The 230686-nt window shown below is 43.5% G+C and carries 216 protein-coding genes, 2 tRNA genes and 6 pseudogenes; 147 read left to right on the forward strand and 77 right to left on the reverse strand.

Going from position 1 to position 230686, the window contains the following annotated elements; translation table 11 throughout:
• Positions 1 to 112: 112 nt before the first annotated feature.
• From OCV56_RS06800 to OCV56_RS06810, 3 genes and pseudogenes are all read right to left on the reverse strand, one after another.
• The gene (locus OCV56_RS06800; protein ID WP_086713225.1) at positions 113 to 1585 is read right to left on the reverse strand and encodes an aerolysin family beta-barrel pore-forming toxin; all 1473 of its coding nucleotides are present in this window, start codon (positions 1583 to 1585) and stop codon (positions 113 to 115) included.
• A gap of 487 nt (positions 1586 to 2072) precedes the next feature.
• The gene (locus OCV56_RS06805; RefSeq protein WP_086713226.1) at positions 2073 to 2834 is read right to left on the reverse strand and encodes a YdcF family protein; all 762 of its coding nucleotides are present in this window, start codon (positions 2832 to 2834) and stop codon (positions 2073 to 2075) included.
• Positions 2835 to 3121: 287 nt separating this feature from the next.
• Positions 3122 to 4006 (reverse strand): annotated as a pseudogene (locus OCV56_RS06810) (LysR family transcriptional regulator).
• Positions 4007 to 4148: 142 nt separating this feature from the next.
• Between OCV56_RS06810 and OCV56_RS06815 the strand changes: the two are divergent.
• Both OCV56_RS06815 and OCV56_RS06820 read left to right on the forward strand, forming a co-directional pair.
• Positions 4149 to 5159: pseudogene (locus OCV56_RS06815) on the forward strand (aldo/keto reductase).
• A gap of 9 nt (positions 5160 to 5168) precedes the next feature.
• On the forward strand, positions 5169 to 5561 hold the full coding sequence (locus OCV56_RS06820) for a GlcG/HbpS family heme-binding protein (RefSeq protein ID WP_086713227.1): 393 nt from the start codon (positions 5169 to 5171) through the stop codon (positions 5559 to 5561).
• A gap of 113 nt (positions 5562 to 5674) precedes the next feature.
• Here OCV56_RS06820 and OCV56_RS06825 read toward each other — a convergent pair whose 3' ends face one another.
• Together OCV56_RS06825 and OCV56_RS06830 are read right to left on the reverse strand one after the other, a co-directional pair.
• Positions 5675 to 7048: an L-cystine transporter gene (locus tag OCV56_RS06825; protein ID WP_086713228.1), complete on the reverse strand. Its 1374-nt coding sequence runs from the start codon at positions 7046 to 7048 to the stop codon at positions 5675 to 5677.
• A 185-nt stretch (positions 7049 to 7233) separates the two neighbouring features.
• Positions 7234 to 7929, reverse strand: coding sequence for an NAD-dependent epimerase/dehydratase family protein (locus OCV56_RS06830; RefSeq protein WP_086713229.1), 696 nt, complete (start codon positions 7927 to 7929; stop codon positions 7234 to 7236).
• Positions 7930 to 8606: 677 nt separating this feature from the next.
• Here OCV56_RS06830 and OCV56_RS06835 point away from each other — a divergent pair.
• The 14 genes from OCV56_RS06835 (at position 8607) to OCV56_RS06900 (ending at position 22754) form a co-directional block, all read left to right on the forward strand.
• Positions 8607 to 9218 (forward strand): flavin reductase family protein, encoded by a 612-nt coding sequence (locus tag OCV56_RS06835; protein WP_086713231.1) that lies wholly within the window; start codon positions 8607 to 8609, stop codon positions 9216 to 9218.
• 43 nt (positions 9219 to 9261) lie between these two features.
• Positions 9262 to 10290 (forward strand): nicotinate-nucleotide--dimethylbenzimidazole phosphoribosyltransferase, encoded by a 1029-nt coding sequence (gene cobT / locus OCV56_RS06840; RefSeq protein WP_086713232.1) that lies wholly within the window; start codon positions 9262 to 9264, stop codon positions 10288 to 10290.
• A complete protein-coding gene (locus OCV56_RS06845; protein WP_086713233.1) occupies positions 10290 to 11096 on the forward strand; it encodes an adenosylcobinamide-GDP ribazoletransferase in 807 nt (268 codons plus the stop codon). Before cobT ends, OCV56_RS06845 begins: the two co-directional genes overlap by 1 nt.
• 9 nt (positions 11097 to 11105) lie before the next feature.
• Positions 11106 to 11699, forward strand: a complete 594-nt coding sequence (gene cobU / locus OCV56_RS06850; RefSeq protein ID WP_086713234.1) for a bifunctional adenosylcobinamide kinase/adenosylcobinamide-phosphate guanylyltransferase — start codon at positions 11106 to 11108, stop codon at positions 11697 to 11699.
• Positions 11700 to 11708: 9 nt separating this feature from the next.
• Positions 11709 to 12326 (forward strand): histidine phosphatase family protein, encoded by a 618-nt coding sequence (locus OCV56_RS06855; protein ID WP_086713235.1) that lies wholly within the window; start codon positions 11709 to 11711, stop codon positions 12324 to 12326.
• A gap of 137 nt (positions 12327 to 12463) precedes the next feature.
• Entirely contained in the window at positions 12464 to 14260 is a 1797-nt protein-coding gene (locus OCV56_RS06860) for a M3 family oligoendopeptidase (protein WP_086713236.1), read from the forward strand.
• A gap of 268 nt (positions 14261 to 14528) precedes the next feature.
• On the forward strand, positions 14529 to 15557 hold the full coding sequence (locus tag OCV56_RS06865; protein ID WP_086713237.1) for a succinylglutamate desuccinylase: 1029 nt from the start codon (positions 14529 to 14531) through the stop codon (positions 15555 to 15557).
• A gap of 133 nt (positions 15558 to 15690) precedes the next feature.
• On the forward strand, positions 15691 to 16686 hold the full coding sequence (btuC, locus tag OCV56_RS06870) for a vitamin B12 ABC transporter permease BtuC (RefSeq protein ID WP_086713238.1): 996 nt from the start codon (positions 15691 to 15693) through the stop codon (positions 16684 to 16686).
• Positions 16673 to 17431, forward strand: a complete 759-nt coding sequence (gene btuD / locus OCV56_RS06875; protein WP_086713239.1) for a vitamin B12 ABC transporter ATP-binding protein BtuD — start codon at positions 16673 to 16675, stop codon at positions 17429 to 17431. The genes btuC and btuD overlap by 14 nt, the downstream gene beginning before the upstream one ends.
• A 60-nt stretch (positions 17432 to 17491) precedes the next feature.
• Positions 17492 to 17851, forward strand: coding sequence for a DUF6559 family protein (locus OCV56_RS06880; protein WP_086713240.1), 360 nt, complete (start codon positions 17492 to 17494; stop codon positions 17849 to 17851).
• A gap of 418 nt (positions 17852 to 18269) precedes the next feature.
• Positions 18270 to 19715 (forward strand): N-acetylglucosamine-binding protein GbpA, encoded by a 1446-nt coding sequence (gene gbpA, locus OCV56_RS06885; protein ID WP_086713241.1) that lies wholly within the window; start codon positions 18270 to 18272, stop codon positions 19713 to 19715.
• Positions 19716 to 20102: 387 nt separating this feature from the next.
• On the forward strand, positions 20103 to 21557 hold the full coding sequence (locus tag OCV56_RS06890; protein WP_086713242.1) for a lytic polysaccharide monooxygenase: 1455 nt from the start codon (positions 20103 to 20105) through the stop codon (positions 21555 to 21557).
• 240 nt (positions 21558 to 21797) lie between these two features.
• Positions 21798 to 21977 carry a hypothetical protein gene (locus tag OCV56_RS06895; protein ID WP_086713243.1) on the forward strand — a complete coding sequence of 60 codons (180 nt, stop codon included), beginning with the start codon at positions 21798 to 21800 and terminating at the stop codon, positions 21975 to 21977.
• Between the two features lie 288 nt (positions 21978 to 22265).
• Positions 22266 to 22754 carry a GNAT family N-acetyltransferase gene (locus tag OCV56_RS06900; RefSeq protein WP_086713244.1) on the forward strand — a complete coding sequence of 163 codons (489 nt, stop codon included), beginning with the start codon at positions 22266 to 22268 and terminating at the stop codon, positions 22752 to 22754.
• A 136-nt stretch (positions 22755 to 22890) separates the two neighbouring features.
• Here OCV56_RS06900 and OCV56_RS06905 read toward each other — a convergent pair whose 3' ends face one another.
• Positions 22891 to 23466, reverse strand: coding sequence for a nucleoside triphosphate pyrophosphohydrolase family protein (locus tag OCV56_RS06905; RefSeq protein ID WP_017059167.1), 576 nt, complete (start codon positions 23464 to 23466; stop codon positions 22891 to 22893).
• 204 nt (positions 23467 to 23670) lie between these two features.
• On the opposite strand from OCV56_RS06905, the gene OCV56_RS06910 reads away from it, so the two are divergent.
• On the forward strand, positions 23671 to 24741 hold the full coding sequence (locus OCV56_RS06910) for a sensor domain-containing diguanylate cyclase (RefSeq protein ID WP_086713245.1): 1071 nt from the start codon (positions 23671 to 23673) through the stop codon (positions 24739 to 24741).
• 16 nt (positions 24742 to 24757) lie between these two features.
• Here OCV56_RS06910 and OCV56_RS06915 read toward each other — a convergent pair whose 3' ends face one another.
• Both OCV56_RS06915 and OCV56_RS06920 read right to left on the reverse strand, forming a co-directional pair.
• Positions 24758 to 25324 (reverse strand): DUF1415 domain-containing protein, encoded by a 567-nt coding sequence (locus OCV56_RS06915; RefSeq protein ID WP_086713246.1) that lies wholly within the window; start codon positions 25322 to 25324, stop codon positions 24758 to 24760.
• A gap of 85 nt (positions 25325 to 25409) precedes the next feature.
• Positions 25410 to 26609 carry an MFS transporter gene (locus OCV56_RS06920; protein ID WP_086713247.1) on the reverse strand — a complete coding sequence of 400 codons (1200 nt, stop codon included), beginning with the start codon at positions 26607 to 26609 and terminating at the stop codon, positions 25410 to 25412.
• A 110-nt stretch (positions 26610 to 26719) separates the two neighbouring features.
• Between OCV56_RS06920 and OCV56_RS06925 the strand changes: the two genes are divergently transcribed.
• Positions 26720 to 27592, forward strand: a complete 873-nt coding sequence (locus OCV56_RS06925) for a LysR family transcriptional regulator (RefSeq protein WP_086713248.1) — start codon at positions 26720 to 26722, stop codon at positions 27590 to 27592.
• 665 nt (positions 27593 to 28257) lie between these two features.
• Here OCV56_RS06925 and OCV56_RS06930 read toward each other — a convergent pair.
• The gene (locus OCV56_RS06930; RefSeq protein WP_016786183.1) at positions 28258 to 28494 is read right to left on the reverse strand and encodes a glutaredoxin family protein; all 237 of its coding nucleotides are present in this window, start codon (positions 28492 to 28494) and stop codon (positions 28258 to 28260) included.
• 137 nt (positions 28495 to 28631) lie between these two features.
• On the opposite strand from OCV56_RS06930, the gene OCV56_RS06935 reads away from it, so the two are divergent.
• Entirely contained in the window at positions 28632 to 29129 is a 498-nt protein-coding gene (locus tag OCV56_RS06935) for a YgjP-like metallopeptidase domain-containing protein (RefSeq protein WP_004734935.1), read from the forward strand.
• A gap of 4 nt (positions 29130 to 29133) precedes the next feature.
• A complete protein-coding gene (gene rlmF / locus OCV56_RS06940) occupies positions 29134 to 30465 on the forward strand; it encodes a 23S rRNA (adenine(1618)-N(6))-methyltransferase RlmF (protein ID WP_086713249.1) in 1332 nt (443 codons plus the stop codon).
• A gap of 89 nt (positions 30466 to 30554) precedes the next feature.
• Here rlmF and pilW read toward each other — a convergent pair whose 3' ends face one another.
• Both pilW and metA read right to left on the reverse strand, forming a co-directional pair.
• A complete protein-coding gene (gene pilW / locus OCV56_RS06945; protein WP_086713250.1) occupies positions 30555 to 31322 on the reverse strand; it encodes a type IV pilus biogenesis/stability protein PilW in 768 nt (255 codons plus the stop codon).
• A gap of 169 nt (positions 31323 to 31491) precedes the next feature.
• Positions 31492 to 32433, reverse strand: a complete 942-nt coding sequence (metA, locus tag OCV56_RS06950) for a homoserine O-acetyltransferase MetA (RefSeq protein ID WP_017059174.1) — start codon at positions 32431 to 32433, stop codon at positions 31492 to 31494.
• Positions 32434 to 32707: 274 nt separating this feature from the next.
• On the opposite strand from metA, the gene OCV56_RS06955 reads away from it, so the two are divergent.
• Both OCV56_RS06955 and OCV56_RS06960 read left to right on the forward strand, forming a co-directional pair.
• Positions 32708 to 33076, forward strand: coding sequence for an ATP-binding protein (locus OCV56_RS06955; protein WP_086713251.1), 369 nt, complete (start codon positions 32708 to 32710; stop codon positions 33074 to 33076).
• 69 nt (positions 33077 to 33145) lie between these two features.
• Positions 33146 to 33568: a DUF3859 domain-containing protein gene (locus OCV56_RS06960; protein WP_048611912.1), complete on the forward strand. Its 423-nt coding sequence runs from the start codon at positions 33146 to 33148 to the stop codon at positions 33566 to 33568.
• Positions 33569 to 33673: 105 nt separating this feature from the next.
• Here the strand turns inward: OCV56_RS06960 and OCV56_RS06965 are convergent, their stop codons facing one another.
• Positions 33674 to 34780: a M20/M25/M40 family metallo-hydrolase gene (locus OCV56_RS06965; protein ID WP_086713252.1), complete on the reverse strand. Its 1107-nt coding sequence runs from the start codon at positions 34778 to 34780 to the stop codon at positions 33674 to 33676.
• Between the two features lie 259 nt (positions 34781 to 35039).
• Here OCV56_RS06965 and OCV56_RS06970 point away from each other — a divergent pair, with 259 nt between their 5' ends.
• Complete coding sequence (locus OCV56_RS06970; RefSeq protein WP_086713253.1) at positions 35040 to 36998, forward strand: tetratricopeptide repeat-containing diguanylate cyclase; 1959 nt, start codon at positions 35040 to 35042, stop codon at positions 36996 to 36998.
• 134 nt (positions 36999 to 37132) lie between these two features.
• Here the strand turns inward: OCV56_RS06970 and OCV56_RS06975 are convergent, their stop codons facing one another.
• Complete coding sequence (locus OCV56_RS06975; protein ID WP_086713254.1) at positions 37133 to 37318, reverse strand: hypothetical protein; 186 nt, start codon at positions 37316 to 37318, stop codon at positions 37133 to 37135.
• A gap of 272 nt (positions 37319 to 37590) precedes the next feature.
• Here OCV56_RS06975 and OCV56_RS06980 point away from each other — a divergent pair, with 272 nt between their 5' ends.
• The 3 genes from OCV56_RS06980 (at position 37591) to OCV56_RS06990 (ending at position 38645) form a co-directional block, all read left to right on the forward strand.
• Entirely contained in the window at positions 37591 to 38253 is a 663-nt protein-coding gene (locus OCV56_RS06980) for a DUF2726 domain-containing protein (RefSeq protein WP_086713255.1), read from the forward strand.
• Positions 38254 to 38421: 168 nt separating this feature from the next.
• A tRNA-Val gene (locus tag OCV56_RS06985) sits at positions 38422 to 38498 on the forward strand.
• Positions 38499 to 38568: 70 nt separating this feature from the next.
• Positions 38569 to 38645: transfer RNA gene (locus OCV56_RS06990), tRNA-Val, on the forward strand.
• A 539-nt stretch (positions 38646 to 39184) separates the two neighbouring features.
• Here OCV56_RS06990 and OCV56_RS06995 read toward each other — a convergent pair.
• Positions 39185 to 40078: a LysR family transcriptional regulator gene (locus tag OCV56_RS06995; RefSeq protein WP_061018122.1), complete on the reverse strand. Its 894-nt coding sequence runs from the start codon at positions 40076 to 40078 to the stop codon at positions 39185 to 39187.
• Between the two features lie 414 nt (positions 40079 to 40492).
• Between OCV56_RS06995 and OCV56_RS07000 the strand changes: the two genes are divergently transcribed.
• The 15 genes from OCV56_RS07000 to OCV56_RS07070 all read left to right on the forward strand — a co-directional run bounded on the left by OCV56_RS07000 (position 40493) and on the right by OCV56_RS07070 (position 53272).
• Positions 40493 to 40699 (forward strand): Flp family type IVb pilin, encoded by a 207-nt coding sequence (locus tag OCV56_RS07000; protein WP_017080668.1) that lies wholly within the window; start codon positions 40493 to 40495, stop codon positions 40697 to 40699.
• Positions 40700 to 40848: 149 nt separating this feature from the next.
• Complete coding sequence (locus tag OCV56_RS07005) at positions 40849 to 41274, forward strand: prepilin peptidase (protein ID WP_086713317.1); 426 nt, start codon at positions 40849 to 40851, stop codon at positions 41272 to 41274.
• 22 nt (positions 41275 to 41296) lie between these two features.
• A complete protein-coding gene (cpaB, locus tag OCV56_RS07010) occupies positions 41297 to 42121 on the forward strand; it encodes a Flp pilus assembly protein CpaB (RefSeq protein ID WP_086713256.1) in 825 nt (274 codons plus the stop codon).
• Positions 42121 to 43491 (forward strand): type II and III secretion system protein family protein, encoded by a 1371-nt coding sequence (locus OCV56_RS07015; protein WP_086713257.1) that lies wholly within the window; start codon positions 42121 to 42123, stop codon positions 43489 to 43491. The genes cpaB and OCV56_RS07015 overlap by 1 nt, the downstream gene beginning before the upstream one ends.
• On the forward strand, positions 43488 to 43967 hold the full coding sequence (locus tag OCV56_RS07020; RefSeq protein WP_086713258.1) for a hypothetical protein: 480 nt from the start codon (positions 43488 to 43490) through the stop codon (positions 43965 to 43967). Before OCV56_RS07015 ends, OCV56_RS07020 begins: the two co-directional genes overlap by 4 nt.
• Complete coding sequence (locus tag OCV56_RS07025) at positions 43967 to 45208, forward strand: AAA family ATPase (RefSeq protein WP_086713259.1); 1242 nt, start codon at positions 43967 to 43969, stop codon at positions 45206 to 45208. Before OCV56_RS07020 ends, OCV56_RS07025 begins: the two co-directional genes overlap by 1 nt.
• Positions 45205 to 46476, forward strand: a complete 1272-nt coding sequence (locus OCV56_RS07030) for a CpaF family protein (protein ID WP_086713260.1) — start codon at positions 45205 to 45207, stop codon at positions 46474 to 46476. The genes OCV56_RS07025 and OCV56_RS07030 overlap by 4 nt, the downstream gene beginning before the upstream one ends.
• A gap of 1 nt (position 46477) precedes the next feature.
• Complete coding sequence (locus tag OCV56_RS07035; protein ID WP_086713261.1) at positions 46478 to 47380, forward strand: type II secretion system F family protein; 903 nt, start codon at positions 46478 to 46480, stop codon at positions 47378 to 47380.
• Positions 47377 to 48219 (forward strand): type II secretion system F family protein, encoded by an 843-nt coding sequence (locus OCV56_RS07040; RefSeq protein WP_086713262.1) that lies wholly within the window; start codon positions 47377 to 47379, stop codon positions 48217 to 48219. The genes OCV56_RS07035 and OCV56_RS07040 overlap by 4 nt, the downstream gene beginning before the upstream one ends.
• Positions 48220 to 48232: 13 nt before the next feature.
• Complete coding sequence (locus tag OCV56_RS07045) at positions 48233 to 48970, forward strand: tetratricopeptide repeat protein (RefSeq protein ID WP_086713263.1); 738 nt, start codon at positions 48233 to 48235, stop codon at positions 48968 to 48970.
• Complete coding sequence (locus tag OCV56_RS07050; protein ID WP_086713264.1) at positions 48957 to 49439, forward strand: TadE/TadG family type IV pilus assembly protein; 483 nt, start codon at positions 48957 to 48959, stop codon at positions 49437 to 49439. Before OCV56_RS07045 ends, OCV56_RS07050 begins: the two co-directional genes overlap by 14 nt.
• A complete protein-coding gene (gene tadF / locus OCV56_RS07055) occupies positions 49429 to 49986 on the forward strand; it encodes a tight adherence pilus pseudopilin TadF (RefSeq protein WP_086713318.1) in 558 nt (185 codons plus the stop codon). Before OCV56_RS07050 ends, tadF begins: the two co-directional genes overlap by 11 nt.
• Positions 49987 to 49996: 10 nt before the next feature.
• Positions 49997 to 51553, forward strand: a complete 1557-nt coding sequence (locus OCV56_RS07060; protein ID WP_086713319.1) for a TadE/TadG family type IV pilus assembly protein — start codon at positions 49997 to 49999, stop codon at positions 51551 to 51553.
• A gap of 8 nt (positions 51554 to 51561) precedes the next feature.
• Positions 51562 to 52200, forward strand: coding sequence for an OmpA family protein (locus OCV56_RS07065; protein ID WP_086713265.1), 639 nt, complete (start codon positions 51562 to 51564; stop codon positions 52198 to 52200).
• A 130-nt stretch (positions 52201 to 52330) separates the two neighbouring features.
• A complete protein-coding gene (locus OCV56_RS07070) occupies positions 52331 to 53272 on the forward strand; it encodes a GGDEF domain-containing protein (protein WP_086713266.1) in 942 nt (313 codons plus the stop codon).
• Between the two features lie 70 nt (positions 53273 to 53342).
• On the opposite strand, the gene OCV56_RS07075 is transcribed toward OCV56_RS07070, so the two are convergent.
• Positions 53343 to 54602: an adenylosuccinate synthase gene (locus tag OCV56_RS07075; protein WP_086713267.1), complete on the reverse strand. Its 1260-nt coding sequence runs from the start codon at positions 54600 to 54602 to the stop codon at positions 53343 to 53345.
• A gap of 215 nt (positions 54603 to 54817) precedes the next feature.
• Between OCV56_RS07075 and OCV56_RS07080 the strand changes: the two genes are divergently transcribed.
• The 8 genes from OCV56_RS07080 (at position 54818) to OCV56_RS07115 (ending at position 67031) form a co-directional block, all read left to right on the forward strand.
• The gene (locus OCV56_RS07080) at positions 54818 to 55729 is read left to right on the forward strand and encodes a LysR family transcriptional regulator (protein WP_086713268.1); all 912 of its coding nucleotides are present in this window, start codon (positions 54818 to 54820) and stop codon (positions 55727 to 55729) included.
• A gap of 277 nt (positions 55730 to 56006) precedes the next feature.
• A complete protein-coding gene (gene dmeF / locus OCV56_RS07085; protein WP_086713269.1) occupies positions 56007 to 57002 on the forward strand; it encodes a CDF family Co(II)/Ni(II) efflux transporter DmeF in 996 nt (331 codons plus the stop codon).
• Entirely contained in the window at positions 56980 to 57396 is a 417-nt protein-coding gene (locus OCV56_RS07090; RefSeq protein WP_086713320.1) for a MarR family winged helix-turn-helix transcriptional regulator, read from the forward strand. Before dmeF ends, OCV56_RS07090 begins: the two co-directional genes overlap by 23 nt.
• Positions 57397 to 58013: 617 nt before the next feature.
• Positions 58014 to 59738, forward strand: coding sequence for a methyl-accepting chemotaxis protein (locus tag OCV56_RS07095; RefSeq protein ID WP_086713321.1), 1725 nt, complete (start codon positions 58014 to 58016; stop codon positions 59736 to 59738).
• Between the two features lie 241 nt (positions 59739 to 59979).
• Positions 59980 to 60978, forward strand: a complete 999-nt coding sequence (locus tag OCV56_RS07100) for an acetyltransferase (RefSeq protein WP_086713270.1) — start codon at positions 59980 to 59982, stop codon at positions 60976 to 60978.
• 487 nt (positions 60979 to 61465) lie between these two features.
• Positions 61466 to 63655: an immunoglobulin-like domain-containing protein gene (locus OCV56_RS07105; RefSeq protein ID WP_086713271.1), complete on the forward strand. Its 2190-nt coding sequence runs from the start codon at positions 61466 to 61468 to the stop codon at positions 63653 to 63655.
• Positions 63656 to 63902: 247 nt separating this feature from the next.
• Positions 63903 to 64823: a LysR family transcriptional regulator gene (locus OCV56_RS07110; RefSeq protein ID WP_086713272.1), complete on the forward strand. Its 921-nt coding sequence runs from the start codon at positions 63903 to 63905 to the stop codon at positions 64821 to 64823.
• A 180-nt stretch (positions 64824 to 65003) separates the two neighbouring features.
• Complete coding sequence (locus tag OCV56_RS07115) at positions 65004 to 67031, forward strand: TonB-dependent receptor domain-containing protein (RefSeq protein WP_086713273.1); 2028 nt, start codon at positions 65004 to 65006, stop codon at positions 67029 to 67031.
• Positions 67032 to 67155: 124 nt separating this feature from the next.
• Here OCV56_RS07115 and OCV56_RS07120 read toward each other — a convergent pair whose 3' ends face one another.
• Entirely contained in the window at positions 67156 to 67899 is a 744-nt protein-coding gene (locus OCV56_RS07120; protein WP_086713274.1) for a class I SAM-dependent DNA methyltransferase, read from the reverse strand.
• Positions 67900 to 68050: 151 nt separating this feature from the next.
• Positions 68051 to 69373 carry a sensor domain-containing diguanylate cyclase gene (locus OCV56_RS07125; RefSeq protein WP_086713275.1) on the reverse strand — a complete coding sequence of 441 codons (1323 nt, stop codon included), beginning with the start codon at positions 69371 to 69373 and terminating at the stop codon, positions 68051 to 68053.
• Positions 69374 to 69561: 188 nt separating this feature from the next.
• Between OCV56_RS07125 and OCV56_RS07130 the strand changes: the two genes are divergently transcribed.
• The 6 genes from OCV56_RS07130 (at position 69562) to OCV56_RS07155 (ending at position 79580) form a co-directional block, all read left to right on the forward strand.
• Positions 69562 to 70020 carry a GNAT family N-acetyltransferase gene (locus OCV56_RS07130; protein WP_086713276.1) on the forward strand — a complete coding sequence of 153 codons (459 nt, stop codon included), beginning with the start codon at positions 69562 to 69564 and terminating at the stop codon, positions 70018 to 70020.
• A gap of 323 nt (positions 70021 to 70343) precedes the next feature.
• Positions 70344 to 73076 (forward strand): glycoside hydrolase family 3 protein, encoded by a 2733-nt coding sequence (locus tag OCV56_RS07135; RefSeq protein WP_228761189.1) that lies wholly within the window; start codon positions 70344 to 70346, stop codon positions 73074 to 73076.
• Positions 73077 to 73305: 229 nt separating this feature from the next.
• The gene (sbcD, locus tag OCV56_RS07140) at positions 73306 to 74559 is read left to right on the forward strand and encodes an exonuclease subunit SbcD (protein ID WP_086713278.1); all 1254 of its coding nucleotides are present in this window, start codon (positions 73306 to 73308) and stop codon (positions 74557 to 74559) included.
• 5 nt (positions 74560 to 74564) lie between these two features.
• Positions 74565 to 78281, forward strand: coding sequence for an AAA family ATPase (locus OCV56_RS07145; RefSeq protein WP_086713279.1), 3717 nt, complete (start codon positions 74565 to 74567; stop codon positions 78279 to 78281).
• Between the two features lie 122 nt (positions 78282 to 78403).
• Positions 78404 to 78562 (forward strand): DUF2256 domain-containing protein, encoded by a 159-nt coding sequence (locus OCV56_RS07150; protein WP_086713280.1) that lies wholly within the window; start codon positions 78404 to 78406, stop codon positions 78560 to 78562.
• A 133-nt stretch (positions 78563 to 78695) separates the two neighbouring features.
• Positions 78696 to 79580, forward strand: coding sequence for a PA4780 family RIO1-like protein kinase (locus OCV56_RS07155; protein WP_082242335.1), 885 nt, complete (start codon positions 78696 to 78698; stop codon positions 79578 to 79580).
• Positions 79581 to 79712: 132 nt separating this feature from the next.
• Here OCV56_RS07155 and OCV56_RS07160 read toward each other — a convergent pair whose 3' ends face one another.
• The 4 genes from OCV56_RS07160 to OCV56_RS07175 form a co-directional block, all read right to left on the reverse strand.
• Entirely contained in the window at positions 79713 to 80453 is a 741-nt protein-coding gene (locus OCV56_RS07160; protein WP_086713281.1) for an SDR family oxidoreductase, read from the reverse strand.
• Positions 80453 to 82012, reverse strand: a complete 1560-nt coding sequence (locus OCV56_RS07165; RefSeq protein WP_086713282.1) for a cryptochrome/photolyase family protein — start codon at positions 82010 to 82012, stop codon at positions 80453 to 80455. The genes OCV56_RS07160 and OCV56_RS07165 overlap by 1 nt, the downstream gene beginning before the upstream one ends.
• Positions 82009 to 83367 carry a DASH family cryptochrome gene (locus OCV56_RS07170; protein WP_086713283.1) on the reverse strand — a complete coding sequence of 453 codons (1359 nt, stop codon included), beginning with the start codon at positions 83365 to 83367 and terminating at the stop codon, positions 82009 to 82011. Before OCV56_RS07170 ends, OCV56_RS07165 begins: the two co-directional genes overlap by 4 nt.
• 205 nt (positions 83368 to 83572) lie before the next feature.
• A complete protein-coding gene (locus tag OCV56_RS07175) occupies positions 83573 to 83995 on the reverse strand; it encodes a universal stress protein (RefSeq protein WP_086713284.1) in 423 nt (140 codons plus the stop codon).
• 235 nt (positions 83996 to 84230) lie between these two features.
• On the opposite strand from OCV56_RS07175, the gene OCV56_RS07180 reads away from it, so the two are divergent.
• Genes OCV56_RS07180 through OCV56_RS07190 form a run of 3 tightly spaced genes read left to right on the forward strand, consistent with a single transcriptional unit; the run spans position 84231 to position 86014 of the window.
• Positions 84231 to 85358 (forward strand): PcfJ domain-containing protein, encoded by a 1128-nt coding sequence (locus OCV56_RS07180; protein ID WP_086713285.1) that lies wholly within the window; start codon positions 84231 to 84233, stop codon positions 85356 to 85358.
• A gap of 13 nt (positions 85359 to 85371) precedes the next feature.
• Entirely contained in the window at positions 85372 to 85503 is a 132-nt protein-coding gene (locus tag OCV56_RS07185; protein ID WP_261901421.1) for a hypothetical protein, read from the forward strand.
• A gap of 58 nt (positions 85504 to 85561) precedes the next feature.
• Entirely contained in the window at positions 85562 to 86014 is a 453-nt protein-coding gene (locus OCV56_RS07190; RefSeq protein ID WP_086713286.1) for a GNAT family N-acetyltransferase, read from the forward strand.
• 19 nt (positions 86015 to 86033) lie between these two features.
• Here OCV56_RS07190 and OCV56_RS07195 read toward each other — a convergent pair whose 3' ends face one another.
• On the reverse strand, positions 86034 to 86834 hold the full coding sequence (locus tag OCV56_RS07195; RefSeq protein ID WP_086713322.1) for a 4'-phosphopantetheinyl transferase family protein: 801 nt from the start codon (positions 86832 to 86834) through the stop codon (positions 86034 to 86036).
• A 239-nt stretch (positions 86835 to 87073) separates the two neighbouring features.
• On the opposite strand from OCV56_RS07195, the gene OCV56_RS07200 reads away from it, so the two are divergent.
• The 19 genes from OCV56_RS07200 to OCV56_RS07290 all read left to right on the forward strand — a co-directional run bounded on the left by OCV56_RS07200 (position 87074) and on the right by OCV56_RS07290 (position 121604).
• Positions 87074 to 87853, forward strand: coding sequence for an ABC transporter ATP-binding protein (locus OCV56_RS07200; RefSeq protein ID WP_086713323.1), 780 nt, complete (start codon positions 87074 to 87076; stop codon positions 87851 to 87853).
• On the forward strand, positions 87850 to 88806 hold the full coding sequence (locus OCV56_RS07205) for an ABC transporter substrate-binding protein (protein ID WP_086713287.1): 957 nt from the start codon (positions 87850 to 87852) through the stop codon (positions 88804 to 88806). The genes OCV56_RS07200 and OCV56_RS07205 overlap by 4 nt, the downstream gene beginning before the upstream one ends.
• Complete coding sequence (gene fhuB, locus OCV56_RS07210; protein ID WP_086713288.1) at positions 88803 to 90779, forward strand: Fe(3+)-hydroxamate ABC transporter permease FhuB; 1977 nt, start codon at positions 88803 to 88805, stop codon at positions 90777 to 90779. The genes OCV56_RS07205 and fhuB overlap by 4 nt, the downstream gene beginning before the upstream one ends.
• 175 nt (positions 90780 to 90954) lie before the next feature.
• Complete coding sequence (locus tag OCV56_RS07215) at positions 90955 to 92610, forward strand: multidrug ABC transporter permease/ATP-binding protein (protein ID WP_086713324.1); 1656 nt, start codon at positions 90955 to 90957, stop codon at positions 92608 to 92610.
• A 59-nt stretch (positions 92611 to 92669) separates the two neighbouring features.
• Positions 92670 to 92882 (forward strand): MbtH family protein, encoded by a 213-nt coding sequence (locus OCV56_RS07220; protein WP_086713289.1) that lies wholly within the window; start codon positions 92670 to 92672, stop codon positions 92880 to 92882.
• Positions 92883 to 92974: 92 nt separating this feature from the next.
• On the forward strand, positions 92975 to 104026 hold the full coding sequence (locus OCV56_RS07225; protein ID WP_086713290.1) for a non-ribosomal peptide synthetase: 11052 nt from the start codon (positions 92975 to 92977) through the stop codon (positions 104024 to 104026).
• Between the two features lie 47 nt (positions 104027 to 104073).
• Entirely contained in the window at positions 104074 to 109590 is a 5517-nt protein-coding gene (locus tag OCV56_RS07230) for a non-ribosomal peptide synthetase (RefSeq protein ID WP_167373169.1), read from the forward strand.
• 160 nt (positions 109591 to 109750) lie between these two features.
• Entirely contained in the window at positions 109751 to 111961 is a 2211-nt protein-coding gene (locus OCV56_RS07235; RefSeq protein WP_086713292.1) for a TonB-dependent siderophore receptor, read from the forward strand.
• Entirely contained in the window at positions 111951 to 112928 is a 978-nt protein-coding gene (locus tag OCV56_RS07240; protein ID WP_086713293.1) for a GNAT family N-acetyltransferase, read from the forward strand. The genes OCV56_RS07235 and OCV56_RS07240 overlap by 11 nt, the downstream gene beginning before the upstream one ends.
• Before the next feature lie 74 nt (positions 112929 to 113002).
• On the forward strand, positions 113003 to 114286 hold the full coding sequence (locus OCV56_RS07245; protein WP_086713294.1) for a lysine N(6)-hydroxylase/L-ornithine N(5)-oxygenase family protein: 1284 nt from the start codon (positions 113003 to 113005) through the stop codon (positions 114284 to 114286).
• A gap of 158 nt (positions 114287 to 114444) precedes the next feature.
• The gene (locus tag OCV56_RS07250) at positions 114445 to 114699 is read left to right on the forward strand and encodes a DUF3297 family protein (RefSeq protein WP_179946905.1); all 255 of its coding nucleotides are present in this window, start codon (positions 114445 to 114447) and stop codon (positions 114697 to 114699) included.
• Between the two features lie 455 nt (positions 114700 to 115154).
• Positions 115155 to 116528 carry a glycerol-3-phosphate transporter gene (glpT, locus tag OCV56_RS07255; RefSeq protein ID WP_086713295.1) on the forward strand — a complete coding sequence of 458 codons (1374 nt, stop codon included), beginning with the start codon at positions 115155 to 115157 and terminating at the stop codon, positions 116526 to 116528.
• Positions 116529 to 116606: 78 nt separating this feature from the next.
• Positions 116607 to 117662 carry a glycerophosphodiester phosphodiesterase gene (glpQ, locus tag OCV56_RS07260; protein ID WP_086713296.1) on the forward strand — a complete coding sequence of 352 codons (1056 nt, stop codon included), beginning with the start codon at positions 116607 to 116609 and terminating at the stop codon, positions 117660 to 117662.
• 225 nt (positions 117663 to 117887) lie between these two features.
• The gene (locus OCV56_RS07265) at positions 117888 to 118352 is read left to right on the forward strand and encodes an ASCH domain-containing protein (protein WP_086713325.1); all 465 of its coding nucleotides are present in this window, start codon (positions 117888 to 117890) and stop codon (positions 118350 to 118352) included.
• 96 nt (positions 118353 to 118448) lie between these two features.
• Positions 118449 to 119393 (forward strand): D-2-hydroxyacid dehydrogenase family protein, encoded by a 945-nt coding sequence (locus OCV56_RS07270; RefSeq protein ID WP_086713297.1) that lies wholly within the window; start codon positions 118449 to 118451, stop codon positions 119391 to 119393.
• Between the two features lie 39 nt (positions 119394 to 119432).
• A complete protein-coding gene (locus OCV56_RS07275) occupies positions 119433 to 119933 on the forward strand; it encodes a GNAT family N-acetyltransferase (protein ID WP_086713298.1) in 501 nt (166 codons plus the stop codon).
• A gap of 43 nt (positions 119934 to 119976) precedes the next feature.
• On the forward strand, positions 119977 to 120480 hold the full coding sequence (locus OCV56_RS07280; protein ID WP_086713299.1) for an HAD family hydrolase: 504 nt from the start codon (positions 119977 to 119979) through the stop codon (positions 120478 to 120480).
• 112 nt (positions 120481 to 120592) lie between these two features.
• Complete coding sequence (locus OCV56_RS07285; protein ID WP_086713300.1) at positions 120593 to 120973, forward strand: SpoIIAA family protein; 381 nt, start codon at positions 120593 to 120595, stop codon at positions 120971 to 120973.
• Positions 120974 to 121202: 229 nt separating this feature from the next.
• The gene (locus tag OCV56_RS07290) at positions 121203 to 121604 is read left to right on the forward strand and encodes an NUDIX hydrolase (RefSeq protein ID WP_086713301.1); all 402 of its coding nucleotides are present in this window, start codon (positions 121203 to 121205) and stop codon (positions 121602 to 121604) included.
• Positions 121605 to 121657: 53 nt separating this feature from the next.
• Here the strand turns inward: OCV56_RS07290 and OCV56_RS07295 are convergent, their stop codons facing one another.
• The gene (locus OCV56_RS07295) at positions 121658 to 122059 is read right to left on the reverse strand and encodes a YkgJ family cysteine cluster protein (protein WP_086713326.1); all 402 of its coding nucleotides are present in this window, start codon (positions 122057 to 122059) and stop codon (positions 121658 to 121660) included.
• Positions 122060 to 122268: 209 nt separating this feature from the next.
• Here OCV56_RS07295 and OCV56_RS07300 point away from each other — a divergent pair, with 209 nt between their 5' ends.
• From OCV56_RS07300 to OCV56_RS07320, 5 genes are all read left to right on the forward strand, one after another.
• On the forward strand, positions 122269 to 122430 hold the full coding sequence (locus OCV56_RS07300; protein WP_017059212.1) for a hypothetical protein: 162 nt from the start codon (positions 122269 to 122271) through the stop codon (positions 122428 to 122430).
• Positions 122430 to 123128 carry a pseudouridine synthase gene (locus OCV56_RS07305; protein WP_086713302.1) on the forward strand — a complete coding sequence of 233 codons (699 nt, stop codon included), beginning with the start codon at positions 122430 to 122432 and terminating at the stop codon, positions 123126 to 123128. The genes OCV56_RS07300 and OCV56_RS07305 overlap by 1 nt, the downstream gene beginning before the upstream one ends.
• A 65-nt stretch (positions 123129 to 123193) precedes the next feature.
• Positions 123194 to 123568 (forward strand): VOC family protein, encoded by a 375-nt coding sequence (locus OCV56_RS07310; RefSeq protein WP_086713303.1) that lies wholly within the window; start codon positions 123194 to 123196, stop codon positions 123566 to 123568.
• A gap of 96 nt (positions 123569 to 123664) precedes the next feature.
• Positions 123665 to 124273 carry a sugar O-acetyltransferase gene (locus OCV56_RS07315; RefSeq protein WP_086713304.1) on the forward strand — a complete coding sequence of 203 codons (609 nt, stop codon included), beginning with the start codon at positions 123665 to 123667 and terminating at the stop codon, positions 124271 to 124273.
• A 218-nt stretch (positions 124274 to 124491) separates the two neighbouring features.
• On the forward strand, positions 124492 to 124947 hold the full coding sequence (locus tag OCV56_RS07320; protein WP_086713305.1) for a hypothetical protein: 456 nt from the start codon (positions 124492 to 124494) through the stop codon (positions 124945 to 124947).
• 22 nt (positions 124948 to 124969) lie between these two features.
• On the opposite strand, the gene OCV56_RS07325 is transcribed toward OCV56_RS07320, so the two are convergent.
• The 3 genes from OCV56_RS07325 to OCV56_RS07340 all read right to left on the reverse strand — a co-directional run bounded on the left by OCV56_RS07325 (position 124970) and on the right by OCV56_RS07340 (position 128876).
• Entirely contained in the window at positions 124970 to 125926 is a 957-nt protein-coding gene (locus OCV56_RS07325) for an IS110 family RNA-guided transposase (RefSeq protein ID WP_190960454.1), read from the reverse strand.
• Positions 125927 to 126466: 540 nt separating this feature from the next.
• Positions 126467 to 127489: an IS110 family RNA-guided transposase gene (locus OCV56_RS07335; protein WP_086713308.1), complete on the reverse strand. Its 1023-nt coding sequence runs from the start codon at positions 127487 to 127489 to the stop codon at positions 126467 to 126469.
• Positions 127490 to 127850: 361 nt separating this feature from the next.
• The gene (locus OCV56_RS07340; RefSeq protein WP_150330736.1) at positions 127851 to 128876 is read right to left on the reverse strand and encodes an IS110 family RNA-guided transposase; all 1026 of its coding nucleotides are present in this window, start codon (positions 128874 to 128876) and stop codon (positions 127851 to 127853) included.
• A gap of 101 nt (positions 128877 to 128977) precedes the next feature.
• Between OCV56_RS07340 and OCV56_RS07345 the strand changes: the two genes are divergently transcribed.
• The 3 genes from OCV56_RS07345 to OCV56_RS07355 all read left to right on the forward strand — a co-directional run bounded on the left by OCV56_RS07345 (position 128978) and on the right by OCV56_RS07355 (position 131644).
• Positions 128978 to 130120 carry a hypothetical protein gene (locus tag OCV56_RS07345; protein ID WP_143691599.1) on the forward strand — a complete coding sequence of 381 codons (1143 nt, stop codon included), beginning with the start codon at positions 128978 to 128980 and terminating at the stop codon, positions 130118 to 130120.
• 138 nt (positions 130121 to 130258) lie between these two features.
• Positions 130259 to 130924, forward strand: a complete 666-nt coding sequence (locus OCV56_RS07350) for a hypothetical protein (RefSeq protein ID WP_086715678.1) — start codon at positions 130259 to 130261, stop codon at positions 130922 to 130924.
• A gap of 105 nt (positions 130925 to 131029) precedes the next feature.
• Positions 131030 to 131644 carry a LysE family translocator gene (locus OCV56_RS07355; RefSeq protein WP_086715680.1) on the forward strand — a complete coding sequence of 205 codons (615 nt, stop codon included), beginning with the start codon at positions 131030 to 131032 and terminating at the stop codon, positions 131642 to 131644.
• Positions 131645 to 131666: 22 nt separating this feature from the next.
• Here OCV56_RS07355 and OCV56_RS07360 read toward each other — a convergent pair whose 3' ends face one another.
• Entirely contained in the window at positions 131667 to 132845 is a 1179-nt protein-coding gene (locus tag OCV56_RS07360; protein ID WP_261901422.1) for an IS110 family RNA-guided transposase, read from the reverse strand.
• Positions 132846 to 132933: 88 nt separating this feature from the next.
• Between OCV56_RS07360 and OCV56_RS07365 the strand changes: the two genes are divergently transcribed.
• The 30 genes and pseudogenes from OCV56_RS07365 (at position 132934) to OCV56_RS07510 (ending at position 150615) form a co-directional block, all read left to right on the forward strand.
• Entirely contained in the window at positions 132934 to 133263 is a 330-nt protein-coding gene (locus tag OCV56_RS07365) for a DUF2314 domain-containing protein (protein ID WP_086715586.1), read from the forward strand.
• A 572-nt stretch (positions 133264 to 133835) separates the two neighbouring features.
• Positions 133836 to 134332 (forward strand): annotated as a pseudogene (locus OCV56_RS07370) (DUF2867 domain-containing protein).
• 93 nt (positions 134333 to 134425) lie between these two features.
• Positions 134426 to 134881 (forward strand): GNAT family N-acetyltransferase, encoded by a 456-nt coding sequence (locus OCV56_RS07375; RefSeq protein ID WP_086715590.1) that lies wholly within the window; start codon positions 134426 to 134428, stop codon positions 134879 to 134881.
• Positions 134882 to 135021: 140 nt separating this feature from the next.
• Complete coding sequence (locus OCV56_RS07380; RefSeq protein ID WP_086715592.1) at positions 135022 to 135639, forward strand: LysE family translocator; 618 nt, start codon at positions 135022 to 135024, stop codon at positions 135637 to 135639.
• A 311-nt stretch (positions 135640 to 135950) separates the two neighbouring features.
• Positions 135951 to 136364 (forward strand): GFA family protein, encoded by a 414-nt coding sequence (locus tag OCV56_RS07385; RefSeq protein WP_086715596.1) that lies wholly within the window; start codon positions 135951 to 135953, stop codon positions 136362 to 136364.
• Positions 136365 to 136366: 2 nt separating this feature from the next.
• Entirely contained in the window at positions 136367 to 136999 is a 633-nt protein-coding gene (locus OCV56_RS07390) for an RraA family protein (RefSeq protein WP_086715598.1), read from the forward strand.
• Positions 137000 to 137061: 62 nt separating this feature from the next.
• Positions 137062 to 137541, forward strand: coding sequence for a GNAT family N-acetyltransferase (locus OCV56_RS07395; protein WP_086715600.1), 480 nt, complete (start codon positions 137062 to 137064; stop codon positions 137539 to 137541).
• 27 nt (positions 137542 to 137568) lie between these two features.
• Positions 137569 to 137675 (forward strand): annotated as a pseudogene (locus tag OCV56_RS07400) (MBL fold metallo-hydrolase); the annotation flags it as partial.
• A gap of 118 nt (positions 137676 to 137793) precedes the next feature.
• A complete protein-coding gene (locus OCV56_RS07405; RefSeq protein WP_086715602.1) occupies positions 137794 to 138615 on the forward strand; it encodes an NAD-dependent epimerase/dehydratase family protein in 822 nt (273 codons plus the stop codon).
• Between the two features lie 141 nt (positions 138616 to 138756).
• Positions 138757 to 139110: a tRNA-binding protein gene (locus OCV56_RS07410; RefSeq protein ID WP_086715603.1), complete on the forward strand. Its 354-nt coding sequence runs from the start codon at positions 138757 to 138759 to the stop codon at positions 139108 to 139110.
• Between the two features lie 122 nt (positions 139111 to 139232).
• A complete protein-coding gene (locus OCV56_RS07415; RefSeq protein ID WP_086715605.1) occupies positions 139233 to 139646 on the forward strand; it encodes a nucleotide triphosphate diphosphatase NUDT15 in 414 nt (137 codons plus the stop codon).
• Positions 139647 to 139694: 48 nt separating this feature from the next.
• The gene (locus OCV56_RS07420; protein ID WP_086715607.1) at positions 139695 to 140033 is read left to right on the forward strand and encodes a GFA family protein; all 339 of its coding nucleotides are present in this window, start codon (positions 139695 to 139697) and stop codon (positions 140031 to 140033) included.
• Positions 140034 to 140515: 482 nt separating this feature from the next.
• Positions 140516 to 141433 carry a class I SAM-dependent methyltransferase gene (locus tag OCV56_RS07425; protein WP_086715611.1) on the forward strand — a complete coding sequence of 306 codons (918 nt, stop codon included), beginning with the start codon at positions 140516 to 140518 and terminating at the stop codon, positions 141431 to 141433.
• Positions 141434 to 141494: 61 nt separating this feature from the next.
• Positions 141495 to 141902, forward strand: a complete 408-nt coding sequence (locus tag OCV56_RS07430; RefSeq protein WP_086715613.1) for a bleomycin resistance protein — start codon at positions 141495 to 141497, stop codon at positions 141900 to 141902.
• A 32-nt stretch (positions 141903 to 141934) separates the two neighbouring features.
• Positions 141935 to 142354, forward strand: a complete 420-nt coding sequence (locus OCV56_RS07435; RefSeq protein WP_086715615.1) for a GNAT family N-acetyltransferase — start codon at positions 141935 to 141937, stop codon at positions 142352 to 142354.
• Between the two features lie 43 nt (positions 142355 to 142397).
• A complete protein-coding gene (locus OCV56_RS07440) occupies positions 142398 to 142832 on the forward strand; it encodes a GNAT family N-acetyltransferase (protein ID WP_086715617.1) in 435 nt (144 codons plus the stop codon).
• 88 nt (positions 142833 to 142920) lie between these two features.
• Positions 142921 to 143277 (forward strand): hypothetical protein, encoded by a 357-nt coding sequence (locus OCV56_RS07445; protein WP_086715619.1) that lies wholly within the window; start codon positions 142921 to 142923, stop codon positions 143275 to 143277.
• Between the two features lie 35 nt (positions 143278 to 143312).
• A complete protein-coding gene (locus OCV56_RS07450) occupies positions 143313 to 143783 on the forward strand; it encodes a GNAT family N-acetyltransferase (RefSeq protein ID WP_086715621.1) in 471 nt (156 codons plus the stop codon).
• An 87-nt stretch (positions 143784 to 143870) separates the two neighbouring features.
• Complete coding sequence (locus OCV56_RS07455) at positions 143871 to 144215, forward strand: VOC family protein (RefSeq protein WP_086715622.1); 345 nt, start codon at positions 143871 to 143873, stop codon at positions 144213 to 144215.
• Between the two features lie 118 nt (positions 144216 to 144333).
• Complete coding sequence (locus OCV56_RS07460) at positions 144334 to 144750, forward strand: VOC family protein (protein ID WP_086715624.1); 417 nt, start codon at positions 144334 to 144336, stop codon at positions 144748 to 144750.
• A gap of 52 nt (positions 144751 to 144802) precedes the next feature.
• The gene (locus tag OCV56_RS07465) at positions 144803 to 145222 is read left to right on the forward strand and encodes a GNAT family N-acetyltransferase (RefSeq protein WP_086715626.1); all 420 of its coding nucleotides are present in this window, start codon (positions 144803 to 144805) and stop codon (positions 145220 to 145222) included.
• Between the two features lie 74 nt (positions 145223 to 145296).
• Positions 145297 to 145704, forward strand: coding sequence for a GNAT family N-acetyltransferase (locus OCV56_RS07470; protein WP_086715627.1), 408 nt, complete (start codon positions 145297 to 145299; stop codon positions 145702 to 145704).
• 67 nt (positions 145705 to 145771) lie between these two features.
• Positions 145772 to 146353, forward strand: a complete 582-nt coding sequence (locus OCV56_RS07475) for an HD domain-containing protein (RefSeq protein WP_086715629.1) — start codon at positions 145772 to 145774, stop codon at positions 146351 to 146353.
• Between the two features lie 158 nt (positions 146354 to 146511).
• Positions 146512 to 146925, forward strand: coding sequence for a GNAT family N-acetyltransferase (locus OCV56_RS07480; protein ID WP_086715631.1), 414 nt, complete (start codon positions 146512 to 146514; stop codon positions 146923 to 146925).
• A 22-nt stretch (positions 146926 to 146947) separates the two neighbouring features.
• Complete coding sequence (locus OCV56_RS07485; protein ID WP_086715633.1) at positions 146948 to 147346, forward strand: OsmC family protein; 399 nt, start codon at positions 146948 to 146950, stop codon at positions 147344 to 147346.
• A 196-nt stretch (positions 147347 to 147542) separates the two neighbouring features.
• On the forward strand, positions 147543 to 147800 hold the full coding sequence (locus OCV56_RS07490) for a hypothetical protein (RefSeq protein WP_086715634.1): 258 nt from the start codon (positions 147543 to 147545) through the stop codon (positions 147798 to 147800).
• Between the two features lie 113 nt (positions 147801 to 147913).
• A complete protein-coding gene (locus OCV56_RS07495; protein WP_086715636.1) occupies positions 147914 to 148360 on the forward strand; it encodes a GNAT family N-acetyltransferase in 447 nt (148 codons plus the stop codon).
• A gap of 89 nt (positions 148361 to 148449) precedes the next feature.
• Positions 148450 to 149454 (forward strand): S66 family peptidase, encoded by a 1005-nt coding sequence (locus OCV56_RS07500; protein ID WP_086715638.1) that lies wholly within the window; start codon positions 148450 to 148452, stop codon positions 149452 to 149454.
• 178 nt (positions 149455 to 149632) lie between these two features.
• On the forward strand, positions 149633 to 150088 hold the full coding sequence (locus OCV56_RS07505; RefSeq protein WP_086715639.1) for a DUF302 domain-containing protein: 456 nt from the start codon (positions 149633 to 149635) through the stop codon (positions 150086 to 150088).
• 29 nt (positions 150089 to 150117) lie between these two features.
• A complete protein-coding gene (locus OCV56_RS07510) occupies positions 150118 to 150615 on the forward strand; it encodes a DUF6653 family protein (protein ID WP_086715640.1) in 498 nt (165 codons plus the stop codon).
• Positions 150616 to 150729: 114 nt separating this feature from the next.
• On the opposite strand, the gene OCV56_RS07515 is transcribed toward OCV56_RS07510, so the two are convergent.
• Positions 150730 to 150903, reverse strand: a complete 174-nt coding sequence (locus OCV56_RS07515; protein ID WP_190960453.1) for a hypothetical protein — start codon at positions 150901 to 150903, stop codon at positions 150730 to 150732.
• A gap of 264 nt (positions 150904 to 151167) precedes the next feature.
• Here OCV56_RS07515 and OCV56_RS07520 point away from each other — a divergent pair, with 264 nt between their 5' ends.
• Together OCV56_RS07520 and OCV56_RS07525 are read left to right on the forward strand one after the other, a co-directional pair.
• Positions 151168 to 151683 carry a P-loop NTPase family protein gene (locus tag OCV56_RS07520; protein WP_086715642.1) on the forward strand — a complete coding sequence of 172 codons (516 nt, stop codon included), beginning with the start codon at positions 151168 to 151170 and terminating at the stop codon, positions 151681 to 151683.
• A 132-nt stretch (positions 151684 to 151815) separates the two neighbouring features.
• Entirely contained in the window at positions 151816 to 152040 is a 225-nt protein-coding gene (locus OCV56_RS07525) for a hypothetical protein (protein ID WP_086715644.1), read from the forward strand.
• Positions 152041 to 152136: 96 nt separating this feature from the next.
• Here the strand turns inward: OCV56_RS07525 and OCV56_RS07530 are convergent, their stop codons facing one another.
• Positions 152137 to 152469 carry a PBPRA1643 family SWIM/SEC-C metal-binding motif protein gene (locus OCV56_RS07530; protein WP_060981985.1) on the reverse strand — a complete coding sequence of 111 codons (333 nt, stop codon included), beginning with the start codon at positions 152467 to 152469 and terminating at the stop codon, positions 152137 to 152139.
• 255 nt (positions 152470 to 152724) lie between these two features.
• Here OCV56_RS07530 and OCV56_RS07535 point away from each other — a divergent pair, with 255 nt between their 5' ends.
• The 4 genes from OCV56_RS07535 to catB all read left to right on the forward strand — a co-directional run bounded on the left by OCV56_RS07535 (position 152725) and on the right by catB (position 155442).
• On the forward strand, positions 152725 to 153441 hold the full coding sequence (locus tag OCV56_RS07535; RefSeq protein WP_086715646.1) for an HAD family hydrolase: 717 nt from the start codon (positions 152725 to 152727) through the stop codon (positions 153439 to 153441).
• Between the two features lie 51 nt (positions 153442 to 153492).
• Positions 153493 to 153885 carry a nuclear transport factor 2 family protein gene (locus OCV56_RS07540; protein ID WP_086715647.1) on the forward strand — a complete coding sequence of 131 codons (393 nt, stop codon included), beginning with the start codon at positions 153493 to 153495 and terminating at the stop codon, positions 153883 to 153885.
• A gap of 105 nt (positions 153886 to 153990) precedes the next feature.
• On the forward strand, positions 153991 to 154722 hold the full coding sequence (locus OCV56_RS07545) for an SDR family oxidoreductase (protein WP_086715650.1): 732 nt from the start codon (positions 153991 to 153993) through the stop codon (positions 154720 to 154722).
• A gap of 93 nt (positions 154723 to 154815) precedes the next feature.
• Positions 154816 to 155442, forward strand: coding sequence for a type B chloramphenicol O-acetyltransferase (gene catB / locus OCV56_RS07550; protein ID WP_086715651.1), 627 nt, complete (start codon positions 154816 to 154818; stop codon positions 155440 to 155442).
• A gap of 88 nt (positions 155443 to 155530) precedes the next feature.
• On the opposite strand, the gene OCV56_RS07555 is transcribed toward catB, so the two are convergent.
• Both OCV56_RS07555 and OCV56_RS07560 read right to left on the reverse strand, forming a co-directional pair.
• On the reverse strand, positions 155531 to 156709 hold the full coding sequence (locus OCV56_RS07555) for a BamA/TamA family outer membrane protein (protein ID WP_086715653.1): 1179 nt from the start codon (positions 156707 to 156709) through the stop codon (positions 155531 to 155533).
• Between the two features lie 118 nt (positions 156710 to 156827).
• A complete protein-coding gene (locus OCV56_RS07560) occupies positions 156828 to 157193 on the reverse strand; it encodes a c-type cytochrome (protein WP_086715655.1) in 366 nt (121 codons plus the stop codon).
• Between the two features lie 206 nt (positions 157194 to 157399).
• On the opposite strand from OCV56_RS07560, the gene OCV56_RS07565 reads away from it, so the two are divergent.
• The 3 genes from OCV56_RS07565 to OCV56_RS07575 are packed head-to-tail and all read left to right on the forward strand — an operon-like array spanning position 157400 to position 158395.
• Positions 157400 to 157651 carry a Rho-binding antiterminator gene (locus OCV56_RS07565; protein WP_086715656.1) on the forward strand — a complete coding sequence of 84 codons (252 nt, stop codon included), beginning with the start codon at positions 157400 to 157402 and terminating at the stop codon, positions 157649 to 157651.
• 8 nt (positions 157652 to 157659) lie between these two features.
• Positions 157660 to 157893, forward strand: a complete 234-nt coding sequence (locus OCV56_RS07570; protein WP_086715658.1) for a hypothetical protein — start codon at positions 157660 to 157662, stop codon at positions 157891 to 157893.
• Between the two features lie 52 nt (positions 157894 to 157945).
• Positions 157946 to 158395, forward strand: a complete 450-nt coding sequence (locus OCV56_RS07575; RefSeq protein ID WP_086715659.1) for a GyrI-like domain-containing protein — start codon at positions 157946 to 157948, stop codon at positions 158393 to 158395.
• A gap of 58 nt (positions 158396 to 158453) precedes the next feature.
• Here the strand turns inward: OCV56_RS07575 and OCV56_RS07580 are convergent, their stop codons facing one another.
• From OCV56_RS07580 to OCV56_RS07590, 3 genes are all read right to left on the reverse strand, one after another.
• Positions 158454 to 159368 carry a hypothetical protein gene (locus OCV56_RS07580; protein WP_086715661.1) on the reverse strand — a complete coding sequence of 305 codons (915 nt, stop codon included), beginning with the start codon at positions 159366 to 159368 and terminating at the stop codon, positions 158454 to 158456.
• Between the two features lie 8 nt (positions 159369 to 159376).
• On the reverse strand, positions 159377 to 160237 hold the full coding sequence (locus OCV56_RS07585; RefSeq protein WP_086715662.1) for a hypothetical protein: 861 nt from the start codon (positions 160235 to 160237) through the stop codon (positions 159377 to 159379).
• 264 nt (positions 160238 to 160501) lie between these two features.
• The gene (locus tag OCV56_RS07590; protein WP_086715664.1) at positions 160502 to 161161 is read right to left on the reverse strand and encodes a glutathione S-transferase; all 660 of its coding nucleotides are present in this window, start codon (positions 161159 to 161161) and stop codon (positions 160502 to 160504) included.
• Positions 161162 to 161265: 104 nt separating this feature from the next.
• Between OCV56_RS07590 and OCV56_RS07595 the strand changes: the two genes are divergently transcribed.
• Positions 161266 to 163521, forward strand: coding sequence for a peptidase U32 family protein (locus OCV56_RS07595; RefSeq protein ID WP_086715666.1), 2256 nt, complete (start codon positions 161266 to 161268; stop codon positions 163519 to 163521).
• 176 nt (positions 163522 to 163697) lie between these two features.
• Here OCV56_RS07595 and OCV56_RS07600 read toward each other — a convergent pair whose 3' ends face one another.
• Both OCV56_RS07600 and OCV56_RS07605 read right to left on the reverse strand, forming a co-directional pair.
• Complete coding sequence (locus tag OCV56_RS07600) at positions 163698 to 164162, reverse strand: acyl-CoA thioesterase (RefSeq protein ID WP_086715668.1); 465 nt, start codon at positions 164160 to 164162, stop codon at positions 163698 to 163700.
• 142 nt (positions 164163 to 164304) lie between these two features.
• On the reverse strand, positions 164305 to 166140 hold the full coding sequence (locus OCV56_RS07605) for an ABC transporter ATP-binding protein/permease (protein WP_086715671.1): 1836 nt from the start codon (positions 166138 to 166140) through the stop codon (positions 164305 to 164307).
• A 524-nt stretch (positions 166141 to 166664) separates the two neighbouring features.
• On the opposite strand from OCV56_RS07605, the gene artP reads away from it, so the two are divergent.
• From artP to OCV56_RS07630, 5 genes are all read left to right on the forward strand, one after another.
• Positions 166665 to 167393 (forward strand): arginine ABC transporter ATP-binding protein ArtP, encoded by a 729-nt coding sequence (gene artP, locus OCV56_RS07610; protein WP_032545343.1) that lies wholly within the window; start codon positions 166665 to 166667, stop codon positions 167391 to 167393.
• 85 nt (positions 167394 to 167478) lie between these two features.
• A complete protein-coding gene (locus tag OCV56_RS07615) occupies positions 167479 to 168210 on the forward strand; it encodes an arginine ABC transporter substrate-binding protein (protein ID WP_086715673.1) in 732 nt (243 codons plus the stop codon).
• Positions 168211 to 168213: 3 nt separating this feature from the next.
• Positions 168214 to 168900 carry an arginine ABC transporter permease ArtQ gene (artQ, locus tag OCV56_RS07620; protein ID WP_050645160.1) on the forward strand — a complete coding sequence of 229 codons (687 nt, stop codon included), beginning with the start codon at positions 168214 to 168216 and terminating at the stop codon, positions 168898 to 168900.
• On the forward strand, positions 168897 to 169565 hold the full coding sequence (artM, locus tag OCV56_RS07625) for an arginine ABC transporter permease ArtM (protein WP_086715674.1): 669 nt from the start codon (positions 168897 to 168899) through the stop codon (positions 169563 to 169565). Before artQ ends, artM begins: the two co-directional genes overlap by 4 nt.
• A 400-nt stretch (positions 169566 to 169965) precedes the next feature.
• Positions 169966 to 170253: a hypothetical protein gene (locus tag OCV56_RS07630; RefSeq protein WP_086715676.1), complete on the forward strand. Its 288-nt coding sequence runs from the start codon at positions 169966 to 169968 to the stop codon at positions 170251 to 170253.
• Between the two features lie 22 nt (positions 170254 to 170275).
• On the opposite strand, the pseudogene OCV56_RS07635 reads toward OCV56_RS07630, so the two are convergent.
• Both OCV56_RS07635 and OCV56_RS07640 read right to left on the reverse strand, forming a co-directional pair.
• Positions 170276 to 171221, reverse strand: a pseudogene (locus OCV56_RS07635) (IS110 family RNA-guided transposase).
• A gap of 588 nt (positions 171222 to 171809) precedes the next feature.
• A complete protein-coding gene (locus OCV56_RS07640; protein ID WP_261901423.1) occupies positions 171810 to 172835 on the reverse strand; it encodes an IS110-like element ISVisp6 family transposase in 1026 nt (341 codons plus the stop codon).
• A 90-nt stretch (positions 172836 to 172925) separates the two neighbouring features.
• On the opposite strand from OCV56_RS07640, the gene OCV56_RS07645 reads away from it, so the two are divergent.
• From OCV56_RS07645 to OCV56_RS07685, 9 genes and pseudogenes are all read left to right on the forward strand, one after another.
• Positions 172926 to 173468: a DinB family protein gene (locus OCV56_RS07645; protein ID WP_086711523.1), complete on the forward strand. Its 543-nt coding sequence runs from the start codon at positions 172926 to 172928 to the stop codon at positions 173466 to 173468.
• Positions 173469 to 173585: 117 nt separating this feature from the next.
• The gene (locus OCV56_RS07650) at positions 173586 to 174017 is read left to right on the forward strand and encodes a GNAT family N-acetyltransferase (protein ID WP_086711288.1); all 432 of its coding nucleotides are present in this window, start codon (positions 173586 to 173588) and stop codon (positions 174015 to 174017) included.
• Between the two features lie 2 nt (positions 174018 to 174019).
• Positions 174020 to 174272 (forward strand): annotated as a pseudogene (locus tag OCV56_RS26140) (AAA family ATPase); the annotation flags it as partial.
• A 257-nt stretch (positions 174273 to 174529) separates the two neighbouring features.
• On the forward strand, positions 174530 to 174934 hold the full coding sequence (locus OCV56_RS07660; protein WP_086711290.1) for a DUF1801 domain-containing protein: 405 nt from the start codon (positions 174530 to 174532) through the stop codon (positions 174932 to 174934).
• A gap of 175 nt (positions 174935 to 175109) precedes the next feature.
• On the forward strand, positions 175110 to 175442 hold the full coding sequence (locus OCV56_RS07665; protein WP_086711525.1) for a hypothetical protein: 333 nt from the start codon (positions 175110 to 175112) through the stop codon (positions 175440 to 175442).
• Between the two features lie 59 nt (positions 175443 to 175501).
• A complete protein-coding gene (locus tag OCV56_RS07670) occupies positions 175502 to 175783 on the forward strand; it encodes a hypothetical protein (RefSeq protein WP_086711292.1) in 282 nt (93 codons plus the stop codon).
• A gap of 78 nt (positions 175784 to 175861) precedes the next feature.
• Entirely contained in the window at positions 175862 to 176377 is a 516-nt protein-coding gene (locus OCV56_RS07675) for a GNAT family N-acetyltransferase (protein ID WP_086711294.1), read from the forward strand.
• Positions 176378 to 176546: 169 nt separating this feature from the next.
• Complete coding sequence (locus tag OCV56_RS07680; RefSeq protein ID WP_086711295.1) at positions 176547 to 177005, forward strand: GNAT family N-acetyltransferase; 459 nt, start codon at positions 176547 to 176549, stop codon at positions 177003 to 177005.
• Positions 177006 to 177049: 44 nt separating this feature from the next.
• Entirely contained in the window at positions 177050 to 177499 is a 450-nt protein-coding gene (locus tag OCV56_RS07685; protein ID WP_086711297.1) for a DUF3291 domain-containing protein, read from the forward strand.
• A 33-nt stretch (positions 177500 to 177532) separates the two neighbouring features.
• Here the strand turns inward: OCV56_RS07685 and OCV56_RS07690 are convergent, their stop codons facing one another.
• Together OCV56_RS07690 and OCV56_RS07695 are read right to left on the reverse strand one after the other, a co-directional pair.
• Positions 177533 to 177856, reverse strand: coding sequence for a hypothetical protein (locus OCV56_RS07690; protein ID WP_086711299.1), 324 nt, complete (start codon positions 177854 to 177856; stop codon positions 177533 to 177535).
• A 153-nt stretch (positions 177857 to 178009) separates the two neighbouring features.
• A complete protein-coding gene (locus tag OCV56_RS07695) occupies positions 178010 to 178306 on the reverse strand; it encodes a hypothetical protein (RefSeq protein ID WP_086711300.1) in 297 nt (98 codons plus the stop codon).
• Between the two features lie 397 nt (positions 178307 to 178703).
• Between OCV56_RS07695 and OCV56_RS07700 the strand changes: the two genes are divergently transcribed.
• Positions 178704 to 179228: an OsmC family protein gene (locus OCV56_RS07700; RefSeq protein ID WP_086711302.1), complete on the forward strand. Its 525-nt coding sequence runs from the start codon at positions 178704 to 178706 to the stop codon at positions 179226 to 179228.
• An 88-nt stretch (positions 179229 to 179316) separates the two neighbouring features.
• Here OCV56_RS07700 and OCV56_RS07705 read toward each other — a convergent pair whose 3' ends face one another.
• The gene (locus OCV56_RS07705; RefSeq protein ID WP_261901424.1) at positions 179317 to 179625 is read right to left on the reverse strand and encodes a hypothetical protein; all 309 of its coding nucleotides are present in this window, start codon (positions 179623 to 179625) and stop codon (positions 179317 to 179319) included.
• Between the two features lie 430 nt (positions 179626 to 180055).
• Between OCV56_RS07705 and OCV56_RS07710 the strand changes: the two genes are divergently transcribed.
• On the forward strand, positions 180056 to 180460 hold the full coding sequence (locus OCV56_RS07710) for a hypothetical protein (RefSeq protein WP_086711306.1): 405 nt from the start codon (positions 180056 to 180058) through the stop codon (positions 180458 to 180460).
• Positions 180461 to 180614: 154 nt separating this feature from the next.
• On the opposite strand, the gene OCV56_RS07715 is transcribed toward OCV56_RS07710, so the two are convergent.
• The 26 genes from OCV56_RS07715 to OCV56_RS07840 all read right to left on the reverse strand — a co-directional run bounded on the left by OCV56_RS07715 (position 180615) and on the right by OCV56_RS07840 (position 214572).
• Entirely contained in the window at positions 180615 to 182108 is a 1494-nt protein-coding gene (locus OCV56_RS07715) for an efflux transporter outer membrane subunit (RefSeq protein WP_086711309.1), read from the reverse strand.
• A 2-nt stretch (positions 182109 to 182110) separates the two neighbouring features.
• Positions 182111 to 185230 carry an efflux RND transporter permease subunit gene (locus tag OCV56_RS07720; RefSeq protein WP_190960483.1) on the reverse strand — a complete coding sequence of 1040 codons (3120 nt, stop codon included), beginning with the start codon at positions 185228 to 185230 and terminating at the stop codon, positions 182111 to 182113.
• 10 nt (positions 185231 to 185240) lie between these two features.
• Positions 185241 to 186410, reverse strand: a complete 1170-nt coding sequence (locus OCV56_RS07725; RefSeq protein ID WP_086711314.1) for an efflux RND transporter periplasmic adaptor subunit — start codon at positions 186408 to 186410, stop codon at positions 185241 to 185243.
• Between the two features lie 99 nt (positions 186411 to 186509).
• The gene (locus tag OCV56_RS07730) at positions 186510 to 187388 is read right to left on the reverse strand and encodes a LysR family transcriptional regulator (RefSeq protein WP_086711316.1); all 879 of its coding nucleotides are present in this window, start codon (positions 187386 to 187388) and stop codon (positions 186510 to 186512) included.
• Between the two features lie 192 nt (positions 187389 to 187580).
• A complete protein-coding gene (locus OCV56_RS07735) occupies positions 187581 to 188240 on the reverse strand; it encodes a sugar transferase (RefSeq protein WP_086711318.1) in 660 nt (219 codons plus the stop codon).
• Between the two features lie 9 nt (positions 188241 to 188249).
• Positions 188250 to 189437 (reverse strand): glycosyltransferase family 2 protein, encoded by a 1188-nt coding sequence (locus tag OCV56_RS07740; protein ID WP_086711320.1) that lies wholly within the window; start codon positions 189435 to 189437, stop codon positions 188250 to 188252.
• Positions 189434 to 190537 (reverse strand): glycosyltransferase, encoded by a 1104-nt coding sequence (locus OCV56_RS07745; RefSeq protein WP_086711322.1) that lies wholly within the window; start codon positions 190535 to 190537, stop codon positions 189434 to 189436. Before OCV56_RS07745 ends, OCV56_RS07740 begins: the two co-directional genes overlap by 4 nt.
• 311 nt (positions 190538 to 190848) lie before the next feature.
• Positions 190849 to 192273, reverse strand: a complete 1425-nt coding sequence (locus OCV56_RS07750) for a GumC family protein (protein WP_086711324.1) — start codon at positions 192271 to 192273, stop codon at positions 190849 to 190851.
• Positions 192270 to 193388, reverse strand: coding sequence for a glycosyltransferase (locus OCV56_RS07755; RefSeq protein ID WP_086711326.1), 1119 nt, complete (start codon positions 193386 to 193388; stop codon positions 192270 to 192272). The genes OCV56_RS07750 and OCV56_RS07755 overlap by 4 nt, the downstream gene beginning before the upstream one ends.
• A complete protein-coding gene (locus OCV56_RS07760) occupies positions 193381 to 194151 on the reverse strand; it encodes an acyltransferase (protein ID WP_086711527.1) in 771 nt (256 codons plus the stop codon). The genes OCV56_RS07755 and OCV56_RS07760 overlap by 8 nt, the downstream gene beginning before the upstream one ends.
• A 92-nt stretch (positions 194152 to 194243) precedes the next feature.
• Entirely contained in the window at positions 194244 to 195617 is a 1374-nt protein-coding gene (locus OCV56_RS07765) for an O-antigen ligase family protein (protein ID WP_086711328.1), read from the reverse strand.
• Between the two features lie 68 nt (positions 195618 to 195685).
• A complete protein-coding gene (locus OCV56_RS07770) occupies positions 195686 to 197152 on the reverse strand; it encodes a lipopolysaccharide biosynthesis protein (RefSeq protein WP_086711331.1) in 1467 nt (488 codons plus the stop codon).
• Entirely contained in the window at positions 197149 to 198399 is a 1251-nt protein-coding gene (locus tag OCV56_RS07775) for a glycosyltransferase family 4 protein (protein WP_086711333.1), read from the reverse strand. Before OCV56_RS07775 ends, OCV56_RS07770 begins: the two co-directional genes overlap by 4 nt.
• An 18-nt stretch (positions 198400 to 198417) precedes the next feature.
• Entirely contained in the window at positions 198418 to 199584 is a 1167-nt protein-coding gene (locus OCV56_RS07780; RefSeq protein ID WP_086711334.1) for a glycosyltransferase, read from the reverse strand.
• 324 nt (positions 199585 to 199908) lie between these two features.
• Positions 199909 to 200994, reverse strand: coding sequence for a glycosyltransferase family 4 protein (locus tag OCV56_RS07785; RefSeq protein ID WP_086711337.1), 1086 nt, complete (start codon positions 200992 to 200994; stop codon positions 199909 to 199911).
• Positions 200975 to 202486, reverse strand: coding sequence for a sigma-54-dependent transcriptional regulator (locus OCV56_RS07790; RefSeq protein WP_086711339.1), 1512 nt, complete (start codon positions 202484 to 202486; stop codon positions 200975 to 200977). The genes OCV56_RS07785 and OCV56_RS07790 overlap by 20 nt, the downstream gene beginning before the upstream one ends.
• A 210-nt stretch (positions 202487 to 202696) precedes the next feature.
• Positions 202697 to 203119 carry an Hpt domain-containing protein gene (locus OCV56_RS07795; protein WP_086711341.1) on the reverse strand — a complete coding sequence of 141 codons (423 nt, stop codon included), beginning with the start codon at positions 203117 to 203119 and terminating at the stop codon, positions 202697 to 202699.
• A gap of 345 nt (positions 203120 to 203464) precedes the next feature.
• Positions 203465 to 204700, reverse strand: coding sequence for a quaternary amine ABC transporter ATP-binding protein (locus OCV56_RS07800; RefSeq protein WP_086711343.1), 1236 nt, complete (start codon positions 204698 to 204700; stop codon positions 203465 to 203467).
• Positions 204693 to 205592 carry an ABC transporter permease gene (locus tag OCV56_RS07805; RefSeq protein WP_086711345.1) on the reverse strand — a complete coding sequence of 300 codons (900 nt, stop codon included), beginning with the start codon at positions 205590 to 205592 and terminating at the stop codon, positions 204693 to 204695. The genes OCV56_RS07800 and OCV56_RS07805 overlap by 8 nt, the downstream gene beginning before the upstream one ends.
• 195 nt (positions 205593 to 205787) lie before the next feature.
• Positions 205788 to 206780, reverse strand: coding sequence for an ABC transporter substrate-binding protein (locus tag OCV56_RS07810; protein ID WP_086711347.1), 993 nt, complete (start codon positions 206778 to 206780; stop codon positions 205788 to 205790).
• Between the two features lie 484 nt (positions 206781 to 207264).
• The gene (locus tag OCV56_RS07815; RefSeq protein WP_086711349.1) at positions 207265 to 209640 is read right to left on the reverse strand and encodes a response regulator; all 2376 of its coding nucleotides are present in this window, start codon (positions 209638 to 209640) and stop codon (positions 207265 to 207267) included.
• A gap of 41 nt (positions 209641 to 209681) precedes the next feature.
• Entirely contained in the window at positions 209682 to 210509 is an 828-nt protein-coding gene (locus tag OCV56_RS07820) for a phosphate/phosphite/phosphonate ABC transporter substrate-binding protein (protein ID WP_086711351.1), read from the reverse strand.
• A 46-nt stretch (positions 210510 to 210555) separates the two neighbouring features.
• Positions 210556 to 211245, reverse strand: a complete 690-nt coding sequence (locus tag OCV56_RS07825) for a P-loop NTPase family protein (protein ID WP_086711353.1) — start codon at positions 211243 to 211245, stop codon at positions 210556 to 210558.
• Positions 211245 to 213347 carry an SLBB domain-containing protein gene (locus OCV56_RS07830; protein WP_086711355.1) on the reverse strand — a complete coding sequence of 701 codons (2103 nt, stop codon included), beginning with the start codon at positions 213345 to 213347 and terminating at the stop codon, positions 211245 to 211247. Before OCV56_RS07830 ends, OCV56_RS07825 begins: the two co-directional genes overlap by 1 nt.
• Positions 213344 to 214177, reverse strand: a complete 834-nt coding sequence (locus tag OCV56_RS07835) for an OmpA family protein (protein ID WP_086711358.1) — start codon at positions 214175 to 214177, stop codon at positions 213344 to 213346. The genes OCV56_RS07830 and OCV56_RS07835 overlap by 4 nt, the downstream gene beginning before the upstream one ends.
• Before the next feature lie 65 nt (positions 214178 to 214242).
• Positions 214243 to 214572 carry an STAS domain-containing protein gene (locus tag OCV56_RS07840; protein WP_086711361.1) on the reverse strand — a complete coding sequence of 110 codons (330 nt, stop codon included), beginning with the start codon at positions 214570 to 214572 and terminating at the stop codon, positions 214243 to 214245.
• A gap of 294 nt (positions 214573 to 214866) precedes the next feature.
• Here OCV56_RS07840 and OCV56_RS07845 point away from each other — a divergent pair, with 294 nt between their 5' ends.
• Positions 214867 to 215709, forward strand: a complete 843-nt coding sequence (locus tag OCV56_RS07845) for a DNA ligase (protein WP_086711363.1) — start codon at positions 214867 to 214869, stop codon at positions 215707 to 215709.
• 100 nt (positions 215710 to 215809) lie between these two features.
• On the opposite strand, the gene OCV56_RS07850 is transcribed toward OCV56_RS07845, so the two are convergent.
• The gene (locus OCV56_RS07850) at positions 215810 to 217180 is read right to left on the reverse strand and encodes an MATE family efflux transporter (protein ID WP_086711365.1); all 1371 of its coding nucleotides are present in this window, start codon (positions 217178 to 217180) and stop codon (positions 215810 to 215812) included.
• A 428-nt stretch (positions 217181 to 217608) separates the two neighbouring features.
• Between OCV56_RS07850 and OCV56_RS07855 the strand changes: the two genes are divergently transcribed.
• Positions 217609 to 218217, forward strand: a complete 609-nt coding sequence (locus OCV56_RS07855; protein ID WP_086711367.1) for a riboflavin synthase subunit alpha — start codon at positions 217609 to 217611, stop codon at positions 218215 to 218217.
• Positions 218218 to 218367: 150 nt separating this feature from the next.
• Here the strand turns inward: OCV56_RS07855 and OCV56_RS07860 are convergent, their stop codons facing one another.
• Both OCV56_RS07860 and OCV56_RS07865 read right to left on the reverse strand, forming a co-directional pair.
• A complete protein-coding gene (locus OCV56_RS07860; protein WP_004733789.1) occupies positions 218368 to 218571 on the reverse strand; it encodes a CPXCG motif-containing cysteine-rich protein in 204 nt (67 codons plus the stop codon).
• A gap of 97 nt (positions 218572 to 218668) precedes the next feature.
• Positions 218669 to 219535, reverse strand: a complete 867-nt coding sequence (locus OCV56_RS07865) for a fructosamine kinase family protein (RefSeq protein ID WP_086711369.1) — start codon at positions 219533 to 219535, stop codon at positions 218669 to 218671.
• A 570-nt stretch (positions 219536 to 220105) separates the two neighbouring features.
• Here OCV56_RS07865 and OCV56_RS07870 point away from each other — a divergent pair.
• Positions 220106 to 220450, forward strand: coding sequence for a DUF3802 family protein (locus OCV56_RS07870; RefSeq protein ID WP_010440912.1), 345 nt, complete (start codon positions 220106 to 220108; stop codon positions 220448 to 220450).
• A 109-nt stretch (positions 220451 to 220559) separates the two neighbouring features.
• Here the strand turns inward: OCV56_RS07870 and OCV56_RS07875 are convergent, their stop codons facing one another.
• Positions 220560 to 221045 (reverse strand): C40 family peptidase, encoded by a 486-nt coding sequence (locus tag OCV56_RS07875; RefSeq protein WP_086711371.1) that lies wholly within the window; start codon positions 221043 to 221045, stop codon positions 220560 to 220562.
• Between the two features lie 104 nt (positions 221046 to 221149).
• Between OCV56_RS07875 and OCV56_RS07880 the strand changes: the two genes are divergently transcribed.
• Positions 221150 to 223195, forward strand: a complete 2046-nt coding sequence (locus OCV56_RS07880; protein ID WP_086711374.1) for a methyl-accepting chemotaxis protein — start codon at positions 221150 to 221152, stop codon at positions 223193 to 223195.
• Positions 223196 to 223336: 141 nt separating this feature from the next.
• Here OCV56_RS07880 and OCV56_RS07885 read toward each other — a convergent pair whose 3' ends face one another.
• Positions 223337 to 224140, reverse strand: coding sequence for a sterol desaturase family protein (locus OCV56_RS07885; protein ID WP_086711376.1), 804 nt, complete (start codon positions 224138 to 224140; stop codon positions 223337 to 223339).
• 68 nt (positions 224141 to 224208) lie between these two features.
• Between OCV56_RS07885 and OCV56_RS07890 the strand changes: the two genes are divergently transcribed.
• Positions 224209 to 224955, forward strand: coding sequence for a tRNA-uridine aminocarboxypropyltransferase (locus OCV56_RS07890; RefSeq protein ID WP_086711378.1), 747 nt, complete (start codon positions 224209 to 224211; stop codon positions 224953 to 224955).
• 163 nt (positions 224956 to 225118) lie between these two features.
• Positions 225119 to 226027, forward strand: coding sequence for an N-acetylglucosamine kinase (gene nagK, locus OCV56_RS07895; protein WP_086711379.1), 909 nt, complete (start codon positions 225119 to 225121; stop codon positions 226025 to 226027).
• A 151-nt stretch (positions 226028 to 226178) separates the two neighbouring features.
• On the opposite strand, the gene OCV56_RS07900 is transcribed toward nagK, so the two are convergent.
• From OCV56_RS07900 to OCV56_RS07920, 5 genes are all read right to left on the reverse strand, one after another.
• Positions 226179 to 226445, reverse strand: coding sequence for a DUF2960 family protein (locus OCV56_RS07900; protein ID WP_017063882.1), 267 nt, complete (start codon positions 226443 to 226445; stop codon positions 226179 to 226181).
• Positions 226446 to 226722: 277 nt separating this feature from the next.
• Positions 226723 to 228540, reverse strand: a complete 1818-nt coding sequence (locus tag OCV56_RS07905) for a bifunctional molybdopterin-guanine dinucleotide biosynthesis adaptor protein MobB/molybdopterin molybdotransferase MoeA (RefSeq protein ID WP_086711382.1) — start codon at positions 228538 to 228540, stop codon at positions 226723 to 226725.
• Positions 228540 to 229124, reverse strand: a complete 585-nt coding sequence (gene mobA / locus OCV56_RS07910) for a molybdenum cofactor guanylyltransferase MobA (protein WP_086711384.1) — start codon at positions 229122 to 229124, stop codon at positions 228540 to 228542. The genes OCV56_RS07905 and mobA overlap by 1 nt, the downstream gene beginning before the upstream one ends.
• On the reverse strand, positions 229102 to 229821 hold the full coding sequence (locus tag OCV56_RS07915) for an energy-coupling factor ABC transporter ATP-binding protein (RefSeq protein WP_086711386.1): 720 nt from the start codon (positions 229819 to 229821) through the stop codon (positions 229102 to 229104). Before OCV56_RS07915 ends, mobA begins: the two co-directional genes overlap by 23 nt.
• A gap of 10 nt (positions 229822 to 229831) precedes the next feature.
• Entirely contained in the window at positions 229832 to 230530 is a 699-nt protein-coding gene (locus tag OCV56_RS07920) for an ABC transporter permease (protein ID WP_009846742.1), read from the reverse strand.
• Between the last annotated feature and the right edge of the window lie 156 nt (positions 230531 to 230686).

Consider the following 230686-nt stretch of genomic DNA (forward strand, 5'->3'; position numbering starts at 1 on the left):
CGAAGATAAAGAAATTAAGAACAATTCAGTTAAGAAAAATCAAGCCCAAAGCGAGTGCGGTGGGCTTGGAAGAATCACGGTTGTTACAGCTATCGTTTGCTAGCTTAGTGGCTTATCGTTGTGCTGGGTTTATCGTTAGTTCAGCATCTTCAAACCCCAGTTGCGAAAGGGTTTCAGAATCAAAGTCAGTAACTACCTGAATATCGCCTGCATAATAAATTTTATGATTGTTCAGTGCGGTCATCACATCGAATGAGCCTACAGAGTGCTGTTCACCGATATCGATCAGGCCTGAATATTGAGACTCAGCACTGAATTGGCCAGTTACGTGTGTGTAGAAGGGACGTACACTTGCTCCCGCGGCATATTGCATGCTGCTTAAGCCATTCGCGTTAATCGCCCAGCTCCAATCCCACCATTTCATCTCACCTGGAATATAACGGTGATCCCATTGATAGCGTATGTTCGCTTGTTCTTCGCTATTAGTCCCCATGGTGAAGGTGTGTGAGATTGTTGGTCGGTTTGTTGGGTGTGAACTTAGTGCATTACCGCTATAGCGTAAGAAGCCGGTGAAACTGACGTCGTAACTCATGTTTGCTTTGATGCGGTACGGGTAAGAGATACTTGAGCGATAAAACTCGACTCTAAAGGGCAAAACAGAATTAGCCGGTACGGTGATGATCGCTTGTAGCTCTGTAGGTTCTGAGCGAGAACCATTGTTGGTATCAGAGAAACGTTGGTCTTGCTCAAGCACCACTGTTACATCTGTTTTCCCAACCTGAGGCCAAGTAAAGTTCTCTTTGAGCATTACTGAGTCTGAGAGGTCAAAGCGGTTGGTTTTGCGCCACTGGGTGGATTGCTCAAAATGAAGGTCAACGATGATCTGCTTCGGTTCGTCGCTGTCATTAATAGCGTAAGCCGACACTGTATTAATCAGAGCTTGTTCTGGTTCGCTAACCTCGCCATGCGAGAATGCCATGCTATCAAGCGAGTAAGAGAAGTTATCGACTGTGATTGTTGTCTTTTCGTTACAGCGTTCGCCAGAACATGCTCCGTCGCTGTTGCCCTTTATCTCCCAACCATCGTTAAGCTGTTTAATTCCCATGTCTTGGCCTACGTAGCGTCCGTTGTCACCGCCAACCCAAGCGTAACCCAGGTTGTGTGCTAAGTAACTCAATGGGCGAATAAAGCTAGCATTGTCGCTGACTAACGCTCGTTGAACCTTAACGTTGCCGTGCTCTTCAATGGCTTGCGCTTGATAGTAAGGCAAACCTGCGTCTGGGTGGTTGGGATAGCACCATGTGTCGTCGCTGTCTTGGCCTTGTTTAATGAGGCCGTGATAGCCTGAGCCCATGATTACCCAGTCGTCTTGAAGGCCTGCTATATCCCAAACGTTCATGCGAGAGATAAGCGCTGTTTTGTGTTCTTGTGCTTCGGTATGAGTAAGTGGGCGATAGTCCGAGCGACAAACATCTTCCCCAAGCTTGTCTAAGACAATTTGGTCTGAGTATATTTTTGAATGAGCCGTCAAAGGTAGTACCGATAGGGCGGTGCTAAATAGAATGGTTTTACTGACGTTAAGCATGAATAAATTCCTAGGTGCCAATATTTGGCTATTGTTTTTGGATTCGATTTATATGTGTTGTTATGAGTATTGTTTAAAGCCGAGGGTCTCTAGCGGGGTGTACTCTGTCATATAAAACAAAGCCAAAAGAACTGAAATGAATTGAAAATAAATACTTATAAATATCAGAGGGTTGTGCTGATCATCTTGTTGTTTGATAAAGACTTATCTTGATTGATTTTAATTAGTATCAACCATCCAAATAATGGGTGGTTAATTGTTGAACGTTTGTATTACTGTAACTTCGTTTTCTAGGATATGGGCTTGGAAAATTAGGCCTGCGAGATTGAATAGAAATATATATTGCTGATTGGATGGTAAGTAAGAACGTGAGCCAGAATAAGAAATGATGCTGTGATAGGGAGGATCAAAAAATGCAGCAAACAACCTTTCGATTATTGCTGCATTTTTTTGTTTGTATCGATTGAGTTAACTTAATTGAACGTGATTAAGCATCCCCAGGCTTTTCCCGTTTGCTGTTCCAACCCATAAAGTTGTAGATGTTGTAACGAGCAAACCCGATTTGTTCGTGCAAAGCAAAGTTTGTTACCGCAAAGTTGTACCACAGAGGTAGCCATGAGATTTGAGCCGCCATGTAATCAGCTCTAACCGGAATCACGTCCAACCCGAAGTGGTTGAAATAGAGTTCACTACGGCGAATGTGCAGGCCAGATGAAACCAGCACAATGTTGTCGAATTTATGATGCTTCATCAGGTCGCTGGTCAGTTGTGCATTTTTCCACGTATTCACGCTGTTCGGTTCTTGAATGATGTCGGCCATTGGAACACCAAGCCTAAGCAGTTGATGTTCATAAACTTCAGCCTCTGTAACGCCGTTATTCTGAGCGTCACCACCACTGATGATCACTTTGCATGTGGTTTGCGCTTTTGCGCAATCTTTATATTGGCTTGCGGTTTCACTGATTCGGCCATAAGAGAAAAAAGCGGGTTCGAATTCTTGCGTACTTTTAATTAGCTGCGTTCCTGCACCCAGAAGAACAATGGCGTTATTGTCAGACCATTGGATATCAGGCTTATTTTCATAATGCGCTTGTAGGTCGTCTAATAAATAACGAGGGATCAAACCTGAACCAATCAACACAAACGACGATATAAGAACAAGAGATATAAAATTAGAAGTTGTTCGCCATTGAAGTAAACGTGTAATGCCAACGAATAGCAGAAGAAGTAAAAGTATAATAAAGCTCATGAGGATCCCGTTATCGAACTGGTGCCAAGGTGGTGTAGCATGTTGAAGCGTTGCATCATATATCAATCATGATGATTCTTCATAGCTAACTCATTGTATTATTGAACAAATTCACGATTTCTTGCGATTAAATACGATAACTAATAAGAGCATGAGTAAAAGCGCTTTATTATTGTTCAATAACCCCTAATAAAATACAGGTATATAAACGAGGGAATTATTTAAACCCTATTTCGTGTTATTTAAATCACTTACTTTTTCTTGCCATAAATCGCTACCCCATCATTTTATCGACTTAAACTTTCAAAGTAATTCTGAACAAACTTAATAAACATTTGATGCTTTTTAGCTGGGTAAATGACTTGCGGATAGAACAGATAAATACTGTTGCCTTGTTGTAGGCACTCGTCAGATAATACTCGCTCTAATTCTCCACGTTCAACTTCTTTATCAACGTAATAACTCGCGATTCGAATGATGCCACTACCGGTCATAGCCTGCTGTTTAAGCAAGTGGTTGTCATTGCTTGAGAGCCAGCCTGACACATCGATATTCGCAGATTTTAAAGGTCACTCTGTTTGATGCAGTGTGGCTAAACATTGGTGGCTATTTAACTCATGTGCGCTGGTGGGGCGTCCAAACTGATCTAGGTAACCGGGCGTCGCGACTAAATCATGTTGATAGGTAATCAATCGTTTCGCGATCATGTTGTCTGGTGGGGTGTTAGTGGCGCGAAAGGCGATATCGATATCATCTTGGTTAAGATTGAAGTTGGTGTAGCTGCTGTTTATCTCGAAGCGAACTTCTGGGTATTGCTCTCTAAATTGTTGGCAGATATCAAATAGAAAGACCTCGGTAAACATCTTTGGTGCTGTCAGCCGTAATGTACCTTTAACGATGTCGTGTTGCTCTGAAACACTGCGTTCAAGCTGCAATACTTGAGAGCGAATGGTTAAGCCTTGTTGTAAGGCACGTTCGCCTTCTTGGGTTAATCGAACGCTGCGCGTAGTTCTTACAAGAAGAGGGCACTGTAAGTCGCTCTCTAGTCGTTTAATTTGCTCTGATAGATAGCTCTTAGATATGCCGAGTTTCTCTGCTGCCTTGGTAAAGTTAAGTTGCTGAGCAAGTTCTACAAATAGGATCAGTCGTTCTATTCTCTTGTGCTCGTTCATGTGCGTTTTCCTTCAAAACTGGCTAACTCTATTGTTCGTCATATCAAACAATTAATTCGCAACTAGCATATTCTGTTTTCTAAAAAGAACAATATGATAGAGGCATATTTATGGACAGAAAATCTTCTAAGTGAGAATCGATATGACGAACAGCGTTGAAGCTACAAACAAAACGAATGATAAAAAGGGTATTCCGCTATCGAGCTATCTACGGAATGTTGGGCAAGTCGCCTACGGATGCATGGGACTTGGTGGTGGCTGGAACGACAATCCAGTAGTGGCAGCGGATATAGCGCAAACGCGTAACGTAATCGACACAGCATTAGAGTCAGGAATCAATTTGTTCGACCATGCTGACATTTATACGTTCAGCAAAGCAGAGCAAGCCTTTGGTCGAGCGTTACAGCAAGCCCCTGAATTGCGTGATCAGATGTTCATTCAATCTAAATGTGGGATTCGTTTTGAAGCTGAGGGCAACGTTGGCCGTTATGATTTCTCAGCAGATTGGGTAGGTCAATCGGTAGAGGGCATCCTGAATCGCTTGAATACTGAAAAGCTCGACGTGTTGCTCTTGCATCGCCCTGATCCGCTGATGGAACTCGATGAGTTGGCAAGAACGCTTGAAAATCTGAAAGCTCAGGGCCAGGTCGATTTCTTCGGTGTGTCTAACATGAACAGTCACCAAATTCAGTACCTACAGTCGGCTCTTGGTCAGCCAATTGTCGCGAATCAAATTGAAATGAGTTTGGCAAAGCTTGATTGGCTTAATGATGGCGTAATGATTAACTCGCAAGACCATCACCAATCTGATTTTGCTTCAGGCACGCTCGAACATTGCCAAATGAATAACATCTAACTGCAAGCTTGGAGTTGTTTGGCACAAGGGCGGTTTGCTGAGCAAGGTTTGTATTCTGAACACGAGAACGTGAGAAAGACGGCACGCTACGTAGCTCAGTTAGCGAATCAATATGGCGTAGAAAGTGAAGCGATTGTGTTGGCGTTTTTACTTCGTCATCCAGCTGGTATTCAGCCTGTCATCGGCACTACGAATCTAGACCGAATCAAGGCATCTGCGGTTGCGACTCAGATTAATCTCACTCGTGAAGAGTGGTACAAGTTATACGTGTACTCACGTGGTCAGGCGTTGCCATAAGGGATGAACATGTTGAATCAAAAAATAGTACAGCAACTTGTGTACAGTGCACTCGACATTGCAGGGCACAACGACCAAGCGATTGCGGTGAGTGTGTGTGATACACATGGCGAACTGCTTGCGTTTTCTCGAATGGACAACGTCAGCGTACAGGCAGGTTTGTTAGCTCAAAACAAAGCCTATACCTCGGCACGAGACAGACAACCGAGTGGCAATTTAGGTGCTTGGGCAAGAGAAACGGGCAAAGACTTGAGTTATTGGACGGACTCGAGAATTACTGGCTTCAAAGGTGGGGTTCCAATTATCCAGAAAGGGCATGTGATAGGTGCACTTGGTATCAGCGGATTAAGCGAAGATGACGATGAAGCATTAGCAGAGAAAGTCATTCAACTTGTGCTCTAAGCGCTGTTGCTTGTGAAGTTACTTAAGATAGAAACAACAGATAATAAAAAACCGATGCATGTGCATCGGTTTTTTGTTTAACGGGAGTCAAGTTATTGAATCAATCGAATCCACTAAGCGTTCGCTTGTTCCAGGTCTTGTTGCTTGTCTTTCTTACCTAATAGGCGGCTTGTGATTGTACCGGCGGTCATTGCACCTGATACGTTAAGCGCGGTACGAGCCATATCGATGAGAGGCTCGATAGAGATAAGCAGTGCTGCAATCGTTACTGGAAGGCCCATCGCTGGCAGTACGATAAGTGCTGCGAATGTTGCACCGCCACCCACACCCGCGATACCGAATGAGCTCACCGTGATAATTGCAATTAGAGACAGAATGAAGTTGATGTCCATTGGGTTGATTCCAACCGTAGGTGCAACCATTACTGCTAGCATTGCAGGGTAGATACCCGCACAACCATTTTGGCCAATTGTTGCACCGAAAGATGCAGATAGGTTAGCGATTGCTGGTGGCACGTTTAGTTTGGTAATTTGCGCTTCAACGTTCAATGGAATTGTCGCTGCAGAACTACGTGAAGTGAAAGCGAACGTTAGAACTGGCCAGATCTTTTGGAAGTATTCTTTAGGGTTTACGCCAACAAAAGAAACCAACACACCGTGAACCACGAACATCAGTAGAATCGCAACGTAAGATGCAACGATGAACCCCAGTAGGCTTAGAATGTCAGAAGCACTTGATGTTGCGACTACTTTCGCCATTAACGCTGCGATGCCGTATGGCGTTAGTGCCATGATCATCTTCACTAAGCGCATTACGATAGATTGAGCCGCTTCAACGAAGGTGCGAATTGGTGATTCTAGTTCCTCTTTCTCAGCCATCACTTTACGAGCAGCAATACCCGTTAGTACACCAAAGATAACCACAGCGATGATAGACGTAGAGCGAGCGCCTGTTAGGTCTGCAAATGGGTTAGTCGGAATGAAGCTAACCAGCATTTGTGGAATCGTTAAGTCTGAAACGCTGCCGATGCGGCTTTCAAGTGTTGCGATACGCGCTGTTTCGCGAGCACCTTCTGTTAAGCCTTCAGCAGATAGACCGAATGCCTGAGTCACTACAATACCAACAATTGCAGAAATCGCTGTGGTTGCTAGCAATACAGAGATTGTGATACCAGAGATTTTGCCTAGTGAACCGCCTTTTTCAAGCTTCACAACGGCTGCAATCATTGAAACCAATACCAATGGCATGATCACCATTTTCAGTAGACCAACGTAACCACGACCGACAATATTTACCCAGTCTAGTGTCTCTTTGATAACAGGATTACCTTCGCCAAATAGCAGCTGAAGACCAAGACCAAAAGCACTACCGAAAACTAAACCCAATAGAACTAAGCGCGACAACGTGTTTTCTTTTTTCTGCTGTCCGTAGAGAAAGAAGAGGATACCAGTGAATACCGCTAAGGCAGCGATAGCTGAAAATGACATTTGTTTTCCTTATGAATTTCTTTAAATCGATAGGGCGCTTAGATATATGGGCGCAAATACTGTTAGCTACAGTAGCGACCTGTAACAAAACGTAAAATAAGGAAAAGTAATTAAATAGAACAATAGGTAATATCCCCTCAATAGGATGGGTGGATATTCAACATTGTGATGAATAGGTGAGCTTTTTAGCGATATTTTGCCAATAAATTGAGCATGTCACTTGACGAGTAAATTTCAATATTTTGGAAATTATTTTCAAATAATCGGAACAACATTGCCTTGGCTACGTCTTTCGATTGAATAGGGCGTAGGTTTTTGAATTTCCCAAACATAAAAGGCGATAGCAGAGGAAACAGGCTTTGTAGCAGTTTTTCGTCGGCTCTTGGTTCTTCTCGCTCACCAACCAATGGCCCAGGACGTGCAATGAACAGTTGCTTAAAACCGATACGTTTTAAGTTTTGTTCCATTTGTCCTTTGCATTTTAGGTAATGAGAATAAGATCTGGGTGATGCTCCATAGCTTGAAACCACAGCAAGTCTTTCTACTCCAATAAACTTCATCGACTGTGCCACTTGGCTGACTAATTCAACATCGATTTTACGCAATGCTTCTTTAGAACCGGCTTTTTTCTTGGTCGTACCTAGACAGATGACCCCGAGGTTGGGTGTTGCTTTGGTGTCATCCCAGCTTGTTACTTGCAGGTCACTGTGAATGAGCGTGTGGAGTTTATTGCAGTTAAACTGTGAATCTAGCGCTCTTCGGGATAAAGCATAGATATGGTCGACGGCTGGCTCATCGATGAGTAGCTTCATCACATGATGACCAATTAGCCCTGTTGCACCAGCCACCACAACCGATGTTTTGTCTCCAGAAATGCTCATTCGAATCCCTTATTCATTCCACAAGTGCTTGTTTAATATAAACAGTGTTTGAATTTTAAGCGAATGAAAGTTTGTTAAACGAGTGGTCGGTAGTGTGCGGGGAGTCAGCGATTTATGGAAAAAGAGATGATTTAACTTGGCCTGCAATATAAATGCGGTGTGATACATAAGTAAGGTATTAAACATAACAAAGCCCGCTGGGCGACGGGCTTGTTATTTACTTTGTTGCTTACTAGGTAAAGGAGAGTGGGATTTTCCTTACCTTCTTGCTGGTTTTCTTACCTGATTTATTTGGTTTTCTTTTGCTTGAATTCGGAATCATTACACCTCCTAAATCACTTTTCTGAGCTTTGTTGCTTTCAACCGGTTGTGTTGCTTGGTGTTGCATTTTGTAGCTAACAGTGTGGGTGTTCACTGTATGGATACTTATCAATGGAGAGATCAACAAGTACTTTAAATAAAGCATAAACGGTGCCAAAACATAAGTTATTGATTTTTAACTTTGGTGGTGTTCGATACGAAACCCTGTTGTCTTTTTTTGATTCTCAATTTGAGAAAAAGAGCTCTTGAACTGATTAAATTAAGAACACTCTCTGCGATTTCGGTTGATTAGGCATAGATACAGCATTGCTTAACACGTAAACTGAGTCGTAATTCACATAGACCAAGGACGTGCTATGAACCTCAAGCTTGATACTCTTGCTCCCACTCAGATTTATCACCTAATGACGCAAACCGTTGTCCCTCGTCCTATCGCGTGGGCATTAACGGAATCCGCTGATCAAGAATACAACCTAGCACCTTTCTCTTATTTCACGCCGGTTTCCAGTAATCCGCCACTATTGATGTTATCGGTCGGGAAGAAGCCGTCTGGCGAAATCAAAGATACTACTCGTAACGCCATTGAAACGGGTAAGCTGGTGATTCACATTGCTTCTTCAAATTCTGCAGAAACAATGACAGCAACAGCAGCGACTCTCGATCATGGTGATTCTGAAGTAACCGCGAATAATATTGAGCTGGTTGAATTTGAAGGCTTTTCTTTACCGAGAGTGAAAGAGTGCACGGTCGCTTTTGGCTGTTCATTGTACGAAGTAAAAGAAGTCGGAGAGGTGCCACAAAGTCTCATCTTTGCTCAAGTTGAAACCGTGTACATTTCCGAAGATGTGATCGATAAAGAGAGTGAGCGCTTGAAGATTGATGCACTAGCACTGGATCCTTTATCTCGACTTGGTGGGGGGGAATACGCGACGCTTTCCAATGTGTTTTCTGTCGCTCGCCCTAAATAACCATTCCTAAATTAATGTCCCCAGAATAAGCGTTTTTTAAACTATGTTAGATACCCAATACTCGCAGTACATCCAACACCGCATTGACCAAAAAACCAAGCCACTCGGTGCGCTTGGCTTATTAGAAAAAGTCGCTCATCAACTGGCATTGATTCAGAGCCAAGGTAAAGAAGCTGCGGTAGCGCACATCGAACTGAATAAGCCACGTATTATCATATTTGCGGGTGACCATGGCATAGCAGATGAGGGCGTGAGTATTGCTCCAAGTGCTGTTACACAACAAATGGTGTGGAACTTCTTAAGCGGTGGCGCGGCGATTAACTGTTTTTGCGCAGTGAATGATATTGATATTACGGTAGTCGACACGGGGATATTATTGCCTGTGGAGTCAGACAGTGACATGTTGATTTGTCAGCGTTTAGGAACACGAACCAATAACTTTGCCAACGAAGCCGCAATGAGTTTGGAAACCGTCGAACGTGGGATCGGATTGGGCAAAGAGCTGGTATCCAGAACCATTTCGAATGGCACCAATATCGTCATGTTTGGTGAAATGGGTATTGGCAATACCAGCAGTGCGTCAGCGATCTTAAGTGCATTAGGGAATCGTGCTGCTGTGGAGTGTGTTGGCCTAGGAACAGGCATCAACAATGATCAACTTACGCGAAAAGTGGCTGTAGTTGAGCAAGGTGTTTCGCGTTGTAAAGGCTTAGATGCGAAAGAGGTACTAGCACAAGTCGGTGGCTTTGAAATTGTTCAAATGGTTGGTGGTTTCCTTGGAGCTTACCAGAATAGAACGCCGGTATTGGTCGATGGCTTTATTGTGTCGGTTGCTGCGTATGCCGCGACTTTAATCGAGCCGAACTGTCGTGATTATATGATCTTTGCACATCGCTCTGAAGAGTCGGGACACAGAATCTTGTTAGAGCTACTGGACGCAGAGCCACTGCTCGATCTTGGCTTGAGATTGGGCGAGGGCACGGGGGCTGCGCTAGCCATGCCCATCATTCGAGCGGCTGCAGAGTTTTACAATAACATGGCGAGCTTCGAGAGCGCTGGAGTCACTGTTTAATGAATGATGCACCAGAACGATCATTGAAAGATCGAGTCACTTATCAATGGGAGTTGTTTGCGTTGGCGATGGGATTCTTTTCTCGGTTGCCAATGCCAAAGAACACGCCTTATTCATCAGAGAGAATGAACCGTTCGGGTCGTTATTTTTCAGCTGTTGGTTTGTTACTTGGTGTTCTTTGTGGCGGCGTATTCTTGTTGCTCGATGCCATACTGCCGAGTGCAGTTGCTATCTTTTTAATGATGAGTTTCAGCTTAATGCTCACCGGTGCTTTCCATGAAGATGGGCTGACCGATATGGCGGATGGCATTGGTGGTGGCATGACGCTCGAACGTCGCTTGACCATCATGAAAGACAGTCGTATCGGTACTTATGGCGCGTCTGCACTGGTTATGGCTTTGCTAGGCAAGTGGGTGCTATTGAATGAACTGGTGAATATGACTGGATTATTTATGGTCATCGTGACGAGTTACACCTTTAGCCGAGCGATTGCGGCATCCCTTATTTACGACATGCCTTATGTCAGCGACTTGGACACAAGTAAGAGTAAGCCTCTAGCCAGTAAACAAACCAAGGGTGAACTTGTCTTCCTTATGTTGGTTGGCCTATTACCAAGTTTGTGGTTTGGGTTGGCGTTTACGTGTGTATTAGCTGTGATTGCTTACCTGTTTAGAGTGAGCTTCAAAAAGTGGCTAATCGCACGCATTGGTGGCTTTACTGGTGACTGTTTGGGGGCAGCTCAACAGTTGATGGAGTTGCTGACTTACCTTGTACTCATTACTTCCTTTTACAATCACTTTCTATGACGGCTTTCTATGTTAAACACGAATCAAACAAGTCAACGAAAAAGCCATCTGGTGTTAGGCGGGGCTCGTTCTGGAAAGTCGAGTTTTGCAGAGCAACAAGCATTATGTGCGCTTGAAGGATGTTCAAATGGACGCCTCAACTATATTGCGACGGCCACTTATTTGGACGACGAAATGCGAGAACGCATCGCCCATCATAAAGATCGTCGCGGTAAACAGTGGATTGAGCATGAAGTGCCTGTCGAATTAGCTACGAAACTGCAGTCGTTTAATCAAGATGATGTAGTACTGATTGACTGCCTGACACTCTGGCTGAACAACATCATCTTTGAACTGGGCGATGACGCAACCAATGAACAGGTTGAAGCCGTGGTTAAAGCATTCGTTAAAAGCGTAGAGCAAAGCCCGGCGCAAATTATCATGGTGTCTAACGAAGTCGGTTTAGGCGTAGTGCCACTGGGTAAAGTGTCGCGCTTATTTGTGGACAATGCGGGTCGCATGAATCAAGCGTTAGCTCGTGTTGTCGAACGAGTCACGCTGGTTGCTGCGGGATTGCCATTATGCTTAAAACCGACGAATCACCCAATTGATATTCAAGGCTAGGGTACGTAAATGATAAACGGAACAACCAAAAACATCTATTTGTTGCGACATGGCAAAGTCGAAGGAAAAGCAGCGCTGAACGGTGTATCCGATGTGTTGGTCAAACCAAACGATCAGCAGCAGATTTGTGAAGCATTGGTTCAAAGTGAGTTCTCTTTTGATCGCGTTGTTACTTCGCCATTAAGACGATGCAGCGACCTAGCGAGTCTGTATTCACAACGCATGTCTGTGCCTTTATCTGTTACTTCCGAGTTTCAAGAAATGAACTTTGGTGAAGTAGATGGAGTTGTATTTGATGAGCTCAAAGATAAGTGGGCGATGCTAGAAACTTTCTGGCAAGATCCTGCAAGCCATCAGCTAACTGGTGCAGAAAGTTTACAGGGCTTCCACGACAGAGTAACTCAAGCTTGGTCGCAACTTTTGAATGAACCAAGTGACAATCTATTACTGGTTACCCATGGTGGTGTGATTCGTATATTGTTAGCGCACTGCCTTGATATTGAATGGAAAAATCCAAGTTTGTACTCGAAGTTATCGATAGAAAACGCGTCGATAACTCATATTCAAATCACTCATTTTGCACAGAGCTTTATCAGCGTGAAAGCGATAGGGCTCCCCGTTCTCTGAGTGAAAGAGACACACAGTCTTAAGAATTAACAATCTATTAAAAGTATTAAATCTACTTAATATATAAAAAGCATAAAGCGGCGTTTACAGCCGTTATACCTGATTGGTATTACTACCTACGTGAAAGGAATTTAGTCATGACAACACCGAGTTGGGATCTAAGCATTGCTTATCGCGATCTTAATGATGCAAAAATCGAACAGGACATTGAACTCATTCAACAGTGTATTGGGCTGTTGAACCAACACGTTGAAAAGCGCCACATCATTCTAGCGATGCAAAACGCGATTCAAACTTCAGAAGCGGCTGGTACGTTACTGAGCACAATTAATACTTTTGCTAACTGTCACGCATCGGTCGACGCGACCCACACAGAAGCAAAGGCACTGCTTGGACGTGTAGCTAAGCTGAACTCTGAAATGTCTCAAGCCTTTAGTCCATACGAAGACACTTTGATTCACGCTGAATCAGAGTTTATTGATGCAGTTTTAGAACATGAGAGCGCAGATGTAGCAGGTCAACGCTTTGCGATTGAGAGCTCACGTAAATTAGCCAGCAGCCGACTCAGTGTGGCAGAAGAGCAGTTGTTAGCTGCGATGAAAGTTGATGGCCGTGACGGGTGGGGACGTTTGTACGACAACTTAACCGGTTCTTTGAAACTATCACTAAAGCTGGAAGGTGAAGACGAAGTTTTAGGTTTTTCACAAGCGGCGAGTCTGTTGTACGGCAGTGAATTCGATAAACAAGAGCCTGCATGGCGCGCGGTTCAAGGTGCTATGAAAACGCATCAAGAGTCATTTGCTTCGATTCTAAATGCACTGGCGGGTTGGCGACTGACAGAAAACAAAAAGCGCTCGAAAATTAGCGACGTGCATTTCCTTGATCCAAGTTTACATGGCAGTCGCATCCTACCTGAAACGCTAGACACCATGATGTCTGTTGCGAAAGCGAATCGTGAAGTCGGCCAGAAAGCCGGTTTATTGATGGCCAGAGTTCACGGCTTAGATGAAATGAAGCCTTGGAACCATTTAGCAGCGATGCCACCACTCGGTGATAGCGAATCTAAGGTTTACCCATTTGATGAAGCGATCGAAGTGATCAAAACCGCTTTTGCTGAAGTGAATCCAGAGATGGCTGATTTTGTCGCTTTGATGGTTGAGAATGGCTGGATTGATGCCGCACCAGCAGCCAACAAACGCTTAGGTGCGTACTGCACTAAGTTTGCCGCGACACGTACACCGCTTGTGTTTATGACTTGGAGTGGTAGCCGCTCAGACTTAATGACCTTGGCGCACGAGCTGGGTCACGCGTTCCACAATTGGGTAATGAAAGACATGCCGTTGTGTCAAACTCGCTACCCAATGACGCTCGCAGAAACCGCTTCAATCTTTGCTGAAAACATCGTTCGTGACCACTTATTAAAACAAGCACAAACACGTAATGAAAAGCTTGAAATGCTTTGGGAAGAGCTTTCTTCTTCTTTGGCATTAATGGTGAACATTCCGGTGCGCTTTGAGTTTGAGAAAGCATTCTACGAGCAGCGTGAAAAAGGCGAGCTAACGGCTCAGCAGCTGTGTGGTTTAATGGAAACCACTTGGAAAGAGTGGTACGGCGATGCAATGACAGAAGCCGACCCGTATTTCTGGGCGAGTAAGCTGCACTTCAGCATCTCTCAAGTGAGCTTCTATAACTACCCATACCTGTTTGGTTACCTATTCAGTAAAGGTGTTTACGCTCAACGTGACGCAAAAGGCGAGCAATTCTACGGCGATTACGTTTCGTTGCTTCGTGATACTGGCAGTATGATGGCAGAAGAAGTCGTTCAAAAGCACTTAGGAATGGACCTAACTCAAGCAGATTTTTGGCAACAAAGCATCGACATGGTCAAAGTTCAAATCGATGAATTTGAAAGATTGCTCGATCAGGAAGATTAATTGATCTCAATCTGTTCATGGCAGGTAAGAGCTGTGTTAGCTTACGTGGCTCTTATCTTGCTGAAATAACCTGAAGTAACCAAAAGTTGCTTTAAATAGAGAAAGTTATTTGGAACAGATGTCGGTTAGCAAAGTCAGTAGGTAATATAAAAATATATGGGTAGTATTTGTGAGTGATAACGGAGTTTCTATTGATAAGTGCGATCCTAGCAACACAATTTCTATGTACAATTTATTAACATACGGCCGTGCAATTAAGGAGTAGCGCATGACGAAGACCCTCTTTCGCCAATCATTTCTTTTTGACAGCCTAGATCTTGAGCAAGAAGTGGTTGCAGGACAGACCGTACTGAGTAACGGTGTTCAAATTAAGCTTCATCAACGCGGTGTATTGGAAGTGATTCCCGCGGAGTATAATTCTGAAACCAAGAACATCATCTTTTCAACAGGTGTTCATGGCGACGAAACCTCACCAATGGAGCTGATTGATAAGCTCATTGAGGATATTGAAACAGGCTTCCAAGTTGTGACAGCAAGATGTTTATTCATCATTGCTCACCCAGAAGCAACCAACGCACATACTCGTTTTCTTGATGTGAATATGAACCGTCTGTTTGATGATAAACAGTACGAGAGCAATCGAGAAGTGGATATCGCGAAGAACCTTAAGTACTTGGTTACTGAGTTTTACAAGGAAACGGTACCTGCCACTCGTTGGCACTTAGATCTGCACTGCGCGATTCGTTTGTCTAAGCACTACTCTTTCGCCGTAAGCCCTAAGGTTCGCCACGAAGTTCGCAGTAAAGCTTTGTTCGATTTCATTAACAGTGCTCACGTTGAAGCTGTGTTGTTATCGAATGCGCCAACGAGCACCTTCAGCTGGTACAGCGCTGAAAACTTTGAAGCGCAAGCACTGACAATGGAGTTAGGGCAGGTAGCAAGAATTGGTGAGAACCAGCTTGATAAGCTTACTGCTTTCGATTTGGCGATGCGAAATCTGATTGCTGAAATAGAACCAGAGCATTTACCAAAGAAAACCATCACTTATCGCGTAAGCCGAACCATTGTTCGTTTACATGATGATTTCGATTTCATGTTCTCAGATTCTGTAGAGAACTTTACCGCGTTCAAGCACGGTGAAGTATTCGGTCATGATGGTGACAAACCCCTGATGGCAAAGAATGAAAACGAAGCGGTGGTATTCCCAAATCGCAATGTTGCGATTGGCCAACGAGCTGCCTTGATGGTGTGCGAAGTTGAAACACGATTCGACCACGGTCAGCTTGTGTACGATTAATACTGAGTCGAGTTTAAGCGACTAAAACAACCGCTCAACTGGTTGAAATATCAAGGTTCACATTACGGTGTGAGCCTTGAGTTTATTTAGGGATACAGGTAAGGTTACGCGAACAATTTCAAAGTAGCTTGATATGGATTTCCAACAACTTCTTCACCAAAAACAGCGTAAATGGACGCGATCCATTTATCTGATGGCGGCACTGCTTGTCGCGCTGAGTGCAATTTACCTAATGGTTGGCGATCTCTTCATTTCCCCTCTGGGCACCTTGTCCACGTTAGAACAAAAACTACTGATTGATTTACGCTTACCTCGACTCTTAGCTGCTATTGCTATCGGGGCAGGTTTGGCTGTATCTGGCGCAAGCTTACAAGTCTTATTAGGCAACGTATTAGCAGAGCCGGGTGTGCTCGGTATTTCCGGTGGCGCGAGCTTGGCGATGGTGATCGTGCTGTTCTTCTTACCGTTTGCTCCCACACCTGAACTCTTCATGGTCGCTGCCGTTCTAGGGTCACTCTGTTTCACTGTGATTCTGGTGAGTATGGTAAAAACGATGCGACTCACAACGGCTAAATTACTACTGGTGGGGGTCGCGTTAGGTATTCTTTCTGGTGCGATGGTGACTTGGGCTTTCTACTTCAGTGATGACCTCAGCCTTCGCTTATTGATGTACTGGTTGATGGGCAGTTTAGGTGGCGTGACTTGGTATCAGCACTCGCTCACGTTAGTAATGATCCCCGTTATTATCTGGTTGTGTTTGCAAGGCAGCAAACTAGACAAACTGATGATAGGCGAAACGCATGCCGCACAACTGGGTGTGAACGTTCCTAAGTTACGTTGGCGCTTAATCTTCGCAGTATCCATTTTGGTAGGCTGTGCCGTAGCATTAGGCGGCGTAATCAGCTTTGTTGGCTTGGTTGTGCCACACTTGTTGCGTTTAGCGATTGGCACCGACAACCGATACCTTCTTCCTTTGTCTGCGGTTGCAGGTGCCGCGCTGCTCGTGTTTGCAGATATTTGTGCAAGAACCTTGTTAGATTCAGCAGAATTACCATTGGGTGTGATGACCACAAGTATCGGTGCGCCTATCTTCATTTGGATGTTAATTAAAAATCATGATTCAAATTAAGAGCCTGAGCGTTGGCGCTCGTTTATTACCGTTATCATTTGAACTCGAGCAGGGGCAAGTGACTCATGTTATTGGGCCAAATGGCAGCGGTAAAAGTACCTTACTCGAAGCGATATCTGGTATTGGTGATGGCTACAACGGTGATATAAAGATTGATGGGCAGGACTTGTCGGAACTGTCCCTACAAGATTTATCACTGCATCGCGCTTACTTGTGTCAAAGCTCAAGACCTGCTTTCAACTTGGAAGTGTTCCAATACTTGGCGTTGTCACTACCAAGCTCCTCACATGGTCTTGATGCTGAAATTAACTCGGCTTTGGACGAAATAAGCCTGATGTTAGACATTACAGACAAGCTTCATCGTTCCATTCAAACTTTGTCTGGTGGAGAATGGCAACGCGTGCGTTTGGCGGGCATGTGCCTGCAAGTTTGGCCAACGCTTAATCCATATGCGAAGTTGTTGATTCTCGATGAACCAGCAGCGCCATTGGATATTGCTCAAGAAGCCTTACTCTACAAGCTCATTGAACGAGTGGCAGAGAAGGGCATTGCGGTGATCATGGCAAACCACGATTTGAATCGTACTCTAAGACACGCCGACCAAGTGTTGCTGCTTGATAAGGGCGTTTTACAAGCTTCTGGTGCTGCAGCACAAGTACTGACTCCAGAGCAACTTGAGTCTGTGTTTAACACGCAAGTGAAAAGTGTCTCAGTGGATGATCAAACTTACCTTATATTTGAGTAAGTGGATCGTGGGTCAACAAATCGTTAAGAGTTATTAGGTGTTCTAACATAAGGAGTTTGTGTGTTTCGATACATTCAACGACGCAGAATTAAAAAGGTGATTAAGCTTCTTTCAGCCAAGATGGTAAAGAGCTATGGAAGCCGTGATTTTTTCTCTATCGGACAAGTAGAAACCAGCTCTAAAGACCTGAGTAAGCGCCAACAACACATCGCTTTGGCTCTGTTTGCTGATCCACAAGCTCTCAACGCTGAACTGGCGACCGATATTCAATTGCTACGAAAAGATGTGTCTAATGACTTCTTCGCTGGCGAGGACTATAACGCACGCGATATTCTGAATCTTCTAGGAGGTAGTGGTTGGAAGGGCGGCCGCATGGACGATGATATGTCGCATCGTATGGGCATGAATAGCCGTTACTAAAACCATATTACTTATTTTTTCTCTTACTGTTCTCGTTAAAATCGTTATTTTGACTAGAAACTCCTTGTCAAAAATTCTCCACTCTTTAAACCTCACCGATTAAATAAGCCTAAAATCCAATTAACAACCAGTAGCTGATTCATTTCTTTTCTGGGTAAACCTCATGTTTTTCAGATATATAAGCCGCCCTCAGCCTTGTGTCACCTTTGTTGAGTATCAATTAGGTTTATTGACTAAATAATCTAAACTTCATCAACCATTCTCAAGTTGAACAATATGCACTCACTTTATTAATGTTCGAGCCAAGTAACAATTATTGAAGTGTGGTTGTCGGTTCATGCAACAAAGTCAAATCAGCCAGCAGGACAAGACAAGTAGCCTGCGGCTTGGCAAATAAAGTCTTTAATTTGGAATGGTTATGAGAATAAAAATCGAGAAAACGGCTCTAGCAATCGCTTTGTCTACAGTCTGTGGTGGTGCGATGGCACACGGTTTTGTGTCACTAAATGATGATGGCAACATTATAAGCCGAGTTGCTTTGTGTCACTTAGAAGACTCAGAGGGGCAGGCGAAGAACATGGATTGTGGCAACATACAGTATGAGCCTCAAAGTGTGGAAGGCTTTGATGGCTTCCCTGACAATGGACCACCTGATGGTTACATCGCCAGTGCTGAAATAGCAATGGCGAGAAACCTAGATGAGCAAACTTCCGAGCGCTGGCAGAAACGCTCAATCGAAGCGGGCACTCAAGAGTTTGAGTGGACATTTAAGGCTAACCACGTAGCCGCTGGTTTTAAATATTACATTACGAAAGAAGGTTGGGACCAAAACTCACCATTGGAGCGTGCTTCGTTTGACCTTACACCTTTCTGTGAAGTTGATGGTAATGGAGAGACAACACAAGACACGGCTACTCACACTTGTAACGTGCCGGAGCGAGAAGGCTATCACGTGATTTTGGCGGTTTGGGATGTTGGCGATACAGACAAAGCTTTCTATAACGCAATTGATGTTGTGTTTGATGGCGATGACTCTCAATTACCGGGTTGGGAAAAAGCAGGCCAGATAACTCCGACCATGAATTTGAAAGAGGGTGATGCGGTATACACACGTGTGTTTGATGGATCTGGTGAAAACCCATCATTGAGTACTCGAGTCGAGATTGCGAGCAGTGAGTCCGGACAACCAAAGAACTGGTCAAAGGCATTAGCGACCAAAGTTAACCAAGAGCATGACGATATTAAGTCTGGCGTATGGAGCGAAAACGGGTTCGATCCTATTTATGGCGTTAACCCTATATACGTCAATAAAGACAGTGGTATCCAACGAGTCGAGATAGGCTACGATGTTGAGGTGCCTGAACCAGATACATCACTGACTGTTGAAGGGTTAGAGCCTGAATACATCATTGGAGATGAAGCGACGGTTCTCGATCTTACATTGATTGCAGAAGGTGACGCTCAAGCTGAACTTACGGTCTATAACCATGGACGTGAGTCTCTAGCGCATTGGAGTGGCCAAGTTGAAGATGAAACCTCTGAATCGGTCACGCTACCGTTGTCTAAATCTGAAACTGGTCACCATATGTTAGTGGTGAGTGTTAAAAACAGCGAAGGTAAGTTGGTCGGTCAGCAAACCCTCAATTTCCACTTGGTTGAAGCTGGCACTCCGCCACCAGAACATGATTATGTTTACCCAGAAGGTTTTGGAAGTTACGTGGATGGAGATATCGTCCTATTCGAAGGAGAGGGTGTCTATCAATGTTACGGCCCTTGGGCGGCAGAATGTAACAACGAAGCTTACTTGCCGGGTGTCGCTGCCGATCCAAATTGGGTTGAACAGCAATGGAAAAAGCTGGACTAGCATTCCACTTACTCATCTGATTTGATTCCCTTTTGAATAGGGAAACACAAAGCGGCTTACTTGTTAAGCCGCTTTTTTATTCACTTTGAATGTTATGTCTCCAATCAAGACAGAATACTGAAATCCAATAATTCGAAGCAACATCATCTATCGACAACGCATTTCTTTGAGTTGTGTGACTCTGATTCCTATCAATATAAAACTCGCTACCATTGATAAAATTGGCGTATATATTTTCGTTGTTCTTTAAACAAAAACGATAAACCCATGAACTGCAACTTTGGTTGATAAATAACCTGTTGGTGTGGTGTGTAGGGCAAAATAAAAGAGAGTGGGAAAGTGACAACAATAAATAACAACATTCTAAAAATAGCAGTAGGTATGGCTATGCTATCGAGTGTGCCGTCAGTGGCAAATGCTCATGGTTGGTCTGAATTTCCAAGTGCACGTCAGAACACGTGTTACGAGCAAGGTGGGATTTGGTCGGGCACACCACCGAACGCAGCATGTGCTCAAGCGAAAGATATTTCTGGCTCGTACCCGTTTGTTCAACGTAACGAATACGCAAAAAACATTCAGGATTTCAACAACATCAACGCAGTGAAAGCAGCGATTCCTGATGGCACGCTATGTTACGCCAACGATTCGCAAAAGCGCGGTATGGGTGCGCCTCATACTGGCTGGACGCGTACCGAGCTAAGTACAGGCACGTTTGAATATGTATTCAACGCGACTGCACCACACAACCCTTCATTTTGGGAGTTCTACCTAACGAAACCAAATGCAGACTTGAGCAAAGGCCTAGCGTGGGGTGACTTAGATCTTATCCAAAAAGTGGGCAATGTTCCTGTAAGCGGTGGCAAATATCGTATCAACGTGACGATTCCATCTGACCGTTCTGGCGACGCGATCCTATATGTACGTTGGCAACGTAACGATGCAGCTGGCGAAGGCTTCTACAACTGTTCAGACATCACCATTACTGGTGGTACAACTCCTCCGCCAGACCCTACACCACAACCTGATCTAGTACGTGGCGACTTGTTTGTGTCTGATCAGTTTGGTACGCCGGAAATTGGTGACACAGTTAAGTACGACATCATCAACAAGTATGGTGAAATCGCACGTAGCTTCGACATCGTGATTGATGCGAGCAACGTGAACGATTGGGCTCGTCTGCTAGCTTCTGAAATCAACGGTTGGCATGAAGAATTTAAAGATGGCGCGGTCTTTATCGGCGACTGGCATGCTGAAATGCAGCACTACATGTACTTCCAAAACGACCCTTCACGTAACTTCTTTAACTCAAAAGATGGCCGTGCTTCTGGTCAGTTAACGTTGATTGACGGTGGTGATGGCGGTGTTGAGCCGCTAAAAGGCGAGATCTACGAATTAGTGAAGAGTGACAACGTCGTTAATGCTGGCGACAAAGTTGTGATTGCAACAAGTGAAGCCGCTAACCTTACGCAAACACAAGGTTCTGCAGTAAGCATCCAAAACAATGGTACGGCTTCAATTGTGGTTGATACTACAGCGATCACAGTGAACGAAACATTGTCTTTCATTGCTAGCTCTATTGAAAGTGAGAGTGTTGAAACCTTCACATTCGAAGTGATTGCTGAAGACGGTGGTGTAACACCTGACCCAGATCCAACGCCGGATCCAGATCCGACTCCGGACCCAGACACTGGCACATGGGATTCATCTAAGGTTTACCTTGGTGGTGAAGTTGTGACTTACTCTAACCAGTCCTGGAAAGCGCAGTGGTGGATTCAGGGTGGTGAAAACCCGAAAGCGACTTACGAAAACGACAAGTGGGGCGTTTGGCGTCCAGCTAACTAACCTCTACTAATAGCGACCTTGATGGTTTCATCTAGGTTGAATTGATGATTGTGTAAATGGCGCTACAGTAATGTAGCGTCGTTTTTTATGGATGTGTTTATTCTCTCGTGGCACGAAATGGTAAAACTCAGTTGGAACGATTGATTAGAATTATTTCAAACGCGACAAGTGCATAGGAAAAACACGAGTCACTTTATCTTATTTGAATGGATGCTTATTTAACTCGAAAGAGGACTAATAATGTACGAACTAACACTGATTCTTAGTTTAATGGTGGGCGGCGCACCAAGTACGGCTGAAATGGAAGTGAACACGCAATTCACGAGCCTTGAAGAATGTAACCAAGAAGGTGCAGCTCTGGCTAAGAAGTTAAACACTACCGATTTAAAAGTCATGCAAGTTCAATGTGAGCGTGATTAACCCCAAGACATAATCAAGAACTGGGCACAAAAATTTGTGCCCACGTTACATCATCTATGAATATATCATTAGCGCACTTTAGCCTTCCTGAATTTAATCTCTTAGCATCAACCATTAATGCTTGATTCAAAGTCATTGGCTCGCCTTGTTGATGCTCATATTTACTAAATTGTTAAATTGAAACAATTTTATCTAACCTATTGTTAAATATTTACTATTTGTTAGTGTGTCTAGGTGCACATTGAGGATGTGCATCACAATTAGTGAAGAATAATAGTAGGAGTTGCGATGAGTATTATAGTAAGACGGTCTGAACCGTCAGATGCAAAGGGAATCAAAGAAGTTTACGAATGCACTAATGCTTATACCGGTACGCTGCAACTCCCAAATCCGTCTCTTGAAAGCTGGCAGAAACGAATCTCCAATATACCTGATAACGTATACTCCTATGTTGCGTTAATTGATGGGGAGATTGTCGGCAATTTAGGAATGGAAGTGTGTGTAAACCCAAGAAGGCGTCATGTTGCTTCATTTGGTATGGGTGTTAAAGACGATGTATTAGGCAAAGGTGTCGGTAGTCAGCTACTCGCGACCGCGATCGACTTGTGTGATAACTGGATTAACATCAAACGACTGGAGCTTACGGTATATACCGATAACGAAAGAGCGATCAGCCTATATAAGAAGTTTGGTTTTGTCATTGAAGGGGAGTCTGCTGGGTTTGCCTTTAGAAATGGCGAATACGTGGCGGCTTATCACATGGCTCGACTGGTATAGCGCTCGGCTTCTAACACACGGCTACAATTAACACAGCCAGAGTTCTCTAATAGATAATAAAACGCCACGTTACAAGAACGTGGCGTTTTCTATTTCAGTCAACTGATGCTTTAAAGCGCTTCAGTTATAATCTTGCTTAAGCTGTTAGAGGCTCAAGGTTTGCTGGGCGGTAATGTACAGATTTTAATACTTTACCTTGGCGAACTGTTTTACCTTCAGATACGAAATCTTCCGCACACTTAGCGATGATGTATTCGCCTTTTTGAACGGCCATCAGTTTGATGTTCTGCTCAGCATAGAAAGCTTCAGTTTCTGCGTATTCTGTTTCGTTACGACATACTTTGCTCATGTTGCTTGAGTGCACTTCATCCCAGCAAGGTAGGAAATCGATTGAGCGGTTTTTAGAAACATTCAATAGTAGGTCGATCAGGTAACTGATTGCTAGGTTGTCTTCTACCTTAGCCTGACCAAGGTGAACCAAACGTCCCATCAAAACATAAACGCTGTCTACAATAGCGTCCGCTTGTTCGATTTTAGAGTCAGCTTCTGCAAGTTCTGTCAGTTCTTCGATCGCTAGAGAGGTGTGTAGCGTATCGCCTTTTTCGTCCATTGTTTCAGGAGCAGCAACAGGCAGATCAAAAGTACTGCGGAACTCTTCAATATCGCGGTAAAGGTGATCGTAGATTTCTTGGCTTAGTTGAGAAAGGTTCATTTTCCTATCCATTCTGTTTCGTTAATGGATCATTTTACCAAAGCTAGGAATAGGGTGCTAACGCAAAGTCGACTTTTATTCATTGGATCAATGAGGTATTTTGCATACAAACCAATTGATTATTATGTTTATTTACACTTTACTCTTCTTAATATAGCAAATGTTAATGTTGTCATTAACTTCGGCAGCAGTGGGACCCTATTTATGAACCAAGCAAGTGAAAGTGAAATTGTTATACGCCGCTTGTATCAAATCACCAATGATTATCGAAAGGGTTTCGATATTCAGATTGTTCAGCTGCTTATCATGGGGCTTGAACGCTTCAACCTAGATATTGGTATCTTATCTAAAGTCGATGGCAACACTTATGTCGTCGAACACTGCGTTACGCCTGAAGGGGTTGAACTCAACAGTGGCGATACCTTCGATTATCGGTCGACTTATTGCGAAATTACTTGTAATTCTATTGGCCCTATATGCATTGAACATTGTGGTAAACACGATAAGTATGCGACTCATCCTGCCTATCAGTCTTTTGGTTTAGAGTCGTACATTGGTATTCCTATCTTCGTTAATGATGAGCTTTATGGCACCTTAAACTTTTCAAGTCCAGCTCCTTATCATCGTGAGTTCAAAGAGTTTGATATCGATGTGATGAGATTAATGGCTTCATGGATCGAAGTGGAACTGGTTAGAAGACAACAAGAACGAAAACTCAAAGAATTGAATGAGAAGTTGGAATACCAAGCTCTGTACGACCCTTTAACACACTTACCGAATAGACGTTGTTTGTTTAAAACGTTGAATGCAGAAGTGGAGCAGTTAAAAGGGTCTTTAGGAAAGGGAACCTTGGCAGTTGTCGATATCGACTTTTTTAAACAGGTCAACGACATTTATGGGCATCAAATGGGTGATGTTGTATTAAAGAAAGTGGCGAGCGTGCTGAGCAATAATATTCAAGAGGGGGAATTTGTGGCGCGTTTTGGTGGTGAAGAGTTCATTCTTTGGTATCCAAATAAAACGCCAAGTTGTGTTGAAGATAAGTTCATAACTCTTCTGCAAGAGACGAAGAAAATCACGCTTGATAGAAAGCCAGTTACCATATCAATCGGTGCGTGTCATTTTGAGTTGAGCACAGGGGATAGTAAAGGGGAAAGGATGTCAGCGTTAGATAAGCTAATCAAAGTTGCTGATGAATGTATGTATATTGCGAAACAAAATGGACGAGATCAGTTCATTTCTCGTCCATATCATCAAGAGCGCTCGGGAATATGAGCCATCATGGTAGCTATTAGCTGAACAGGTAAGGGAACAGTTTACGACGTTCTTCTGGCGTTAACGACTCAACTCTCGCGATGTTGGTATCAGGAATCGCTTCAGGGTTAGGATAATGCTTTAGCACCTTTTCCATGCTCGCTTCACGAATCAAATGATAAACAGGATACGGTGAGCGGTTAGTGAGGTTTTCATCGTCTTCAGGATCCGCACCACCAAAGCAATAGTCAGGGTGGAAGGTAGCCACTTGGTAAACACCTTCCCAATCTTCTTGCTTGATCAATGCTTCAATCCAATCAATGAACATGTTGTAGTCGAAGAAATCTTGCAGCATGTTAGGCACAACGACCAAAGTCGTCTCTAATTCCACGACTGGCGTGTTATCTAACTTTACGAAATGCGCCATGATGTCTTCCAGTAACGCTTCTTCCGTATTCGCTTCACTCACAAAGATCTTAATCTGCTTATTACGTTGAGGCTTTGCTGCAAATGGGCACAGGTTTAGGCCAATAACGACATCGTCTAACCATTGTTTTACTTGGTCATGGATGGTTTGAAGATCTGTGTTTTGAGTGTTCGACATAACAGGTTCCGAAATGAAATTTTGCGTAGGATATCAGAACGGACGTTAATCAAAAGCAATAATTGAGTTACAAACTCAGTCGTATCTATGCTTGTGCGAGTTTGGATGCCGATACTTGAAGCTGCTTCAACTGGTAGACCCAAGCAAATATAGCAACATAGAAGATTGAGCCACCCGCAATTACGCCATTCCAACCGAATAGTTGCCAGCAATACAAGAGTAGGAAACCACCTAAGCTCCCGCCTATGTAGTAGTGGACTAAGTAAAGTGCAGTTGCTGTCGCTTTGGCGCTTGGTGCTTTTTGACTTACCCAAGAATAGGCAAGGGTGTGGGCGAAGAATGCCCCGCCACTAATCAATAACAAGCCTGCTAACATGAATGGTACTTTATCGACCGCAGAAACTAGCATTCCTACCAAGCTTATACACACGCCTAAAAGAATTCCGTTTAATGGATCGAAACGTAGCGTCCATTTGTTAGATAGCTTAGAGCTGACGGTACCCGCCAGATAGCACAGGAATATAAGTGACGCTAAACCAACAGGCACTGAGTGAGGTTCGGATACTAACCTAAAGCCCATTACCGAATACAGGTTAACGAACAGTGCGAAGTTAGCGCCGCCGATCAACATCGCGAGCCACAAGGTACGGTTTCTTAAGTGCATCACTACCGAGCGGTTATGATGAAAGAACAGCCCTTTCTGCGGTTTGAAGTTTTGTTGGTCAGGCAGGCTATACGCAATATAGAGCGCACCAAGCAAAGAGCCGACAACAAAAAACAAAACCGTCGCATGCCAGTCGAAATAGTCCGTAATCAAGCCACCTAATACACGCCCAAAGATGCCTCCTAACGAGTTAGCCGCAATATAACCTCCAATCGCGACTGCGAACGCTTTCGGTGACAACTCTTCCACCATGTAGGCAACCGCCACACCTGCAAACGCAGCGACAGCGATTCCCATGAATGCTCTAGCAATAACGAGCTGCAGTAAGGTAGTCGTGAACACCATGCTTAACCCTATTAATGGGATAGCAAATAAGCTGAATAGAATGATGGGTTTTCGACCGAAGGTTTCAGAAGCGATTGCCCAAGGCACCAAGCTGATAGAAAGTCCAAGTGTCGTCGCGGCAAATAGCCAGTTGATTTGGGTTTCTGATACTTGGAAGTACTCCGCCATGTGCGGCAAGATTGGCTGAAAGAGATAAAGGTTACAGAAAATGATGAATGAACCAATCGCCAATGACTGGGTGATTTGTTTGTATTGAGGACTGCCTTTATCAAACATTGATGTTGTGCCTGCGCGAGTTGGTAAGCTATTTGTGAACAAGTTATCAGCACAAGTGTGATTAAAGAAATATATTAAAAATATCACACCTATATATTAAATATATCGACATGCTTGAATCAAAACCACTTCGACATTTTTTGGCAGTTGCTCAGTTTGGTAATTTTACTCAGGCTGCCAAAGCGTTGCATATCGCACAACCTGCATTGAGTATCTCCATTAAAAAACTCGAACAGACACTCGAGTTGATTCTATTCCGTCGAGGAGACAAATCCGTCACCTTAACAGAAGAGGGCAAGGTGCTGTTTGAGCATGCCAAGAGAATAGCCCAGCAGTTTGATGATGCTCAGCTTGCGATGAACGAGTTAAAGGGTTTAGAAAAAGGCGAAGTGCGATTAGGCGCGCCAAGCATGATGGGCAGTTATTTTTTCCCTCAAGTAGTGATGGCATTTAAAAGCCAATACCCAAACCTAAAGTTGACTTTGATAGATGCCGGAACCGCTTCTATTCGTGAGATGTTGTTAAACGGTGAGCTTGATATCGGCGTGATTAACCATGAAAACGTACCTGATGACCTAGAAACCGACCATTTGCTCAGTTCTGAAATGTTAGCCGTTGTCGGTAAAGAACACCCATTGGCGTCACAATCATCTATCACCTTTGAAGAGTTTTTTGAGCAAGAGCTGATCATGTTTAAATCAGGGTATTTCCATCGTGATTTCATCGATGCGACCTGCAAAAAATACGATTTAGATATGACCATCGCGTTCGAGACTAATTTACTACCGATGATTTTATCTATCGTAAAGCGAGAGTTCGCTATTACAGCACTACTTAGCTTAGTGACAGAGTATGAGGAAGACGTGGTAGGTGTGCCATTTCAAGACCCGGTAAAACTTAATCTATCTTTGGCGTGGCGAAAAGAAGGTTATTTGTCTAAGGCTGACCGAACCTTTATCGACTTCGTTAAACAATATGTGTGATTAGTAACATATTAACTGGGCAAATAATTGGGAGTAATATCACATCTTTCATCCAGCTATGCGACGTGTATCACCAAAATTAGCGAGGGTATTAACGGTTTTAATTTACATGGTATGCGTGCCTGTTAAATAATACTAGTACTTTTTAGGTAGGTGGTGAGGGGCTATGAAATGTGCATGTAAGGAACAAACGTTAATACGAATTCGTAGAACGTTTCTGGACCGAGTGTTAGGAATTAAAGGAAGATATAAGTGTAGTAAGTGCGATACCGCCTTTAAAATAAAGGCTTAGTGTATTGGCATGAGAGTATTGAACCCGTTTGAAAATTATTTGTTGATTATATTATTCTGTGGAAAATGTGTGTCCTACAATATGGTTAACGAGCGGTGGCTAGGAGATATTAACTGTCTTTAAGTTAATGGTAATCCAAGCTCCATGAAATGTAAGTGCAAAGAACGAAGGCTCATCAGAGTCAGAAGAACATCGGTCGACAAAGTCCTTGGTATAACACAGAAATACAGGTGCGCTACTTGCAGTGGCTTCCTGAAGGTTAAAGGGTAGTGGCGACAGAGGTATATCGTTCTATAGACATAAAACAAAGCCCGAGCGTCTGAAGCAAGACACTCGGGCTTTGTTATAAAGAGGAATACTAGCTCAAAACGCGTTAGGTATTCTTTGAGTTATACATCTTATCGAAGTTCTTCTGATTCCAGCCGACCATCACTTGATCGCCGATTTTAAGCACGGGGATAGAACGAGCACCCATTGCTTGCAATTCTTTACGGCCACGCTGCATCTTTGCATTTGTCAGACGGTAAACAATTTTCTTAGAGTCTAAATATCTTTGGGCATCTTTACAGTGAGGGCATTTGTCTGCGACGTACAATACAACACGTTTCATTATTTCATTCTCTTGGTGAATCTCGCTAAAGTGTAACGAATCCTAGGTGATTAGAAAAGTGTGATCAGTTACACTATGCGGCTCAATTTTCGACGTCGCTACGTTTTGTCGTGACGCAACTTGTACGGTCTTTTTGCATGCATCCTTCATTACGCTATATTCAAGGCTACCCTAAGCACATTCTTGATCCTGTTACTCAACTTGTTGAGTCGGGCAAATTAGTGCCGTGGTTTGAAGCTCGCTATCCAAAGAATCATGAAATAAAAAGCGAGAAAGCCCTGTTTGACTATGCGATTGAGATTAAAAATCGCTACATGAAAAAAACACCACCGATCAGCAAAGTGATTTACGACGGCAAGATTCATCTAATAAACAATGCGTTAGGTCTTCATTCTTACGTCGCGAAGAATCACGGTGGAAAGATCAAGTCAAAAAATGAGATTCGTATCGCCAGTGTTTTTAAAAATGCACCAGAACCTTTGCTAAGAATGCTGGTGGTACACGAACTGGCACATATCAAAGAGAAAGAGCACGACAAAGCTTTTTACCAACTATGCTGTCACATGGAACCGGAATACCATCAACTTGAGCTGGATGCCCGTTTATTCATGATGTATTTAGATTTAAAGAAGTAGCCCAATGAGCCAATCACAAAACAGAACTACGCTAAGCCTGTCAAAAAACAGCACCTCATCAGCAAAGGTAAAAGACAACCAAGCTGAGCAAAGAGGTAGTAAGAACAGCAATAGCAAGCCAAGCAGCGAGAAGCGTATTTCTACAAAAAACACATCAGAAAAAAGCCGCAAGAATAGTGTAGCTAAAGGCGCTGGCAACAACAAAGCAAAGCGACCTTTTGCAAAAGATAGCAAAGCTAAACAGGGTACGAATAAAGGGTCATCGAATAAGGGCTCGTTCAATAAAACTGTATTTAACAAAAACGCAGCCCAGAAAAGACGTTCGGCAGAAAAGCCTCAAGGTGGATTACACCCAAGAAACCAACACACAGGTCGCTATGACTTTGAGTTATTGGTTGCAGCCTTACCTGAACTAAAAGAACATCTGATAAAGAACCCAGTGGGAGAAGACACCATTAACTTCTCAGAACCATTGGCCGTTAAGCTACTTAACAAAGCTTTGTTGGCACATCACTATGGCGTTAAGCATTGGGATATTCCCGCTGGTTACTTATGCCCGCCAATTCCTGGCCGTGCAGACTACATTCACAGAGTGGCAGATATCCTTAATAGTGATGGCCAAGGCGAACCTTATAATCATGCCTCTGTGAAAGCGTTAGATATTGGTGTCGGTGCAAACTGTATTTACCCAATTATTGGTGCGACAGAGTATAAATGGCGCTTTACGGGGACTGATGTTGATTCAGTCTCCATCAAAACAGCGAACTTCATTGCAGAAAGTAACGCTAATCTAAAAGGAAAGATCCGAGCTCGCCTACAAGCGGACTCAGAATCTATCTTTAAGGGCGTGATTAAGGATAATGAACGTTACGATGTCACTATTTGTAATCCTCCATTCCACAGTTCTCTTGAAGAAGCGGAAAAGGGTTCACAACGTAAACTGGATAATCTAGCGGCAAACCGTGCTAAGAAAGCGGGTCAGTCATTCAAGCCAGAAAAGAACAAGAAGCCAGCCAAGCAAAATAAATCAACTAAGCAGGATAAACCAACGTTAAACTTTGGTGGTCAAAAAGCCGAGCTTTGGTGCCCTGGTGGTGAAGCTGCATTCATTATGAAGATGGCGAGAGAGAGCCAACTTTTTGCTACTCAAGTATTGTGGTTTACGACATTGATCTCTAAGAAAGACAACGTCGATATGGTTCGCTCAGAACTGGGTAAGCTACGAGCTAAACAAGTGAAAGTGGTAGAGATGTCGCAAGGACAGAAGGTAAGTCGCTTTATCGCATGGACCTTTATGGACGACGAACAAAGACAAGAGTGGATTTCGCTTAAATAGCGATTGTACCTAGTTAAGATATTGAGATGAAATTACCAACGGGCTTGTTGTTAACGCAATAAGCCCGTTTTTTGTGTTTTGCTTATGTGTTAAGCAGAGAGTAACTCGTCTAACTTACTCTGATATTTTGCTTCGAGAGCGCGGTTACCCGCTTTGTTTTCAAGATCAACCAATATTTGAAGTGATGGAATTTGATAGCCATAGCGCTGGTGGAATTTGAATAAACGAAGTCGAGCATCGTTGTAATCGGCTTCACTTACTTCAATTTTAGAGAGCTGTAATATCGACTTTACTCGATTCGGGTCGTGGTCAATGGCTCGAGTGAAGTAGTACTTGGCTTGGTCTGTATTCCCTGCTTTGAACGCGCAAAAAGCGGCGTTCTCATAACTTGCAGACACTAAGTAGTAGTAGGGTTGGTCGATGGCACGGTTGAAGTATTTATCGGCTTGTTCATATTCGCCCTGTTTACACAAGAATGTACCGTAGTTGTTCAGTACATTGCCGTTTCTTGAATCGAGACTGAGTGCTTTGCGGTAAGTCATTCTTGCTTCGTCTATTTCGCCAACCTGTTCGTAATAATGTGCCATTGAAAGCCGAGCACGGTAGTAAGTAGGTGCATGTTTGATGGCTAGCTCTAGGTTTTCGCGGGCTCTCACCATATTGCCTTGCCCCATATAGCCTAAACCTAACTCAATTCGAGATTCAGACATCGCAATAGGATCACTTTCAATCTTTGGTGGGCCTTCGGTGACAGATACGCAACCAGCCAACGAAACAGAGGCGAGTAGTACGACGCTTGATAGCGAAATGGGGGATGATAACGAAACGGGGTTTGAGAATAACAGCTTGGCAGGCATGTGAAGCTCCTTATGAACACCAACCCATCATATGAAATCAAACCCATTGAAGTGGTAAATCTATTATGGAATGCGACCCATACACCATAAAAAAACCGCGTCAAATTCGTCGTTTTATCAACAACCTATTGGACACGGCTTTATGTGTTTTTGAATCGGAAGAAAGAACTTAATCGTCTTTGGTAAAGTTATCTTCGCTAAAATGATCCAGATCGTAAGGCGTTTGTTGGTAAACGCAGTAGTTTAGCCAGTTTGAGAACAGTAAGTGCCCATGGCTACGCCAGCTTGCGACAGGCTTGTTGTCTGGGTTGTTGTTCGGGTAGTAGTTGATTGGTATCACAGGCTCCATACCTTCACCTAAATCACGAATGTATTCATTGTGAAGTGTATGGGAGTCGTATTCAGGGTGACCCGTTACAAACACGTTTCGCTTATCTTTGGTCGCCGCTAGATATACACCCGCAACATCAGAAGTCGCAAGAACATCAAGGTCAGTATGCTCAGCTAAGTACTCCTGAGAGAAGTCTGCATAGCGAGAGTGCGGAGCTAAGAACGTATCGTCGAAGCCACGTAAAATTGGGTGGTATGGATTATGTATTTCGTGATTATAAACACCAGATAGCTTCTCTTTACGAGTGCGTTTTGGTAAATCATACAGTAATTTTAAACCAGCCTGAGCCGCCCAACATACATACAAGGTTGAGGTTACATGCTTGTTTGCCCATTCCATGATGGTCTTAAGGTGGTCCCAGTAGATCACATCTTCAAATTGAACCAAGCCAAGTGGTGCACCAGTGATGATCAATCCATCAAAGTTTCTTCCTTTAACCATTTCAAATTGGCGGTAGAAGTTATCAAGGTGTTCAGTCGGTGTGTTTTTACTTGGTCGGTCATCAATGCGTAGCAGCTCTACATCCACTTGCAACGGGCTGTTCGAGAGTAGGCGTAAAAATTGAGTTTCAGTTTCAATCTTCTTTGGCATTAGGTTGAGGATCAAGACTCGAAGTGGACGAATTTCCTGTGTCGATGCTCTTGATAGCGGCATAACGAAGATGTTTTCTTCACGAAGAACATCGGATGCTGGCAATTGGTCTGGAATGCGAATAGGCACAGCTTTCTCCCTAAGCTAGATATGTAGACGTCTATACATCTAAATCTATAGTAGTTTGATACGCTTGTCGATATGCAAAATGGCTAGATGTAAATTATTTGTGTTTTCTATCAGAAGCAATTGATCGGCTTCAAGGGGCATCTCATTATGTTGAACCGCTAACCGAGCAAGTGTTAAGTGCTTGGTTCTGTTATGTCGAACGAATCAGTTAACAGAGCAAGCAGTTAGCATTTAAGATAAACTCATGTTTTTGAATCAGCCTGTAAAGTGACAGATGAAGTTAATACTCATTCGAGGGCTGCCTGGTTCGGGCAAGTCAACAAAAGCAAAAAGTTACGATGCAATGCATGTCGAAGCTGATATGTATTATGTGGATGAGCAAGGTGAGTACCATTTTGATCCTAGACTCCTGCAACAAGCTCATGAATGGTGTCAGAACACGGCTGAAAACGGCTTAAAGCAAGGGCTTGATGTTGTTGTATCGAATACCTTCATCAAGCAATGGGAAATGAAGGCTTATCGTCAACTTGCACTTAAATACAACGCTGACTTGGTGATTGAAGTTTGCCGAGAGAACTATGGCACTATTCACAATATTGAACCTTCAGTGATCAAGCGAATGGCGAAAGATTGGCAAGAATAGCCTCAAGCTTGATTGGCTGAATGGCAAATAACATAAAATTAATAGAACAACACCAAGGTAACGATTGAAATGGCAAAGCGCTCTGTTGTGGTCGACATGACCTCTTATGGTATCTACTCTACATGGGATTCAAAATCTAAAGACCTCCCAAAAATCCAAGAGTTCACCACCATCGTTGATGCTGAAATCGACGTGGAATTTGGCTATATCCTGAATATCAAAAAAGCCAAAGGTGAGAAGATCCGTTACTGCATTTATCACCCGAACATCACCACAGACAAAGGTGAAGTGCTCGAACCGTTCGATGGCGAAGAGTATGTAGGCAACAACGATTGGGATTTCTACTTAGGCGACACTATCTGGGCTCCAGTCTCGAATAAACTCGGTAAATGGCGTATGACGGTTGAGTTAAAGGGTAACATCATCGCAGACAAGACATTCGACTTAGTAGCAAAAGACGAAGGCCAGTTTTGGAAGCGCAGAGGGTTCTAGCCCCGAACTTCTAGACAAATCTAAACAACAAAAAGCCGAGTCTAATATGGACTCGGCTTTTTGACATTAGCTAGGTGATATTCTTCATCTAGCTTAGAAGTAAGATTATTGTGTTACGTAAGCCACAACAAACTCAGTGATAGCAACCATGTCTTTCACTGCGATGTACTCTTCAGTGGTGTGAACTTTCGCCATACCTGTAGATAGGTTAACGGTTGTTAGACCTTTCGCATTGAAGTTGTTTGCATCACTACCGCCACCGGTGCGTTTGGTGTTTGCCGTTACGCCAAGCTTTTCAAACGCTGATTTGATCGAAAGAATATGCGGGTGATCGTCTGCAATAACGAATGCATCGTAAGCTCGAGTTGATTCGATTTCTACTTCAGCCCCGAATTGCTTTGCGCTCTCTTCAAACGTTGAAATCATATGTTCAACTTGCGCTGTTAGCTTTTCGCCGTTTAGGGAACGAGCTTCCGCAACCACTTTAAGCTCTGGCATTACGATGTTAGTCGCTTGACCGCCTTCAATAATACCAACGTTTGCTGTTGTTTCTTCATCGATACGAAGCAGGTTCATCTTGGTGATAGCGTCTGCTGCCACTTGAATCGCGCTGATGCCTTCTTCTGGTGCTAGACCAGCATGAGCAGGGCGACCTTTGATCTTAGCAACGATTTTCTGTTGGCCAGGTGCTGCATTTACAATAGTGCCGATCGGACCGCCCGTATCTAGTACAATAGCGTGCTCAGATTGAATGTAAGACATATCGAAGTTCAAAGAACCAAATAGACCGCCTTCTTCAAATACTGTGAATGCGATTTCAATGGTTTTGTGTGCTTGACCTTCAGCTTGAATGCAGCGTACCGCTTCCATGATTGCTGCAATACCAGACTTATCGTCACCGCCTAGAATTGTGCTGCCTTTAGAGCGGATGATACCGTCTTCGATGATTGGCTCAATGCCGATGCCTGGCGTTACAGTGTCCATGTGACAGCTGAACACTGTGCTACCAGGAAGAGTACCATCTAGACGAGCGTAGATGTTGAAACCGTTAGACACTTCTTCAGGAACCGCCAGTTTGTGAACTTCAAAACCCAGTTCACCGAGTTGCTCAGCCAACGCTTCAGCAATCGCTTTTTCGTTACGAGATTCACTATCAATTTTCACTAGATCGCAAAAATGTTCTACAAGACGTTGTTTATTAATTTGGGTCATTGTTATTTCTCATTATGCTTCCGCTTGTTCTAAAGAAGCCGCGGAGGTAGGAACAGGAAAATCAATATAACGCCATTTTGCAGTATGATTGTCTGCGTTAAATCAAGAAAGTCATCTGATTATTCTATTTAATGAGAAAAACACTACTCAGATCTACCAGTGCGCAGGATTTTAATCTGTATATCTGTCGGGTATAATGTTTAACCGCTTTTAAAAAATGTCGATGAAATTAGAATGCAATCAATAATGGCACAGATAAATGAATAGAAACAATGTGTTAGGTTCATTCCTTCTCGTCGTTCTGATGAGTGTTGTGCTTGGGCTGTATTTACTCTATCCAACTTATGACGACGATTTAAAACATATCCGCCCTGAAAACCCGAGTGCGTATAGCCCAGAGAAAGCATTATCACTTACTCAGTATGGCTCTGCACTGATTGATATTCTGGATGTGTCCCGTGGTGATCCTACTTTAGCCTCCCAGCAACTAGAGACTTTACAAACCAAGTTTCCAGAACAAGATAAAGCCATCTATCGTGCCTACGAGTTGATGATTTTGTCGAACCTCGCGCAACACAAACTGGATACCGAAGCCGTTTCGGAATACGTTAGACAGATTAAGACGCTGGCACAACAAGAACATATGGGGTGGTTAAAGGCTCAATCTCTAGTTGAATTGGCGATTGAACATATCAGTAAGGGTGAGCTAGCAGAATCTGAAATCCAAATTCGAGCAGCGATAGATATAGCTGAATCAATCCACTATGAAGAGTTGTTGATTAAGGCCTATAACACCGCCGGTGTCATCAACAATATCCGCAATGATTTTCCTGAAGCTCAATACTTTTTCCATAAAGGTTTAGACCTTGGCAAGAAGTACCCGCAACACATCTACAACAGTAAGTTGGTGTCAAACATGGCACTGCTTTATATCTATCTGGAAGACTGGCCTAAAGCGCTCAAGTTGATTAAAAGAGCCAAAAAACTCTATTACAAGAGTGGGCTACTCGAAGCTTCTACCATCGGTGTGCTGCATGTGAATGAGTCTTTTGCTTATTTGCGCGGTGGTGATTTGGTCAAAGGCCGAGAAGCGTATCAAAGTGCAGCCAAACTCAATGGCGATAACGTGAGTGAGCGATACAAAATCATTTTGTTAAAAGCAGAAAGTGACGTGTTGTTGGCGGAAAAGAACTTTGAGTCAGCACGAAAAGTGGCAAACCTGTGTCTTACCTATCCGGGAGTGGACAAATACACACTTCAATTGGGGCAGTGTTACTTGAATAGAGCCTTGGCAAATATCGGCTTGAACCGAGACAATTTCGTTTTTGCCGATCTTAAGCGATCATCTGCAATGTTCGATGTTGTGGGTACACGCAGCTGGAAAGTCCTCGGTTTAAGGACACTTGCTGAATATTACGATTCGAGAGGTGATAGCGAGAACGCACTTCACTATTTTAAGCTTTACTACAAAGGCAACAAAGCGCTGCTATTTGATAAACGCCAGAGTGATATCTTTTTGTTAGAGCAAGATTTTGCGACCGCATCATTAGCTCAAGAAAATGAACTGCTTAATGCCGAAAAAGAGCTTGGCGAGTTGACGTTAGATAAGCAGCAGCTACGAAATCGAATCGTTGTCGCGTTGGGTATCATGGTGATGATAAGTGCCGCGTTACTTTTGATAAGGTTGCGCTCGATCCAGAAAACCAATAAAGAGTTACTCCAGCAATCAACAAGATGCGAACTGACAGGCTTATACAATAGGCGTTACTTGGAACAACGGTTAACTCAGCAGATGCCACATCATTTGTCGCCGTTCGGCTATACGCTCGCTATTCTTGATCTAGACCGCTTCAAACAAGTGAATGACACTTATGGGCATGATATTGGTGACCAAGTGCTAGTGGAAGTTGCTAAGCGTTTAGAGAAAATCTTATCAACAAATGATGTAGTGGCGAGATGGGGTGGGGAAGAGTTCGTTTTATTGCTAGCTGGAAACCAAGCCCCTGATAAAGAGCTCGAGCGGATAAGACAAGCGATCGCTGACCAACCGATAGAGACACATTCTGGCCCATTAGAATTAACCACATCGATTGGTGCGACAGCTAACCTAACGGAACAACAGTTAAATAGTCGCACCTATAAGAAGTACTTGAAATCAGCAGATGATGCTTTGTATCAAGCTAAGCAATCTGGGCGTAATAAAGTCGTTATCGTTTGAGTGCCCAAGTGTGGTTTATCCCCGGTATTCAAAAACCCTGAACTTCAATAACTAAGCGAATAAGAGTGCTTATCTGAAATAATACAGCTATCTACTCTTATTCGCTTAATTCAAACAATGTTTGGCTTGGTGATTTATTTAGCGACACCTTGAAGCATTTCAACCAATTCACCTTCCGTCGCTGGTTCACTAGCGAGCTCAATCACCGCTGAAGCGCCGCCTTTTAACATATAGGCTTGGGTTCCGCAGTGGTCATAGTGGAACCATTTACCATTTACACATACGTCGGTATAACATCTTGGGTCTTGTTTGAGTTCCATAGCAACTTCCTTATTAACATTTGCCTAACGTTTTTTAGCCTAGTTGATCACAAATTAAGGTAAATTGATCTAAATCAATCTAGAGTGTAATTGATGTTTTGATTATCAAATAGGAGATGTGTGTCTAGCGAAGGAGCGACTTCTCAGTGATTACAGCGATCAAAGGTCATGATTTTGATTGGTAACTCTCGCTCTTTTACTTGCCAGGTGATGCTTTTCTACATACGCTAGCCATTCTCTTAATCCCTATACAGACGTGATTGTGTTGGAAAATGACTAATATCTTTATCGTTGTAATTGTTCTGGTTGTGTTCTTCTACTTTATTCAAAAGTATGTTGTGAAGCATGATGACACCAAAGATCATGCTTATCAGAAGAAAGGGGCGCTGATGTCTGCGCAACAGGCGACATTCTATAACGCGCTTAAATCTGCAGTGGGTAACCACGGGGAAGTGTTTGCTAAAGTCAGTATGTCGAACGTTCTTGTTCCGGCTAAGACGAACAACAAGAAGAATTGGTTTATCGCTAACAACAAGATCTCACGTAGCTATTTCGACTTTGTTGTTTGTGATCCGAGAACGCTAGAACCTCGCGTTATTATCGAACTTGATAACGGCAAAGAGCTCACTAAAGGGAAAGTCGACCGCGAAAAGCTACTTATTCACGTGTGTAAGTCAGCAGGTTTACCTCTGATTGGTGCATCTATTAAACACAGCTATCAAGTGAGTCGTTTGAAGAGGTTGCTGGCAGCGCACATTGATTTAATCGAGCCATCAAAAGAAGTGCGCTTCTGTAAGAAGTGTGGCAGCCCGATGATCATCAAACTGGCGAGTCAGGGGGATTATAAAGGGAGACGTTTCTTTACTTGTAGCCGCCAGCCAAACTGTACCTATACCGAAAACTACAACGTTGTATTCGATGTAGATGAGGAATAACACAAAATAGGGCATATCTTTGAGTGTGATGTAACTCAACTTTATTTACGTTTCACGTCTAAAAATTCAACGTATTGATGCGAATAAGAGCAAACGGTTGATTCAAGTGTAATTTCTACTTGCGCCGCAATAAATCAGTCGTTACTATCTTCCTCGTTCTAAAGGAATGCGTCCGTAGCTCAGTTGGTTAGAGTACCGCCTTGACATGGCGGGGGTCGGTGATTCGAGTTCACTCGGACGCACCATTCCTTCTTTAGTTTTTATTGCATAACTATTGAGTTTGTCACAATGGTAGTAATAAGAAATTAGAACACCGCCCGCTTAGCTCAGTTGGTTAGAGTACTTGCATGACATGCAAGGTGTCACTGGTTCGAGTCCAGTAGCGGGCACCAAATTCGTTCTTTATGAACAAGCAAAAAAGCCCACCTAGTGTGGGCTTTTTTGTGTCTAAAACTCCTCTCATAATTCCTATACAATCTTCTAGTTCTTATAAGCCCCTGAATGTCTTGCCAGCCGGCGTTGTAGCCTTAATGAGGCTTCGTGTGTCTCTGCAATCTGGGGTGAGTGTAGTCACTATCATTAGCGTTTCTCCTATTCATCTACATCGTTTGTATGAGGTTAACCGAAAGCTAAGTCGCCCCAGAACGACTAGACAGGTATAAACGTAAATAACCCGTAGCGATCAGTAAATGATGAGTAAGGCGACAAATACTCTTAAGTTATTTTTATCAATTAAATCGAAACAATAAAAGGTTATAGGTACCGTTGAGTTTTCATTGGTGAGCTATAGAATAAACAAAATATAACGACGTCAATTATATTTATTATCTATGGTTTATTTCGGAACTATATCAAGATGTATGGCTTTATTAGTATCAATCCCGAAGTTGGCTAATGTACCAGAACGTGATTACCAGATTTTAAGAGAGCGTTATTGAGCTAAATCAGCAACAAATGTTTGTTTATATTGAGTGCTGGTTTGTAGCTCCTTTTTAATCCACTGATTAAACAAGCTAAAGTCAGAATGTATTTGCCAGAAAAGTGATGCAATAACTCGTTTACCAAAAAAGTCAGGGTGATCGGTAATAACCTTAAGTTTATGTTCTTTGATATTACCTTCAATAAGAAACCCTGGTAGAAAGGCGATGCCTTTTTGAGCTTTACATAAATCGATGATGGTCCCTAAATCATCCAGTCGCCATAGGTTATATGCTGCGATGTTAGACAAGTTAAGCAGCTCTTCACAACCGTCCATTAATAGCACTCGCTGTGACGGTGCTTGAGACTTTAAGGTGACTAAGTCTTCATGAGCCACCCACCAGCAGTTAACGTGGAATAGCTCCTCGATGTTGAAGTCGTAATTGGTCTTGTGGTACGGATTACCCAACGCTAGGTCTATCTTCCCTTCGTTTATATAGTTACCTAATACGAAGCTGGGCTTCGTCACTACAAGTAAGTCAACATTCGGGAATGCTTCCGAGAATGCTAGTAGTGTCTTCTTTACGTTTTTATTGAACACCAATGGATCGATACCCACACGGTAAACTATCTGGTCGGATATATTCATCTGCTGGGCAACGGTGATTAATTCCCGATATTTTGATACCACGGGTAAAGATAATTGGAATAGGCGTTCCCCTTTCTCTGTTAACCAGACTTTAGAGTGCTCTCTATTAAATACGTTGAAACCTAAGTCTGACTCAAGATTTTGAACAGCTGTGCTAACTGTTGATTGTGATTTTCCAAGCTTGCGTGCAGCAGAGCTAAATGAACCTTCTTCAACTACTGCTATGAACGAAACAATATTTTCGAAATGTAGTTTCATGATTCTACTAACCTTTGACACAAAGAAATTATATTTATTATTGTTTGTTGATTCGAAGAACAATAGCGTGATGATACTTGTATTTCAACAGGTTTTATAATGAATAATAAAGCATAATAAATTATCAATTGGGTTATATCTAAAGGTTATATAAGTCGTATATAACAGAAAAGATTGAGCTACATCTTACTTTTTCAAGTTTATAAATTTAAATTAATATAGATTTCTGACAGTGATTTTAACTGTAACTCTTTGTTGAATATAGATTTGTTGTCTTTTTGTCTAATTTCACTATTTTTATTTTGATCAATTTTCGCTCTACCTATTGATAAAGTCGATAGGGGGTATTTTCCCCAGAGTGGGTGGGCTAATTATAATGGCGACGAATTTTCAACAGCCTTATAGGAACAAATAATGATTACTAAGCTATACGTGAAAACAAGCATGTTTTTATCACAATTCAAGAACGATGAGCGCGGTGTAACTGCGATTGAATATGGTCTTATTGCTGTTGCAATGGCTGTGTTAGTAACTACAGCAGTAGGCGCTGATGGCTTTATTGGCAAGCTAGAAGGTGCTTTTGAAGATGTAGCTACGGCTATTGATACAGCTAGCAGCTAACATCAAGCCTTATTGGCTAATGTAGAAGATATCGAAAGATATTTATGCCAGACCTATGTTTACATTGGTCTGGCTTGGTTAATTTACCGTGTGAAATAAGATTTGTTCCAACCAAACGTTAGGTGGTATTTCTAATTTTTAGTCATGAATTGTATTTAGTGACTTTGGCAATATTGAGTATATATGTGTCGGCTACTGATTTTCTATATCGTAAGATACAAAATTATGCCTTGTTTGCACTACTCATCTTGCAGTGTTTCATATCCCCATTAGATATCCAAATTATGAGTTTCTTACTGATGCTAGGTGGAGGACTTATTCTTTATAAGCTGATTTGGATTGGAGCGGGTGATATTAAATACGTCGTTATTTTGTCACTTACCATTCCTGTTAATGACTTATTATTGGCGTATATTCTGACGGCTTTTGCTGGTGGTATTTTAGCGCTTACTTATCTAATAAGTAAAAAATTAATAAGAGGAAATGCCCATAACCAAGAGGGTATTCCATATGGAATAGCAATTAGCATTGGATTTTACCTAGTAATTTTAACTCAATCTACGCCACATATATGAACCTCCAAAAAATGAGCACATTATGAGATCCCGACTGGTATTACTTGTGGCCATTGCTGCCTTAATCGTGGGTGCACTAGGCGTTATCGACCTGTTCAAGAGTGAGCCGCAACCGAAAGTAGCGGCTGAAACGGTCGTTGAAAAAAATGAAGAACATGTTGCCGTTTGGATGACCACCAAAGCCTACGAAAAAGGGCGTGCAATCGATGCACAAGGTGTCGTCAAACAACAGCTTCCTTTAAGTGAAGCTTTAACACTGGGTGTTAGAGAAGACGCTCAAATCAGCTTTGATCCTTCCACTTTGTTAAATCGCGACCTTAACGCCAGTGAGGTGGTACTGCCTGAATATCAAGTAACACCAGGTCAGCCTGGATATGTTGATCTGTTAATAACAGAAGGCATGACGTTATACCCACTTAAAGTCAGTGACAAAAACCTGATCAACGATTACATACGACCGGGCTCCTACATCGATATCCTCACAGTGAGTTCTCCTAATGCCAACTTGGCTGGAAATATCGATAAGCCGAAACGCTTTCGAGGGATGAAGGCCTCGATGTTTCTTAAAAATGTCAAAGTTCTCAACATCGGCAATGACGAAACTGGCGATAGTTCAATTACCGCTCGAGCGCCGAGCAAAGAGGACGGTCTGACTACTGTGGTCATCGAAGTTAAGCCTGATGAATTACCAAAACTCGCGCTAGCACAACGCACAATGCACATTGAAATTTATCGAAGCCAAACCTATACGCAACCTGAGGTCGCGGAGGTACGCAACATTATCGATAACTATACCGGCATTGCTGAACTACGTGGTAATGAGAATAACTCTAGAGAGGCTTTGTAATGATGCTCCATCATCGAATCAAGCAAGCACTGCATGTGTCCATCTTAGCAGCGTTGATTGGCTTACTTTCTATAACAAACACTTTTGCTGCCGATCGTTCCATCACGCTCAACGATGGTCAACACATCAAATTCAAAAGCCCGATTGGTCAAGTGTTTATTAATAACCCTGATATCGTTGACTACAAAGTGATCAACGACAACACTTTGGTCGTTTTCGCCAATAGCATTGGGCAATCACGTCTGATTGTCTATGGAATTGACGATGAGGTGTTGCTGTCTGACCGCATTATTGTTGATTTGGATCTGACGGATATTAGACGCCAACTTAAATTTCATTTCCCTGACGCGAAAGTCAAGGTTGAGTCTGTAGGAGAGCAAGTCGCCGTCAGTGGTCTTGTTGATTCCGAAGCGACTCGCGACGACATCTATCGTTTGGTAGCGACTCTATTGGGACGAGAAAAAACCGAGAAATGGGACAAAACTCAGAAGCTAGAGTTTAAGTCTGACAGCTCAAATTATGAAGAACCCGAAAGCATGGTGTTTGCCCGCAATATGACGTGGGAAGGGATCATCGAACGTATTGAAGTTGCAACCACCCAACAGGTGAACGTCAAAATATCAGTTGCTCAGGTAACAGAATCGTTTGGACAAACCGTTGGTGTTGATTGGAGTTCAGTGGGCTCAAGTGTTGGTGAGTTTGTATTCGACCAGTTTGATGCTGCAAACCTAAGCACATTAATCACAGCGTTAGGCAATGACCAGATTGCGGAGGTACTGGCTGAGCCTAACTTGACCGTGTTATCCGGTGAGTCGGCAAGCTTTCTCGTTGGTGGTGAGGTGCCGGTTATTGTCTCTACCAGCAGCAACGTCAACATTTCATTCAAAGAGTTTGGCATCAAACTCGACCTTACTGCAAAAGTGCTTAGCCAAGACAAGATTCGAATGCAGCTAGCACCTGAAGTGAGCGAAGTTGAAGGTTATGTTGAAGCGGCAGGCATCAAAGTTCCTCAACTGGCTTCGCGACGTGCGATGACGACCGTTGAGCTAGCCGATGGCGATAGCTTCGTCCTTGGTGGATTGATGAGCAGTGCTGATCTGGAAAAAATGCAAAAAATCCCTTTTGTTGGCGACATCCCTGTACTTGGTGCCGCATTCAGAAAAGCCACTACTGAGAGAAAGCGAACCGAGTTGATCATCGTTGCCACGGTGAATCTTGTTGAGCCGATCAAGCCGAAAGACATTCAACTGCCTTACATCAAGAAGACCTCTACATTAGCGCGCTGGCTTAACGTCGAATGGGATGGCAAGTCGGTGACGTCTTCTGATGCCACGATTCGCCTGTTGTCGCAAGGAGGGTTTATCCAATGAAGAAATTATTACTGATGGCGTTATTTACCGCATCACTTTTCGGCTGCGCCTCTGAGCAATACTTTGTCGGACAGGGTTCTGAAGCTTTGGTGTACAAAGAGCACCACAGTTTTGAGTTTGCGATGAAAAACCGTTCTGAAACGACTAAACAGATTACAGCCTTGATTCAAGATATTGAGTCGATGGACAAAGAAGCGACCTATGTTGTGGATTACAAATCATCTCGCAGCAAACAGATGTTGCAGGCGATCTTCGAACAATATCCTTCACACCTTATTGCACCACAAAGAGTGACGTATCGATACGCTCAATTGTTGCCTAGCGATCTAAATATTCAGGTGACGTTAACGCGTTTGAAGACTCAAGAGTGCAAGCCAGCACAAATTCACGCTCGGTTGAGACAACAAGATTGTTTTGTTGAATCGATGCGTTTGAAGCAAGTGGCTTACAAGTCTCGATTGGTAGGAGAGCAATAATGTTTGACCTAACGAAAGCATTAACAACCAAGGCCAAGCCAGTTCAGACCGGAACGACAGGGGTTGCCGGATGTACTCTGTTCTATCAATCTCAAGAGTGTTTAGACCTTGTGCAAGAAGTCTTTCGATTTGAAGGATGGAATGATCCTGCTTGTGTCAAAGCCAAAGCAGGTTTGACTAAGCTGACAGAGCAACAAAGCAGCCACATTGTGATTCTAGAGCTAAATGAATCAACCAATGTGGTTGAAGATGCGAAATCCTTCGCTAGCAAACTGCCCACACACAAAGGGGTAGTGGTGATTGGCAAAGAGGACGCTATTTCTACGCTGCGTTCGCTTAAAGACATGGGTTTTTACTATGTTTTCTGGCCGGTCAATAAGCAGGAGTTTGCAGACTTCTTAACTCACGTGAGCAAGAACCTAAAGACTTTCTCTGGCGTGAGCCAAAAACGCAAAGCAAAGCGAGTTGCGATTGTCGGCTCAAAAGGTGGCGTAGGTACATCGTTTCTTGCCACAGAGGTCAGTTCACTGCTATCGACACAAGGTTCAGACACGATTCTCGTCGACCATCAATATGCAGATACCAATATTGATGTGTTGCTCGGGCTAAAAGACTTTAAACCGCGAACCATTGATGAGTTCACTGCACCATTGCATGAAATGGATGAAGAAGGGGCGTTGAGCTATCTATTTAACGCACGTAAAAACTTACGTCTGTTGGCTATCGATGGCGACATGAGCCAAAACGATGTTTTGAATTACAACCAAACGTTGTGTGAGTTATTGGCGCGAAACACAAACTTCATCATTGAAGATTTTTCTGGTGGTGTGGATTTCAAAGTTGAACCTCAACTCTTGGTAGAAAACTTCGATGTGGTTGTGTTGGTGTTGGATGCGTCAGTGTCGTCCGTTAGAAGTGCGAAGCGACTGTTTGAAAAGATCTCTAGCTTGCAGCTTACGTTATCCTCTCGTACACGCGTGATTACAGTGGTGAATTACCACCGCCCGGAAAATGCTTACGTTTTACAAAAGCCCGACCTGACCAAGTATTTGGGCGCCAATGTCGATCTAGAAGTGGATTACTGCAAAGCGTTAGCGCACATCATTATTGATGGTAAACGCGGGCACAAGCATGACCGCCATATTAGTCGTTCAATGGAGCAACTGGTGAAGCTGATTAATGGTCAACCTATGGATCAGAAGGGCATGAATTCTTGGCTGAAAAAGGTGCGTGCTAAATGAGTTCTAATAAAGACTTATACCTCGCGTTTCGCGGTCAGATATTTGAAGCCCTAGACGCAGAAGCGGTTCAGAAAATGAGTCGCCGAGACCTCGAATCTCAGATACAGGCAGCGGTAGATCTGTTGGCGAACAGTTACCAAAGACCGATCACTTCGATGATGAAGTCAGGATTGGTGAAAAGCCTTATCGATGAACTGTTTGGTTTGGGGCCTTTACAACCGTTAGTTGAAGACCAGTCTATCTCCGACATCATGGTGAACGGGCCAAACAACATCTTTTTCGAACGACACGGCAAGGTCAAAAAGTCCGAAGTTTCGTTTGTGAATGAAGAGCAGCTGCTCGCTATTGCCAAGCGTATCGCATCACGCGTCGGGAGACGTGTCGATGAACTCTCTCCAACTGTCGACGCTCGATTGGAAGATGGCAGCCGTGTGAATATCGTGATTCCTCCAATTTCTTTAGATGGCACATCGATTTCTATTCGTAAGTTTAGAGAGCAGAACATCGCTTTTGAAGACCTGATTGGCTTTGGGTCTATGTCTCCAGACATGGCGCGAGTGCTGATGATAGCTTCGCGCTGTCGTATCAATGTACTGATCTCTGGCGGTACTGGCTCAGGTAAAACCACGTTGCTCAACGCTTTGTCTCAATACATCGCTGAAGATGAACGTATCGTCACGATTGAAGATGCGGCTGAGCTGCGTCTCCAGCAACCCAACTTAGTTCGACTGGAAACACGTACTTCAAGTGTTGAGCAAACTGGAGCAGTAACGCAGCGAGAGTTGGTGATCAATGCGCTGCGTATGCGTCCAGACCGAATTATTCTGGGTGAGTGTCGTGGCTCTGAAGCGTTTGAAATGCTGCAAGCCATGAACACTGGGCACGACGGCTCAATGTCGACATTGCACGCCAATACACCGCGCGACGCGATTGCTCGTGTTGAATCTATGGTGATGATGGCGAACTTGAATCAACCTCTAGATGCGATTCGTAGAACGATCGTCAGTGCCGTTCAGATGATTGTACAAGTTAACAGGCTGCGTGATGGATCTCGTAAGATCACGAGCATCTCTGAAATTGTTGGCTTGGAAGGCGAGAGCGTAGTGATGGAAGAGATCTATCGCTTTCGTTATGACGACGCTGATTACGGAGAAAACGTTAAAGGCGAATTTGTTACTGACGGCATCATGCAACGTTCTGAGCTAGTAAAAAAAGCGCAATTCTTTGGGCTCTATGACGAGCTTATCGCATCGTTTAAGGGGGCATAACATGCTTTGGGTTTCATTAATCCTGTTTGCCTTTGTGCTGCTTTTGATCCGAGATTCAAAAGTCAAAAACGTTCACCAATTCTTCAATATTGAAGAAGCGGAAGCGGAAAACTTTAACGCTATCAATGTGAAGTCATTGGTGCGTAAGCAGGGATGGCAAAAATTCAAAGAGTCCATTTCACCAACATTGATGGTGTTAGGGCCGCGTTCGACGTTATACATCGCATTATATATTACGGGCAGCCTGATTACATCTTGGTACATCGTTACGGATCTACTCTCCATCACCAACTCTTGGTTGGTGCTTGGTTCCTCTTTGATGTTTACCTTCTTCGGCTATCGTTTTCTGGTCACAAGAAGACGACGAGATTTTGAGAACACGTTTCCTGATGCGCTGAATATTCTGATGAGTGCGGTTACTGCGGGTGACAGCTTAATGCAAGCCATCAGTTATGTGGGCGATGTGATGCACAACCCGATAGGCCGTGAGTTCAAGCTAATGGGAGAGCGACTTAAGTTAGGGGAGTCTCCAGAAGTGGTGCTTCAACGTTCATGCAAAAATTACCCGTACCCAGAGTTTCTATTCTTTACCGTGACGATCAGGGCGAATATCGCAAGAGGTGGCCAACTAAAGGGCGTGTTAGCTCGTCTGATTAGGGTTTTGGTTGACTCTCGAACACTCGAAAAAAAGAAGATGGCTATGACTTCGGAAGCTCGAATTTCCGCCAAAATCGTTGCAGCCATTCCTCTGATTTTTATGATTATTCTCAATTACGTTAATCCCGCGAATGTGGATTTTGTTCTCTATGACCCAGAGGGAAGAATCATATTGTTTTATGTGCTTGGCAGTGAGCTTTTTGGCTTGTTCATTGTTTGGTTATTAGTAAGAGGAGTACGTGCATGATGTTACTGGCTTCCCTTATTGTGCTGTTTTTCTCGTTATTGTTTTTGATTGTCGATTCGATTCGTAAAGAGCAACGACACAAAAAAGTTGCACTCTACATTGGAGACGATGCTGTTCGTGCACCTTCTCGCGTAAACCGCTTTTTTGTTCGTTTTGGTAAAGAACATCGACACGAGCTCGAGCAAAAGATGATTGAGGCCGGCTATTACAACACTGAGTGGGCGAAATTCTATTTCCCAGTCAAGTTATTGGTATTAGCGTTGATTTCAGGGTTGGTGTTATTAGGGGATATGACATCAACCAACAAGCTGCTCGTCGTTATTTTCTCGCTGATTGCTGTCATCGTCGTGCCTGATACTTTACTGCAAATGCGACGCAAGATGTTGATTAGCCGAACCTCAGCTCAATTGCCGTATTTGCTCGACATGATGTCGGTATGTGTTCAAACCGGTATGACGATTGAAGCGGCGCTGGTTTATTTGGGCAAAGAGTTAGCGGAATTTGATTCCGACCTTTGTTACCAGATTAAGCGTACCTCCGACTCTGCGAAAATACACGGTCTAGAAAAGGCACTCAATGACTTGAGTGAACGTATTCCTACGCCACCCGTTAGAAGCTTTGTATTGACCATCATTCAAAACTTGCAATACGGGACATCTGTGGCGCATGTGTTAAGTGATCTCGCAGAAGATATGCGAAAAGTGCAAATTCTTACGGTCGAGGAAAAGGTGGGTAAGCTTTCTGCGAAGATGAGTGTGCCTTTGATCCTCTTCATCATGTTCCCGATCGTTATCCTGATTCTCGCGCCGAGCATCATGCAAATGACATTGAGCATCTAAGGGAGAATTACTAATGATTGGAAAACGTATCGGTTTTATCTTGTTAACGCTGAGTGTATTGGCGGGTTGTCAATCGGCACCGTCACCACAAGACCTGCAGCTTGCCGACGTCACGAGCATGAAAAAAGTGAAGAACTATGATGGTTTGATTAGTTATTACAAATCTCAGCTAGAGCAAGGCTCCGAAGACCCAGAAGTTAAAGAGAAATTGGCATGGGCTTATTTCTACAAAGGGGATATTGAATCGGCTGACTTTTATGTCCAACACTTGCAAAAACAGGGGTTCGAAAATCCCAACTTGTACCAATTAGAAGGCCAAGTGTTTGATGCAAAAAATGACATTGGGAGTGCTATTACTGCTTACTTAGCTTCTATCGAGGCAGGAAACAGAACCGGTCAAATTCACGTCTTGCTCGGCGTGTCTTACACCAAAGCTGGGAAATACGACGAAGCACAGAAAGAGCTCAACCAAGCTCGTTTACGCGGTTATGACGATGTCGTTGTTAAGAACAATATCGCAATGATTCAAATGGCCAATGGTGAATATCAACAAGCGATTCAAACATTAGCCCCGGTGTTAAAAGCAGATCCTGCGAATAAAACCGTTAAAGCGAATCTGGCTATTGCTCTGATGAAAACCCAGCAAATCGATTCGGCAAAAAAGTTGCTCAAAGGCGATTTCTCAGCAGAAGAGATCCAGAGCATCGCTGCTGAATTAACTCAATTGGGAGTTAATGATGAAGCGTCTTAGCAAGCAGAAAGGCGTGACGGCGATTGAGTTTGTGTTAGGTGCGCTTGTTCTGTTTTTTGCCACCTTTGCGATCTTCGAATCGAGTTACCAAATCTACGTTGTGAACATGACCGAGTATTCGCTGAGAGAAACCATCAGGAATACCAAAATCTATGAAGGTAAAGGGATCAACGAGCAATACGAGAATAAGTTTAGGACGTTAATTGAAGACGATGACAACCTATGGAGCTTCTTAATTGATAGTTCACGGTTTTCTATCGCAGGTCAGTACTTCAAAAACTATGACGATTTTATCGCTAACAGGGGGCACTCAGATCAAGGCTTGAACTTCAATTACGACTTAGCCGAGATCACCGTGACCTACCGTTATACCCCAGTCATTAAATTGGCCGGTGCCGCAGATAGAAATATTTCACGCACCATGGTTTTGAACCTAGAACACGAGGGGTGGGCAGATGATGCTCCGTAATCAAGGTATGTTTTCGAAACGTCGCCAACAAGGTTCTTACACCATTGAATTAGTTTTCATCCTTGTGGCTTTGTGGGGCGTTTACCTGTTTGCTGCAGATCTGAGTTATCAGTTGCTCGTGCGCGCCAAACTAGACCGATCCAGCTTTGCTTTGGTGAATGTCATTAAAGAACGCACTCGTTACTTTGATGCCGACGTACTAGCAGGACAAAACCTACCCGTAACCAATGCAGAGTTAGAAGAGATGGCGAAAGTGGCAAGTCGAATGCTCAATACACCAGTAGACAATGTGGCCATCAGGATAGAGTCATTGACCAATAAAACGAATGTCGCTGAATTCTCAACCAGCAAGTATCGAAGCTTAAATTGCCAAACCGATTCGATTCTCGAACATGCGGATTTAGCACCTGTAGAGAAGGGGGTTGTGTATCCATTATACCGAATCAGTCTTTGTGAAGAGGAAAGCTCTTGGTTCAAGCCTTTCTTCAACGGTGGCACGAGCTCCACGGTTAAGATTGGCTCATCTTCAATAATGCCTGGGAGATAACGAAATGAACATGCAGCACGATCGTCATATCAATCGCCAGCATATCAGCCTCCAAAGACAACAAGGGGTTGCCGCGGTGTGGATGGGCTTATTGCTTGTTCCAATCATGGGCATGACCTTTTGGGCAGTGGAAGGCACTCGTTATGTTCAAGAGACCAGTCGATTACGAGATTCAGCAGAGGCTGCGGCCATAGCAGTGACTATTGAAGATCAACCGGATCAGGCTCGCGGGCTTGCGACTAAATATGTAGAAAACTATGTTCGTGATATTAAATCAACCAACCTTTCTGCAGACCGTTTCCACCAAGCAGAAGACGAGGGGGCAGGGGTTCTTGAGTACATCCAATACACGGTGAATGCCAAGACAACGCACGACTCTTGGTTTGCGAGCAGCTTTATTCCGTCTTTTGATGAGCAGCAAGATCTCGCGGGGCGTTCATTGGCTCGAAAGTACCCGGTCTACCTGGGTGATAACAACATCGACATTGTGTTTGTGTCGGACTTTTCCGGTTCAATGAATGACAGATGGGGTTCAAGTCGACACATAAAAATCGACGATCTGAAAACGGCCATCGATGAAATATCCAGCAAAATCCTTTGCACATCGATTGAACAAGAGAATGTCGATGGAGAATTGAAAGACGTGTGTGATGAACCGGGCGAAGATACCACCGGAGATAAACTGCTCAACCGAGTTGGCTTTGTCCCTTTTAACGTTCGAACGAGGGAAATCGTCTCGGGTAATAAAGCTAACGCGACAAGTCAATTGAGCTACAAAGATAACTATAAAACCAACGTATCACCTTATTCCTACAATGATGTTAACTGGGATTACTGGCGTACGTACTCTCAAAATGACGTAATTAGATGTGCAGACCGACAGTCACGTTGCTCAAATCCAAAGGCTGACAATCAAAAGTACGCCAAACGTATTAAGGATGTGATTTATCAAGATAGTTACCGAGTTGCTGACGTATACAACTATGTGGATTTATCGACATCAGTGTCGACGATGTTTACGGATAAGTCGGGGTTACAGCCCGATTTCTATGGTGTGAGTGGAACAGAGCTATTTAATGCACATGGCTCTTCCAATTCATCACAGTTTTCCAACATTCGCCTATCTAACAAGCTTTCAGACTTGAATCCGATTAATTCGATGTGGGCAGACGGTGGAACGGCGGCCTTTCAAGGCATATTGAGAGGATCGCAAATCTTGCACGACGGTGACCCGAACAGCGCTGATCAAGAAGAACAACAAGCCTACAACAAGAAAATCAAGATGCTGCTCATTTTAAGTGATGGGCAAGAAAGCCCTGATAACGGCATCCTCAGAGGGTTAGTCGACAGAGGCATGTGTGACAAAGCAAGAGAAGAGATACCGGGCTTATACATAGGTGTTATTGGTATCGATTTTCGAGCTTCCCAACAAAGTGGTTTTCAAGACTGCGTAGAAGACCCAAATGAAGACATCATCGATGTATCTAACCTAGATGAATTGATTGAAAAGATAGAAGAACTCATCCGTAAAGGCTCAAAAACAAGCGGAATCACTAAGTTGTATTAGAGGAAAATATGAAAAAGTTAATGATCAGTTCAATCGTCCTATCGACATTGCAACTTAGTTTTATCGTTCATGCGGAAGAAGGTGTCAGCGTTTATTGCGACACCGCATTCAGTGAATATCAACATAGTGTAAGAGTCGATGATGTCGTCGGCATTGCACAGCATAGACAAGGCTTTCTACAAATAGAGCAGTCGTCTGACAACAGCGAGCTCAAACAAGCGTTAGCAGGCCAATCCAATCTGGGCATGAATCAATCAGGCTGTAAGACTTGGATCAGTAACCAAGAACGCAAAGGCTTGTTGGCTCGCCTCCATTTTGGTTTTGACCAACACAACTTAACGCCGATGGGCAGTAAAGCATTGAGTCAGCTCGCAGGTGAGTTAAAGACTAACGGCAGTTCAATTACTGTAGATGGCCACACCGACAGTACGGGCGCAGAAGGTTATAACCAAGCGCTAGGGCTACAAAGAGCGCTGACTACGTCGGATGGCTTGATTGCCGATGGTGTTGAGAAAAACCGCTTTGTTATTCGTTCATTTGGTGAAAGTAAGCCTATTGCTTCCAATGCAACTGCAGAGGGGAGAGCGAAGAATAGACGTTCGGAAATTTGGGCTTCTTCGAACGATGCCGCTGAATTAGAAAATTAGGATGTAGGGCTTGGTTGTTGCTGAGTGGTAGGTAATAACCGCCCTAGATCATCGCTCTCGGGATTTTTGTTACAACGTTTACTAATGAATATTCGACTAAGTTTAACTATCTGATACTAAAGAAATATTAATGCTTTTTGATAAGTTCTCTTCTGAAGGGATGCAAAGAAATATCGATGTCGATACTTGGGTATCTATATTAGATAACATACGAGACATAATGGACGCATCGAATGCGGGCATCATCATGATCTCTGATTTGAGTTGTTCAGGTTCTGAGAGTGTATGGAGCTCCTCAAACATATCGTGCAACCAACATAAGAGCAAAATTAGCCTCTTTTGTGAGTATGTGCATAACGAAAATCGCACGGTCTATTTGAGTGGTCACGCTGGTGGTGATTCCGTTTCTGCGAATGGTAAGGATGCTTATAAATCGTTTTGTGGCGTCCCGGTTAGAGATATCGATGGTGAAGTGTTTGCGGTGCTCTTGGTGTTTGATTTAAGCCCAACAGCGTATACCGAAAGCCAAGTTAGCTTGATTGAAAACATATCGACTCTATTGCGTTCTGAAATTCTCTTAAAAGAAGAGAGCCGTATTTTATACAAAAACAGTCATTTTGATATCATGACGACGCTGCTTAATCGAAGGGGCTTTTTCCATGAATTCAACAAAGCAAACATAAGTGATGGCGAGATCGTTTGTTTGTATTTCGACTTGGATAATTTGAAGTACATTAACGATTCGTATGGCCACTTCAAAGGCGATGATTATATATCTGGTTTTGCGTCATGCATTAAAAACAATTCAACGTATAACAGTATATCGGCTAGGATTGGTGGTGATGAATTCATTGTCGTCATTCATTCAGAAGAGCCGGGGTATGCTTTTGAGTTGATCAATAAAATTCGTGCTGAATTTCATGATTTCATTAAAAGTTTTCATTGTGATGATGAGGTGCCACTCGGTTTTTCATATGGTTGTGGTATCGCTGACTCTCGGAACTTCAATATCATTAATTTAATAAAGTCGTCCGATGAAAACATGTACCTCAATAAAAAAAATAAGATTTAGCCGTTTGTGACAGACGTAAAAAAGCCCACTGAATGTGGGCTTTGATGTAGATGTTGTACCGTCTTCTTAACTAAGCTCGAATGATCATTTGCTCGCGTTCAGGACCTACCGATACCATTACAATTGGCACGCCCATCAACTCTTCGATACGAGTTACGTAATCTTGTGCTGCTTGAGGAAGGCTCTCAAACGTGCGGCAACCCGTGATGTCTTCACCCCAACCTGCCATATCTTCATAAACAGGTTTTAGCTCGGCAGTTTGCGGCCAAATTGGGTTCTCTGTATGTTCACCTGAGTAAGCCGTACAGATCTTAAGTTCAGATAAACCAGACAAGCAATCAATCTTAGTCAGTGCGATCTCAGTCGCGGCTTGCAGGTCAACACCGTTGCGAGTTGCTACTGCGTCGAAGTAACCCATATCACGTGGACGACCTGTTGTTGCACCGTATTCGTTAGAGCTTTCGCGGAAGCTGTCTTGCTCTTCCATTGCCGTAACAAGCGTGCCAGTACCCACTGATGAGCTGAATGACTTAGCAACGGCAATAACGCGCTCAGGACGAAGGGCTGGTAAGCCACTACCGATACCTGCGTAAGCTGCAGTTACATTAGAAGAGGTCGTCCATGGGTATTCACCGTAGACAAGGTCACGACCTGCACCTAATTGAGCTTCAAATAGTAAGTTTGCGTCTTGTGATTGAAGTGCTTTAAGCGGTTCAGTCACGTTGCAAATGAACGGACGCCAAGCTTTGGTCACTTCAAGTAGCCACTCTGTCATTTCAGAAGCGGTTTGAGTGAAGTCACATTGAGGGTATAGCGCTTTGAGCTGAGGCATCTTCCAATCAAGCAGGAACTGAATGCGCTGCTCTAAAATCTCAGGTTGATTCAACCAACCCACAAGAATGCCTTTCTTCATTACACGGTCGCCGTACGCTGGCGCAATACCTTGACGTGTTGAACCGTAAGCACCATCGCCTAAACGTTCTTCTTCAAGCGTATCTTCAAGGGCGTGTAAAGGTAGACACAGTGTCGCACGGTCTGAAATCGCCATTTTCACTTTGATGCCAGCCGCTTGTACTTCTGCAATCTCTTCAGTTAGCGCAGCAGGGCTGATCACCATGCCAGGGCCAAGAACCGCCGCACAATCAGGATTAAAAATACCACTAGGGAGTTGGTGCAGTTTGAATGTACCGAAGTCATTTACCACAGTATGACCTGCATTGTTTCCGCCTTGAAAGCGAATGCTAGCAGAAGCTTGGTCTGCTAAAAAATCAACGATACGGCCTTTGCCTTCGTCGCCCCAGTTTGCGCCTACAACAACAATAGATGGCATAATTTTTCTCCTGACTGATTGAGAAATCATGTTAGTCCTGCAAAAAGAATAAGAGAAATTAATTATCTTTATTATCTTGATAAGGATTCCATATGTCCTTAAGGTCTTAACCTACAAGCAAGATTCCCTATCACGTTCGTCCCTCACTGTAGGGAATGACGGAAGGGGCATTCTTCATTTTTAGGGAATGATATAAGTGACACGAGAGAGAGGACATGATGCTCGATATTAATTTGTTGAAGACGTTTGTGACGCTTGCGGAGTACAAGCATTTTGGGAAAGCGGCAAATGCGCTTCATATGACACAGCCCAATGTGAGTTTGCACCTGAAACAATTAGAGCAACAAACACGTATAAAGTTGATAGAGAGAAGCCCATTTCAATTGACTCAAGCGGGTGAGCGGCTATTGGAAACAAGCCAAAGAACGCTACTCGAACTGCAGATTTGTCAGGCCGATCTCAATGCCATCAACGACCTTAAAATAGGGACGTTAACCATTGCTGTGAGTGACATCATTTCTCGATTCTTGTTGATTCGTCCGTTCCAGAAGTTCAAAGCGCAGTATCCCGGTATTGACCTTACGCTATTGAATACCACCTCATCTCAGGCATCGAGTTTAGTTAAAAATGCTCAAGCGGATATTGGTTTTGTTATCGCCAAAGAACAGCACAACGAGTCACTCTATTTCACTAAGCTGCAAGAGCTTTCTTGGTGTGCGCTTGGCGATGGCTTAGATTTCCAAGACTCTAATCGTTCGACAGAAAGTGAACTAAAAGATGAAGGAGCAGAAGCGGAATTGACTTTGATTCTACTGGGGCATGATACGAGAACACGTGACTTCATCGATGAAGGTTTACCAAGTTTGAATCTACCTAATCACAGGGTAATGGAAGTAGGGAGTGTTGACGCTCAAATCGACTGGGCAGAAGCGGGATTTGGGGTTGCCATCATTCCTGAGTTTGCGATGTCCACCAAGCAGCACTTGAATTCGAAAGTGACACCATTAACCAACTTCTCGAGCACTAGCCTTGGTTACATCGTGAGGCAGAGTCAAGTGTTGTCGAAAGCGACCAAGCAGTTGTTAGGCTGGGTCAATGATGAGATTACTCTGTTGCAAAACAAATAATTCCATCTCTCAATTAGATCTATCTAGGCCCGCCGCGTGTGGGCTTTTTTGTGTCGGTAAAGTACCGTTCTTGCTCAGAGCAGTAGGCTATAGAGATAACTTAAAGCTCTCATCATCCATTCCTTCTGTAAATCAGAGCCTCAAAACTCATCGTTGACAAAGTTTGATTATCAAACTAAATTTCAATGAATTACTTTGATGATCAAATTACTTGTTAATCAAAATTATCTTAATAAGAAAGATCGTCTAACTACTAACACAATCTAAGGACGCCATTTTGAGTTTTCCAACACGTCATCAACACAACTTCTCTTCACACAATCAACAAGGTGAAAAACGCACTTTCTACGTTCTCTTGTTAACCGTCATCACCATGGTTGTCGAGATTATTGCAGGTACTATTTACGGTTCTATGGCGTTACTTGCTGATGGTTGGCACATGGGAACGCATGCTGCAGCGTTTGGTATCACCTTGTTCGCCTACCGTTATGCGAAGAAGCATGCTGACAGTGAACGTTTCTCTTTCGGTACGGGCAAAGTCAGCGTATTAGGCGGGTACACCAGCGCGATTGCATTGGGTATTGTGGCGTTGTTGATGCTGGTGGAGTCAGTACATCGCTTGTTCAACCCACAGGCTATTCAGTTTAATGAAGCGATTATTGTTGCGTGTATTGGTTTGACAGTGAATGTCGTGAGTATGTTTTTGCTAGGGGACCATCATCATGACCACGGACATGATCATGGACACGAACACTCTCATTTTGAACATAAGGGACACAACCACAATCATCAACATGATGGGCATCAAGAACACACCGAGCACAAAGGGCACCATCACGATCACAACTTGCGTGCGGCCTACATGCACGTCTTGGCCGATACATTGACTTCTCTGTTGGCGATTGTTGCTCTGCTATTTGGTAAGTTTTACGGTTGGAACTGGTTGGATGCCGCAATGGGTATGGTTGGTGCGGTTGTGATTGCCAAATGGACAATGAACCTCATGAAACAGACAAGTCCAATCTTACTCGATCAGAATATTGACGATGAGTACCGTAACGGCATAACTGAAGCTTTAGCTCCTTATGCAGCCGTAACCGACTTACATATGTGGAAGGTGAGTGGGCATCACTACTCAGCGGCGATTACTCTTGAATCAAACAGCGACAGAAGCGTCTCTGAATATAAACAAATGCTCGCCAAGTTTGATAAGATTAATCATCTTACTCTTGAAGTACATTCAAATGACCATGCGAAATATAGAACAGCTTAACCAAATACTGACTGAGTTCTACGATAAAATGTCTTCGTGGGAGCAGTCTGTTGTCAAAGAGACGGGTTACTCCCTGGCTCAAGTACACACCATTGAAGTACTTGGTATGCATGGCGCGTTAAGAATGAAAGAGCTCGCTGAAAAGTTGGGTATCACCACGGGTACACTTACCGTTCAAATCGAAAAGTTGGTTAAAGCAGAATTGATTGAACGCCATCAACACCCAACCGACCGCCGAGCAATTGTGGTTGCTTTAACTAATGAAGGCCAAAAAATCCACGTTCATCATAACCAACTCCACTTGAATTTGGTTAATGAGTTGACGCAAGACATCGAAGAAGACGAGAAAGTGGTGTTATTGAAGAGCCTAACCAAGATGGTAAAAGCGTTTTAGTTAAGTTCGCACCCTAACTTATTAGCGGCAAAGCGATTGATTAAGAAATCCAAAAATGGACCTGACTCGAATTAAGTCGGTCCATTTTTCTCGCCGTTTACGCTCGACAGTACAATCACCAATCGATGGATTCACAGTTTAAAAAAACAAGTCAAAATCTCCAATATTGCGCTTCGCTCTTGCTCCTTTTATGAGCCAAAAAAACGTCATTTCTAACCCTTCAGTCAATAATAGTCCAAAGTGTTTTAATTCAAAGTCTTATATAGCGGGGTGTTCAGGCCTTCACGCTCCGTCAAATAGCTGTCTCTCACTTTTATCATTCAACTAATGTACATGTATTCAATTTGTGTTATTGATGCATTTATCTTTAGTGAGAAGAATCATTCTCTGTTTGAATACCATTGAGAATGTCACTGCTGGTGGACTAAACAGTCGCTAGGTTTAGTGCTCATTACTGATACAAAAACCATAACCATAACAATAACCAGGTCGCACGAGTTGTATTCCATGCTTCGATGCGATCAATTAGATACTCATAGTTAATTTAGTAAAGACGAGCCACGTATATGAATATAAAGAAAAAGCTCTATTCGTTGGGGATGTTCTCCATCTTCGGCATGATTTCACTGTTGTTTACCACATCGCAATTTGCAGACACCACCGCTCAAATGAGCGAAGCCAAACAAATCACCAAAGAACTTGAAGTGCGACTACTCAATCTTCGCCGTAACGAGAAAGATTTCCTATTACGTAGTGATATGAAGTACCTCGCCAAGTTCGACGTAAACTACAATAAATTCTTAGCGTCTGAATCTGAGCTTAATGCGGTGCTCAGTGATTTAGGTTTAGCGAACAGTACACACCTACGTGAAGACATCGAAACCTACCACACAAGCTTTGTTAACTTAGTAAAAGCGAGTGAAGTCTATGGGTTTGCGCGAGACAAAGGCTTGCTAGGCGAGTTTCATGTTTTGCTCGATAGCATTAGCGCGACAGCCAGTGCTGAACAAAAAATCGAGCTTTACCTGTTTAATGACTTAATTGAGAAGGGGAAGTTTGACCCGAGTGTTCTTTCTATAACTTCGAATATGAGTAGCTCAGCTGCTTTGATAGATGCTGCTCGTCAAGTGGTTGAACAGAAGCGAGTGATTGGCTTGAAGCACAACGAAGGTCTGCTAGGCGAAGCCCGTTCTGGTTCACACGCTATCGAAACTCAGTTTAAAGAGTTTTCCGCTGTATTAGACCAAGAAACCCAACAAGAGATGGACAAACTATCGCTGATCAACAACATCCTTTGCGTCACGCTACTCGTGTCGATCATTCTGTTCAGTTGGTTAATTGTCCGTTCTATTATCGGCAAGATTGAGTCACTGCTTTCGGTGATTCGCAACATCGTTGATTCTAACGACGTGTCTATTCGTTCGCACCTTGATGGCAAAGACGAACTCGGCACTTTAGGCCAATACTTCAACCAATTGCTTGATCAGCTAGAAGGCTTGATCGCGGCATCTCAATCTAAGTCACAGCAACTGACACAAAGCACGTCGAACATGCATGACGAGCTAGAGTCAGTAATCAAACAGTTTGAAGTGCAAGCTAACCATACCTCAACCATGACAACCTCAGTGCAAGAGATGGTACTCACCATTGGCGAAATTTCTGAAAGCACATCGGTTGCTGCAGAAGGTGTTCATCAAGCGAAAGTGAATGCAGACAAGGGCCGAGAGGTGGTTGTCGCGACCATCGATAATATTACCCAGTTGTCTGAGCGCCTTTCAAGCAGCCAAGATTCGATTAGCTCACTGAACCATCATGTTGATCAAATTGGCGATGCGGTAAACATCATCCAAGGTATTGCAGAACAAACCAACCTATTGGCACTGAACGCTGCAATTGAAGCTGCACGTGCAGGTGAACAAGGCCGCGGCTTTGCCGTGGTTGCTGACGAAGTACGTGCATTGGCAAGCCGCACGCATCAATCAACGACTGAAATCACAAGTGTTGTTACGGCAATTCAGAGCCAAATGAACGCTTCGATGACAGAGATTGGAGAGTGTAACCAACAAGGCCAATTAACACTAAAAGATTCAGAAGAACTTGATGCAAGCCTGCAGCTTATCCTAAGCGATATGGAAAGCATTCAAGGCAACTCTGAACGTATTGCTTCTGCAATTGAAGAGCAGGGCGCAGTGATGGCGCAAGTGAGTGATTCAATCACAGAGCTGAACACCATCTCGAACGACAATAACGCATCAGCTCAACACTGTTTGATTGAAGTCGATAAAGTCGCAGAGCAAGCAAGTGACATGGACAAAGCAGTCGCGCAGTTTAAGACATCTTAGAAGCAACCTAGTTGCGTTAAAGAGTACGGCCAAACAACTTAATAGAAAGGCGCGGGTTATCTGCGCCTTTTTTGTATCTGATGGATAGGCAATTCCATGGACAGATAGAAATAAGAATAAGGCATTCCAAAATAGACTTAAGTATCTGTGAAATATAACTAAAATAATGACAGACTATCGAATGAAAGAACGTATTGGCGCGTTTCTGGCAAATGTTTAAATCTATAGGAAGAGAAACAACATGCACTATGACGTATTCAACGGAGACGCAGATGGCATAATCGCGTTGTTACAACTGCGATTAAGTGAACCAAGAGAGAGTGTGCTCATTACTGGTGTAAAGCGTGATATTAAGTTGGTCTCTCAAGTTGTTACTCAAATTACGGAACCGGATAAACAAGGTGACGTTTCATCCGTTACCGTTTTAGATGTGTCGATGGAGAAAAACCTACCTGCATTGAACTCACTGCTAGATGCCAACATCAATGTATTTTATTGCGATCATCATCGAACAGGGGATGTACCTGACTCTAGCCATTTGGACACCCTTATTGATACCACGCCCGAGAGTTGCACAAGCTTGCTGATCAACCAGAAGCTGAATGGTGCGTATGTGGCTTGGGCAATCGCGGCTGCCTTTGGTGATAACCTAAAAATGGTAGCCTCACAGCTAGCGAATGAAAGTGGATTCGATGAATCTCAAACAGAGTTTTTAGAAGAGCTAGGTACCTTGGTGAACTACAATGGTTACGGTTCGTCACTGTGTGATTTGCATTTCACACCTACTGAGCTCTACCAAATCCTTTATCAATACCCGAATCCGTTTGATCTTTGGGATGATAAAGACTCTGTGTTTTACCAGTTGCGCGCTGCTTATCAAAATGATCGCGAGCAGTTATCAAACCTTGCTCCTGTTTATGAAAGTCAAGTCGCCCGTGTGTTTGAACTGCCAGGAGACACTTGGGCAAGACGAATCAGTGGCGTATTTGGTAATGAAATCGTTAATCAAGACCCAAATCGAGCGCAAGCAGTATTAACGAAAAACCAAGATGGTGAGTCTTACACGGTGAGTTTGCGGGCACCATTATCAAACAGAACGGGTGCGGACGAAATTTGCTCAAATTTTGTAACTGGTGGAGGAAGAAAAGCAGCAGCTGGAATTAATCAACTCAATGAACTTGATAAGGTGAATTTTATTTCACTATTGAATGAATATTATTCACCTGGTGCTGAGGGTTAACTGAAGGGTTTTCGAGGTATACATCCAACATTCCACAAATTCTTACTCCGATATTCCGTTTTACGTGTGTATCGCTAGCACATGTATGATGGCTATCTCCAGACTGTTTTAGTGATATCACTCGCAATGGTACCTGGTCTGAGGTCAGTAATTTCGGCATGTTTGGGGCGATTTTTGCCGAATTAGAGTTCGTTTTTTCCTATTGGTTATTTTTTATGTTTTTGGTTAATTATCTTAGTGAATTAAGATTGATTAAATATTTGCTCAGTCAATGTATTTGGATGAAAATAACAGATTTTAGCATTCTAATTTGAATGAAAAGTCAAAATCATATTGATTCTGATATTCAATCTGTGACTTAAAATCACAAGTTAAATCAAAGGTCATCTTTTCCTATAAATTCCATTACTTCTCTATAAATATTCATGATTAAAATGAATTGGTTCGGTTGTGATTGGCACAGCTGTTAAGTAAGGAAGTGGGACTAATGTTAAAACGTAAAGCTCTACAATTAGCAGTATCGGTCGGCATGGCGGCTATGTCTGGCGCTGTTTATGCGAATGGTTCAGATATGACGAATCCAGATTCAGGCGTCGTGGTTGGCTATTGGCATAACTGGTGTGACGGTGGCGGCTACCAAGGTGGTAATGCGCCATGTGTGACACTGGATGAAGTGAACCCAATGTACAACATCGTGAATGTGTCATTCATGAAAGTGTACGATGTGGCTGATGGTCGAATCCCAACTTTTAAACTGGACCCAACGATTGGGCTTTCAGAAGAACAATTTATAGACCAAATCTCAGAACTCAACAAGCAAGGTCGCTCTGTACTGATAGCGCTGGGTGGTGCAGATGCACACGTCGAGCTAGAAACCGGTGATGAAAGAGCCTTTGCTGATGAGATCATTCGTCTTACGGAACGTTATGGTTTTGACGGTCTAGATATCGACCTCGAGCAAGCGGCCGTCACCGCTGCAAATAACCAAACCGTGATTCCAGATGCGCTTAAGCTAGTGAAAGACCACTACCGCGCAGAAGGTAAAAACTTCCTTATTACCATGGCGCCAGAATTCCCGTACCTAACGACGGGTGGTAAGTATGTTCCTTACATCGATAACTTGGAAGGTTACTACGATTGGATCAACCCGCAGTTTTATAACCAAGGTGGCGACGGCATCTGGGTTGACGGCGTGGGCTGGATTGCGCAAAACAACGATGAACTAAAAGAAGAATTCATTTACTACATCTCTGACTCTCTAATTAATGGTACTCGTGGTTTCCACAAGATCCCGCACGACAAACTTGTGTTTGGTATCCCTTCGAGTATTGACGCAGCGGCAACCGGTTTTGTGAAAGAGCCGCAAGATCTGTACGACGCATTTGATAGCTTAACGGCACAGGGACAGCCTTTACGCGGCGTAATGACTTGGTCTATCAACTGGGATATGGGCACTAACAAAGCGGGTCAAGCATACAACGAACAATTCATTAAAGACTACGGTCCATTTGTTCACGGCCAAGTGACACCGCCACCGGTTGAAGGTGAGCCTGTATTGAAAGGTGTTGAGAATACGCGTGTTCTTCATGGCACTGCATTTGATCCAATGGAAGGCGTAACAGCAACAGATAAAGAAGATGGTGATTTAACGTCATCGATCGATGTTGAAGGTTATGTCGAAACCAGTGTTGTTGGAACTTATGTACTGACTTACCGTGTAAAAGACAGTGACAACAATGAGACAACCAAGGCAAGAACGGTAGAAGTTTACAGCCAAAAACCTGTTTTCGATGGCGTGTCGGATACAACGGTAGTGCTTGGCAACCCATTCGACCCAATGGCGGGTGTTACAGCAAATGATGCTGAAGACGGTGACCTAACAAGTTCAATTACACACACTGGCAGTGTCGATGTGAATGAAATAGGTAACTACACGCTAGTTTACCGAGTAACAGATAGTGCAAATCAAACCGTGACTGCTGAACGTAAAGTGTCTGTGACTGACGGTTCAAACTGCGCAGCAGCATGGGATGCTAATACCGTTTATGTCGAAGGTGACCAAGTATCGCATGATGGAGCAACGTGGGTTGCGGGTTGGTACACTCGTGGTGAAGAGCCGGGTACGACAGGTGAATGGGGCGTTTGGAAGAAAGCGTCAGACAGTTCATGTGGTGGCAACCCTGATCCAGGTGGTGACGTAGAGCTAAGCGTATCTGGACTGCAGTCGGAATACATTCTAGACAATGGCGATGTACGTATCCAGTTCACATTGGCGTCAAATGAAGCGCTTGATGTAACAGCAAAGGTGGTTAATAGCGCGGGTACTGTGGTTGAACAGACCAACGTCAACCTAACTGATAGCCGCACGGTAACTATGGACCTGTATGATGTTGCAGAAGGTCAGTACAAGCTTGAAGTGGTTGGAACTGCAACAGATGGCGAAGTGGTGATGGTGGATAACTCGTTCTCAGTAAAAGAAGAGGGCGGAACAACACCTCCTCCGGGTAACTACCCTCCGTATGCAGCCGGTACTAACTATGAAGCAGGCGATATCGTGGTAGGTGCTGATAATGGTTTGTACGAATGTAAACCTTGGCCTTACACGGCATGGTGTGCAAGTGCATCGTATGCGCCAGGCGATAGTCAATACTGGCAAGATGCGTGGATTAAGCTTTAATCTTATAAAGCAAATGAGCTACGAAACGTAGTTCTAAAGTGAATGAAAGGAGAGGCTATATGCCTCTCTTTTTTATTGATAGAACAGAACGACTATTCATCTAAGCTCAACCGATATTACTTACGCTGTGCAAAGACGTCAGTTAATTTTGCTTAAGATCAAAATAAGAGTGATTATCAATTGTATTACTTGGTGTGTAATAGCACTATTCGACTTCTGAATTTTCAAATTTGTGAATATTTAAATAATGAATCTTGCTCAAGTCGACCTCAACCTATTAGTCATCCTCAAACACCTTCTCGAAGAAAAGCATGTCTCAAACACAGCCTTAGCGTTGGACATGAGCCAACCTACGGTCAGTCGCTCGCTTCAAAAACTACGTACCGTGTTTAACGATGATCTGTTAGTAAGGGCGGCTTATGGCTATGAGCTCACACCAAAAGCAGAAGCCATTAAGCAAGATCTAAACTCAGTGCTTACTCGTTTAGAGAAGTTAGTTCATGGTGATGTTTTTGAACCAGAAACGAGTGATAGCACTGTACGTTTCTTCGGTTTGGTGCCACAGGTTTCGCATCTGTTGCCTAAAGTGGTCGCAGAGATCCGCAAACAAGCACCAAATATGGTCGTTGATATCGATTCTATTCCTAAGCGTCATTTCGAGCCATTGCTGTCCGGTGACGCACACTTTGTGTTATCGACTCATGAGCCGCTAAGCTCAGAGCAAAACCTGTATCGAATGTTCGTGATTAGCCGTGATTATCGTCTGTTAATGAGCAAGGACCATCCGTTGGCTGATAAAGAGATTACGGTCGATGACTTGTTGAATAGCCAGCTTGGGCAGATTTCACTCCAAGGTGATAAGAAGCTTTCGATTGAAAATAGATTCAAAGATCTCGGTTTGATCGATAAGCAGCGTCAGCTGTCGATTCCGATTCAATTGTCTAATTTCAATATTGCTGCAGATATTGCAGAGACGACAGACATCATTTTCCATCTACCGACGCCTTTTGCATCGCAAGCCGCCAAACAAAGGAACTTGGTCTGTAAAAGGGTACCTAAGGCAATAAGAAGTGCATCGGAAGATGTGCATTTGTATTGGCATAAACGTTTCCATAACGACCCAATGTGTCGTTGGGTGCGCGAATTGTTCAAAGAGTTGTACACCTAATGTATTGGGGGTGTGAATGTAAATGTGAGTTGCTCAAGAGAATGAATATAGATTGGTTCCTTATGTGAAAGTTGAATAGCGAGAATCAATTTTTGGTATGAAACTTTCGTTGATTAGAGTGGTAATTGGCTATTTAATGCAAACCATTATCATTACCAATCACATATAAGAATTAATATCATGTCTGAGAGAGCCCTTTTTATTCGTAAGCCTTTATCGATCGCAGTCGCTGTTATTTGTACTTCACTTTCGCCAAACCTATTAGCGCAAGAGGAAGTTAAGGATACGGATGAGCAAATGGTAGTTACGGCTACTCGTACTGAGATGGCGTTAAAACAAGCACCAGCGTCTATGTCTGTTATCACCGCTCAAGATATTGAAGATAGCCCTGGTATCACCTTGGCAGACATCGTTGCTGAATCAACGAGTGTTGAGTCTGACTTTGATAGCACACGAGCAGGGCGTCAAATGATCTCTATTCGTGGTATGGATTCTGACTACACCCTTATCATGGTAAATGGTCGTCGTTTAAGTTCGGCAAGTGCCATCATACGTGGTAACGACTTCGACCTTTCTACTATCCCTACTGAGTCAATCGAACGTGTTGAAATCATCCGTGGCCCAATGTCTGCACTTTACGGCTCGGATGGTATGGGCGGCACAATTAACATCATCACCAAGGCTCCAGTCAATGAGTGGAGCTCGACATTGAGTATGGATACGTCATCACCAATGGATGGCAATGGCGGGCAGGAGCAGTCTGTAGGTCTAACGACCTCTGGTGCTTTGATTGAAGATGAGCTGTTTGCTCGTTTCTCTATTAACCAAACCAGTCGTGATGCATGGCAGCCATACTCAGGTATTCACTCTTCAGGTCACGACAGAGAGGACGTTACGGCACTAGAAGGCCGTGATACGTTGAGCCTATTAGGCACATTGACTTGGCATGCAACAGATAATCAAACTTTAGATTTAGATTTTGGTTACAGCGACGACCAACGTGATGGTTTGGCTGAATATGCCACAGGTGCAAACCCAATTGATAGTAAGGTTGTGCGTAACAGCCAAGCGATAACACACAGCGGCTTTTGGAGTTGGGGTGACACACAAGTTCGCTACTCGCGTGAAAATGTAACTGACAGTGATGCGGCTGATTTAGGCAATAACTACAGCAGTGATGTTGAAGAGTTGACCCAAATTGTTGAAGCTTCAGCAACGACTTATCTAGGTGATAGTCACACCGTCACGTTTGGTATGGATTACCAGTTAAGTGAGCTCACAAACAGAGAAAACCTAGCTAACGGGACATCAGAGGCTTACCAAGGTGCATTGTTTATTCAAGATCAATGGCTAATGACGGACCAACTAACTGCCACAATCGGCGGTCGCCTAGATAAACACGAACTATACGGAGAAGAGTTTAGCCCTCGTGTGTATTTAGTTCACCAAACAACGAATGACTTAATCATCAAAGGTGGTGTGGGTAAAGCATTTAAAGCGCCAACATTAACCCAAAATCAAGCTGATTACACAGTTAACAGCTGTAAAGGCGTATGCGATTTACATGGTAATGAAGATCTTAAACCAGAAACCAGTTTGAACTATGAGATTGCTGCGATTTACAGTCAGCCTCGTTGGAATGTTGAAGGCGCGTTGTTCCGCAATGAAATCAATGACCTAATTGAGCGTGATGAAACTTACTGTGAGAATGGCGGAATGTTTGAATCGGGCAAAGGGTGTGCGGATAGTTCAAGCTCAACTGGCTATGTAAATGGTAAGCGTACTTACACAAACGTGTCAGAGGCTGTAGTTCAGGGTGCAGAACTAACAGGTCAATTCCAGATCACGGACGAATGGGGTCTTTCTGGTAACTACACCTTCCTAGACACCGAAGATAAATCAACGGGTGAAGAGCTGCTAGAGCGCTATAAGCATTCAGGTTTAGTAAAACTTAGTTGGAACCCAACGTACGATCTGAATACCTTTATTAGTGCACGTTACCGTGGTGAACGTAATATCGAGACGGATCTAACACAAGACGCGTACACAACGTTGAACATCGGTACGGTTTACAACGTGAATGATTCGGTTCGACTACGAGCGGGTATCACAAACTTGACTGACGAAGCTGTGTCTCAAGAGCTTGAAAATATGGGTTATGTTGAAGAACCACGTACTTACTACGTAGGCATGACGGCTGACTTCTAATCAATCTGAAGTCGTTTCGATAAGTTAATCCCCATAAAGCAAAGAACCCACATGACGTAACGTCGTGTGGGTTCTTTTGATCTAGGCGCTATCTATTGAGAGCGAACGCTGTATGAGAAGCAGGCTAGCTTTTTACACACGTAATGAGCGCGTTGCCTGAAAGCGTATCCCATGGTAAAAGCTTGTCATAGTCATGTTCGAATATATGAACCTCAAAGTAGGGCTTCAATATCTCAATCAACTCTTTAAATGAGAACGCCACCATAGTGTGTTCATCATTCCATACCTGAGTCTCACCTGCCGTAGCCTTCTCGATACTGAGCTTCAACGCCTGCTTGTCGCCTTCACCTGAATAATACCAGCCTGAGCGGAAGGTAAAATCATCCTGTTCTTGGTTAGTGGTGTGTCGAACAAACAGATCATTACTGATCTTATCTTTGTCTACCACATTGAAGCAGAACACACCGCCTTGTTTTAGCGCTTTATGAACGCTGGCAATGCACTCTTTTAACTTCTCGATGCCATCGTTGTAGTGGATCGAATACAAAAAACAAGTGATGAGGTCGAACGGTTCAGATACTTCGAAATTACTCATATTCTGTACAGAAAAGTTCGCTTCAGGGCAGCGTATTTGAGCAATATCTAGCATGGGTTGGTTCAGATCAAGCCCGTTACTTTGATAGCCATAATCAATAAAGTGACGAACGTGTGGACCAGTGCCACATCCAAGGTCTAGGTGAGTTTTTCCTTCATTTCCAAAAATCTGATGTAGTCTACGAACGCAGTGGCTTTGCGCTTGGTAGTCAATATCAACACACATTAAATCATAGTAACCGGATAGGTCGGTATAGAGCGCGTTGGCGGACATGTTTGCCTGCAGCATTTGCTGAAAAAATTGGGGTGGCGCATAGTAAACTAGAACTTGAAAATAACAAGAAAATCTTAATTAACTTTGTCTATTTATACTATCTTGATTCATCGAACTATAGTGAGAGCCCGAAGTGTGGTGAGCTAGGTGATTAGGTGGGTTCTACGCAAGCGCCTACAGGGTTTAATGACACTCTGTCCTTACCGTTTGCTTTTGCTTGATAAAGCGCTTCATCCGTTACTCTGATGAGTGTGTTGAGTGAGCGAGTGGTACGAACGACACAGCTGTCGGTAATACCAATACTGACGCTTGTTTTGAATTTTTTCCGGTTAAAACCGATGAATTGATGGTTTCGAAATTCTTCACAGATACGTTCACCTACAACTCTTGCCTGAGACTCTGCAGTAGACAGTGCGGTTACGTGGCATGCAAGAGATCTTGGGAAGAACACGATAAACTCTTCGCCACCCCAACGGCCAACAACACCATTTAGTGCTTTGACGTGTTTCTTGATGACAATTGCGAGTGTCCGAATAACAGTGTCACCCACACTATGTCCAAACTGGTCGTTCACGTTTTTGAAGTCATCAATATCGAGTAGCAAGCAGGACATATCAGCGTGATTATTGGTTGGCTTTTTTAGCCAATCGTAAACCGCCTGACGAGTTAATACCTGTGTAAGATCATCATGAAGCGCGCGATGAATGAGCTCTTTTTCTAGTGCGACCTTACTAGTGACATCTTCGACCACCACTTGAATCGCTTTTTCACCTTCCCAAAAGATGATGTTGTCATAAATATTGAAGTATTTTTTACTTCCATCAAGGCAATGGTTTTCGACCACGGAACTAAAACTCGGCGTGTGACCGGCCATAATGCTCTGGCTACGCTTTAGCGCGCTGACTCGATTATCAGGTGGGATGATTGAGATAACAGTGTCCATAGCCAGCACTTGCTCTATCGAATCAGCTCCCTGCATTTCGACCCAAGCTTGATTTACCATTAACGGTTTGAAGTTTTGATGAATGAGCACTCCTTGTTTCGAGCTTTCCAGTAGAGTGCGGTACATTTGGTCTTTTTCTTGGTGTTTACGTTCTGATGCAATCACAGATGTGATATCGATGATCATGACACGAAGAGCAGGGCGCTCATTAAACTTAATGACGTGCGCAAGGCTGAATAAGGATAGAGTACGCCCATTAATAGGCACGTCTTTATAGAGTTTGCCCTTCTGAAGCTGACCTTTAATTGCTGTGAGGTAGCGTTCACGAAGAGCGCCATGGTAACTCTCTGGTACCATGGAATAAACGAAATCGACATTCTTCAATAGTGAAGTTCGGTTATCGTAACCAAACAGGATCGCGATATTATCGTCGACATCAATGACCTGGTGATCCTGAAGGGTAATGTAGCCCTGGACAGAATCGAAGTTCTGGCAAGGTAAGGCTGTCGTTAAGTCTAGTTGGATATTCATATCGGTCTGATCAATTAAACTCTTACCGTAAAATGGTGCTTTGCATGGACTTGGGTATTTCACTGAAAGGCGTGATAAATGCAGCGAGACTCTGAATGCAAAGTATGATATTCATCATGTAACGACACTAGCGTAATTTTACTGAATGGAAAACGGATTAAAATTTTATTAAGGATAATTAAAGCGTTATGAAAATAAAAATTGATGATTTGTCAGGCGGAGAGGTTATTCGGCTATTAGAAGAGCACTTAGCGGACATGTATGCGACGTCGCCACCAGAAAGCGTGCATGCACTCGATCTTGATGCTTTGAAATCACCAGAGATTACTTTTTTCAGTGCATGGAAAGACAGTCAATTATTGGGTTGTGTGGCTATAAAAGAGCTGGATGCCCAACACGCAGAGCTTAAGTCTATGCGAACCTCTCAGTTTGCTCGCAATACAGGAGTGGCGAGCAAACTCTTGCAGCATGTTTTAGACACGGCTTCTTCGCGCCAATATCAAAGAATCAGCTTGGAAACAGGTTCTGAGGAATACTTCAAGCCTGCGCGTAATTTGTACGAGAAGTTTGGCTTTGGCTATTGTGAGCCTTTTGCAGACTATGAATTGGACCCTCACAGTCAGTTTATGAGTATTGAGTTGCGTTAAGAGACGAACCTTGTATGGCGGTTTACTTTACTGGATTTTCTCTTGGGTTGTCTTTGTTCCTTGCTATTGGTTCATAAAATGTCTTTATCTTAAATAAGTAGGCGTAATTTTTTCCGTCGCTAATTTATCGCCCCACAGCGGCTCCAATACTCTTTGTCATCAGAGCCGATATCGTGCTGAATCTCTCTATATGCATCTTTGTGTTTATGGTTTTGCGTTTTCTAACCTACACTTGATATTACGGAGTGGCCAATTTAGCTAGGGATTACAAGGTGATATCAAAGAATAACAATATTTACCTTTATGGAGCTGTGGTGGGACTATTGTTTGCCCCTGTCACGACAGCAGACCTTAATGTAAACAACGATCCTGGTCAGCCACATTCAGAACTTAGATATTATAGTGATTGGCCTGAACTAAAGAGTCGTATTGTCAAAGAGCAATACATTGAAGATCGAGTTGCGGATTTAGTACAACGGATGACACTTGGTGAAAAAGTCGGCCAGATGATCATGCCTGAGTATCGTCAAGTAACACCACAAGAAGCCAAGCAATACAAAATCGGTTCAGTGTTAAATGGCGGTGGTGGTTGGCCTAATGAAAACAAAACCGCTACCGCTCGTGATTGGGCACTTCAATCCGACCAATATTGGTTAGCGCTAGACGAAGCCTATGCAGGGCGTGGGTTCCGAATTCCATTTATGTGGGCAACGGATGCAGTCCACGGACACAACAATGTATTTGGCGCGACACTCTTCCCCCATAATATCGGCCTTGGCGCAGCGAATAACCCTGAACTTATCCAAAGAATTGGTGAAGTCACCGCCACAGAAGTCGCCGCAACCGGAATCGACCTAACGTTTGCTCCCACTGTTGCTGTTCCTAGAGATTACCGCTGGGGGCGAGTCTACGAGGGCTACTCCGAATCACCGGAAATTACTTCTCAGTATGCCGAGGCAATTGTTGTTGGGTTGCAAGGCGATCAAAAACAACTCCGTTCAGAATCCAAAGTCATCGCAACGGTAAAGCACTGGCTTGGTGATGGCGGGACAGAAAGAGGGGTGGATCGAGGTGTAAATCGCTCAAGTGAAGAAAACTTACGTAACATTCATGCGATGGGATACTTTTCGGCGATAGAAGCAGGCGCTCAAGTTGTCATGACTTCATTTAACTCTTGGAGTGAGCCGACGTTGGGCTCGCAAAATCAAAGTGGTAAACCTACAGATACCGAAAGCCAAGCTCTGTTAATCTCAAACGGATCCAATCAGAACCAAGCAAAATCGCACAAAGGTAAGCTTCATGGTAGCCGTTATCTGGTCACTGAAGTACTGAAAGATAAAATGGGCTTTGACGGCATTGTCGTTACCGATTGGAATGGTCACGGTGAAGTAAAAGGGTGTACTAATTCTGATTGTCCTCAAGCGGTTAATGCCGGGAATGACCTCTTCATGGTCACGGATAATCGTGATTGGAAAGGTTTCTATCGCAATGTGATAAAGCAAGTTCGTTCGGGTGTCATACCTATGTCGCGAATTGACGATGCGGTGACGCGTATTTTGCGAGTAAAGATGCGCGCTGGATTGTGGGAGAAACCCCGTCCTTCATATCGTTTATATGCAGCAGACCAAACCTTGGTAGGCGCTAAGTCGCACCGAGAGGTTGCACGCCAAGCTGTGAGAGAGTCTTTAGTCTTGCTGAAAAATGATAATAATGTGTTGCCCTTAAACTCAAGTAATCAAAGCTATTTGGTGGTGGGTAGCGCTGCAAATGATTTGCAAAAGCAGACCGGAGGTTGGACGCTGACATGGCAAGGAAACGAAAACAAGCGTCGCGATTTTCCTCATGGTATGACTGTGCTAGAAGCCATCACTCATCAAGTGGGTGAAAAAAGGGTGTTTACAGAGGTAAGTGAAGCTCCAATGGATGCGGTCGCGATTGTCGTTATTGGTGAAGACCCGTACGCAGAAATGTTTGGCGATATTAAATCACATCAAACGCTTGCTTACTCTGAGCTCAAAACTAGTTACAAAGAAGACTTGGAATTACTGACGAATCTTAAGAGCCTTGGTTATGAGGTGGTGACGGTATTCTTTTCAGGCCGCCCACTTTACGTTAACCCTGAACTTAACCAGTCGGATGCCTTTGTTGCTGCTTGGTTGCCCGGCACTGAAGGCCAGGGTATCACGGATGTATTGTTCAATCTTAATGGAGCAGACTTCAGTGGCAAGCTCTCTTACTCATGGCCGTCGACCAAGTGTATGACGAACTTCAATCGACCTGCACCTCATATTCCCAATTATCAGGCTCCTGTTACCGAAAATTCCGAAAGTGAGGCTGCTCCTTTGTTTAGTTATGGGTTTGGGTTGAACTACCAAAGCTCAGTAGAACAAATGGTTGCAGGGGAGTTTCCCTTAGATGATAGAGAGCGCGGATGTGGTGTCGCAAAACAGAAAGCGACACCCGAACACAACTTAGAAATCTATAGCCGACTAGCGACCGACAAATTTGTACCTAAAATCAGCGGTCAGGTGACGAGTTGGAAAGGCACCTTTGTCTCTCGCTCCAAGGCGTTAGAAATTGGCAGTGCAACAACGACGCCAATAAATTATAAGCACCAACAAGATGCATTGGCCGTGTCGTTTGGTGAACAGCTTCCAATGCAGTTCTACCTGCAAACCCCCGATAAAAAAGGTGTCGACCTTCGTCATTACTTAGTGGCAGACGCAACACTTCAATTTGATATATCAGTCCGAGGTTCAGTACCTGAGTCTCTAAGGTTGGCATCTCATTGTGTTTACCCGTGTGGCGCGATGGCATCGATTAAAGAGCCTTTACAAAAGGCGCTGATCAACTCCGAGGAACAATGGACTCGAATTAAAGTCCCCCTTAAATGTTTAGCGAAAAGTGGGGTGGATTTTTCAAATATGAATACGCCATTTTTACTCTATTCAGATGAGCCATTTGAGTTTGATATTGGTGAAATACGCTTCGTTCCTCGGAAAGTAGATGAAGCAAAAGATAGCCTGAAGTGTGGCATATTTAAGCGGATACAATAAATCCGATTCGCTACAGTCTAACCATAACCGCTCTTATTTTGAGCGGTTTTTATTGTTGGTACATTGATAGCAATCTACATTAGCGCAATCTATAGATAGTCACAGGTGTGGCTATTTAGTCTGCTTGTGATAATGCGATGAAATTAGTTTATTTTCACAAGCTTATAAAAGGGAATTGTACGAGCGATTTTGGTAGATTATGGGTATTACCGACTTCCAGTGAGCAGCAATGAAGATTCTTCACACGTCCGATTGGCACCTTGGCCAAAACTTCTACAACAAAAGCCGTAAGAATGAACATGAACGTTTCTTACAATGGTTACTTGAGCAAGTTACTGAACATGACATCGATGCGATTATCGTTGCTGGTGACATTTTCGATACCAGTACGCCACCAAGTTACGCGCGTGAGATGTATAACAAGTTTGTTGTCGATTCGAATAAGATCGGTTGCCAATTGGTGTTATTGGGCGGCAATCATGATTCCGTGTCTGTGCTTAAAGAGACACAACAGCTGCTCAAATACATGGGCGCAGACGTGATTCCTAATACCAATGAAGAGCATGAGACTCAGGTTGTCGAGCTTAAAGGCAAAAGTGGTGATGTAGAAGCGCTGGTGTGCGCTATTCCGTTTATTCGCCCTCGCGATGTGTTGACCAGTCAAGCCGGTGTATCTGGCGTTGAGCGTCAAAAACAGCTTGGCGATGCAATCAAACAGCATTATCAAAGTGTTTATGATGCAGCAGTCGCAAAACGTGCGACGTTTGAAAACAGCGAGCACATGCCGATTATCGCTACTGGTCATTTAACAGCGATGGGGGTTCAACAATCGGATTCGGTGCGTGATATCTACGTTGGTAACCTAGATGGCTTTGCTGCGGATGGTTTCCCAGATGCTGACTACATTGCTCTTGGCCATATTCACCGCCCACAAGTGGTGGCAAAGCGTGAATACATTCGTTATTCCGGTTCTCCAATCCCACTTAGCTTTGATGAGCTTAAATCTCAGAAGCAGGTTTGCGTGGTTGAGTTTATTGAAGGCGAACGAACCATTTCTCAATTAGCCGTGCCAACTTTCCAGCCGTTAGCCGAAATTAAAGGCGACTTGAGCGAGATAGAGTCTCAACTGAATCAATACATTGGGTTGGATGGTGAACAAAGCGTGTGGTTGTCGATAGAGGTGCAGGCTCAAGATTACCTATCTGATCTACAAGAACGTATGCGTGCATTGACTGAAGGCCTGAATGTGGAAGTGCTGCAACTTCGCCGTGCAAGAGAGCGTCGCAACCAAGCGTTGGAGCAAGAATCAGCAGAAACTCTGTCTGAACTGAGCCCGATGGATGTGTTTACTAAGCGTTTAGCCTTAGAAGAGTTCGAAACTGAGTCTGAAAAAGCCCGTTTAGAGCGAATGACGGTTAAGTTTAAGCAAGTCATGGTCGAAGTGTCTGAAAGCGCTCAACCGTCAAACAAGGTAGAAGAGTAACGAGTATGAAGATTTTAAGCCTAGAATTTGAAAACCTAAACTCTTTGAAAGGGCGTTGGAAGCTCGATTTTACTCAATCGCCGTTCGCAGAAAACGGTCTGTTTGCAATCACGGGTCCAACGGGGGCGGGTAAGACCACCATTCTGGATGCGATTTGTTTAGCGCTATTCCACCGCACGCCACGTTTGAAAAGCATAGCTAAAGGCAATAACGAGCTGATGACTCGCGGTACAGGTGAGTGTTTCGCTGAGCTTGAATTTGAAGTGCAGGGCAAAACTTACCGTTCTAACTTCCACCAAAAGCGAGCGCGCGGCAAGCACGATGGTGCACTGCAAACACCAACATGTGAATTTGCTGATGCAGATACCGACAAAGTCTTAGAGACCATGCTAACCAAGAAGACTAAGTTGGTAGAGCAGGTGACGGGGTTGGATTTCTCTCGTTTCACTAAATCGATCATGTTGTCTCAAGGCGAATTTGCTGCCTTCTTAAATGCTAACGCGAATGATCGTGCCGAATTGTTGGAAGAACTTACTGGTACTGAAGTCTATAGCCTGATTTCAGAACGTATTTACGATCACTTTAAATCGAGTGAAGAGTCGCTTAATCACCTGAAAGCAAAAGCTGAGGGTGTGAGTTTACTGTCCGATGAGCAGATTCAAGAGCTGACAACAGAGCGTGACACATTAGAAACTGAACAGAAACGTTTAGCTGAACAATTAAAAGAGTGGCAAGCTCATCTTAGCTGGTGGAAAGACGTGACCAAAGCGCAGCATACTATTGCGACCAGTGAACACGACTTAAAAACAGCGCAGAGTGATTTAGAGCAAAACCAACTTTCCTTGACGCGTTTGGCAAACAGCGAACCTGCTGAGAAATTGCGACCGTTGCACAAAGACCTAAAACGCTGCGAGCATGAGCTCAATCTCACGCAAATTAACCTAGATAACAGTACTAAGTTGCTGGCAGTGCGCGAGGCCGAGAAGTTAGACGCCCACACTAAGCTGACTCAAAGTAGCGAAGCGGTTGAAAAAGTGAAAGCCGAGCAACAGGATCAAGAAAAGATCATTGAGCAAGTCCGCCCACTCGACAACCAAATATCGGTACTTAAAGACAAGAAAGCCTCTGCGGTTAACGCCGTAAATACGCTGAGCGAACAACACGCACAGCAGCGTAATAACCAGCTTGTATTAGTGCAAAAGATTGACGAATTGAAACAGCAAGAAAAGCTGAGTGCTGACTATCTAGAAGCTCATCAGACGGACCAACACCTCGAAAAACACCTAGGTCAGTGGCAAGCCAAAGTTGAGCAAGTGCGTACGTTAGAATCTCAGCATTCGCAACAACTCAACCTAGCGAAGCAAACCTATACGGCGCTAGAAGCTCAGCAAGCTATGATTAAAAATGCACAGCAAACCAAAGCATCGCAAGATCAAGCTTTAGCTGAATTGGTGCTGGCCGAGAATAATACCAAGCAGCAATGGGAAGCATTACAGGCGTACACCAGTGAAACATCATTAATTGCTCAAAAAGAGTTGTTGGAGCTTTGGAATCGCAACACCCACTCGTTGTTTCAAATCAATCGTGGCTTTTTAAACGCACAGCAACAGCTCGGTGTTAAGACACAAGCCCATCAAACTAACGTTCAGCAGGCTGACAAGCTATCGAAAGAGCGTGAAGTACTGGTAGAGCGATACAAAGATAAAGAGACATCACTTGAGCGCTTAACCTTGTTAATCGCGCAAGAGGGAGAGTTAGCTAAGTACCGTGCGAAGTTGGAATCTGGCTCTGAATGTCCGCTGTGTGGTTCTACTGAACATACGATTGAGCAGTCGCAAGATATTGCGAACTTGATTGCTCAGCAAGAGCGAGAAAAACATGAGTTAGCGATTATCAAAAAAGACGGTCAAGAGCATCGCCAACAGTTGGATTCTCTTGCTCCTATGATTACAGCACTAAGTGATGATATTCAACGTGCACAAGCGGATATTCAGCAAGCGCAACTTAATTGGCAATCTGTAATAGGTAAGCTTCAACAGAGTTTGTCTGACTTTCCAGCTGTGACGCTGGAGTTAACACCGCTTTCTGTGTCTGACCTTGGGAATGAAACGACGGTGACGGCCTTTGTTGAACAATGCGAGCTTCATTTAAATCAAACCCAGCATCAGCTAAAAGTCTTAGTAGATGCAAAAAACAGCTATGCCGAGGCGGAGAAACAACGTTTATCTGTGAGTGTCATGGCTGATAAAGCGCAAGCTAATCTTGTGTTAGCGGAGGAGCGTCTCAACGACCTCAATAAGCAAAACCAAGCTGCGAATGAACAAGCAGGTCAAACCGCGCAAGCCAAAGAGCAACAATGGCACTCGCTCAAAGAGAGTATTGTTGAAACCTCTATCGAAGCTCCTGAACTCGACCACATTGACGCTTGGTTTGCTGAAAAACTGCAAGCCTCAAACACATGGCTTCAAACCAAACAGCAACAGGCTGAGCTAGAGAAGCGTTTGATTACCCAATGTGCTGAGCAAAAAACACTGGATGACAAACTCAGCAGTGTGCAAAAAGAGCTGGATGCGTTAAGCAAAGAAAGTGAATTGTTAACAGCGGAGTTGGCTCGTATTGGTGGTGAAAGAGCGCAGTTGTTTGGTGAGCAAGACATTCAAGTCGCAAGCCAAGCAATGAAGCAAAAGGTAGCAGATGCAGTCACGGCATTGGACGCGCTTCAGCTGGTTCTAAATCGCTGTGAACTGGAGCATCGAACCGAAAAAACGAAACATACAGGTTTTTCTGATGAGTTAACCGCCAAGCAAAAAAGCCACACGCAAGCAACTAATGTTTGGGTTGAAGCTTTGCAAGCGAGCCCATTTGAAGAGGAAGTTGATTTTGAAGCGGCACTGCTCGATGAAGAGGTGCACACTCAATTACAAAACCTTAAGAAGTCCCTAGACGAAGCAATTGTCGGTGCACAAGCAAGGCTGAATACGGCAAAAGCAGCGCAAGTAGAGCTACAAAACCTCGAAAATGCGCAAACATGGCAAGAACAAGATCAACAGCTAGTGGAGCAGGCGACAGCTGAGTGCCAAGATGCTCAACAAAGCCATGCAAGTAAAATTGGCGCAATTTCTGCCAACCTTGAAACTGATCGTCAGAACCGAAGTAACCAGCAGGATTTATTTAAGCAGATCTCTGAACAACAAGTCGAGTTTGATGATATTTCTCGTTTGAACTCGCTGATTGGCTCTAAGAATGGCGATAAGTTCCGTAAATTTGCCCAAGGCTTAACACTGGAAAACTTAGTGTACCTGGCAAACAAGCAATTACAGCGTTTGCATGGTCGCTATGAATTAAAACGCAAAGCCGACGATGGCTTAGAGCTTCAGGTACTCGATACCTGGCAGGGCGATGTAATGCGCGATACCAAAACTCTGTCTGGTGGTGAAAGCTTCTTGGTGAGTTTGGCGTTGGCACTCGCGTTATCTGATCTTGTTAGTTATAAAACCAGTATTGATTCTCTGTTCCTGGATGAAGGTTTCGGCACGCTAGACAGCGATACATTGGATATCGCACTTAATGCGTTGGATAACCTGAATGCATCAGGCAAGATGATAGGTGTAATTAGTCACGTTGAAGCACTGAAAGAGCGTGTGCCAGTTCAACTAAAAGTAACGAAACACTCTGGCCTTGGTGTCAGTGAGATGGAGAAGCAGTACAAAGTTTTTGCGTGATTTCCATGTGATTGGTGCTTGATATTGGAAGCATAGCCAGCTGAACTGAAATGGATTCAGTTGTGGTAAAAGCAGATCCCCGACTCAGTCGTTCCTCCTTCTCGAGGATGACGGAGTCGGGCATGTACAAGAAACCACATCTACCGACTAAGATGTGTCCCGTTTGCAACAAACCTTTCTCGTGGCGTAAAAAGTGGCAGTGCTGCTGGGATGAAGTCATTTATTGCTCTGAACGGTGTCGTCGTCATAAATCTAAGCCTTCACAAATGCCTTCTACATAGAATCCGACTTTCGTAACCCCAAATTGAAGTATTCCTTTCGTTTCTGTTTCATTTAACAAGTCTTTAATCACTTATCCCTTCATTTCTTAAGTTTATATTTCTATCTGTAAGATAAGTGATGTATAAAGGCGGCATGAAGATACCTAAAAGAATACAGCCTTTAGTTGACGATGGTTTAGTCGACGAGGTGACAAGCCAACTCATGAGTGGCAAAGAAGCATCGGTGTACATTGTACGCTGCGGCGATACGATCCGCTGTGCCAAGGTATATAAGGAGATAAGCCAACGCAGCTTCAAAAAAGCGACTGCGTATCGTGAAGGCCGAAAAGTCCGAAATAGCCGCCGTGCTCGAGCGATGGAAAAAGGCTCTGGCTTTGGTCGTGAGCAACAAGAAAAAGTTTGGCAAAGTGCTGAAGTGGATGCTTTATACAAATTGGCAGAAGCGGGCGTTCGTGTGCCAGTGCCTTATGGTTGCTTTGATGGCGTGCTGCTTATGGAACTGGTCACTGATGACGAAGGTTACGTTGCGCCACGTTTGAACGATGTGGTGATGTCAGCAGAGCAAGCGATCGAAGATCACGCCGTGATGATGACTTATGTAGTTAAAATGTTGTGTGTTGGTTTGATCCATGGTGACTTGTCTGAGTTTAACGTATTGGTTGATGAGTACGGCCCGGTGATTATCGATTTACCTCAAGCGGTTGATGCTTCGGCGAACAACAATGCCGAGTGGATGCTGGCTCGTGACATCAATAACATTCGTGACTATTACGCTCAGTTTGCTCCTGAATTGGCGAAAACCGAGTATGCCAAGGAAATGTGGGCGCTTTACGAGAAAGGCGACTTAAAGCCAGACAGCAAGCTGACGGGCGAGTTTACTGAAACTGACGATTTGGCCGATATCGAAGCCATTATGCAAGAGATAGACGCAGCGAGAATTGAAGAACAGCATCGACGCGAGCGAGCTAAAGAAGAAAAAGAAGGTGTCGACGATAGCAAGTTCAATTGGGCTGAGTAATCGTGATAAACAGCTTTTTATATTTAGTTAAATAGCAGTTATAGATGTTTTAAAATAGATGCTTTCCTTATAAAAATAACCCAACAGAGCCGCAATTTTGTTGGGTTTTCTATTTCCTCCTACTGATATTAACTACCAACTCAACTGCTCACCATCGTATGCGTAAAAGTGCCCGCTATTGTCTGGTGTGGAAGTGCGAATGATGTCAACCAACTGATGTGCGACATAGCTAGATTCAAACAACTTTCCTTGCGGGACGTTGCCCTGAAAGGGCTTCGACAGAGCCGTATCGGTTGTGCCTGGGTGAAGCGCTATCACGGTACCTTTCTTTATGGAGCGCTGCCATTCAATCGACATGGTTTTGATGAACATGTTGAGGGCAGCTTTTGATGAACGGTAGCTATACCATCCACCTAATCTGTTATCTGAAATACTACCAACCTTCGCGGAAACCACCGCAAACTTTGGATTGTCGCTCATTTTAAGAACCGGCGTGAAGTGCTTTGCCAATAATAGGCTGGGGAGGGTATTCACGGATATGTTTTTGAGGAAAAACTCAGGGTCGATGGATGACAGGTTCTTTTCTGGTCCAAATTCTGCTGTATGTAACATCCCAACGCAGTTAATCAGCCAATCGAGTTGATCAAATTGGGAGCGCAATTCAACGATATCGGACTCTTGAGTCACGTCAACTTTGTGCCAGTTCAAGCGTTTGTCATCAAGCTCCGGCTTCTTTGAATGGTAAGTCGCTGCAACATGAATATCGAGAAAATCAAAGCGAGACAGCTCAGAGAGTAGGTGCTTAACCACAGCGAGACCAATGCCGCCACTGCCACCGATAACCAATATGTGTAATCTGAGTTGCTCCACCATTATAAGTTCTCCAAATTTATCAGTCGTTGTTCTGCGGTATCGAGTATCGCTTGCTGCTCTTGTTCATCCATGTTGTCCCAAGAACGATAAAGCATACCCATGCGAGGGTTCCGGTTTAAGGCGTCGCGGTGTTTGTTCATAAAGCGCCAATACAAACTGTTAAACGGGCATGAGGACTGACCACTGCGCTCTTTAATTTTATAATGACAGCCTTTGCAGTAGTCACTCATGCGATTAATGTACGAACCGCTGGCAGAGTATGGTTTGGTTCCTACGATCCCGCCATCCGCAAACAGTGCCATACCTCGCGTATTTGGCATTTCAACCCATTCAATCGCATCAACGTAAATGCCGAGGTACCAGCTGTCGACTTGGTCTGGCGCAATACCTGTGATTAAGCAGAAGTTACCCGTCACCATGAGCCTTTGAATATGGTGGGCATAAGCATACTCTAGCGACTGATCAATCGCGTGCTTCATGCAATTCATCTTTGTTTGGCCATCCCAAAAGTAATGTGGCAATGCTCGGTCTGCTGAGTAGTGGTTCTTGGTAGCGTAAGCCGGCATGTTCGCCCAATACACCGCGCGTATGTATTCACGCCAACCCAATATCTGACGAATGAACCCTTCGACCTGTGCAATATCAATAGTGGGTGCACCTTGTTTAGAAGCAGCGCGATAAGCAGAAAGAGCTGCATCAATAACTTCGCTAGGGCTAAGAAGCTTGCTGTTTAACGAGAACGAGAGTCGGCTGTGATACAAGCTCCACTTTGAGTCGTGTTCCACTGTCATTGCGTCTTGAAAGTGACCAAACAGCGGTAAACAAACTTGGCAGAAGTGAGCGAGCAAAGACAAACTTTGTGCCCGATTCACAGGCCAAAGTAGCTGGTTACCAACTTGTCCTATGGTTACTACTTGATGTCGTTCAATGCGCTCTATGATGGATGAGATATCGTTGGCAAACATCAAGGGTTGTGGCAGGTTTTCGATGTCCTGTTTCTTGAGTTTTTTACGGTTGTTCGCATCATAGTTCCATTTACCGCCAACGGGCTTTCCGTCGTCTAAGAGAATGTCGAAGCGTTTTCTCATTCGGCGGTAGAAATGTTCCATCATGATATGTTTGTTTTTCGGAAACTGTTCTTCGATTTCGGCAAAAGGAAACATGAAGTGTTCGGAGTCGTAGCACCCTTTGACGGTATTAGGTAGTTTGAGTTTGTTGAGTTGTTCTAATAGGCGATATTCGTCTGGTCTTTGGTATTCAAATTTCTCGGCGTTAAACTCGTTTGTGTAGTGCTGAAGAATAGCATCGAGATCTTTAAATTGTGCCGTCTCATCCAAGGTTAAATGCAACACTTGGTGCCCACGTTGTGTTAGCTCTTCAGCGAAATAACCCATAGCAGAAAAGAACGCCGCCACTTTTTGGATGTGTGAGGCAACATAGTCGGTTTCCTGCTTAAGTTCGGCGATAATGTAGATCACTTCATCACTGACATGATCGAACCAAGAGTGCTCAATATTGAGCTGGTCACCTAAAATTAGGCGTACAGTTTTGTATTTCATATTACGTCCTGATATCGGGTTGACGCTGAAGCTTTATCGTTCCGGTGCCATTTGTTGATAAAGGCGTGCTCTGGGTCATACATTTCTGTCTGCTTAACAAGATCGAAATGACGGGATTTAGATTGTGATTGATTGGCTGCATTTTGTTTGTTGGCGCTTTGCGCAGCCTGTGAATTTAAAGCTCCGGCGATATAAGCCCAATTACCCCAATTCGACGCGACATCGTAATCAATGAGTTGGCTTTCGAAGTAGGCGGCACCGTGGCGCCAATCAATACCAAGCTCATGAATCAAACAGCTCGCGACCAGCTGTCTGCCTCTGTTAGACATATAACCCGTTGCGTTAAGCTGGCGCATGCAGGCGTCGACAATGGGGTAGTTGGTGTTGCCGCTTTTCCATCTAGCGAAGCTTGATCCCGCATTGGTATCGAGCAGTTGTTCGTTCGACAGATCATTAGAAGCTCGACCAAACAGCGATGTTCCGAGCGTTAAACACTTCCAATAGAAATATTCACGCCACAACAACTCAAAGTAAATCCAGTAGGTAGAATCGTTCGCCCCACGATGCGCTTCGAATTGCTTTAAGTGGCGGTAAATGGTTTTTGGCGATACACACCCTAATGCTAGCCATGGCGAAAACTTAGTTGAGTTCTCGATGCCATCTAATGCGTTTCGCGTCTGTTTGTAGGTTCCCGCATTGTCACGTGAAAAGTAGTTTTCTAAGTGGATTAGCCCTGCCGTTTCACCGCCTGCATAGTAGCCTGTTTTTGAGTCGTTTAACTCAGGTAACGGCTCTCTATAAGACTCTGTAGCGGTTTGTGGCGCTGGTGGAAGGTAAGTTATTACACTCTCTTCTGTCTTAATCTCTATAGGTTCAACTTGAAGACGGAACTTAGTGAACGAACGAGGCAGCTTGGTAAGTTCGAAGGGGAACGCATCACTCTCAAACAAAGTAGTGTGGTGCTGCTGAGAGATGAGTAAATCAGGACACTGCGTTAGCGTATCCTCTATTAACTGTCGCTCGTCATGGGCACAATGCGAACTGACAAAAATGTGTGTCACGTGCTGAGTTTTGATGATTTGAACTAAGTTCTCATTAGTATTTTGGTCTAACACAAAAAGGCGTTGTCCAAGACGCGCCAAACTCAAGGCTAAATCATCTATAGCTTGCTTAATGAAAAGGTGACGATGCGATCCATTGTATTGTTCTTGTGAGAGTCGAACTGAATAAGTAGAAAGCTTTGGTTCAATGGCGACGCATAGTAGCTCATCGACGAGTTGCGACGCCCGATGAAGTAGTATGTTGTCGTTGATTCTTAAGTCATTTGTAAAAAGATAGAGACCAATCTTTTTCATGCTTACACTCGTGAATTGTTAATTATTAAACGCTTACGAGTTGATACGCTAACAAGATCACAAAAGATGTAGGGAAATAGGTAGTGCCTGAGCCAGGGGAAAAGGAAGGCTTACAAGAGGGTATTCAGCCAACCGGATTATGCCAACCAATAATACCGATAAAGGTTGGCAATGCTGAACGTTTTAAGCGTTTAACAGAAAGGTGCTATTCCATCGGAACCACCAAGATATCAATCGGAGAGGCATCGATGATCTGTTTAGAATGGGAAATGAGCTTATGCCAAAAATCATGGTGATGGCCGCACATCAATAGGTCAACGTTATTTTCTGAGATAGTATTCTTGAGCTTATCGTTCAAATCGCCCGTTCCCACAAAAATATGTTTAATAGGCTGCTTAGCGTAAGCCTCAAACTCTTTCAAATGTTTAACGGCATCTTTATTAATGGGTAAGTCTCCATCATTTTCTTGAATATCAACGAGTTCTGGGTAAATCTCTCCATGCGTACCATCGATATAAACAAATGAAATGTCAGCCTCCAGCTTATCAGCGAAGAAGGTCGCTCTATCAATGAGAATCTTGGTGTCGTCAGACAGCTCGAGTGCGACCAGAATATGTCGGTAATCCATAATTTAAGCCTCTTATTGTGAGTTATGTAACAAGCATAGTTTTTGTTGGCGCAAATGATATCGAAGAGATCTCATATCGCGTAAAATCATCATTCAATGTTCTTCTAAGTACTATCGTATTTATATCACTTTGATTGATAAGAAATTTACAAAAGGTTGATATAGTGGTCGAAGCGCTAGCTTATGCTGTTAGATAGGCTTGATAGTTTAATGCGCCAACAATGAAGAGGCATCAATGACAGCACTACTCACCATTCCCACTCGAACATTAGGTTTCGACTACGATATTGAGATCCGAGATTGGTCACAAAAGCTCGTCGGCTTTCACGTGTTTGAAGATGGTAGGCGACCTCTTGATGGGGGGATTGGGCTGAGCCTCAACCTTGTTGAGCAGTTCGATGTGAATGGTCGTTGGTTAGATTCATTGCCTGCGCGTTATCGTGAAATCACCGATGACTTTCCAGAGTACCAATACCAGATGCTCTGGCTTGCAGCGAATACCTATGAAGCAGCACAATTGCTTGAATTAAGGCCTGTTATTCTGGCTTTGATCTGCATGAAATACAGTGTCGATAACAAGAAAGCATTGGAACTGAGTCGTTTAGGGCAAAAGAAAATCTTAGCTAAACTCGGCTTAGATGGTAGTAAAGCGACGCTCAAGTTTATCGACAAGTTAGAGCTGCATTACAACGTCGGTGATGAGCTTGACCACATTGTTCGAATTCTGGAACCGCTGCAAAGGCGTGTACTGAAATTTAAACATTATTCTAAAGTGGGTTACACGGCGCTGCGTTTGGATCAGGTTCACCCGTTTCTAACTGGTAGTCGATTAGGCATTGCGATGGTTGAAGAGGGCAGGCTCAATGCGCCTTCAAAAATGGCCATGTTCCAAGATACGATACTATTGGGTCAAGATTTGGAGATGGACGATCCATTGCGCGCTATCACGAGTCAAAATTCCTTTGCTATGTTTGAGCAACTTCATGACCGCTGGACGGAGCAACGCCAATTACGTCGCTTAGAGGGTAACCGTCCAATGGATAAAGACATCCCTTATCCAGTTCCTTTGCTAGGTAATGACAACATTCATCCTCTCACTGATTATTACGATCTTGAACACGAAGGCATAGAACAGAAGCACTGTATTGGTGTCTATCACAACCGAATCATGAGCGATCGTTATGTGGTGTTCCGCATGTTTAAACCTCAGCGTTTAACCATAGGTTTGCGCCGTGTGCCAAGTAAAGCATTTCCTTTTGAAATTGACCAAATCTGCGGAAAACGAAATGCACCGCCATCAGAATCTGCTCGCCAAGTGATTCATGATTGGCTAGAAGAAAGTAAGCATAACTACATGAAGTAAAGGAATTACTCATATGTACCAACAAGGCGATCTATGCCCTCACTGTGGTCTGATTATTGTAATGCCTACGGATCGACAAGGTGAATGTCTAGGATGCGGCGAAGAGATCAATCAAGACCCAGCAGACGATTACGAAGAAGAATAGCTTTACGTACGCCTTAGGTTGAATAAGGCCAAAATACGCTCTCTCAAAGGATCGAAAAATGCAGAAAGTTATTTTTAGAAATTGTGATAAAAGCTCGCCTTATTGGAGTAGCTTAGAAGACTTGTTTCAAAGAAAATGGTCGGACTTCAAGTTTAAAGACACCTATAAAGACAGTGTACAACTCCCTCCTGTCATCGTAGTGCTTCGCGATAATGTGGTCATCGGTGGCTTGGCGTATTCCTATTTTCAAGAACCTCACCAAGTTCGGGATGTGGTGTGGATCAACGCTGTGTTTGTCGATCCAAAATGGCGTGGACAAGGTATTGCTAGTGAACTGATCAAGAGAGCTGTCAAACAAATGCCAGACTATTATCAGTCCCAGTCCTCGAAAGGCTTAACTTCTAAGTTGTACGCCTACACTAACATTACGCCGCTATATCTTTCGCTCGATTGGTCAATCGTTGATATAGAGTCCGACCCCGACCACCACGTAGTAAGCATTTCCTATTAGAATCTGTAAAGCGCAGCTGCTAGCTATCACATGAGTAATAGCACAAGGTTAAAAAGGCTTTGTGCTGTTCTAAGTACCAGTATTCGCAGCTTATTTCCTCCAATGTGTTAGTTCGCAGTTGAATGCTTCCACTTAGCTCAAACTCCATTGTGTTTTGGTTTACTTGCTTCAATTTTGCATCAGTAAAATTCAAATCCCGTGTCGAGAACTTAGCAAGTGCCTTGTATATCGCCTCTTTGGCTGAGAAGAGCAGCGTGATGGCTTGTTCTTTGGTTAACCCAACACTCATAGCTAAATCGACTTCTTGTCCCGCCACAATCATGTTTTCAATCTCTCTACAAACATCGCTCGAAATGGGTTTTTGCACATCGATACCAAGGTTTTCTCGGTCTGGGTGATAGGAGGGGGCGACTGCAACGCATGCCAAACTTTCGCAGTGTGAAATGGAGCCAATAGCGCCATAAGGGAATTTAGGACTCCGATCGATGTTCGACTCAAGAGTGCAATATTCAAACCCTAACTCGTTAAGCCTGTTCGCTACTAAATAGCGGCCAACAAAATACTCAGCTTTTCTCTTATTAATAGAGTGAGCGATGACCTCAGGGCAATAAATATTAGTTTGTTCGAACATGACGTCACAAAAGCGTGTTTGGTCAAACTGTGTAACGTTGATGTCGATACCTTCGCGCTGCGAAGTTCCAATATTCACAGCGGTGTTGGCCTCTCCACAAGGCAATAACGTTGACTCAGCACGAAGGGTTAGTCTGTTACTCAGAAGGTCGAAATCTTTAGAGAGTACGCGAAAAGTTTTATTCATCATTAGGTTAACCATTTTGCAACAAGGTGAATAATTGCTGCAAAGCCTTCATTTTTCATATTGAAGCCTCTAACCCTTTAAATTATAGGGAAAAATTTAGTATGCCATATAGTTTAATCTAAATGAAAATCGTTTGCATTTGATTTTTTGTAAGTGTATAAAAGCGTGTCTGTTAATGATTTTATGAATATGCTCTTATTTCATTAATTTTTTAGTGAATGATGTGTTTTAAGGTTGAAGGTATGCTCGAAGCAAAGGGACTCGGTTTTAGCGTAGGGGATAAGCAGTTGCTCAAGACACTCAATGTGTCGTTTGAGCAAGGAAAAATCTACGCTTTGGTTGGGCATAACGGCTCGGGAAAATCGACCTTATTAAAGTTGTTAGCGAAGCAACAGCGCGCGACTTCTGGTGATATTTACCTGAAAGATAAAGCAATCACTAAATGGCCTGATAAGGGCTTCGCACAGCAAATTGCTTACTTGCCTCAACATTTACCTGCAACCGACAGTTTATCCGGAAAAGATCTCGTGAACTTTGGTCGCTACCCTTGGCATGGCTTATTGGGTCGACTTTCAAGTAGAGATAAGCAGTTTGTTGAAGAGGCGATGCAACTTACCGACACAGCGCAATACGCTGATCGTTTGGTTGATACTTTATCGGGTGGTGAACGCCAACGTGTGTGGCTTGCGATGTTGTTGGCTCAACGTACGAAATACCTTTTGCTGGATGAGCCTTTAGCCGCGCTCGATATTGGCCATCAGATTGAAATGCTGACATTGATTAAGCGATTGAGTGAAACATTGGGAATTGGGGTGATCATTGTTATTCACGACATCAACATGGCTGCGCGTTTTTGTGACCACATTATTGCCCTTCATAGCGGTGAGCTATTAGTCGAAGGCGAGGTTGATGAGGTATTCAAAGAGTCGATATTGAAAGATATCTATGGTGTGCCTATGCACATTACTCAACACTCTGCAGGTTACCCAGTCGCGATGCCTGGTGATTTGGAGCCAGCATGATGTTTAACTGTTATCTTAAACGTAACTTATGTTGCTCGGGCACTAGCCGCTTATTAATATCAAGTATTACTCTATCTAGTTTATTGGCGGTCTCTCTGCTTTCACTGGCTAACCAAATCTCACCGGCCAATCAAGAAACGGCGGCGACCAGTGAGAGTGCTGAACCTCGCTTGGTTTCGATTGATTGGACTCACACTGAAACCTTGTTAGCACTTGGCGTAACCCCTGTCGCAGTCGCGCAAATACCCGATTACAACTCGTGGGTGAAGTCACCTGAAATTCCTCAAGCCGTTGCTGATGTTGGCTTGCGAACGCAGCCAAACCTTGAACGTATCCATGAGCTTAAACCAGACAAGATTTTACTCTCTCCAATGTTTTCAACGTTAGAGGCTCAACTCAGCAAGATTGCGCCAGTTACGACGATTGGCTTATACCGAAGTGGTGACGTGGACTGGTCTGCGTTAGAGGTTGCCACTCGGAAGTTAGCTGAAGTATCTGAAAAAGAATCCCAAGCAGAAGATCTGATTCGCGAAGCTAACGACGAAATGGAGCTTCTAGGATCACAATTACCAAACGATGCTCCTGCTATGTTAATGGTCCAATTCATGGACACAAACCACGTTCGTGTATTTGGAGACAACAGCCTCTATAAAGCCTCGATCAACAAGATTGGCCTACGATCAGCGTGGAAAGGGCAAACCAATGCCTGGGGATACAGCTTGGTTGGCATTGATCAATTGATCGGTGTCGATGGGCAAATCGTGATTATTTCTCCGATGCCTGCGGGCACCGAAGAGAGCCTTAAAACAAATCAGTTTTGGCAATACATAGTGAAAGAGTCATGTTATTCCGCATTACAAGTTCCAGCGGTGTGGAGCTTCGGCGCTATACCTTCTGCAACACGCTTTGCAAGGTTCATTGTTTCTGAGTTGAACCAAGGAGACGCGTTATGAGAATTCTCTCGTTTGGTGTTTTAACACTGTTGATGCTTTCTACATTAGCGCTAATTGGCCAACACTTATCTGTACCTCAGTTCGGACTGAGCCGACTTTCTAGTTTGTGGAGCGCTGATTTCACTTCTCCAGAGTCAGTGAAACTGCATTTGGCTTGGTGGCCAAGGTTATTCACCACACTGTTATGTGGCGCAGCGTTGGCAGTCGCGGGCGTTTTGATGCAACAAGTGCTCAGAAACCCGCTTGCCTCGCCGTCTACATTGGGTGTTGCCAGCGGTTCAAGCTTTGCACTCATGTTGGCGACGCTTTATGCCCCTTGGCTTTTAGAGTGGTCTTATTCGCTGGTGGCGCTTGTTGGTGGCGTTAGCACTATTGGTTTAGTGTTTGCACTGTCGTGGCGACGTGCTTTGTCTCCAACCGTAGTGATCGTGTCAGGCTTGGTCGTGAACCTCTATTTTGGCGCTGTAAGCACTGTCTTGTTAATGATGAACCAAGACAAACTGAGTGGCTTAATGATTTGGGGCGCAGGGTCATTAGTCCAGAGTGGATGGGAAGATGTTCAGTATCTAGCCCCACGTTTAGTTATTGCAACTCTTATGGCGTTTCTGTTTGTAAAACCACTGAGCTTGCTTCAGTTATCAGAAGAGGGAGCCAAAAGCCTCGGTGTTTCGTTAGCTAAATTAAGAATTGCTTGTCTCGGACTAGCAGTATTGCTGACGGCTTGGGTCGTGAGTGCTGTGGGTGTTATCGGTTTCGTTGGTTTAGCTGCCCCTGCGTTAGCACGCTTGATGGGGGTACATCGTCTAGTTCCTAAACTATTGGTATCAATGGTGTTGGGTGGCTTGTTATTGAGTCTCACCGACTTACTTATCCAACAGCTACCGGGCATCATGTCGATGTTTGTCCCGACAGGTGCAGCAACGGCAGCGTTGGGCGCGCCTCTGTTGTTGTGGTTGCTGCCTAAGCTATCAATGAAAAGCCAATCTCAAACACAAACCGTGCTCACGCGTCATAAGGAAGTGGCTTCACGATTAAACAAACACTCAGTTGTTCTCGCTAGCTTGTTTATTGTTCTGTCACTCGTCGTATTCAGCTTATTTTCGGTACAAACAGAAGGTTGGCGTTGGTTATTTCAAACTCAAGACTGGGCAATGCTCGAATGGCGCTTACCTAGGTTAGCCGCTGCGGCATTGGCGGGTGGAATGTTGGCGGTAGCGGGCACGATCGTACAGCGTTTGAGTGGTAACCCAATGGCGAGCCCTGAAGTTATCGGTATCAGTTCTGGCACAGCATTAGGTTTGATCATCGCGATATTTGCAGGGCTTGGCAGCAGCGTTGTTGGGCTCTATATCGGTGGTTTTATTGGTGCAGTATGTACTTTAGGCATCATTGTACTACTCAATCAAAAGTCAGGCTTCCAACCAGAAAGGGTGTTACTGACGGGCGTTGCGATTACGGCCTTGATGAATGCGGTCCAGAGTTTTGTATTGGCGGGAGGAGACCCAAGAAGTTACCAAGTTTTGGCTTGGTTGGCAGGTTCAACGTATTACGTCACTGAGGCAACACTCATTCCGTTACTGATATCTTCGATTGTATTTATCTCGCTAGGTTTTCTCTGTGCACGATGGTTGGATGTGTTGCCTTTAGGGCAGGCGAGTGCGCAATCTTTAGGCATTAATGTACCAAGATCTCGAGTTCTATTGCTGCTCTTGGTGGCATGTTTAACCGTGAGTGCAACTCTGGTGGTTGGGCCGTTAAGCTTTATCGGTTTGATGGCTCCTCACATGGCGAGGCTGTTTGGTTATAGCCGTGCTAAAGAGCACCTGATCTGTTCTTCGTTAATTGGTATGGCACTGATGTTGTTCTCGGATTGGCTTGGTAGACAGTGGCTTTACCCACAAGAGATCCCGGCAGGCTTGGTGGCTTCGATTATCGGTGGCATGTACTTGATGTGGGGCTTAAGAAGGCTATAGCTTAGTCACTTGTCGTTACTTAAAGCGACTACTGAACGCTTGTTAACAGGTGTCTGTTGAAAAAACTGGCCCAGCACTAAACAACAAGATTATCGAGTTCGGTTTATACGGGATTATCTTTCTTTTTGTTGATAATGATAATCACAATAACAATCAATTATATGGTGTGTATGAAATGGGTTTGATCCTATTGCTGGCTGAAAAACAGAAAAAATCACTTTCCTTCGTGATCTTGTTGAGTATTGCGAGTGCGTTCTTGAGCGTGGGCGTGATCGCGTTTATTCAGCACAAATTACTTGAAAGCAATGGGCCACTTTCCAATACCTTGGTTCAGTTTACCTTGTTACTGATTGGCTTGTTGGTGACAGCAACTGTTGCTCAAGTCGCACTTCATAAACTGGGCCACAAGTTCGTTTATTACAAACGCTGTGAATTGGTTTCTCAACTATTGAATACTGATATTGAACAGGTCGAAAAAGTAGGAAGTGCAGGGGTACTTGCCTCGCTCAATACTGACATTCGCAACATTACTATTGCATTCGTACATTTACCTGAGTTGATCTACGGCTTGGTACTAACGGTTGTGGCTTTAGTCTACTTGGCCTTTCTATCTATGCCTCTGTTTGGGGTTAGCGTTTTAATGCTGTCTTTAACCGGTGTCATTGGCTATCTGCTTGTTACGCGCATCACTAAACACGTTAAACAGGTTCGCGAGTACGACGACAAGTTGTATCACGATTACCAATCCTTAATTGATGGCCGTAAGGAACTGTCTTTAAACCCATTTAGGGCCAAGCGTTACTTTGATGAGACGTTTTCAGTCAATGCTGAAGGTTACAGGAATGAAGTGACACAAGCCGATATCCTAAATGGTTTTGCCGCCAACATGGCGAACACCGTAGTATTGGCTCTGATTGGTTTGAACTTCTACCTTGCGACAGGCTTAGGCTGGGCAACGTTGGAAGTCGCCTCTACATTTGCATTGGTCGTGTTGTTTATGAGAACCCCGTTGATGTCTGCAGTCGGTTCAATTCCAACCTTGATTACTGCCAACATTTCAATGAAGAAGTTGTCGTCGTTAGAGTTGAGTACTGATCGAAGCCTGAATCCGAAATCGGCAAAAACTAAAGTATTCAATTCACTAGAACTCGTGGGGGCTAGCTATCGCTATCGCTCAGATTCAGATGGTGACTCGTTTGGCGTCGGCCCGATTAATTTCAAGATCGAACGTGGCGAACACATCTTCATTATTGGCGGTAATGGCAGTGGTAAATCGACCTTTGCGCGTTTGCTTACTGGACTCTACCGACCGCATTCTGGCCAAGTTTATGTCGATGGCAATGAAGTGACTCAAGCGCATTGGCAAGATTATCGCCATCAGTTTTCGGCAGTGTTCAGTGATTTTCATCTATTCCATCAAATTGTTGATGGCGAAGGTCAAGACATCGATAGCAAAGATGTTGACGAATGGATGGTTCGTCTTGAAATGGCACACAAGGTTGACCACCAGCAAGGCAAGTTAAGTGACGTTCGCTACTCACAAGGTCAACGAAAACGACTGGCGCTGATGATGTCAGTACTCGAAAAACGCGGCTGTATTCTGCTTGATGAATGGGCCGCTGATCAGGACCCACGTTTCAGAAAACTGTTTTACCGTCAGTTATTGCCACTGCTTAAACAACGGGGCGTGACTGTAATCGCGATTACTCATGATGACGCTTATTTTGATGCCGCTGACCGTATTTTCAAAATGGATACCGGCAATCTTATTGAGTTGAGTAAAGGGAATTTAGCTCAAGCACACCAAGCACTAGAGAGTGTTGTGGCTTGAGTTTTTAAGAGCCAAGTTAGGCTCAAAAACATAATAAAACAAAGTTAGTTGAGGAAAGAATGAGTATTGATAGCCCAAATACAGAATTTACCGTTGTGATAAACGCACAAGAACAATACAGCATATGGCCAACGTATCACTTAGTGCCAAATGGTTGGACTGAGGTTGGTGTAAAAGGCAACAAAGAGCACTGTCTTGAGCATATCCGTGAAGTTTGGACCGATATGCGTCCGAAAAGTTTACGTGACGCGATAGCCGCCCTAGAAAACTAAACCCATTTAACTCTTAGCCAATACCTGTACTTTTCGCCTGTCGTGGGCGAAGAGCGGGTCTCTGCAACCAAATTTCATGTTTAGGTAATAAAATGTCAGTGGATGATGAACAAATTTTGGATTCCGTAACCCCTTGGAATCCGCTCTCATACTCTCAACAGCGTTTGTGGTTATTTCAGCAATTACAACCGATGAGCCTGGCGTATAACCTAGGTGGCTTACTTTGGTTTGAAGGCGAAGATGTTACCGTTGAAAAACTTCAACACTCACTAAATGAAATGGTGTCGGTATTTCCTTCGTTACGCAGTCAGTTTTCTGAAGTTGAGGGAAAAGCGGCTCAACGAGTGATGCCTTTTAGTCCTGTTGAATATGATTATATCGATATGCAAGGTGACTCAAATACGGTTGAGTTTATCAATCAAGATGCTCGCCAACGTTGGCAAAAGCCGTTCAATCTAGTGGAAGGCGACCTCGCACGATGTTGCATCTATCAAGTTACTGAACATCGCTTTGCGGTGTTGCTTGCTACTCATCACATTGTAACTGACGCCTGGTCGTTTCAGATCACGATTAAGATGCTAGTGAACTCTGTCGCGGGTAAAACCTACCAGGTGAAAGAGGTTCAAAGCTACCTAAATTACGCGGTAGAACAGGCCAGTGCAGAAAAGTCAGAGTTTTATGATCAGCAAAAATCTTCATGGATACAGAATCAGTTTATTGGTGAAGAACCGTTGTCGTTATCGAACCTCAATGACCAATCTCAAGATGCCTACGGTGCGAGACATGAGCTTGTTCACTTATCGAGTGATATCGATGATTCGATCAAGAGACTAGGTAGTGAGTTAGGCGTGACCAAGTTTGAGGTGTTAGCATCTGCCATGATGCTTACACTACGCCAGTACTCTTCCAATGTTCATCCTTCGATTTGTGTTCCTGCGTTAAACCGAAATGCTAAGAACCGTAGAACGGTCGGCTTTTATGTTAACAGTGCCGTGATGGGCTATCGCATTGATGCAGAGATGACTCTGTCCCAGCTCGTTGACAAGACCCATGCGTCGATGAAAGCGTCTTTGGCATTTGAAAGCACGCCGTTAGAGACATTAGTGGGTGATTTACCGCTACCTACAACCGCTTTAAACTTCAGAAATCACGGCGATAAATTATCGATTAATACAAATGGAGTATCTGCGGAATTTGAAGAGTTTCCAGTATTAGAGACACCGTTTGAGTTAGTGTTGGATGTCATCAATAAAGGCAACGTACCGCTGCGCTTTGTCTATGCAAAAGAAAAGTTCACACGTCCGTTTATAACTAAATTCATCGAAAGCTTTAAGGTTAATTTGGCGAGTATCATTCATTCGCCAAACGCTGCGGTGGCGTCCGTTAATGCAATTTCGAGCAAGGACATGAGGTTGATTGACCAACATGGTTCAGGTGACTATTCATGGCAATATCGTCCATTCACTGACTTGGTGACTGAGCAAGCAGTTAAGTGCCCGAACAGTATTGCGTTGAAACACCAAAACGAGTCGATGAGTTACCTAGAGCTGGAGACTCGTTCGAATCAATTGGCGAATTCGATTTTATCTCAAGGTGCAACATCAAAATCGCCAATCGGTGTGATGATGGAGCGTGGCGTTGATATGATCGTCTCTATGATCGCTGTTCTGAAAGCTGGCGCGCCATTCCTACCTTTAGATCCTGACTACCCAACAGAACGATTAAGCTACATGTTGGAAGACAGTGGCGCAGAGTTGCTCCTTACACATCCTAAATCTAATGATAGATGCAAAGATGTATTGGATGGTAGTGACGGTGTCACTCAATTCTGTATTGAAAATACTGAGCTTGCAGGCTTATCGTCAGATAATTCTTTTAAGCGTCCGTTGGCTGAGGAACTGGCCTATATCATCTATACCTCTGGTTCAACGGGAAAGCCAAAAGGCGTCACTATATCGCATGAAGGTTTAAGCATGCACGTTCAGACCATCGGCCAGCGTTATGGCATGAGCGAAGAGGACGTAGAATTACATTTCGCTTCCATCAGCTTTGATGGTGCCGTTGAGCGTTGGACTGTGCCATTAGCGTTTGGTTCGCGACTCGTGATTCGGGACCAAGAGCTATGGACTGCGGAACAAACCTGCGATGTATTGCAGCAAGAAAAAGTCACTATTGCGTGTTTCCCTCCTAGCTATGTTGGTCCGCTACTCGATTGGGTTGAAGCGACGAAACCAGAACTAGCATTGCGTTCCATCACTTTAGGTGGCGAAGCTTTCACCCGCGAGACCTTTGAGCGTATTCAAGAGGTATTAGCGCCACCACGAATTATTAATGGTTACGGCCCGACTGAAACGGTCATCACTCCGATGATTTGGGAAGCCTATGCACAAGATACAATGGAGAGTGCGTATGCTCCGATTGGAACGCCAGTGGGTGATAGGAAGTTGTATGTACTCGATGCGGAGCTAAGCCAAGTACCGTTCGGTTGCAGTGGCGAGCTGTATATCGGCTCTGAGTCAGGCTTGGCTGAAGGTTATCTGAAACAACCCAACCTAACGGCTGAACGCTTCCTGCCAGATCCATACTCAAACAATGGCGAGAGAATGTATCGGACGGGCGATTTAGTTCAGTGGCGTGAAGATGGCATCATGGAGTATTTAGGCCGTGTTGACCAACAGGTTAAAATTCGTGGATTCCGTGTCGAGCTAGGGGAAATTGAATCCCAACTTCAAGCGCTTTCCGGAGCTGAATTTTGTGCCGTTGTTGATCATGACTCGCCAACAGGTAAAAAGCTTGTCGGCTATGTTCAGCTAAGCAAAGCTGAGCAAAACAAGAACCAGTCAAACAATACGCTATCGCAAGATGCTGGTGGTAATGATGAAGCGCAATGGCTTGAGCAGTTAGGACGAACTCTACCTGATTACATGGTACCCGCTTGTATTGTCGTCCAAGACAAGTTACCGCTAACACCGGCAGGTAAGGTCGATCGAAAACAACTGCTTGCTCCAGATTGGACAGAGATTCACAGCGATCAAGGTTCGCTTGTGGACAACCAACAGGTGATGCTTGCAGAGATATGGCGCGAATTACTAAAGGTTAAGAGTGTAGGGGCGAATAGCCAGTTCTTTGCGTTAGGTGGTGATTCGATTATGGCGCTTCAGTTGGTCGGAAAGTTGCGCCAACAGGGTTTCATGTTATCACCTAAACAAGTCTTCGATTTCCCAAAATTACAAGATATGGCGGAGAACTTAGAAGAAGCACAACTTGTCATAGCTGAGCAAGGGAAACTTCGAGGTGAAGTGGCGCTGTTGCCGATTCAGCAAAGATACATCAAACACTTTGAGTTGAGCCGTTGTAACCAATATATCCAGTTTAAATGGGACTACCCGGTCGATGTTGAGCGATTGACGCATGCCATAAATCGTCTGGTTGAACATCACGACGCGTTGAGATTGCAATTCAATCACTCATTATCTGCCGATTCTTCATTTGAAATGACTGCAAATTATCGAGACGATGCTGAGTTTGCGATTCACGTGTTTGATGAGGTTATAGATGTTGAACAAGTTCAAGCGAGTATAGACTTAATCAATGGTGTTATTGGCGCGGTTGGAATACGTAGCTTGAACAAACCAGATGCACGAGAAGAGTTTGATCAGCGTAGTGAAGTGCTCATTGCCGTTCACCATCTTGTCGTCGATGCACTGTCATGGCCATTGATTATTGAAGACCTCGCTAAGCTTTACGGCACTGATCTGATGCCTAGCAGCAAGGTGGCTTCTAGCACGCTCTCATTATCTCAACACTCACTTCCTCACAAAACGCATCATCAAGGAAACTGGGTCAACGCTTTAAATACGTTGTCGATATCAGACGACCAGCAAGCGTACTGGGCCGAACAACAGAAAGATCTGCTTTACCCGCAAAGTCGCGGCAAACCTATTTCTACGCACTGGCATACGCCGTTATCAAAAATTGAAGCTCTTACTAAAGCGGGTTTTGGTTTTGCTCGTCTTACACAAGAACAAATAGTGTTCCTAGTGGGTGCTTTAACGGTAAGTACGCTAAATCAAGGCAAAGCGTTAACCATTCACCGTGAATCTCATGGACGTTTTACCGATGATACTGGGCTTGATCTGAGCCGAACCGTGGGCTGGTACACCTCGTTGTACCCGCAAGCCATTCCAGCGTTTGATTCGTTTGAAGAGTGGGTTAAATCCTTAAAAGACAGTTTTGATACCGACCACCTTGGTGGTGTGACATTCCACGCAGGCGTCATGCAAAACCTGTGGCCTCATGTCGGCGATATGGACGTGTTGTTCAACTATCTTGGCAGCGCGGCTCAACAGTTGAATGATGCTATAGAGGTGACAAATGTAGGCTTATGGAGAGATGACTCCAACTCAGCTGATGCTGCGATTGTGATTAACGCATCAGTGAACAATGAACAACTATTGTGGGATGTTGAGTTAGATAGCTACTGTTTTAATGAATCCGAAGTTGAGGTGTTACACGCGGCATTTAACAGCAGTATTGCACGTTTACATGATCTGTTTATTGAAGCGGATTCAGTATTAACGAAAGCCGATGCACCATTGGTTCATTTGTCTCAACGCCAGCTAAATCAGCTTTGCGACGGTGTGAGTTCTGCCGGTTCTTTACCCAACACGATTCTGCCGCTATCAACTTTACAACAAGGCTTGTATTTTCATGCGAAGCTATCTGATAGCGACAGCACTTACGTCAATCAAATCACTTTACCTTTCAACAATGTTGATCTGCTAAAGATGATAGAAGCTTGGCAAGGAGTGATGCAAAGGCACCAAATGCTTCGTTCAACGCTGTTCTCATTTGATGGCAATGCTTATCTAGCTGAGTGGCCTGAACTTAGATTGGATTATCAGGTGTTGGATGTTCGTAAGCGCAGCCAATTTGAGCTTGGTGAATACAAGAAACAAGCTGTCGAGCGAGGTTTTGAGCTAGAACAGGTAGTAGATCGTTCAAAAGTAAAACCTTTGTGGCGTGTTGATTTCATTCAAACACACGACCACCAAGTGCAGTGTATTTTTACTATTCACCATATTTTAATGGATGGTTGGAGTACGGGTGTTCTACTCAGCGATTTGTTCGCCTTGTACCAAGGTCGTTCTATTGCACCAGTCAAAGGTGAATTTTCTGATTATCTTGCTTGGATACAAAATCAAGACAATCAGCAGTCTAATGACTATTGGCAGCGTTACCTTCAAGACATGGAGTCGCCAACACGTTTGGCTGAATCCTTTGGACAATCAAATTCTGAGATGCCTGATTCCAAGGTGTCTAGTTTCCATAGATACAATGATGATTATTCACAAGAGATCATAAGTGAATGGCTGCCTAAACTGAACCAAGTAGGGGTTACGCTCAACACGTTAACCCAAGCCGCATGGCTACTTACGTTGCATCGCTTCACTGGGCAGCAAACACCTGTATTTGGTAATACAGTGGCGGGTCGTCCGACAGAGCTTGCTCATAGCGATTCTATGGTTGGTTTGTTTATCAATACATTGCCAATTGCACATCGAGTCGATCTTTCTAAGCCTGTTTCTGAATGGCTGCTGGATATTCAAGCCTCATCGAGTGACCAGCGTGAATTTAGCTACTCGTCTTTGTCCGATATCCAAGCACAGACGGGGTGGTCAGGAGAAAACCTATTTGACACCTTGGTCGTCTTTGAAAATTACCCGTTAGATGAATCGCTTTTGAATCGTAACGGCAGTGATGAGTTCAGTATTGGCGAGCCTGACAGCTATGAATTTACCCACTACCCATTAACTTTGGCGATTTTGCCGAGTGAATCGCTTCGTATTGTTTTTGCCTACGACGAAAGTAAGTTCACACCTCAACAAATTGAAACACTACGCTCGACTAATCGACATTATTTGACTCAGCTAGTTGAACATCTAGCCGAAGATTTAGGCCGATTACCTGACTTAGCCGAGAACCAGTTGAATGAACTTGGCTTATTTGAGCGTCAACCAGAACCGTGGATGTTTGAACCGTTTACAGATTTAGTTGCAAAGCAGGTTTTGTTACGCCCCAACAGTGAAGCAATAGTCTCTAACGTTGCTGCTGAGAGTGGTCAAAAGAGAAAAGCGTTAACGTACCAACAAGTGGTTGAGCAGAGCGATGCTGTCGCTTCAAGATTGATTGCTGAAGGCATTGAACGTGAGGACATCGTTGGTGTGTTGTTTGAGCGTGATTGTAATATGTTGGTTGCAATGATGGGTGTTATGAAAGCTGGCGCCGCATTCTTGCCGTTAGATCCGGCGTATCCCCAAGAACGCTTAAACTTCATGGTTCAAGACAGTGGGGCGTGTGCATTAGTTCATGATGATCTGAGTGAGCAATTAGCCAATGATATCGCGAACCAAGCTAAAACCATTGGTTACGACTCACTTGATTTAACAACAAGACTTGTTGATAAGCCTGCCATCTTGCCAGACCAACTGGCATATATGATTTATACGTCCGGTTCTACCGGTAAGCCGAAAGGGGTCTGTGTATCACAGCAAGGCTTGAGCATGCATGTTCAAACCATAGGTCAGCGATATGGCATGACGACGAACGATGTTGAGTTGCACTTTGCGTCAATCAGTTTTGATGGAGCGATTGAACGTTGGACTGTGCCATTAGCGTTCGGCTCTCGTTTGATCATTCGAGACCAATCGTTATGGAGCGCTCAACAAACCTGTGATGTATTGGAGCGAGAGCAGGTAACCATTGCGTGTTTTCCTCCGAGTTATGTGCTGCCGTTATTAGAGTGGATAGAAGGCAGCACTCTAGCACTTTCTGTGCGTTCATGGACGTTAGGTGGTGAAGCCTTCACTCGTGATACCTACTTCAAACTGCAACATGTCTTAAAGCCGAAACGAATCATCAATGGTTATGGTCCGACTGAAACGGTTGTGACTCCGATGATTTGGGAGGCGTATCCGGATACCGAACTAGAAAGTGCTTATGCGCCTATCGGAAAAGCGGTTGGAAACCGAACTTTATATGTGTTGGATACAGCGCTTAATCGTGTACCAGCAGGAGTAGCAGGAGAGCTTTATATTGGCGAAGAAGTCGGGCTCGCTAGGGGTTACTTTGAACGTCCTGATTTAACATCAGAGCGTTTTATTCCGGATCCATTCGCAAGCAATGGTGAGCGAATGTACCGAACCGGTGACGTAGTTAAATGGCGTTCAGACGGTGTGATGGAATACCTAGGGCGTAGCGATGAACAAGTTAAGATTCGTGGGTTCAGGGTCGAACTTGGTGAAATCGAATCTCGACTACAAAAGATCACAGGTTCAGAGCAATGTGCGGTAATAGCTTGCGACAGCCCTTCAGGTAAACAGCTGGTGGCCTATATTCAAAGCGATAACGTATTGTCCACCGAAGACGCTTTAAAAGATCTTAGTCAGGATCTTCCAGATTACATGGTGCCTAGCCAAGTCGTCAAAATGGACAAGATTCCGTTAACCCCGGCAAGTAAAGTTGATAAAAAACGCTTACCGCTACCCAATTGGCAAGAGGCTTCAAGCTCAGAATATATAGCGCCGAATGGTGTGATGGAATTAGCTTTAGCGAATCAATGGCAAGCGCTGTTTGATAAAAAAGAGATAAGTCGTGAGGATGATTTCTTTGCCTTAGGTGGTCAGTCGTTACTGGCAACCCAACTTGTCGGAAGGTTGAATCAACAAGCCAACATTAGGCTGTCATTACAGGCAGTGTTCGATACGCCTGTGCTTAAAGAACTGGCTGCTCAATGTACGTTTACCTGTGTTAAAAATGATACAGAAGTTGCCTTTTTGGAGCGGGCTTCAAGGTTACCGCACATGCCAGCATCCGCTGTACAGAAGCGACTTTGGTTCGTTCAACAGCTGTTGCCGACCAGTGCCGCTTATCACATGCCTTTAGGACTTAAATTTACGGGCGATGTGAATATTGCTGCGCTTGAGAGTGCAATTAATGTATTGGTTGCCCGTCATGAGATCTTGAGAACCAACTTTACTCAAGTTGAAGGTGAACTCATGCAGTCTATTCATGCTGAGCGTGAAATCTGCGTTGGTATTCACCAGTACTCGGAGTCCGATGAACAAAGACTCTCTGTGTATAAAGAACTCATCGCTAAGCCGTTTGATTTCTCAGAAGGCCCATTGATTCGATTTGATTGGATTACTGTGGCATCAGAGCAGTTAGCTACCGTTAACCATGCAGTTAGCACTGAGCATGTAGCTAACGTTGAACATGCTGCTAACGTTGAACATGTAGCCAAAGGAAAACAAGCAGAGCTGCTAATTGTCGTACACCATATTATCTCCGATGGTATCTCCATGCAGTTATTGCTAAAAGAACTGGCTGTCTGTTACCAATCGATGATGTCTGGTTATACGGAAGAGGGCGCAGCATCAACTTTCGAGCCTGAAGCTACCAATGACGTTCAATATGTAGACTATGCGAATTGGCAGAAGCAGTGGCTTGAATCTGAAGAAGCGAGTGACCAAAAAGCGTGGTGGTTGGATGCTTTGAAATTCGATATAGACCCTCTAGTACTGCACAGTGAAGTGCCAAGAGAGCAGACCGAAACTGAGGGAAACCGACTTCACTTCGAACTTAGTAGTGAGCAAGTTTCAAATATCACCCAATTGGCAGCGAAACATAACACCACCTCTTTCAATGTAATGCTGACGATGTGGCATCTATTGATGCACAAGTATTCAGGCCAAGAGCAAGTGCGTGTTGGTGTGCCGGTTGCTGGGCGAACACAACCCAAAACACAGGCGATGCAAGGGTGTTTCATCAATAGCTTGGTGATTCCGGCTCAATTTAATGGTGAGCAATCCTTCGCTGAGTTATTGCATCAGGTGAAATCTTTCACTGAGCAAGCTTTGGACAGGCAAGACTTCCCATTTGAAATGTTGGTCGAATCACTCGGCATTACTGGTAACTTGCAATACCACCCTGTATTCCAAACCAGTTTCAATTTCCAACGCTTTGATGAAGCAGAGCTCTTTGATTGGCAGGGCCTTGATGTTGAACCGTTTGATCCTGGTGTGGTCAATGCTCAACTTGAGATAGGCATGGACATTCAACAGATGTCCGAGAGCAAATGGCTTGGTTTTGTCAGTTATGTGTCACCAGTATTCACACAAGACTTTGCGCAGTCGTTGCTTAATCATTGGTTGTTACTTCTAGATAAAGTTGCGTCCAATAACGATACGTTAATCAGCCAACTCCATTTGATAGACGAGACGGCAGAGCAACAAAACCAAGTATTCAATGACACGTCCCTTGATTGGGGTGACTTCGTGACGCCGTCACAACAAATGCAACTTCAGGTAAAGAAAACGCCTAATGCGATAGCGCTATCGATGCAAGGTCAAACTCTCACGTATCAAGAGTTTGATGTGCGTGTTAATCAACTAGCGAACTGGTTACGTGATAAAGGAGTGAAGTCAGAAACCCGTGTTGGCTTAGGGCTTGAGCGTTCGTTTGATTTAGTCATTGGTCTGCATGCTATCACGCGTGCGGGTGGTGCTTACGTGCCATTGGATCCGAGTTATCCCACTGAACGGATTCAATACATCCTACAGTCGGCTAACATTGATTTGCTGCTTACCGATTCTAACTCTGTACACTTGTGGCCTGAGAGCGACGCTTGCGAGTACGTTGACTTAACTCAGCTAGATTTATCGAAACAATCTTCATTGCCTCCACTGGTGCATTGGCAACCTGAACAGGCTCTGTATGTGATCTTTACGTCAGGATCTACGGGCCTGCCTAAAGGAGTGGTGAATACTCAAGCTGCATTACAGAACAGATTGAATTGGATGCAGCAAGAATACGCACTGAATGAATCGGATTGTGTGTTACAGAAAACACCTTTCAGTTTTGATGTATCTGTGTGGGAGTTCTTCTGGCCACTAATGACAGGATCACGTCTTGCAATTGCCCCGCCTGAATCTCATCGTCAGCCAAATGTGCTATCCGAAGTGATTCAACAAGAGCAGGTGACGACACTTCACTTTGTGCCATCGATGCTGAATGCATTCGCGGTGGAAACCAATATCTCAGATTGTGTTTCCCTCAAACGCATCATCTGCAGTGGAGAAGCATTGCCTGCCGACCTTGTTGAACAAGTTCTCAGCCATGCCCCCGTTGACCTGCATAACCTTTATGGACCAACGGAAGCCGCCATCGATGTAACGTATTGGCCTTGTGAGCTGCCAGTAGCCAAACGTATCCCCATAGGTTACGCAATAAGTAATACTCAACTTCATGTACTTGATAACAACTGGAACCCAGTACCAATTGGTGTGCCAGGTGAACTGTACTTAGCCGGTGTTGGACTAGCGCGTGAGTATCTAGCTCGCCCCGATCTGACTGCAGACCGATTCGTACCGAATCCATTTGGAGAGCCTGGCAGTCGAATGTATCGCACAGGTGATCAGGTGGTTCAACTGGCCGATGGTCGATTGGAATACCTAGGCCGCCTAGATAACCAAGTGAAAATTCGCGGTTTAAGAATTGAGCTAGAAGAAATTGAGAATGTAATCAATCAACTTGAATGGGTTGAAGAGTCGGCGGTTATTGCATTTAAACATCAGACTGGTGACCAATTGGTTGGCTACGTTGTTGATGCGAATTGGAGCGAAGACAAACAAGCGTTGGTGAAACAGCATTTATCGGAACATTTACCCGATTACATGGTTCCATCAATACTGATTGGTCTTAGTGAGATGCCACTTTCTCCGAATGGAAAACGAGACAGAAAGGCACTGCCTGCACCTGAATGGCAGTCAATAAAGTACCGCGCGCCAGAAACGGAATTGGAACGTTGGTTCGCCACTAATTGGGAAGAGGTTTTAGAGATCCCTCAAGTGGGCTTGGATGACAACTTCTTTGCGTTAGGTGGTCATTCATTGTTGGCGACTCGCGTGGTAGCAAAGGCACATCAAGAACTTGGTTTGGAAGTCTCGCTTAAAGACTTTTTCGACGCCAATAGTCTGCAAGCATTAACGGACAGCTTGCAAGCGCAGTATCAAACACAAAACGAACATGAACAAGACGAATTCGATGCCATGGCAGCATTGATGGACGAACTGGAGCTGCTATGAGCCACTTAAAAGATAAGAGTCATATACAAACAAAGAATCACTCCAAAATGACGACTCGACCTAAAGCCCCTAGCCAAGGAAAAATAGACAAACATGCGTTAGCAAAACGTTTTTTACAACTGGGCAAGCCGGAACAAATAAAGTTTATCGAGCTGCTTAGTAACAAAGGCTTAGATTTTGAAAAGCTACCGATTGTATCGGTCGGTAGTGAACAGCAAGTGGAGTTGTCTCCGGCACAACAGCGCTTGTGGGATATCTATTGCTTGGACAAGGGTAACAGCGCCTATCATATGTCCGGTACGTTCCATGTAAATGGAGAGTTGGATATTGAGCGCTTAACGGCATTCGTTAACCAAGTGTTGGAGCGCCATGATGTGTTACGAACGCGCTTTATTACTAATGCTACAGGGCAGGTTATTCAGTTTGTTGATAAGGCTGCAGCGATGTATCCGGTCAGTATCGATGCTCAAAGCTGGAGCCAAGAGCAAGTACAAGAGGCGCAGAAAGAATTTATCGCGAAGGCCTTTGAACTTGAGACTGAGTTGCCCATTCGAATGCAGTGCCTACAGCTTGGTGAGGGCTCATGGAAGCTACAGCTTGTCATGCATCATATTGTATCTGATGGTTGGTCTATAGGTGTGTTCTTGAATGAGCTTATAGCCCTTTATCAACAAGGTAAGTTACCTGAATTACCTGTTCAATATCGTGATTACTCTCATTGGCAAAGTGCTTTGTTGGAGGCGGGGAAAGGCCAACAACACATTGAGTTTTGGAAGCGTGAACTTGAGAACACGGATTCAAGCCTACTGTTCCCTTGGAATAGTGAAGTTACCCCAAATCAAAGACGTATAGCCGATTCCATTAGCTATGAATTAAGCGAGTCGCAGTCTCAAAAACTCAAACAGATTGCACGCCAATTGTCGGTGACAACTTCAAGTCTCTGGTTGGGTGTTTGGCAAGCCGCATTAGCGAAGGTAACGCATCACTCAGATATTTCCGTTGGTGTACCAATGGCGAATCGCACGCGTCATGAAGTCTCTAATCTAATTGGATTTTTTGTGAATACCATGGTGATTCAGCAATCCGTAACGCCAAGCAGTCGGTTATCTGATGTTATTGAAGGGGCTCATCACAAAGTGCTTGAGGCGCAAGAACATCAATTGTTGCCGTTTGATCAACTGGTCAATGCTCTGATGAATGAACAAAAGACCAGTGAGAAAAAGGTTCTTGAGCGAAAAGCTGGGCAAACGCCCTTGTTTCAAGTGCTATTCAATCATCAAAACTCATTAGCTGATGATATTCAGTTAGACAACCACCTTACTCTGTCGGCAGAGGAACAAAGTGGTCAATTTGCGTTATTCGATATTGCATTGGATGTGCGTGAGACTGAGCGAAAAACCGGTGTGGTGTTGACCTATTCGAAGGATCGAATTGATTCAGACACGATGGTTGAGCTGAACGCTGCACTTGAAAGTTTGATCGGCGAGTTAGAAATTACGGCGGGCAAAAATCTAGCTCAAATTAGTCATTTAACACCACACGATGCTTCAGTGTTAGAGAAGCTTTCGCAACCAGAAGGTGACTGGGCGTTCCAGTCGATCGTTGAATTAATTGCTGAACAAGCACATGTACAACCTGATGCCATCGCATTGAAACATCAAGATCTTGAGTTGAGTTATCAACAATTGGAATCGGCGTCATCTCTATTAGCGTCCCGAATCATTGCTCAAGGCGTGCAGCGCGATCAAGCTATCGGTGTGCTGTTTGAAAGAGGAGTGGACATGATTGTCGCTATGGTTGCGGTAATGAAAGCGGGTGGGGCATTTCTGCCACTTGATCCTGACTATCCAACTGAGCGTTTGGCATACATGATTCAGGATTCTAAGGCAGGGTTTGTGGTTACCCAGCAAGGTTTAGAGTCACGTTGGCAGAACATTCAATCTGAGTTTGATATTTTATTACCTCAAGTAAGCTCTTTCGTTTATTGCCCGTCAGACTTAACTCAATCTTTAGACACGCGAGAATATGAACAAGCAGAATTAGAGCCGAAGATACTTCCGGAACAACTGGCATACATTATTTACACGTCAGGCTCTACTGGTAAGCCTAAAGGCGTGGCGATCAATCACATAGGTTTGTCGATGCACGTTCAAACCATTGGTCAGCAGTACGGCATGACGCCAGAGGATGTTGAGCTTCACTTCGCTTCGATTAGCTTTGATGGTGCCGTTGAGCGTTGGACTGTACCGCTAGCGTTTGGCAGTAAGCTTGTTATTCGAGATCAAGAGTTGTGGAGTGTCGAGAAAACCTGCGAAGTGCTGTGTGATGACAATATCACCATCGCCTGTTTCCCTCCGAGTTATGTCGGACCATTACTTGACTGGATTGAATACAAAGAGCCGTCACTCAACGTTCGTTCTTGGACGCTTGGTGGCGAAGCCTTCACCGCGGAAACCTATCAGCGCTTGCAACAGATCGTGAAACCTCCTCGTATTGTCAATGGCTATGGCCCAACAGAAACTGTGGTCACCCCTATGATTTGGCGTGCGTATCCGCAAGACAAATTAAACAGCGCCTATGCGCCGATTGGGCAACCTGTTGGTGAGCGTCGTTTATACGTTTTAGATGCGCAGCTCAACAAAGTGGCGTTTGGGAAAGTCGGGGAGCTGTACATTGGTGGAGAAGTTGGCCTTGCCCGTGGTTACTTGGAACAGCCTGACTTAACTGCTGAGCGTTTCATACCCGATCCGTTTACGACTACAGGTAATGGCAATAACGAATCAATGGGCGAACGAATGTATCGCACTGGGGATCTGGTTCGTTGGAATAACGATGGTGTGATGGAATACATAGGCCGTGTCGACCAACAGGTTAAGATCCGAGGATTCCGTGTCGAGTTGGGTGAAATTGAAAGTCGTCTGCAATCTATCTCTAAAGTTGAACACTGTGTGGTCGTCATCAAAGAGATCGGCCAGCAAAAACAGTTGTTTGGTTACTTACAGAGTAGTGAACCTGAGCGTTTTGAACTTGATGGTATTCTCGAAGCGCTTTCAAGAGAATTACCTGATTATATGGTACCAAGCCAATTGATGGTGTTGGATAAGCTACCATTAACCCCTGCCGGAAAAGTCGACAGAGCGTCACTTCCAGCTATGGATGGAAAAGCCCAATCTGTCGCGACACTTGTGTTACCAAAAACCGAGCAAGAAATGTTACTTGTGGATATATGGCAACAACTCTTAGGCACAGCTCAAGTGAGCTGCTCGGATAATTTCTTTGCATTGGGTGGTGATTCGATTCTTTGCTTACAAATGGTGAGCAAAGTACGCGTTGCAGGTTACAACCTGACACCACAACAAGTATTTGAAGCAAAAACGTTAACCGACCTAGCCGAAGCGTTGGATATTCATAAAGCCGCGAAAGAACGCGTGTTAACCGAAGAGGCGTTTGGGTTAATGCCAATACAAGCTCACTTCTTTGCTCAAGCGTTTCCTGAGCCCGATCATTGGAACCAGCATATTTGTGTCGAGCTTAAACAAGAGATGAATACTGACCATTTGGAGTTAGCGATTCAAGCCTTGGTAAAACAGCACCCAAGCTTGAGATTGGCATTCAATCAACAGCACGGTCATTGGAAACAACGGTATCAACCTTATCAGGAACGTGAGTACCTATGGCGCACCTCGGTGGATTCTGAAGAAGCGTTTTCAGCGTTTGCGCAAGAGATACAGCAAAGTATGGATATTGCTTCTGGCAGGCTAATTCAAGCTGGTTATGCAGAACTCTCGGAATCACCGAATCGGTTGATGATAGCGATTCATCACTTAGCTGTGGATGGTGTGTCCTGGCGAATTCTATTAGATGACCTCTGGAAAGCGTATCAACAGCAAGTTGCAGGGCAAGTTATCGAACTGGTGCCAAATTCGAGTGCAATGGATGAAACTGTTCAGAAGATTGAGCAGTGGTCGTCAAGCGAGCAAGGTAAGTTGATGCAATACACTTGGCATGAACTGGCGGAGAACTCGTCTAATTTACTCGAAAATCGACCAGATATCGCTCCGGCGCTTTATCAAGATAAACAGGCCTATAAAACCGAACTTTCAAGCGAACTCAGTCAAACGTTGTTACGTGTTTCAAACACCAGTCATGGAGATACACAGAGTGTGCTGATTACTGCTCTAGTGTTAGCACTAGCGAGTGAAGATCAAACAGATGTACCTCTTTATCTAGAGGGGCATGGCCGAGAATCTTCTGTATTTTCGAACGTCGACCTTTCACGAATGGTGGGGTGGACAACGAGTTTGTATCCAATGATTGGGCATTTTCAACCTGATATTCTCGGTGTGCTTAGCCAAACGCGGGAGTATCTAGAAAGCGTTAAACAAGACGGTGGTATCGGTTATGGTTTGAAGTATCTAAACCAAAACGACAATGATACATATCGTGCAAGCGCGACCTTTAACTATCTTGGCCAATATACAAGCGATGGCTTCGTCCACTGGTGTGCGCCTATTGAAGATGGGAGCTTGCCTCAATCCGGGTTAAATCAGATGCTGACACCGCTTGTAGTCAACGCACAAGTTGTGTCTGGCCAACTGAGTTTGTCATGGGAGTTCGCAACGACGCATTATTCTTTGGCTGACATTGAGCAGATCGCAACTCGATATGTTGCGAGTTTAACGGCTATTATCGCGGCAATGAATGAGGAAGCGCAAACCGCACAGACCAATGAATGCTCACCTAACCTGCGACTGATTGAAAAACTCAACAGTACTGCTGACGAGAATGAACCTGTTTTCTGCATCCACCCTGTAACAGGGCGCGTGACCGGTTACCAAAGGCTTGCACAGGCTCTTGAAGGTGAAAGAAGTGTGTTCGGAATCAAGTCGAAGAGCTTCATTTCAGATGATGTTTTTGATACGTCGTTCGCTGATATGGCGGAAACCTATTATCAAACAATCAAGCAGGTACAGCCATGTGGACCATACCGGTTAGTTGGCTGGTCGTTAGGCGGGGCACTTGCTCAAGAAATCGTAAATCGTCTAGAGAAAAATGACGATGATGTTGCGTTCGTTGGTTTACTCGATTGTTATGTGCCAGGCACCGAAATCTCGGAAGATCAGTGGGACTCTCCCACCTCAAAAACCAAGCTCATAGAGCACATTTCATTACTATTAGGCTCCATTACCGAAGAGCAAGGAAAACGGTGTGTGCAGTTGCTCGATTCCGTGGTGCCATCAAGGTGGCCAGAAGTGTTTAATACATGGTTATCGGAAAATCAGTTCGATAGATACATGGCAGATAACGCGAAACAAATGCTCTATAGCTGGGCTGTTGAACAACACATGCGTGCACTGTGTCGTGGGTATCAATTACCAAACATAAAAACCCAGTTGCATTGTTGGTGGGCTGGGCAGCCAAATGGGCGCTCAGAGCTGTTATCAAAAGGGTTGAATAAGCATAACGACCTCCAACATTCCGCCGTTGTAGACACGGATCATTTAGGGATCGTACAGAATAATACAGTAATCAAAGACTTATACAGACATTTGTATTGTGAATAATTTTATAAATATCTATTGCTGAGATGTTTTATTTTGAAAATTACGTGGTACACTTCGTTAAATTATTAATCGCAATGATAACTATTATCGTTGTTGTTTGTGTTTTTATTGCAATTGGTTCATAGCCGTATTGAAGGAGAAATATATGAATCGGCACTTTATGCGTACCCCAACAGCCCTTGCGGTCGCTTTAGTTATATCGTCAGGAATGGTTCAGGCCAACGAAGATGAAACCGTTGTTGTTATTGGGCAACAGCTTGAAGATAGCTCTGTAGGGCCTGATTTTAGTTATGTTGGGTTGAGTAGTCGTACGGCAACCAAAACAGATGTAGCGATAGGTGAGACACCTCGTGCTATCTCGATTGTGACTCGTGAGCAGATGGACGATAGAGCGTCGATAAGTATTGCCGATGCACTGCAGTACACACCAAGTATCCAAGCCAACTACTTTGGTGAAGATAACAAGCAAGACTGGTTTGTTATCCGTGGCTTTAAGCAAGCAAATAGCGGCTTGTATCAAGACGGAACGCGTTTGTACTCATCGGGCTTTTACAGCTGGCAGATCGACCCGTTTGGACTGGAGCGAGTAGAAATCTTACGTGGTCCAGGTTCTGCATTGTACGGCCAAACTCCACCAGGTGGCGTGATCAACGTAGTGAGCAAACGTCCGCAGTTTGATGGTGGTTCTGGTCAGTTTGCTATTGAATACGGTACTGACGATCGCAAGCAAATCAGTTTAGATGTGAACACTGAAGTCAATGACAAAATGGCGTTTCGCCTGCAAGCACTTGGTCGTAAAAATGGTAGTCGTGTCGATGGTGTAGAAGCTGAACGCATTTTTATCGCACCTTCTCTGGCTTACAAATTCACAGACGACACCAAAATTACGCTATTAACTAGCTACCAAAAAGATGATTCAGATCCGTATCTGCAATTCTTACCGATGGAAGGGACGTTAACATCGAACCCAAACGGAAAAATCAGTGATAGCACTGCAGTAGGCAATACAGATTGGGAAACGTTTGAGCGTGAACAACTGTCGATAGGTTATGAATTTGAACACCATTTCAATGACAGTACTTACTTCATGCAGAACACGCGTTACAGCAAGATGGACATTAACCTTCGTCAAATGTACTCGCTTGGCTATGCAAAAGATTATGGTTTGGGTGTATATGACCCAACAGATAGTAAAATCCTGCGTGGGGCATCGACGGAAGAAGGCACGTCTGACGCATTCAACATCGATAACCGTGTTGTACATACTTTCAAAACTGGTGTTGTAGAACATACTTTGCTAGCCGGCATTGATTACCAAAGTATCGATATCGACAGCAAGGATTATGCTGCTGACCCATTTGTTGCTGACGGCAATAGCTCTATTAGTGTCCCTGTACCTGGAGTGGGTTTAGTCCCAATTGCAAACCCGTTGTTTGATGTGTTTAATCCATCGTATAGCAACAACGTTACTCTGCTTGATTCAAACTTTAGTGTTGTTGATGAATCTGATCGCCAAACTACCAAGACCAAAAACAATCAGCTAGGCCTGTATCTTCAAGACCAAATGATGATTGCTGATAAGTGGGCAGTCCAAATTGGTGTCCGTTACGATGATTCTCAAAACAAGACTCATAACACCACGACAGGTGCTAAAACTAAGGTTGATAACGAGGAGTGGACAACTAATTTCGGTGTTGCTTATCTAATGGATAGCGGCTTCACACCTTATGCAAGTTACGCACAATCATTTAATCCGATTATTCAACTGGATCAAAATGGTGACCCAGCGAAGCCAGAACGAGGCGAGCAATACGAGGTGGGTTTGAAATACCAACCACGTAGTTTTGATGGTTACTTCAACATTGCCGCATTCGAAGTGTCGAAAGAAAACTTAGCGCGTCAAGTTGCCGGTCAACTCACTCAAATCGGTGAAGTTCGTAACCGTGGCGTCGAGTTGGAAGCGGTGGCAAACGTTACCGAAGAGCTGACTTTAATTGGTAACGTATCGTTTATCGATTCAGAAATTATTGAAGATGCAAACAGCAGTCATGTGGGTAATACACCATCGCAAATTGCTGACCAACTGGCTTCAGCTTGGGCAAACTATCGTTTCTTGAGTGGTCCGTTGGATGGCCTAACAGTGGGTGCAGGTGCGCGTTACGTTGGTGATTCTTACGCCGACAATACAGAAACTAATGTTGTTCCTTCATACACACTGTTTGATGCAACTGTCAGCTACCGTATTGAAGACTACAAGTTCCAAGTCGCTGCAAAAAACCTAGCAGACAAAGAGTACGTGGCAACGTGTGATTTCTACTGCTTCTACGGTGACCGCCGTAACGTAATTGCGAGCGTAACCTATGACTGGTAACCACCAGCCTCTGAACACTCTGCCCGATGGGCAGAGTGTTTCTTTAAGTGAGGCACAAGACAGTTACTGCGTTGAAGTCAGTTCCGGTGTGGTTGAAGTTGTGCGTGAAACAAACCAGTTTTGGCGTTTAACCCAAATGACAGCGTTAAATACGGAGCAACTTTCTGCGTTTGCCATTCTATTTTCTGCTAACCCCGAGATTCGAACAATTGAACTCGGACAGTATAAAAGTGAAGTGTTGGATTCTTTGTGCTTTGAAACTGCCGAAGGCTTAAAGGTGCTATGGCGTGAAGCTGTTATGCAAGTACCTGAACTGTGGTTAAAGAAGCGGCACCAAACACTTTACCCCCACAAGCAAGTTCTCGATGCGGCAGGTTATCATCCCGCGAGGCCAAAGCCCTTATTGGGTGAATTGTATCGTCGTTATATTCCTGAACTTAACGCCGTTCTCACTCTAGAGGGCTTAGATGTCGACAAGCACTTAACCTTCTTCAATAAGTGGCAAAACAGTCACAGAGTTGCGAATTTCTGGGAGCAAACGGGCTCACTGGAAGAGCACAGAACGTATCTAGAAGAGTCGATTAAAAACAATAAAAATCAGCTTCTTATTGTGTGTTTAGACAATCAGCCTTTCGCCTACATCGAAGTGTATTGGACCAAAGAAGATCGAATCGCACCGTATTACGCTGCAGGTGATTATGACCGTGGAATCCATATGCTGGTAGGGGAAGAGTCTCACCGAGGCGCTCATAAAGTTGCGGCTTGGTTACCTTCTGTTTGTCATTTCATTTATTTATCCGATCCCCGAACTGAAAAGATTGTCAGTGAGCCACGAGCCGATAATGACAAGATGATCGGATATCTACAAAAATACGGTTTTGCCAAAGTTAAAGAATTTGAATTTCCGCATAAGCGTGCGGCTTTGATGTGTCAGTTGAAAGACAGCTTCTTCAGCAACGAGTTTTAGCGTTAAATAGTCAGTGCTGAAAAAGGGAGTCGGAATAGGGTGCTTTGTACCCAAAAATTATCATGAGGTTATACATGACGAAACAAATTAAGGAATATGATGTTCTCGGAGTAGGCTTTGGTCCTGCTAATTTATCGATAGCTATAGCACTAGAAGAGCAAGCTAAAGATAAAGGCTTAAGTTATTGCTTCTTGGAGCAAAAATCTCATTTTGAATGGCACGGTGGTATGTTGCTTGATGGAACAAGAATGCAAATATCGTGTTTGAAAGATCTAGTGACATTGCGTAACCCAACGAGCCCTTACTCATTCGTTAACTATTTGCACACCAAAGACAGGCTTAACGCTTTCATTAACCTAGGCAGTATGAATCCTTCTCGTCTCGAATTTAATGACTATCTAACGTGGGTCGCAAATCAATTCTCAGAACGAGTGAATTACGGCCAACGAGTCATTGATATCGAAGCAATGGAAGAGGATGGTCACACTTCTAAAGTGAAGGTCACGTCTACCGACATTCACGGTAATAAAACGGTTCGAATTGCCAAGAACCTTATTGTTGGTATGGGCGGTATGCCAAAGCTACCGAAACAGTTCGAAGGTCATGATAACGAACAAATTATTCACTCTTCGAAGTATAAGGCGTGGCGTGAAACCTTTAAGTCAAACTCGGAGCCTAAAATCGCAATCGTGGGCGCAGGGCAGAGTGCTGCCGAAATATTCGTTGATCTGACGAACCGTTACTCAGACGGTGAAGTTCATATGGTTAACCGCCGCTTTGCGTTGCACCCAGCCGATGATAGCCCGTTTGTAAACGAGGTGTTTGACCCTGAATTTACAGACCACATGTATGAAAGCACGCAAGAACAACGTGACCACATTCTTTCCCGCTTTAGCGCGACCAACTATTCCGTTGTGGATACAGAAGAACTCAACGCGATTTATGAGCTCCTTTATTTGCAGAAAGTAACGGGTGAAGGTAAACATGAACATCTACGTTGCCATGATATCCAAGAAGTAGCAGTGAAAGACGACAAAGTTGCATTACGCCTGAATGATACAATAAACAAGACGCAGGCATGGAATGAATACGATGCGATCATTCTTGCTACTGGTTATCGATACGATGAGTTCAACCAAATGCTTAGCTCAATTGAACCCTTGATTGATAGTAAATCGGTAGGGCGTTCATATCAGTTAGACATGAAGCCAAGTTGCGAGGTAAAGATCTTCCTGCAAGGGTGTTGTGAATCGTCACACGGTCTGAGTGATACGCTGCTTTCTGTGTTGGCAGTTCGTTCTCAAGAGATTGTAGAAGCGCTTCTTGAAACCGACGAGTTAACTCTAGAGAAAGCCTAAGTTTTAGTATGTGAATAGTGCCTAGATCGTCCTTAAATCAAACAACTAGCTGTTGATTAGACCTATCAATACGATTTATTGCAGCAGTTGTTGAGCACAAAGCCTATATTGACTAGAATGACGCACTTTTTTTATTTACGTACATACAGGTAATGAACATGAGCGATACTAATTCAAGACCAGCTTTACCAGATCATCTTGCAGGTAACCCACGCAGCCCACACCACGTGGCTGAGTGTTTCGAATACCCAATTGGCATTCGTCTAAATGGTAAAGAGCGTACTGATGTTGAAGAATACTGCATCAGCGAAGGCTGGGTTAAGATCCCTTCTCCAAAAGCGCTAGATCGTTTTGGCCAGCCAATGCTTATTACTCTAAAAGGCACTGTAGAAGCTTTTTACATCGAAGCATAATCACTTCGTGTAACTCGATCATATCGAGTCACCAAGCGTTATTACCTAAAAGGGTCTAGAGCAATCTAGGCCCTTTTTGTTTGTATCACGATTTACAACGTAATCCTTTCAATAAGACAAAATTCTCCCTTATAGCTTTCAAAAAAACGCCGTTTTCATTATGCATTTGCAAGAATATTAAAATAGTCACTGGGTGTATTATGTTCGAACACGCACTTTTGTTTAAATATTACTCGATAAACCTTCGAATAAATAAATGCGTATAGTTGAAAATATGAAGCGTAGTCTAATTAAATGAAACTAATTTGCTGTATTTAAAGTAATTTATTGTTAATGGCTATCTCTGTCACAGAAAATAATCCTGAAGCACATACAATCCCTCCTGTTTTCGAATGAGCGTAAGTTTTTTCGTTCGAGCATTTTGTTCTTCCTTCGCCCAATAATATGAGGTTCCTATGTTTGGAATATTCAAACCTATGGCGCATATCGATCGCTTGTCATCAGATAAGATCGATAGCACCTACACACGACTGCGATGGCAGCTGTTTCTCGGCATCTTCGTTGGCTATGCGGGTTACTACCTAGTCCGTAAAAACTTTAGTTTGGCGATGCCTTATCTCATTGAACAAGGTTTTAGTCGCGGTGAGCTAGGGGTTGCATTAGCCGCAGTGTCAATTGCTTACGGTTTATCTAAGTTTTTAATGGGAAGCGTGTCGGACCGCTCTAACCCACGTTATTTCCTCAGTGGCGGCTTGTTAATGTCGGCACTGGTGATGTTCTGCTTTGGTTTCATGCCATGGGCAACAGGCAGCATTACTGCGATGTTTATCCTTCTATTCTTGAATGGTTGGTTCCAAGGTATGGGCTGGCCGGCTTGTGGACGAACCATGGTGCACTGGTGGTCACGTAAAGAGCGTGGCGAGATAGTGTCAGTATGGAATGTTGCTCACAACGTGGGCGGTGGATTAATTGGCCCGATGTTCTTATTGGGTCTATGGGCTTTCAATGACGATTGGCGAACCGCTTTTTACGTTCCTGCATTTTTTGCCACTCTCGTTGCTATTTTTGTTTGGTTCACAGTAAGAGATACGCCTCAGTCTTGTGGTCTACCTCCAATTGAAGAACACAAAAATGACTACCCAGATGATTACGACAAGTCTCACGAAACTGAGATGACAGCAAAAGAGATCTTCTTTAAGTATATCTTTAATAACAAGCTGTTGTGGTCAATCGCTATCGCAAACGCGTTCGTTTACCTGATTCGTTATGGTGTACTTGATTGGGCTCCTGTTTATCTAAAAGAAGCGAAAGACTTCTCTGTAGATAAATCATCTTGGGCTTACTTCTTATACGAGTGGGCAGGTATTCCGGGCACGCTATTGTGTGGTTGGATCTCAGATAAGTTATTCAAAGGTCGCCGCGCTCCAGCTGGTATTTTGTTCATGGTACTGGTTACCGTCGCAGTACTGGTTTACTGGTTTAACCCGGCAGGTAACCCAACGGTTGATATGTTGGCTCTAATTGCGATTGGTTTCTTAATTTACGGCCCTGTAATGCTAATCGGCCTTTACGCACTTGAGCTTGCTCCTAAGAAAGCTGCGGGCACAGCGGCTGGCCTAACCGGTCTATTCGGTTACTTAGGTGGTGCAGTTGCAGCAAACGCAGTACTTGGCTTCATGGTTGACCATTATGGATGGGATGGCGGTTTCACCATCTTGGTTGGCGCTTGTGTCGCTTCAATCATCTGTTTGGTATACGCATTTATTGGTGAGCGTAAGCACCATAAAGAGAAAAGCCTCGAACGTGAAAAAGAAGCGCTAGCTCAATAGTGTATTCACAAAACCACACCGACGAATAAACGACAGAGGCAGGTATATCCTGCTTCTGTTTTATCAAGGGAAACAATAATGAAAACAACGCCACTGTCTCTGACCTTATTAGCACTAAGCTTATCTGCACAAGCGTTCGCTGAGCCTTTAGTGATTGCTCATCGCGGCGCTTCTGGTTATTTACCTGAACACACATTACCCGCCAAAGCGCTCGCTTATGCGATGAACCCCGATTACATCGAACAAGATGTCGTGATGACCAAAGACGACCAATTGGTGGTTTTACATGATCACTATCTAGATCGAGTAACCGATGTCGCTGACCGCTTTCCAACACGCGCTCGTGCAGACGGTCGCTTCTACGCAATTGATTTTACGCTTGCAGAGATCAAATCCCTGAAAGTGACCGAAGGCTTTAACCTAGATGAACAAGGTAACAGAGTGGCAGGGTACCCAACGCGCTTCCCAATGTGGCAGTCTGATTTCCGTGTCGCTACCTTTGCAGAAGAAATCGAACTGATCCAAGGGTTAAATAAGACCTTAGGTTATGACGTAGGTATCTATCCTGAAATTAAAGCACCCTGGTTCCATCGCCATGAAGGCAAAGACATATCTAAAGCGGTACTAGCCACATTACAGCAATATGGTTACCTATCGAAAGATGACAAAGTGTATTTACAGTGTTTCGATGCTAATGAACTTCAGCGCATAAATGATGAACTCATGCCGGCGATGGAGATGGATCTTAAGCTCGTTCAGTTGATGGCCTATACAGACTGGAACGAAACCATGACTTACAAGGGCGATAAAGCAACGCCATACAGTTATGACTGGATGTTTGAAGCGGGTGGTATGGAAAAAGTTGCGACTTATGCAGAAGGAATAGGCCCTTGGAAGCCAATGTTGGTGGACGATGCATCGACCAAAGAGAACATCATCATTAAACCATTAATGAAATCTGCCAAAGATTCAGGCTTAGATGTTCACCCATACACATTCCGCGCTGATCCAGGCCGAATTCCAGGTTATGTCGATAACTTCGATGGCATGTTGGATGTGTTTTATAACCAAGTGAAAGTCGACGGGGTGTTTACCGATTTCCCAGACAAAGCGGTCGACTTTTTAAACCGTTAATTGGTTAATCCACAATAAAATACAAAGAGTTAAAAGCACTGCCTGAAGGTGTTTTTAGCTCTTTTTTTGATCTAACAATCCTGCATTAAATCTACACTCTTAGCACACACTTTAATCGTTACTTGGTTTACACCGTTTACACTCCTTGATAGGTTACGCGCAATGCAGTCAGGTGCTCAATATGTAGCGCTTCTGGCTGAAACGAATATTGAAAATGGACACATGATGGAAGAAAGAAGCAAAGCTTATCTCGATAGCTACCTCAACACATTACCAGCGGACGTTGCTTCGCAATACACCTCTTTTAGTTCCGACTATTACTGTGCTGACGAATACAACGCCAACCTATGTGCCCAGTTAATTCTCAAAGGTGAAAAACAGGCATCTTGCAGCCTTGAATATTGGTACAGCCATGAAGGAGAAGTTATGCCTGTCGTGGGACATTTGCAAGTCGTCACCGATTGGGGTGGCAAACCAGTTTGCATTGTCGAGGTAATCTCGGTGTCGCTGTGCAAATACAACGAAGTGACCGCTGAGTTTGCTGCCGCAGAAGGCGAGGGTGATAAAACACTAGAATGGTGGAGAGATGCGCACTGGAACTTCTTCTCACGTGAATGTGAAGAGCTCAAAATTGCGCCAACTGAAGACATGTTACTCGTACTTGAGCGCTTCAAAGTGGTTTATCAATAGTGAAGCCACCTTGAGTGTCATATTGAATCTCGAGACATGGCACGTTAGCCTTCATCTGACCAACGCCAGGTAACCAATAATCACAAGGAGAGTGATGTGAAAATAGCAATATTGGATGACTATCAGAACGTCGTTAAAGACCTCGATTGCTTCAACAAGCTCGCACAACACGATGTCACTGTATTTACCGAGACTTATTCAGAGCAACAACTCGCCGTTAAGTTGATCTCGTTTGAAGCCATAGTGCTCATTCGTGAAAGAACAGAGATCACTGAATCTTTGTTATCGCAGCTCCCGAACCTCAAACTGATCAGCCAAACAGGTAAAGTCAGTCATCATGTTGATCCGCAAATGTGCGAACGGTTCGGTGTTACTGTGCTAGAAGGCCGAGGTTCGCCAGTTGCACCTTCTGAGCTGTGTTGGGCGTTGATCATGGCGGCGTCTCGTCATATTCCGATTTACGCAGCAAGCCTCAAGCAGAATGAGTGGCAAGATTCTGGTTCGTTAGGGCTAGGTCGAACTTTGAAGGGCTTGAAGCTTGGTATTTGGGGTTACGGAAAAATCGGACGCTGCATCGCACAATATGCAAAAGCATTTGGGATGGCTGTAGTCGTGTGGGGCAGCCAATCGTCACGAGATCAAGCACAAGCAGACGGATTTGAAGCTGCACCGACCAAACAATCGTTTTTCGGTAGTGTTGATGTGCTTTCTTTGCATCTACGCTTGAATGACGTAACTCGAGGGTGTGTTACCGCTGAGGATTTGACCTTAATGAAGCCTGACTCATTATTTGTGAATATCAGTCGAGCAGAGTTGGTTGAGCAAGGCGCTTTATACCAAGAACTGAGTCTGGTACCAACTAAGCGAGCGGCTGTTGATGTGTTTGATACAGAGCCTGCCACCACTGCCATTGAACCACTATTATCCTTATTAAATGTCACTGCGACGCCACATTTAGGCTATGTTGAACAAAATAGCTACGAACTCTACTTCGATATTGCTTTCGACAACATTCTGTCCTATCAAAGGGATGGCATGTAGAGATAGAATCTGCCCCAAGTTACAAAAAGGTAGAGAAGTATGAGCTTAAAAATCAGAGCAGTCGCGATAGATGATGCGCAAGGCATTATTGATGTATTGAATCCAATCATCATCGAAGCGCGTTATACGATCTTGGATCAGACTTTTACTGTGAATGAAGAAAAGGCATTTATTGAGTCGTTCCCTGAGCGCGGTGTGTTTAGTGTTGCCGTCAACGAAACGACAAACCAGCTACTTGGTTTTCAGAATGTAGAACCATTTGCTAGTTACACCAAAGCATTTGATCATGTTGGTATTATTGGTACTTATGTTGATGCTAATAGCCGTGGACAGGGCGTTGCAAAACAGTTGTTTGATTACACATTCAAAGCGGCAGAAGCCAAAGGTTATGAAAAGCTGTTCGCCTATGTACGAGCAGACAACGAGCGTGCTTTAGCGGTTTATCTTAAGCAAGGTTTTGAAATCGTCGGAACGGCTAAGAAACACGGTAAGATTGGCGATCAGTACTTTGACGAAATCCTTATCGAGAAATTTTTATAGGATCACTTAAACGCTAGGTAACTCATCGTATGCAGGAGGCAAGATGAAAAAGCTAATCGAATTAACAGAAATAGTCTTATTCGACTGGGGCAACACGCTGATGGTTGATTTCCCAGACGCACAAGGGAAGATGTGTGACTGGGAAACCGTACAAGAAGTGAGTGGTGCTCGTGCATTATTAGCGGAATTGTCGAAAACTCATCAAGTTTATGTTGCCACCAACGCTGGCGACTCCAGTAAAGAGGACATCATTCGAGCCTTTGAGCGTGTTGGCCTGTCTCACTATATTTTGGGTTACTTTTGTAAGGCGAGCATTGGCTTTTCTAAGTTCGAGTCAGGGTTCTATCCTGCCATCATTTCCAAACTCGGTGTTGCACCACAAGATATCACCATGGTAGGTGACACCTTAGAGAAAGACATTTACCCAGCACTTGAAGCGGGTTTGCAAGCGGTGTGGTTGAACGCGGAAGGAGTTGAGCTCAAGTCACAGCATCCGAGTATCATTCAAATTCAATCTTTAAGTGAACTGTTGAAAAAACACAATTAACTCTCTGATATTAAGCCCAGATCAAGCGCTTTCCTGTTTTGAAACAAACCTCCCATCTCTTTGTTGTTTAATCCTCTAAGCTAACTCTGGTTTCCACTATGAGGGTTAGGTTATGAGTATCGAACGTCACGGAATATCAGTTGGAATTGAGCGTGTTAACGGTGAAACCATCGTTGTGTTTAAAGCGAAAGGCAAACTCACACACGATGACTATCAAGCAATGATGCCAATTCTAAGTACCACGCTAGAAGAACTCGATTCATCTAAACTCAAGATGCTGGTCGACATCTCTACCTTAACGGGGTGGGAGTTACGAGCTGCTTGGGATGATTTCAAACTAGGATTAGAGCTCAATTCAAAGATAGACAAAATCGCGATTTATGGTGACAAAAGCTGGCAAGAGTTCGCTTCTAAAGTAGGGAACTGGTTTGTGTCTGGTGAGGTTAAGTCATTCGAAGACCATGACTCTGCGCTTAAGTGGTTGGTCGACTGATACTCTTTTTCGGACAACTACTGGGCAATCAGTAAACAACGCCAATGACAGTTGACGAGTATCGTCTCGTAGGCTGTCATTTTTCGTTTTGGTTATGATATTTCCTATTTGATTCAATAGAGTATATTCATTTCTGCGTGTAACATACTTAGGCTTTGTTTGGTCTTGAGCAATAGAGCGATCAGACTCAGTAAAAACGAGAACTAAAACAGAAATAAGGTCTAACGACATGAATAAGGTAATTGATAAGCTCGCTTGGATATTCATTAAAGATGGCAAACTGTTGATGGTGAGATCAAAAGGCAAAGAACTGTTCTACTTACCCGGTGGTAAGCGTGAAGCTGGGGAAAGTGATGAACAAGCACTGCTTCGCGAAATCAAAGAAGAGATCTCAGTAAATTTAGTGCCGGATTCAATCAAATACGTTGAGACGTTCACTGGCCAAGCTGATGGTAAAGCGGAAGGCGTATCGGTGCAATTGACTTGCTACATTGCTGATTATACTGGAGAACTGTCTCCGGATGCTGAAATCGAAGAACTTAAGTTTGTTAATGGTAACGACAGAGCGGTATGCTCATTGGCAGCACTGGTTGCACTTGATTGGTTAGAAGCGAACCAGTATTTGGCCTAAGGTTTTAGCTGCTATAAGCTAATACTGAAGAGTGATCTTCAAAAGCTCATCGCTTACGAATAGCTTGAAGGGCGACTGTCTTTCATCAATAGGTCGAGTTTCCTTTGAGCTTTCTTCGTGTCTTGCAAGTCCACCACTTCAATCATTTCACATTCATCTCGTACCATCTCATTAATTAGGCTTGGATAGTGTCGGCAATCTTCTGGTCGATCTAAGTAAATGCTACATGTGTACTTGGCTTGAGCCTTGGTATCTTTGGTCGGAACCAGCTCTAGAAAAGGGCATCGAGTTAAACGCTCGCCAGTTTCTGGGTCAAACCATATCTCGCTTCCGCGAACATATTCAAAGATGTCTGGGTTGAACAACTCCCACAAATCGATCTCTTCTTGAGTCGCGGCAAGGTCACCATCTCCGTATTTGATACAGCATTTTCCACATTGATTACAATCTTTCATTATCGACTTCATAAGTTGGTGAGCTTTTACCATTTTACCACTGTTGGGCATGGCACGTTGACTTTGTTGTTCATGGTTAAGTCGTTACGGGACGGGAACTTGGAATTGCCGCGACTAAAATCCATTTATCTATGCACCACCACTCCAATCGAGCCTGTAAATGGTGATACAATTTGTCCCTCTCACGTTATTCAAACAAAGGCGTCAAAATGAGAACCGTATATACCACCGAAGGCAACATCAACGCAAAGAAACAAAAAGAGGCTTACCCAAAGCTCGCTTTATGTGACAAGTGCGTTGGTGATTATGTGGTTATCGAACAAGGTGAACGAACGTACAAACCTTGTGCTAAATGTGGTGCCGACGATTAATGCGCCTTGATAAATACCTATGTAAAAGCACTGACCTAACCAAGTCTGAAGCGATTGAACGCATACAAAATGGTGAGGTCAACGTTAATAGCGAAACAGTCACCAATGAATCGACCCAGGTTCATGAAAGCAATACGATCTTGTTAAATGACACTCCGCTTCTGCTGCGTGAATTTCGATACCTCTTAATGAACAAGCCAGCGGGTACTATCTGCTCCAATATCGACGAAGTTTATCCTTCATTGTTCAACTACATCGAGATAGAAAAAGCATCAGAACTGCACATCGCAGGGCGCTTGGATGCTGACACAACAGGCTTAGTTTTGATTACCGATGATGGGCGCTGGTCATTCAATATCACGCTACCGACTAAGTCATGTAAAAAGGTATACCACGTGACATTGTCACGAGATATCAAAGACGATGTCGCTGACAAGTTCAAAGCGGGCATTCTGTTGCAAGGCGAGCAAAAACCGACGCGTCCGGCTGAGCTTGAAGTGATTACCTGTAAAGAAGTGCTGTTGACCATTACAGAAGGTAAGTTTCACCAAGTAAAACGAATGTTTGCAGCGGTAGGTAACCGAGTTGTTGGCCTTCACCGTGAACAGATTGGTGATGTTCGTTTAGATGTTGAAGCAGGTCAGTGGCGTTATTTAACCAAAGCCGAAGTTGACTCATTTCAGCAAGGCTCTGAATAAACGTTTTAACCGCTTAATGCGTTAAGCCTATTATTACCAGAACATCAACACGATGAGGATGCAGGATGGAAAACCTAAAAGTCACAGAAATTAAGTCTTTCGTACCCGCGAAAGACTTCGATTTATCTAAGCGTTTTTACCAATCAATTGGCTTTGTAGTGATGTCTGAATTTCACGACATCGCCTATCTACGACACGGCAGTTGTGCATTCCTTCTACAAAATTTTTATGAACCTGCGCACTGTCACAATTACATGATGCACTTGCTGGTTGAAGACGTAAAAAGTTGGTATCAACACATCCAAAACTCTAATGTAGTGTCGGAATTTGAAGTTACCGTTTCCGAGGTAGTTGAGCAGCCTTGGGGAATGCTTGAGTTTTGTATCACTGACCCAAGTGGTGTGCTATGGCGTGTGGCTGAAAACATCAGGCCACGCTAATTCATCCAACTTGCATTCAAGCCAGTGAGAACTTCAAATTATCCATCTGTTTCTTTATTTATGCCAACATAAGGCAATGATCAAATAGGTTCAAACATGGATATAAAGGCTAAAATGCACAGCCAAGACGTTTACTATTGTGACGACGTTGATTTGGTTGCTGAGCAAACTCAATGCTTAGAAGTGCTATACGATTTTAATCACACTCGTCCGAGCGAAGGTGATAAACGACAACAGATCATGAAGCAGCTGTTCGCCGAAGTCGGTGAGGGCTGCTACATCGAACCACCGTTACATGCCAACTGGGGGCGTCACACGCACCTAGGCAACAACGTATACGTGAACTTCAACCTCACTCTTGTTGACGACACAGACGTATTCATCGGCGATAACGTGATGATTGCACCTAACGTGACCATTGCCACTGGCACGCATCCCATCAGCCCGGAACTCAGGCTAAAAGCAGCGCAGTTCAATGTTCCTGTTCGCATCGGCAACAACGTATGGCTTGGTGCACACACGGTTGTACTTCCTGGCGTCACCATCGGTGAAAACTCAGTAATAGGTGCGGGCAGCATCGTCACCAAAGACATCACAGCCAATGTCGTCGCAGTCGGTAACCCATGCCGTGTGGTACGTGAAATCAACGAACGCGACCGAGAGTATTACCACAAAGATCGCCGTATTCCTGATGAACTTAAGTAAGCTATCTTGACCAGATTCTTAATGTGGGAGTTTGGTCATACTAGACAGAAAGATTCTCTATTTCCTACATAGCTGAAATTAGCTGTGACATAAGCCATTGTTATGCAATGGCTTGGTTGCATATTGCTTGTCCATCTTAGAAACTAGACAGAACTAGTCAGTATTTAAGTGCAGAATTTTTCTGTCTAATAGCTGTTATACCCTTTAAAGGAAGCTATATGCGGAAAAATTTTGACATCGGGAAAGTGGTGGAAATTAAGCTTGAAAATGGTCTTTATTGTTATGCGATGGTTATAGGTGAACCATTAGTTGCATTTTCGGAACATTTCTTTGAAGAACCACAATCTGATTTTGATGCAATGTTTGATGATTCGACCTTTTGTATATGGGTTATGAAAAATGCTCTAGGAGGATATGGCTGGGTGAAGGTAGGTCAAATAAATCACCATCCAATGCTTAATCAGACGCATAAGTTTTATAAGTTCGATCTCATTTCAAAGAAGTTTTCTATTTATTCTGACGGTATTGAAACTCCCGCCACGAGGGAAGAATGCCTTGAACTTGAATGTGCGGCTGTGTGGGGAAAAAGTCATGTAGAAGATCGACTTTTAGCAAAAAGCCAGGGAGAACAGTGCGTTTGGACAACATCTTTGTCTGCCGCGACACGGGTATAACAAACGACTATGGCGTCAATGATTAATTTTTGGCTATGTTTTCATCCCACATGGCGCCATCTCTGAGCATAGAGTTAAGTGTCACAACCATCTTTCGTACGCATGCGATTATTGCGACTTTTTTAGGTTTCCCAGCAGCTAAAAGTCGAGCATAAGTCGCTTTGAATATGGGGTTACATTGCATGGCTGACATCATCGCCATGTATAAAACGGTTCGTACTTGCGCTCGACCGCCTTGGATTACGCGCTTACCTTTGTAGCGACCACTTTCACGTGTTATTGGAGCGACACCAATCAGTGATGCTGCTTGTTTATTCGTGATGTAACCAAGTTCAGGTACGTTGCTAATTATTGATGCAGCGGCAATGTTTCCTATTCCTGGGACGCTTTGCAATATTGTGTTTTTAGCTTGGTATTCAGGGCTATCTTCAATGAGTTTAACGAGCTTTTCTTCTAACTTGGTGATTTGATTTTTTATCGTGGTTAGCATTGGTTTGATAGTCGGATGGAGAGAGTCGGGAAGTATCTGGATTCGGTTTTTTTCCATGGTTTGCATGGATAACAACTGGTTTCGGCGAATGACTAAGTCACTCATTAGGCGTATGTTTTTTGGCTTTATGACAGTAAGAGCTGGTTTGATTGCTTCTCCATAGTGAGCGATCAATTCTGCATCTAAACGATCATTTTTGGCTCTGCGGCCAATAGCACCAGCGAATCGTTTTATGTGGACAGGGTTTGCTCTGACAATAGGTAATTGAGCCTCTGCACATGCAAGAACAAAAGGCATTTCTAATCGGCCTGTAGCTTCAATAACGATTCGTTCAGGACTGTGACTCTTAATCGTTTTGAGTGCTTTTTTGATGCCTTTATCATTGTTCTCTACTGAGAAAAATAGGTCTAGTGGCCTAATGTGGATGTCTAATTGTGTTTTGCCGGTATCAACTCCAACGTTGATGCTTTGATTGATTTTGGTATTCATAATAAGCTAACTCATGCTTGCGTAATGCGGGTTCGAGACCCAGTCGACTATTCGAGGTTTATGCTTGAAGTCCTATGTAGCGTTCATGTTTGTTATCGGTCTCTCGATAGAGGAGCCAGCGTTTAAACGAACTACTACATAGAAAGCTTTAGTTGCAGCTAAAGCCTGGGTCTCACATTACCCGATTGGAGTGCTTATTATCCATACAAACTGTTCAAGAGTGATTCGCAACGCGTGGCATTTTTACTATGCGTTAGGTTTAGTGGTTAAGGTGGTATGCAGGAGCTTCGGTATTACGTTGCTCACATATATGGTCTCCCCCAGTTTTGCAAGCCAGCAGTATGATTAAAAGCGCAGGTTAACTTCCATATATACGGCCTGTTTAACGGCTATTGCCTTGGCCAAGATGAGGAAGTCGAACACGAAGTCCTAATCACCTTATCGACTTTATAAGCCAGTGTGAGCATAAGGTTTTCAACGTGTAGGATTTGTCCTGTTATTCATCTTACTACGTACTTTGCAAAGGGTTGGTGATTGTTACTAGCTTTGAGTGGGTTGGTACTCTTCATTTTTAGTTGTAACAGCCCACGCTATTCGCATGAGCTTGTTTGCTAAAGCAACAGCGGCTCTGTTTGGTCCTCGTCGTTCTTGGAGTTCAAGCATCCACTTACTGAGATTATCGGATTTAAATTTGGCGCGCCTCAACGCTGCTCTTGCTCCATGAACGAGTAGGGAGCGGATATACGTGTTGCCTCTTTTGGTTATTCCTAGAAGAATGACTTTGTCGCCGCTGGTATCTTGCCTTGGTACAAGCCCCATTGCGGCGGAGGCATCTCTACCGGTTTTGAACTGTTGTCCAGAGCCTAGCCATACCGCAACGGCTTGGCTAGTGAGTGGCCCAAAGCCTGGAATCGACATGAGTCGCTTTGCGTTTTCGAACTGCTTGATGGTTTGGTTAAGTTTATCGTCGAACCATTTTACTTGTTCGTCGATGTATAAATATCGTTCGTACTGATGGGATAGCAACTCTCTTAATATACAAGACAGTTTGTTTTCGTCGTTCTCGAGTATTTCGGGTATGGCCTTTCTGAAGGCTGCGGCTCCTTTGGGCATAATGATGCCGTATTCAGAGATAAGGCCACGCACTTGATTAACGATACGAGTTCTTTCAGTGACGAGCAGACGTCTCATTCGAATAAGAGATTGGATGTCTTGTTGCTCGACGGACTTATGAGGCACAGGGTGAGGTCTTTTGTAGAGAGCGACTTCGGTAATGGCTTCAGCATCGTTATAGTCGTTTTTCTGTTTACGCCTTTGAGTTTTCACATGCTGCGGTGCGTAGAGTATGACTTCGTGGCCGAACTGAGAGAATTCACGAGCCCAGTAGTGTGCGCCGGAGCAAGCTTCCATGGCGATAGTACAGGTTTCTTTATTGGCGATGTAGCTAAGTAGTTTACTTCGTTGAAGTTTTTTACGGCAAAGGTTCTTCCCTTTATGACTAATTTCAAAAAGAAAGAAGATATTTTTTGCTAAATCGATGCCGATGATTTTATGCTGAGTCATGGTCTTCTCCTTTTACTTCGGACCTGAACACTCCAAGCATGGCTTACCGTCATGTGAAGTGGTAGGGGGAGACCATCTCATCACCTTAACAGGGCTACATGGATTCCCCCGGCTGTCAAACATCCGCTAAACTTATGTTGATTGGTTTTGGACTGCCGCTCTACATTCGGCCTACTTATCGACGATTCGCATACGTCGTGGCCCTGATGACTTTGCGCGACTGCGGTGCCTTATTCGTTAGATGACATCTAGTGTGTCCGCCGCATTAACAGGCTCTCCGCAAGTGGTCTTAACCTATCTCCATCATTAGCGTCTGCAATGACCCGGTGGGTTTAACTCTTTATGTTGCTTAGGTTTTTACTTAAGCAGCATAGTTTTCATATTCGGTTTGATTGTGTAAAAGCGACCATATAATTCGTGCGTTCTTCGCGGTAAGTGCCACTATCGCTCGGTTCATTCCTCTCCGCTCTAGAACGCCTCGACACCACTGACTTAACTTATCTTGCTTGTCGCCAAGGTTGGCAATCACGGTCCGTGCCCCGTGAACTAATAGTGTTCGTAAGTATTTGTCGCCGTGTTTAGTTATCCGGCCTAAGCGAGGTTTCCCTCCTGTGGAATATTGCTTTGGTACTAAGCCGAGCCAAGCAGAGAAATCGCGACTTTTATCAAATTGAGAGCCATTACCTATCGAAGCGAGTATCGCTGTTGCAGTTTGCGGCCCGATACCTCGAACCGTCATCACTCGTTGAACATTAGCGCTGACCTTAGCAAAAGAATCGAAGACTTGTTCAGTATCGGTGATAAGTTGATTGAGTTCGTCAAGGTGGTGATAAGCATCGCCAATCACCGTTCTTGCGAGGTGTGGCAGTTCATTTTCTGCATCTTCGAGCATTAAGGGAACCTGTTTCATCAATGAAGAGCGACCAACAGGAATGATTAATCCGAATTCAGAAAGCAGGGCACGCATGCGATTCATAAGCGCGGTGCGTTCACGAACCCAATGCTCTCTCATTCTATGTACCGATAGGATGGCTTGTTGCTCGGGGGATTTTACGGGTACAAAGCGAGTTGATGGACGCTGAACAGCTTCGCAGATAGCGACTGCATCATTAAGGTCGTTCTTCCCTTTAGTTCGATAAGGAACCACGTATTTAACGGCCATGATACGGGCGTCATGCCCCAGTTTATTGAGTGTTCTTGCCCAATAATGTGCACCACCACACGCTTCGACGCCTATACGCATGAGTGGCATATTTGCTATTGTAGTCAGTAGTTTAGAGCGGGTTACTGACTTATGAAGTATGACCTTACCATTTTGGTCTACAGCATGAAGACTAAAGTGGTTTTTAGCTAGGTCGATACCGCAGAAATAAGAATAATCAGACATGGTGCCTCCGATGCATTTAAGTACCACATAAGTGTGGCAGATCCTCGGTAGGGGGAATCCATGTCATTCGTTAGCTATCAAGTTGAATGGTTCGGAATAATATGAAAATTATATTAAATCATTCGTCAAATCACGAATCGAATGAATATCTGAGAGCTCTTTGGGCGAAATTTAGAACGGTATATGGCAAGTGTGCTTGGCAATTTATGCCGCACAAGCATGGACAGTCAAAAACTGTACATTTTGGTTTTATGGATATTGGGTTAGATAGTACCTTTGAAGTATCGATAAACTATGAAAGAAAGGGTGTAATCAAGTCTATAAACCTTGAGAGCTCTCTTCCGAGAGAGCAATTAGATTTGGTGAGTACACTGTGCTCAGGTTTAAGTCAATCTAGTAACAAGGAACCCTTTATCATCTCAACTGTTTTAGACTCTCGATTGCCTTCTTTTGCTCCTGTTGTCGGAAACGGCTATCGAATATTTCATCGAGATTCAGGTGAAAGTGTATTGGAAGTCCAAGTGTTAGCATTTGATCATCACGATGCAGTACATATCGCAGCCTGTAAATTGCAAAATATATGCGATTTATTAGCAGTGTTTACAAATAGCTTCGTAAAGTTAACCCAATTTATGTGCTCTAAGAGTTTCACGGAAGTGACTGAAAATTTGTTATTTTCAGGTGACTTAGATTGGGTCGATGACCACCCAATTGAAAATAAACTTACAACACTTGCTAGTTATCAAAAGTCAGCATTAGATCTCTTACTACAAGGGAAAGTGAAAAATCAGTTTATCAATGGTGCTGCACATTTTAATAATGCAGCCTTTTTACTTAAGGACTATTCATTAGCACAAGGTGCTTTGACCGATACAGCAACTGTTTTGTATGTATCTGCGTTAGAATCATGTGCGATGACTCGAGACGTAGTGAAAGAGTCATGCTCTTCATGTGGTCAAGTTAAATATTCAATACGACGGCGTGTTTTAGATTTAGTTGGCGAATTTTTGCCAAGCCATTTGGTTCGATTTATCGATGGTTATTATGCTTCTCGCTCGAAGTTTTTACATGAAGGGATTAAGTCTTCAAATAATAATTATTTTGGTACTTCAATACCTCAACTTTCACTTAGCTCAGATTCTGGTTGTAAAGTTGCTACCACGGTCTTGCCTATTAACCTCAGAGATTATGTTTCATACATTTTCAGAGGTACAGCAATGAGTGAGGTGGCGTATGATAGCTAACAAGTTGCTTAAGAGTGACGGCTAACCTCTGGCATTTTTGGTTCGGTTGAGTGTAGTGATTACGGTGGCTTTGTTTGAGTTTCGTGGTGTGAGCCGCACCTTAGCAAGGCGTTATGTTTAATCATTGAAGGTGATAAATTGGATATAGTTGATACTCTTATACTTGCTTTAGTTACTGGGGTTGCGGGATTTTTTGGTTCCTATGCAAACACAAGAGCAAAAAACCTTGCAACAAAAGCTGACTTCGATAATTTGAAAGATCAATTAAGCCAAAATACAACTGTAGTTGAGAGTATAAAGAGTCAGTTTTCAAATAAGTCTTGGGTCTCACAACAGGTATGGGTAAAAAAACAAGAAGCCTATGAAGATATCTTGCAGAACCTATTGCATATTCAAAAGTACGTAAATCATCAGTGGGATGACTATCAAGATTACGAGTACGTAAACTATCTTTATCACATTTCAATTGAGAGTGAATTTGAACCTGAAGAAGTTGATAAAGCTACGAAATACTACGAAGAATGTAATAAGAGATTGCAGTTCAATAGAGAAAATAAGATTGATGAAAGGTTGAAGACTAGTTCTATAAATGCTGTTAATCATATTTTCAATCTAATTTCTTCTAAAGCAATGTACTTAGATCCTGAAGTGGAAAAAGTAATTTCAGGGCTAAAGTTTGTTGTATTTTATGATTCTAGCGAAGCCGATGATAAAGCAAGTCATTATAGGGCTGTAAGTAAAGTAATGACGGAAACTTTGGAAAAAGTTCAGGATATTGCTCGACAGGAGCTGAGAATAACATAACAAATTGCTTAAGTCTGATTCGTAAACGCGTGCCGAACTCGCTTCGCTCAGACATGGCACACGTTTACTCACAGCTTAGCAAGGCGTTAGGTCTAAGGAGAGACTATGACAATATCATCAGGAATAGCTTTATTTGTTGCAATGGCTCTATCTGCGGCAATTCCCGGACCAAGTGTCCTTGCCGTGGTATCTAGGTCTATAGCATATGGTTCGGTACAAGGGCTACTGGTTGTTGTTGGAGTATTGGTTGCTGATTATATTTTCATATTTTTAGCGATATCAGGTCTATCTCTAGTTGCAAGCTTGATGGGTGAGTTTGCCAGCCTAATTAAATACGTGGGAGTGGCTTACCTTTTATGGTTGGCTTATATTACTTGGACTTCAGAAGTCGTAGATTTAGGTGCTAAAGAAACAAAAGCAAGTATAAAATCATCGAGCTTAATCACGGGGATGATCATGACTCTATCTAACCCGAAAGCAATTTTGTTTTATATGGGGTTCTTCCCAGCTTTTGTTGATTTAACCGCTCTAACTGTAATCGACGTCGTCAGCATACTGCTTCTGTCTACGATATCCGTGGGCGGCATTTTAGCAGCTTATGCATGTGCTGCTTCAAAAGCTAGCTTCATGTTTAAGGGGCACATTGCTAGAAAGCGATTAAACAAACTTTCAGGTGGCTTCTTAGCTACTTGTGGTGTCATGTTGGCGGCAAAGACCTAACAAGAGACTATGGCGTCAATAGTTAATTTTTGGCGCTATCCTTATCCCACATAACACCATCTCTTAGCATCGAATTTAAGATCACAACCATCTTTCTCATGCAGGCAACTATAGCTAGTTTTTTGGGTTTTCCTGCCGCAAGTAATCGTTCATAAGTCGCCTTAAAAACAGTGTTACATTGGATGGCAGACATCATTGCCATGCATAAAACTGTGCGAACTTGAGCACGACCACCTTGGATCATCCGCTTGCCTTTGAGACGTCCACTTTCTCTGGTTATTGGAGCGACGCCTATAAGAGAAGAGGCTTGTTTATTGGTGATAAAACCGAGTTCAGGAACATTACTGATGATTGAGGCTGATGCTATTTTCCCTATCCCTGGCATGCTTTGTAGTATCTCATTTTTAGCTTGGTATTCAGGGCAGGTATCGATGAGTTTTGATATCTTTTCTTCAACTTTGGCGATTTGATTTTTGAGGGCAGTTAAGATTGGTTTAATTGAGGATGCTAGGCTCTGAGGTAAAATCTGTTGTCGGTTTTTCTCCATCGTTTGCATTGACAGTAACTGATTACGTCTTGGAACTAAGTCACTCATTAGTCGTATGTTTTCGCTCTTTAGTTGTGTCAGTTTAGGTTGTATAGCTTCACCAAAGTGGGCAATAAGAGCGGCATCTAGACGGTCATTTTTAGCTCGACGCCCAATAGTCCCTGCAAATCTTTTAACGTGCAATGGGTTCGCAATAACATAGGGTAACTTCGCTTTATCACAGGCGAATATGAAAGGCATTTCCAGTCGGCCCGTAGCTTCGATGACAACGCGTCTAGGTCTATGTACCGATAGGATGGCTTGTTGCTCGGGGGATTTTACGGGTACAAAGCGAGTTGATGGACGCTGAACAGCTTCGCAGATAGCGACTGCATCATTAAGGTCGTTCTTCCCTTTAGTTCGATAAGGAACCACGTATTTAACGGCCATGATACGGCCGTCATGCCCCAGTTTATTGAGTGTTCTTGCCCAATAATGTGCACCACCACACGCTTCGACGCCTATACGCATGAGTGGCATATTTGCTATTGTAGTCAGTAGTTTAGAGCGGGTTACTGACTTATGAAGTATGACCTTACCATTTTGGTCTACGGCATGAAGACTGAAGTGGTTTTTAGCTAGGTCGATACCGCAGAAATAAGAATAATCAGACATGGTGCCTCCGATGCATTTAAGTACCACACAAGTGTGGTAGATCCTCGGTAGGGGGAATCCATGTCATTCGTTATGTGAAGGAGGGAGTATGGAAATAGCAACATATGAAAAAGGCGGTTACTTTCTAGAAGATGGAGAACTGCTTAATAAAGAAAACCCTGACACTTTTTGGCTTCCTAGCCGTGATGCTCGATCTTCGATTAAGTCAGGAGCGATTGTTAAGCTCATCTTTAATATGCTTGAATCTGAAACCGAGGACGAGGTTTCCATTGAAAGAATGTGGGTAGAAGTTAAATCATTAGATAATGGTTTATATATAGGAACGTTAGATAATGACCCATATGGGAAAGTAAGCCTCAAATGCGGAGATGATGTCGTATTTGGTCCTGAGCATATTATTGATATCTACGAAGAGTAAACACAAAACAAGCAATTTAAACAGACTGTCAACGCGTGGCATTTTCAACTCGGTTTAGCTTTAGTTATTTTGGTGGTGAATTTGAGTGTATTAGTAGAGTTGTCAGCTACTTAATTGGGCGATAGCACACAGATTGAGATTTTCATACAAGGAAGGTTTATATGTCTGATAATGGAACAGAGCTACACTGCAGTAAGTGCAATCAAAAGACAATGCATCGAAGATTAAGTCGTTCAGAGATTGAAGTCCAAAAAGCCGAAAAAAGCAATTCAAAGAATAGAATCCTTCATTTTGTGTTTAGCGTCTTACTCAATTAAAACAGCTCTAAATCAAACATCTCTTACTTCAAGTGTACTGTTTGTGATTCAGAATACACAGATAATGAAAGCATGCCTCATGGCTGGAGTTAAACTCATCGTTATACTTTGTGCTAATAAATCGCTTTAACTGGGACCCCTAACGCTTGGTCACTTTCAGTCAAGTCGGTTTCAGGGTTTTGGGGACAAATTTTAAGTTGAGTAGTATCAAGTTATCGCCAGTTAGCAAGGCGTTATGCCTCTTGGGAGAAGTACATGTCAGTTCCAGAACATTCTGAGTTGTTTGAGTATGCCAAAGGGCTTATTTCGCTGATAGCTTTTCGCGCGTAATCCCTAACACTAACCAAACCGCACTCGATGTCTATCTTGAAATCGCGAAACAAACGCCAGCGTGGGTTTCATTCTTAATGGCAATGAGAAATCGCATCGTATCAATGTTTGGCTTAAAGCACTTAGGTCGACTTCAGGATGCTATGTCAGCGGAAAATGTAGCAAATATTAGCGTAGGTGAGAGAGTCGGTATTTTCACATTACACAGTAATAGTGATACTGAAATTGTTTTAGAGGACAGTGACAAACACCTTGATGTAAGAGTATCGTTTTTGCTGGATGTTGTTGGCGATAAAACCATCGTGCACGCAACCACGGTAGTTCATGTACATAACACGTTTGGTAAAGTGTACATGTTTTTTGTTGCTCCAGTTCACAAGCTCATTGTCCCTAGTTCTTTGAAAAGGTTGGGGCTGGCATAACAAGGTGTTCAAGACACAACGTTTTAGCTAAGGTGTAAGCGTGGATCACACTCCAATTGAGTGTTCATAATAAGAAGTAATAAGGATCTATAGATGGAATTAAAATATCGTTCAGCTGATTTTGAAGACTTGGAAAGTCTTGTTGCTTTGCTTTCAAATGACCCACTTGGAAGTAAAAGAGAAGATGCATCTCTTCCGTTGAACAGTGCGTATCTTGAAGCGTTCGAAGCAATTGTACGAGACCCAAACAACGAATTGCTTGTTGTTGAGCAGGAAAGCTCTCTCGTCGGGATGCTTCAAATTACCTTTATTCCTTACCTGACTCATATTGGTAGTTGGCGCGGTCTTATCGAAGGTGTTCGAATCCATAGTGACTATCGTGGACAAGGTTTCGGGGAGCAAATGTTCGCACATGCTATCGAACTTGCAAAAAGTAAGGGATGTACAATCGTTGAGTTAACAAGTGACAAGCAGCGCACAGATACCATCAGGTTTTATGAAAAAATTGGATTCAAAGCAACACATGAAGGGTTTAAACTCGCGTTGTAGGCCGTTTGTTACAATCTGCTTAAGAGTAATTCCCCACGCTTGTCATTTGGGTTGGGGTTATTGTTCACGGCCATTCAAATTGAGTGCCGTAGTAGCGTGGCTCACCTGAATTGGCCGTTAGTTTTCATGGAGGAAATATTGTGGAAATTTGGAAGTTATTGTTCTTTATACCAGCGTGTTTTGCTCTCAACATGACTCCCGGTCCAAACAACCTATTGTCTATGAATAATGCTCGTTGTTATGGTTTCAAGTCAGCTTTCATTGCTGGCCTGGGTCGAATAGCTGCATTCTCTGTAATGATTGCGTTGGCTGCTTCAGGCTTAGCCGTCATTCTCTATGCTTCTGAAACTCTATTTCTAACGATTAAAATTGTGGGTGCAGCTTATTTGTTGTGGATTGCCTTTAATCTTTGGCGTTCGGAAGCAAGTCCTGTCTCTGAACTAGAAAACACCCGAAACCGACTAGGTTTAGCCAAACAAGAATTTTTGTTAGCAGCTGGTAATCCAAAGGCTATCTTAATCTTTACTGCCTTTCTGCCACAGTTTGTCGATGTTTCGGCTAGCGTAAATGAGCAGTTCTTCGCTTTAGGAGCCACGTTCCTTATTTTAGAAATGGGCGCAATCTCGATTTATGCAACATTCGGACTGTATTTGAGGCAGTGGTTCTCGAAACCGAAAATGGCCAAGCGCTTCAATAGAAGCTGCGCAACCTTTTTGGCTATGTCTGGAGCAAGCTTGTTACTAAGTCGCCAGCAGTAAAACTAATGATCCACCTCTAGTATTAATAGTTTGTTTAGGTTCACGTTGCTTTTCTCAACTATTCGGTAGAGTGACAATTCAATTTGGGGAGGTTTTGTAATGGGAACTATAATCGGTTTTGTGATTCTAGCTGCTATCGATTGGTATCTTGTCCGTAGAACAGGTCTCCATATTCATCAATGGATCTCTAAAAAGTATGCCGCGTATCTGTCGGAGAAGGGAAACAAAAAATAGCCTTTCTTATCAATTTATTGGTATTAAAAGCGTTATCTGCTATTCATTTTACACACATTGCAAAGATTGGAGGATTCATGAAAGGTAAAGGAAAGTGCCTATGTGGCTCGGTTGAGTTGGAAGTAGAGTACGCCAGTAATGAACTGGGGGCTTGTCATTGTAATATGTGTAGAAATTGGTCTGGTGGGCCGATGCTAGTCATTGATTGCGCTGACTCAGTCAAAATATTAGGTGAATCAAATGTAGTGAGATATAAGTCGTCTGATTGGGCTGAGAGGGGGTTCTGCGGTAAATGTGGTACTCACTTGTTTTACTTTTTGGTACCAAATAATCAGTATCACCTTCCTGTCGGTTTATTGATGCCTGGGGGTGACTACAAGTTAACTCATCAGATATTCATCGATGAAAAACCTGAATACTACGAATTTAAAAATGAAACACAAAATATGACTGGTGCTGAAGTATTTGCCCACTTTGAAAGTGGAGAGTAAATATGAAGCCAGACTTTTCTAAATTAGCGACAACCGATTACGGAAATATTTTAAGTAACGACCATTTTATTAACTTTAACATTAGTCCTCTTTGGCAGGGCATGCCGCGAATTGTTGGAGAAGCTTTTACTGTTCAGTTAACTTCTGGTGATAATTTGATGCTTCATTCTGCAATATACGAAGCTCCCGAGGGTTCCATCATTGTCGTGGATGGCGTTGATAGCGAATATGCAGTAGCCGGCGGTAATGTATGCGCAGTCGCTAAAAATAGAGGTATCAAAGGCTTTATTATTGATGGTGTTATTCGAGATTTGAATGAAATTTCAAATATGAAGTTTCCAGTTTTTGCGAAAGGTGTTCATCCAGTGCCGGGAAAGAAAGAGATCTATTCTGAATTGGGAGCGCCAATCTGTTGCGGGGGAGTAAAGGTCTCTTCTGGGGATATCATTGTTGCCGATGTAGAAGGTATTGTCGTTATTCCTCAATCAAGCAAAGATGAAGTGTTCTTAAAGGCTTCAAAGAAAGCAAATGAAGAAGCCTCATTAACGCTCGCTGAGTGGGAAACGAGTCATAGAGCTAAAATAGCCCAAGCAGTAATTTCTGCGAAACAAAAATTTGAAAATACTTCTAGTTGATTCGTAATGCGCGGCATTTACGCCCATTGGCAGGCGTTAGACAGTAACGAATCAATTCATCCATGGAGAAGACAATGATCGTAAGGACTGCGACGAAAGAAGACTCAAGTGTCTTGTTAGAGTTTATAGAACAAAAAGCTGATTTTGACAGAAGTATGAAAGGGTTTAGCGGTGAAATCTCGACAACTATAGAGAAAATCGAACGCACACTATTTGGAGATTACGCATTTGCCCACGCTTTAATATTGGAATGGAATAGTGAGCCTCTTGGCTTCGCACTGTATCACTATCGATATTCATCTTTCAGTGGAGAGCCATCAATCTGGCTTGACGACCTATTGGTTACAGGGAACCAAAGATCAAAAGGGTATGGCCGTGAACTTATGTTGGCTTTAAAGTCACAAGCAGAGTCATCATCCGCCTCTCACATCTCATGGACGGCAAGTCCACACAATAAGAAAGCGCATGATTTCTACAAAAGGTTGGGCGCAGAGGTTGAGCGAATGGATGGTCAAAGACCTTATTTCCGTTGGGCAATGTAAGATTCGTGATCATATGAAAAGGGAACTGTGAAGATAACAACGCTGGTTGATAACTCTCGACTGGATAATAGGAAAGATTTGACCGTTGAGTGCGGGCTATCACTGCATATTGAACCGAATCGCTAAAGATCTTGTTACTGGCTCAGTTATTAATTCCAACTCGTATGGATGGAAACGTTGCTTTAAATGAAGTGTGATGTACTAGCTTAGAAGTAAAGTTAGGGCTTCATATATACAAAGTTCAGGGAAAGAATGAAAGTATTAATTGCAGGGGCTAGTGGATATATTGGCCGTCATGTTACATCGCTATTCGCAAAAAGTGGCTTTGAAGTTTTTACATACGGTAGAGACAAAATGGTCACACCTCTTACGGTCGGGTTGATAGAAAATAGAGCCGATTTTGAAGACTACTTTGATGTGGTTGTGAATTGCGCGCGTCCACATTGGTCACGATTCTCAGCAGATGAAATTGTCGATGTGGAGCAGAAGTTGCTCGCTGAATTAGACCTACTTGCTGTTAAAGGCGCGACAAAGATACATACATCGGGTGTCTGGCTCTTCGGCAACGCCTCTAGCGATGACTTGAGGCAATTTAGGTTGAAGCCGTTGGATGCCGTTAAGTTAGACGTAGAAACAATACATAGCGCTGCTCGAAACCGATGGCACATAGTCTACTGTCCTAGTTTGGTTTATGGCGGTAATGATTGTCAGTTAAAACGAATTATCGATTCTTTGCCTAACCAAACGATTCAAGTAGCGATTCCGTCTATAGGCTTTAACCAATATGTTCATGTCTATGACATTGCGCGGTTCTACTTACGTTTGGCGCAAGGCCGAATCTTAGAAAAGCAGCATTTTATTGCAGAGACTCAAGGTTATAGTCCTGAAGAGTTCGCTCAACTCTTATTGACCGCTAAAGCTATAACAAAAGTGAGAAAGATCCGTTGGGAAGAGTTTGAGTCAGAAAATGGTTCTATGGCCGTAGGGATTGAAAAACTGAATCTAAAACTACCAATTAGCTCTTCGTTTGAGTCTACCGAGTTGGTTGGGGAATACATAAAACAGAGTATCTAAATAAAACAAAGTATCTAAACGTGATTCACAACACTTGGTATTTAACTCGGTTTGGCATTAGTGGTAAGTTTGAAAGCAGCCTCAGCATTGTTAGTGATTTAGTTGTACGTTATATGATTTGGAAACAAAGAGACCTAGTTTATGAAATATACTCCAATTAAAGATGAGATTACGTTCGATGATTTCGCAAAGTTAGATATTCGTGTCGGGTTAATTGTAGAGGTTTCTGAAGTCACTAAGTCAGATAAGCTAATGAAACTCACCGTCGACTTTGGTGATCATCAGCGTTCAATCTTGGCTGGCATAAAACAAGAGCGTGAAAACCCCAAAGAAATCGAAGGTAAGCAAGCTTTGTTTGTCGTGAATTTACCTGAAAGAAAAATGGCAGGTGAAGTATCTCAAGGTATGCTGTTTGATATTGGTTATGAAGACAAACTGACGCCTTGCTTAGCTTGTCCTGAAACCGAAATGCCTAATGGTGCTAGAGCTGGGTAATGTGCATATGAACGTGAACAGCAAGCTATGAGGCATAACGTGTATCGTAACGTAAAGGGTTATAACGAAGACATGTATAACGTCTATTTTGAAGTTGGGTCTTCATTCTTAAGGAGTTTTGAGTGAGTCAGGAAGTAAGAGTGGGTGTGGCTGCGGTTATTCTGCGTGAAGGGCGTGTGCTACTTGGAGAACGGATTGGTTCTCACGGGGCTCATACTTGGGCAACGCCGGGCGGACACCTTGAATGGGGTGAAAGCATTGAGGAGTGCGCCAAACGCGAGACACTCGAAGAGACTGGCTTAGTTATTAGTGCAATTGAGAAGCTCTCTTTTACCAATGATATTTTTGAGAAAGAGAACAAGCATTATATAACGCTGTTTGTTGTTACTTCTGACGCTATAGGCGAACCACAGGTGACAGAGCCTGATAAATGCAAGCAATGGAAATGGTTTAAGCTAGATGAGCTACCAGAGCGATTGTTTCTTCCACTGACAAATTTGCTGAGCGATCCGGTCATTCTTGGGAAGTTAGCATAGTCGAACAGGTTCTTAGTTTGGGGTTAAGGGAATACAGGGAATAATCACATGGAATTAAAGTGTCACTGTGGAAACGTAAGTTTAAACCTGAACTCCCTTCCAGAAGAGGTCGGGGATTGCAATTGTTCTATCTGTCGTCGTTATGCTGCCGCTTGGGCGTATTTTTCTCCAGAGCAAGTTCAAATCAACTCGATCGCAAAAACTGAGTTTTATTGCTGGGGTGATAAAGAAGTCGAGTTTCATCGCTGCAAGTCATGTGGATGTTTGACGCACTATATAACTACAGAGAGATGCTCTGCAGATATATTGGCCGTGAACATGAGAATGGCCGAAAATGTAGTGCTTGAAAGCATTCCTATTCGTAAGATCAATGGCTCAGCGAACTAAGTAAACTAACGAGGTGCTTTCACTGCGCCTTGAGGTCTTTAGATGGTAGATTTGGTGATATTAAGGAGGTGTTCGATGTTCAATTGTCCAAATTGTGGAGCGCCGGTTTCTGTTAAAGAGAAATCGAAGTTGCATCCTTCCAAGCCCATGACATGTAAACAATGCGCTCAAGTATTGAAGCCCTTTACTGTTTATTACTATTCACACTTTTTTGTTGCCCCTTTCTCGTTTTCGATTTCAACGAATTATGCTGGATTTAGCACCTTAGGTGCCGTGGCACTTAGTTTTACATTGGTTTACGTGCTGTTAGTGTGTCAGCCAATAAAGAAAGTAGTGTAATAGCCCCTCGCCAAAAAAGAAGATGCTTAGCCTTTGGTATTTTGGATCTAAGTCTGAGTTTATGTATCAAGATTTATGGTTCTAGGTTGGTGTTTTGTTTCCCATGACATAATACAGCGTAAGTTTTTACTGAAGGGGGCTGTATGAGTGATTCTCATTTTAAAAAAGATGGCACAGCGCAAGGCGTGGCAAAACAGCGTTTGATTGAAACATTAGCTAAGCCCGATAAACGTTTAATAAACGATCCTTACGCTGAACGGTTTGTTTTAGGGGCGAGTTTGATCAAGCTGATGGGCCATAAGCTTAGCGTTTGGATAACTCAAAAGTTCTCACCAGGCTTCCATGAACACCTAATCTCTCGTACACGCTTCATCGATGACCTCGTTGAAAAAAGTGTTGCTAGTGGAACAGATCAATACGTTATTTTAGGTGCTGGGTATGACTTGAGAGCTCATCGCCTTGAACTGCCATCTTCATTGCAGGTTTTTGAAGTGGACCAGCCCGAAGTCCAAGTTCGAAAGCGTTCCAAACTTCCTAAAGATTTGCCTAACGCGAGCAATGTTACCTATGTCGGTGTTGATTTTAACTGCCAGTCACTCACCGAACAGCTTTTGTCGGCGGGGTTCGATCAATCGAAGCGTACGATTATCACCCTAGAAGGTGTGTCGCAATATATAAGCAAAGACGCGATAGCTTTGACCATTAAAGAGCTGTCGGAGCTTACTGAGTCTGTTGGTTCTACTTTCTTTATGTCTTATGTCGATGAACGGCTACAGACAGACCCTAAGGCCTGCTTTGGTAAAGGGTACCCAAAGGCGGCTTGGCGAGCTGAAACCATTAAAAAGTTATCAGCAAAAGTGGGTGAACCTTGGGTATCGTTCTTCAACGCTGAAGAGATCAAAACGTTGTTGGCTGACAATGGCTTTTTATTAACGGAGAATAAGACCTTGGCCGACCTAAATGACGAATTTTTTACGCCGTTAGGTAGAGCCATTCCTGAACATCATATTTTCAAGCTAGAACACTTTGTCGTGGCAGAATCCAATATAACGGTAACTTAAGTGAACGAATCGATAGAAGCCAGATGACAAACCAGCAATAAAAGAATGAGACCGGAAAGTGATGACATTACGAGTAGTACCAGAGCTTTATTGTTTCGATATTAACGTGAGCAAATCCTTCTTTGTCGATGTGTTAGGGTTTGAAGTGAAATACGAACGTCCTGATGAGGAGTTCGCTTATCTAACGCTTGATGGTGTTGATGTAATGCTTGAAGGGATTGAGGGGAAAAGTCGAAAATGGCTTTCAGGTGATCTGGAGTTACCTTTAGGACGAGGCATTAATTTTCAATGGGACGTTATCGATATCGAGCGACTTTATCAGAGAGTTAACGAAAGTGCCCCCGATTCAATCTACTTAGCGCTAGAGTCAAAGTCTTATCAATGTGGGGACTCTATCGCGACTCAGAAGCAATTCATTGTTCAAACCCCAGACGGTTATCTCTTTAGGTTCTGCCAAGATATTCGTTAGATATAAGCCGTTAATCCAAAGATAGGAAGCCAATGAAATACCAATTAGATATAGAGCCTTCTGATGACGACATAAATGAAGTCAGAGGTGGATTAATCAAGTACAACACTCCGTTTTTGGAAGGGATCCCCAAGTCTCAAGTTGCGTACTATGCGATGGAAGAAGGTAACAAAGTCGGTGGTATTGTCGCTGACCTTTGGGGAAACTGGTTACTGATTAAATTCCTTTGGGTTGATGATTCGATGAGAGGAAAGCAAGTTGGCAGTGAGCTACTTGAACGTATTGAAGAGTATGCGCAGTCACTAGGATGTACGTCGTCACTGGTCGATACATTAAGTTTCCAAGCAAAGCCTTTCTATGAGAAACGAGGGTATGAATGCCAGATGGTGTTAGAAAATTACCCTGTAGATTCCTCGCTATCGTTTCTCACCAAGTCGCTCGTCAAAACGTAGTGAGTGAATGACTTATTAAGCGCGTATGTACAAGGAGAGTAGAGTGGTAAAGGTTCGGGAGATGGCAATTTCAGACTACGACTCGGTGATCGCGTTGTGGTGCCAGACAGAAGGCATGAGTATTCGCGATGCTGATTCTAATGAAAGTATTGCGAGCTATTTAGATCGCAACCCCGGTCTGAGTTTTGTGGCTGAGAGTCACAACGAGATTATTGGCGCTGTGTTAGTTGGAACGGATGGACGTCGGGGTTATTTGCAGCACTTAGCTGTCTCGGCTAATTTCAGAGGGCAAAAGTTAGGTTGTAAGCTTGTCGCTGAGGCGGTCAACGCACTTGCTGAGTTAGGTATCCCGAAGACCCACTTGTTTGTCTATAACGATAACATCAACGCTCAACAGTTTTACGAAAAGTTGGGCTGGTTTCCTCGAGATGAAGTTCGAATGTACTCGTTTAATAGCTCGGATAATAGTAACGTTTAACCTTATAGATTCGCGCTGGCGTAGCTTGAATTTGTCACAGGTTCACGCGCGCCTACCCAATATCAAAACAATTCTGGGGTAATTAGAAATGTTGTTCTCTAATCTGTCTAAACCATTGGTTCATGGCCCTGAGTTATGTTCTGAACTGCTCAATTTCTTAAGCGAGCATAAGAGTGATTTCGAAGAAAAGTTAATTCCAGATCTGTCATACATCGATGATATGGCACATGTTGTGAACGGTATTAAAATCAAAGACGTTCTGCACATCAATGCGAATCAATACCGACTTCAATACTCGTGTGATTGGGAGTTGTTTCTAGGTTGTTCGGATAGGAACGAAACCGGTGTAGAGAATGGAAGTGTTCTATTCACACTCGAGGACGATAACGTTATTAATATCAACTTCCCAAACTACGGTTCTCGAGACACTAGCGATGAGCTTTAGTCGATTTTTGTGTGTGTTATACAAAAGGAAGAACAATGATAACTATTGAAAGGCTTGAAGGTTCTCATGTCGCGTTAGTTCAGGCCATCCAACTAGCGGATGAACAGGTTAAGTTCGCTGGCACAGCGGCGGAGTTTTTAATAGACGGTAGTGAAACTACGCACTTGCACGTGATTAAGTTTGATAATGGTGTAGTGGGTTTCTTTAAGTTAGATATCGCTTATGCAGATCATTATGAATTTTGCCCTCAAGGAAGCCTTGGATTAAGAGCATTTGCGCTTGATAAAAACCAGCAAGGTAAGGGGTTGGGAACAGGGGCGGTGAAGGCGTTGTTTCCTTATTTAAAAGCCAATTACGCAGCGTATGATTCTATTTACTTAACCGTGAATTGCAAAAATCCCGTAGCATTTCACTGTTATAAGAAAGGTGGCTTCGAAGATACTAATGAACAGTATTTAGGTGGAGCAGCAGGCCCGCAATTTATCATGCGTGGTCGAATTGCTTAGTGATATTAAACCGATTAATTGTTGCGAGAAACTCCTGTAAGGTTTTATGCAGATTGAGATTCTTAAACGACACGAAAAGGAAATTTGATGAAAGTTCAATATCTTGAAATTGTTACCCCAGAAGTAGACGTCGTTTGTGCTACATACGCTCAGATCTATAACGTGAAGTTCAGTGATGCTGATGTGAACCTTGGTGGGGCGCGCACTGCAAAGCTATCTAATGGTGGGGTGATAGGTATTCGAGCACCGCTTCGTGAAACTGAAGAACCTGTTGTTCGTCATTACACGCTGGTTGAGGATATTCAGTCTGCGGTGAACTCAGCCGAAAAACTAGGCGCCGAAGTAGCGGTGCCGCCAATGGAGTTACCACGTCATGGGATGTGTGCGATTGTTATTCAAGGTGGCGTTGAACTCGGATTCTGGCAGTTGTAGGTGATGTCTAACCTTTAGATAGTGAACAACGAGATACTACGATTTATGAACGACACCTAGTGTCTTTACCGGCTTCATGGCATCATTCCCCTCAGCTAAAATCCCAACAAGGTATGTTATGAAACAGAATATTGTCCACATTGCATTAGTGGTAAAAGACTACGATGAAGCGCTTGATTTCTATGTAAACAAGCTTCAGTTTGATCTCATCGAAGACACGTATCTACCAGAAGAAGATAAGCGTTGGGTTGTTGTTGCTCCACCAAACTCAACTGGTGTGAGCCTGCTACTTGCTAGAGCCTCCAAGCCAGAGCAACTTGATTTTATCGGTAACCAAGCTGGTGGGCGCGTATTTTTATTCTTAAACACCGATGATTTCTGGCGTGACTACGAACGTATGACGTCTTTGGGCATTAACTTTGTCCGAGAGCCTAAAGAGCAAGACTATGGTACCGTCGCTGTTTTTGAAGACCTCTATGGTAACTTGTGGGATCTGCTTCAGTTAAACCCTGAGCATCCAATGGCTAACAGGTAGATAAACTAAGCTCAAAGCCTTAATTTGAGCGATACGGATTTGTAGGAACGACATGGAAGTCAGAAGGTATCAACCCAAGTATTCAGCAGCTTTGCAGGCAATCTATTTAGAATCCAGACAGAACACCTTTCATTGGGCTGATGCCAACGCCTTTAAGTTATCTGATTTTGACCAAGACACCGAAGGTGAGCAAATATGGATGGCTGTTTCTGGCGAAAAGGTTTTAGGTTTTGTTTCCGTTTGGGAAGCTGAGAGCTTCATCCATCACCTATATATTTGTCCGAAAGCGCTACGTTCTGGTGCGGGTTCGGCTTTACTTAATACCTGCAAACAACATTACTCAGTTCTGACTTTGAAGTGTTTGACTGCCAATGAAAACGCCATCGGCTTTTATCGCTCGCAAGGCTTTGTTATCTCGTCCACAGAAGGTGAGGGATTAGAGCGTTATCACTTAATGACCTACCAAGCTTAGTACTAATAACCATAGCAATCACAAGCGCTGCAATTACAACAAGGGTCATCAAGTTGGGAGTTTAAACCGAGAATATGGAAATAAAACAGATTTCAGCGACGGAGGTGCTTGCTGTTCGGCATCAAGTGCTTTGGCCTGATAAACCGATGTCATTTTGTAGGATACCCGATGATGATCAAGCAACGCACTACGGTGCGTTTGTTGGTGAAATGTTGGTTTGTGTCGCGTCTATCTATATTCAAGGCCATGAAGCGAGGTTGAGAAAGTTTGCCACGTTGCCTGAATTCCAAGGGCAGGGAATCGGTTCAAATGTAATTGAGCATTCCATCTCTAATCTCAAAGATTTAAACATCCGATATTTTTGGTGTGATGCACGTACAACGGCTTTAGGTTTTTATCAAAAATTTGGGATGGCTGCAGAAGGCTCTGAGTTTGAAAAGTCGGGTGTTAGGTATTACAAAATGTCGGTTCATTGGGTGTAACGAGCTAATGTGGCTCTGTTAACCCTCTGCCAATCTAAGTCATCAACTTAAGTTAAGGGAGTTCATCGTGGAAGAAATCAAAGGCATTCTGCAATTCATGGTCGAAATCGAAAAATTAAAGGATGTTCATCGACAAACAAAGCCTGTTGGACTGGAGCGATATGAAAACTCGGCGGAGCACAGTTGGCACGTCTGTTTAAGCGCGCTTATGTTGAAAGACTATGCCAACGAAGAAATTGATATTACGCGAGTGATGAAGATGCTTCTGATTCATGACCTAGGGGAAATTGACGCAGGCGACACCATCATTTATGCCAGTGAGACCGAAGAAAACAAACTCAAAGAGAGAAACTGCGTTGAGCGTTTACTGAAATCATTGCCTAGCCATTTAAGAGCAGAGTATTTAGAATTGTGGCTTGAATTCGAAGCGGGTGAGTCACCGGAAGCCAGGTTTGGTAAGGCGATCGATAGAGTGCCACCTTTGCTTCATAACATTCATGGTGGTGGCCACAGCTGGGAGAAGCACAACATATCTAAAGATAAAGTCATGACCTTTAATGGCGAGCGTATTTCTAAGGGCAGTAAGGCGCTATGGAGTGAACTTGAGGTGCAGCTCGAAACGGCAGCAAAACAAGGGTTACTGAAGTAGGTTAGAATGCACCTTGGGCTACAAGTGTCTCTTACTGACTTAATCAAATTATCGCCGCTCGCTTTCTAGAATGTGACATTCTCTTCAAAATATCGCGATACTGTTTATTTATACAGCTGTGGTGTGTATTCTCTATTTCCGACATAAGGAGTAGATAAATGACCATTAAATTTGAAGAAAAAGTCCCTAGCCCAAGCGAGTTTTGTGAGATGCGAGTTAAAGCCAAACTGTCACCTAAATCACTTAAGGCCGCCAAGATTGCATTGCCTAATAGTTTGTATGGCATTTCCATTCGAGATGGAGATAAGCTCATCGCAATGGGACGCGTTGTCGGTGATGGTGCATGTAACTTCGAGATTGTCGATGTAGCGGTAGACCTTGTATATCAAGGGCAGGGCTTAGGAAGAAAAGTAATGGAATACATCGAGCGTTACCTTTCTTCTGTTGCGCTAGAAGGTTCGTATGTTTCAATGATTGCAGACGAGCCAGCGTTTTACGAGAAGTTGGGTTATAAGCTTGTCTCACCTGTTTGCCAAGGAATGACAAAGAAATTCCAACCCAATATTGCGTAAATTAATAAGTGAGTAATAACGTATGAGTATCAAAGTGCAGTGGAATCGTGAGTGTCAGTTTAAAGTCACAACAGAAGGCGGGTTCAGCTTTGATATCGATGCCACTAGCAATACCGCTCCGTGTCCAACTGAAGTGTTACTGTCAGCGCTTGGCGGGTGCAGTGCGACAGATGTCGTTTTACTGTTGCAGGAAAAAGGATTCGAAGTCGAGGCTTTAGAAAACTCGGTGACACATACGTTAACCGACGACGAACCTCGTTTATACAAAACGGCGAATTTACATTTTACTGTGAAGGCGAAGGGTGTGTCAGAAAGCGATGTCCTTTCAGCCGCTAAAGAAGCCGTTGCCAAGCACTGTCATGTTTGTTTGATGCTTCAACCTACAATCGAGATCACTTGTTCTGTTGAAGTTGTAGCTTAACGCTGACTCACCGAGGCTTATCAATTAGATTAACCGTAACAGCAATAGATTCATGACACATGGTATTACTACCGTGTGTCTGCTCCTTTCAATTTAACCTTCTGATAAAAAATCCTTGTTAAATAATAAGTTAGAGTCTCCTACGATTACTTGTTACCATGTAGTTAGCTTTATAAATGTTAGTTAGAATATATGAATGATTGATAATAAATACATTAAGCACCCATACCATTGTGAAACCTGTCATTCATTGACTCCACACGTACCTGCCAGCCGTTCAGATTCTGAAACAAAAGCGGAAGCTGAATCAGAAGCGAGGCAGTGGAAGATTGGAATCTTGATAGAATATTTGATGACGTTATTTTTTAAGGATGACAAGCACGCTTCAAGTTTCTTCATTGATCAGGAAGCACAATACCAATGCGAGAAGTGCGGCACTAAGTCGTGGCATTGATAAGTATTAAGCTTGCCTTAAGAGCGTGTTTTTGCGATTCAAACCTGTTAGTAATCAGATTCTTAGATTACAGTAACCTGACTATGTGAGTGTTCAGGCGTTTAGAGGTTTAAATGGAATATGTAGAACTTGAGCCACGCGAAATCCCAATGGCATTGTTACTTGAAGCTGATCCATCAGAAGACAGTATTGAGTCATACCTGGATGAGTCATGGTGCTACGCTGCCAAGCAAGACAATCAAGTTCTTGGTGTCTGCCTTGTTAAGCTCATTGGTGAAAATGTCGCGGAAATTTTCAATGTGTCAGTAAGTCCTGCACATCAACAGCGAGGTATCGGCTCAAAAGTGTTGGCCTTCGCATTGAAGCAGCTCGCCCAACATGACGTTAAGCGCGTTGAGTTAGGGACGGGCACCTTTGGTTATCAACTTACTTACTATCAACGAGCAGGCTTTCGAGTCGATTCAGTCATCAAGAATCATTTCATCGATCATTATCCAGAACCGATCTTCGAAAATGGCATTCAACATCAAGACATGTTGAGGCTTTATATCGAACTCTAAGAACGTCTATACATAAGTTCTAGCATTAAAAATGACGAGTCTGAAAAGATTCAAATAGCGGTTCCTTATTGTTATGGAGGACAAAGGAAGTGATATACCCAAAGGCTTTAAACATCGGTGACAAAATTGGATTTTTCTCACCGTCTTCTCCTGCGACTGTGTTCGCTCCCAATAGGTTTGCTCGTGCTAAAGATTATCTGGAAGCGAAAGGCTTCACCTTGGTCGAAGGTTCATTAACGGGGAAGTCTGACTGTTATCGTTCTGGTTCTATTCAAGCAAGAGCCGAAGAATTAAACCAACTGATTCGTGATCCTGAAGTTCGCTGCATCATGTCGACGATTGGTGGCAATAACAGTAACTCGCTACTGCCGTATATTGATTACGAGGCGCTAAGAAAGGATCCGAAGATCATCATCGGATACTCAGACGTCACCGCATTGTTATTGGCGATTTATGCCAAAACGGGTTTAGTGACTTTCTATGGCCCGGCACTGGTCGCATCATTTGGTGAATTCCCGCCGTTAGTCGACGAAACCTTCCAATCATTTAGTGACTTCTTATGTCCAAACGCGAGCCAACATCAATACACTATGCCCAAGGTGTGGACGGACATCAAACACGACTGGGAGACACAAAACTCAGCCAAACCCGTCTATGAAAACGAATGGCATTTCATTGGTAATGGCAAGGTAAGTGGCCGCGTGATTGGCGGTAATCTGAGCACGATGGCTGGGATATGGGGTAGCCAATACATGCCGGAAATTCGAGATGGCGATATTCTCTTATTTGAAGACTCATTAAAAGGTATTGAGGCGGTTGAGCGTTCATTTGCTCACTTATTAGCATGTGGCATATTCGATAAGGTGGGCGCGATAGTACTCGGAAAGCACGAGTTGTTTGATAACAAAGGGACAGGGCGTACGCCACTCGACGTGCTTCTTGAAGTTCTAAATGAAAAAGACGTTTCGATACTGTATGGATTTGACGGTTGTCACACACATCCAATGCTCGTGACACCGATTGGTGTTCAAGGTGTGATTGATTTTGATGAGCATACGTTTGAGCTACACGGGCCTTGGGTCTCTAACTCTTAATATCTCAAAGTATTAGAACGCTGGGTACAAGTAATTGCATGATAATAAGACGCATTAGAAAGGTGATCCTCTCGGCAAACTGAGATTTGAAACAAGTCTATACTGAGGAAGGTTACGCCACGACGTTAAGATGGCGCGATAAACGTATGTTTAATTAGGTTAAACCTCAGAGGTAACAATGAAAAAACTACTACCCCTATGCGCCATCTTGCTTTCGGCATCCTTTTCAGTCGCCGCTTCTGACGGTTTGATAAAGTACCAAAGTAATTATTCAGTGAAAGAGACAGCCGACCGCTTTGAAGAGATAGCGAAAAGTAAAGGCCTGACATTGTTTGCGAGAATTGACCATCAGAAAAACGCGAGTAACGTTGACCTCGAACTCAGACCAACCGAGGTTATTATTTTCGGTAATCCAAAAGTAGGTACACCATTAATGCAATGTGCTCAAGAGGTCGCGATTGATTTGCCGCAGAAGGTGTTGGTCAGTGAAGACGCGAACAAGAAAGTGTGGCTGTCTTACAACGATCCTAATTACTTGCTAAACCGTCACGCGATTAACGGTTGTGATGAAGTGATTAAGAAAATCTCAGGCGTTCTAAGCAAACTGTCCGAAGCTACGATTGCAAAAAAGTAACCAAGTAAATGTAAAGCGCGAGTGCTGTTATGAAGTTTTTTGAAAAGATGATGGTGATGAGTGAAGATAGCTGGGCTCGTCACTCGAATCCACTCAGTGTATATACTCGCGTTCCTTGCTTATCTTTGCTCTCTCTAGCTATTTGGTCGAGAGAATACATTGGTTTCTACTCTATATTCCTCATCGGCTTCGCTTTATTCTGGATTTGGTTTAACCCAAGAGCGTTTGGTGTGCCAAAAAGCACAAGAAACTGGGCATCCAAAGCGGTATTTGGTGAGCGGATATACTTAGACAAATCACTGCTCGATATCCCACAACATCATTTAAAGGCGGTTCGTGTGATTAGCACGTCGATGGCACCGGGCTTGCCAATCTTGTTTTATGGTTTGTACCTCAATGACTTGTGGCTTATCGCGTTCGGCAACTTCTGGATCTTGGTACTTAAGCTGTGGTTCTTAGACCGAATGGTGTGGCTGTTTGATAGTATGAAAGCGTCGAACGCTCAGTTTAAGGCTTGGGAATATTAACCAACTACGTATCCAATACGTAACTCAAAATGATTGTAATAGGGGACAGCAGCTATTACTCGCTGCTGTCCGACTGTGTTCATTGACCGCCAAGATTAGTCTTTGAATTAAGTTCTAAGGTAAGGCGACCACTTCATATTCGTGAATCTTCACGCTGTTGTTTTCATCAACAGAAACTAACCAAGTTTCGTTCACCACAAGATCCACGGCTTGACCTTTCATTGGTGAGTCTGGGTATGTGTCTGCTTTAAGTCTTACATGCAGGCTCACTTGATATTGCGAACCCAATGGCTTGACCTCTAATTGTTCAATTTCATGAGAACAGATAGTCGGAGGTTCGATCTAATTTCACTCCTAGAGCATGTTGACAATCTATTCGCAATATATAAAAGTGATCGTATGAAAATGAATTTAGCGCAACTTAACCAACGAATTATCATCATTCCATAGGAATGGTGGGAGTGTTAATGCGCTTTGTTTATCGAACCCACCCGTTAAGGTGGGTTTTTTGTATCTGTCTTATGGGTTTTATCTGAATAGAGAGGAAGTCATATGAAAAAGATCGCGGTGTTTGGCAAGCCTGGGAGTGGAAAGTCCACAATTAGCAAAGTGTTAGCACTAGCTACAGGTATAGAGCTTCACCAATTAGACTCCATCGTTTACAAGGCGAATGGCGAGTTCGTTGATAGTGCTGAGTTTGCACAAGCACACGAAAGCATACTGAGTTCTGACAGTTGGATCATCGATGGCTTTGGCCCGCTAGACTCGTTTAACAAGCGTTTAGACGCGGCAGATACTTTGGTTTATATCGATCTTCCATATCCGGTGAGTTACTGGTTTGTGACCAAACGTATGTTGAAAGGTTTGTTTGTGAAACCAGAAGGCTGGCCTGAAGGCAGCTCAGTTGTGAAAGGGACAATACAAAGTTACAAAACACTAAAACTGTGCCCCAAATTTTGGAATGAAGACTTCAGATCACGCTTAGAATTACGAGCCAAAGATAAAGAGGTACACATCATCACAAGCGTAACTGAGCTAAACAACTTTGTACGCCAACACGTTGGTTAATAAGTAGAAAACCGAGATCACACGTGAGCATTTCGATTTGCGAAGAACTTTATAAAATGTATCGATTTAGTTCAACGTGTGGCATATTTGCCATGCGTTGAATTTTTGTGATTGGTAAAGGCTATAGATATTATGTATGGAAGTGAACAAACAAGAGCGTTCTGTTGTAACTGCAAAGAACTGACACTGCATAAGTACACTATGTTCAGTAACCAAGCCGAAAAAGCGCCAAAAGATGAAAAGAAGTCAGGGTTACTTGGAATGATTTTATCGTCGCTAGCTTCAAGCGGCGGAACCGGTGATTATAAATGTATAAAGTGTGGAACCAATTTGCGAACACCAGACAATCTAGATTGAGTTTGGCTTATACAAATAAAAACGGGAAGACCTCAATGATCTTCCCGTTAGGTATTGCTTAACTCATCGTGCTATTGGTAGTTTGAGTAAGAAGCCTTATGCACAACACTTCTTGTATTTCTTACCGCTACCGCAAGAACACGGGTCGTTACGGTTAGGGGTCTTTTCAAACGTCATCGTTTTTGGCTTGTTTAGTAGAGTATCAAGCTCGATGGTGTTCTCTTCTTTGTCTGCGTCGACTGTAATGGTAACGAAGATAGTATTTTCAGCGGCTAGTGCTTCAACTTCTGCTTTGCGCGCTTCAGTTTGAACCATTACTGCGATTGGAGATTCTTCAGTACCCGCTTTTACATCGCGGTTTACGTTGTAGCCAGCAAGAACGTGGTTCTGTCTTGTTTCGATACGGCCTTTGAAAAATAGTTTCGACATTGGGTACTCATTAAAAATGTTGAATGGCGCTATTTTTAACGGCGATAGCGCAATGGAGCGGGGATTATACGCATATATTGCGATTGATAAAGCAGTGATGTGAGTAAAGGCTGTTTGGTTTTTGTTTGTTAGTAAAGGTTCGTTCTTTAGCTTTGTTCTGATTAAACAAATTATGAAATTCGAGACAATAAGATTTCCCACAATAGGCTTTTGAATGATAAATTTAAATCATTAATTGAAACAAAGAGATAGTGTATGAAGTTAGATGCCATCCTGTGGGATTACGATGGAACCTTAGTCAATTCCGTTCCCAAAAATATCGCGATAACCAAAGACATTATCTCTGTGGTTGCTCCACACTTGTCAGGTGATAATTTACCCAAATACTTGTTGAGTGAAGCGCTTTATCATGAAGCCAACCATGGCGCTAAAAACTGGCAAGCCTTATATGTCGATTATTACGGCTTATCTCATGACGAAATGTTGATCGCTGGTGGAATGTGGGCAGAGCATCAAGAGAAAAACCAAACCGCCGTTGCCTTGTTTGACGGCATGGAAACGGTGGTCAATCAGTTTGCTCATCTTCCTCATGGTATCTGCTCTCAAAACTCTCAATTGAATATTCGCGCCGTGCTCGACAGTTATGGTATTGGCGGTTTGTTTAAATCGGTAGTGGGTTATGACGACGTCTCGAACGGCAACCAAAAACCGCATCCATTTGGTGGCGTGAAATGTGTCGAGAACATATTTGGCCCCAATAAGGCTAACGAGCTGTGTTTGATGTATATCGGTGACCATGAAGCAGACACACAGTTTGCGCGAAATATTGAAGCGGCATTAGGTAAGAACGCGAAAGTGATTGCTGTAGCCGCAGGTTATAGCCGATCCGAGCCTGAAAATTGGCAAACTAAGCCCGACTACATCGCTAATAGTGTCGATGATCTTTTAACGATCATTGGGAAATACGCTTAATCGATGGTGTGGCTGTGATTCAGTGTAACTGAACTAATTTAAGGAAGAGTGATGATACCAAAAGACGTGGTATTAGGTTTTTGGGATGCGATGCGTACCAATGACTTTGCGAAAGCGGCCGAATGGCTAGCGGAAGATTTTCAAGGTTATTGGCCTCAGTCGTCTGAATTGACGGTAGGGCGTGATAACTTCACAGCAATCAACTCTGAATACCCTGCGAATGGGATCTGGAGGTTTGAGCTTAATTCTATTGTTTACGAGGGTGATACTGTCGTAACCGATGTATTAGTGACAGATAGCGTATTAAACGATCGCGTGATTACCGTTCACACGGTTGTTGATGGTCTGATCCAAAAGCAAACTGAGTTTTGGCCAGATGGCTTTGCTGCACAAGCGTGGTGTTCAAAGTGGGTTCAGATAGCGAACCCTGAATCACTCAAGTAGCAAGGTCAAATGCAAGAACACCAAATACAAGAACACGAAGCTTACAATAGAGTATGTGCATAATAACAATGAGTTAAATAAAAAGTCAGCGAGTTAGGAGATTTCATGAACAAGGTCGTAATCGTTACAGGCGGAAGCCGAGGCATTGGTGCCGCTACATCGAAGCTATTAGCAAAACAAGGCTATGCGGTGTGCGTCAACTTCATACACAATGAATCAAGAGCTGATGAACTGGTGAATGAGATTCGTGATCAAGGCGGTACTGCTATCTGTGTGCGTGCCGATGTGTCGGTAGAATCGGACGTAAAATCCCTGTTCGAAATTGCCCGTCACAAGCTTGGGCCTATTACCCACTTGGTGAATAACGCTGGCATCTTGTTTACTCAATCAGCACTAGAAGACATCGAGATTGATCGCTTTGAAAAGGTGATGAAATCAAATGTTTCAAGCTGCTTCTTATGCAGTAAAGCTTTTATCAAACAAGCTGATGGTGCTGGGTCGATTGTGAATGTATCGTCTGCCGCTTCACGTACCGGAGCGCCATTTGAATACGTTGATTATGCGGCTTCGAAAGGCGCGATGGATTCACTGACCAAAGGCTTATCTCTTGAACTGGCTGCACGTAATATTCGCGTTAACGGTGTAAGGCCGGGTTGTATTTACACTGAGATGCACGCAGATGGCGGAGAGCCAGATAGAGTCGATAGATTAGCGTCGCAATTGCCACTACAACGAGGCGGCACACCAGAAGAGGTGGCTAACTCGATTGCTTGGTTACTGTCAGATGAGGCTTCTTATGTGACTGGCTCATTTATCGATATTGCGGGTGGTCGATAAGACACGTTGGCATTTACACTAAAATAAACTTCTTAAAACATTAAACACGCAACAAAAGTACCTAACTAAAAGAACGAAACTAAGAGTACAAACATGAAAAACTATTTTGAGAGTCCATTTGTTGGCAAATCACTCAAAGAACAAGTGACCAACCCAAACATTATTGTCGGTGAACATAGCTACTATTCAGGTTATTACCACAACCACAGCTTTGATGATTGTGCGCGATATCTTTTACCTGATAGAACAGACATCGATAAGTTAATCATCGGCAGTTATTGCTCGATTGGCTCTGGCGCCGTGTTTATGATGGCGGGCAACCAAGGCCACCAAAACCAATGGGTGAGTACCTTCCCGTTTTTTTATCAAGAGGATGAGAAGTTTGAAGGTGCGATAGATGGCTTCGAACGCTCTGGTGATACCGTGATTGGTAACGATGTGTGGATTGGCACAGAGGCCATGATCATGAGCGGTGTTAAGGTCGGTGATGGGGCTATCATTGCAAGTCGAGCGGTTGTGACTAAAGACGTTGCACCATACTCGATTGTCGGTTCAAACCCAGCTCGTCACATCCGTTATCGTTTCAATGAATCAGAAATCGCTCAGTTGCTAGAAATGAAATGGTGGGAGTGGAGCGAAGAACAAATCAAAGGCGCGATGTCGTTGATGTGTTCTTCTGATATCGATGGGCTTTACCAATACTGGAAAGTACTCAAGTAACCGCTGTTCCGTGAGCACTTTATCCTATCGTTACTACGTCATTTTATCGTTACCACTTTAGTTTATCGTGTCAGTCCAGCGTAATGAATTAGATACCAGCTCCGACTTGGAAATAGAGGGCGGTATCTTCTTCACTGAACGCAATATCAATCCCTGAAATCAGACCATAGCGCCTTGCGATAAGATAACGGAAACCCAAACCATAAGCAGCGTGAGAGCTTTGATCAAACATGTCTTTATCGCTGTTACCCGCATAGCCAATCCCCGTAAACACGGCGGTTGACCAACGTGGTGTCCATTGTTTGCTTACTTGAACTTCCGCTGCGACGGTGTGTTCACCTTGATAACGATTACGTGCGATACCTCTCAGCTCAATGTCTGGGTAATATTGAGGAGAAAGCACTCGTTCATTGGTCGACAATGATTTGTATTGTCCTCGCAATGCCAAGTTCCACTCCTTGTTTAACTCCCAGTAATTAAGCCCTTCTAAGTTAAACGTTTGATAAGTGTAATCACTGCCGATCGTGTCACCAAACCAAAGGTATTCCGCGACATAGTTGTAACCTTGCGTCGGATTTAAAAAACTGTTCTTACTGTCGTATTCGGCGATTAAACCTAAACCGGAAGAGGTCGGTGATGTGTTGCCGATGTTGTTCAAGATCTCTTGCGCTTTAGGATGATTATTAAGTGAAAGGGTGGGTGCGAAGAATTGTTGAGAAAATCCCAATAACCATTGGGTATCCGGCACTCTAAACTGGAGCTTCTGAATCCCGCCCATCCCCTTTAGCCCAAGCTCCACACCTTCGTTTGGATCGAGTGGAGACAACGCGTTAGAAGAGCTTTGTCGATAGAAGGTCATGTTGATATCACCATAACCTAAGCCACCAAGGTAGCGTATGGAATCTTCCTTCCAACTTCTCTTGTGACCAACAAACGCCATCCAAGTGCCGTTCTCTGTCGCAAAGCCCCCAACTGCAGTGATAGCCGGGGTGAGAAGTTGCGCGCCGCCATCGATGGATTTTTCAGCGAGCTCTTTACGCGTGTTTTTTTGCTCTTCAGATTCGTGCATGAAGATACCTGTGAAGCCACCACCGTATCCTACCGCAGGCTCTGTAATTAGAATTGGAACAGGAAGAAAACCGTAGGCATTTTCTGCGAGGTATTCTCCCATATCCAAGTGACCATCGATTTGGTCTATAAAACTCACCGCACCTGCTGTTGTAGAGACAAGCACGAGAGCGCTTGCGGCTAGGGGTTTTAAGTTCATAACGTTCCGTATTATTTACTATCCATTAAATTGAGTGTAATCAATCAAATAGATAGCGCAATAGAACGAGGTGCATTAACCGAGATATATGTACAAAAGGCGAATCGTACAGCGTTTACTACTGGATTGTTTCTATGTACGTCAGAATATCAAGAGCATCTTGTTTTGTTATAACACCCTGCCACGCAGGCATGCCTTGTTCTACATCTCCCTCTAAAATGTCATCTGCCAAAGAGCTTGGACTGGTAAAAAAGCCGCTCAGTTTATTAGCTATGTTCGCTGGCTTGTGTGGTAATGAAGCGGCTGTAGGGCCATCACCGTGCCCCTTGTCGCCATGACAAACCTGACAAAGTTGCCGATATTTTGCTTTGCCATTGGCGAAGTGGCTCGCATCAATTTCTGAGGCAGCACTTGCATTAAACGTCAACATTGAAGCGACCAACCCCAAGAAAGCTAACACGTGTAAATGGTTCATGTATTTCATTGTTTTATTCTCGATTATTATTTAACAATGAAAGAATAAGCAGGTGTGAGTAAAAGAAACGTGAATGAGAATGCCTGTTTAAACCTAATTCAAAAGTCGTTTTGGTTACGGGCGATCATCAATGTGACTTAGGTAAATGATTGATTATATGCATATTGCATAGTATGGCGTGTCGCATTAGCGTGGTGGATGAAATGGAGGGGATTATGATTAGTTGCAACGATTACGATTATATTGAGATTGTGTGTATGCACCGATACCCAATCAAGTTAACGCTGAAGTCTGGCGAGCAGATTGACTGTGTCGGGTTAGATACCCAGCGCAATGATAGCCGTGAAGAGTGCATTAAAGTTAGCATTCAAGGCGAACAACAACTAATCGTATTAACTCAAATAGCGACATTAGATGTTTGTGTCGACAACCCTCACTTTCAGCATGTCTCATTTAAAAAGTCTTAGGTTGGTAAATGAATAACACGATTGAGCAACGCTATTGCACGGCATGCCGAGAAGAAACACAGCATGTTGTTATATTGGTGCGCAAGAAAAGTGCATTTGCAGATAAGCCTAATCAAAAGCGAAGCGAGTTCTGGGCCGGCGTGATAAAAGGTTGGTTCCTTGGACCGTTTATCGCTTCAATGGATGAGTTTTCGCGCCATCTTGTCTGTGAAAAGTGTGGTCATAAAGAGATCCACGACTAGAATCGATTTGGCTTAACAGTTGACGCTTTAAAATGGCTTAGGAAATAGAAGAGTGAAAGAACAAGAATTAGAAGCGGTAAAAGCGTATGGTTTTGCGGTAAGAACTAACAATAACGATGAAGTTGACCCAGCTAAGGCAAAAATCGGGCAACTGTGGCAAGGCTTTTTCGAACAAGCGTTTCCTAAACTGACACCAGACTCAAAGGTATACGGCGTTTACACCAACTACGAGTCGGATTTTACGGGTGACTTTGATGTGATTGCTTGTACCAATGTGCTCACTGACACCACCATTGCCCAACTGATCGAAACAAAGATTGAAGCCGGAAAATACCTTACGTTCTCTGCAGAAGGCGAATTGCCACAAGCGGTGATCGATCTATGGGGTGAAGTGTGGGCGTATTTCAATACTGCGGATTGCCCACATGTTAGAACTTACACGACTGACTTTGAATTCTACAAAGGCGAAACTGAAGTCGAGATTTCCATTGCGATTAACTAGCCAACCTTAACAATAGGTTGAGAAAAGCCAATAGGTAAACCTATTGGCTTGTAGTCTTTTATTTGGTTCTGTTTAACGATTTAAATGGTTTGGTTCCGTTCATCATATTAATAGCTTCAGGGCCGGTGTGTTTTACAAGAGTTCCGTAAGCTTCATGGTGAATCATACCTATGTTCTTACAAACAATCTCTTCGCCATCACTATCTGATAGACAGTTTTCGTAATCAATACCATTAAGAGTGATCGAATTTATTGTATTGGTGTAAGAAAAATCGTTTCCGTAGAACCAAACTTCGCCATCAGTTCTGTCTCCACCAATACTTGTGTACTTGTTAAGATAACCGGGACTGGAAGTTCCTAATCGGTAATTATCATTATAGTTACTGACTAATTCTACATATTCGGCTTTATAATGGTTTTCACTTGAGTTTTCCCAAGTGACGTTACCATTTTTAGTCTCACGATTGTGCCAAGTACCATGCATATTAGAAATACCATCGGACTCAGTGTTTTCCCATGTCGAAATGGTAGTGTTTACATAAGTATTTTCGACTAACTTATCACTCCAAATATATTCATTCCAACACTGATTTATATTACATAACGCTTCCTCTTCTGGAGTGCGTGGTTGTTCATAAAAATCAGGGTCGTAGTGTGGGTTCTTAATCTCGCCTTCCTGCTCTGTTCTGATTTGTGTAGAAACAGTAGTAATTTTTTCACTCCAATGGCCAGGTTCAGCAACAACAACACTATCTTTAACAGTATCAAATTCCTTACTATGATAGTGATACTCGCCAAGCATATAATAGTCGGACTTCTTGAATACCTCACCACCAACAAATTGACCTTGGTTGTTTATAACCGTTTGGCCGTTAATTTGAATCTCACCGGCAACATCTAATATTGCATCACCTTGAGCGAAAGAAGTCGCAGGCAATAATAAAATTAGAGAAGTTAGAGTTTTTAAATTCATTTTCTTACCTATTTAGTAGATGTAATTCGGAAGTGACCATCAACGATTAGTTTTTCACCCGTTTTGAGATCAAGATTTTCGTTATTCTCTAAAACTAGAACCAAATTTGATTCTTCTGAGATATTCATTTGCCTGTAGCCTAGAAACCAAATTGATGATTGCTTTAGTTGTTCTTGGGTAATAACCCCCTCGGTTGGCAGCGGGTTTGGTCTTGTAGGGATGATTACATCAATAGGGTCGATAACAATGTCGCACGACTGGTCTATGTGACATTCGTCAACAGGAGTACCGATATCAATTGGGTCTGCTTCAAAGCCTGGGTCTATAGGCTCAATGACGACATCTATGGGCTCAATTATTAAGTCACCATTGTTATCTCTTAGATACCTTTCAAGTTTCTGGCGAAGGTCTATTACGATCGGGGGGTGAATAGGGTCAATAGAAATATCGCAATTCGTACCATCTTCTTCACAAGGTGTAATTGGTGAGTTACCTTGTGATAAATATTCTAAATAACTATACAAACTTAGATTTTCTAGATCTTCTGGAAGATCGATTAAGTTATCTAAAAATATTGATTGTAAATATTCTGTCACTTGCAAGTTGTTTTGTGCATAAGCCAATATATCAATAGCCGCTTGCTGAGTTTCTTGTATTGAACCACTTTTTAATTTATCGGCGTAAACCTGGGCTGCATCTTCATTTTCAGGCTTTATGATCGAATTGATAAAGTTAGAGAGTTCTGCTGGCGTTGAAGGAGCTATGTCTTGAATTGGTTCAACTAGAGCGGGTTTTGAAGAGTCGTCACTACCACACCCGAAGAGTGCTAAAGCAACGTAAGCAATACCAAAGGTTCTTAGTTTAGCCATTATACACCTGATCACTTAACACTACTTCCTTAGTGAGAAGTTGAATATCGATTATATGCGTCAAACACTTTCCGTATGGTTGATTGTATTTCAGTATTTTTAAGGAATGGCGTTCTAATGTCAATGTAATTTGGAAAATATATTATGTAAATCAATTATAAGTAAATGATGAGGAATACTTGTTGGGGGGGAGGGGAGCTAGCTTATGCAGCTTATATAAGAACAAGGAGTTGCATTATTTATGCTGCCCCATAAAGTTAAATGTTACCCAAAAAGACAATCTTGCTTGGTTTCATTCCATAAAGGGTATTGCTTCATGACTTGGGTGTAGAGCTTGCTATCAAGGTGCGTTCTTAACCAACGTCCTACGTTTTGATATTCAGATTTCACAAACCACTTCTTCTCGACTCTTACAAACTGGCTGACAAACGGCATGACCGCGAAGTCGGCCAAGCTTGGGGTTTCCCCAAATAAGTAGGGCTGATTTGTGAGTCGCGCTTCTAATTGACTAATGAACACTTCGCAAGCGTGTCGACGCAGCTCTACATCGATGTTCCGGTAGCGAACAGACGCACGATACTTTTCTAAGTGACCAATAAAGTCATCATCGTTGGTTCTAATGATCTGTTGGATTTGTTCGTTAAGTGTTGGATTGCTGGAGCGCAGAAGATCTTGAGGATCATTTTGTTGAAGTGCCCAGTTCATCACTTCTATGCTTTGTTCAATGATTTGTCCATTGGGTAAAACCAAAACAGGAACCGTGCCTTTTGGCGAACTGGCCAATAGTTCACTAGGCTTGTCTTTGGTAACGATTTCTCGAAGCAACACTTTTTGCTTTGATAGTGCGATGCCCATTCGCCCACGCATTGCGTAAGGGCAACGGCGTAAAGAATAAAGGATAGGTAGGTCGGATTCTTTCGGCATTATTGAGGTCATTTAGTTTGAAAAGTGTTGTACGGTGGTAAAGAGATCGTGATGTGGGTAGAATACGCGGCTTAAAAATTATAAGTAAGTGAGCGACTTCAAAAATGAGCAGAAAAATTGAGTTATTAGCCCCAGGTGGCGATGTAGAAGCGATAAAAGCCGCCATCGTAGCGGGTGCTAATGCAGTTTATTGTGGTTTAGACACATTCAACGCTCGTAACAGAGCTTCTAACCTATCGTTAGACGAATTGAATGGTGTGATTCGCCTTGCTCATGAATACGGCTGTGAAGTGTTTCTGACTCTTAACGTTGTGCTACTGGAGCATGAGACTAAGAGCATCACTAAATTGCTGAACCAACTTGTGAATACCAAAGTAGATGGCATCATTGTTCAAGACCTTGGTTTATTCAACCTAGTTAAGAAGCATTTCCCGTCGCTAGACGTTCACGCGTCGACTCAGTTAACCACGCACAATGAAGGCCAGATTAAGTTCTTGTCTAAAATTGGCGCGACACGCGTTAACTTGTCTCGCGAGTTGAACTTACCTGAAATCAAGATGCTGACGGAAGTGGCACACGATCACGATGTGCTAACCGAAGTGTTCGTACACGGCGCTCTGTGTATTGCATTCTCTGGTCAATGTTACTCAAGCTCTGTAAGTGTGGGTAACTCAGGTAACCGTGGTCGTTGTAGCCAAGCGTGTCGTGATGAATACGAAATCACCAACGCGGGTAATAAGTTCCCACTGAACCTGAAAGATAACTCAGCTTACTACGACCTGCCTGAATTGGTTGACGCTAAAGTAGATTCACTAAAAGTAGAAGGCCGTATTAAAGGCGCACACTACGTATACACAGTGGTTGATACGTGGCGTAAACAGATCGATAGCTTTGTAGAAAGTGGTTTGTTGATCGAAGACGACTCGAACCTGCACAAAGTATTCAACCGTGATTTCACCAACTCTTTCCTAAAGGGCAACCTGACGAAAGACATGTTCATTGATAACCCACGCGATAACAGCATGAACTACGCTGTTGAAAAAGCGACGGAGCAGAACAATGAAATCTCTGTGGTACAGATTCAAGAAGTGACCAACGAACTTCATCAAGCAAAAGACGTTCTTGGTAACGAAATGCGCGAGAAGATCGAGTTCCTTGATATTCGCAAGACACCAGTAACATTGTCGTTCAACGCAAAAATGGGCCAACCATTTACAGTGACAGTGAACACGCCAAAAGAGAACTTTACCCTTCAATCTAAATCGCAATTGAAAGCGGTTGAAGAGAAGGCGATCACTCAAGAGCTGCTTGAGAAGCGATTCAAAAACGTGAAGAGTGCAGTTCACACGTTAGAAAGCCATGATTTCAGTGAACTGGACGCGGGTTTGTTGATTCCTCTAAAAGAGGTTTCAGATATTAAAGATGAGATCGACTTCATTCTGAACGGTTCTGTGGAAGTGATTAAGCACGTTGAAGTACCAGCACTGCCTCAACACCCTAAAGTGAACGAAAAGCCGACCATGTCGATGCTTATCGCTGATGTGGAAGACATAAACCTGTGTGACGTGACTGACGCGGATGTTTATTTCAAACTGCCTGAAAGCTTCAAGAAGCGCTGTAACAAGTACATCGACATCTTGGCTGCAAACCCACGTTTGATCCCATGGTTCCCCGCGGTATTGATCGGTAAAGATTACGATGAAGCGGTTCGTATTCTCGAAGAAATTAAGCCTGCTCGCATCGTCACAAACAACACGGGTATCGCGTACAAAGCTTACGAGATGGGTATTGAGTGGGTTGCAGGCCCATTCATGAACACCACGAACTCTCACGCACTGGTTACGCTGAAAGAAGAGCTAAACTGTGCGGGTGCGTTCATTTCAAACGAGATCAACAAAGGTCAGATTCGTCACATTCGCCGTCCAGAGAACTTCAAACTGTTCTACAGCATTTACCACCCAATCTTGATGATGACTAGCCGTCAGTGTTTCTTCCAAAGAACGGTAGGTTGTAACAAGCCAAGCATCGAAGCGGGTTGTATGTTGAAGTGTGAGAAAGCGACCACGATTACCAACGTGAAAGGCATCTCTTTTGCGGTTGATAAACAGAAGGGTGGCTACCCAAGCATTTACAACCACGAGCAATTCCTAAACCATGACGCTGTAACGGATTTCTCAGGCTTGTTCGACGAGTTCTTCATTGACCTAACCAACATCGGTGCAGGTTCGAAAGAAGTGAAAGACAAAGTTGAGCTTATCAAGCATTTCGAAGCGCTACTTAACGGTGTTGAAGGTTCACAACAGAACCTAGAACAGATGGTTGAGATTCGTACTAATGCTCAATACGTTCAAGGCCTATAGGGTTCAAGGTCTATAGCCCCCAAGGTCTACAGGGTTCAAGGTATATCGTTTCCAAGATCGAGAGTGTTTAAGTTTTATAAGACTTAAGCGCTTATAAGCACTCTGAACCAATAAACAAAAAGCCACTCAATCGAGTGGCTTTTTAATATCTGAGACTTTCTGAGTCAACAAACAGTCTATTCCGTTACTGCTTCTTGTTTGAAGCATGGGCTTTTTAGCGTGTTCATGCGTTCGATTTCACTGGTCAGGCGCAGTGACAGCAGAGCTTTCTGGTTAGATGCAAAGTCGAACATCACGATAGTCGCGGTACCCACAGTGGTTACCTTTTGCTGTGCTTTACTGACGATCGCGTATTCCATGGTGAAGCGGTCGTCTTGAATGTCAGTAACTCGTGAGCCCACCATCAAAGTGTCAGGGTAGGTGACAGGTCGAAAATATTTACAATAAGTGTCGCCAAGAACAGGGCCAACTTTGGTGATTGCCATCTCTTCCATTAGCTCTACGTGCTTGAAGAAATCTAGGCGAGCGGTTTCGAAATAGCGAAAATACACAGCGTTGTTGACGTGATTGAGTGCGTCCATTTCTCCCCAAGCGACTGGGATTTCTGTTACTACCGGGTAGTCAGATAATAGTGCTTCCATGCGAACTCTCTTATTGTTATTGATCCTATATTGGAATAAAAACCCTACCGCCAAATTAACAAAACTGCAACACGTGTAATTCAAGTTTTTGAAGCCTGAAATCACACAGTGTCAATCACTTAGTTACACATTCACGCAATGCCTAGGCATTAAGGTGTTTGAATTGCAGCTCAACTAAGCGTTGGTACAATTCGCAGCTATTAATGAGAGACTGGTGGTCGCCGATGTCTACCAACTGTCCTTTATCGAGCACTGCAATCTGGTCGGCGTGTTTAATTGTTGATAATCGATGGGCAATAATGATCGTTGTTCTGCCACGCATTAACTCTTCCAATGCTTGTTGTACGTGATGCTCACTTTCGCTGTCTAGCGCACTGGTTGCCTCATCCAATAACAGAATATTGGGGTCTTTCAAGATGGCACGTGCGATGGCAATGCGCTGTCGTTGTCCGCCCGAAAGCCTTACGCCACGTTCCCCAAGAAAGCTGTTATAGCCTTCAGGTAAGTTCTGAATGAACTCGTGCGCGTGCGCTTTCTTCGCCGCTTCGATAACTTGTTCGTCGGTCGCATCTGGATTGCCGTATCGAATGTTATGGAACACATCGTTACTGAACAGAGCAGGTTGTTGTGGGACTAATGCCATCTGCTTTCTTAATTCATTAGGATCAAACTGATTCAGCTCAACACCGCCTAAGGTCACTTTACCCGCTTGTGGGTCATAGAAACGTTGCAGTAGTTCGAACAGGGTAGTTTTACCTGCACCAGAAGGGCCAACCAGAGCCAACACTTTGCCCTCATGGGCAGTTAAAGTGAGGTTGCTCGTTGCGGGCTGGTCCGGTCTTGATGGGTAACAGAAAGTCACATCATTAAACGCGACTTCTGGCGTCACGTTACCCAGTGACGTTGGGTTTTCTACGGGCGCAACAATGTGGCTTTCAACTTGCAAAATCTCAATTAATCGCTCGGTTGCACCTGCCGCGCGTTGCAGTTCGCCCATCACTTCTGAAATAGTACCTAATGAAGAAGCAACCATGATTGCGTAGAACACAAACGCCGCTAAATCACCCGCCGACATCGTGCCATTGATGACATCACTGCCGCCTACCCAAAGCATGCCTGCAATCGCACTGAATACAATTACGATAACGCCAGAGATAAGAATCGCGCGCTGTTTTACACGCTGACGCCCAATCTCGTAGGCCTTTTCAACTTCAACCGCGAATGACGCTTTCTCTTGCTCTTCTCGGCTGTAGCTTTGAACCGTTTTAATATGCTCAATTGCTTCACCTGCATAGGAACCCACATCAGACATCGAATCTTGGCTTTGACGAGAGAGGGCCCTCACACGACGCCCGTACACAAGAATCGGAATTAAGATAAACGGCACCGAAGCCAATACGATCAGCGTTAGCTTAATGTTGGTCGCAAACAGCATGATGATTGCACCAAGACACATCAACGCGCTGCGCATCGCCATCGAGAACGATGAACCAATGATACTTTGCAATAGCGTCGTGTCTGTGGTGATGCGCGACATGATGTCACCACTGCCATTAGTTTCAAAGTAACTCGGGTGCAGTGTGACAACATGATTGAAAACCGATAAGCGAATGTCTGCACTCACACGCTCCCCAACAGAAGAAACCAAATAGAAGCGGAAGAAAGTACCAATCGAGATCAATACGACCACGACCATGATGAACTGAATTGCGCTGCCTAAATCTGAGAGTGATTGTTGGCTAAAACCTTGGTCGATCAGAAGACGAATACCGTGTCCGACTGAAAGGGTTAAGCTCGCTGTGAAGATCAACGCGATCAACGCAGCAATTACACGCCCTTTATAAGGCTGAATGAATTTACTGAGCTCGAACAGAATACTGAGGCTTTTCTTCTCAGGTTTGGGTTCTGGCGCTTGTTGAGTCGATCGTTGAGTCTGTCGCTGGTTTGAGTCGAGCGTAGAAGAGACATCGTTTTGCATATGACTGCCTTAATGTGTTGTCGCTTTAAAAATAGATGGCTTGTTGCTTGTAGTGCGTGTTGTTCAATGGGAAGCACTTGTTGAGAATAGAATCCATTAAAGCATTTATTACAGACGGACGCTCCTATGGAAGCTCAATTTCCCAAATCTCATTAAGGCAAAGTAACTCATACGAGATTAGATAAAAGGAAAATTAGTCATTCTGATCTTCGTAATTTGAAAGTGAATTGGATTATTTAACCCTTATTTTTATGCAAGTAAATCGACGGTAATAGGGAAGTATGTTCATAGTTATCTCTGTACGTGTTGATTTATAAATCAATGGTGAAACGTTTGCCTTTTATCTAGAAACGTGCTTTATCAATGACTTGTGCTTTATAGATATTAGACCAGTCATTGAGTCTGTTTTTTGTGCAATACTTGTTACAAAAATCCAACAAATTAATTTTTTATACATTTTTCTTGCATAAAAGTTCAGTTTAAATAGAATAACCAACAAATGACAATTAATGCAGTATTGTGGCATGAGTATTCAAGTAAAGAGCATCAACAAATCATACGGTGATACCCAAGTTCTTCACGACATCAGTTTCGACTGTGAGAGTGGTGAAACCTTGGTATTGCTTGGCCCAAGCGGCGCGGGCAAGAGTTCATTACTGCGTGTATTGAACCTGCTAGAAATCGCGGACAACGGCGAACTGGACATTGCGAATGAGCAATTCGATTTTTCAAGCCAAATCCAAGAGAAGCAGGGGCTTAAGCTTCGTCGTAAAGTCGGCATGGTGTTCCAGCAATACAACTTATGGCCACACATGACGGTGATGGAAAACTTGATTGAAGCACCAACCAAAGTTGCCGGTTTGGATAAGCAGGAAGCGATTAAGCAAGCTCAAGAAGTACTAAAGACACTTCAACTTGCCGATAAAGCAGACGCTTGGCCACTTCAACTGTCTGGCGGTCAACAACAGCGTGTTGCGATTGCACGAGCGCTGATGATGAAACCGGATGTGTTGTTGTTTGATGAACCAACAGCAGCGCTTGATCCTGAAATTACCAACCAAGTCGTGAGCATTATTAAAGAATTGAGCGGTACGGGCATTACCCAAGTGGTGGTGACGCACGAAGTCGATTTCGCGAAGAAGATTGCTAGCCACGTTCTGTACCTAGAGAAAGGGTACATCGTTGAACACGGCACCAGCGATTCATTCGTTAATCCGCAAACGCCTGAGTTTGCCGAGTATTTGACTCACTAGATTTAGCTAAACATAACATCGATCAAAACAATCAAATTATAAGAATGGCCACAAGCCGCAATTACATAGTATTCGGAGTAACAAAATGAAAAAGATTCTACTAGCTTCACTTATCGGCCTTGCTTCTTTTAACGCAGCAGCTAAAGAAGAAATCAAATTCGCAATGGAAGCGACTTATGCACCATTCGAATACATGGACGAGAACAACCAAATCCAAGGTTTTGACGTAGACCTAGCAAACGCACTTTGTGAAGAGATGAAGGCAACGTGTACTTTCCATAACCAAGCGTTCGATAGCTTGATTCCTGCTCTTAAATTCAAACGTTACGATGCCGCTATCTCAGCAATGGACATCACGGAAGCGCGTCTTCAACAAGTTAACTTCTCTGATGCTTACTACGATAACTCGGCAGCATTCATCTCTATTGAAGGCAAAGTGGCAGACCAAACAGCACTTGAAGGCAAGCGAATCGGTGTTCAAAACGGTTCTACTCACCAAAGCTACCTACTTGAGCAACTGCCAGGTGTGACAGCTGTTCCTTATTCAAGCTACCAAGATGCATTTATCGACATGAAAAACGGTCGTATCGATTCTGTATTTGGTGACACAGCAGTAGTAGCAGAATGGTTCAAGAAAGAAGACAACCTAACGTACGTTGGCGAGCAAGTAACAAACCAAGAATACTTCGGTAACGGTTTCGGCATCGCAGTAAACAAGAGCAACCCAGAGCTAGTTGCACAGCTGAATACAGCGCTTGCAGCAGTGAAAGCGAACGGCGAATACGACAAGATCTTCAACAAGTACTTCGGTAAGTAATTTATGGAATTAACGGGTTACTCTTTAGGGCTCGTCGAAGCAAGCTGGATGACTGTTCAGCTTGCGTTCGTAAGCCTATTGGTTGGATTGGTTCTAGCAGTTTTGTTTGCAAGTGGTGAGATGTCTCGTCGTATTGCAATCAAATGGCCAACGACTGCATTTGTGACGATTGTTCGTGGTTTACCAGAAATTCTGGTCGTGCTGTTTATCTACTTTGGTTCGACACAAGTTCTGTTCATGATCACTGGCGACTTCATTGAAGTGAGCCCGTTTTTATCTGGTGTTGTTGCACTGTCACTTATCTTTGCTTCTTATGCTTCGCAAACGTTGCGTGGTGCTTTGAAAGCAGTAAGCAAAGGGCAGAGAGAAGCAGCAAGCGCGCTTGGTATTTCTCAGTCACATGCATTCTTTCGTATCGTGTTACCTCAAGCGGTAAGACACGCGCTACCAGGTTTAACCAACCAGTGGTTAGTGTTATTGAAGGACACTGCATTAGTATCGCTGATTGGCGTAACGGATTTGCTGAAACAAGCACAACTAACATCAGCGGCAACGCACGAAGCATTCACTTGGTACGCGACAGCAGCAGCAATCTACTTGGTTATCACTTTAATCACACAAAGATTAGTAAAAGTGATTGATGGTAAGTTCTCTATTCAAGGTTTGGGTAACAAAGGGGCAATGGCATGAATCAACAATACCTCTCTCAAATGCTTGAAGGTTTAGCGACCAGTCTTCAACTCACCGGCGCTTCATTGCTGGTTGGTTGTATCTTGTCACTGCTGATGACGGTAACGCTAATCCTAAGAATACCTGCGATTCACTGGTTAACGCGCGGCATCATCACGCTGTTCACTGGCACACCATTGTTGGTTCAAATTTTCTTGGTGTATTACGGGCCGGGTCAGTTCGATTGGATCCGTGAAAGTTTCATGTGGACTTGGTTAAGCCAACCTTGGTTCTGTGCAATGTTAGCATTGGCTTTGAACACTGCAGCATACAGCACGCTACTGTTCAGAGGTGCATTCAACGCGATTCCAGCAGGGCAGTGGGAAGCATGTCGCGCACTAGGTATGGACAAAATCGCAACGCTTAGAGTGTTGCTTCCATACGCACTACGTCGCGCCGTTCCAGCTTACTCGAACGAAGTGATTCTTGTATTCAAAGGCACGTCACTGGCTAGCACTATTACCATCATGGATTTGATGGGCTACGCGCAGCGTATCAATGGCCAAACGTACGACACGCTTACAGTGTTTGGTATCGCTGGCGCATTCTACCTAGCGGTAAACGGCATTTTAACGCTGATCTTCCGCCAAGTAGAAAAGAAAGCCCTCGCATTCGAAGCGGCGTAAGCTAGCCACTCATAAGCTTAATTAACGTATAAAGCCTGCCTTTATGTTCGCATAGATGGCAGGCTTTTTTGTGTTTTCTGCATGTGCAGAGGTACTGTTTTTATATCCAGCAGTGCGAGCTTTTACGAAATTAATACTATATGGGAATATTCTGCCCTTTGTCATTCAATGAGCTTATTTATGTATTAAGTCACTGAAATACAGCGATTAATTGTGCTAGAGTTCAGTCCATATGAAACTAGACAGAAAAATCCCGTATTTAAATGCAGAATTATTCGGTTTAATAGCTGTTATGTGTTTCCTTTAGATTTGGATGTGACTCGCACAATGTCCCAGAATTGTAGTTCTTAGATTATTTGTCTATAAGCTTGACGTAACTGTCTTAAATTGAGGGGCGAGCATGACCGAATCACAAAAGAAATGGTTGAAGCGCTGGGAAGAAAAGCGAAGAAAAGGGTTTATCCACTACATTATGATTCAAACCTTAATGATTGGTGGCGGGCTATTTACTGGTAAGTTAATAGGTGTTGCACTCTTTACTAACCAAAATCAGTGGGGAGAGTTCTTTTCTAGCATTCCAATAACTTCAGCAATGATTTTGGCTGTTTGTATTCCGCTCAATAGCCTTGCGTGGTTTGTGAGTGATAAGCGATATCAAAGCCTAACTCATCAACAAAACAACACATAACAAGAGACTATGGCGTCAATAGTTAATTTTTGACGCTATCTTTATCCCACATTGCGCCGTCTCTTAGCATTGAATTGAGTGTCACAACCATCTTTCTCATGCAGGCAACTATCGCTACTTTTTTAGGCTTTCCTGCCGCAAGTAATCGTTCATAAGTAGCCTTAAATACAGGGTTGCATTGGATAGCCGACATCATTGCCATGTACATGACTGTTCTAACTTGAGGTCGACCTCCTTTTATCATCCGTTTGCCTTTGAAGCGTCCGCTCTCTCTTGTTATAGGTGCGACGCCAATGAGAGAAGAGGCTTGCTTGTTAGTGATAAAACCGAGTTCGGGTACATTGCTAATTAGGGAGGCGGCTAGGATCTTTCCTACGCCAGGCATGCTTTGAAGGATGGTGTTCTTAGCTTGATATTCAGGGCAGCTCTCAATCAGCTTTTCTATCTTTGCCTCTACTTTTTCAAGCTGATTTTTTAGAGCGGTTAGAATCAGAGTAATAGTCGATGAGATGTTCTTGGGTAATATTTGTAGCCGGTTTCTTTCCATGGTTTGCATGGTGAGTAGTTGGTTCCGCCTCGTGACTAAGTCACTCATAAGGCGTATGTTTTCGCTTTTTAGCTTGGTAAGTTCGGGCTGAACTCGTTCGGCATAATGTGCGATGAGCGCGGCATCTAAACGGTCGTTCTTAGCTCGTTGACCAATGGCTTCAGCAAACCTTTTAATACGTAGTGGATTGGCAACGACATAAGGCAATTTGGCTTTATCACAGGCGAGTATGAAGGGCATTTCTAATCGACCTGTAGCCTCGATGACGACGCGTTGAGGCTTGTGTTTCTTAGGCATCACTGATGCCTTTATCGGTGTTTGGTACAGTGAAGTAAATGTCGAGTGGACGGACATAGATGTCTAATTGTGACTTACCAGTATCAACGCCAACATTAATGTTTTGAAGTGTGTTTGTATTCATAATAAGCTAACTCTTGCTTGCAAATGCGGGCTCGAGACCCAGAAGACTATTCGAGTATGGTGCTTGGAGTTCTATCTGACGTTCGTACTTGTTACCGGTCTCTCAATCGAGGAGCCATCGTTTAATCGAACTACCAGATAGAAGAACTTTAGTTGCAGCTAAAGTCTGGGCCTCACCTTACCCTATTGGAGTGCTTATTATCCATACAAGGCGTTTGAGGCAGATTCCCAACGCTCGGCATTCTCAGTTTAAGTTGAGTAGTGTGTTTATGGTGCAACGGTTTAGGTACGGTGATCGCGTTGCTCACTATTTAACGCGGCTACATGGATTCCCCCCAGGTTGTCAAACATCCGCTAAACTTATGTTGATTGGTTTTGGACTGCCGCTCTACATTCGGCCTACTTATCGACGATTCGCATACGTCGTGGCCCTGATGACTTTGCGCGACTGCGGTGCCTTATTCGTTAGATGACATCTAGTGTGTCCGCCGCATTAACAGGCTCTCCGCAAGTGGTCTTAACCTATCTCCATCATTAGCGTCTGCAATGACCCGGTGGGTTTAACTCTTTATGCTGCTTAGGTTTTTACTTAAGCAGCATAGTTTTCGTATTCGGTTTGATTGTGTAAAAGCGACCATATAATTCGTGCGTTCTTCGCGGCAAGTGCCACTATTGCTCGGTTCATTCCTCTGCGCTCCAGGACGCCTCGACACCACTGACTTAACTTATCTTGCTTGTCGCCAAGGTTGGCAATCACGGTCCTTGCTCCGTGAACTAATAGTGTTCGTAAGTATTTGTCGCCGTGTTTAGTTATCCGGCCTAAGCGAGGTTTCCCTCCTGTCGAATATTGCTTTGGTACTAAGCCTAGCCAAGCAGAGAAATCGCGACTTTTATCAAATTGAGAACCATTACCTATCGAAGCGAGTATCGCAGTAGCGGTTTGCGGTCCAATGCCACGAACCTTCATCACTCGTTGAACATTAGCGCTGACCTTAGCAAAAGAATCGAAGACTTGTTCAGTATCTGCGATACGTTGATTCAATTCTCCAAGGTGTTGGTAAGCATCGGCAATTACTGTTCTTGCGAGGTGTGGCAGTTCATTTTCTGCATCTTCGAGCATTAAGGGAACCTGTTTCATCAATGAAGAGCGACCAACAGGAATGATTAATCCGAATTCAGAAAGCAGGGCACGCATGCGATTCATAAGCGCGGTGCGTTCACGAACCCAATGCTCTCTCATTCTATGTACCGATAGGATGGCTTGTTGCTCGGGGGATTTTACGGGTACAAAGCGAGTTGATGGACGCTGAACAGCTTCGCATATGGCAACAGCATCATTAAGGTCATTCTTTCCCTTAGTTCGATAAGGAACTACGTATTTAACGGCCATAATACGGGCGTCATGCCCCAGTTTATTGAGTGTTCTTGCCCAATAATGTGCACCACCACACGCTTCGACGCCTATACGCATGAGTGGCATATTTGCTATTGTAGTCAGTAGTTTAGAGCGGGTTACTGACTTATGAAGTATGACCTTACCATTTTGGTCTACGGCATGAAGACTGAAGTGGTTTTTAGCTAGGTCGATACCGCAGAAATAAGAATAATCAGACATGGTGCCTCCGATGCATTTAAGTACCACATAAGTGTGGCAGATCCTCGGTAGGGGGAATCCATGTCATTCGTTATGCACTTTGGAGGTCAAATGGATTTATCCTCAAATTTCAGGATGTTGGCGCTGTACAATCAGCGAATGAATAAGCAATTACTTAATGTTTGCAGTACGCTGACTTATGAGCAGCTGCATCAGAATACTAATTCGTTTTTCCCGACAATTATGGCTCACTGGAATCATATCTTGTTCGGTGACTTAATTATGCTTCAGCGTCTTGTAGCAAATGAGTTGGTATCCGTTGAACCTACAGTTCTGGATCGGTTGCCCGTTTCTAAATTAGTTTCTGATACTTTTGCTTCGAATCTGGATGAACTCTATGAATTACGGGAACTTGTAGACTCAATCTACATTGAAATCACTAATCAGTTTAGTGCCGGTAGTTGTAACCAAGTAGTCAGATATACGACAACCAAAGGGCAGGTAATTGACCGAACTGTTGGTGAGTTTTTCCAACATATTTTTAATCACCAAACGCACCATAGAGGTCAGCTAAGCTGTTTGTTAAGTCAGCTTGGATTAGGCTATGGCTGTACAGATCTGCCTATGATTGTGCCTGAGGGAGCTCGTACATAACAAATAATTCAATAGTGGTCGGCATCACAACATTGTATCTATGCGTAGAGTTCAGCAGTTACGGTGTAATGGATAGACATTGTGTTACTCACTATTTTAGCGGCTCAAGGAGGAAAAATGGTTCAAGGATACAGAATCAGCACGGATAAAAATCACCTCGACTTTGATGTGATCTACGGATTTATCTCAGAAAGCTACTGGGCGTCAGGAATACCAAAGCATACCCTAGAAAAAGCTATTTCAAATTCCTTTTGTTTTGGTGTCTATGATAGCTATGATTCTCAAGTAGGTTTTGCTCGCTTGATAACAGACAAAGCCACGTTTGCTTACCTTGCTGATGTATTCATAGTAGAGAATCACCAAGGAAAGGGGCTGAGTAAGTGGCTTGTTGAAAGCATCGTGTCTCACGCTGATCTCCAAGGTTTAAGGCGTGTGGTATTAGCAACAAGAGATGCTCATGGCTTGTACGCACAATACGGTTTCCAACCGATTGAAAACCCAGAGATATTAATGCAAATATGGCATCCAGATGTTTACCGTGAATCATAGGTATGACTAAAATCTACGTCGTATGTGGCTTTATTGGGTCGGGGAAAACGACTTACTCCAAAGCGTTTGCATAAATGCATAGGGCTTTTCGTTTCTCTATTGATGAGTGGATGATTCCTTTGTATGGCGAACATATGGAGCGTTAAGTGATGATCGCCGCTTGGCTACACTGCAAGGGTTATTCAAGGACTCTGCAATGCAGCTCTGTTCGTTGGGTGTTCCTTGGTTTTTGACTTTGGCTTTTGGCGTAAGAATGTAGAAGTGTCAGACATTACAGAGACATGGTTCTATTAAAGCATGTCGTATCAAGGTATTGGATCCGAATGTTGAGCGATGGCCGGTTGTAGGGATACGGACGGCTTAAAGCTGGCCTTGAAAACTGCTAACGAACAGATAACGCAAAAGTGATTTACAAGGCTTGGCATTTTTCGTTTAAAGTTGGACTACTGTTTAAGGCGGTATGCTTTAAGTTAGCTGCACTTTAATATCTCAACAAGTGAATCGGAGGTTGAGTGGACAAAGCAATCAAAACACATTTCGACGGGTATCCTGATGATGTTCGAGATCGACTTGAAGAGTTGCGCTCGTTGATCTTTGAGCTTTCCTCAGATTTGGATTTAGGTGAGATCGAAGAGTCTCTGAAATGGGGCGAGCCGAGTTACAGCGTTAAGACGGGCAGCCCAATTCGAATCGACTGGAAATTGAAATCTCCAAACAACTATTATTTATTCTTTAACTGTCAAACGAAGTTAATAGACACATTCAGAGAATTGCACGATGGTACATTGGCATTTCAAGGTAACAGGGCAATCGTCTTGAACCTAACTGAACCACTTCCAAAGGCACCAATCAAGCAGTGCTTGGAGCTAGCTTTAACTTATCAACAACGAAAACATCTACCGCTTCTTGGTGCGTAATTTTTACGTGCTGTCAGCGACTAAACTGAATATGGCTAGAATTTGAAAGGTATGCCTGCCAACGATTTACAAGGCTTGGCACTTTTCGTTTAATGTTAGGTTAGCGTTTAACGCCTTATGGTTAAGGTTAGTGTCGTTGCACGGACCGTAAAGTGGTATGTGGGCAGGGAAAGTTATGAATCAACAAGAAGCCTTTATAGGGTTTGCGGTTTATGGGGTTATCAGTAGTTTAATCGGATTTTTTACGTTTTTTATTATCAAAGATGCAAAGTACAAACAAACATTGTGGACTTTGCAGTCGGTTATTTTTGGTATCTTTTTGATTGGCTTTATCTATTGGTCTGGTGGTAATGGGCGAGAATTGTTGCTCTGGATTCCGCTTGTTACTTTAATGTCTATTTACAATATCCATTCTCTGAAATTTTGTAGTTCTTGTGGAAAAATTAACGTAAGAAAAAGCGGATTATCATCCATTAAATCATGTCGTGAATGTAGTAATGCTTTATAGTAAAGCTAAGAAATATCAGACGTTTGTTCATTTTAGTTTCAGCCTTAAAAGGAAGTTGTATGAATTTAGATAAAGCTAAAAAGCGCATCGCAAAGCAGGTTAAAAAAGGCGACAACGGATATCCGAAAATTACGCTAGCGTATTACGGAGCGACCAAAGACCTCGCTACAGAAGTCTCGGTTCAATTTATGTTGGGTGAAGGCGATGGTATTCAAGAAGAGCGTTTTTCTTGTGAAACCGAAATTAGAGATAATGAGTTAGTTCAAACGACGTTACTCAAGATAATCGAGCGAGCAAATGTTAACTCAGTGATTGAAGTTGAAGGCGTGGCTGTTCTTTAGTTTACTTTGGCCTAGAAACAAAATGAACGCGAAAAGTTATCTGTATAATCCACATTTTGATCGAAGTAGGCAGGACACATGGCGATCTCGTTTGAAACTCAAAGACTAAAAGTAGAAGAAGTTGCCGGTGAACTTAGCGTTTCAGAACGCTTGACTCTGCTTCAGCGAGTACCTGAAATTTTAACCCCGTCAGTAGTTGAAAACCTTCCACCTTACTTTCACGACATTGTGTCAGATGAGCTGGCTGAAATTTGGCTAAACCGAATGTTGTCGGAGAGCCGCTTACTTCAAATTAAAGCCAACGATAATGAACTGATTGGTTTCTTGTTCGTTTACGTGGAAGACGAAACTGATGCTCATATTGGCTATTTGCTTGCAGAGGCTTTCTGGGGCAAGGGCTTAGCGAGTGAACTACTACAGCACTTCATCACAGAAGTCGCTAAAGCGGAGTCATGGTCAACGCTGATTGGCGGTGTCGATCGCTCAAATATTGCCTCTGCGAACTTACTTAAAAAGTTAGGTTTTGTTGAGCAAAGCTCTGACGAAAGTGCCGTGGTTTTCTATGAATATAGGCTTTCTAGTCCTAATTATTAATTCTTCATTCCTAACCCTAACCCAACCCATACCTGCGTTTGACATGTATTCCCAATGCTGAATATCACCAGTTTGATTAAATGTTAGTATTTATGGCCCAATATTTGGGCAAAATAGTCGCGCAGTCCACTACTTAGTACAGCGTTATTCGTGAGAACAAGAAGGTCATATGGAAAATATTAGAAAAGCTCAAGCGTCTGATTTGGTGTCAATCCAAGAGCTAGCGAGAGAGACAATCAATGCTTGTTACCGTTCGTTTTTGGGTGATGAAGGCGTTGATTGGTTCATCAACAGTGGTGAGTCTGATAAAGAAGTTGAGAAACAACTCTCAAATTGTGTCGTGCTCGAATCAAATAATCAGATTCAAGGTTATTGTGCGTTTGAAAATGACTTCGTACACATCCTAATGGTTTCCCCGAGCATTCAACGTTCAGGGTTTGGTGCGACTCTTCTTAAGTATGTTGAGAATGAGATGGGCACATTGGGTCACGAACATTATCGTCTTGAAACATTTAAAGGTAATGAACAAGCGATTCAGTTTTATCTGAAAAATGGTTGGTCGATAGATAGGGAAGAAACCGACGAAGCGTTTGGATTTGTTAGGGTTTATTTGAGTAAAAATGCCTAACAAAACGTCACCTATTACTCATAATTTATCAAGGAAGAAACGTTATGAAATTAGCTCAGTTAAATATCGCTCTGGCAAGGTATCCGTTAGATGCGCCAGAAATCAAAGAATTTGTCGATAATTTAGAGTTGGTTAATGGGATTGCAGAAAACAGTGCAGGGTTTGTTTGGCGTCTGAAAGATGAACCTGGTGACGCCACCAACATCCAAGCTTTCGATGATCCTAATATGATTGTGAACATGTCGGTGTGGGACTCTGTGGATTCGTTAAAGAACTTCATATTCCGCACCCATCACCGTGATTTCATGCGCCGAAAGGGGGAGTGGTTTCATCGTTTACCAGAAGATACCTATGTTCTTTGGTGGATTGAAGAAGGCCATACTCCCACACTCGAAGAAGCGATAGAGCGACTTGAACACCTCAGAGAAACCGGTGATACGCCTTATGCGTTCACGTTTAAAACCAATTTTACAGCGTCAGAAGCGCCAAAATAGCGTTTGTTCAACCAACGTTATGTTCTATTGAAACTAAAATAGGGGCATTTGTGATGAGTGAGAGCTGTTGATATTGGATGCTTCATCGACCACTTGATGGTATTCAACCCAAACCTTGTTGCTCCTAGGGAACTCTCGTTTCAAAACCTTCTTAACGTGTTTTCGAGTGCTTGCTACATCGCCGGTAAATGTATGATTGTGATAACCCGTTTCGACGATCTGAAACTGTGCATGATCAAGGCAATAAAGCACAAAGCCTCGGTCTTTTTTGTACGTTTTAAAGTTTACGGCTTCTTTAGGTTGTAAGCTCTTAAGTTGCTTTTCGACTAACGTTAGTACTTGGGATATATGAATCATGTGTCGCTCACTCTTGTAGTGAATGAGGTAAGGTTATCAAACAGATAAGCTCTGGAAATATCAAAAAATACTGAACATGCGTTTAGTTAAGGCGTAGAGATTCGCGAAAGGAGGGCATTTAGTCGTAACTCAGAACATGTGATCTGTTCTAGGCTAAGCTGAGGCTGTGAAATAATCTCGAAAAACAAACAAAATGGCGCTGAGTCCAAACAATATTACGATGTAACCAGCAATAATGACTTTTTCATGTGATACGGCGTAATGTGAATAGTTGTCGACACGGACTATTTTGTTGTCATCGACTGCTTGTACGAAGTGGGCTGAGTAGTTTTTTGGTAAAGGTTCTATAGAGATCTTACCTATAGTAAAAATCACAATCAGTAAACGCCCAACTCGATAAGCTAATTGACTGCCTCCAATTAACAGTATGTGTGCAAGTGCTTCTGCCATTACCAATTTCCCTCATTATTATGAATATCCATAATATCTCGACCCGAAAATTAATTTGTTGATTAGGTTCAAGTAACCATATGACAAAGTTTTCAAGGTGATTTCTAACACTTGGCTAAAAAGTGGCACTGAGTACAGAAGAATCTAGAATCTGGCTATCGTGTGAAAATTAAAGTAAATGGTTTGGTTGTTATTGTTTGCTTTGTCTAAGCTTTACTTTAAAGGTTCGGTGTTATTTCATCCAAGTCGATTTCGGTGATGTAAGGCAAATAATTCAAGTCGACAGCCGACGCATGAAATTTGTAACGCTAAAGCTCTGGATATTTGGTTCAGATTTGCGTTGTTAAATTGCTTAACTGTGCGTTAGCCACTTTAACTGATCACAGAGGATCTAATTATGAAATCAATTGTATTTGAAGCGCAAAGACCTCTTAAAGAAAGCTATGTCGAAAAACCAAGCTTGGCTATGGTCACGGACCACGCTAAAACTTCAGGGGAATATGCCTCTGAACCATTCCATTCAATCGTTGAACCTATGGACGGTTGCGGTGTTTCAGTGCCCGTAGGTGTTCATGCTGCAGTTGGAGGTAAGCATGACGCTCCTACGCCCGGAGATATACTATGTGCTGCATTAGCAGCTTGCCAAGATTCCTCTATTCGTATGGTTGCCAACTTGATGGGGATTGAACTGGTCGAATTAGAGGTCAACGTGACAGCTACTGCAGATGTTCGAGGGGCCCTGATGATGAATAGATTGGTCCCGGTAGGCTTTCAAAATATGACCTGTGAAGTGAAAATGAAGGTAAAAGAAGGGACGGATTCAAAACAGTTAGAACGCCTCCAAACCGCGGCTAAGGCATGTTGCGTTGTTCAGCAAACACTCAAATCGCCCCCTCCAGTTAAAACGACATTTATTCTCTAAAGCCGGAGAGTTTTGTGAATAAAGAAGTACGATAAGCAGTGTGAGATGTAATAAGGCACCACTGCGTAAAACGATGCCTTACAACGGACTATTTTCTGGCTCCTACGGGTATCATGATGTGTACGTATGGAGTTCCTTTCCACATAACATATGGGCCTCCAAGGCTTGGATCCGTAGGTAATGAATCCAATAGTGTAACATCAGGGGTAATGATCATTAGGTGCGGGCCTTCTACGACCCAGTCATTATCATCGGTTGGCCCCTTAGCGTACGGGTCTATATTACTAGCCCCCTCATCACCAGCGAGCATGTAAGATATCCCGATGGCTTTCGCTTGGAATGGTTCTTTGTTCATCCAGGCTTTCGCCCAATCCATCCATGGGCCATCCATACACATAGGTGCTTTTCCCGTGAGTTGGGGTGGGGTTGGGAAGCATGTGTAGTTACTCGTTCCTTCTTGCAGGACATTTTGATCCCAGTCTAAAACAGTAACAGTGTCACGTAATGTAGGAGGCGCGGCACTAAGCGCATCTTCTAATAGAGATTGCGATTTTTCGGCAGTATATCCGCTAAAACTATAAGTGATAGTGAGTGCAAATACTGTCATAAGTCTAGTGTTCAGTTTCATAGAAATGATCCTCTAGCTATGAGCAAATGTTTAAAACATCTCATCAAGTATAGTTTAATTATGTAACTCGCCCCCTGAGCACACAACCATACCCAAATCGTGGCTGACGTATTATTGAGTCTAATTGAGGTTCAATTACTTGTATCCCTTATCAATTGTGAGGAACCTTTGACCTCTTTATCGTTACAATTAATAAAAGATGAAACCAAGCAAAAGATACCAAAAAATCACGTTTCACCATGTCGGAATCCCAACAAGTAACTCCCTTCCAGGGGATACTCATGTTGCCGCATTGAAGATGCATGCGACTGGATATTTTGAAACACCTTACGCAATGGAGTGGATGAACTTTGATGAAGACAGTTCACTACCTGAAGTGATAAAGACGCAGCCACATATTGGTTATGTTGTAGAGAGTTTGAAAGACGCCATTCGGGGGAGGGATGTTATTTTGGGGCCTACAAGCCCGGTACAGGGAGTGACTGTTGCGTTTGTATTGGAAGGTCGAGACCTCATTGAATTCTTAGAATTTGATAAAGCTGAACATGAAGTTTGGCCACACCCAAACAAGTTTATGTTGGAATTGATAGAGGAAGATCGTTAGCAATAACTTTCTATCGAACAGAAGGTTTCTCATAAACATATGATCACGGGTGTTATAGAACATTCAATAGGAACGAATATAGAAAAATACCGCCTTGGATATCGGCGGTATTTATTATTGAGCTTATCGCTTTGATGAGTAGCGTATAGCTTTCCTAGTGAACAGAAGCTAACTCGACGCTTTGTGATTCACTAGCGACTTTCCAATCACCACCTAGGGCTTTATAAACAGCAATCGTAGTACTAGCAGTTTGAAGCTTGGCGGCCACTTGTCGATCTTGCATTACTTTTTGTTGTCTTTGTGCATCTAACACCGATAAGTAATCAACTAGACCCGCTTTATAGAGCGATTTTGCTTTGCTCACCGCGTGATCGACGGCAAGAGTGGCTTCATCGATGCGCTTTTGATTCTCTTGGCTACGACCATAGGCAAACAAGCTAGAGTCTACCTCTGCGAATGCACTGTCTACCGAATGCTGGTAGTTAAGCGCTGCTGAACGGAACCTTGCTTCATTCATCTCGACCATGGCTTCACCTCGGCCACCATCGAATACATTCCAACTGATACCTGCAGATGCCGCCCAACCGAATGAGTCGCTGCTGAACAAGTCATCAAAACTTCCTGCGGTGATGCCTGGCGTACCAGTTAGAAAAAACTTTGGATAGCGATTGGCGATGCTTGCGCCGAGTTCTTCATTGATTGCAGCCATTTCACGCTCTGCAATTCGGATGTCTGGGCGTTGCTCTAACAACTCAGAAGGTAAGCCCGTCGGAATAACATCGTTCATTCGCGGTAAGATAAATTGTTCCGTTAAGCGTTGGTTTACCTTCGTAAGTGATTCGCCTAACAACACTGCCATACGCTGCTTATGGACTTGTTCTGCTATTTCAAGTTGAGGAACAATAGACTCAGTCGCCGAAAGCATCGCTTTGGCTTGGGCAAGATCTAACTCAGAGCCGTAGCCACTACGTACCACTTTGGTGACCAATTCTAAGGTCTGCTTTTGGTCAGTAATGTTCTCTAGTGCTATGGCTTTTCGTTCTTGAGCGCCTCGGTATTGCAAGTAGTTGTGAATGACATCGGCAGTGATCAAGGTGCTTAAACCCGATTGGAATATCTCGGCTTGTTCAACGCGAATCGTCGCCGCGTTAGATTGCTTATCGATACGCCCAAACAGATCCATTTCCCATGCAATACTTGCACCTAAGAACCCACCATCGTGTTGGGCTTCAAGTAACGACATGCCCGTTGCTGATTCAACCGCATCAGAGGCACCAAATACCGGGCCGAGTAGGGAGTCGTTCTCACTCAGTTGGTAGTTGTAATAACCGCCACCGACATTGATTGTCGGAACTTTAAATGACTCCACAACGCTCTTATATGAGTTCGCCATGTTAATTCGTTCGGCGGCTAGTTTAAGCGGGATGTTCTGGTTTTGAACATCAACCACTAATTGATTGAGCGTTGGGTCATTGAACTGCGTCCACCAATGAATTTGTTGTTCGTTTTGGTTCCCCCCGTCTTGGCTGTATAGAAATGTCTCAGCCATTGTCGTTTGTGGTTCTTCGTAATCTGGGCCAACGGCACAGCCGGTCAGCAACAAGGCGAGAGCAATAGGAGCCATTTTAAACTTTGTGAATGGATACATGCTTATTGCTCCTTGTTGAATGAGGTTTGAGTACCGTTATTTGCAGATTGAGGCGTTGCATCGAGCACAACCACAGCATCTTTAATGGCTTCTGAAACTGACTTTTTCTCTTCAGTTCGATAGAAAAGCTTATACAGTGCTGGCATTACAAACAGGGACAGCACGGTTGCCGCAGCCAATCCACCGATAATGGTTGCTGCCATTTGGTCAAACAGAAGATCACTGAGCAGCGGGATCATGCCAAGTGCTGTGGTGAGTGCGCCCATTGAAATCGCCATAGTACGGTTTACGGTCGCTTCTTTGATTGCATCAGACAGTGAGCGCCCGTTTTTGCGTTCTAGCTCAATTTGGTCCATCAACACGATGCCGTTCTTGATGATCATACCTGTCAGCGTTACTGCGCCAATCAATGCCATGAAGCCGAATGGTTTATCCAACAGCAATAAGCTGAATGTCGCCCCCGTCGCCGCAAGCGGTAGGGTGGTGAAGATAATCACTGGCTGTTTGAAGCCGTTAAACATCGCGACTAGGATAATCACCATCAACAGCATCGCTTTAGGCAGTTGTTTAAGAATATCGCTGACGGCTTTGTGCTCGTCGTAATATTCGCCGCCCCATTCTAAGTGATACCCATCTGGAAGGTGGATGGACTCAATTTGCTCTTTAACGGAGTTTCTTACTGCTGCTGGTGTCGTGTAGCGACCAACGCCAGCTTGCGCAGTGATGGTTTTTACTCGGTCACGACGCCAAATCATGGTTTCTTCACTGGTAAGCTCAAACCCATCGATGACTTGGCCTAGTGGAACGCTGTGAATGCCTAATAAAGAACGAACAGGCAGCGTTTCTAGCGATTGAATCGAGCTCTCTGTACCACGTAGTTGAATAGTGACCAACTCATCGTTTAAGTTCATACGACCAAGTGGCATGCCTTCTGATGCACGTTTCATCGCGAATGCGATATCCGCACGGTTAATACCGGCAAGGCGCATCTTGTCTTGATTAATAACCGGTTCTAGTACTTTGCTCTTTTGACGCCAATCGTCACGCACGTATTTGGTGTCTGGGTGTAGAGCAAAGATAGCTTTCGCTTGCTCTGATAAGCCGTGAAGCACCTCGATGTCAGGACCCGAGAAACGCGCTTCAACACTGAACTTATCCGCAGTCGCCAGTTTTAAGCTTCTAAAGCGAGGATCGGCATTCGGAAACTCTTCCATTAACCATTTGTCACCACGCGCAATCAACGGGCTGAGTGATGGAAAATCGGTAGCGTTAATCAAGATCTGACCGTAAGCAGGGTCAAACGGTTCTGGCTCAATAGTCACTGAGAAGCGTGGAGCACCAGCGCCAACGTATGTTGAAATGCTTTCGACTTCAGGCTGCTCTAACAACCATTGTTCGATACGCTTCATGTCTTCTGAGGTTTGTTCAACCTTGGCGCCATTTGGTAGCCAGTAATCTAGGAATAGGATGGGTCTGTCGGCTTGTGGAATAAAGTTAACCGCAATGCTCGGGATAGCCAATGCTGTTACCAATATCAGCGGAATAAGCCCCGTCATTGCTTTGAGTGGGTTATCTACCGTCCAGTTTACGCTCTTACGGTATAAGCTTACTTTTGTGCTGTCAGCTTGTTTGCTTGGCTTGATGAAGAACCAACACATCAAGGCCGTGAAGGTCATTGCGACTAGCCAAGACAGTAACAGTGACGACGCGATGATAAGGAATACTGAGCTTGCGAACTCAGCCGCATCCGTTTTTGAGAAGATAACAGGGCTTGCACCCATGATAGCGATAACCGTCGCGCCAAAGAGTGGTGTTGCTGTCTCTTTGACAGAATCAATTGCGGCTTTGGTCCGGTCGATGCCTTTGTTTATTTTCACAATCATCATATCGGTGATGACAATGGCGTTATCAACCAACATGCCGAGCGCAAGAATGAACGTACCTAGCGAAACTCGGTGTAAATCAATAGAAGCGATGTTCATGTAGATAAGCGTTAGCAAGATCGTCAGCAGTAAGCTTGACCCAACAATGGTTGCGCTTTTTAGGCCCATGAATATAGACAGGACGACGAATACAATCGCGACACTTTCCAGCAAGTTGCTTACGAAATTGTCGATAGATTTTTGAACCTCTTCGGGCTGGTTTGCAACCGTCGCGATATCAACGCCTAATGGCAAAGTCGCTTGGAAATCGCTGACGATCTGATTGATTTCATCACCAAGCGATACCACGTTGACACCGGTGACTGGGCTCATTGCCAATGTGACTGCAGGTACGCCGTTGTAGCGGTTTTCTGTCATCATTGGCTCTTGATAGCCCATTGTGACGTTAGCGATGTCGCCTAAACGGATTAAGCTGGTTCCTAATTCACTTACGCCACCTTTGATCATTAGGTTTTTGATGTCGTCTAACGAACCAAATTCACTCGACTGTTGAACGCGAATACGTTCAGAGCCTGCTGAAAATTTGCCCGCATCAAACGTCATGTTCTGGCTATTAAGCTGTGACCAAACTTGTGTGATAGATAGGCCGTATTGTGCCAATCTTTCATCTGGGATGTCGATGTGAACAACACGTGGCTGAACACCGTGTAATTCGATCTTCTTAATGCCATCGACAGTTTTGATTCGACGTTGTAACTCTTCTGCGTAACGTCTTAGTTCAGCTGGCGAAGCATCCTTACTGTGGATAGAGAAAAGCATGCCGTAGACTTCAGAAAATTCGTCTTGTACGACACTGATCTGCGCCGTCGAAGGCAGTAACAACTTCATGTCAGACACTTTACGACGCAACAAGTCCCACTCTTGTGGCAGTGCTTTTGAATTGAGAGACTCTTTAAGGTCAACAAATACCATTGAGATGCCCGGACGAGACAGCGAACGCAGCCGGTTCAATGACCCCATCTCTTGCAGTTTAGTCTCAACGGTATCCGTAACTTGTTGCTCCACTTCTTCGGCAGAAGCGCCGGGGTAGAGTGTTACGACAACCGCCGTTTTGATGGTGAAACTTGGATCTTCGAGTTTGCCAAGATCAAAGTAAGAAAACAGGCCTGCGATGACACTCAATGCAGTGAAAAACAGGATGAAGGTGCGTTGTTTTATCGCGAAATCAGCTAGATTCATCATGATTTACCTACAGGCTCTTAACTTTAATGTCGGAGAAGTGTTGGCCTTCCGTGACGTACTGCGCACCGCTTACTACGACGAAATCGCCATCGTTGAGCGCAGATTCAACACACACGGTATTTTTAGACATCGAAACCACATCCACAGTCACGCCATGAGCTTGCTCATTTTGAATGGTGAATACTTGTTCAATGCCCGATTGATTCACGATCGTTGAATACGGTAAGCAGAAATTGTTGGTTGGTTCGCCAAGCTGAGTCATGAGTGTGACAGCCTTACCTGGCAATATAGATTTATCGGCTGACTCTACATGGTAAGTAACCGCATAAGTCTGTTTAATAGGGTGAGGTGATGTTGCAATCTCAGCGGCATAACCGATCAGCTTTTCTTCTGAGCCGTACCAGTTAATAACAGCGGTTTGCTTCGGTTTGAATTCATGAATCAAGTTTTCCGGGACTTGGATTTTAACTTCAAGTTGTTCGGGGTTGTGGATGGTGAAAACCGATATGCCCGGCAGGACTTGTTCGAATTGATCGAAATTCGATGACGCTACTACGCCGTCGAATGGCGCAAGCAGTTGTGTATAGCGAATCGAATCTTTTGCGCGACGTATGTTCTGTTCAACCACTTTAACCGCCGCTTCACTTCTTTCATAACCACTGATTGCACGATCCAGATTAACATCGGCAATCGCGTTGTCAGCAATGGCTTGCTTCACGCGAGCGAGCTCGGCTTTAGCCAATTTATGCGCAGACTTTGCTTCAAGAGAGCGGGCTTGTAACTCTTCCAGCGCTACTTGGTAATCGTGTGGGTCAAGTTGTGCTAATGGTTGCCCCTTCTTAACAGAATCACCCACTGAGACCATCATGTTTTGAATGGTGCCAGGCACACGAAACGCAACGCCAGCCGTTTCTGATGATTGCAATTTGCCCGTAAAGGATTTTTCAATCTGATGAGAAAGAGGCTCAAGTTGGATAACTTGAATCGGTCGCGTTTGTTTTTGAGGTATTGTCGCCTCAGAGTCATTACAGCCAAAGAGAGAGGATAGGCTTAGTGCGAGTACTGTATATTTAAGGAGAGGTGTGTCTTTAAGACTCGGTGTATGTTTAAGAATAGGTAAATGCTTAAACATGGGGGTCTGTTGAAAGATAGACGAATATTGAGAAATAGGCTTCATGGATTACTCCTGTCAGTTTATGGAGCAATTCTATCTTTCAGTTTTGTTTAGATAATCTAGTCTATTCGCGAAACACTGTCATGATATTCGTTACAATAATTAAAGATTTGGAAGTTCTTGTAATAAAAAATCAATCAAAAGTTGAGCGGGATGACTCAGCGCTTTGCGTTGTGGGTAGAGTAGCCACGCTTCTTCGTTTTGAAGGTTTGCATCAGGGAACAGGTTGATCAAGGTTCCGTCTTTGAGCTGCTGTCGTACCAAAAGTTCAGGCAGCAATGCGATACCTCTGTGACGGGTCGCTCCACCGACTACGAAGCCGATACTGTCACTGACCACGGAAGGCTCGACCTTGATGATGTGGTCTTTGATGTCCCATTGCTTGTCGATGTCACCACTTGGCCATCGAAAGCAAACAAACGGGTAGTTGGTAATTTCTCTTATGCTTGAAGGAGTGCCTTCTTTCTTTAGAAACTCAGGACTGGCTACAAAAACACGCTGTAAAACCATGACTTTACGTGCCACTACGTTCGCGTCACTCAACGTACCACCATGCATCGCGAGATCTAACCCTTGTCGGTACATATCAACAAAACCGTTGCTGATAGTACGAATATCAAGTTCGATCTTTGGGTACATATCTTGGAATTTAAACAGAGTCGATTGGATGATGTCGCTGGTTTCTGGCAACAGGCCAATCTTAACTTGTCCGTGTGCAACCTCTGATAGGTTGGAGGCGATATGGTTCGCTTTGTCGAGTGCACTTAACGCATTGAGCAGCTCTTTATAATAAAGCTCACCAGATTTAGTTAACGAAAGGCTGCGAGTGGTTCTAAAGAACAATTGAATGCCGAGAGCCTTTTCAAGGTCGTTAATTCTGCGACTAACGTTAGCGCGGGGAAGGTCAAGTGCATTGGCAGCGGCAGTAAAACTACCCAGTTCGACAACGGTGGTAAACAGCTTAAGATCTTCGATTTTCATAACAACGGCATTTAATCGTTTTTAGAACAGTATGTTGGCATCGTATACCAATTGAATTTTAAAATCGAAACGTTCTTAACTTTGATTTGTCTGAGGCAGTAAAAAAAGCCAGCCGATAAATTATTATCAATGCTGGCTTTGTGTTCACCTTGGACTAGGTAGTCTTATTCTTTAACCTTAGACCATACAGGTTTAACGACCCCGACCGTCGACCATTACAATGATTGTTTTAGAAATGATGCTGAGGTCAGCGACAATCCAAGATTTAACAGAACATAGACTTAATGCATAACTGTGGTCAAAGCCCACTTTACGACGTACATCATCAATACAGGTATCATAACCTTGATTCACTTGTGCAAGCCCTGTAATACCAGGCATTACGCCGTATGTACGGTCAGCAAAGTAAGGGATTTCATTCTCTAGTTTGGTGTAAAAAGTAGGGCGTTCAGGACGAGGACCAATTAGAGACATTTCACCTTTTAATACATTGATCAGTTGAGGGAGCTCATCAAGACGGGTCTTTCTTAAAAAACGACCAACAGGTGTGATTCGAGGGTCATTTTCGGTAGCCCAAACTGCACCAGACCGAGTTTCTGCATCTTCGTACATACTACGGAACTTCATGATTTCAAAGATTTCCATTTTCTCTGGCGTAGATTTACCTACACGCAGTTGACGGTAGAAAATCGGACCACGAGAAGTGAGTACAATCGCCATTGCAATCAATGGAAATATTGGCGCTAGTAAAATCAAAGCAATCAGTGAGCTTAAGAAATCGAAAGTACGTTTAGCACGTGAGACTTTGTATTGGTATAGGTTGTGGTTAGATAGCTGTTCAATGTTAATCATAATAAGTCCTTAATGATTCGCTCGTGTCCAAGGTGAGTCTTCTAGCCCGATCAGATAACGGATACCACCGATAAAGTTGGCATAATGACCAACAATCAAATATGAGATTAATGAAATAGGTTTATTGAGTAAGCGCTTGGGTAGTAAGCAGCCAATAACAGCAATGGTGTAGACGGCAGTTTGTGTCCACAGCAAGACTTCAAACAACAGATAATCGCTGAGAAGAATTGAACATATCAAACATACGATCATCAAGTAGGGAGTGAGCAGGCGAAGTCCTTTCCCTGAGAAGAACGCAAACGCGATACCTTTGAATTTTGGGCTGAACAAGCCAAATAATCGAATCGCTTGCTGCATGTTGCCAGCAGAGATACGAAGCCTTCTTTTGAAATCAGTTTTTAAGTTAGACTCTTCTAACTCTAATGCGACCATTTGGGTTTCGTATTCCGCGATGTAGCCTTGTTTGACGATTTGCATCGGTAAGATGAAATCATCGTTAATGGTATTTAGTGGAAGTAATTCGAATAAATGTGTTCTAAATAAGTAGAACGCGCCATGAGAACCTAGGCTCGAACCAAAGGAAGCCTCACACTCTTTTACTGCGGTTTGATACTTCCAATAGGCGTTTTCACCTTCATTGCTGGTTGGGCAGAGTTGGTAGGTTGCGTTTACTACACCCACGTTGTCACTTTCGAAGTGAGCACTAGCGATAAGTAATGAATCCAATGAAATCAACGCTGAAACGTCACTAAGAGCTGTGATTTCGCTCGTGATGTTTGTCACTTCATCATTGATTACCGCCACTTTACCTCGATTCTCCTTATGGTCATGGATCTCAAAGTGGATGTCACTGCACATCGCTTCTTGAATCGCCATCTGCGCGGTTTCGACTGTTTGGTCGGTACATCCATCACATGCAATGATGACTTGTAACTTTTTCTTTGGATAATCTAACGCAGCAAGATTACGTATTTTGTCAGCTATCCATTGTTCTTCATTAAATGCAGGAACTAGGATGGTTATTGAGGGAAGCGTACAGTCTTGCTTTTCATCTTTGTAACAACGAGAGCTTTCGGAAACTTGGCGAGCGGGGTGGTTTTTCGCATACCAACGTAGCAAGACCGGATAAGCCACGTGATGGTAAATAATCAACATCCCAGAGAAAACACAGAGTACAGCAAGTAACCAATCAATCATGCGTACACTCCTTTTGAGATATTGTTGTAAGACGCGACCATGTTGATAATGTCGAAGTTGTCGAGCACATAGCGTCGAGGGTTTACGTGATGTTTGATATGGTGAGTATTTGACAGTGCTTCGGCTAGTTCAGCAACATTGCCGCTTTTCACGAGCGTACCACTGGTTGGGCATAAGGTTTCATCGACTGCACCAACATTCATCGCGACGGTTGGAATGTTGCATGCTTGAGCCTCGAGAGTTGAAAGCGGTAGACCTTCATGTCGAGAGGGCAGGCAAAAGACGTCCAGTGCGCTGTAGAAAGTCGCCATGTCTTCAACTAAACCGAGAAACAGAACACGGTGATTGAGCTTTAATTTATCTGTTAACTGCTCGAATTGTTCGCGTTTAGAGCCGTCACCCGCAAATGCCACAATGGTATTAGACGGTAGCAGTTCAAGCGCTTTAATAAGCTGATCTTGGCCTTTTACGTGCTCTAGTCGACCCGCACAGCCGATAACGTGCTTATCGAGAGGGAGATTAAGTTTTACTCTTGATGCTGTTTTTGGGGCTGGTTTGAACTTGTCACAATCAACCCCGTTCTTTATGGTGATTATGTTGCTGTATGAGAAAGCGGTACGTAGTTGATTGTATACACGGGTAGCATCCGCAACTAAGGTTGGCTGAGTCGCCTTTAACGCGAGTGCTTGCAAGCGACGACGTTTACTGTTGTTTAGGTGCCATGCGTCGTGTTCGGTATGAATTCGAGTTGGGACTCCCGTTATGCGAGCGGCATACCCGGCATAAAGTAGTGGCCCAATATGGTGGGTGTGTACTACGTCAGGCTGAATCCCTTTGAATGCTCTAATTAGCTTGATGATGATATTGAATTGCACACCAGGTGCTTTATCGAGAAATACAATTTGGTTTTGATAAGGTTTTAGCTTAGGCCAATTTTCAATAGACGCTTGTTTTGTCCCTTCTAAGCTAACAATCAAAACTTGGTCGCTGGGGTTAGCCAGGCGAAGTAAATCCAAAGTGAGTGTCTCAAGACCTCCAGGTGCAAGGTGCTGAACAACGTGTATGATCTTTTTGCCATGCTTTGTTAACTGCTTATTCATAACTTGCTTCCTGCCATAGTTATTTTTATTTAGCCTTTCTTATCGTTTGCTTTTAAATCGCATTGTTAAAAATGGCTTCTATACAATTAGATAGCAGGAGTTGTGCCAATAAAATATTTGCTATTTTTCAATGTGTTAGGTGTTTTTATGAGGTGGGGCTTTTAAATTCTCAAATTGGGAATCAAAACAAAACCCAACACGGTTAGGTTTTAGACACGCGGTTAGAGAACAAAATATTGAGTCGGAGATGAGCTACTCAAATAGAAAAACGCCAACAAGATGCTGGCGTGAGGAAGGTTACTGTTGGGTGGCTAACTCATCTTTGGAATGACAGTTATGACAGGTACCCCTAAGATCTCTTCGACTTCGTCTCTACGTTTAATTGAAGAATCGAACAGCTCAAACACGACTGCCAACCCGATGCCTAAACCGATACCTGCAATCAAACCGGCCACGATAAATATAAAAGTAGGCATGTTGGATTTCATACTGGGCGTGAAGGGTAAATCGATAATTTTCACACGCTTGTTTTGCTCGAATACACCAAGTGAGCCTGTTAGCTGTGCCATTTCGTAGCGTTCAGTCAGTTCATCATATAATTGACGTTTTATATTCGCGTCTCGTTGAAGGCGATACATCTCTTTGGCATTTTCCCCAAAGTTATTGGCTTTGTTTTCAAGTTCAAAGATCATTGTCCGCAAGCTTTTGGTCTCTTCACTTAAAGACTCAAAGCGAGATCGCACTAATTGTAAGCTGTGCAGTTGTGTTACTAAAAGAGGCTGTGTATCTGAAAGGTTGTTCAAGGTTGTACTACTGGCAATATCCCACAACTGATCACTATTCATTGTCGGCTGTTTAAGTGCTAACAGGGTTTTTCTCTCATTCTCGAGTCTATCCAGCTCACGAACTTTCGCTTGCACGGCACTGTGCTGATTGGTGTACTTAGCTTGAAGTAAGGTTAGGTCACTTCGTATATCGATAATTTGGTCTTCCAATCTACCGATAACGGGGTTTGTTTTAGAGAGTTGCTGGTCTATTGAGCCTAGGCTTTTCTTAACGCCAGACAACTCAGCTTCCTTTTCTGCGAGAGTTTGTTTTAGAGAGGCCAACCGGTTCAAGCTTTGACTCTGTACTTCTGGTGTCGATTGTACGTTTTCGTTCATGTATAAGGCTAACGCTTCTTCCGAAGCTTCCAGTTCCGCAAGACGTTTGTCTATATGGATTTTCAAAAAGCTACTTGAATCTTCAATTGATGAACGCTCGGGAGCTAGCAACTGCTCAATGAAATGTTCACTGACCGAGCGTAGCGTCTGTTCCATGCCAGTTGGTGTGTTGGACGTTAAGCTAATTTTTAGAAAGTCTTTACCAAGTTGGGTTACCGATAAACGTTGTGACAAATCGGTAATGATTTGTTGTTTTTCCATATCAGACATTTCAGGGGTCGTCAGTTGCAACTCTTCAGCCACTGAATAAAGAACATGGCGACTATGGAGCAGTGTTCTAAGCGCATTTAGGCGATCTTTTAACATGGTCGAAACCGCGATGTCTTCTAAGAATGGATTCATCTTTGCGGTTTCTTGGATCAGCATACTAGTGTGAGCATCGTATTTTGTTGGCGCTAATTTGCTCACACCAAAACCTAAGAATGGCAAAATGAGGATTGGCATAACGATAACGTAGCGTTGACGCCACATTGCATTCAAAATGAACAATAATCGTAACTTCAAATTACTCATAATAGCTCCAACATCCAATGTACGAAGTTGCCGCGTTTCTGCCAGCTATCGTTCTCGACGACGGACACTGGCGAGCTTTCTAGATGACGAACTTTATTGAGCGCTTCAATCATCTGTTCTGCGCTTTCTACTGATGTTACGTGGTTTTTATATGGAACCATTGCAGGAAAAGGTGTGGTAACGATAGGTGTACTTACTGCAAGATATTCCATTAACTTTAATGGACTGCATGCGCGTATCTGTTCGTTATCAATAAATGGCAACAGGCTCACATCCCAATGCTGCGAGTAGCTAGGCAATGTGTGGTGTGGTTTCGGACCTAAATAGTGGACATTATCGAATGTAGGCAGCATTAGGTTGTTCAGTTCGTTTGGTCCGATAAACACAAAGTCCCATTCAGGCATCTCTGCTGTGACTTTTGCAATCATGTCGTAATCTAGCCACTTAGAAAGGCTGCCATAGAAACCCGCGATTGGACGGTGGTTGCTAGGTAGATCTTTGGCTCTAGGTACTGGTGTCGAAAACAAGTTAACGTCGACACCATGAGGCAGCAGGTGTGTTTTACATTTGGGGAATTTATTCATTAAATTCTGACTGGCCGCGAAAATCAGATTCGCTTTATCAATAAGCTCTGACTCATGCTGTACGACAGTTTGATGGTCAACACCCGCCAAGGCGCTAAAGTCATCACCGCAGTAATAAACCACAGATGATTCGCCTAACTGCCCACACAAATCAACAGCGGTCGGTAGGGAAGTCCACAGGATAGGAGCATTAAGATTAAGTTCAGCAATAATCGGTTTTAGTTGGCGTAACATCATTTGTTGGGCCAGCTTTCTCGACAACTTAGAAGAAGGGGCCGGTATGGTCTTTAAGTTAACGATAGTAATGTTGCCGTGACCATCAGAGTCAAGCATGTTTTGAGTAACAGCTTTTGTTTTTCCAAACAACTTATTGAACGCTCGTGTTGCATCTTTAGCGGAAAATTTCGGCTGTCTTAGGCCAATAGAGTTGACCCATAAGACTTTATGCTGCTTAGCAAGGTGACGAACTAAGTGTTGAGTCGATGAAGGTAGACCACCAAAGTCCTCACCAAATACGATTAAATCACGCATGATGGCCTCCTTGGCAAATTTCAGTATCGTCCTGGCTCCCAGGTTGAATTTCACCTACAACGTGAGCTGGGTTGCCTGCGGCTATCGAAAAAGGGGGAAGGGATTTGGTTACTACACTACCTGCTGCAACTACGGTGCCCTCACCGATAGTAACGCCACCTTTAACCGTTACATTAGTTCCTAACCAAACATCTCTCTCTAGAACTATGCTTCCTATTTGTTCTGGGGCGTCACCTTCGCCTTGAGCGCGACGCTTTGCGTCTAGCGGGTGACCAGAATAACCAAATAGAAATGCGCCGCCCGCGATACGGACATTATCTGACAGAACGACCTTATGGCCTACCGCAATGGTTGATTGCCAACCTACATCTACATTATTACCAATGCTTAATATTGGCTGGCAACCATCCTCTGTTGGTTGAGTGCACCCAGAGAAGGTTGTTTGACCTGAGATGCGGCAGTCGTTACCAATACTTATTTTTAGTGGACCACTCACAAAAGGAAGGCCGCCATAAAGATAAAGTCTTTTACCACATTGATTGAGGCGGCCTTTGAAAGCTGGCGTCCAATAAGTGAAACGTACGAATCCCGAGATAATGCCAGTCACGACTTTGTGGAGGTGGTATAGGCACTTGTTAAAAACCTGGGGGCTAGGGAATTCCATTGTGCGAATGTTTTTCAAAAAGAAAAATACGCTCCGAATATGAGAATTAGGATGAAATTTAAGCCAGTGTTTGAATTGATGCGCGGATACTAACGTCATAATGAGAATCTCCATTTCTTTCCATAATGGATACCTTCATTTTACATGCCATATAATTAACGTATAAATTTCAGTTGGTTATAAATACCTGTCTACTCTTTTTCATTATGACATTCAGATTGAGAGACATGAGAAACACACACGGTGAGTGCCGCCAATATATAAATTGGCCAATTGAAGCCTTGGGTTAAAAATGTTCCAGATACGATGGTACCAATAAGGCCAGCATAAACAGCATAAGCAGCAGAGTAGAGTGCGGGTGATACAGATTCTGAATCACGATTGATACGTGCCAAGGTTTGGCGAGCTGTTATCAACAACGAAGTGATTAAGATGATGAAGACGATTAAACCGAGGAAGCCGGTTTCGGCTAACACGCCAAACCAGGTACTATGAACGGCGTGATTTAAACCATCCCAGTGTGGACTATAGAAAAAGTAATTAGAGTAGAAGTTATTTAGGCCTACACCGGTTAGTGGATTATCAACGGCCATTTTAAATGCTGCTTCCCAAGCGTAGAGACGCCCCATGGCTGACGCATCTATCCCCGCCTCACTTGCCCCGCCAGATGCTCTATCTGATATTCCAGCAACGAAATATAAAATGATACCAGCGATGGCACCGAATGATATGAGTAGGACTTTGGAGCGGACTAACTTAAAGGCAAATATGCCTAGAACCGCAATAGAACCCAACAATCCACCACGGCTTTGTGTTGCGATAACGGCATAAAGCAAGATGAAACACGCGATAACACAGAGGATCCGCTTAAAAACGGTTACTCCGGATGTACTTGCTTGGCTAATAGCAAAAGCGAGTGGGAACATGAGTACGAGAGCGAGGTCATTCGGGTCTCCGAGCATAGAGCCAAAGTCTCGGCCGATGGTGACACGAGTTCCTTCAACTAATCCTACGCCATTGATTGAGTTCGAAATAGCGATAACACCAATTAATGTGCCTGATCCAATAATGATCATAGACGTTTTTGCTAATTTGTCGGCACTGTTTACCAACCAAGCAATCGCTAAAGTCATGATCATTATCTTCCAATAAATCCCTTTAAACTCCGCGATAGCAACACCTCGGTTTGAAGCAAACACCAAACCAATAGTGACTAAAACCCAAAACAACGCTAACCATGACAGTGACCGGTGCCAATAGGTGTGAAGTTCTTTACTGATAAAGGCGTGCCAAAGTAGAGCCGATAGCGCTCCAAGCGAAAGTAACAAAGGGATTTTAATTGGGTAGAGCTGAGGAATCGCTTCGTGAATACGGAAAAATGAGAAAACGACGAAAAGGATGACCAACCAAAACGTTTTATTGATGACAAATAGTATACCCAAAGGCGCAAATGCGAGGACAATTACAACTAATGGATGGGGAGCGACCATCCAAACCCCTCCGACCAATAAGCAGACAGATATAACACCGATGATAGATGGGGTTTTAATTCCCGAGAAAGTCATCTCTTCTCCTTGTTGGGGCGCCAAGCCGCTTGGTTGTCAAAGTGTCAAAATTGAAGGCTACTTGAGAACTAGCAATGGTTGTGCCGAGTTTTTTTCTTGTTCAATACCATTAATATAGAAATTACGAATGAACGCAGTTTGTACTGGATACCGCGAAATAACATTGCGGGTAAAACAGAGATAATTGCTGTTAATGCAGCAAAGAGTAAACATCCCCAAAGACTATTAAGATTGAAGGCTAGCAATAGACACAACACTAACGTACCTATGTTCATCATGAAGACTTGAGGTAGATAAGGAAGAGGTGCCTGCTGCTGACTGAATATATACACACACACTGCTTTGGTTGCTTGAGCGGCGACCAAAGCAAACACAATCCCCCAAACACCATATTGACCCAGCGTCCACATTAACAATAGACCAAGCACCGATGAACCCGTGCTAATCCAAAGTTGCAGCTTGGTTTTCTTTTTATAAAGAATTCCGATATTGAGCAACTCAGCCACTTCTTTAAACCACGCAAAGAGCAGAGTGCCGATAACAAGTTGTGCAGACAGCAAGTAAGCATCGGGTAGGGCGAGCAGGATAAAAGCTTTTGCTGCAAAAGCGATGGATACCGTTAGTGCCGTGATATAAATGATACCAAGCTGTGTGATTTCTGAGGTTTTAGCGTAGCCTTGCTCGGTCATGACCTTAAATCTTTTGGGCATCCACCACATACCGAATGGTTGAACAAGAATGCACATAGCAAATGAAAACTTTATCGCAATAGCATATTGCCCTAACGTATTTAAGTCGGTGGAGTAAGCAACAAAAAACCGTTCCGCGCCGTTTAATGAAAAGCCAACTAAGGCGGTGAGCATTAAAGGCCCACCGTAACTGAGGTACGATATAAGCTTTTTTCTGTTCGGCAAGGTTACCGAAAATCGGTTGATGAAGAGTAGCGCAATCGCCTGTACTGTGTAAGTTGCTGCGCCACAGGCCAATATCAGTTCAACACTTGGTTGATTAAACAACACCGTGAGAATGAGACCGATCTGTAATACGGTAGCACCGACACTGATGATTAAAAAGGTGATCGCTTTGTCTTGCATGCGGAGCCACGCCGTTGAAAGCCCTAGTATTCCCTCTAAAGACGCGCAAACGAGCAATAAGTTAAGTTCTGTTGTGCTAACAAGTTCGAAACTGACGGGGTTTAGCCAGTTGATGAAAAGGAAAAGGCTAGTTGCAATAAGAAATGAAACCAAACAAGTTACTGTGAATATCTGACTGGCTTTCTGAAACTGTTTACCGCGGGATTGCTCTTCACCGACGAAACGATACAAAGCTTCATGCAATGCAAACGTAATAACAATCCCGGTAACAGCGCCGATAGAAGCCAGCAAGTCTAAACGACCGATTTGAGCTGGCACTAGGTAGTTTGCCATTATGGGTAACATGATTAATGCGACCCCTTTATTGACCACTAGACCTAAGCCGTAAGTCAGAATATTCGCTAAGGGAGAGCGATGTTTGGCTTGTTCGGTTTGAGTCATGAGGCATCTCCCAACTCGGATACGTCATTTAGGTATTGTTTATTATGAGGTATCTCGATTTTGGGCGTGGTCATTAGTAGAGAGGCACAAACCTCGAGGTAGCAATGTTTTGCTCGATACTGGGATGCGATGGTAAGGCTACCTTCGGATAAGGTATCTCGTAAAGCTCGGTTTTTTGTAAGAGTGCGAAGTACATGATGCAGTGACTTCGAATCTTTCGGATTGTACTTAAGGCAATCAATACCATGTTGTAACGCAAGGTCCCAGTAAGCCCCATCTTCTGGAATTACAACACACAAACCTGCTGCTAGGCTTTCTAGAACAGATAACCCGAACGGCTCGTTAATGCTTGTCGAAACAAAGATACCAGACTGAGCTCTAATCTCATCTAGATTGGCAGGTGCATGATAAAGATGAATATTATCGGTAGGATTAGGCAACTGACTAACCCCCAAGTTGGTATTTTTAGGTTGAATATAGCAAATACGTGTTTTCCATGGCGCGTCCATATTTTCAACTACATCCACTAAGGTTTCTAACCCCTTCCACTTAAGCAGAGATGCGGCCCAAAATACGTCTGTTGAGTGATGTCGTGTAAGGGTTGGCCAGCGGGAATCCGACAACCCATTTACAAAGGACTTGAAACGCGTGCTTGTTAGCGCATCGCTGGACTTCGATTGGGCATTTGTCGAATTGTTTTGGCGACTATAGTAGCGAGTCAACGCGCTCGAAATAGATAAAAAAGTACTCTCTAAATAGTAGACTTTCTGTGCCGACGTTAAACAGTAACCAATAGAGCGAGACGGAGCTACAGGTCCATGAATTAACTGAATCACGGGTTTATGCACAATCATATTGAGTACATACAGCGCCATATCGATACCTGGACCTGAAGCCCCTATAAAGTAACTGACTTTAGGTATACGAATTAATGTGACCATGAGTAAAAAGGCTAAACAAACCTGAGCAAACCAATACCGATAACCTTGAGGCTGAGTTAGGAATGCCCAGCTAGGAAGCGGAATGATTTTTATATCTAATTGTTTTTTTAATGGAGCCCACGAGTCCAAATCTGAAGTGAGAACCGTAAAGGTGAGACTCTGAGGAATCGACTCAACATTTTGAGAGTCTTCTTTTATCTCATTGGCTGCAATCAACATTTCTGCTGTCGCAATTTTTGAACCTCCAGCATAGGGAATAGGATCATATACGAGTCCGTGAACCTGATTAATACTGTGTATACTCATAATTCTGCTCCCATTCAACTATTGACGAAAAGCCCAGCGAAGGACTGGCTTTAGGCTACAAGCCAATGGCATCGAACTCGGTTTATTAGATATCTCTTCATAAAGTCGCTGGAATCGTTGAGTGTTTGTAGACACCGTCAGGTGAGTCGAACAATATTGATAAAAACGACTCCCCAGCTCTTTCTGGAGTTCTGGGTGTTCGATAAGTTGAGCCATATAGAAAGCAATATCATTGATAGGATTCTCAGCGGTAAATAAAAGTCCCGTTTCATTATGTTCGACGAATTCCGGGATTCCCCCAACAAAGGGAGCAATAACGGGTAATTTCGCTAACCCCGCTTCTGCGAGAACAAGGCCAAAAGCTTCATATCTTGCTCCGCTCACGAAAGCATCAGCACCTCCGCTCAACCAGTCTGCTACATTATGTTGCTCACCAACTAAATGAACGCGTTGCTGCATACCTAAATTAGAAATGAGGGTTTTAAGGTTTTCCCGTTCTTCACCATCCCCAATCACTACTAGGTGACAATCATGATTTTGATTGGTTTGCTTAAGAGCCTGAATAATTAAATCAACGCCCTTACGAATGATAAGTGAACCAACGGTAATAAATACAAAGCTAGAGGGAGGGATACCTAGCTCTTCACGGATGTTTTTAGGTTTGAGCTTGTATTGAGTGACACCATTATGAATTACGGACAATTGGTTTGCTGGGTATCCATCATCCAACAACCCGTTGCACACGTCATAACTAACGCCAATGATGCGAGGTGACAAATGAAGCCCAAGAGTAAAGCGATCCCTTAATTGATAATCACTGTGCAACTGTGTAACCAAAGGGACTCTACATAACTTGGCTGCTAAGCACATCCACTGGCAAGGCGCTGCACTATTAACATGAATCAAATCAATATTGTGTCGTTTGATAAGCCTTATGGCCTTTGTTAGTTGTTTGAACCAACTGACTACGCTGAATTGTGGGATGCGCCAACCGAGCAGTAGATTAAAGGGCGTGTAGTAAGAAGTATCTCTAGCAGCGGAGAAGTGCTCCACGAGTGGGCCGCAGTTGCTCCAAATAATGGGTGTATAGCGGCTTCTGTCTAACGTTTCGATTAGATTGATTAAACATGCTTCGCTACCACGAATCCAATTGTCACCATAATGAACATATAGAATGTTTTTCATACTAGCCTCACACGTTTATTCTCTATTTTGCTCGTTTTGTTTTGCCAATAAAGAATGTACAAAACGACGTTAAAGGTAACATTGCAAGTGTGATGCCATTGGTTTTATATGACTAAGTAGCTGTTATTTATATGGTTATTCTATTTTATTAGGTAGGGGGAAGTGTATTTATCAATTTGAGAATCAGATTGAAGGTAGGATGACGAGTCAAAATCTAGTGGATTATCATCAAAATGATTGCGCAGCTCACCTGAATTCGCTGTCCTTCCTATAAAGCTATAAAGCTATAAAGCTATAAAGCTATAAAGCTATAAAGCTATAAAGCTATAAAGCGTAATACGTCAATAATTTTGGGATAACGGCTTGCGGGGAGTAATGATCAATAATGGATCTCTTAGCGCTGTTACTGATGCTCACTTGTTGTGAATGAGAGAGATTTAACCACTCATCAACGCAATCACGTAAATCAGAAGTGGATTGTGCGAGATAGCTGTTTTCTCTATGACTTATCAGTTCAGGCAAATTACCAACTGCGGTAGCGATAACCGGGATGCCACGAACCATTGCTTCGAGCGCTGCCATCGGCAACCCTTCAAACCTTGAGGGGATGATTAACACATCAATTTGTGGCCATACAAGAGCCATATCGTTTTGATGACCGTGGAAGTGACAGTTTTCAGGGCTTGTTTCTGCAACTTTTGAACGCTCAGGACCGTCACCAAATAAATCAAATTGATGTTGGGGAAAGTAGGTGGCTAATTCGACAAAACGATCGGCGGCTTTTTCATGACTTAAACGTCCAACGAAGCCAAAGCGGAAATGGCTCACTGGATGGGTCGTATCGGAGCGTGATAGTACTGAAGCGCTAGGTACGTTAACGAAATTGTTGAGCAATACTGATCGGGTCGGGAGTTTTTGTCGGATCTTATCACTTACAACCAAAGATCGATCCGACACCCAGCAGGTGTAGCGATCAATAAAGTCATAAAGCCAAACACGGCCTGAAGGTGTCTCACCTGCGTGATAAGTCGAGAGTTGTTTTAGAGCAGGTGAACGTTTGTTTATCAATTTTGCACATTTACTGATAATACTGGCCTTGTAGCCGTGAGCATGAATCAATTGAGGCATGTGTTGATTAGCTGCTGATCGCAACTGGGCAACGGCATTACTCTTAGTTTGACTGAGATCTGCCAGGTAAGAGTATGGAAGGTTCTCTTTTGCGAGCCTTGCGACGATTGATGATTCAGGCTCGTACTGTGTGAGTAAAATGACACGCGTATTGCAGTTATGGTTTGTTAGGCCTTTAGCTAACTCTATAACGTGCGTTTCAATTCCACCGAAAGTTTGGCTGTCTAGAAACAGCCAAATTTCATGTGGTTTGGGGTGGGGCTTAGGCTTGATTGTACTCATCTTCTGATTCCCAAGCCTGTTTCTTACGATAGACGGTAGAAGGGCTCAGTTCCAACAGTACAGCTGCGTTTAGCACGTTCCCATCACAATGATTAATGGCGTGCTGAATGGCTTCTCTTTCAATTTGCCACATTGGACGAATTGCACCGGTGCTGGTGGTGAATGAGGGTGTCATTGGATCCTGTTCACTTGTTGCAGCAGGTGGTTCGAGTTCTTCTGGTGTTATTGGTGGCAGTTTAGATTCAGTGCCTTTTATAGCTTCCGTTCTCGTTGGTTCTGATGCGCGAATCGGTGTCACCGATTTTGAAGTGGTTGTCACTTCCACTTTGTTGATCGGAGCAGGTAACATATCTTTGGTTACGCTCGTTTCATTATTTAGTACTACGATGTTGCGGATGATGTTCTGCAATTGACGAACGTTCCCTGGCCATGGGTAGCGCTTGAGCAGGTTTTGTGTTTCTTTGTCTATTGATTTGAATTTCTTTTTGTCTTGTTTAGCGTACAGCTTCAAAAAGTGATTAGCCAGTGTGACAATGTCACTTCCTCGTTCTCGTAACGGCGGCATTTCAATAGGCACAACATGCACACGGTAGTAGAGGTCTTCTCTAAATCGACCTTCTTCAACTTCAACCAGTGGGTCTCTGTTCGTTGCACAGATAATTCTAACATCTACTTTGACTTCGCGATTACCACCTAACGGTGTGAAGGTACCCGTTTGCAAAAACCTCAGGAGCTTCTTCTGCATCTCCAGTTCCATTTCGCAAAGTTCGTCGAGAAATAGGGTGCCCCCATGTGCTTGCATTGCTGCACCTTTACGGTCAGTAGTCGCGCCTGTAAATGCACCTTTCACGTGACCGAAGATTTCACTTTCCATAAGGTCTCGTGGGATAGCTCCGCAATTGATCGCAACAAATGGTTTTCCACCTCGTTGACTCTCTTGGTGAATAGCTTCGGCGCAGACCTCTTTACCTGTACCACTTTCACCATTAACAAACACACTCGCAGTTGTTTGTGCGACAGAGTCAATAATCTTGTATACGGTCTGCATAGGGAGGCAAGAGCCAATAAAGTCATGAAAGCGTTCACGGTCAAACTTGCTTTGAATATTGTCCACGAGGTTCTCAAGCTTTGCTCTACGCAGATGCAAACGGACAGAGGTTTTAAGTCGATCAGCTTGAATCGGTTTTTCTAAGAAGTCTTCGGCACCGCGTTGTATGAGATCGACAGCGATGTTTACTGAACCATGTGCAGTCGCAATGACAACAGCGGTGGGGATCTCATTCTCGCTAATCCAGTCTAATACTTCTTCACCCGGCATATCCGGTAACTTTAAATCGAGGATGACGAGTTGTGGAGTATGCCTTTCAATGAAGGTTTTTGCTTCAGCGCCAGTCTCGACATGGAAGATGTCATAGGGCTCATCTTTGACATACTGCTTATAGAGCACGGCAAGTGAGGTGGAGTCTTCAACCAACAATACTTTAGGGCGCATTGTAAAAATCCTTTTTGAAACTTTATCCTAACTAATCAATAGCATGGAGGTAAAAATGCATCAATACTCATTGTATTTATTTGTTACCTGCCGCATGCAACCATAATAAAACTCACTTGATGTCTTTATTTTGCTTCTTGGGTAATTTGTAGTGTAGCGCTACCTCGATACTGAACGTCTAAATCATGCCAGTACAAAGCGTTTTGGAGCCTAACTAAACCCTTGGTTCTTTCTATCTATAAGTGCTTGAATTGAGCGGTTGCTTAACGCAAGTAAATCATCAACTTGGCTAAATGCAGCATCGCATTGGCTCTCTATGCACAGCCTTTCGAGTTTACGGGATAGATCTGACAACGGTCGATTACCTAACGCGAGTGCTGTACTTCCCAAGGTGTGCAATTCGAACTCAAGTGCTTCAGTGTCTTGGTTAATTGCGGATTGCTTAATTACAGCAATACGTCTTTGCGACTCTTGTACATAGTGATCAATTAAAATCGGTATGACCTCAACACTGGTGTCGATAATCATCTGCTTCAATATGCTTTCATCAACTAAAGTTGTTTCAAATTGCTTGCTGTTGTGCGGTGTACTCACAATTACAGGAGTGTCTGAGGGTAAGGCTGAATTCGTCACACTAAATCCTTTTATTGTCTCTTGATGAGAGTACGTTAGCCCGATGCTAATATTTATAAACAATTCTTTAACTTTATTACTTAGTTTTAGTCATTTTTTAGAATAATTTCAACTGCTTGCCTTAAAAATACAGTGCGTAATTTTCTGTTTGGCTACTGAGAAGTATATGGTGATTTGATTGTAACTTACTGATTTAATATTGCTTTCGTTGTTTTTCTGTGTGTTTTGATGCGCAGAAGGGAGAAATAAAAAACCGTTGTGGTTAGGTACCACAACGGTTTTGGGGGCGTATCTAGATAACTTTTGCTAGCTCGTAAATTACGTTAAGTGCAAAGCTGCTTTTGGCTATGATGCCTTGTCAATTTTTAGCTTTGGGTCGTCGCTAACTTCTTCCTCCTCACTATTTTCAGAGAAGATATCAGCGACGGCACTACGCTCAAGTTCACCTTTCAGGTTACCTTCTTCGTCTACAACTGGAAGTGAGTAGTCACAAGACATGGTGTCTGGTAGCACTTCTTCAATCACGGCATCAGGTAAAATGGCAGGAACCTCTTCGTATATCTCTTCGCTGAAGTCATGCACCGATGCATCTTCAACAGCGTCTTGCAGGCTCTCTTGAGTCACTAAGCCCTGATAGCCATCATCGGTTACGTGATAAGCGTAATCATTTTTCAGCATCTTCATTTGTGCCAAAGCACCTTCAATCGTTTCTGAGGTGATTCGATAGAGAGGAGGCTGCATAACGGTTTCAACGGTCAATGCACGAGCGCGGTTTACATCTTTAACGAAGGCTTCTACGTAGTCATCTGCAGGGTTAAGTAGAATCTCATGTGGTGTGCCTTGTTGTACTAACTCACCGTCTTTCAAAATAGCGATTCGATCGCCTAGGCGGAGTGCTTCGTCCAGATCGTGAGTGATGAAAACAATCGTCTTATGAAGCTTCTCTTGAAGCTCGATAAGCTGATCTTGCATTTCACTCCGGATCAAAGGGTCAAGCGCCGAAAACGCTTCATCCATTAACAATATTTCGGCGTTAGTACACAGGGCGCGAGAAAGGCCAACACGTTGTTGCTGACCTCCTGAAAGTTGGGCAGGGTATTGCTTTCCGTAACCTTTCAAACCCACCGTTTCTAACCATTCGTTGGCTTTCGCTAAACGGTCTTCTTTTTTGATGCCTTGTACTTCCAACCCGTATGCAACGTTTTCTACTACAGTGCGATGAGGCATTAAGCCAAAGCGTTGAAATACCATTGACATTTTATGACGACGGAATTCTTCCAACTGTTTGGTGTTGAGGCTCATCACATCAATGCCTTCGACCATGATTTTACCTTGAGTCGGGTCAATCAAACGGTTGAAATGTCGAATCAAGGTCGATTTACCAGAGCCCGAAAGCCCCATGATAACGAAGATTTCGCCACGGTTGATTTCAAGGTTAATCTCTTTCAAACCAACGGTATGCCCAGTATCAGCGAGAATGTCATCTTTGTGTTCACCGTTCTGAACTCGGTTCATCACAGATAAAGGCTTTGGTCCAAACACTTTGTAGAGACCACTAATTTCAATCAATGGTTTAGTCATGCTTGAATCCTCCTAGATGTGCATTCGTTCTTTTCGCGTAAGCTTGTGAAGCGCGGTCAAAAAGAATTGCAAGGGCAACGATGGCGAAACCATTCATCAAGCCTAACGTGAAGTATTGGTTTGTGATGGATTTAAGAACCGGTTGTCCTAAGCCTTTAACACCGATCATTGACGCGATAACAACCATAGACAGAGCCATCATTATGGTTTGATTGATACCTGCCATGATTGTCGGCATTGCGAGAGGAAGTTGAACACCCCATAAGCGTTGCTTTTTGCTCGCACCAAATGCGGTAGCGGCTTCAAGGACTTCTTTGTCGACTAAGCGTATACCTAGGTTGGTTAAACGAATTACAGGTGGGATAGCGTAGATAACCACGGCAATTAGCCCTGGAATTTTACCGATGCCGAGTAGCATTACCACAGGGATTAAGTAAACGAACGCTGGCATGGTTTGCATGATATCGAGCATCGGTGTAACGATAGATTGAGCTCGATTTGAGCGAGCCATGGCAATGCCAATCGGAATGCCTAACAATATTGAAACCAAGGTACACACAGTGATGATACTGAGCGTTCGCATGGTGTCTTCCCACATGCCAAAGTAACCAATGAGAAGCAACGAAACCACGCAACCCAAAGCCAGTTTCCAAGAACGGCTCGCGGCATAAACAAGGCTTGTACACACAGCAAGGACGATAATCCAAGGTGTTGAAATAAGGAGCTTTTCAAACCAGACAAGGAATGAAAGAAGAGGGTCAAAGAGAGATTCAATCATTTCACCGTATTCACGGGAAAATTCACGGTATGCGCCATCTAGCGTCTTTTTTATGGTTCGTAAATCAGCTCGTTCCATTTCTGGAAAGCTTGATAACCAATTGCTGTCAGCCATTTTATATCCTTATAGTTCGGAGCCACGTTTTCATGCGATGGGATGACCGCGAATGAAAAAGGGCTCCGAATCATGAATAACATCAAGTATAGCGACGTTATTTCTATTCTATTGTTGAAGCGTAAGTAACGGTTAAGCTTTAGTATTTATTAAACTTAAGCACTTGTTACAGAAAATGCTTTGAAAGTCTGTTGGTTACAACTGTGCTTCAACTTTCTTAGCCACTTCTTGAGAAACCCATGGGTGCCAAACTTCAGGGAATTCACTCAAGAAATGCAGGCTTGCTTCTTCGCCATCTGCTTGATTGTCTTCCATCCATGCAAGCAGGGAGTTCATTTTATCGTTGGTGAAACCGCGCTTAGTGAAGTAGTCGTACGCTTCAGGTGCACGTGACGCAAAACTTTCAGTGGTAATGGTGTGGACAGGTGAAGGCGGGTACATGGTTGCTTTAGGGGAATCACAGTCTTCCTTAGTGGTACAGTTCAAAAACTCTTGTTCGTTAACGCCACTACCAAAGTCAACTTTGACCATATCGTATTTACCTAACACCGCGGTTGGTGCCCAGTAATAACCAAACCAAGCTTCTTCACGTTCGTAAGCTTTCGCGATAGATCCAGATAAACCGGCACTCGATCCAGGGTCTACAATGGTAAAACCGCTGTCTTCTAGCTTAAGTGCTTCAAACAAGTTACCGGCGCTGATTTGACAGTTCCAACCTGCTGGGCAGCTGTAGAATGCGGATGTATCTGGGTCTTCAGGGTGTTTAAACATACTTGCGTTTTTACGCACGCCTTCGATGGTCGCCATCTCTGGGTATTGCTTCACTAGGTAAGCTGGTACCCAAAAGCCTTCTTCACCACCGTTAACAAGTGCTTTACCCGCGTAGCGAAGACGCTTTTCTTGTACACCTTTGTCGAGAGCGTCTTTTAGGCTATTACTCCAAAGTTCTGGAGCAACATCAGGTTGGCCTTTTTCTATCATTGAAGTACCGGTTGGCATAGTGTCGCCTGGGATAAGTTCGGCATCACATCCATAACCATGTTCTAAGATGAATTGGTCAATATTGGCGATTAAAGTTGCAGAGTTCCAGTTCATATCTGCGATTGTTACGCTGCCACATTCTCCTGCGTTAGCGTTACCACTGGCTGCTGCAACTAACAAAAATAGGGAGCTTAACTTGTATTTCATATTGAGGTTCCTTTCTCTTTAATAATACAACTGAGCTAATCAAGGTAAGTTGACTATCTAAATTGCTCTTTGGCGATCCTTTCCGTTGAATTTAAACCATTTGAGCAAAGGGGAGGATGAGTCTAAATAACAGTAAATAAGGTGTTACACAGAGTCATCAGATAACATTGTCAAACTATTACAAATTCGTCAAAAATCACCTCTATTTATAATCTTAGGGAATAATCTTGCGAATTCCACCTTTGGTTCGATTTACAATCTGCTTTATTAGACTGAGTCACATAACGTGATTGTTTTGCGTTCTATTTGTTCCTAAAAGTCACTAAACCCTACAATTTGCATGTAAAATGCATTGAATAGTAATGAACGTCGTAGGTTTGAGCTTTATCTCCTTAATGCAAGAGGCTCTAGTCATCTAGGTTGCGGGGGTAAACAGGGAAGCAAAAAAGGAGATTGAAGTAGGCAGTAAGCAGCGATGCCTTGGTTAATTAAAACCACGCTCTTTACGCTTTTCTATTGCACTCATAGATTCTTTAGCAAGAGCCACTAGCTCATCGACTTTAGAAAACGCTAACTCAGATTGTTTGTCTGAGCACAGCTTTTCGACTTTTCTCGCTAAAACAGATAAGCGACGGTTCCCTAGTGCGAGCGAAGAGCTGCCCAAGGTGTGAGTCTCAAACTCTAGGTTAGACACGTCTTGTTCCTGAACGGCTTTTTGAATCAGTTTGATACGGCTTTCAGACTCCACAATATAGTGCTCGATCAACATTGGCATTACTTCGGCACATGTATCTTCAACCATTTGTTCGAGAATTTGTTCATCAACAAGGTCAGCAGGTACTTGAATTTCCACCATTGGCTGGTTGGCTATTTGATTTACTTTATCGCCCATAGCACTGATGTTCTCTATCGCTTCTGATTCGTCACGGGTATCTCTTGCTTGTATGACTGAAGTTGTAGGTTCGCAACTTTGAGTTGTTTTTACTGTATGAGGTTTCTGCTCAATAGCATGTTCCTGCTTGGTAACAAGGTGAAGGTGCAACATATCAGCGATCTGTGACATTCTCATGGGTTTTGCAAGGTAGTCATCCATACCTTGGTTTAAAAACTGCTCTCTATCACCGGCAAGTGCGTGTGCAGTCAGCGCAACGATTGGCACAGACGCTTTTTGAGTGTTAGGTAAGTTTCTGATTTCGGAACATGCTTGTAGGCCATCTTTTTCTGGCATAGAGATATCCATAAAGATGAAGTCATAGTCATTGTTTTTTACCATTTCGACAGCTTGATTCCCATCGTTCGCGATATCAATAGTCATCCCAGCATTTTTAAACATATTAACGATAACGAGTTGATTCGCTTTGTTATCTTCGGCCACTAGAATACGGCTGCTTAAAATTTTAGGGTTTAATGCCACCGAAGAAGAACCAGAACGACTGTCTTCCCCAGAATTTGATGCCTTTTCCAACATTACCGAAAAGGTAAAGGTACTGCCTACACCTTCCTCGCTGCTTGCTGATATGTTGCCATCCATAAGTTTTGCTAGGTGTTTACAAATGGCGAGGCCGAGCCCTGAACCGTCACGACGTCTTGAATATCCTTGATCCACCATGGTGAACTCTTCAAATAGGTAGCTCATTGCGTTAGATTCAATGCCGATCCCAGAATCGGCAACTTGGCATGTAATTTCTACCTTATTATCTTCGGTTTCATTAGTCTCAACATTAACGATGACACTGCCTTCGGAAGTAAACTTGATCGCATTACCAATCAAATTCAATAAGATTTGTTGAAAGCGGTGAACGTCGCCGACCACCATCACGGGTTGGTCTGGTTGATAAGGAGTAACAAGCTGGATATTTTTCGCGTTGGCACTCGGCTCAAAGCTGTCAATGGTGCTATGGATACACTCTTGAAGAGAAAAGGTTTTTTGTTCAAGAATGAGCGTATTGGCTTCCATGCGAGAGAAGTCCAATATGTCATTAATGATAGATAAGAGTAGTTCGCCCGATGTTGAAGCTGTATTAACTAAATGGCTCTGATCCTTTGTTAATTTCGTCTCTTTAAGTAACGATAAAATGCCAAGAACACCGTTCATAGGGGTTCGAATCTCATGAGACATAGAGGCCAAAAATCGACTTTTAGACTCAGACGCTTGCTCGGCTTGTTCTCTCGCTTGTTTAATGTCCGTGTAGTTTTTAGACAACGAGGTAGACATGTCATTAAATGCGTTGACTACATCACCAAGTTCATCGTCACTTTTTATTTTCAGCTGAAAACCTGGCCCTTGCGTTCTCACTTTTTTTACCGCAAACGAAAGCTGATACAAATGTTTGGTTAGATAAGTACCTAAAATGAAGGAGCAGAAGGCAACAAGAATGACCTCTATCAAGGCAATTGAACTGATGGTTTTCTTAGCATCTGTAAGCATCGAATTGATCGAAGAGGTTGTGAACCCAATTGAAATTGAGCCGTACTTTAGTCCATCACTTTCAATTGGGTAATACGTATCGAATATTCCATCATCTACGTTGGATAAGTTCGTATCAACCTGAATTTCTTTATTGAAATAGTCTGTAGCCCCAGCGCTACTCAGCAAGACTTCATTACGCTCTACTTTGACATAGACGATATCTTCGATCGTCATGATCTCCTTTACGATATCATCTAATGTTGCGATATCAGTGGATAGCACTGCGTCTTTGGTTGCACGGGCAAACAGTTGAGAAGTTGCCTGCGCACGTTTTATAAGCTGCTGTTCATTAGAATCCGACAGGAATGACATTGCACTTATGACAAGAGCCATGAGCATCACTATCTCTATCGAAGCTATCCCAATGATTGTTTTTGTTCTAAAAGTCATCAGCGTATCCTTACCGTAGTGCTTTTCCCAAGCCTACATACCTATTGATCCTTGTTTACTGTCATGGGCATGGTGTCTTTCTGTTTAATGTTTAATGCACGAACATCATCCCAGTCGACATTGACCGCTGTTTCAAAAGCTTTAATTCTTAATGGTGAAAGTAACGTTTTGCCTTCTTCGGTCTGGGCTAATTGAACAAAAGAGGCTTGGACTTTTTGTACAACCTCCGAGTCGACTCTCGGATGGTTCGCGATAGCATGAGGTGTAAAACCTTTGGAGGTGTAAATAGGAGTAAGCTGATCTCTAACTTCTGGATCTAATGCGTTGAAGGTTCGGATGATACCACCTCCAGATGGATAGAACCCCTTGGCCACAGAAAGGTACACTGAATCATGTGAAGAGACATAGTTAGGTTCAAAATGAATGTTTCTTTGTTTCAGGCCAGCTTGTGTTAGCAACGTTGCCGCAAACGCAGCAGGAGCGGGGAAGGCAAGGGTAGTATTGTCTAACTGATCCAAGCTTGTAATACCGCTATCTTTACGCACGACCATTATACCTTTTAGGCGTTTGTCTTTGGCTTTGGCCATCGCACTATAGCCAACACTGTTATTAAAAGTAACGAAGTGGAAAGGATTCATATACGCAAAATCATAGTCACCGCTAGCAAGACGCTGCTCAAACATAGGGATATCTTTCGCGGTTTCAAAGATGATTGTGTGACCCGATTCTTGACTTATTTTCGCGAGTATTGGGGTCCATTGCTGCGCGAGTCTACTTGCAGATTGTTGAGGGACAATACCGAATGTGAAGGTATCTGCATAAGTTAATGTCGGTAGCAAAGCCAAGATTAATAACGTTAGATTTTTCATAGATTCCCTTCCTTCTCTTAGAGACATCGTAATTTTGTAGTGAAACTTATAGAGGTAAATTGAGAAACTCATTTCTAGATATCGAACTTTTAATTTTCTCCTGTAGTGAGCGAGGAAGGAGCTTCAGTTTATTTACTTGGCGTATCAATTCATTAGCGAAACTTGGGGTGTGTTTCATATTCATCACACATCCAAGAAGAAAGATATTTTGTGCATCAAGTAACTTTTTTGCTTGAGTTAAGTTGTGCGTCGAAGTTTCTCCATAGGCGACAACAAGTAACGTGCAATCACAAGCACTCGCTACCGATTGGGCGGGTATATTGCCTTTATTAATATTCAATAGAGGTGAGGTGTCGACAACCACTCGATCATATGTGTCTAACCATTGGCTTACGACTCTGGTCAGCGTTTCTGGATCTTTGTAGGCCAGTTGAGTGGATGTGACTTGAGGGGCAGGAACCCCCATAAAAAGGCGATGAGACTCAACATGTTCAATGAGTCTTCCTTGTTGCTTTTCTTCCAGCATATGTAAATCTTTGAATGCCGGGTTGAATAAATTGAGATCCACATACAGGGTAGAATGCCCAGCTAGCATAAAGCGTTCCGCGAGAGCAGTTGCAATTGATGTTACACCGTCACCCGCATCGCAAGCCGTAATACACAAAGAGCGCTTGCTATTAAGTTCAGAGGCTAAGTAGAGTTGCTCTACTTCTGCTTGTATTGCTGAAATAGCCATCACAAAGCTCCTATTAAGACGATCGTTGTTGTTAGACGTAGTATGTCTTCTAGACCTACACGAGCTTTTTCCATAAAGCTCTCACGGCGATCTGGGATGTAGATTGTGTCACCAGCGCGCAGTACTGGTAGGTTGTAAATGTTGGCCGTTTTACTGAACTCGACTAAATCAAATGTTCGCGCCTGACCCTGACAACAAGACATGTTAACGATAGTTATTTTTTCAACATACGCATTCTCAGTAGGGCCAGCAGCTTCGGCTAAGATATCTAAAATAGTCATGTTATCGTTGAATACGTAACGTCCTGGGTTATTGACCGCACCAAGCACTCTCACGGTGGACTCTTTTGAGCGATCTAACCAATTTTTGTCTTTCTCTGGAATGTAGATGGTGTCGCCAGTTGTTACATTCGGCAGTAGTGATTCATCACCTGTTTCAAAATATAGAGATAGGTTTAACTTGCTCACTTGGGCGTAGGTTTTGTCACGGTGCGTTACCCGAATGTTGTGAATATCGGCATCCTTAGTAGGGCCGTCGGCAGCAGACAATATATCTAAGAAGTGCATTTCTTTGGTGAAGCGGTAACGGCCCGGAGAGTTCACTTGTCCAAAGATATAAATTGAAGCATCTGAGCTTTGACGAACCCACTGCGATTTATTGTCTGATGGGTCTTGGGGTAAATCGTGAACACGAACGATTGACCCAGCACGAATTGCGGGAAGTTGATCTCTTGGTGCACCATTTTTAATAAACTCATCAAGGTCAAAGACGACTAATTTTCGACGTGTTACCACTTCAATTTTTGTGGTGTCTGCGCGAAGTGTTGGCCCGCCTACATGAGATAGCAGTCCCATAAAGTCCATCTCGTCAGACCATTCGATACGCCCTGGGCGAACGACTTCACCAATGACATTAACGGCTCGGTCTGGTGATATTTTTAACCAAGATTTTTCGTTCATATCTGTTTTTTCAGGTACAAAAATCGCATCACCTGGAAGAATTGACGGAGGACCTGACTTTGAGATCCCCTCAGTGTAAGCGGCTAGATCGAATCTCAATACGCGCCCGTTTGCTTTGATAACACGTATTTGTCGAGATTCAGCGAAACGAGTAGGGCCTCCGGCATTGGCAAGAATGTCCATAAACGTTGCGCCTTTCTTACCTTCAAAAGCACCAGGCTCCGCCACTTCGCCCATCACATACACAGTATTCGAACCCGACTTAATTTCTTCTTCTTGCTTAGGAACAAATATCGTTGAACCCGGACGCAACACAGGTAGCATGCTTTCATCCCCCGAATCTAAGTAACGCTTAAGGTTAAATAGAGTCGGTGTATTGTTTGAGATAACGCGGATCTGTTCAACACCAGCATAACGTGTCACGCCACCAGAGCGCATAAGCACGTCAACAAGATCGGTATTTTCTTTATAGGTAAAAGATCCAGGTGCGTTTACCTCACCGAATACTTTTATAGAGTTTCGAGAGTCTGCACTATCACCAGAGTTGGCTAGTTTCGCTGCATCAAACTCTTGTTCAATGTTACCCACCAAAGGTGAAGCAGGAACGAATATCGCATCAAGAGACTGTAGAGTGGGTAGGTTTCCCTCATCACCGGAATCTAGAAAACGTTTGTAATTAAATTCATTTTTTTCAGAGCCACGTTTTAAGATAAATTTGTCTAACTGGGCTCCTGAGCGTAAACCACCGGCAGCGTAAAGTGCCATTTGTACGCTTGAACCTAGCGGTAGAGTGTATTCTCCTGGTTGTTCCACATAACCTTGCACCGAAATAATGATTTGCTGTTCTTTGACATAAACCGTTGCGTTGGATAAATCTTTGTATGCCGTAGACAGAGCTTCCAAAACGACTTTTTCCAATTGTTTACCGTTGTATCCAGCAACAAATACAGTTCCCACCTCCGGAAGGGTAATTCGTCCACGTTTATCGACTTGGAAACCTATATTCAATGTACTCTCACCGGGTACGTTAACTTGAATAAGATCACCAACTTGAACCGCACCTTTAAATTCGTCTGCGCTCTTAGAGGCACTAGTAAACAGAGACAGGGACACCGTCATGAGTAGCAACATTATAGTTTTCATAACGCTCCTCCCATTGTGGCTGCGTTTTTAGGCGATATTATTTCGATACTTACTCTTCGGTTTGTTAATCGTGTTCCGTCTGATTCATCTTCGAAAAGAGGGACGGTCTCACCGACAGATACTGCTTTAATTCTTTGTGGGCTAAGCCCGAAAATAGTTAAGTAACGCTCAACTTGTTTTGCACGCCCAAGCGCCAGTTTATCGTTGTATTCCTCTGACCCAGACGCATCAGCATGCCCAGTAACGATAAGATCTAGCGATTTATGATCTTTCAGTAGAGTTGTCGCTTCAGCCAAGTGTCCCATGTATTTTGGGTTAACTTCGGTCGAGTCATGAGCGAATTGATTATCGACGTTAAGTAGGTCGTACAGTTGTTCAATGACCGAAAGCTGCATTCTAAATTGGTTGGCATTTTTAGGTGGTTCACAGCGAGCTTGTGAAGTGACGTAGTCCAATTGAACTTCAAGTTCATTAAGACGCTTTCTTTGGATGACTAAGTCGTTGGCTGCATCAAGAAGAAGACCTCCTTGCAGTTCGCGAGCAATACGATTTTGCTTTTCAATAGCCTGGACTACCGCTGCGGGGAAGCACCAACGTGCACCTTCTTGGATTAATGCATCTAAATGAAGTTTTGCGAGTTGCCAATCAAAACGTAAACCGTGTTCAGGACCAAGTGGCTCATCAGGCATCACAGGAGAGAAGTCGGAATTCAAATAATTGATTGAATCATAACTTTCAGCGAGTCCTCCTGTTCCTGATTCTGGGTAGCTAGTACAACCCAGAACCAGAGCAGACAGAGAAAGGGCTATGTAGTTTTTGAGTATTTTCATGCCAACGTCCTTTGTTTTTTATTTTTATAATTATTATTTTTTGTTACTTCTAGCTTAGTGGATCATCATGAATTAGTAGGACTTTTTGAGTTTACTGGTATAGCGTGACCTATTCGTAATAGGTTCATAATTTCAAGTGGCTGCCCAGTTACATTCTCAAGTCGCATGTTTCGTTCACGCTCAGTCAAGCGCTTAAACATATAGACTATTGCGCCGACACCGGATGAATCCAAAAACTCTACTTGACTGAAATCAACTTCAATTTCTTGGTGGCCATCGTTAGAAATAACATCATCGATGTCTGTTTGTGCATCGCGACTGCCTGCTGCATCCAAATCACCAAAGATAGAAAGCGTCAGTGTCGTTGTGTTCAAATCAATCTTACGTAGTTCCATAGCGATATCTCCTTTTAAGTATGTATGAACAATTGCACTGAATGTGCCAACTATTATATTGTTATTTTTCAATGAGTTATTTTTATTGCAAATTTTTATCTCAAATTGAGAAAAGACGTTTCTCAATTTGAGAACTAAAAACGGCGGGACATATGAGAGCTACAACTCATCAATTCTGTGAATAAAAGAAAGCGTTAGATAAGGTTGATGCGTTGATCGCATCTTCTAGCAAAGATTGTCTAACTGCGTACTAGAGCGCTTAGGATTAAAGGAGTTATCAATACGGAGCAGATGATGAGATTAACCAAACTAGCTTTAGCCACTCTATGGGCGTGTTCGCTTCCATCTCATTCATCGTATCTCCCACCCGACCATTTGGTGCTTGCAAACTCCTACCAGCAAGGCATAGATGTTTCTGAATATTGGAAGAGTGAAAAACTCGATGGAATAAGGGCTCTATGGGACGGTGAACATCTTTATACTCGTAATGGCAATCGAATTTACTCACCGAAGTGGTTTACCGAAAACTTGCCTAAAGTACATCTCGAAGGCGAACTGTGGGCAGGAAGAGGCAAGTTCCATATCGTCCAATCTACCGTTCTTGACCATACGCCTAGTGACACAGCATGGCGCCAAATAGATTTCATGCTGTTTGATATGCCTGGTGCTGCAGGCGATTATCAAAAGCGCTATTACAACATTATGCATTGGGTAAATGTCATTGGAGAACCTCATGTCAGCTACATAGAACATGTGCCTATTCACAATGAAGAAGCACTGTTCCATCAACTCGATAACATCGATGAGAGTAACGGCGAAGGTTTGATGCTTAGGAAGATCACCAGTCGTTATCAAGCGGGCAGAAGTAATGACCTGTTAAAGCTGAAAAGGCATCACGATGCCGAAGCCACGGTTATTGGCTATAAAGGCGGAACAGGGAAGTATAAAGGGATGATGGGTTCGATTTTGGTTCACACGGAGGAGGGGGTGGAGTTTTATATTGGCAGTGGGTTCAGTGACCAGATGAGACTCACACCACCTGAGATCGGCAGTCGTATTACCTTTCGTTACAATGGCTTTACTCAAAACGGAAAACCCAAGTTTGCGCGCTTTGTTCGAGAGAAGAGTGAATATTGAGAAAGATACGATCTACCTGACCAGTAAACGAAAAAGAGCTCTGAAAATCAGAGCTCTTTTGGTATTCGATATCAGATACACTGACTTAGCGAGTACGAATCTAGCGAGAACTAAATTCTAATTGAACGTCGTCGTCCTGCTTATGCATCCAGTGCAAGCGCATACCCAACATAATGGCTGCAGATGTTAGACCGACAATGAAACCAATCCAGAAACCGTGCGCGCCCATAGGTTCAACAATCCAATCTTTCATACCTAAGATGTAGCCGATAGGAAGACCAAGCAACCAATAAGCAACGAAGGTAATATTGAAGATCGAACGCATGTCTTTGTAGCCACGCAGAGCACCTGCTGCAATAACTTGGATTGCATCAGTACATTGGTAAACCGCTGCGAACAATAGCAATTGCATTGCAACAGTAATTACCGCGGTGTTCTCTGTGTAAAGTAATGATACCTGCTCTCTGAACACTACAGTTAAGGCTGCTGTCATTAATGCTGTAGCTAAACCAACAATGATACCCACGTGCGTTGCGATCTTTGCGCCTTCTGTGTTGTTTTCACCTAACTTATGGCCAACACGAATACTCACTGCTGCACCAATACTCATTGGAATCATGAAAACCAGCGAAGAGAAGTTGATCGCAACTTGGTGTGCGGCAACAATCAATGAGCCGAGTGGCGCAACCAACAAAGAAACCACCGCGAATAAAGTTACCTCAAAGAAGATAGCTGCCGCGACTGGGAAACCAAGTCTAAACAGTCGAATTTGAGCTTTAAGTTGAGGTTTATGGAACGTACCGAAGATGTTGATTTTCGCTAAACGCTTTGAGGTTAAAACGTAAGCGAACAGCAGTGCAAACATAACCCAATATACAATAGCTGTTGCAACGCCACAGCCGACCCCGCCTAGTGCAGGAGCACCAAGTTTTCCGTATACGAACATCCAGTTAAGTGGGATGTTTAATAGCAAACCAATAAAACCAATCACCATTGCAGGCTTAGTTAAAGACATACCGTCTGTAAAGCTTCTCAATGTCTGGAACAACAAAAATGCGGGTACAGCGAACATCACGGCATTCATATAGCCGATAGTCTTTTCTGCCATGAGTTGTTCAATGTCCATCCACTCCAATATCAACTGTGTCTGAAAAAGAACGCCAATGATTGGAAGGGAGATGACGAGTGCTAAAAACGCGCCTTGTTGTATCTCAAATGGAATTTTTACTTGTCGACCAGAACCATTCAGTTGTGCAACAACAGGAACCAACGCCATCAATAGACCTACACCAAATAAGATTGATGGTAGCCAGATACTTGCAGCAATCGAAACCGCTGCCATATCGATAGCACTTACGCCACCGGCCATGACGGTATCAACAAAACCCATACCAGTTTGTGCAACGGATGCGATCAGTACTGGGGTCGCAAGTTTGATTAGATTCGAGGATTCTTCTTTGTAACGATGCACAAACAACTCCAAATAAGTGGGGAAAATTAGAATAATAGTGTAGGAAGGGACATTCTGAAGGAATCAGAGACAATGATCTTAAGCTTCCACTGGACGAATCATAAAGAAATGTCACAATAACTGCTATGAAAAACTGTTATTAGGGCGTATTGATCTTTCGAGCTGATTTTTGCAGCGAGTTGCTGGGAATTTATACAAGACAGAGGCGTCGATGTGTAGCTAGCCTACATGAGAAGCCGATAACGCAGTAAAAATGACCAGCAAACGCTGCCCGAAGGGTTCGGCTAAAAGCGTTTTACTCTTTGTTGAGGGAGATTTACTTAGAATGACTAGGCTACTTCCCCCTCGCCGCGATTAAAACGCTTTTATCTCGAACAAAATTTAACCGCGAAAGGTCAACACGCCCTAGAATGCTAAATAGGAATCTTATGTTTACAGGTATCGTTCAAGGCATGGCAACACTGGTTGCTATAAACAAAAAAGAGTTGTTTCAAACTCATACCATTGAGCTAAGCGACGAAATGGTTGAGGGATTAGCAATTGGTGCTTCAGTAGCTCATAACGGTTGTTGCTTAACGGTAACGGAAATTTCAGGTAACCAGATTGCTTTTGATTTAATGCAAGCGACATTGCGCTTGACGAACTTAGGCCAACTGAATGTTGGTGACAAAGTGAATGTCGAACGTGCAGCCAAGTTTGGTGATGAAATCGGCGGACATAGTATGTCAGGCCACATTACTCTGATGGCTAACCTCGTTGATGTGATTAAGACTGAGAATAACCGTACACTTTGGTTCGAACTACCAGAAGAATCGATGAAGTACGTGTTGAGCAAGGGTTACATCGGCGTTGATGGTTGTTCATTGACGATTGGCGAAGTGGAAGAGAACCGTTTCTCTGTTCACCTAATTCCAGAAACGCTGAATCGCACTCTGTTTGGCGGCCGTGAAGTCGGCGACCAAGTGAACATTGAGTTTGACCCTCAAACACAGGCGATTGTTGATACTGTAGAGCGTGTATTAGCAAACCAAAAGTAGCAGTGACGGTTTACACATAGCACTTGCCAAAAAAAGAAGCTAAGTAAAAGTCAAAGATCTTAAAAAGAGCACTTAGGTGCTCTTTTTGTATTTTAGCAGGCTAGCCTAAAAATTTAGGAGTGTAGCGCTAACTCCACAAGAGAGTAGGTGTTAGAAGACTTGTTCGTCGTCGGCATCAATCGAAAGATTAATTCTGTCTCTCACTTCATCTACCTGCATATCGAGGTGAATGGCATTGCAACACGCAGGGCAATCGTCATAAAAATCTTGGCTTCCATTAGAAGCATCGAGCGTTATGCTGATTGCATGCCCACAGTGGGGGCAGGAGACATGTTTCTCTGTGTATTTATGCATGGCGAACTCTCCTCACTGTAACTTGTACCAATCGCAGTAGCTTGTATAGATCGCAGTAAACAGTTATATCGATCGTAGTAAATAACTGTGATTGGTATTAAACGGCCTGTATCTTCTGAATACATGCTTCAGTTTGTGCTAAATATTCTCCGCCAAATTGATTGCAGTGGTTAAGAAGATGGTACAAGTTGTAAATGTCTTTCCGTTCAGTATAGCCAACGTCGAGTGGATTGACGCTTTGGTAACCTTCATAAAACTCTTTTGGAAACCCTTCAAACAATTCCGTTAACGCCAAATCGCATTCATGATCGCCCCAGTAACAAGCAGGGTCGTAACATATAGGCCCAAAGGCTGAATTTGCGACATTACCATTCCAAAGATCACCATGAAGCAGAGAAGGGCGAGGATTGTGGCCAGCAAGGCGCATATTCACCACATCAACGATGTCATCTATATCACCAAATTCGATGCCTTTCTCTTTTAGTAATTGGAGTTGGAAGCCAATGCGTTGCTCAGAGAAAAAACGACCCCATTTCTTATGCCAAGGGTTAGGTTGAAGTGTGCTGCCGATATAGTTGTCTTGGTCACAACCGAACTCTTTTTGCTCGCCCCATTGATGAAGTTGCGCAAGTTGTACTCCGAAATCGAAGCTATTATTACCCGTCTCAAGTGGTTTGGTTGGCAAGTAATTGAGAATAATGAACGAACACTCTTTGGTTTTGCCAATAAGCACTAATTCGGGAACGTAAACAGTGGAGGTTTCTCTTAACAAACGTAAGTTCTCGGCTTCAATTTCAAACTTAGGTAAAAATTCTCGCTGATTCACTTTAACAAAGTAACGTTCATTACCATCACTGATCATATAGCAATCGTTAATGTCACCACCAGAAAGCTTGATACGTTCAGTAATCTGGAAGTTAAATAGAAGAGTATCTGAAAGTTGTTGAGAAATGGCCTGCCACATAGGAAATCCTCAAAGACTGAAAGTTAGGAATACTGTTTGTTTAATAGCAATAGTTTAGGATAAATCTGAGCAATTTATAGACGCACTCGTCAATGTTCTTCGCTCTTCTTCTGCTTATGTAGAATCAATTGGCCGAATTGTGAACTTGAACTGATTCAAGCTCTTTGAAATACAAACACAAATTGGACATATGGTGTGGTGAAATAGTTTGGAACTGGTCTCACAATCAAAACGGTTTTGATCGTCACAAACTGGAAAAGTAGTTTGAGCTTGTTATTGTCTACCCATCAATTTTAATGAGCTTTTAGAGACAGTTGAAAGCGCTATTGTTAACTGGCGCAATACTTTATTTCAAATTCTGTCTTACACTTTGTTAGCCATGTATTTACTTGAGCCTTAACTAAGTGGCTATACAACGCAGACCTATATTGATTTAAATTTAAGCTGAAATACTAACTAGGATCATTTTAATGCGCTTTTGGACAATAAAGTGATGACAAATAGCGTCATTTACATAGTATTAGGCAAATACGTATTAATCTGCTCTAGAGCTTAAAACGGAGAATTATTGTGGTTGTAGAAACCGATGGCTATTTGGCTTTGATCGAGCACCTATCATTTAATCTTGATGTGTTTACCAATAGTAATGGTGATACTGGAAACGAAAGTGTCGAAGATATTGTTACCGACATGATTTCAACGAACATCATGGCTATTTTCGAGCAAAACCCAGAATTGCATTCGAGCGTTCGTTTTCAGCTTTTAAAAGAAGCAGATGCCGTAGTAGCGGACCTTGGTGAAGTATTAGCGGGTGTTTGGGCTAAGAAAGCGACGAACGAACAAATTGTATTCCTCGATGAATACATCGCGTTAGTGAAGAACCTGTTTGATACTGCTGTTGCTAAGTACGACTAACGGTTTGTTTTTCCTTTTATTGCCGTAATTAGCCAGTATAAATAACAACGGGCGTTAAAGTCGCATCTTGACTAGAGTTATCTGACTCAGCGGTTTATCTTTCGAACCGCTATAAACGCCTAAAGTGCCAAAACTTGGAGGCCCAATAAGGGTTATCTAGCCTCGATATAATCACACCTTTCGACGTAGATGCATGTAGGAATTGATTATTTCCTAAGTAAACACCCACGTGTCGTACAGTCATCGATGTCTTAAAAAACACCAAATCGCCACTTGTTGCCTGTTCATACGCAATCTCTTTTCCCTTTTGACTCTGATCTTTTGTGGTTCTTGGTAGTGCTTGTTGGGTAGCATTTTGGACTGCAATTTGTACAAAAGCGGAGCAATCTACACCGCGGAATGAGCTTCCACCGAAATGGTATGGCACGCCTTTCCACTGCTCATAGACACTCATATAAGCATTTGTAGTCAATTGTTCTGACTTTGATAAAGGTTTCTGTGCAGTCTGACCAAGCTGAGAAGGAGAAGGGGACGAGCTACATGCAGCTAATGTTGCGAAAGTTATTGTAACTGCAAGCATTTTTCTGAATTTCATATGTAACTCTTCTGAAAAGAAATTGAAATAAAAACGTCATCAAGGACTTCTAGTATACGGACTAACTTAAGGATATCTCTTTTCGTAGTCAAACTGGATTTCACATGCCCGACACAAACTTATCAATAAAGCCCTCACGTTATACATTGTCACTCATTCAAACCGTTACCGCTGTATTTATTTCTATTCTTTTACTCGTTAGTTTTTTATCAATGGTTAGTATTCGCGGAGTTGAGCAGGTTGGGGGACATTTTGACTCACTATCAGAACAAGCATTACCCCTTGCTCTTCACAACGCCGAGTTAACGCAAAGCGTATTAGAACAAGTGAAACTACTCACTTACAGCACCCAATCTACCGACTTAGATACACTGAATGCCACAAGGGGCTCAATTGACCAACTCGAAACAGAGAGTAATACCACGCTAGAGGAACTCCTTTTTATCTCCCAATCTTTTCCTGAAGCGATCTCTTTAGAGCAACAACAAAACCTTATCGATGACATGGCGCAGCTGCAATCCATGACCAACACGGTACTGCTAGCGCAAATTGAGATTCAAAGTAAGCAAAATCTCATCGACAGTAAAATGGGCGAGTTCCGTTATGGCGTTGGGTCTATCGGACCAGAAATGAATCGAATTAGCTCGTTTTTGGTTGAAGACAACCCGGAAGCGAGTGATGCTGCAAATCGATTTACGTCCAGTGCGTCTGCGATGGCGAACACATTTTTAATGTTGATGATGCAATCTGACATTGATAAAGCACACGATGAATATCGTCAACTGAGGAATCGAATTGCGGGCCTTAACTTGGCTTACAGTGACTTTGCTGATTGGCACCCAGACATCGCCGAATTCGCAAGTTTGACGGCACCTTATGAAATGGTGAAAGAGGGCTTTACAGAAGAAGGGGTAATCAAGCAAATCCTATCGAAACTCGAACTGGTTAAACAGCAAGAGCAGAACTTAACGCAAGTGATTACCTTAGCGAATACCGTTATTAGTACACTGAATCAGTTGTCTTCTACTGCTTCCCAACTGATTGATGAAAGCGAGCTCGTTGTAAATCAAACCATCATCAATATTGATCGTGTGTTGTTTATTAGCGGGCTGGTGATTGCCGTAATCATTGCGATCTCATGGTTCGTATTACGTCGTTGGATGAATAAAGGGCTTAAAAACATTACACAACAATTAAGTTCACTTGCCGATCACGACTTCTCCAAACAAAGTGAACTGTTGGGACCTCTGGAACTACAAGTTATCACTTCAAAACTCAATACAGTGGTAGATTCAACCGCTGACTCGGTTCGTTTGGTAACGCGTAACTGTGAGACGCTTTATCAAACAGCTGAAGTGAGTCATGACGCCGCAGAGCAAACAAATTCTAGCTTGAACGAGCAAAATGAATCTCTTCAGAATATGATCGCGACTATTACTGAGCTTGAAGCATCCATTGGTGAGATTGCCCGTATCTCTAACGCATCGAACGACGATGCACAGATGGCAGAAGATGAGTCAGTAAATGGAAGTCAGGTAGTTGGTCTTAATCAGCAACGATTACAAGCGCTTGAGCAATCTCTTAGCATGAACGAAGAGTCGATGGCTGATTTGGATGGTCGAGTTAAACAGATTCGCGAAATGGTCGACATGATCAGTGGTATCGCTGAAAACACAAACCTATTAGCATTGAACGCTGCCATAGAGGCTGCGCGAGCAGGTGAGCAAGGGCGAGGCTTTGCAGTCGTTGCCGATGAAGTACGTAAATTGGCGAGTGGCACATCTCAGCAAACGACCAATATTCGTAACATGATGAACGAGTTAGTAGCGGCAGCTGACCGCTCACGTGCTTCTGTAACGGAATCGCGAAGCGAAATGGCGAATGCGCTGGACACCAGCGGAGATGTAAAACAGGCCTTCGAGAAGATAGAGTTCGCGGTTAGCCAGATCAAAGGGCGTGTTGAACAAATCATGGTGGCTACTGAGCAGCAAGCACGAGCGACTGTCGATGTAACGCATTCAATCACTCGTGTATCTGAGCAAGGCGAGAATACTAAGCTGCAACTTGAATCTATGATCGAAAGTTCTGAACAAGTAGGTGAGATAGCTGGGCATCAACAGGCTATGCTGCACAAATATGTGCTGAGGTAAATGCGCTAAGTTGGCATAACTTACGATTAAAACTAATCTCGATAGAGAAACGCCCTTAAATTCCGACATGAATCTAAGGGCGTTTTTGTCTAGATATAGGTTTGAGTTCAATATCAGCTTGAGCCACAAACGAGTTTGAATCTAGTCTTTTGTTGTCGGGAATTGTGTAAACGGCTGACGCAACATCAAGTCCAACCGTTGCTCTTTACCATCTTGAATCTCGGGAACACCAATATGAACCTTATCGTGGCCAAGTTTAGGTTGAGCGCGGTAAGTCTTAAACCAGATGTCCCACACCGATAGAAAGAAACCAAAGTTTGAGTGGGTTTCTTTAACAATGATCGAGTGATGAACGCGATGCATGTCTGGTGTCACTATCACTTTTCTTAATCGCTTATCAATCCATAACGGAAGACGTGCATTACTGTGGTTAAACATCGCACTGGCATTAAGAACAATTTCAAATATCACGACCGCAATGACAGGGACACCAAGCGCGATCACCAAACTCACTTTAATCAGCATCGAAAGGATCACCTCAATAGGGTGAAAGCGCGTTCCGGTAGTGACATCGATATCTAGATCTGCATGGTGAACTCGATGTAACTTCCATAACCAAGGCACACGGTGAAAAACCAAGTGTTGTAAGTAAATGGCGAAATCTAAGAGTAATACGCAGATTAGAACAGTGAGCTCTATAGGGAGTGACAGGGTATTAAACACACCCCATTGATTTTGTTGTGCGATAACTGCCGCTTGGAATGCCGCGATAGGAATTAGAGTGGCTAATAGAAAGCTATTCAAAGCAACTAGAGCAAAGTTGTTTCCCCAACGAAACCATTTGCTTTGAGTCAGTGCTTTACGTGGAAAGCGGTATTCCCAAAGCGCACACAATCCAAAAACGACAATAAAACAAACAAGGCGAAGCTGTGATGGGTCTTGCATGGGAATTCCTTCTATCATTCTAGGGACACTGTAAGTACAATCGTGTCACTTTTCTAGATTTATCGTTATTGTCCATGAGAATCCACGCTTTTCACCGTTTATATCAACACCGTTTGTCTCTTTCTACCAAGCCGTTTAACGCGCGCGGGTGTAAAGTGGTTCGATGTGAGTTCTGTAAAATCAAACAAGACAGCTGTATCTGTGAACATCAACCAGACGTAAATACGAACGTCGCGACTATGTTGATCTTATCGGACAACGAAATACTTAAGCCAAGTAATACAGGGCGTTTAATCCTTGATACCGTTAAAGAGAGCTACGCCTATCTTTGGCACCGCACTGAGCCGAATCAAGAGATGCTTGATGTCCTGAAAGACGATAAATATCAACCTGTCGTGGTTTTTCCTGAAGACTATACCGATGACAAATCGCGCGTGGTTGCTGACCTCGGTGAAATGCGAGATTCGGACAAGACGTTGCTGCTGATCTTCATTGATGGCAGTTGGCGAGAGGCGCGTCGGATTTTTCGTCGTTCAGAGTATCTGCAAGATCTTCCAGTGCTATCTATTGAACCCGAATCCGTTTCACAATACATGATGCGCAAGTCGGATAACGAACAACACCTATCGACTGCCGAAGTCGCGAGCTTAGTTCTAAAACAAGCTGGGGAAGAACAGGGCGCTCTAACTTTACAGCTGTGGTTTGAGACATTTCGCGAAAGCTACATGCTAAGTAAGACGCGTTATAAGTCGGATCCGTCCCAACCGAGCCTGAATGCTTTCATCAAACACAATAAAAGTGAGACTTCACTCTAACCTTTAACCACTTTGTGCTGACTTGTTGTTCAAACAGACTCGATCACGAGATAAGTTTGTTATCTATCACGGTTTGTAGGGGGAGTGTTATGGATAATGTCCCTTAGTTGTTTAATTTAAAAAATATATTTGCCCGAATTTAGGGAAGAATTGGAGAGATTTAATGTATTACGGCTTCGATGTTGGCGGCACAAAAATTGAATTTGGTGCGTTCAATGACAAACTTGAACGAGTAGCAACAGAACGCGTACCAACGCCGACTGAAGATTATCAACTGCTGCTTGATACGATTGCCGATTTGGTAAAGAAGTACGACAGCGAATTTTCTTGCGAAGGTAAAATTGGTCTTGGTCTTCCTGGTATGGAAGATGCTGACGACGGCACAATGCTGGTTGTTAACGTGCCAGCTTCGACGGGGAAACCACTACGTAAAGACCTAGAAGCACTTATTGGTCGTAGTGTGAAGATTGAGAATGATGCGAACTGTTTTGCGCTTTCTGAAGCGTGGGATGACGAGCTTAAAGATGAACCATCAGTAACTGGCCTAATCCTAGGTACTGGCTTCGGTGGTGGTTTAATATACGAAGGAAAAGTGTTCTCTGGTCGTAACCACGTTGCAGGTGAATTGGGCCACATGCGCCTTCCTCTTGATGCTTGGTTCCACCTTGGCGATAACGCGCCGCTACTAGGTTGTGGTTGTGGCAAGAAAGGTTGTCTGGATAGCTACCTGTCAGGTCGTGGCTTTGAGTTGATTTACGAGCACTATTTCGGTGAGAAGAAGAAAGCGATTGAGATCATTCAAGCGTACAACGAAGGTGAAGCGAAAGCCGCTGAACACGTTGATCGTTTTATGGAGCTATTAGCTATCTGTTTCGCGAACCTATTTACCGGTCTTGACCCACACGTAGTTGCATTGGGCGGCGGCCTTTCAAACTTCGAACTTATCTACGAAGAGATGCCAAAGCGTGTGCCTAAATACCTGCTTTCTGTAGCTAAGTGTCCAAAGATCATCAAAGCGAAGCACGGTGATTCAGGCGGTGTTCGTGGCGCTGCATTCCTTAACATCAAGTAATCTCTACTTAACGTTGAGCTAGTTAAAACGCATATATAAAAATGCCGCAATCTCAAAAGAGGTTGCGGCATTTTTTATTTTTCAGTGCTCTCGTTTCTTTAACTCTCAACGAAAAGCTAGAAGCTAAATATCAAGAAAAAGAGCCCAAGACTTACTTCTTCTTTTTACCAACACCAAGGTTGTCTTTTTGCTTCAACGTAAGCTTAGTAAAGCCAAGCTTACGGAAGTAGTTGTCTTGGTAGTTGCGAACCGCTTTAGTATCAGAAATCAACTCAAGCTGTTGCTCAGTTTTAAGATACTCAGAGATGTCGATACCTTCCGCTGCAGCTACAGCTTCTTGGATCGTGCGGTGTTCTTGTTTTGAAAACAGTAACTCTTTGTCTTCATCTTTGTAAGTGTACAGAATGGTACGAGCCATGGTGCTCTCCAATAGAATTATTACTTTGCGCGCACTCTACATAAAAAGCGTACGTGGCTCAAGGTAATGGTAAGAAACCTTAAGATTATCGGTGTAAACGTTTAGCGTTATTTAAGCTTTTGCTTTTTAGGGACTAGACAGGTTGTCTTTTACGAAACTAACAGAAAGCCCCTTAACATCGAAAGCTCGATAGAAGGGGCTGGTCTATGTCTTGGCAAGGAGCTTCTAAGTCAACCAAAGAACGGCTTAGTCAATTTAGGTCTCATTGAACCTTCAATCAAACACGGCCTTGCAGTGGAATGATCGTTACTGTCTCGCCAACTTTTACGGTATCAACCGCTGGAGAGATTTCGATTAAGCAGTTCGCTTCGCTCATTGAACGTAGAATACCTGAACCTTGCTTACCGGTTGTTTTCACTTCAAGTACGCCGGATTCGTTCATTGAGAACACACCGCGGCTGAACTCAGTACGACCTTGACGAGATCGTAATTGCTCAGTCGCTACCGCATTCGCTTTTACTGGTGTCCAGTTTGTTTGACCTTGCAGCTTGCGGATCGCTGGCTCTACAAAGTTGATGAATGACACCATGACTGCTACTGGGTTGCCCGGCAAACCAAAGAAAGGTTTGTTTTCAATTTTACCGTAAGCTAATGGGCGACCTGGACGCATGTTGATACGCCAGAAGTTAATTTCACCCAGCTTATCCAACGCAAGCTTAATGTAATCCGCGTCACCAACAGATACGCCACCAGAAGTCAGGACCATATCGGTTTCAAGCGATGCTGAATGCAGTACATCCATCATCTTCTGCTCATCATCTTCAATGATGCCATAATCAACAATGTCACAACCCAGCTTTTGAAGCATACCGATGATAGTAAAACGGTTTGAATCGTAGATAGAATTAGGTTTCTGCTCGCTACCTGGTGCTTGAACTTCATCACCTGTCGAGAATACGCCAACTTTCACTTTACGTAGAACAGGGCAGGTACCGAAACCCAGTGATGCCATCATGCCTATTTCTGGCGCTTCAATTCGCGTACCATGAGTAAAGACAGGTTGGCCGATTTCTAAATCTTCACCCGCCATACGGACATTTTGTCCTACCGAGATTTTCGCGTCAGGGAAGCTAACAGTGTCGCCTTCTTGGAAGGCTTGCTCTCGCATCACAACAACATCAACACCTTCCGGCATTGGCGCACCTGTCATGATCTTAACCGCTTCACCTTGTTGAACTGTCTTGTCGTAGCTGTGTCCTGCCATAACTTCAGCAACAACGTGGTAGCTATCCAGATCTAAATCTTCACTACGAATAGCGTAGCCGTCCATTGCAGAGTTCGTGTTCTGAGGTACATTGATTGGTGAAATAACATCTTCCGCCAATACGCGACCATACCCTTGTTCTAGGGCAACAGATTCCGTCAGCTCAAGTGCATCAATGCTATCAACAATCTTTTGCTGACCTTGAGTCACGGTAAGACCAGCAGGGGAGAAAGAGTCGCAACATACAACTGGTGTATTATCTTTTGACGATGAGCACGCCGCTGCTTTGCTTGTTTTCGATACAGGATCAAATGACTGAGCGTATTCAATGATGAAATCACGAATTGCTTCTAAGTCACTGATCGCCATTTGTGGTAGGTCAGATTCGACTTTGCTGTCTGCAGCGATAGCAATGATGTTGTCATCGTTTGGATAAAGCCAAGGTTTACCCACTTCATCACGGTGAAGCTCGATTTTTGGGAAAGCGATGTTCTTGCAGCCTTCAACCAAAATTAAATCAAGCGTGCTCGTATCGAAGCGCGTTAGTAGGTAATCAAAATCCGCTTCTGCTTCCGGTGTTTCTGTCATCATGACATTGCGGTTGCGAGAACTGATCAACGTTTGGTTCGCGCCTGCTTTGCGTAAGCGATAGCTGTCTTTGCCCGGCTTATCGACATCAAAATCGTGGTGAGCATGTTTAAGAACGCCAACTTTTAAACCTGCGTCGGTTAACAAAGGTAACAAGGCTTCAAGTACAGTTGTTTTACCTGTGCCGCTGTAGGCAGCAAAACCTAATAACGGCAAGTTAGGGCGTTGTTTTGAATCTTTCATTATTGAAGCGTTCCGAATTGGGTGAGTTCTTCTGGTGTATTAAGGTTTACAAAGCAGTTCGGAGCATCGCTGAAATCAACGTACTCCGTGACGCACTCTTTGTAGAGCAAGATTATCTTGCGATCGCCACGTTCTAAAAAGGCTTCTAGCTTTGGAAGAACACGCTTGTGGAATAGGGTAAACACGGGTTGTTTAAATTCACCATCGTGAGCCACAAGAATGTCACTGTCTTCTTTTACTGCCGCACAAAAGCGTTCTACGAGATCATCACTGATTTGTGGGCTGTCACACGGGACAAAACCGACCCAATCTGTGGTCGCGTTTTTAAGACCAGCATGAATACCGCCCAATGGACCTGGATAATCAGGGAAGGAATCGGAAACAACCGGAGCGAATGCTTGGTAACTCTCTAAGTTACGGTTGGCATTGATGGTGATGCTGACATCTTGTTGTGACAGCTTGTCTATAACGTATTGAATAAGCGGGGAACCGTTGAGCTCAACAAGTCCTTTATCTCTTCCGCCCATACGGCTGGCTTGTCCGCCAGCCAAAATAACCCAACTAGTTTGCGTTGGAAGCAGCATAAATATTCTCTTGTGCTTTGTTCTTTTTAATTACTTGCAGAAGCGGTGACTCGGTCAGGGTGTTGTCTTTGATCCACCATTGCTTCTTACACAAATCGGTTAACGCGTTGGTTTGGTGGCTTGTAATGACTAAACTCGCGCCTCTCTGAAGAAGATCTTCGGCCATAATCACCAATCTTTCAATAGATTCTTTGTCTAAAGAAGCACTTGGTTCATCCATAAGCAAGATTGAAGGCTTAAGAATCCAAGCTCGTGCCATTGCTACGCGTTGGCGTTCACCACCAGACAACACCGAAATGTGTTCATCTGCTAGGGTTTCTAAACCTACCATCCTCAACGCATTAATTATTTGAGCTCGCTTATCTTTTTGGCTCTCTTTGTTAAAGCGAATCCCATAAGCGACATTTTGGTACACAGAACCATCAAATAGGTAAGGTGTCTGATGCAGATAGATGATGTCTTTGAACTTGAGTCGAGGAAATAGTTTCTGCTGCCAGCTCTGAATTGGAGACTGAATACGGCCAGAGCTTGGCTGAATTAATCCAGACAAGATTTTAAGTAGGGTCGTTTTACCAACACCATTGTCTCCTTTGAGATAAATGGCATCGTTGGGACCGATCGACAGTTCGGGAATGTGGAACAAAACACGCTCTTTGTAGCGCATTGAAATTTGCTGCGTTGTTATTTTTATACTCATGACAGCGTTCCTAAGTTCGTAAATAGCCTTTTCCTCTCACACTCGAAAGGAAAAAGTTAAGGGCTAATGCCAATGCTAATAACACCATACCGAGGGCGACACCTTGAGCGAATGCGCCTTTGTGGCTTTCCATAGCGATAGCTGTTGGGATGTTTCTTGTCATCCCCATAATGTTGCCACCAACCATCATTGAACAACCTACCTCAGTAACGATACGAGAGAAGGCAGCGATAGTCGCAGCTAAAAGAGGGAAGCGTGTTTCCCAAATCAAGGTACACGCTACACGTGTTGTTGATACGCCAAGCGTGCGCGCAGTTTCTACCGCACGACGGTCACTAGCCTGCAGAGCACCGTGCATCATAGCAACTAGGATTGGAAAACAGATCAGCATCTGACCGAGAATCATCGCCTTTTGAGTGAACAGCAATTGCCAATCACCTAGCGGGCCAGAGCGAGAAAGCATCATGTACATCAACAAACCAATAACCACAGTAGGGATCGCTTGCAGGGTGTTGATCACCGAAAGCAGAGCCCATTTGCCGGGGAACTCGGTATAAGCCAATAAGAAAGCCATAAGGATTGCAGGAACAATCACTAATGAGATGGCGGACAAAGATACGCTGAAGGAAACCGCGACGATTTGCCACAATTCGTGGTCAAAACTCACTAGTAGATTCATTGCATCAATCGTTGTTTGCCATAGGGTCATGAAGTATCTCGTGTGAATCGATAATAGGTTTTTATCGGTAATAACTGATGTTAATCATAGCTGACACACTAGGTTTAAGTATTTATTGGCCAGCTATTGTTTTTAAGCGTGAATGCTTTTAAAGCAAGACGGTTTTTAAAACGAAATTGCTTAGGT

It is taken from the genome of Vibrio gigantis (assembly GCF_024347515.1).
In the GTDB taxonomy this organism is placed as follows: domain Bacteria; phylum Pseudomonadota; class Gammaproteobacteria; order Enterobacterales; family Vibrionaceae; genus Vibrio; species Vibrio gigantis.

Coding starts and splice junctions, on each gene's coding strand:
- OCV56_RS07720 (WP_190960483.1), bottom strand. CDS start 185,230: ATGAATCTAGCTGATTTCGCGATAAAACAACGCACCTTCATCCTGTTT.
- OCV56_RS07160 (WP_086713281.1), bottom strand. CDS start 80,453: ATGGTGGAGCAACTCAGATTACACATATTGGTTATCGGTGGCAGTGGC.
- OCV56_RS07745 (WP_086711322.1), bottom strand. CDS start 190,537: ATGAATAAGCAGTTAACAAAGCATGGCAAAAAGATCATACACGTTGTT.
- OCV56_RS07710 (WP_086711306.1), top strand. CDS start 180,056: ATGAAACCAAGCAAAAGATACCAAAAAATCACGTTTCACCATGTCGGA.
- OCV56_RS07110 (WP_086713272.1), top strand. CDS start 63,903: ATGAATCTTGCTCAAGTCGACCTCAACCTATTAGTCATCCTCAAACAC.
- OCV56_RS07470 (WP_086715627.1), top strand. CDS start 145,297: ATGGAAATAAAACAGATTTCAGCGACGGAGGTGCTTGCTGTTCGGCAT.
- OCV56_RS07775 (WP_086711333.1), bottom strand. CDS start 198,399: ATGAGTATACACAGTATTAATCAGGTTCACGGACTCGTATATGATCCT.
- OCV56_RS07285 (WP_086713300.1), top strand. CDS start 120,593: ATGAGTATCGAACGTCACGGAATATCAGTTGGAATTGAGCGTGTTAAC.
- OCV56_RS07420 (WP_086715607.1), top strand. CDS start 139,695: ATGGAATTAAAGTGTCACTGTGGAAACGTAAGTTTAAACCTGAACTCC.
- OCV56_RS07760 (WP_086711527.1), bottom strand. CDS start 194,151: ATGACGTTAGTATCCGCGCATCAATTCAAACACTGGCTTAAATTTCAT.
- OCV56_RS07645 (WP_086711523.1), top strand. CDS start 172,926: ATGGATTTATCCTCAAATTTCAGGATGTTGGCGCTGTACAATCAGCGA.
- OCV56_RS06960 (WP_048611912.1), top strand. CDS start 33,146: ATGGCAAAGCGCTCTGTTGTGGTCGACATGACCTCTTATGGTATCTAC.
- OCV56_RS07150 (WP_086713280.1), top strand. CDS start 78,404: ATGTACAAGAAACCACATCTACCGACTAAGATGTGTCCCGTTTGCAAC.
- OCV56_RS07820 (WP_086711351.1), bottom strand. CDS start 210,509: ATGAAAAATCTAACGTTATTAATCTTGGCTTTGCTACCGACATTAACT.
- OCV56_RS07335 (WP_086713308.1), bottom strand. CDS start 127,489: ATGACTCAGCATAAAATCATCGGCATCGATTTAGCAAAAAATATCTTC.
- rlmF (WP_086713249.1), top strand. CDS start 29,134: ATGAGCCAATCACAAAACAGAACTACGCTAAGCCTGTCAAAAAACAGC.
- OCV56_RS07725 (WP_086711314.1), bottom strand. CDS start 186,410: ATGAAGCCTATTTCTCAATATTCGTCTATCTTTCAACAGACCCCCATG.
- OCV56_RS07225 (WP_086713290.1), top strand. CDS start 92,975: ATGTCAGTGGATGATGAACAAATTTTGGATTCCGTAACCCCTTGGAAT.
- OCV56_RS07125 (WP_086713275.1), bottom strand. CDS start 69,373: ATGAATATCCAACTAGACTTAACGACAGCCTTACCTTGCCAGAACTTC.
- OCV56_RS07855 (WP_086711367.1), top strand. CDS start 217,609: ATGTTTACAGGTATCGTTCAAGGCATGGCAACACTGGTTGCTATAAAC.
- OCV56_RS07115 (WP_086713273.1), top strand. CDS start 65,004: ATGTCTGAGAGAGCCCTTTTTATTCGTAAGCCTTTATCGATCGCAGTC.
- OCV56_RS07375 (WP_086715590.1), top strand. CDS start 134,426: ATGGAATTAAAATATCGTTCAGCTGATTTTGAAGACTTGGAAAGTCTT.
- OCV56_RS07175 (WP_086713284.1), bottom strand. CDS start 83,995: ATGGATTACCGACATATTCTGGTCGCACTCGAGCTGTCTGACGACACC.
- OCV56_RS06910 (WP_086713245.1), top strand. CDS start 23,671: ATGAACCAAGCAAGTGAAAGTGAAATTGTTATACGCCGCTTGTATCAA.
- OCV56_RS07525 (WP_086715644.1), top strand. CDS start 151,816: ATGTATGGAAGTGAACAAACAAGAGCGTTCTGTTGTAACTGCAAAGAA.
- OCV56_RS07215 (WP_086713324.1), top strand. CDS start 90,955: ATGGGTTTGATCCTATTGCTGGCTGAAAAACAGAAAAAATCACTTTCC.
- OCV56_RS06865 (WP_086713237.1), top strand. CDS start 14,529: ATGACGAAGACCCTCTTTCGCCAATCATTTCTTTTTGACAGCCTAGAT.
- OCV56_RS07065 (WP_086713265.1), top strand. CDS start 51,562: ATGAAAAAGTTAATGATCAGTTCAATCGTCCTATCGACATTGCAACTT.
- OCV56_RS07825 (WP_086711353.1), bottom strand. CDS start 211,245: ATGGCTATTTCAGCAATACAAGCAGAAGTAGAGCAACTCTACTTAGCC.
- cobU (WP_086713234.1), top strand. CDS start 11,106: ATGTTAAACACGAATCAAACAAGTCAACGAAAAAGCCATCTGGTGTTA.
- OCV56_RS07755 (WP_086711326.1), bottom strand. CDS start 193,388: ATGCGTGATTTAATCGTATTTGGTGAGGACTTTGGTGGTCTACCTTCA.
- OCV56_RS07240 (WP_086713293.1), top strand. CDS start 111,951: ATGACTGGTAACCACCAGCCTCTGAACACTCTGCCCGATGGGCAGAGT.
- OCV56_RS06905 (WP_017059167.1), bottom strand. CDS start 23,466: ATGAACCTTTCTCAACTAAGCCAAGAAATCTACGATCACCTTTACCGC.
- OCV56_RS07300 (WP_017059212.1), top strand. CDS start 122,269: ATGAGAACCGTATATACCACCGAAGGCAACATCAACGCAAAGAAACAA.
- OCV56_RS07570 (WP_086715658.1), top strand. CDS start 157,660: ATGAATAACACGATTGAGCAACGCTATTGCACGGCATGCCGAGAAGAA.
- OCV56_RS07205 (WP_086713287.1), top strand. CDS start 87,850: ATGATGTTTAACTGTTATCTTAAACGTAACTTATGTTGCTCGGGCACT.
- OCV56_RS07340 (WP_150330736.1), bottom strand. CDS start 128,876: ATGTCTGATTATTCTTATTTCTGCGGTATCGACCTAGCTAAAAACCAC.
- OCV56_RS07860 (WP_004733789.1), bottom strand. CDS start 218,571: ATGCATAAATACACAGAGAAACATGTCTCCTGCCCCCACTGTGGGCAT.
- OCV56_RS07650 (WP_086711288.1), top strand. CDS start 173,586: ATGGTTCAAGGATACAGAATCAGCACGGATAAAAATCACCTCGACTTT.
- OCV56_RS06890 (WP_086713242.1), top strand. CDS start 20,103: ATGCTATCGAGTGTGCCGTCAGTGGCAAATGCTCATGGTTGGTCTGAA.
- OCV56_RS07405 (WP_086715602.1), top strand. CDS start 137,794: ATGAAAGTATTAATTGCAGGGGCTAGTGGATATATTGGCCGTCATGTT.
- OCV56_RS07390 (WP_086715598.1), top strand. CDS start 136,367: ATGAAGCCAGACTTTTCTAAATTAGCGACAACCGATTACGGAAATATT.
- OCV56_RS07615 (WP_086715673.1), top strand. CDS start 167,479: ATGAAAAAGATTCTACTAGCTTCACTTATCGGCCTTGCTTCTTTTAAC.
- OCV56_RS07060 (WP_086713319.1), top strand. CDS start 49,997: ATGCAGCACGATCGTCATATCAATCGCCAGCATATCAGCCTCCAAAGA.
- sbcD (WP_086713278.1), top strand. CDS start 73,306: ATGAAGATTCTTCACACGTCCGATTGGCACCTTGGCCAAAACTTCTAC.
- artM (WP_086715674.1), top strand. CDS start 168,897: ATGAATCAACAATACCTCTCTCAAATGCTTGAAGGTTTAGCGACCAGT.
- OCV56_RS06995 (WP_061018122.1), bottom strand. CDS start 40,078: ATGAAACTACATTTCGAAAATATTGTTTCGTTCATAGCAGTAGTTGAA.
- OCV56_RS07875 (WP_086711371.1), bottom strand. CDS start 221,045: ATGAAATTCAGAAAAATGCTTGCAGTTACAATAACTTTCGCAACATTA.
- OCV56_RS07095 (WP_086713321.1), top strand. CDS start 58,014: ATGATTTCACTGTTGTTTACCACATCGCAATTTGCAGACACCACCGCT.
- OCV56_RS07830 (WP_086711355.1), bottom strand. CDS start 213,347: ATGAAAACTATAATGTTGCTACTCATGACGGTGTCCCTGTCTCTGTTT.
- OCV56_RS07495 (WP_086715636.1), top strand. CDS start 147,914: ATGGAATATGTAGAACTTGAGCCACGCGAAATCCCAATGGCATTGTTA.
- artQ (WP_050645160.1), top strand. CDS start 168,214: ATGGAATTAACGGGTTACTCTTTAGGGCTCGTCGAAGCAAGCTGGATG.
- OCV56_RS07680 (WP_086711295.1), top strand. CDS start 176,547: ATGGAAAATATTAGAAAAGCTCAAGCGTCTGATTTGGTGTCAATCCAA.
- OCV56_RS07740 (WP_086711320.1), bottom strand. CDS start 189,437: ATGATTGATTGGTTACTTGCTGTACTCTGTGTTTTCTCTGGGATGTTG.
- OCV56_RS07165 (WP_086713282.1), bottom strand. CDS start 82,012: ATGAAATACAAAACTGTACGCCTAATTTTAGGTGACCAGCTCAATATT.
- OCV56_RS07445 (WP_086715619.1), top strand. CDS start 142,921: ATGTTGTTCTCTAATCTGTCTAAACCATTGGTTCATGGCCCTGAGTTA.
- artP (WP_032545343.1), top strand. CDS start 166,665: ATGAGTATTCAAGTAAAGAGCATCAACAAATCATACGGTGATACCCAA.
- OCV56_RS07490 (WP_086715634.1), top strand. CDS start 147,543: ATGATTGATAATAAATACATTAAGCACCCATACCATTGTGAAACCTGT.
- OCV56_RS07545 (WP_086715650.1), top strand. CDS start 153,991: ATGAACAAGGTCGTAATCGTTACAGGCGGAAGCCGAGGCATTGGTGCC.
- OCV56_RS07180 (WP_086713285.1), top strand. CDS start 84,231: ATGACAGCACTACTCACCATTCCCACTCGAACATTAGGTTTCGACTAC.
- OCV56_RS07730 (WP_086711316.1), bottom strand. CDS start 187,388: ATGAAAATCGAAGATCTTAAGCTGTTTACCACCGTTGTCGAACTGGGT.
- OCV56_RS07040 (WP_086713262.1), top strand. CDS start 47,377: ATGATGTTACTGGCTTCCCTTATTGTGCTGTTTTTCTCGTTATTGTTT.
- OCV56_RS07560 (WP_086715655.1), bottom strand. CDS start 157,193: ATGAAATACATGAACCATTTACACGTGTTAGCTTTCTTGGGGTTGGTC.
- OCV56_RS07075 (WP_086713267.1), bottom strand. CDS start 54,602: ATGCCATCTATTGTTGTTGTAGGCGCAAACTGGGGCGACGAAGGCAAA.
- OCV56_RS07360 (WP_261901422.1), bottom strand. CDS start 132,845: ATGTCTGATTATTCTTATTTCTGCGGTATCGACCTAGCTAAAAACCAC.
- OCV56_RS07790 (WP_086711339.1), bottom strand. CDS start 202,486: ATGCGCCCTAAAGTATTGTTGGTTGAAGACTCCACCTCACTTGCCGTG.
- OCV56_RS07230 (WP_167373169.1), top strand. CDS start 104,074: ATGACGACTCGACCTAAAGCCCCTAGCCAAGGAAAAATAGACAAACAT.
- OCV56_RS07430 (WP_086715613.1), top strand. CDS start 141,495: ATGACATTACGAGTAGTACCAGAGCTTTATTGTTTCGATATTAACGTG.
- OCV56_RS07305 (WP_086713302.1), top strand. CDS start 122,430: ATGCGCCTTGATAAATACCTATGTAAAAGCACTGACCTAACCAAGTCT.
- OCV56_RS07665 (WP_086711525.1), top strand. CDS start 175,110: ATGAATCAACAAGAAGCCTTTATAGGGTTTGCGGTTTATGGGGTTATC.
- OCV56_RS07320 (WP_086713305.1), top strand. CDS start 124,492: ATGCGGAAAAATTTTGACATCGGGAAAGTGGTGGAAATTAAGCTTGAA.
- OCV56_RS07555 (WP_086715653.1), bottom strand. CDS start 156,709: ATGAACTTAAAACCCCTAGCCGCAAGCGCTCTCGTGCTTGTCTCTACA.
- OCV56_RS07410 (WP_086715603.1), top strand. CDS start 138,757: ATGAAATATACTCCAATTAAAGATGAGATTACGTTCGATGATTTCGCA.
- OCV56_RS07485 (WP_086715633.1), top strand. CDS start 146,948: ATGAGTATCAAAGTGCAGTGGAATCGTGAGTGTCAGTTTAAAGTCACA.
- OCV56_RS07800 (WP_086711343.1), bottom strand. CDS start 204,700: ATGACTAAACCATTGATTGAAATTAGTGGTCTCTACAAAGTGTTTGGA.
- OCV56_RS07455 (WP_086715622.1), top strand. CDS start 143,871: ATGAAAGTTCAATATCTTGAAATTGTTACCCCAGAAGTAGACGTCGTT.
- OCV56_RS07845 (WP_086711363.1), top strand. CDS start 214,867: ATGAGATTAACCAAACTAGCTTTAGCCACTCTATGGGCGTGTTCGCTT.
- OCV56_RS07090 (WP_086713320.1), top strand. CDS start 56,980: ATGCGAAATATAGAACAGCTTAACCAAATACTGACTGAGTTCTACGAT.
- OCV56_RS07590 (WP_086715664.1), bottom strand. CDS start 161,161: ATGCCGAAAGAATCCGACCTACCTATCCTTTATTCTTTACGCCGTTGC.
- OCV56_RS06930 (WP_016786183.1), bottom strand. CDS start 28,494: ATGAAACGTGTTGTATTGTACGTCGCAGACAAATGCCCTCACTGTAAA.
- OCV56_RS07290 (WP_086713301.1), top strand. CDS start 121,203: ATGAATAAGGTAATTGATAAGCTCGCTTGGATATTCATTAAAGATGGC.
- OCV56_RS07705 (WP_261901424.1), bottom strand. CDS start 179,625: ATGTGTATGGATGGCCCATGGATGGATTGGGCGAAAGCCTGGATGAAC.
- OCV56_RS06935 (WP_004734935.1), top strand. CDS start 28,632: ATGCATCCTTCATTACGCTATATTCAAGGCTACCCTAAGCACATTCTT.
- glpQ (WP_086713296.1), top strand. CDS start 116,607: ATGAAAACAACGCCACTGTCTCTGACCTTATTAGCACTAAGCTTATCT.
- OCV56_RS07070 (WP_086713266.1), top strand. CDS start 52,331: ATGCTTTTTGATAAGTTCTCTTCTGAAGGGATGCAAAGAAATATCGAT.
- OCV56_RS06975 (WP_086713254.1), bottom strand. CDS start 37,318: ATGGAACTCAAACAAGACCCAAGATGTTATACCGACGTATGTGTAAAT.
- OCV56_RS07585 (WP_086715662.1), bottom strand. CDS start 160,237: ATGGCTAAACTAAGAACCTTTGGTATTGCTTACGTTGCTTTAGCACTC.
- OCV56_RS06980 (WP_086713255.1), top strand. CDS start 37,591: ATGACTAATATCTTTATCGTTGTAATTGTTCTGGTTGTGTTCTTCTAC.
- OCV56_RS07535 (WP_086715646.1), top strand. CDS start 152,725: ATGAAGTTAGATGCCATCCTGTGGGATTACGATGGAACCTTAGTCAAT.
- OCV56_RS06845 (WP_086713233.1), top strand. CDS start 10,290: ATGAATGATGCACCAGAACGATCATTGAAAGATCGAGTCACTTATCAA.
- OCV56_RS07245 (WP_086713294.1), top strand. CDS start 113,003: ATGACGAAACAAATTAAGGAATATGATGTTCTCGGAGTAGGCTTTGGT.
- OCV56_RS07275 (WP_086713298.1), top strand. CDS start 119,433: ATGAGCTTAAAAATCAGAGCAGTCGCGATAGATGATGCGCAAGGCATT.
- catB (WP_086715651.1), top strand. CDS start 154,816: ATGAAAAACTATTTTGAGAGTCCATTTGTTGGCAAATCACTCAAAGAA.
- OCV56_RS07815 (WP_086711349.1), bottom strand. CDS start 209,640: ATGACTTTTAGAACAAAAACAATCATTGGGATAGCTTCGATAGAGATA.
- OCV56_RS07750 (WP_086711324.1), bottom strand. CDS start 192,273: ATGAGTAATTTGAAGTTACGATTATTGTTCATTTTGAATGCAATGTGG.
- OCV56_RS06920 (WP_086713247.1), bottom strand. CDS start 26,609: ATGTTTGATAAAGGCAGTCCTCAATACAAACAAATCACCCAGTCATTG.
- fhuB (WP_086713288.1), top strand. CDS start 88,803: ATGAGAATTCTCTCGTTTGGTGTTTTAACACTGTTGATGCTTTCTACA.
- OCV56_RS07035 (WP_086713261.1), top strand. CDS start 46,478: ATGCTTTGGGTTTCATTAATCCTGTTTGCCTTTGTGCTGCTTTTGATC.
- OCV56_RS07425 (WP_086715611.1), top strand. CDS start 140,516: ATGAGTGATTCTCATTTTAAAAAAGATGGCACAGCGCAAGGCGTGGCA.
- OCV56_RS06970 (WP_086713253.1), top strand. CDS start 35,040: ATGAATAGAAACAATGTGTTAGGTTCATTCCTTCTCGTCGTTCTGATG.
- OCV56_RS07310 (WP_086713303.1), top strand. CDS start 123,194: ATGGAAAACCTAAAAGTCACAGAAATTAAGTCTTTCGTACCCGCGAAA.
- OCV56_RS07780 (WP_086711334.1), bottom strand. CDS start 199,584: ATGAAAAACATTCTATATGTTCATTATGGTGACAATTGGATTCGTGGT.
- OCV56_RS07190 (WP_086713286.1), top strand. CDS start 85,562: ATGCAGAAAGTTATTTTTAGAAATTGTGATAAAAGCTCGCCTTATTGG.
- OCV56_RS07015 (WP_086713257.1), top strand. CDS start 42,121: ATGATGCTCCATCATCGAATCAAGCAAGCACTGCATGTGTCCATCTTA.
- OCV56_RS07700 (WP_086711302.1), top strand. CDS start 178,704: ATGAAATCAATTGTATTTGAAGCGCAAAGACCTCTTAAAGAAAGCTAT.
- OCV56_RS07510 (WP_086715640.1), top strand. CDS start 150,118: ATGAAGTTTTTTGAAAAGATGATGGTGATGAGTGAAGATAGCTGGGCT.
- OCV56_RS07905 (WP_086711382.1), bottom strand. CDS start 228,540: ATGAAAGATTCAAAACAACGCCCTAACTTGCCGTTATTAGGTTTTGCT.
- OCV56_RS07840 (WP_086711361.1), bottom strand. CDS start 214,572: ATGGAACTACGTAAGATTGATTTGAACACAACGACACTGACGCTTTCT.
- OCV56_RS07195 (WP_086713322.1), bottom strand. CDS start 86,834: ATGATGAATAAAACTTTTCGCGTACTCTCTAAAGATTTCGACCTTCTG.
- OCV56_RS07280 (WP_086713299.1), top strand. CDS start 119,977: ATGAAAAAGCTAATCGAATTAACAGAAATAGTCTTATTCGACTGGGGC.
- OCV56_RS07200 (WP_086713323.1), top strand. CDS start 87,074: ATGCTCGAAGCAAAGGGACTCGGTTTTAGCGTAGGGGATAAGCAGTTG.
- OCV56_RS07100 (WP_086713270.1), top strand. CDS start 59,980: ATGCACTATGACGTATTCAACGGAGACGCAGATGGCATAATCGCGTTG.
- glpT (WP_086713295.1), top strand. CDS start 115,155: ATGTTTGGAATATTCAAACCTATGGCGCATATCGATCGCTTGTCATCA.
- cpaB (WP_086713256.1), top strand. CDS start 41,297: ATGAGATCCCGACTGGTATTACTTGTGGCCATTGCTGCCTTAATCGTG.
- OCV56_RS07080 (WP_086713268.1), top strand. CDS start 54,818: ATGATGCTCGATATTAATTTGTTGAAGACGTTTGTGACGCTTGCGGAG.
- OCV56_RS07785 (WP_086711337.1), bottom strand. CDS start 200,994: ATGAGTACAATCAAGCCTAAGCCCCACCCCAAACCACATGAAATTTGG.
- OCV56_RS07155 (WP_082242335.1), top strand. CDS start 78,696: ATGAAGATACCTAAAAGAATACAGCCTTTAGTTGACGATGGTTTAGTC.
- OCV56_RS07460 (WP_086715624.1), top strand. CDS start 144,334: ATGAAACAGAATATTGTCCACATTGCATTAGTGGTAAAAGACTACGAT.
- OCV56_RS07540 (WP_086715647.1), top strand. CDS start 153,493: ATGATACCAAAAGACGTGGTATTAGGTTTTTGGGATGCGATGCGTACC.
- btuC (WP_086713238.1), top strand. CDS start 15,691: ATGGATTTCCAACAACTTCTTCACCAAAAACAGCGTAAATGGACGCGA.
- OCV56_RS07880 (WP_086711374.1), top strand. CDS start 221,150: ATGCCCGACACAAACTTATCAATAAAGCCCTCACGTTATACATTGTCA.
- OCV56_RS07920 (WP_009846742.1), bottom strand. CDS start 230,530: ATGACCCTATGGCAAACAACGATTGATGCAATGAATCTACTAGTGAGT.
- OCV56_RS07805 (WP_086711345.1), bottom strand. CDS start 205,592: ATGGCTGACAGCAATTGGTTATCAAGCTTTCCAGAAATGGAACGAGCT.
- tadF (WP_086713318.1), top strand. CDS start 49,429: ATGCTCCGTAATCAAGGTATGTTTTCGAAACGTCGCCAACAAGGTTCT.
- OCV56_RS06915 (WP_086713246.1), bottom strand. CDS start 25,324: ATGTCGAACACTCAAAACACAGATCTTCAAACCATCCATGACCAAGTA.
- OCV56_RS07170 (WP_086713283.1), bottom strand. CDS start 83,367: ATGAAAAAGATTGGTCTCTATCTTTTTACAAATGACTTAAGAATCAAC.
- OCV56_RS07835 (WP_086711358.1), bottom strand. CDS start 214,177: ATGAAAATACTCAAAAACTACATAGCCCTTTCTCTGTCTGCTCTGGTT.
- OCV56_RS06800 (WP_086713225.1), bottom strand. CDS start 1,585: ATGCTTAACGTCAGTAAAACCATTCTATTTAGCACCGCCCTATCGGTA.
- OCV56_RS07325 (WP_190960454.1), bottom strand. CDS start 125,926: ATGAATACCAAAATCAATCAAAGCATCAACGTTGGAGTTGATACCGGC.
- OCV56_RS07450 (WP_086715621.1), top strand. CDS start 143,313: ATGATAACTATTGAAAGGCTTGAAGGTTCTCATGTCGCGTTAGTTCAG.
- OCV56_RS07235 (WP_086713292.1), top strand. CDS start 109,751: ATGCGTACCCCAACAGCCCTTGCGGTCGCTTTAGTTATATCGTCAGGA.
- OCV56_RS07885 (WP_086711376.1), bottom strand. CDS start 224,140: ATGCAAGACCCATCACAGCTTCGCCTTGTTTGTTTTATTGTCGTTTTT.
- OCV56_RS07355 (WP_086715680.1), top strand. CDS start 131,030: ATGACAATATCATCAGGAATAGCTTTATTTGTTGCAATGGCTCTATCT.
- OCV56_RS07715 (WP_086711309.1), bottom strand. CDS start 182,108: ATGTATCCATTCACAAAGTTTAAAATGGCTCCTATTGCTCTCGCCTTG.
- OCV56_RS06835 (WP_086713231.1), top strand. CDS start 8,607: ATGAACCTCAAGCTTGATACTCTTGCTCCCACTCAGATTTATCACCTA.
- OCV56_RS07120 (WP_086713274.1), bottom strand. CDS start 67,899: ATGTCCGCCAACGCGCTCTATACCGACCTATCCGGTTACTATGATTTA.
- OCV56_RS07265 (WP_086713325.1), top strand. CDS start 117,888: ATGGAAGAAAGAAGCAAAGCTTATCTCGATAGCTACCTCAACACATTA.
- OCV56_RS06825 (WP_086713228.1), bottom strand. CDS start 7,048: ATGTCATTTTCAGCTATCGCTGCCTTAGCGGTATTCACTGGTATCCTC.
- OCV56_RS07915 (WP_086711386.1), bottom strand. CDS start 229,821: ATGAGTATAAAAATAACAACGCAGCAAATTTCAATGCGCTACAAAGAG.
- OCV56_RS06955 (WP_086713251.1), top strand. CDS start 32,708: ATGAAGTTAATACTCATTCGAGGGCTGCCTGGTTCGGGCAAGTCAACA.
- OCV56_RS07345 (WP_143691599.1), top strand. CDS start 128,978: ATGAAAATTATATTAAATCATTCGTCAAATCACGAATCGAATGAATAT.
- OCV56_RS07385 (WP_086715596.1), top strand. CDS start 135,951: ATGAAAGGTAAAGGAAAGTGCCTATGTGGCTCGGTTGAGTTGGAAGTA.
- pilW (WP_086713250.1), bottom strand. CDS start 31,322: ATGCCTGCCAAGCTGTTATTCTCAAACCCCGTTTCGTTATCATCCCCC.
- cobT (WP_086713232.1), top strand. CDS start 9,262: ATGTTAGATACCCAATACTCGCAGTACATCCAACACCGCATTGACCAA.
- OCV56_RS07630 (WP_086715676.1), top strand. CDS start 169,966: ATGACCGAATCACAAAAGAAATGGTTGAAGCGCTGGGAAGAAAAGCGA.
- OCV56_RS07250 (WP_179946905.1), top strand. CDS start 114,445: ATGAGCGATACTAATTCAAGACCAGCTTTACCAGATCATCTTGCAGGT.
- OCV56_RS07130 (WP_086713276.1), top strand. CDS start 69,562: ATGAAAATAAAAATTGATGATTTGTCAGGCGGAGAGGTTATTCGGCTA.
- OCV56_RS07675 (WP_086711294.1), top strand. CDS start 175,862: ATGGCGATCTCGTTTGAAACTCAAAGACTAAAAGTAGAAGAAGTTGCC.
- OCV56_RS07735 (WP_086711318.1), bottom strand. CDS start 188,240: ATGATTAACATTGAACAGCTATCTAACCACAACCTATACCAATACAAA.
- OCV56_RS07690 (WP_086711299.1), bottom strand. CDS start 177,856: ATGATTCATATATCCCAAGTACTAACGTTAGTCGAAAAGCAACTTAAG.
- OCV56_RS06855 (WP_086713235.1), top strand. CDS start 11,709: ATGATAAACGGAACAACCAAAAACATCTATTTGTTGCGACATGGCAAA.
- OCV56_RS07505 (WP_086715639.1), top strand. CDS start 149,633: ATGAAAAAACTACTACCCCTATGCGCCATCTTGCTTTCGGCATCCTTT.
- OCV56_RS07640 (WP_261901423.1), bottom strand. CDS start 172,835: ATGTCTGATTATTCTTATTTCTGCGGTATCGACCTAGCTAAAAACCAC.
- OCV56_RS07185 (WP_261901421.1), top strand. CDS start 85,372: ATGTACCAACAAGGCGATCTATGCCCTCACTGTGGTCTGATTATTGTA.
- OCV56_RS07465 (WP_086715626.1), top strand. CDS start 144,803: ATGGAAGTCAGAAGGTATCAACCCAAGTATTCAGCAGCTTTGCAGGCA.
- OCV56_RS07025 (WP_086713259.1), top strand. CDS start 43,967: ATGTTTGACCTAACGAAAGCATTAACAACCAAGGCCAAGCCAGTTCAG.
- OCV56_RS07365 (WP_086715586.1), top strand. CDS start 132,934: ATGGAAATAGCAACATATGAAAAAGGCGGTTACTTTCTAGAAGATGGA.
- OCV56_RS07695 (WP_086711300.1), bottom strand. CDS start 178,306: ATGGCAGAAGCACTTGCACACATACTGTTAATTGGAGGCAGTCAATTA.
- OCV56_RS07605 (WP_086715671.1), bottom strand. CDS start 166,140: ATGCAAAACGATGTCTCTTCTACGCTCGACTCAAACCAGCGACAGACT.
- OCV56_RS07435 (WP_086715615.1), top strand. CDS start 141,935: ATGAAATACCAATTAGATATAGAGCCTTCTGATGACGACATAAATGAA.
- OCV56_RS06860 (WP_086713236.1), top strand. CDS start 12,464: ATGACAACACCGAGTTGGGATCTAAGCATTGCTTATCGCGATCTTAAT.
- OCV56_RS07145 (WP_086713279.1), top strand. CDS start 74,565: ATGAAGATTTTAAGCCTAGAATTTGAAAACCTAAACTCTTTGAAAGGG.
- OCV56_RS07520 (WP_086715642.1), top strand. CDS start 151,168: ATGAAAAAGATCGCGGTGTTTGGCAAGCCTGGGAGTGGAAAGTCCACA.
- btuD (WP_086713239.1), top strand. CDS start 16,673: ATGATTCAAATTAAGAGCCTGAGCGTTGGCGCTCGTTTATTACCGTTA.
- mobA (WP_086711384.1), bottom strand. CDS start 229,124: ATGCTGCTTCCAACGCAAACTAGTTGGGTTATTTTGGCTGGCGGACAA.
- OCV56_RS07600 (WP_086715668.1), bottom strand. CDS start 164,162: ATGGAAGCACTATTATCTGACTACCCGGTAGTAACAGAAATCCCAGTC.
- OCV56_RS07595 (WP_086715666.1), top strand. CDS start 161,266: ATGAGCAGAAAAATTGAGTTATTAGCCCCAGGTGGCGATGTAGAAGCG.
- OCV56_RS07050 (WP_086713264.1), top strand. CDS start 48,957: ATGAAGCGTCTTAGCAAGCAGAAAGGCGTGACGGCGATTGAGTTTGTG.
- OCV56_RS07865 (WP_086711369.1), bottom strand. CDS start 219,535: ATGTGGCAGGCCATTTCTCAACAACTTTCAGATACTCTTCTATTTAAC.
- OCV56_RS06820 (WP_086713227.1), top strand. CDS start 5,169: ATGTTGAATCAAAAAATAGTACAGCAACTTGTGTACAGTGCACTCGAC.
- OCV56_RS07565 (WP_086715656.1), top strand. CDS start 157,400: ATGATTAGTTGCAACGATTACGATTATATTGAGATTGTGTGTATGCAC.
- OCV56_RS07020 (WP_086713258.1), top strand. CDS start 43,488: ATGAAGAAATTATTACTGATGGCGTTATTTACCGCATCACTTTTCGGC.
- OCV56_RS07295 (WP_086713326.1), bottom strand. CDS start 122,059: ATGAAAGATTGTAATCAATGTGGAAAATGCTGTATCAAATACGGAGAT.
- OCV56_RS06895 (WP_086713243.1), top strand. CDS start 21,798: ATGTACGAACTAACACTGATTCTTAGTTTAATGGTGGGCGGCGCACCA.
- OCV56_RS07810 (WP_086711347.1), bottom strand. CDS start 206,780: ATGAAATACAAGTTAAGCTCCCTATTTTTGTTAGTTGCAGCAGCCAGT.
- OCV56_RS07000 (WP_017080668.1), top strand. CDS start 40,493: ATGATTACTAAGCTATACGTGAAAACAAGCATGTTTTTATCACAATTC.
- gbpA (WP_086713241.1), top strand. CDS start 18,270: ATGAGAATAAAAATCGAGAAAACGGCTCTAGCAATCGCTTTGTCTACA.
- OCV56_RS07105 (WP_086713271.1), top strand. CDS start 61,466: ATGTTAAAACGTAAAGCTCTACAATTAGCAGTATCGGTCGGCATGGCG.
- OCV56_RS07580 (WP_086715661.1), bottom strand. CDS start 159,368: ATGAATTTAAAAACTCTAACTTCTCTAATTTTATTATTGCCTGCGACT.
- OCV56_RS07045 (WP_086713263.1), top strand. CDS start 48,233: ATGATTGGAAAACGTATCGGTTTTATCTTGTTAACGCTGAGTGTATTG.
- OCV56_RS07480 (WP_086715631.1), top strand. CDS start 146,512: ATGACCATTAAATTTGAAGAAAAAGTCCCTAGCCCAAGCGAGTTTTGT.
- OCV56_RS07315 (WP_086713304.1), top strand. CDS start 123,665: ATGGATATAAAGGCTAAAATGCACAGCCAAGACGTTTACTATTGTGAC.
- OCV56_RS07770 (WP_086711331.1), bottom strand. CDS start 197,152: ATGACTCAAACCGAACAAGCCAAACATCGCTCTCCCTTAGCGAATATT.
- OCV56_RS07220 (WP_086713289.1), top strand. CDS start 92,670: ATGAGTATTGATAGCCCAAATACAGAATTTACCGTTGTGATAAACGCA.
- OCV56_RS06900 (WP_086713244.1), top strand. CDS start 22,266: ATGAGTATTATAGTAAGACGGTCTGAACCGTCAGATGCAAAGGGAATC.
- OCV56_RS07395 (WP_086715600.1), top strand. CDS start 137,062: ATGGAGAAGACAATGATCGTAAGGACTGCGACGAAAGAAGACTCAAGT.
- OCV56_RS07765 (WP_086711328.1), bottom strand. CDS start 195,617: ATGACTTTCTCGGGAATTAAAACCCCATCTATCATCGGTGTTATATCT.
- OCV56_RS07530 (WP_060981985.1), bottom strand. CDS start 152,469: ATGTCGAAACTATTTTTCAAAGGCCGTATCGAAACAAGACAGAACCAC.
- OCV56_RS06830 (WP_086713229.1), bottom strand. CDS start 7,929: ATGAGCATTTCTGGAGACAAAACATCGGTTGTGGTGGCTGGTGCAACA.
- OCV56_RS06925 (WP_086713248.1), top strand. CDS start 26,720: ATGCTTGAATCAAAACCACTTCGACATTTTTTGGCAGTTGCTCAGTTT.
- nagK (WP_086711379.1), top strand. CDS start 225,119: ATGTATTACGGCTTCGATGTTGGCGGCACAAAAATTGAATTTGGTGCG.
- OCV56_RS06965 (WP_086713252.1), bottom strand. CDS start 34,780: ATGACCCAAATTAATAAACAACGTCTTGTAGAACATTTTTGCGATCTA.
- OCV56_RS07030 (WP_086713260.1), top strand. CDS start 45,205: ATGAGTTCTAATAAAGACTTATACCTCGCGTTTCGCGGTCAGATATTT.
- OCV56_RS07685 (WP_086711297.1), top strand. CDS start 177,050: ATGAAATTAGCTCAGTTAAATATCGCTCTGGCAAGGTATCCGTTAGAT.
- OCV56_RS07900 (WP_017063882.1), bottom strand. CDS start 226,445: ATGGCTCGTACCATTCTGTACACTTACAAAGATGAAGACAAAGAGTTA.
- OCV56_RS06805 (WP_086713226.1), bottom strand. CDS start 2,834: ATGAGCTTTATTATACTTTTACTTCTTCTGCTATTCGTTGGCATTACA.
- OCV56_RS07670 (WP_086711292.1), top strand. CDS start 175,502: ATGAATTTAGATAAAGCTAAAAAGCGCATCGCAAAGCAGGTTAAAAAA.